The sequence below is a fragment of the Enterobacter cloacae complex sp. IR5459 genome, assembly GCF_049238005.1.
GTDB classification, from domain to species: Bacteria; Pseudomonadota; Gammaproteobacteria; order Enterobacterales; family Enterobacteriaceae; genus Enterobacter; species Enterobacter hormaechei_C.
Genome location: NZ_JBMKIG010000005.1, coordinates 114,580 through 344,434 on the forward strand (window position 1 = coordinate 114,580; position 229,855 = coordinate 344,434).

Annotated in this window: 207 protein-coding genes, 2 tRNA genes, 1 other RNA gene, 11 pseudogenes, 1 riboswitch and 1 other annotated feature (1 of these 223 cut by a window edge); of the genes and pseudogenes, 76 read left to right on the forward strand and 145 right to left on the reverse strand. The window is 54.5% G+C overall.

What is annotated here, in order from left to right; translation table 11 throughout:
- A protein-coding gene (gene sohB / locus ACOTX4_RS12285; RefSeq protein ID WP_421635388.1) for a protease SohB crosses the window boundary here: on the reverse strand, nucleotides 1-902 show its 5' portion. The gene continues 145 nt to the left of window position 1, outside the view; only the first 902 of its 1,047 coding nucleotides appear in the window; it begins with the start codon at nucleotides 900-902; its stop codon lies off the left edge, out of view.
- A gap of 252 nt (nucleotides 903-1,154) precedes the next feature.
- Between sohB and ACOTX4_RS12290 the strand changes: the two genes are divergently transcribed.
- Together ACOTX4_RS12290 and cobO are read left to right on the forward strand one after the other, a co-directional pair.
- The gene (locus tag ACOTX4_RS12290) at nucleotides 1,155-1,916 is read left to right on the forward strand and encodes a YciK family oxidoreductase (RefSeq protein WP_017384219.1); all 762 of its coding nucleotides are present in this window, start codon (nucleotides 1,155-1,157) and stop codon (nucleotides 1,914-1,916) included.
- A complete protein-coding gene (cobO, locus tag ACOTX4_RS12295; protein ID WP_003856796.1) occupies nucleotides 1,913-2,503 on the forward strand; it encodes a cob(I)yrinic acid a,c-diamide adenosyltransferase in 591 nt (196 codons plus the stop codon). The genes ACOTX4_RS12290 and cobO overlap by 4 nt, the downstream gene beginning before the upstream one ends.
- A 36-nt stretch (nucleotides 2,504-2,539) precedes the next feature.
- On the opposite strand, the gene rluB is transcribed toward cobO, so the two are convergent.
- The 3 genes from rluB to rnm all read right to left on the reverse strand — a co-directional run bounded on the left by rluB (nucleotide 2,540) and on the right by rnm (nucleotide 5,023).
- Nucleotides 2,540-3,415, reverse strand: coding sequence for a 23S rRNA pseudouridine(2605) synthase RluB (gene rluB / locus ACOTX4_RS12300; protein ID WP_032658649.1), 876 nt, complete (start codon nucleotides 3,413-3,415; stop codon nucleotides 2,540-2,542).
- A 97-nt stretch (nucleotides 3,416-3,512) separates the two neighbouring features.
- A complete protein-coding gene (locus ACOTX4_RS12305; RefSeq protein ID WP_003856793.1) occupies nucleotides 3,513-4,133 on the reverse strand; it encodes an L-threonylcarbamoyladenylate synthase in 621 nt (206 codons plus the stop codon).
- Nucleotides 4,130-5,023, reverse strand: coding sequence for an RNase RNM (rnm, locus tag ACOTX4_RS12310; protein ID WP_023314252.1), 894 nt, complete (start codon nucleotides 5,021-5,023; stop codon nucleotides 4,130-4,132). The genes ACOTX4_RS12305 and rnm overlap by 4 nt, the downstream gene beginning before the upstream one ends.
- A 127-nt stretch (nucleotides 5,024-5,150) precedes the next feature.
- Here rnm and trpL point away from each other — a divergent pair, with 127 nt between their 5' ends.
- The 8 genes from trpL (at nucleotide 5,151) to yedF (ending at nucleotide 13,438) form a co-directional block, all read left to right on the forward strand.
- Nucleotides 5,151-5,195 carry a trp operon leader peptide gene (gene trpL, locus ACOTX4_RS12315; protein ID WP_071524153.1) on the forward strand — a complete coding sequence of 15 codons (45 nt, stop codon included), beginning with the start codon at nucleotides 5,151-5,153 and terminating at the stop codon, nucleotides 5,193-5,195.
- Nucleotides 5,172-5,266, forward strand: a sequence feature (Trp leader region). Its footprint overlaps the gene before it by 24 nt.
- 23 nt (nucleotides 5,267-5,289) lie before the next feature.
- Nucleotides 5,290-6,852: an anthranilate synthase component 1 gene (locus tag ACOTX4_RS12320; protein WP_022651355.1), complete on the forward strand. Its 1,563-nt coding sequence runs from the start codon at nucleotides 5,290-5,292 to the stop codon at nucleotides 6,850-6,852.
- Nucleotides 6,852-8,447 (forward strand): bifunctional anthranilate synthase glutamate amidotransferase component TrpG/anthranilate phosphoribosyltransferase TrpD, encoded by a 1,596-nt coding sequence (trpD, locus tag ACOTX4_RS12325; protein WP_032609354.1) that lies wholly within the window; start codon nucleotides 6,852-6,854, stop codon nucleotides 8,445-8,447. The genes ACOTX4_RS12320 and trpD overlap by 1 nt, the downstream gene beginning before the upstream one ends.
- Before the next feature lie 3 nt (nucleotides 8,448-8,450).
- Nucleotides 8,451-9,809 carry a bifunctional indole-3-glycerol-phosphate synthase TrpC/phosphoribosylanthranilate isomerase TrpF gene (gene trpCF, locus ACOTX4_RS12330; RefSeq protein WP_003856781.1) on the forward strand — a complete coding sequence of 453 codons (1,359 nt, stop codon included), beginning with the start codon at nucleotides 8,451-8,453 and terminating at the stop codon, nucleotides 9,807-9,809.
- 10 nt (nucleotides 9,810-9,819) lie between these two features.
- Nucleotides 9,820-11,013 (forward strand): tryptophan synthase subunit beta, encoded by a 1,194-nt coding sequence (trpB, locus tag ACOTX4_RS12335; protein WP_003856780.1) that lies wholly within the window; start codon nucleotides 9,820-9,822, stop codon nucleotides 11,011-11,013.
- On the forward strand, nucleotides 11,013-11,822 hold the full coding sequence (gene trpA / locus ACOTX4_RS12340; RefSeq protein WP_032609356.1) for a tryptophan synthase subunit alpha: 810 nt from the start codon (nucleotides 11,013-11,015) through the stop codon (nucleotides 11,820-11,822). Before trpB ends, trpA begins: the two co-directional genes overlap by 1 nt.
- 174 nt (nucleotides 11,823-11,996) lie before the next feature.
- Nucleotides 11,997-13,208: a selenium metabolism membrane protein YedE/FdhT gene (gene yedE / locus ACOTX4_RS12345; RefSeq protein ID WP_045333128.1), complete on the forward strand. Its 1,212-nt coding sequence runs from the start codon at nucleotides 11,997-11,999 to the stop codon at nucleotides 13,206-13,208.
- Nucleotides 13,205-13,438, forward strand: a complete 234-nt coding sequence (yedF, locus tag ACOTX4_RS12350; protein WP_003856774.1) for a sulfurtransferase-like selenium metabolism protein YedF — start codon at nucleotides 13,205-13,207, stop codon at nucleotides 13,436-13,438. Before yedE ends, yedF begins: the two co-directional genes overlap by 4 nt.
- 286 nt (nucleotides 13,439-13,724) lie before the next feature.
- On the opposite strand, the gene ompW is transcribed toward yedF, so the two are convergent.
- Nucleotides 13,725-14,357, reverse strand: coding sequence for an outer membrane protein OmpW (gene ompW / locus ACOTX4_RS12355; protein WP_003856769.1), 633 nt, complete (start codon nucleotides 14,355-14,357; stop codon nucleotides 13,725-13,727).
- Between the two features lie 282 nt (nucleotides 14,358-14,639).
- Here ompW and ACOTX4_RS12360 point away from each other — a divergent pair, with 282 nt between their 5' ends.
- From ACOTX4_RS12360 to yciA, 5 genes are all read left to right on the forward strand, one after another.
- Entirely contained in the window at nucleotides 14,640-15,044 is a 405-nt protein-coding gene (locus ACOTX4_RS12360) for a YkgJ family cysteine cluster protein (RefSeq protein ID WP_003856766.1), read from the forward strand.
- Nucleotides 15,045-15,069: 25 nt separating this feature from the next.
- Nucleotides 15,070-15,813, forward strand: coding sequence for a YciC family protein (locus ACOTX4_RS12365; protein ID WP_045333129.1), 744 nt, complete (start codon nucleotides 15,070-15,072; stop codon nucleotides 15,811-15,813).
- A 13-nt stretch (nucleotides 15,814-15,826) separates the two neighbouring features.
- On the forward strand, nucleotides 15,827-16,366 hold the full coding sequence (locus tag ACOTX4_RS12370) for a septation protein A (RefSeq protein ID WP_003856762.1): 540 nt from the start codon (nucleotides 15,827-15,829) through the stop codon (nucleotides 16,364-16,366).
- A gap of 180 nt (nucleotides 16,367-16,546) precedes the next feature.
- Nucleotides 16,547-18,733 carry a TonB-dependent siderophore receptor gene (locus ACOTX4_RS12375; protein WP_045333130.1) on the forward strand — a complete coding sequence of 729 codons (2,187 nt, stop codon included), beginning with the start codon at nucleotides 16,547-16,549 and terminating at the stop codon, nucleotides 18,731-18,733.
- Nucleotides 18,734-18,831: 98 nt separating this feature from the next.
- Nucleotides 18,832-19,227 carry an acyl-CoA thioester hydrolase YciA gene (gene yciA, locus ACOTX4_RS12380; protein ID WP_023314256.1) on the forward strand — a complete coding sequence of 132 codons (396 nt, stop codon included), beginning with the start codon at nucleotides 18,832-18,834 and terminating at the stop codon, nucleotides 19,225-19,227.
- 38 nt (nucleotides 19,228-19,265) lie between these two features.
- On the opposite strand, the gene tonB is transcribed toward yciA, so the two are convergent.
- Nucleotides 19,266-19,994: a TonB system transport protein TonB gene (gene tonB / locus ACOTX4_RS12385; RefSeq protein WP_017384230.1), complete on the reverse strand. Its 729-nt coding sequence runs from the start codon at nucleotides 19,992-19,994 to the stop codon at nucleotides 19,266-19,268.
- Between the two features lie 222 nt (nucleotides 19,995-20,216).
- Here tonB and ACOTX4_RS12390 point away from each other — a divergent pair, with 222 nt between their 5' ends.
- Entirely contained in the window at nucleotides 20,217-20,513 is a 297-nt protein-coding gene (locus ACOTX4_RS12390; protein WP_023314258.1) for a YciI family protein, read from the forward strand.
- A 33-nt stretch (nucleotides 20,514-20,546) separates the two neighbouring features.
- On the opposite strand, the gene leuE is transcribed toward ACOTX4_RS12390, so the two are convergent.
- The 4 genes from leuE to ACOTX4_RS12410 form a co-directional block, all read right to left on the reverse strand.
- Complete coding sequence (gene leuE / locus ACOTX4_RS12395) at nucleotides 20,547-21,182, reverse strand: leucine efflux protein LeuE (RefSeq protein ID WP_022651359.1); 636 nt, start codon at nucleotides 21,180-21,182, stop codon at nucleotides 20,547-20,549.
- Between the two features lie 67 nt (nucleotides 21,183-21,249).
- Complete coding sequence (locus tag ACOTX4_RS12400) at nucleotides 21,250-21,660, reverse strand: Exc2 family lipoprotein (RefSeq protein WP_003856751.1); 411 nt, start codon at nucleotides 21,658-21,660, stop codon at nucleotides 21,250-21,252.
- A gap of 11 nt (nucleotides 21,661-21,671) precedes the next feature.
- A complete protein-coding gene (locus ACOTX4_RS12405) occupies nucleotides 21,672-21,800 on the reverse strand; it encodes a KPN_01571 family protein (RefSeq protein ID WP_208985927.1) in 129 nt (42 codons plus the stop codon).
- A 118-nt stretch (nucleotides 21,801-21,918) separates the two neighbouring features.
- A complete protein-coding gene (locus ACOTX4_RS12410) occupies nucleotides 21,919-22,092 on the reverse strand; it encodes a YciY family protein (RefSeq protein ID WP_017384232.1) in 174 nt (57 codons plus the stop codon).
- Nucleotides 22,093-22,235: 143 nt separating this feature from the next.
- Here ACOTX4_RS12410 and cls point away from each other — a divergent pair, with 143 nt between their 5' ends.
- Nucleotides 22,236-23,696 carry a cardiolipin synthase gene (cls, locus tag ACOTX4_RS12415; RefSeq protein WP_063937631.1) on the forward strand — a complete coding sequence of 487 codons (1,461 nt, stop codon included), beginning with the start codon at nucleotides 22,236-22,238 and terminating at the stop codon, nucleotides 23,694-23,696.
- 33 nt (nucleotides 23,697-23,729) lie between these two features.
- The gene (locus ACOTX4_RS12420; RefSeq protein ID WP_003856748.1) at nucleotides 23,730-24,059 is read left to right on the forward strand and encodes an HI1450 family dsDNA-mimic protein; all 330 of its coding nucleotides are present in this window, start codon (nucleotides 23,730-23,732) and stop codon (nucleotides 24,057-24,059) included.
- A gap of 31 nt (nucleotides 24,060-24,090) precedes the next feature.
- Here the strand turns inward: ACOTX4_RS12420 and ACOTX4_RS12425 are convergent.
- From ACOTX4_RS12425 to ACOTX4_RS12455, 7 genes and pseudogenes are all read right to left on the reverse strand, one after another.
- Nucleotides 24,091-24,958 (reverse strand): annotated as a pseudogene (locus tag ACOTX4_RS12425) (ion transporter).
- A 14-nt stretch (nucleotides 24,959-24,972) separates the two neighbouring features.
- The gene (gene oppF, locus ACOTX4_RS12430) at nucleotides 24,973-25,977 is read right to left on the reverse strand and encodes a murein tripeptide/oligopeptide ABC transporter ATP-binding protein OppF (RefSeq protein ID WP_003856743.1); all 1,005 of its coding nucleotides are present in this window, start codon (nucleotides 25,975-25,977) and stop codon (nucleotides 24,973-24,975) included.
- Nucleotides 25,974-26,987, reverse strand: a complete 1,014-nt coding sequence (locus ACOTX4_RS12435) for an ABC transporter ATP-binding protein (protein WP_003856742.1) — start codon at nucleotides 26,985-26,987, stop codon at nucleotides 25,974-25,976. Before ACOTX4_RS12435 ends, oppF begins: the two co-directional genes overlap by 4 nt.
- An 11-nt stretch (nucleotides 26,988-26,998) precedes the next feature.
- A complete protein-coding gene (gene oppC, locus ACOTX4_RS12440) occupies nucleotides 26,999-27,907 on the reverse strand; it encodes an oligopeptide ABC transporter permease OppC (protein WP_003856740.1) in 909 nt (302 codons plus the stop codon).
- Between the two features lie 12 nt (nucleotides 27,908-27,919).
- Nucleotides 27,920-28,840 carry an oligopeptide ABC transporter permease OppB gene (gene oppB / locus ACOTX4_RS12445; RefSeq protein ID WP_003856738.1) on the reverse strand — a complete coding sequence of 307 codons (921 nt, stop codon included), beginning with the start codon at nucleotides 28,838-28,840 and terminating at the stop codon, nucleotides 27,920-27,922.
- 82 nt (nucleotides 28,841-28,922) lie between these two features.
- The gene (gene oppA, locus ACOTX4_RS12450; protein ID WP_003856736.1) at nucleotides 28,923-30,554 is read right to left on the reverse strand and encodes an oligopeptide ABC transporter substrate-binding protein OppA; all 1,632 of its coding nucleotides are present in this window, start codon (nucleotides 30,552-30,554) and stop codon (nucleotides 28,923-28,925) included.
- 769 nt (nucleotides 30,555-31,323) lie between these two features.
- Complete coding sequence (locus ACOTX4_RS12455; RefSeq protein ID WP_017384236.1) at nucleotides 31,324-31,971, reverse strand: YchE family NAAT transporter; 648 nt, start codon at nucleotides 31,969-31,971, stop codon at nucleotides 31,324-31,326.
- A 480-nt stretch (nucleotides 31,972-32,451) separates the two neighbouring features.
- Between ACOTX4_RS12455 and adhE the strand changes: the two genes are divergently transcribed.
- Nucleotides 32,452-35,133, forward strand: a complete 2,682-nt coding sequence (adhE, locus tag ACOTX4_RS12460; RefSeq protein ID WP_022651362.1) for a bifunctional acetaldehyde-CoA/alcohol dehydrogenase — start codon at nucleotides 32,452-32,454, stop codon at nucleotides 35,131-35,133.
- A gap of 69 nt (nucleotides 35,134-35,202) precedes the next feature.
- Here the strand turns inward: adhE and tdk are convergent, their stop codons facing one another.
- On the reverse strand, nucleotides 35,203-35,817 hold the full coding sequence (gene tdk, locus ACOTX4_RS12465; protein WP_032634550.1) for a thymidine kinase: 615 nt from the start codon (nucleotides 35,815-35,817) through the stop codon (nucleotides 35,203-35,205).
- Between the two features lie 550 nt (nucleotides 35,818-36,367).
- Here tdk and hns point away from each other — a divergent pair.
- The gene (gene hns, locus ACOTX4_RS12470; RefSeq protein ID WP_003856724.1) at nucleotides 36,368-36,781 is read left to right on the forward strand and encodes a histone-like nucleoid-structuring protein H-NS; all 414 of its coding nucleotides are present in this window, start codon (nucleotides 36,368-36,370) and stop codon (nucleotides 36,779-36,781) included.
- Between the two features lie 202 nt (nucleotides 36,782-36,983).
- Here hns and galU read toward each other — a convergent pair whose 3' ends face one another.
- From galU to rssA, 3 genes are all read right to left on the reverse strand, one after another.
- Nucleotides 36,984-37,889 (reverse strand): UTP--glucose-1-phosphate uridylyltransferase GalU, encoded by a 906-nt coding sequence (gene galU / locus ACOTX4_RS12475; RefSeq protein WP_003856723.1) that lies wholly within the window; start codon nucleotides 37,887-37,889, stop codon nucleotides 36,984-36,986.
- A gap of 199 nt (nucleotides 37,890-38,088) precedes the next feature.
- Nucleotides 38,089-39,102, reverse strand: a complete 1,014-nt coding sequence (rssB, locus tag ACOTX4_RS12480; protein ID WP_003856721.1) for a two-component system response regulator RssB — start codon at nucleotides 39,100-39,102, stop codon at nucleotides 38,089-38,091.
- An 89-nt stretch (nucleotides 39,103-39,191) separates the two neighbouring features.
- Complete coding sequence (gene rssA, locus ACOTX4_RS12485; protein WP_045333132.1) at nucleotides 39,192-40,094, reverse strand: patatin-like phospholipase RssA; 903 nt, start codon at nucleotides 40,092-40,094, stop codon at nucleotides 39,192-39,194.
- Between the two features lie 113 nt (nucleotides 40,095-40,207).
- Between rssA and ACOTX4_RS12490 the strand changes: the two genes are divergently transcribed.
- From ACOTX4_RS12490 to ACOTX4_RS12510, 5 genes are all read left to right on the forward strand, one after another.
- Nucleotides 40,208-40,672, forward strand: a complete 465-nt coding sequence (locus tag ACOTX4_RS12490; protein ID WP_045333133.1) for a YchJ family protein — start codon at nucleotides 40,208-40,210, stop codon at nucleotides 40,670-40,672.
- Between the two features lie 41 nt (nucleotides 40,673-40,713).
- Nucleotides 40,714-41,556 carry a formyltetrahydrofolate deformylase gene (gene purU / locus ACOTX4_RS12495; protein WP_003856715.1) on the forward strand — a complete coding sequence of 281 codons (843 nt, stop codon included), beginning with the start codon at nucleotides 40,714-40,716 and terminating at the stop codon, nucleotides 41,554-41,556.
- Between the two features lie 157 nt (nucleotides 41,557-41,713).
- Nucleotides 41,714-41,798: transfer RNA gene (locus ACOTX4_RS12500), tRNA-Tyr, on the forward strand.
- Nucleotides 41,799-41,832: 34 nt separating this feature from the next.
- Nucleotides 41,833-41,917, forward strand: a tRNA-Tyr gene (locus ACOTX4_RS12505).
- Nucleotides 41,918-41,962: 45 nt separating this feature from the next.
- Nucleotides 41,963-42,093, forward strand: a non-coding RNA gene (locus tag ACOTX4_RS12510) — RtT sRNA.
- 201 nt (nucleotides 42,094-42,294) lie between these two features.
- Here the strand turns inward: ACOTX4_RS12510 and narI are convergent.
- The 5 genes from narI to ACOTX4_RS12535 form a co-directional block, all read right to left on the reverse strand.
- Nucleotides 42,295-42,972: a respiratory nitrate reductase subunit gamma gene (narI, locus tag ACOTX4_RS12515; protein ID WP_003856712.1), complete on the reverse strand. Its 678-nt coding sequence runs from the start codon at nucleotides 42,970-42,972 to the stop codon at nucleotides 42,295-42,297.
- Complete coding sequence (gene narJ, locus ACOTX4_RS12520; RefSeq protein ID WP_022651366.1) at nucleotides 42,972-43,682, reverse strand: nitrate reductase molybdenum cofactor assembly chaperone; 711 nt, start codon at nucleotides 43,680-43,682, stop codon at nucleotides 42,972-42,974. The genes narI and narJ overlap by 1 nt, the downstream gene beginning before the upstream one ends.
- A complete protein-coding gene (gene narH, locus ACOTX4_RS12525) occupies nucleotides 43,679-45,214 on the reverse strand; it encodes a nitrate reductase subunit beta (protein WP_017384243.1) in 1,536 nt (511 codons plus the stop codon). Before narH ends, narJ begins: the two co-directional genes overlap by 4 nt.
- Nucleotides 45,211-48,954 (reverse strand): nitrate reductase subunit alpha, encoded by a 3,744-nt coding sequence (locus ACOTX4_RS12530; protein ID WP_022651367.1) that lies wholly within the window; start codon nucleotides 48,952-48,954, stop codon nucleotides 45,211-45,213. Before ACOTX4_RS12530 ends, narH begins: the two co-directional genes overlap by 4 nt.
- A gap of 381 nt (nucleotides 48,955-49,335) precedes the next feature.
- Entirely contained in the window at nucleotides 49,336-50,733 is a 1,398-nt protein-coding gene (locus ACOTX4_RS12535; protein ID WP_003856705.1) for a NarK family nitrate/nitrite MFS transporter, read from the reverse strand.
- 309 nt (nucleotides 50,734-51,042) lie between these two features.
- On the opposite strand from ACOTX4_RS12535, the gene narX reads away from it, so the two are divergent.
- Nucleotides 51,043-52,839: a nitrate/nitrite two-component system sensor histidine kinase NarX gene (gene narX / locus ACOTX4_RS12540; RefSeq protein WP_003856703.1), complete on the forward strand. Its 1,797-nt coding sequence runs from the start codon at nucleotides 51,043-51,045 to the stop codon at nucleotides 52,837-52,839.
- On the forward strand, nucleotides 52,832-53,482 hold the full coding sequence (gene narL / locus ACOTX4_RS12545; RefSeq protein WP_003856701.1) for a two-component system response regulator NarL: 651 nt from the start codon (nucleotides 52,832-52,834) through the stop codon (nucleotides 53,480-53,482). The genes narX and narL overlap by 8 nt, the downstream gene beginning before the upstream one ends.
- 1 nt (nucleotide 53,483) lies before the next feature.
- On the opposite strand, the gene ACOTX4_RS12550 is transcribed toward narL, so the two are convergent.
- The 7 genes from ACOTX4_RS12550 to nasR all read right to left on the reverse strand — a co-directional run bounded on the left by ACOTX4_RS12550 (nucleotide 53,484) and on the right by nasR (nucleotide 65,876).
- A complete protein-coding gene (locus ACOTX4_RS12550) occupies nucleotides 53,484-54,902 on the reverse strand; it encodes a YchO/YchP family invasin (RefSeq protein WP_063937633.1) in 1,419 nt (472 codons plus the stop codon).
- A 174-nt stretch (nucleotides 54,903-55,076) separates the two neighbouring features.
- Nucleotides 55,077-57,554 (reverse strand): nitrate reductase, encoded by a 2,478-nt coding sequence (locus ACOTX4_RS12555; RefSeq protein WP_346399542.1) that lies wholly within the window; start codon nucleotides 57,552-57,554, stop codon nucleotides 55,077-55,079.
- Nucleotides 57,551-61,537, reverse strand: coding sequence for a nitrite reductase large subunit NirB (gene nirB, locus ACOTX4_RS12560; RefSeq protein ID WP_074167731.1), 3,987 nt, complete (start codon nucleotides 61,535-61,537; stop codon nucleotides 57,551-57,553). The genes ACOTX4_RS12555 and nirB overlap by 4 nt, the downstream gene beginning before the upstream one ends.
- A gap of 12 nt (nucleotides 61,538-61,549) precedes the next feature.
- Entirely contained in the window at nucleotides 61,550-62,338 is a 789-nt protein-coding gene (locus tag ACOTX4_RS12565; RefSeq protein WP_015570359.1) for an ABC transporter ATP-binding protein, read from the reverse strand.
- Nucleotides 62,339-62,347: 9 nt separating this feature from the next.
- Nucleotides 62,348-63,226, reverse strand: a complete 879-nt coding sequence (ntrB, locus tag ACOTX4_RS12570) for a nitrate ABC transporter permease (RefSeq protein ID WP_063937637.1) — start codon at nucleotides 63,224-63,226, stop codon at nucleotides 62,348-62,350.
- A gap of 2 nt (nucleotides 63,227-63,228) precedes the next feature.
- Entirely contained in the window at nucleotides 63,229-64,476 is a 1,248-nt protein-coding gene (locus tag ACOTX4_RS12575; protein ID WP_023296759.1) for a CmpA/NrtA family ABC transporter substrate-binding protein, read from the reverse strand.
- A 227-nt stretch (nucleotides 64,477-64,703) separates the two neighbouring features.
- A complete protein-coding gene (nasR, locus tag ACOTX4_RS12580) occupies nucleotides 64,704-65,876 on the reverse strand; it encodes a nitrate regulatory protein NasR (RefSeq protein ID WP_063937639.1) in 1,173 nt (390 codons plus the stop codon).
- Between the two features lie 73 nt (nucleotides 65,877-65,949).
- Between nasR and ACOTX4_RS12585 the strand changes: the two genes are divergently transcribed.
- The 3 genes from ACOTX4_RS12585 to ACOTX4_RS12595 all read left to right on the forward strand — a co-directional run bounded on the left by ACOTX4_RS12585 (nucleotide 65,950) and on the right by ACOTX4_RS12595 (nucleotide 68,628).
- Complete coding sequence (locus ACOTX4_RS12585; protein ID WP_015570354.1) at nucleotides 65,950-66,303, forward strand: DsrE/DsrF/TusD sulfur relay family protein; 354 nt, start codon at nucleotides 65,950-65,952, stop codon at nucleotides 66,301-66,303.
- Nucleotides 66,304-66,409: 106 nt separating this feature from the next.
- Complete coding sequence (locus ACOTX4_RS12590) at nucleotides 66,410-68,194, forward strand: methyl-accepting chemotaxis protein (RefSeq protein ID WP_032609438.1); 1,785 nt, start codon at nucleotides 66,410-66,412, stop codon at nucleotides 68,192-68,194.
- A gap of 194 nt (nucleotides 68,195-68,388) precedes the next feature.
- The gene (locus ACOTX4_RS12595) at nucleotides 68,389-68,628 is read left to right on the forward strand and encodes a hypothetical protein (RefSeq protein WP_003856678.1); all 240 of its coding nucleotides are present in this window, start codon (nucleotides 68,389-68,391) and stop codon (nucleotides 68,626-68,628) included.
- A 30-nt stretch (nucleotides 68,629-68,658) separates the two neighbouring features.
- On the opposite strand, the gene ACOTX4_RS12600 is transcribed toward ACOTX4_RS12595, so the two are convergent.
- A complete protein-coding gene (locus ACOTX4_RS12600; RefSeq protein ID WP_017384255.1) occupies nucleotides 68,659-69,354 on the reverse strand; it encodes a gamma-glutamylcyclotransferase in 696 nt (231 codons plus the stop codon).
- A gap of 176 nt (nucleotides 69,355-69,530) precedes the next feature.
- Nucleotides 69,531-69,761: a putative cation transport regulator ChaB gene (gene chaB / locus ACOTX4_RS12605; protein ID WP_032609439.1), complete on the reverse strand. Its 231-nt coding sequence runs from the start codon at nucleotides 69,759-69,761 to the stop codon at nucleotides 69,531-69,533.
- Nucleotides 69,762-70,029: 268 nt separating this feature from the next.
- On the opposite strand from chaB, the gene chaA reads away from it, so the two are divergent.
- Nucleotides 70,030-71,130 (forward strand): sodium-potassium/proton antiporter ChaA, encoded by a 1,101-nt coding sequence (gene chaA, locus ACOTX4_RS12610; protein ID WP_003856672.1) that lies wholly within the window; start codon nucleotides 70,030-70,032, stop codon nucleotides 71,128-71,130.
- Nucleotides 71,131-71,236: 106 nt separating this feature from the next.
- On the opposite strand, the gene kdsA is transcribed toward chaA, so the two are convergent.
- Genes kdsA through hemA form a run of 6 tightly spaced genes read right to left on the reverse strand, consistent with a single transcriptional unit; the run spans nucleotide 71,237 to nucleotide 76,540 of the window.
- Entirely contained in the window at nucleotides 71,237-72,091 is an 855-nt protein-coding gene (gene kdsA / locus ACOTX4_RS12615) for a 3-deoxy-8-phosphooctulonate synthase (RefSeq protein ID WP_003856671.1), read from the reverse strand.
- Between the two features lie 36 nt (nucleotides 72,092-72,127).
- Nucleotides 72,128-72,937 carry an invasion regulator SirB1 gene (gene sirB1 / locus ACOTX4_RS12620; protein WP_003856670.1) on the reverse strand — a complete coding sequence of 270 codons (810 nt, stop codon included), beginning with the start codon at nucleotides 72,935-72,937 and terminating at the stop codon, nucleotides 72,128-72,130.
- Between the two features lie 3 nt (nucleotides 72,938-72,940).
- Entirely contained in the window at nucleotides 72,941-73,333 is a 393-nt protein-coding gene (sirB2, locus tag ACOTX4_RS12625) for an invasion regulator SirB2 (protein ID WP_003856669.1), read from the reverse strand.
- Nucleotides 73,330-74,160: a peptide chain release factor N(5)-glutamine methyltransferase gene (prmC, locus tag ACOTX4_RS12630; protein WP_047653913.1), complete on the reverse strand. Its 831-nt coding sequence runs from the start codon at nucleotides 74,158-74,160 to the stop codon at nucleotides 73,330-73,332. The genes sirB2 and prmC overlap by 4 nt, the downstream gene beginning before the upstream one ends.
- Nucleotides 74,160-75,242, reverse strand: a complete 1,083-nt coding sequence (prfA, locus tag ACOTX4_RS12635) for a peptide chain release factor 1 (protein WP_003856667.1) — start codon at nucleotides 75,240-75,242, stop codon at nucleotides 74,160-74,162. The genes prmC and prfA overlap by 1 nt, the downstream gene beginning before the upstream one ends.
- 41 nt (nucleotides 75,243-75,283) lie before the next feature.
- Nucleotides 75,284-76,540: a glutamyl-tRNA reductase gene (hemA, locus tag ACOTX4_RS12640; RefSeq protein ID WP_063937641.1), complete on the reverse strand. Its 1,257-nt coding sequence runs from the start codon at nucleotides 76,538-76,540 to the stop codon at nucleotides 75,284-75,286.
- Nucleotides 76,541-76,741: 201 nt separating this feature from the next.
- Here hemA and lolB point away from each other — a divergent pair, with 201 nt between their 5' ends.
- From lolB to dauA, 4 genes are all read left to right on the forward strand, one after another.
- The gene (gene lolB / locus ACOTX4_RS12645) at nucleotides 76,742-77,353 is read left to right on the forward strand and encodes a lipoprotein insertase outer membrane protein LolB (protein ID WP_003856665.1); all 612 of its coding nucleotides are present in this window, start codon (nucleotides 76,742-76,744) and stop codon (nucleotides 77,351-77,353) included.
- A complete protein-coding gene (ispE, locus tag ACOTX4_RS12650) occupies nucleotides 77,350-78,219 on the forward strand; it encodes a 4-(cytidine 5'-diphospho)-2-C-methyl-D-erythritol kinase (RefSeq protein ID WP_045895424.1) in 870 nt (289 codons plus the stop codon). Before lolB ends, ispE begins: the two co-directional genes overlap by 4 nt.
- A 125-nt stretch (nucleotides 78,220-78,344) precedes the next feature.
- Entirely contained in the window at nucleotides 78,345-79,292 is a 948-nt protein-coding gene (gene prs / locus ACOTX4_RS12655) for a ribose-phosphate diphosphokinase (RefSeq protein WP_003856663.1), read from the forward strand.
- A 124-nt stretch (nucleotides 79,293-79,416) separates the two neighbouring features.
- Entirely contained in the window at nucleotides 79,417-81,096 is a 1,680-nt protein-coding gene (dauA, locus tag ACOTX4_RS12660; protein ID WP_045333140.1) for a C4-dicarboxylic acid transporter DauA, read from the forward strand.
- Here dauA and ACOTX4_RS12665 read toward each other — a convergent pair.
- Both ACOTX4_RS12665 and ychH read right to left on the reverse strand, forming a co-directional pair.
- A complete protein-coding gene (locus tag ACOTX4_RS12665; RefSeq protein WP_022651374.1) occupies nucleotides 81,082-82,140 on the reverse strand; it encodes a MerR family transcriptional regulator in 1,059 nt (352 codons plus the stop codon). The genes dauA and ACOTX4_RS12665 overlap by 15 nt on opposite strands.
- A 120-nt stretch (nucleotides 82,141-82,260) precedes the next feature.
- The gene (ychH, locus tag ACOTX4_RS12670) at nucleotides 82,261-82,536 is read right to left on the reverse strand and encodes a stress-induced protein YchH (protein WP_003856655.1); all 276 of its coding nucleotides are present in this window, start codon (nucleotides 82,534-82,536) and stop codon (nucleotides 82,261-82,263) included.
- A gap of 274 nt (nucleotides 82,537-82,810) precedes the next feature.
- On the opposite strand from ychH, the gene pth reads away from it, so the two are divergent.
- Together pth and ychF are read left to right on the forward strand one after the other, a co-directional pair.
- Nucleotides 82,811-83,395 (forward strand): aminoacyl-tRNA hydrolase, encoded by a 585-nt coding sequence (gene pth / locus ACOTX4_RS12675; protein WP_063937643.1) that lies wholly within the window; start codon nucleotides 82,811-82,813, stop codon nucleotides 83,393-83,395.
- A gap of 126 nt (nucleotides 83,396-83,521) precedes the next feature.
- Nucleotides 83,522-84,616 carry a redox-regulated ATPase YchF gene (ychF, locus tag ACOTX4_RS12680; protein ID WP_003856650.1) on the forward strand — a complete coding sequence of 365 codons (1,095 nt, stop codon included), beginning with the start codon at nucleotides 83,522-83,524 and terminating at the stop codon, nucleotides 84,614-84,616.
- 49 nt (nucleotides 84,617-84,665) lie between these two features.
- On the opposite strand, the pseudogene ACOTX4_RS12685 reads toward ychF, so the two are convergent.
- From ACOTX4_RS12685 to ACOTX4_RS12725, 9 genes and pseudogenes are all read right to left on the reverse strand, one after another.
- Nucleotides 84,666-84,956: pseudogene (locus tag ACOTX4_RS12685) on the reverse strand (YciI family protein).
- A 100-nt stretch (nucleotides 84,957-85,056) separates the two neighbouring features.
- A complete protein-coding gene (locus ACOTX4_RS12690; protein WP_003856647.1) occupies nucleotides 85,057-85,422 on the reverse strand; it encodes a hypothetical protein in 366 nt (121 codons plus the stop codon).
- Between the two features lie 16 nt (nucleotides 85,423-85,438).
- Nucleotides 85,439-85,819, reverse strand: a complete 381-nt coding sequence (locus ACOTX4_RS12695) for a hypothetical protein (RefSeq protein ID WP_022651375.1) — start codon at nucleotides 85,817-85,819, stop codon at nucleotides 85,439-85,441.
- Between the two features lie 79 nt (nucleotides 85,820-85,898).
- Nucleotides 85,899-86,306: a hypothetical protein gene (locus tag ACOTX4_RS12700; RefSeq protein ID WP_223307894.1), complete on the reverse strand. Its 408-nt coding sequence runs from the start codon at nucleotides 86,304-86,306 to the stop codon at nucleotides 85,899-85,901.
- A 96-nt stretch (nucleotides 86,307-86,402) separates the two neighbouring features.
- Nucleotides 86,403-86,885 carry a hypothetical protein gene (locus ACOTX4_RS12705; protein ID WP_023314281.1) on the reverse strand — a complete coding sequence of 161 codons (483 nt, stop codon included), beginning with the start codon at nucleotides 86,883-86,885 and terminating at the stop codon, nucleotides 86,403-86,405.
- Nucleotides 86,882-87,169, reverse strand: a complete 288-nt coding sequence (comJ, locus tag ACOTX4_RS12710) for a competence protein ComJ (protein WP_023314282.1) — start codon at nucleotides 87,167-87,169, stop codon at nucleotides 86,882-86,884. Before comJ (ACOTX4_RS12710) ends, ACOTX4_RS12705 begins: the two co-directional genes overlap by 4 nt.
- 444 nt (nucleotides 87,170-87,613) lie before the next feature.
- Nucleotides 87,614-87,820, reverse strand: coding sequence for a hypothetical protein (locus tag ACOTX4_RS12715; RefSeq protein WP_045333143.1), 207 nt, complete (start codon nucleotides 87,818-87,820; stop codon nucleotides 87,614-87,616).
- Nucleotides 87,821-87,825: 5 nt separating this feature from the next.
- On the reverse strand, nucleotides 87,826-88,185 hold the full coding sequence (locus ACOTX4_RS12720; RefSeq protein ID WP_072199564.1) for a hypothetical protein: 360 nt from the start codon (nucleotides 88,183-88,185) through the stop codon (nucleotides 87,826-87,828).
- An 81-nt stretch (nucleotides 88,186-88,266) separates the two neighbouring features.
- Nucleotides 88,267-89,009, reverse strand: a pseudogene (locus tag ACOTX4_RS12725) (RHS repeat domain-containing protein); the annotation flags it as partial.
- Between ACOTX4_RS12725 and ACOTX4_RS12730 the strand changes: the two are divergent.
- A pseudogene (locus ACOTX4_RS12730) lies at nucleotides 89,005-89,402 on the forward strand (DUF933 domain-containing protein); the annotation flags it as partial. The pseudogenes ACOTX4_RS12725 and ACOTX4_RS12730 overlap by 5 nt on opposite strands.
- A gap of 519 nt (nucleotides 89,403-89,921) precedes the next feature.
- Here ACOTX4_RS12730 and ACOTX4_RS12735 read toward each other — a convergent pair.
- The 3 genes and pseudogenes from ACOTX4_RS12735 to ACOTX4_RS12745 all read right to left on the reverse strand — a co-directional run.
- Nucleotides 89,922-90,308, reverse strand: a complete 387-nt coding sequence (locus ACOTX4_RS12735) for a hypothetical protein (RefSeq protein WP_235831794.1) — start codon at nucleotides 90,306-90,308, stop codon at nucleotides 89,922-89,924.
- A 762-nt stretch (nucleotides 90,309-91,070) separates the two neighbouring features.
- Nucleotides 91,071-91,859, reverse strand: a complete 789-nt coding sequence (locus ACOTX4_RS12740; RefSeq protein ID WP_063937645.1) for a hypothetical protein — start codon at nucleotides 91,857-91,859, stop codon at nucleotides 91,071-91,073.
- A gap of 153 nt (nucleotides 91,860-92,012) precedes the next feature.
- Nucleotides 92,013-92,171 (reverse strand): annotated as a pseudogene (locus ACOTX4_RS12745) (RHS repeat protein); the annotation flags it as partial.
- On the opposite strand from ACOTX4_RS12745, the pseudogene ACOTX4_RS12750 reads away from it, so the two are divergent.
- Nucleotides 92,158-92,565 (forward strand): annotated as a pseudogene (locus tag ACOTX4_RS12750) (DUF933 domain-containing protein); the annotation flags it as partial. The pseudogenes ACOTX4_RS12745 and ACOTX4_RS12750 sit on opposite strands and share 14 nt — an antisense overlap.
- Before the next feature lie 32 nt (nucleotides 92,566-92,597).
- Here the strand turns inward: ACOTX4_RS12750 and comJ (ACOTX4_RS12755) are convergent.
- The 4 genes and pseudogenes from comJ (ACOTX4_RS12755) to ACOTX4_RS12770 all read right to left on the reverse strand — a co-directional run.
- Entirely contained in the window at nucleotides 92,598-93,080 is a 483-nt protein-coding gene (gene comJ, locus ACOTX4_RS12755; RefSeq protein WP_023314287.1) for a competence protein ComJ, read from the reverse strand.
- A gap of 164 nt (nucleotides 93,081-93,244) precedes the next feature.
- Nucleotides 93,245-93,796, reverse strand: a complete 552-nt coding sequence (locus tag ACOTX4_RS12760; protein WP_022651387.1) for a hypothetical protein — start codon at nucleotides 93,794-93,796, stop codon at nucleotides 93,245-93,247.
- Between the two features lie 71 nt (nucleotides 93,797-93,867).
- A complete protein-coding gene (locus ACOTX4_RS12765) occupies nucleotides 93,868-94,344 on the reverse strand; it encodes a hypothetical protein (RefSeq protein WP_032628402.1) in 477 nt (158 codons plus the stop codon).
- Nucleotides 94,345-94,726: 382 nt separating this feature from the next.
- Nucleotides 94,727-95,569, reverse strand: a pseudogene (locus ACOTX4_RS12770) (RHS repeat domain-containing protein); the annotation flags it as partial.
- Here ACOTX4_RS12770 and ACOTX4_RS12775 point away from each other — a divergent pair.
- Nucleotides 95,489-95,704 carry a hypothetical protein gene (locus tag ACOTX4_RS12775; RefSeq protein ID WP_045332689.1) on the forward strand — a complete coding sequence of 72 codons (216 nt, stop codon included), beginning with the start codon at nucleotides 95,489-95,491 and terminating at the stop codon, nucleotides 95,702-95,704. The pseudogene ACOTX4_RS12770 and the gene ACOTX4_RS12775 overlap by 81 nt on opposite strands.
- Nucleotides 95,705-96,354: 650 nt before the next feature.
- Here the strand turns inward: ACOTX4_RS12775 and ACOTX4_RS12780 are convergent.
- The 40 genes and pseudogenes from ACOTX4_RS12780 to ACOTX4_RS12975 form a co-directional block, all read right to left on the reverse strand.
- On the reverse strand, nucleotides 96,355-96,873 hold the full coding sequence (locus ACOTX4_RS12780; protein WP_032658889.1) for a hypothetical protein: 519 nt from the start codon (nucleotides 96,871-96,873) through the stop codon (nucleotides 96,355-96,357).
- Between the two features lie 949 nt (nucleotides 96,874-97,822).
- Nucleotides 97,823-98,386 (reverse strand): hypothetical protein, encoded by a 564-nt coding sequence (locus ACOTX4_RS12785; RefSeq protein ID WP_017384278.1) that lies wholly within the window; start codon nucleotides 98,384-98,386, stop codon nucleotides 97,823-97,825.
- Nucleotides 98,387-98,394: 8 nt separating this feature from the next.
- Nucleotides 98,395-102,819, reverse strand: coding sequence for an RHS repeat-associated core domain-containing protein (locus ACOTX4_RS12790; protein ID WP_114138425.1), 4,425 nt, complete (start codon nucleotides 102,817-102,819; stop codon nucleotides 98,395-98,397).
- A 3-nt stretch (nucleotides 102,820-102,822) separates the two neighbouring features.
- Nucleotides 102,823-103,263 carry a DcrB-related protein gene (locus ACOTX4_RS12795; protein ID WP_032648541.1) on the reverse strand — a complete coding sequence of 147 codons (441 nt, stop codon included), beginning with the start codon at nucleotides 103,261-103,263 and terminating at the stop codon, nucleotides 102,823-102,825.
- Between the two features lie 208 nt (nucleotides 103,264-103,471).
- Nucleotides 103,472-103,978, reverse strand: coding sequence for a hypothetical protein (locus ACOTX4_RS12800; protein ID WP_223831766.1), 507 nt, complete (start codon nucleotides 103,976-103,978; stop codon nucleotides 103,472-103,474).
- A 1-nt stretch (nucleotide 103,979) separates the two neighbouring features.
- The gene (locus ACOTX4_RS12805; RefSeq protein ID WP_047054890.1) at nucleotides 103,980-106,562 is read right to left on the reverse strand and encodes a type VI secretion system Vgr family protein; all 2,583 of its coding nucleotides are present in this window, start codon (nucleotides 106,560-106,562) and stop codon (nucleotides 103,980-103,982) included.
- Nucleotides 106,563-106,721: 159 nt separating this feature from the next.
- Nucleotides 106,722-107,822, reverse strand: a pseudogene (gene tri1 / locus ACOTX4_RS12810) (ADP-ribosylarginine hydrolase Tri1).
- Between the two features lie 38 nt (nucleotides 107,823-107,860).
- Nucleotides 107,861-108,241: an immunity protein Tsi6 family protein gene (locus ACOTX4_RS12815; protein ID WP_022651396.1), complete on the reverse strand. Its 381-nt coding sequence runs from the start codon at nucleotides 108,239-108,241 to the stop codon at nucleotides 107,861-107,863.
- Between the two features lie 80 nt (nucleotides 108,242-108,321).
- On the reverse strand, nucleotides 108,322-109,392 hold the full coding sequence (gene tri1, locus ACOTX4_RS12820; protein WP_063937647.1) for an ADP-ribosylarginine hydrolase Tri1: 1,071 nt from the start codon (nucleotides 109,390-109,392) through the stop codon (nucleotides 108,322-108,324).
- Between the two features lie 209 nt (nucleotides 109,393-109,601).
- Nucleotides 109,602-109,685, reverse strand: a complete 84-nt coding sequence (locus tag ACOTX4_RS12825) for a hypothetical protein (protein ID WP_230246519.1) — start codon at nucleotides 109,683-109,685, stop codon at nucleotides 109,602-109,604.
- Between the two features lie 482 nt (nucleotides 109,686-110,167).
- Nucleotides 110,168-111,241 carry a hypothetical protein gene (locus ACOTX4_RS12830; RefSeq protein ID WP_023314297.1) on the reverse strand — a complete coding sequence of 358 codons (1,074 nt, stop codon included), beginning with the start codon at nucleotides 111,239-111,241 and terminating at the stop codon, nucleotides 110,168-110,170.
- Nucleotides 111,242-111,255: 14 nt separating this feature from the next.
- On the reverse strand, nucleotides 111,256-111,702 hold the full coding sequence (locus ACOTX4_RS12835; RefSeq protein WP_023314298.1) for a hypothetical protein: 447 nt from the start codon (nucleotides 111,700-111,702) through the stop codon (nucleotides 111,256-111,258).
- A 24-nt stretch (nucleotides 111,703-111,726) separates the two neighbouring features.
- On the reverse strand, nucleotides 111,727-112,797 hold the full coding sequence (locus ACOTX4_RS12840; RefSeq protein WP_045337768.1) for a PAAR domain-containing protein: 1,071 nt from the start codon (nucleotides 112,795-112,797) through the stop codon (nucleotides 111,727-111,729).
- A 21-nt stretch (nucleotides 112,798-112,818) separates the two neighbouring features.
- The gene (locus ACOTX4_RS12845; protein WP_063937649.1) at nucleotides 112,819-114,777 is read right to left on the reverse strand and encodes a type VI secretion system Vgr family protein; all 1,959 of its coding nucleotides are present in this window, start codon (nucleotides 114,775-114,777) and stop codon (nucleotides 112,819-112,821) included.
- Nucleotides 114,778-114,860: 83 nt separating this feature from the next.
- The gene (locus ACOTX4_RS12850; protein WP_235831795.1) at nucleotides 114,861-115,277 is read right to left on the reverse strand and encodes a hypothetical protein; all 417 of its coding nucleotides are present in this window, start codon (nucleotides 115,275-115,277) and stop codon (nucleotides 114,861-114,863) included.
- A gap of 52 nt (nucleotides 115,278-115,329) precedes the next feature.
- Complete coding sequence (locus tag ACOTX4_RS12855) at nucleotides 115,330-116,076, reverse strand: ankyrin repeat domain-containing protein (protein ID WP_045332151.1); 747 nt, start codon at nucleotides 116,074-116,076, stop codon at nucleotides 115,330-115,332.
- Between the two features lie 11 nt (nucleotides 116,077-116,087).
- Nucleotides 116,088-117,554, reverse strand: coding sequence for a phospholipase (locus ACOTX4_RS12860; RefSeq protein ID WP_421635389.1), 1,467 nt, complete (start codon nucleotides 117,552-117,554; stop codon nucleotides 116,088-116,090).
- Between the two features lie 25 nt (nucleotides 117,555-117,579).
- Nucleotides 117,580-119,040, reverse strand: coding sequence for a serine/threonine protein kinase (locus ACOTX4_RS12865; protein WP_063937655.1), 1,461 nt, complete (start codon nucleotides 119,038-119,040; stop codon nucleotides 117,580-117,582).
- A 24-nt stretch (nucleotides 119,041-119,064) separates the two neighbouring features.
- Nucleotides 119,065-121,680 carry a type VI secretion system ATPase TssH gene (tssH, locus tag ACOTX4_RS12870; protein WP_346399552.1) on the reverse strand — a complete coding sequence of 872 codons (2,616 nt, stop codon included), beginning with the start codon at nucleotides 121,678-121,680 and terminating at the stop codon, nucleotides 119,065-119,067.
- Between the two features lie 38 nt (nucleotides 121,681-121,718).
- Entirely contained in the window at nucleotides 121,719-122,762 is a 1,044-nt protein-coding gene (gene tssG, locus ACOTX4_RS12875) for a type VI secretion system baseplate subunit TssG (protein WP_022651406.1), read from the reverse strand.
- Nucleotides 122,759-124,630 (reverse strand): type VI secretion system baseplate subunit TssF, encoded by a 1,872-nt coding sequence (tssF, locus tag ACOTX4_RS12880; protein ID WP_251995398.1) that lies wholly within the window; start codon nucleotides 124,628-124,630, stop codon nucleotides 122,759-122,761. Before tssF ends, tssG begins: the two co-directional genes overlap by 4 nt.
- Before the next feature lie 2 nt (nucleotides 124,631-124,632).
- Nucleotides 124,633-125,196 (reverse strand): type VI secretion system baseplate subunit TssE, encoded by a 564-nt coding sequence (gene tssE, locus ACOTX4_RS12885; RefSeq protein ID WP_003859970.1) that lies wholly within the window; start codon nucleotides 125,194-125,196, stop codon nucleotides 124,633-124,635.
- Complete coding sequence (locus ACOTX4_RS12890; RefSeq protein WP_023324842.1) at nucleotides 125,189-126,001, reverse strand: type VI secretion system accessory protein TagJ; 813 nt, start codon at nucleotides 125,999-126,001, stop codon at nucleotides 125,189-125,191. The genes tssE and ACOTX4_RS12890 overlap by 8 nt, the downstream gene beginning before the upstream one ends.
- A 9-nt stretch (nucleotides 126,002-126,010) precedes the next feature.
- Nucleotides 126,011-126,997, reverse strand: a complete 987-nt coding sequence (locus tag ACOTX4_RS12895; protein ID WP_045332125.1) for a hypothetical protein — start codon at nucleotides 126,995-126,997, stop codon at nucleotides 126,011-126,013.
- A gap of 16 nt (nucleotides 126,998-127,013) precedes the next feature.
- A complete protein-coding gene (locus ACOTX4_RS12900) occupies nucleotides 127,014-127,811 on the reverse strand; it encodes a PP2C family protein-serine/threonine phosphatase (protein ID WP_003859969.1) in 798 nt (265 codons plus the stop codon).
- A complete protein-coding gene (gene tagH, locus ACOTX4_RS12905; RefSeq protein WP_045332126.1) occupies nucleotides 127,808-129,583 on the reverse strand; it encodes a type VI secretion system-associated FHA domain protein TagH in 1,776 nt (591 codons plus the stop codon). The genes ACOTX4_RS12900 and tagH overlap by 4 nt, the downstream gene beginning before the upstream one ends.
- Before the next feature lie 112 nt (nucleotides 129,584-129,695).
- On the reverse strand, nucleotides 129,696-130,094 hold the full coding sequence (locus ACOTX4_RS12910; RefSeq protein WP_045332127.1) for a hypothetical protein: 399 nt from the start codon (nucleotides 130,092-130,094) through the stop codon (nucleotides 129,696-129,698).
- A 1-nt stretch (nucleotide 130,095) separates the two neighbouring features.
- A complete protein-coding gene (locus ACOTX4_RS12915; RefSeq protein WP_006810951.1) occupies nucleotides 130,096-131,085 on the reverse strand; it encodes a hypothetical protein in 990 nt (329 codons plus the stop codon).
- 42 nt (nucleotides 131,086-131,127) lie between these two features.
- The gene (locus tag ACOTX4_RS12920; RefSeq protein ID WP_032658941.1) at nucleotides 131,128-131,481 is read right to left on the reverse strand and encodes a T6SS amidase immunity protein Tai4 family protein; all 354 of its coding nucleotides are present in this window, start codon (nucleotides 131,479-131,481) and stop codon (nucleotides 131,128-131,130) included.
- Nucleotides 131,478-131,960, reverse strand: a complete 483-nt coding sequence (locus ACOTX4_RS12925) for a type VI secretion system amidase effector protein Tae4 (RefSeq protein ID WP_006810953.1) — start codon at nucleotides 131,958-131,960, stop codon at nucleotides 131,478-131,480. The genes ACOTX4_RS12920 and ACOTX4_RS12925 overlap by 4 nt, the downstream gene beginning before the upstream one ends.
- A 58-nt stretch (nucleotides 131,961-132,018) precedes the next feature.
- Nucleotides 132,019-132,501, reverse strand: coding sequence for an Hcp family type VI secretion system effector (locus tag ACOTX4_RS12930; RefSeq protein ID WP_014884229.1), 483 nt, complete (start codon nucleotides 132,499-132,501; stop codon nucleotides 132,019-132,021).
- Between the two features lie 374 nt (nucleotides 132,502-132,875).
- Nucleotides 132,876-134,375, reverse strand: coding sequence for a type VI secretion system contractile sheath large subunit (tssC, locus tag ACOTX4_RS12935; protein ID WP_006810956.1), 1,500 nt, complete (start codon nucleotides 134,373-134,375; stop codon nucleotides 132,876-132,878).
- Nucleotides 134,376-134,378: 3 nt separating this feature from the next.
- Nucleotides 134,379-134,903: a type VI secretion system contractile sheath small subunit gene (tssB, locus tag ACOTX4_RS12940; protein ID WP_022648413.1), complete on the reverse strand. Its 525-nt coding sequence runs from the start codon at nucleotides 134,901-134,903 to the stop codon at nucleotides 134,379-134,381.
- A 75-nt stretch (nucleotides 134,904-134,978) separates the two neighbouring features.
- Nucleotides 134,979-135,995 (reverse strand): type VI secretion system protein TssA, encoded by a 1,017-nt coding sequence (gene tssA / locus ACOTX4_RS12945; protein ID WP_045332128.1) that lies wholly within the window; start codon nucleotides 135,993-135,995, stop codon nucleotides 134,979-134,981.
- Nucleotides 135,996-136,006: 11 nt separating this feature from the next.
- On the reverse strand, nucleotides 136,007-136,723 hold the full coding sequence (gene tagF / locus ACOTX4_RS12950; protein ID WP_006810959.1) for a type VI secretion system-associated protein TagF: 717 nt from the start codon (nucleotides 136,721-136,723) through the stop codon (nucleotides 136,007-136,009).
- 16 nt (nucleotides 136,724-136,739) lie between these two features.
- Complete coding sequence (gene tssM, locus ACOTX4_RS12955) at nucleotides 136,740-140,360, reverse strand: type VI secretion system membrane subunit TssM (RefSeq protein WP_045332129.1); 3,621 nt, start codon at nucleotides 140,358-140,360, stop codon at nucleotides 136,740-136,742.
- A gap of 2 nt (nucleotides 140,361-140,362) precedes the next feature.
- Entirely contained in the window at nucleotides 140,363-141,601 is a 1,239-nt protein-coding gene (locus ACOTX4_RS12960) for a DotU family type VI secretion system protein (protein WP_003859963.1), read from the reverse strand.
- A 17-nt stretch (nucleotides 141,602-141,618) separates the two neighbouring features.
- A complete protein-coding gene (gene tssK / locus ACOTX4_RS12965) occupies nucleotides 141,619-142,962 on the reverse strand; it encodes a type VI secretion system baseplate subunit TssK (protein ID WP_022651416.1) in 1,344 nt (447 codons plus the stop codon).
- 28 nt (nucleotides 142,963-142,990) lie between these two features.
- Entirely contained in the window at nucleotides 142,991-143,494 is a 504-nt protein-coding gene (gene tssJ, locus ACOTX4_RS12970) for a type VI secretion system lipoprotein TssJ (protein ID WP_015570327.1), read from the reverse strand.
- Between the two features lie 23 nt (nucleotides 143,495-143,517).
- A complete protein-coding gene (locus ACOTX4_RS12975; RefSeq protein WP_006810964.1) occupies nucleotides 143,518-144,012 on the reverse strand; it encodes a hypothetical protein in 495 nt (164 codons plus the stop codon).
- An 847-nt stretch (nucleotides 144,013-144,859) separates the two neighbouring features.
- Between ACOTX4_RS12975 and ACOTX4_RS12980 the strand changes: the two genes are divergently transcribed.
- The 3 genes from ACOTX4_RS12980 (at nucleotide 144,860) to ACOTX4_RS12990 (ending at nucleotide 148,824) form a co-directional block, all read left to right on the forward strand.
- Nucleotides 144,860-145,840 carry a GlxA family transcriptional regulator gene (locus ACOTX4_RS12980; RefSeq protein WP_045332131.1) on the forward strand — a complete coding sequence of 327 codons (981 nt, stop codon included), beginning with the start codon at nucleotides 144,860-144,862 and terminating at the stop codon, nucleotides 145,838-145,840.
- A gap of 78 nt (nucleotides 145,841-145,918) precedes the next feature.
- Nucleotides 145,919-146,929: a type I glyceraldehyde-3-phosphate dehydrogenase gene (gap, locus tag ACOTX4_RS12985; RefSeq protein ID WP_045332133.1), complete on the forward strand. Its 1,011-nt coding sequence runs from the start codon at nucleotides 145,919-145,921 to the stop codon at nucleotides 146,927-146,929.
- 212 nt (nucleotides 146,930-147,141) lie between these two features.
- The gene (locus tag ACOTX4_RS12990; protein WP_045332135.1) at nucleotides 147,142-148,824 is read left to right on the forward strand and encodes an alpha,alpha-trehalase; all 1,683 of its coding nucleotides are present in this window, start codon (nucleotides 147,142-147,144) and stop codon (nucleotides 148,822-148,824) included.
- Between the two features lie 85 nt (nucleotides 148,825-148,909).
- Here the strand turns inward: ACOTX4_RS12990 and ACOTX4_RS12995 are convergent, their stop codons facing one another.
- The gene (locus ACOTX4_RS12995) at nucleotides 148,910-151,012 is read right to left on the reverse strand and encodes a TonB-dependent siderophore receptor (protein ID WP_045332137.1); all 2,103 of its coding nucleotides are present in this window, start codon (nucleotides 151,010-151,012) and stop codon (nucleotides 148,910-148,912) included.
- Nucleotides 151,013-151,172: 160 nt separating this feature from the next.
- On the opposite strand from ACOTX4_RS12995, the gene ycgR reads away from it, so the two are divergent.
- Nucleotides 151,173-151,904 (forward strand): flagellar brake protein YcgR, encoded by a 732-nt coding sequence (ycgR, locus tag ACOTX4_RS13000; RefSeq protein ID WP_045332139.1) that lies wholly within the window; start codon nucleotides 151,173-151,175, stop codon nucleotides 151,902-151,904.
- Nucleotides 151,905-151,941: 37 nt separating this feature from the next.
- Here ycgR and emtA read toward each other — a convergent pair whose 3' ends face one another.
- Nucleotides 151,942-152,553, reverse strand: coding sequence for a membrane-bound lytic murein transglycosylase EmtA (gene emtA, locus ACOTX4_RS13005; protein WP_017384310.1), 612 nt, complete (start codon nucleotides 152,551-152,553; stop codon nucleotides 151,942-151,944).
- A 107-nt stretch (nucleotides 152,554-152,660) separates the two neighbouring features.
- On the opposite strand from emtA, the gene ldcA reads away from it, so the two are divergent.
- Together ldcA and ACOTX4_RS13015 are read left to right on the forward strand one after the other, a co-directional pair.
- A complete protein-coding gene (ldcA, locus tag ACOTX4_RS13010; protein WP_045332140.1) occupies nucleotides 152,661-153,575 on the forward strand; it encodes a muramoyltetrapeptide carboxypeptidase in 915 nt (304 codons plus the stop codon).
- Nucleotides 153,576-153,672: 97 nt separating this feature from the next.
- Nucleotides 153,673-155,340: pseudogene (locus tag ACOTX4_RS13015) on the forward strand (potassium/proton antiporter); the annotation flags it as partial.
- Here the strand turns inward: ACOTX4_RS13015 and ACOTX4_RS13020 are convergent.
- From ACOTX4_RS13020 to ACOTX4_RS13030, 3 genes and pseudogenes are all read right to left on the reverse strand, one after another.
- Nucleotides 155,293-155,397 (reverse strand): annotated as a pseudogene (locus ACOTX4_RS13020) (hypothetical protein); the annotation flags it as partial. The pseudogenes ACOTX4_RS13015 and ACOTX4_RS13020 overlap by 48 nt on opposite strands.
- Nucleotides 155,398-155,502: 105 nt before the next feature.
- The gene (dadX, locus tag ACOTX4_RS13025) at nucleotides 155,503-156,573 is read right to left on the reverse strand and encodes a catabolic alanine racemase DadX (RefSeq protein ID WP_003859954.1); all 1,071 of its coding nucleotides are present in this window, start codon (nucleotides 156,571-156,573) and stop codon (nucleotides 155,503-155,505) included.
- Between the two features lie 9 nt (nucleotides 156,574-156,582).
- Nucleotides 156,583-157,881: a D-amino acid dehydrogenase gene (locus ACOTX4_RS13030; protein WP_015570317.1), complete on the reverse strand. Its 1,299-nt coding sequence runs from the start codon at nucleotides 157,879-157,881 to the stop codon at nucleotides 156,583-156,585.
- A 321-nt stretch (nucleotides 157,882-158,202) separates the two neighbouring features.
- Between ACOTX4_RS13030 and ACOTX4_RS13035 the strand changes: the two genes are divergently transcribed.
- Nucleotides 158,203-159,735, forward strand: coding sequence for a SpoVR family protein (locus tag ACOTX4_RS13035; RefSeq protein WP_045332143.1), 1,533 nt, complete (start codon nucleotides 158,203-158,205; stop codon nucleotides 159,733-159,735).
- Between the two features lie 114 nt (nucleotides 159,736-159,849).
- Here ACOTX4_RS13035 and fadR read toward each other — a convergent pair whose 3' ends face one another.
- Nucleotides 159,850-160,569 (reverse strand): fatty acid metabolism transcriptional regulator FadR, encoded by a 720-nt coding sequence (gene fadR / locus ACOTX4_RS13040; RefSeq protein WP_003859951.1) that lies wholly within the window; start codon nucleotides 160,567-160,569, stop codon nucleotides 159,850-159,852.
- 201 nt (nucleotides 160,570-160,770) lie between these two features.
- On the opposite strand from fadR, the gene nhaB reads away from it, so the two are divergent.
- Nucleotides 160,771-162,309 (forward strand): Na(+)/H(+) antiporter NhaB, encoded by a 1,539-nt coding sequence (gene nhaB, locus ACOTX4_RS13045; protein WP_045332146.1) that lies wholly within the window; start codon nucleotides 160,771-160,773, stop codon nucleotides 162,307-162,309.
- Between the two features lie 46 nt (nucleotides 162,310-162,355).
- A complete protein-coding gene (gene dsbB, locus ACOTX4_RS13050; protein ID WP_017693268.1) occupies nucleotides 162,356-162,886 on the forward strand; it encodes a disulfide bond formation protein DsbB in 531 nt (176 codons plus the stop codon).
- A 99-nt stretch (nucleotides 162,887-162,985) separates the two neighbouring features.
- Here dsbB and ACOTX4_RS13055 read toward each other — a convergent pair whose 3' ends face one another.
- From ACOTX4_RS13055 to ACOTX4_RS13065, 3 genes are all read right to left on the reverse strand, one after another.
- The gene (locus ACOTX4_RS13055) at nucleotides 162,986-163,426 is read right to left on the reverse strand and encodes a YcgN family cysteine cluster protein (RefSeq protein ID WP_015570314.1); all 441 of its coding nucleotides are present in this window, start codon (nucleotides 163,424-163,426) and stop codon (nucleotides 162,986-162,988) included.
- 93 nt (nucleotides 163,427-163,519) lie between these two features.
- Nucleotides 163,520-164,179, reverse strand: coding sequence for a fumarylacetoacetate hydrolase family protein (locus ACOTX4_RS13060; protein ID WP_003859945.1), 660 nt, complete (start codon nucleotides 164,177-164,179; stop codon nucleotides 163,520-163,522).
- A 47-nt stretch (nucleotides 164,180-164,226) separates the two neighbouring features.
- Nucleotides 164,227-164,502 carry a YcgL domain-containing protein gene (locus ACOTX4_RS13065; RefSeq protein WP_006810982.1) on the reverse strand — a complete coding sequence of 92 codons (276 nt, stop codon included), beginning with the start codon at nucleotides 164,500-164,502 and terminating at the stop codon, nucleotides 164,227-164,229.
- A 123-nt stretch (nucleotides 164,503-164,625) separates the two neighbouring features.
- Between ACOTX4_RS13065 and minC the strand changes: the two genes are divergently transcribed.
- Genes minC through minE form a run of 3 tightly spaced genes read left to right on the forward strand, consistent with a single transcriptional unit; the run spans nucleotide 164,626 to nucleotide 166,438 of the window.
- On the forward strand, nucleotides 164,626-165,333 hold the full coding sequence (gene minC, locus ACOTX4_RS13070; RefSeq protein ID WP_022651428.1) for a septum site-determining protein MinC: 708 nt from the start codon (nucleotides 164,626-164,628) through the stop codon (nucleotides 165,331-165,333).
- A 22-nt stretch (nucleotides 165,334-165,355) separates the two neighbouring features.
- A complete protein-coding gene (gene minD / locus ACOTX4_RS13075) occupies nucleotides 165,356-166,168 on the forward strand; it encodes a septum site-determining protein MinD (RefSeq protein ID WP_003859938.1) in 813 nt (270 codons plus the stop codon).
- Between the two features lie 3 nt (nucleotides 166,169-166,171).
- Nucleotides 166,172-166,438 (forward strand): cell division topological specificity factor MinE, encoded by a 267-nt coding sequence (gene minE / locus ACOTX4_RS13080; RefSeq protein ID WP_003859937.1) that lies wholly within the window; start codon nucleotides 166,172-166,174, stop codon nucleotides 166,436-166,438.
- An 86-nt stretch (nucleotides 166,439-166,524) separates the two neighbouring features.
- On the opposite strand, the gene rnd is transcribed toward minE, so the two are convergent.
- The 5 genes from rnd to ACOTX4_RS13105 all read right to left on the reverse strand — a co-directional run bounded on the left by rnd (nucleotide 166,525) and on the right by ACOTX4_RS13105 (nucleotide 172,904).
- Nucleotides 166,525-167,640 (reverse strand): ribonuclease D, encoded by a 1,116-nt coding sequence (gene rnd / locus ACOTX4_RS13085; protein WP_122959317.1) that lies wholly within the window; start codon nucleotides 167,638-167,640, stop codon nucleotides 166,525-166,527.
- 83 nt (nucleotides 167,641-167,723) lie between these two features.
- Nucleotides 167,724-169,409: a long-chain-fatty-acid--CoA ligase FadD gene (gene fadD, locus ACOTX4_RS13090; RefSeq protein ID WP_003859933.1), complete on the reverse strand. Its 1,686-nt coding sequence runs from the start codon at nucleotides 169,407-169,409 to the stop codon at nucleotides 167,724-167,726.
- A gap of 203 nt (nucleotides 169,410-169,612) precedes the next feature.
- Entirely contained in the window at nucleotides 169,613-170,194 is a 582-nt protein-coding gene (locus tag ACOTX4_RS13095; protein ID WP_023314324.1) for a Slp family lipoprotein, read from the reverse strand.
- Nucleotides 170,195-170,231: 37 nt separating this feature from the next.
- Nucleotides 170,232-170,927: a tRNA (adenosine(37)-N6)-threonylcarbamoyltransferase complex dimerization subunit type 1 TsaB gene (tsaB, locus tag ACOTX4_RS13100; protein ID WP_045332149.1), complete on the reverse strand. Its 696-nt coding sequence runs from the start codon at nucleotides 170,925-170,927 to the stop codon at nucleotides 170,232-170,234.
- A gap of 66 nt (nucleotides 170,928-170,993) precedes the next feature.
- On the reverse strand, nucleotides 170,994-172,904 hold the full coding sequence (locus ACOTX4_RS13105; protein ID WP_003859928.1) for an ATP-dependent DNA helicase: 1,911 nt from the start codon (nucleotides 172,902-172,904) through the stop codon (nucleotides 170,994-170,996).
- A 133-nt stretch (nucleotides 172,905-173,037) separates the two neighbouring features.
- On the opposite strand from ACOTX4_RS13105, the gene ACOTX4_RS13110 reads away from it, so the two are divergent.
- Nucleotides 173,038-173,382 (forward strand): RidA family protein, encoded by a 345-nt coding sequence (locus ACOTX4_RS13110; RefSeq protein WP_003859927.1) that lies wholly within the window; start codon nucleotides 173,038-173,040, stop codon nucleotides 173,380-173,382.
- A gap of 5 nt (nucleotides 173,383-173,387) precedes the next feature.
- Here the strand turns inward: ACOTX4_RS13110 and ACOTX4_RS13115 are convergent, their stop codons facing one another.
- The gene (locus ACOTX4_RS13115; protein WP_003859925.1) at nucleotides 173,388-173,570 is read right to left on the reverse strand and encodes a YoaH family protein; all 183 of its coding nucleotides are present in this window, start codon (nucleotides 173,568-173,570) and stop codon (nucleotides 173,388-173,390) included.
- Between the two features lie 61 nt (nucleotides 173,571-173,631).
- Here ACOTX4_RS13115 and pabB point away from each other — a divergent pair, with 61 nt between their 5' ends.
- The 4 genes from pabB (at nucleotide 173,632) to ACOTX4_RS13135 (ending at nucleotide 178,818) form a co-directional block, all read left to right on the forward strand.
- On the forward strand, nucleotides 173,632-174,966 hold the full coding sequence (gene pabB, locus ACOTX4_RS13120) for an aminodeoxychorismate synthase component 1 (RefSeq protein WP_045329806.1): 1,335 nt from the start codon (nucleotides 173,632-173,634) through the stop codon (nucleotides 174,964-174,966).
- A complete protein-coding gene (locus ACOTX4_RS13125) occupies nucleotides 174,963-175,541 on the forward strand; it encodes a CoA pyrophosphatase (protein WP_003859921.1) in 579 nt (192 codons plus the stop codon). The genes pabB and ACOTX4_RS13125 overlap by 4 nt, the downstream gene beginning before the upstream one ends.
- Nucleotides 175,542-175,725: 184 nt before the next feature.
- Nucleotides 175,726-177,090, forward strand: coding sequence for an L-serine ammonia-lyase (gene sdaA / locus ACOTX4_RS13130; protein ID WP_003859920.1), 1,365 nt, complete (start codon nucleotides 175,726-175,728; stop codon nucleotides 177,088-177,090).
- Nucleotides 177,091-177,219: 129 nt separating this feature from the next.
- A complete protein-coding gene (locus ACOTX4_RS13135; protein WP_045329810.1) occupies nucleotides 177,220-178,818 on the forward strand; it encodes an EAL domain-containing protein in 1,599 nt (532 codons plus the stop codon).
- Nucleotides 178,819-178,824: 6 nt separating this feature from the next.
- Here ACOTX4_RS13135 and yoaE read toward each other — a convergent pair whose 3' ends face one another.
- Nucleotides 178,825-180,384, reverse strand: coding sequence for a CNNM family cation transport protein YoaE (yoaE, locus tag ACOTX4_RS13140; protein ID WP_045329812.1), 1,560 nt, complete (start codon nucleotides 180,382-180,384; stop codon nucleotides 178,825-178,827).
- Nucleotides 180,372-180,581, reverse strand: a complete 210-nt coding sequence (locus ACOTX4_RS13145; RefSeq protein ID WP_071785693.1) for a protein YoaL — start codon at nucleotides 180,579-180,581, stop codon at nucleotides 180,372-180,374. The genes yoaE and ACOTX4_RS13145 overlap by 13 nt, the downstream gene beginning before the upstream one ends.
- 266 nt (nucleotides 180,582-180,847) lie before the next feature.
- Between ACOTX4_RS13145 and manX the strand changes: the two genes are divergently transcribed.
- From manX to mntP, 5 genes are all read left to right on the forward strand, one after another.
- Complete coding sequence (manX, locus tag ACOTX4_RS13150) at nucleotides 180,848-181,810, forward strand: PTS mannose transporter subunit IIAB (RefSeq protein ID WP_045329814.1); 963 nt, start codon at nucleotides 180,848-180,850, stop codon at nucleotides 181,808-181,810.
- A gap of 47 nt (nucleotides 181,811-181,857) precedes the next feature.
- A complete protein-coding gene (manY, locus tag ACOTX4_RS13155) occupies nucleotides 181,858-182,658 on the forward strand; it encodes a PTS mannose transporter subunit IIC (protein ID WP_003859914.1) in 801 nt (266 codons plus the stop codon).
- Between the two features lie 12 nt (nucleotides 182,659-182,670).
- Complete coding sequence (locus ACOTX4_RS13160; RefSeq protein WP_006810994.1) at nucleotides 182,671-183,522, forward strand: PTS mannose transporter subunit IID; 852 nt, start codon at nucleotides 182,671-182,673, stop codon at nucleotides 183,520-183,522.
- 54 nt (nucleotides 183,523-183,576) lie between these two features.
- Nucleotides 183,577-184,035 carry a DUF986 family protein gene (locus ACOTX4_RS13165; RefSeq protein WP_003859912.1) on the forward strand — a complete coding sequence of 153 codons (459 nt, stop codon included), beginning with the start codon at nucleotides 183,577-183,579 and terminating at the stop codon, nucleotides 184,033-184,035.
- A gap of 198 nt (nucleotides 184,036-184,233) precedes the next feature.
- A riboswitch (yybP-ykoY riboswitch) is annotated at nucleotides 184,234-184,435 on the forward strand.
- A 1-nt stretch (nucleotide 184,436) separates the two neighbouring features.
- Entirely contained in the window at nucleotides 184,437-185,003 is a 567-nt protein-coding gene (gene mntP / locus ACOTX4_RS13170) for a manganese efflux pump MntP (RefSeq protein WP_003859911.1), read from the forward strand.
- Here the strand turns inward: mntP and rlmA are convergent.
- From rlmA to mgrB, 6 genes and pseudogenes are all read right to left on the reverse strand, one after another.
- Nucleotides 185,000-185,815, reverse strand: coding sequence for a 23S rRNA (guanine(745)-N(1))-methyltransferase (gene rlmA, locus ACOTX4_RS13175; RefSeq protein WP_045329821.1), 816 nt, complete (start codon nucleotides 185,813-185,815; stop codon nucleotides 185,000-185,002). The genes mntP and rlmA overlap by 4 nt on opposite strands.
- Nucleotides 185,816-185,854: 39 nt before the next feature.
- On the reverse strand, nucleotides 185,855-187,600 hold the full coding sequence (gene ftsI, locus ACOTX4_RS13180) for a peptidoglycan glycosyltransferase FtsI (protein ID WP_003859909.1): 1,746 nt from the start codon (nucleotides 187,598-187,600) through the stop codon (nucleotides 185,855-185,857).
- Between the two features lie 216 nt (nucleotides 187,601-187,816).
- Nucleotides 187,817-188,026, reverse strand: coding sequence for a transcription antiterminator/RNA stability regulator CspE (cspE, locus tag ACOTX4_RS13185; protein WP_001062678.1), 210 nt, complete (start codon nucleotides 188,024-188,026; stop codon nucleotides 187,817-187,819).
- Between the two features lie 12 nt (nucleotides 188,027-188,038).
- Nucleotides 188,039-188,183, reverse strand: a pseudogene (locus ACOTX4_RS13190) (DUF2627 domain-containing protein).
- Nucleotides 188,184-188,851: 668 nt separating this feature from the next.
- The gene (locus ACOTX4_RS13195) at nucleotides 188,852-189,139 is read right to left on the reverse strand and encodes a YebO family protein (protein WP_045329823.1); all 288 of its coding nucleotides are present in this window, start codon (nucleotides 189,137-189,139) and stop codon (nucleotides 188,852-188,854) included.
- A gap of 74 nt (nucleotides 189,140-189,213) precedes the next feature.
- Nucleotides 189,214-189,357: a PhoP/PhoQ regulator MgrB gene (gene mgrB, locus ACOTX4_RS13200; RefSeq protein WP_003859906.1), complete on the reverse strand. Its 144-nt coding sequence runs from the start codon at nucleotides 189,355-189,357 to the stop codon at nucleotides 189,214-189,216.
- Nucleotides 189,358-189,517: 160 nt separating this feature from the next.
- Here mgrB and ACOTX4_RS13205 point away from each other — a divergent pair, with 160 nt between their 5' ends.
- Nucleotides 189,518-189,757: a YobH family protein gene (locus ACOTX4_RS13205; protein WP_003859905.1), complete on the forward strand. Its 240-nt coding sequence runs from the start codon at nucleotides 189,518-189,520 to the stop codon at nucleotides 189,755-189,757.
- Between the two features lie 63 nt (nucleotides 189,758-189,820).
- On the opposite strand, the gene kdgR is transcribed toward ACOTX4_RS13205, so the two are convergent.
- The gene (gene kdgR / locus ACOTX4_RS13210) at nucleotides 189,821-190,612 is read right to left on the reverse strand and encodes a DNA-binding transcriptional regulator KdgR (protein WP_003859903.1); all 792 of its coding nucleotides are present in this window, start codon (nucleotides 190,610-190,612) and stop codon (nucleotides 189,821-189,823) included.
- A gap of 178 nt (nucleotides 190,613-190,790) precedes the next feature.
- Here kdgR and ACOTX4_RS13215 point away from each other — a divergent pair, with 178 nt between their 5' ends.
- Entirely contained in the window at nucleotides 190,791-192,164 is a 1,374-nt protein-coding gene (locus ACOTX4_RS13215) for an MFS transporter (RefSeq protein WP_023314330.1), read from the forward strand.
- Nucleotides 192,165-192,215: 51 nt separating this feature from the next.
- Here ACOTX4_RS13215 and htpX read toward each other — a convergent pair whose 3' ends face one another.
- The 4 genes from htpX to ACOTX4_RS13235 all read right to left on the reverse strand — a co-directional run bounded on the left by htpX (nucleotide 192,216) and on the right by ACOTX4_RS13235 (nucleotide 196,639).
- Nucleotides 192,216-193,097, reverse strand: a complete 882-nt coding sequence (htpX, locus tag ACOTX4_RS13220) for a protease HtpX (protein WP_003859899.1) — start codon at nucleotides 193,095-193,097, stop codon at nucleotides 192,216-192,218.
- Nucleotides 193,098-193,290: 193 nt separating this feature from the next.
- Nucleotides 193,291-195,339, reverse strand: coding sequence for a carboxy terminal-processing peptidase (prc, locus tag ACOTX4_RS13225; RefSeq protein ID WP_003859896.1), 2,049 nt, complete (start codon nucleotides 195,337-195,339; stop codon nucleotides 193,291-193,293).
- 19 nt (nucleotides 195,340-195,358) lie between these two features.
- Nucleotides 195,359-196,045 carry an RNA chaperone ProQ gene (gene proQ / locus ACOTX4_RS13230; protein ID WP_003859895.1) on the reverse strand — a complete coding sequence of 229 codons (687 nt, stop codon included), beginning with the start codon at nucleotides 196,043-196,045 and terminating at the stop codon, nucleotides 195,359-195,361.
- A gap of 96 nt (nucleotides 196,046-196,141) precedes the next feature.
- Nucleotides 196,142-196,639 (reverse strand): GAF domain-containing protein, encoded by a 498-nt coding sequence (locus ACOTX4_RS13235; RefSeq protein ID WP_006811006.1) that lies wholly within the window; start codon nucleotides 196,637-196,639, stop codon nucleotides 196,142-196,144.
- Nucleotides 196,640-196,771: 132 nt separating this feature from the next.
- Between ACOTX4_RS13235 and yebS the strand changes: the two genes are divergently transcribed.
- The 4 genes from yebS to ACOTX4_RS13255 all read left to right on the forward strand — a co-directional run bounded on the left by yebS (nucleotide 196,772) and on the right by ACOTX4_RS13255 (nucleotide 202,523).
- A complete protein-coding gene (yebS, locus tag ACOTX4_RS13240) occupies nucleotides 196,772-198,055 on the forward strand; it encodes a membrane integrity lipid transport subunit YebS (protein ID WP_003859890.1) in 1,284 nt (427 codons plus the stop codon).
- Complete coding sequence (locus tag ACOTX4_RS13245; RefSeq protein WP_003859888.1) at nucleotides 198,024-200,657, forward strand: PqiB family protein; 2,634 nt, start codon at nucleotides 198,024-198,026, stop codon at nucleotides 200,655-200,657. The genes yebS and ACOTX4_RS13245 overlap by 32 nt, the downstream gene beginning before the upstream one ends.
- Nucleotides 200,658-200,713: 56 nt before the next feature.
- The gene (gene rsmF / locus ACOTX4_RS13250) at nucleotides 200,714-202,177 is read left to right on the forward strand and encodes a 16S rRNA (cytosine(1407)-C(5))-methyltransferase RsmF (protein ID WP_045329828.1); all 1,464 of its coding nucleotides are present in this window, start codon (nucleotides 200,714-200,716) and stop codon (nucleotides 202,175-202,177) included.
- A 106-nt stretch (nucleotides 202,178-202,283) separates the two neighbouring features.
- Nucleotides 202,284-202,523, forward strand: coding sequence for a YebV family protein (locus ACOTX4_RS13255; RefSeq protein ID WP_003859885.1), 240 nt, complete (start codon nucleotides 202,284-202,286; stop codon nucleotides 202,521-202,523).
- A 34-nt stretch (nucleotides 202,524-202,557) separates the two neighbouring features.
- On the opposite strand, the gene pphA is transcribed toward ACOTX4_RS13255, so the two are convergent.
- Nucleotides 202,558-203,202, reverse strand: a complete 645-nt coding sequence (pphA, locus tag ACOTX4_RS13260; protein WP_421635390.1) for a protein-serine/threonine phosphatase — start codon at nucleotides 203,200-203,202, stop codon at nucleotides 202,558-202,560.
- Nucleotides 203,203-203,369: 167 nt separating this feature from the next.
- Here pphA and ACOTX4_RS13265 point away from each other — a divergent pair, with 167 nt between their 5' ends.
- Nucleotides 203,370-204,350, forward strand: a complete 981-nt coding sequence (locus ACOTX4_RS13265) for a VirK/YbjX family protein (protein ID WP_045329835.1) — start codon at nucleotides 203,370-203,372, stop codon at nucleotides 204,348-204,350.
- A gap of 45 nt (nucleotides 204,351-204,395) precedes the next feature.
- Nucleotides 204,396-204,593, forward strand: coding sequence for a hypothetical protein (locus ACOTX4_RS13270; RefSeq protein ID WP_032609507.1), 198 nt, complete (start codon nucleotides 204,396-204,398; stop codon nucleotides 204,591-204,593).
- A gap of 125 nt (nucleotides 204,594-204,718) precedes the next feature.
- Here ACOTX4_RS13270 and ACOTX4_RS13275 read toward each other — a convergent pair whose 3' ends face one another.
- The 3 genes from ACOTX4_RS13275 to yobA are packed head-to-tail and all read right to left on the reverse strand — an operon-like array spanning nucleotide 204,719 to nucleotide 206,316.
- Nucleotides 204,719-205,057, reverse strand: a complete 339-nt coding sequence (locus ACOTX4_RS13275) for a YebY family protein (protein WP_003859787.1) — start codon at nucleotides 205,055-205,057, stop codon at nucleotides 204,719-204,721.
- Nucleotides 205,058-205,073: 16 nt separating this feature from the next.
- Complete coding sequence (gene copD / locus ACOTX4_RS13280) at nucleotides 205,074-205,943, reverse strand: copper homeostasis membrane protein CopD (protein WP_045329843.1); 870 nt, start codon at nucleotides 205,941-205,943, stop codon at nucleotides 205,074-205,076.
- 1 nt (nucleotide 205,944) lies between these two features.
- Nucleotides 205,945-206,316 carry a CopC domain-containing protein YobA gene (yobA, locus tag ACOTX4_RS13285; protein ID WP_045329847.1) on the reverse strand — a complete coding sequence of 124 codons (372 nt, stop codon included), beginning with the start codon at nucleotides 206,314-206,316 and terminating at the stop codon, nucleotides 205,945-205,947.
- A gap of 137 nt (nucleotides 206,317-206,453) precedes the next feature.
- On the opposite strand from yobA, the gene ACOTX4_RS13290 reads away from it, so the two are divergent.
- The 3 genes from ACOTX4_RS13290 to exoX all read left to right on the forward strand — a co-directional run bounded on the left by ACOTX4_RS13290 (nucleotide 206,454) and on the right by exoX (nucleotide 208,133).
- Entirely contained in the window at nucleotides 206,454-206,684 is a 231-nt protein-coding gene (locus ACOTX4_RS13290) for a DNA polymerase III subunit theta (protein ID WP_003859784.1), read from the forward strand.
- 111 nt (nucleotides 206,685-206,795) lie between these two features.
- Nucleotides 206,796-207,446, forward strand: coding sequence for a carbon-nitrogen hydrolase family protein (locus ACOTX4_RS13295; RefSeq protein WP_003859783.1), 651 nt, complete (start codon nucleotides 206,796-206,798; stop codon nucleotides 207,444-207,446).
- A gap of 24 nt (nucleotides 207,447-207,470) precedes the next feature.
- Nucleotides 207,471-208,133, forward strand: a complete 663-nt coding sequence (gene exoX, locus ACOTX4_RS13300) for an exodeoxyribonuclease X (protein ID WP_015570288.1) — start codon at nucleotides 207,471-207,473, stop codon at nucleotides 208,131-208,133.
- Here the strand turns inward: exoX and ptrB are convergent.
- Together ptrB and ACOTX4_RS13310 are read right to left on the reverse strand one after the other, a co-directional pair.
- Nucleotides 208,115-210,190 (reverse strand): oligopeptidase B, encoded by a 2,076-nt coding sequence (ptrB, locus tag ACOTX4_RS13305; RefSeq protein WP_045343596.1) that lies wholly within the window; start codon nucleotides 210,188-210,190, stop codon nucleotides 208,115-208,117. The genes exoX and ptrB overlap by 19 nt on opposite strands.
- 75 nt (nucleotides 210,191-210,265) lie before the next feature.
- On the reverse strand, nucleotides 210,266-210,916 hold the full coding sequence (locus tag ACOTX4_RS13310; RefSeq protein ID WP_032609515.1) for a tellurite resistance TerB family protein: 651 nt from the start codon (nucleotides 210,914-210,916) through the stop codon (nucleotides 210,266-210,268).
- 172 nt (nucleotides 210,917-211,088) lie between these two features.
- Between ACOTX4_RS13310 and purT the strand changes: the two genes are divergently transcribed.
- Nucleotides 211,089-212,267 (forward strand): formate-dependent phosphoribosylglycinamide formyltransferase, encoded by a 1,179-nt coding sequence (gene purT / locus ACOTX4_RS13315; protein ID WP_023314341.1) that lies wholly within the window; start codon nucleotides 211,089-211,091, stop codon nucleotides 212,265-212,267.
- 61 nt (nucleotides 212,268-212,328) lie between these two features.
- On the opposite strand, the gene ACOTX4_RS13320 is transcribed toward purT, so the two are convergent.
- The 11 genes from ACOTX4_RS13320 to zwf form a co-directional block, all read right to left on the reverse strand.
- Nucleotides 212,329-213,723, reverse strand: coding sequence for a hypothetical protein (locus ACOTX4_RS13320; protein ID WP_045329856.1), 1,395 nt, complete (start codon nucleotides 213,721-213,723; stop codon nucleotides 212,329-212,331).
- Nucleotides 213,723-213,980 (reverse strand): PAAR domain-containing protein, encoded by a 258-nt coding sequence (locus ACOTX4_RS13325; protein ID WP_023324870.1) that lies wholly within the window; start codon nucleotides 213,978-213,980, stop codon nucleotides 213,723-213,725. The genes ACOTX4_RS13320 and ACOTX4_RS13325 overlap by 1 nt, the downstream gene beginning before the upstream one ends.
- A gap of 12 nt (nucleotides 213,981-213,992) precedes the next feature.
- Entirely contained in the window at nucleotides 213,993-214,700 is a 708-nt protein-coding gene (locus ACOTX4_RS13330; RefSeq protein WP_032659013.1) for a T6SS immunity protein Tli3 family protein, read from the reverse strand.
- Nucleotides 214,701-214,703: 3 nt separating this feature from the next.
- Nucleotides 214,704-215,411, reverse strand: coding sequence for a T6SS immunity protein Tli3 family protein (locus ACOTX4_RS13335; RefSeq protein WP_047653736.1), 708 nt, complete (start codon nucleotides 215,409-215,411; stop codon nucleotides 214,704-214,706).
- Between the two features lie 3 nt (nucleotides 215,412-215,414).
- Nucleotides 215,415-216,122, reverse strand: coding sequence for a T6SS immunity protein Tli3 family protein (locus tag ACOTX4_RS13340; RefSeq protein ID WP_039264792.1), 708 nt, complete (start codon nucleotides 216,120-216,122; stop codon nucleotides 215,415-215,417).
- A gap of 3 nt (nucleotides 216,123-216,125) precedes the next feature.
- On the reverse strand, nucleotides 216,126-216,833 hold the full coding sequence (locus ACOTX4_RS13345; protein WP_045329866.1) for a T6SS immunity protein Tli3 family protein: 708 nt from the start codon (nucleotides 216,831-216,833) through the stop codon (nucleotides 216,126-216,128).
- Between the two features lie 9 nt (nucleotides 216,834-216,842).
- Complete coding sequence (locus tag ACOTX4_RS13350; RefSeq protein ID WP_063937663.1) at nucleotides 216,843-218,957, reverse strand: T6SS effector phospholipase Tle3 domain-containing protein; 2,115 nt, start codon at nucleotides 218,955-218,957, stop codon at nucleotides 216,843-216,845.
- Nucleotides 218,954-221,467, reverse strand: a complete 2,514-nt coding sequence (locus ACOTX4_RS13355) for a DUF2345 domain-containing protein (protein WP_045618036.1) — start codon at nucleotides 221,465-221,467, stop codon at nucleotides 218,954-218,956. Before ACOTX4_RS13355 ends, ACOTX4_RS13350 begins: the two co-directional genes overlap by 4 nt.
- Before the next feature lie 333 nt (nucleotides 221,468-221,800).
- A complete protein-coding gene (kdgA, locus tag ACOTX4_RS13360; RefSeq protein WP_045350828.1) occupies nucleotides 221,801-222,442 on the reverse strand; it encodes a bifunctional 4-hydroxy-2-oxoglutarate aldolase/2-dehydro-3-deoxy-phosphogluconate aldolase in 642 nt (213 codons plus the stop codon).
- Between the two features lie 39 nt (nucleotides 222,443-222,481).
- On the reverse strand, nucleotides 222,482-224,293 hold the full coding sequence (edd, locus tag ACOTX4_RS13365) for a phosphogluconate dehydratase (protein WP_032659039.1): 1,812 nt from the start codon (nucleotides 224,291-224,293) through the stop codon (nucleotides 222,482-222,484).
- 233 nt (nucleotides 224,294-224,526) lie between these two features.
- Entirely contained in the window at nucleotides 224,527-226,002 is a 1,476-nt protein-coding gene (gene zwf / locus ACOTX4_RS13370) for a glucose-6-phosphate dehydrogenase (RefSeq protein ID WP_003859771.1), read from the reverse strand.
- Between the two features lie 356 nt (nucleotides 226,003-226,358).
- Between zwf and ACOTX4_RS13375 the strand changes: the two genes are divergently transcribed.
- A complete protein-coding gene (locus tag ACOTX4_RS13375; RefSeq protein ID WP_003859769.1) occupies nucleotides 226,359-227,228 on the forward strand; it encodes a MurR/RpiR family transcriptional regulator in 870 nt (289 codons plus the stop codon).
- A gap of 114 nt (nucleotides 227,229-227,342) precedes the next feature.
- Nucleotides 227,343-228,785 carry a pyruvate kinase gene (pyk, locus tag ACOTX4_RS13380; protein WP_003859767.1) on the forward strand — a complete coding sequence of 481 codons (1,443 nt, stop codon included), beginning with the start codon at nucleotides 227,343-227,345 and terminating at the stop codon, nucleotides 228,783-228,785.
- A gap of 43 nt (nucleotides 228,786-228,828) precedes the next feature.
- On the opposite strand, the gene lpxM is transcribed toward pyk, so the two are convergent.
- The gene (lpxM, locus tag ACOTX4_RS13385) at nucleotides 228,829-229,800 is read right to left on the reverse strand and encodes a lauroyl-Kdo(2)-lipid IV(A) myristoyltransferase (protein WP_022651444.1); all 972 of its coding nucleotides are present in this window, start codon (nucleotides 229,798-229,800) and stop codon (nucleotides 228,829-228,831) included.
- Nucleotides 229,801-229,855 lie beyond the last annotated feature (55 nt).

Consider the following 229,855-nt stretch of genomic DNA (forward strand, 5'->3'; position numbering starts at 1 on the left):
AGCAGGAGGTCGTCGCTGGTACCCACTTCATCCACCAGCTCTTTCTCCTGCGCCTGCGTGCCGTACCAGTGTTCGCCCGTAGCCACCTGCTCAATGTCCAGCGTTGGGCGCATGCGGTGCACGAAATCTTTGAACAGATGGTGGGTTTCGTTCAGATCTTCCCGGAACTTCTGCCGTCCCTCTTCGGTATTTTCGCCGAGCAGCGTCAGCGTACGTTTGTACTGGCCCGCCGTATGCAGTTCAATGTCGATCTCTTTGTTTTTCAGGAAACGATTGAAGTTAGGGATCTGCGCGACTACCCCAATCGAGCCGATAATGGAGAACGGTGCCGCGACGATTTTATCCGCCACGCACGCCATCATATAGCCGCCACTCGCCGCGACCTTATCTACCGCCACGGTGAGCGGGATCTGTTTATCCCGCAGACGTTGTAACTGCGAAGCCGCCAGTCCATACCCATGCACTACGCCACCCGGGCTTTCAAGGCGTACCACCACCTGATCCTGGGCTGTCGCCACGGCCAGCACCGCCGTCACTTCTTCACGCAGTGAGGAGACTTCATGCGCATCCATGCTACCTTTAAAATCGAGCACATAGACGCGCGGTTTTGCGTCAGCCTGTGGCGTGGCGAGTTTAGCTTTCGCCTTCGCAGCTTTGGCGTCCTGCTTATGTTTTTTCTTCTGGGCTTTTAGCCACAGCTTCTGTTGATGATCGTCAAGCAGCGCCAGAGACATCTCCTCCTGCATCTCTTTATACTGTTCGCTCAGGCGGGTAATGCGTAACTCACCACGCTGACGCTTACGCTGCGTCAGGTTGACTATCAGGACGGCAATCACCGCGACAGCTATAACCACCGTCGCGATTTTGGCCAAAAACAACCCATACTGAGAAAGTAATTCCACGCGTTCCACCTTGATTTAACCACGAATCTTTCACGCCAGTGTACAACAGCCCTGCGCAGGCGTCTCGCTCTGGACATTACCTCTGCGAGGCGGCTTCAGGAATCCCCCGTTTCTGGTTTAAATCTTTGCAAATTGTTAATTTCCCAGCGATCTGTCCTGTAGACTGATTGAATTCTGACGCTGTTTCGGGCATAAAGCCGAAAAGTCATAAATAAAGGTGCAAGTCACGCCCAATGCGCCTGAGGAGCCACCGTGCATTATCAGCCACAAAAAAACCTTCTACAGAACCGCATCATTCTGGTTACCGGTGCCAGCGACGGGATTGGTCGCGAAGCGGCGCTGACCTATTCTGAATACGGTGCGAGCCTTATTCTGCTGGGACGTAATGAAGAAAAGCTCAAGGCCGTCGCCCGTGAAATCGAAAACGCCGGCGGTACCCCCACGCCCTGGTATACGCTCGATCTGCTGACCTGTACGCCAGCGTCATGTCAGGCCCTTGCCCAGCGTATCAGCACGCATTATCCGCGTCTGGATGGCGTACTGCACAACGCGGGGTTACTGGGCGAAGTGCGCCCGATGGATGAACAGGATCCGGAGATTTGGCAGCAGGTGATGCAGGTTAACGTCAACGGGACGTTCTTCCTGACCCAGGCCTTGCTTCCTTTATTACTCAACTCCGATTCCGGCTCGCTGGTCTTTACCTCCTCCAGCGTGGGGCGTCAGGGGCGTGCGAACTGGGGGGCTTACGCCGTCTCAAAATTTGCCACCGAAGGAATGATGCAGGTGCTGGCCGAAGAGTACCAAAGCCGCCACCTGCGGGTTAACTGTATTAACCCGGGCGGTACACGCACCAAAATGCGTGCCAGCGCCTTCCCGACAGAAGATCCGCAAAAGCTTAAAACCCCGGCCGATATTATGCCTCTTTACCTGTGGCTGATGGGTGACGACAGCCGTCGTAAAACCGGAATGACATTCGATGCCCAGCCAGGCCGCAAACCGGGGATATCGCAATGAGTGAAGATCGGCATCAGCAGCGCCAGCAGCGTCTGAAAGAACAGGTTGATGCACGCGTGGCGGCCGCTCAGGACGAGCGTGGGATCCTCATTGTGTTTACCGGCAACGGTAAAGGCAAAACCACCGCCGCATTTGGTACCGCCACCCGCGCAGTCGGGCACGGGCAGAAAGTGGGCGTGATCCAGTTTATCAAGGGTGAATGGCCCAACGGCGAGCGTAATCTGCTCGAGCCGCATGGCGTTGAGTTTCAGGTGATGGCGACCGGTTTTACCTGGGATACCCAGAACCGGGAAACCGATACCGCAGCCTGCCTCGCCGTCTGGGAGCATGCTAAAAGGATGCTCTCTGACCCGTCGTTGAACATGGTGTTGCTGGATGAGATCACCTATATGGTCGCCTACGACTATCTGTCGCTGGAGGCCGTGCTGGCTGCCCTGAAAAACCGCCCAGCGCATCAGACGGTTATTGTCACGGGGCGCGGGTGTCATCGGGATATTCTGGAGCTGGCCGATACCGTCAGCGAGCTGCGTCCGGTTAAGCATGCGTTCGATGCGGGAATCAAAGCGCAAATTGGGATTGATTACTGAAGAAAAAAAGCCCGATGTATTCACCGGGCTTTTCAATTAACCGTTGTTATTACGGCTGCCAGAGCGGCGATTGCTGCTGACCTGGCTGTGACGCTTCACCGCACGGCGGATCTGATTCGCCTTCATGCGACGACGATCTTTCTCTACCGCCACTTTCGACGAGGTTTCTGGCGTCAGGCCAACCAGATCGCGCAGGTAGTTGGTCTGAGTCAGATCCAGTTCGGTATATCCCCCACGCGGCAGGCCTTTTGGCAGCAGGATGTCGCCGTAACGGACACGGATCAGGCGGCTAACCTGCACGCCTACCGCTTCCCAGAGACGACGCACCTCGCGGTTACGTCCCTCTGTCAGGGTAACGTTGTACCACTGGTTAATGCCTTCACCACCGGTAAACTTGATGGTTTTGAACGCCGCTGGGCCGTCCTCCAGTTGAACGCCACGCGACAGGTCGCGCAGTTTGTTTTCATCAACCTGGCCGAAAACACGAACGGCGTATTCACGTTCCACTTCACGACTCGGGTGCATCAGACGGTTTGCCAGTTCACCATCGGTGGTGAACAGCAGCAGGCCGCAGGTGTTCACGTCCAGACGTCCTACGGCGATCCAGCGGGCGCCACGCAGTTTTGGCAGACGGTCAAACACCGTCGGGCGGCCTTCCGGATCGTTGCGGGTACACAGTTCGCCTTCCGGCTTGTAGTAAGCCAGCACGCGGCAGATCTGTTCAGCAGACTCTTTCACGGAGATAAGATGGCCGTCAATGCGGATCTTCAGCCCCGGTACGATTTCAACGCGGTCACCGAGCGTGGCGATTTTACCGTCCACACTCACGCGGCCTGCTTCAATAATGGCTTCGATTTCACGGCGCGAACCGTGGCCGGCACGCGCCAGCACTTTCTGTAACTTCTCGCTCATTGAGCTTCCTCAGGTGTCGCCTTCACAGGCGTCGAATCAGGTCAAAAACAGGGCGGCGCCCTGCTTTGATGGCCGCGTAGTATATCTGCTTACACCCTTACAAGAAAGGCTTAACATCGCCCACGCCTTCACGAATGACTTCTGGCGCGTCTTCGGTGAGATCCACCACGGTGGTCGGCTGCTGGCCAAGATAGCCGCCATGGATAATCAGCTCCACCACCTTCTCCAGACGATCTTTGATCTCTTCCGGGTCGGACTCGGTAAACTCACTGCCCGGCAGCATCAGCGATGTGGAGAGCATCGGCTCGCCGAGGGTTTCCAGCAGCGCCTGGGCAATCGGGTTCGACGGCACGCGCATGCCGATGGTTTTACGTTTTTCCTGCAACAGACGACGCGGCACCTCTTTTGTCCCTTTCAGAATGAAGGTGTAGTTACCGGGCGTGTTGTTCTTAATCAGGCGAAAGGCCACGTTATCAACATAAGCGTAGGTCGACAGTTCAGAGAGATCGCGACACATCAGGGTAAAGTTGTGGCCGTCCGGCAGCTGGCGGATGCGACAGATGCGCTCCATCGCCCCTTTGTCCTCAATTTTACAGCCCAGCGCGTAGCCAGAATCGGTTGGGTAGACAATAACGCCGCCTTTGCGGACGATCTCCACGGCCTGATTAATCAGACGTGGCTGGGGGTTATCCGGATGGATATAGAAAAACTGACTCATACTTCCCTCTCTTCAATTTGCTGTGGCTGTTCCCAGAGCTGCCAGACAGGCTCAACGCCCGCGGGTAACCAGAGCTTGCGCCCCAGTTCAATCCACGCGCAGGGCTGATGGAAATCTGAACCCTGTGAGCCAAGCAGGCCAAACTGACGGGCGTAGGTCGCGAGCTGCGAACGTTCATTGGGTGCCTGCTGACACTGGGCAACTTCCATCGCCTCACCGCCGCATTCGGCAAAGTGTGCCAGCAGTCTTTTCAGCCATTTAGCAGAAAGATTATACCGCCCCGGATGGGCCAGCACGGCCTTACCGCCAGAATGATGAATCACATCAATAGCTTGTTTTATTGTACACCACTGTGGGGGAACGTATCCGGTTTTCCCGCGCGCCAGATACTTTTTAAAGACATTCGCCATGGTCGTCGCCTTACCAGCGTCCACCAGAAAACGGGCGAAATGGCCGCGCGTCACCGCCCCACCGTTCGCCAGCTTTCGCGCGCCTTCCAGCGCACCGGGAATATGCGCTTTTTCCAGACGTTCGCCAATCATCTCCGCGCGTTGATTGCGGCGTGTTTTTTGTTCTTGCAAAAAAGCACGCATGGCCGGATGTTCTGTATCGATGTTCAGGCCAACGATATGAATTTCGTGGTTTTCCCAGACCGTCGAGATCTCAACCCCGGCCACCAGATCCAGCGCCAGTCCGCTGCGGACAATCTCGGCGCGCGCGGCGGGAATGCCGTCAGTGGTATCGTGATCGGTTATTGCCAGCGTGCCGACACGCATTTCAACGGCGCGATGGACCAGGGCTTCGGGTGTCAGCAGGCCATCTGAAGCCTGCGTATGGCTGTGTAAATCATAAATTACGGCGTAGGTGGTATCGCTCAAAGCACTTCCCATAACAGGTTGGAGACATCCGAAGCCCCTATGATACCGACTAACCGTGAAATACTGAAATCAGGGGTTGACAACACGCCATCGAACTAGTTAACTAGTACGCAAGTTCACACGAGAAAGGTATCTGAAAATGACAGCACATTTCGCTCTGCACGGTTGGTGGCGTACTTCCTGATCTTCGGGCAGTGTCACGCGTCTGCGATAAGCAAACAGATACCCAGCCCGCTACCCAGCGGGCTTTTTTTTGAACAGAATATGAGAACAACAACATGCAAACAGCCAAACCCCACCTCGAACTGCTGACCTGCGAGGCGGCCTATCGCCATAACCCTACCGCGCTGTTTCATCAGGTGTGCGGTGCACGTCCTGCGACGCTGCTGCTGGAATCTGCTGATATCGACAGCAAGGACGATCTCAAAAGCCTGCTGCTGGTTGACAGCGCGCTGCGCATTACCGCAGCGGGTGATACTGTCACTATTAAGGCGTTATCTGAGAATGGCGCGTCGCTGCTGCCGCTGCTGGATGCGGCTCTGCCTTCAGGTATTGAAAATGAGCGTCATCCGGACCTGAGAATTCTGCATTTCCCACCGGTAAGCCAGCTGCTGGATGAGGATGCCCGCCTCTGCTCGCTCTCCGTTTTTGACGCCTTCCGTCTGCTGCAAAATTTGGTGGCCGTACCGGAAGATGAGCGCGAAGCAATGTTCTTTGGCGGGCTGTTTGCTTACGACCTGGTTGCTGGCTTTGAAGATTTACCCCAAACCGAGCAGGGTAACCGCTGCCCGGACTACTGCTTCTACCTGGCCGAAACCCTGCTGGTGATCGACCATCAGAAAAAATACACCCGCATCCAGGCCAGCCTGTTCACGCCGTCTGCGTCTGAGAAAAATCGCCTCGCGCAGCGCATCGCCCAACTGCAACAGCAGATGTCGGAAGCACCGCCCGCGCTCCCGGTGCAGCGTGTTGAAAAGATGACCTGCGAGGTGAGTCAGACCGACGATCAGTACGGCGCGGTGGTGCGTCAGATGCAAAAAGCGATTCGTGCCGGGGAGATATTCCAGGTGGTGCCGTCCCGTCGCTTCTCACTGCCCTGCCCGTCGCCGCTGGCGGCTTACGATGTGCTGAAAAAGAGCAACCCAAGCCCGTACATGTTCTTTATGCAGGACAATGATTTCACCCTGTTTGGCGCGTCGCCGGAAAGCTCCCTCAAGTACGACGCCACCAGCCGCCAGATTGAGATCTACCCGATAGCGGGAACCCGCCCACGCGGCCGTCGTGCCGATGGCTCCCTGGACCGCGATCTCGACAGCCGCATTGAACTGGAAATGCGTACCGACCATAAAGAGCTCTCCGAACACCTGATGCTGGTTGACCTGGCGCGTAACGATCTGGCACGCATTTGCACGCCTGGCAGCCGCTACGTGGCGGACCTGACCAAAGTCGACCGCTACTCCTTCGTCATGCATCTGGTCTCCCGCGTGGTGGGTGAGCTGCGCCACGACCTCGACGTCCTGCACGCCTACCGCGCCTGCATGAACATGGGCACGTTGAGCGGCGCGCCGAAAGTCCGCGCCATGCAGCTGATTGCCGAAGCTGAAGGCCGCCGTCGCGGCAGCTACGGTGGTGCCGTGGGCTATTTCACCGCTCACGGTGACCTCGATACCTGCATCGTGATCCGCTCCGCCTACGTTGAGGACGGCATTGCCACCGTCCAGGCCGGGGCCGGAATTGTGCTGGATTCTGTTCCGCAGTCGGAAGCCGACGAAACCCGCAGTAAAGCGCGCGCGGTACTGCGCGCCATTGCTACCGCACACCATGCACAGGAGATTTTCTGATGGCTGACATTCTGCTGCTCGATAATATCGACTCCTTTACCTACAACCTGGCAGATCAGCTGCGTGCGAATGGTCACAATGTCGTTATCTATCGCAACCACGTTCCGGCCCAGACGCTGATTGACCGTCTGGCGACCATGCAAAACCCGGTGCTGATGCTCTCCCCGGGCCCAGGCGCACCGAGCGAAGCAGGCTGTATGCCTGAGCTGTTGACCCGTATGCGCGGCAAGCTGCCGATTATCGGCATCTGCCTTGGCCATCAGGCGATTGTCGAAGCCTACGGCGGTTACGTGGGTCAGGCGGGGGAGATCCTGCATGGCAAAGCGTCAAGCATTGAACATGACGGTCAGGCGATGTTTGCCGGGCTGCCGAACCCGCTTCCGGTAGCGCGTTACCACTCGCTGGTTGGCAGCAACATTCCGGCCGGGCTGACCATTAACGCCTCGTTTGAAGGGATGGTGATGGCGGTGCGTCATGATGCGGATCGCGTCTGCGGGATGCAGTTCCACCCGGAATCTATCCTGACGTCCAACGGCGCGCGCCTGCTGGAGCAAACGCTCGACTGGGCGCTGCAAAAGCTGGAGCAGACCAACACCCTGCAACCGATTCTGGAAAAACTGTATCAGGCTCAGACCCTGAGCCAGCAGGAGAGCCACCAGCTGTTCTCCGCCGTCGTGCGCGGCGAGCTGAAGCCTGAGCAGCTGGCCGCTGCGCTGGTGAGCATGAAAGTGCGCGGCGAAAGCCCTCAGGAGATCGCCGGGGCGGCAACCGCGCTGCTGGAAAATGCCGCCCCGTTCCCGCGCCCGGACTATCCGTTTGCCGATATCGTTGGGACCGGTGGCGACGGCAGTAACAGTATCAATATTTCCACCGCCAGCGCCTTTGTGGCCGCGGCATGCGGTCTGAAAGTGGCGAAACACGGCAACCGCAGCGTGTCCAGCCGTTCCGGATCGTCCGACCTGCTGGCGGCTTTCGGTATCAACCTGGACATGAACGCCGAGCGTTCCCGTGAAGCGCTGGATGACCTGGGCGTCTGTTTCCTGTTTGCGCCGAAGTATCACACCGGTTTCCGCCACGCGATGCCGGTTCGCCAGCAGCTTAAAACCCGCACGCTGTTTAACGTGCTCGGTCCACTCATTAACCCGGCGCATCCGCCGCTGGCGCTGATTGGCGTTTACAGCCCGGAGCTGGTCCTGCCGATTGCGGAGACGCTGCGCGTCCTCGGTTACCAACGCGCCGCCGTGGTACACAGCGGCGGGATGGATGAAGTTTCCCTGCATGCGCCCACGCTGGTGGCGGAACTGAATCACGGCGAAGTGCTGAACTATCAGCTTGAGGCCGCTGACTTCGGGTTGACCCCGTACCATCAGGACGCCCTGGCGGGCGGCACGCCGGAAGAAAACCGTGACATTCTCACGCGCTTATTACAAGGTAAAGGTGAGGCCGCCCATGAGGCCGCCGTGGCGGCCAACGTAGCCATGCTGATGCGTTTACATGGCGAGGAAGATCTAAAAGCCAACGCCCAAAAAGTTCTGGACGTACTGCGCTCCGGTGCAGCTTACGATCGCGTTACCGCACTTGCGGCAAGAGGGTAAATAATGCAGACCGTTTTAGCGAAAATCGTCGCCGATAAGGCCATCTGGGTGGAAGCCCGCAAGCAACAGCAGCCGCTCGCCAGTTTTCAGAATGACGTCGTTCCGAGCAGCCGTCGTTTTTATGATGCGCTCCAGGGCGCGCGTACCGCGTTTATTCTGGAGTGTAAAAAAGCGTCTCCGTCCAAAGGCGTGATCCGTGACGATTTCGACCCGGCGCGTATTGCCGGTATCTACAAGCATCATGCGTCTGCCATTTCTGTGCTGACGGATGAGAAATATTTTCAGGGCAGCTTCGATTTTCTGCCCGTAGTCAGCGGCATCGCGCCGCAGCCGATTCTGTGCAAAGACTTTATTATCGACCCGTATCAGATCTGGCTGGCGCGCTTTTACCAGGCCGATGCCTGCCTGCTGATGCTCTCCGTGCTGGATGACGAGCAGTATCGCCAGCTCTCCGCCGTCGCGCACAGCCTGAATATGGGCGTGCTGACCGAAGTGAGCAACGAAGAGGAGCTGGAGCGCGCCATCGCGCTGGAAGCAAAAGTGGTCGGCATTAACAACCGCGACCTGCGCGACCTGTCGATTGACCTCAACCGTACGCGCCAGCTTGCGCCGCGTCTGGGCGCGGGCGTCACGGTGATCAGCGAATCCGGGATAAACAGCTACGCTCAGGTGCGCGAACTCAGCCACTTTGCCAACGGTTTCCTGATCGGCTCCGCGATGATGGAACACGACGATCTTAATGCGGCCGTGCGCCGCGTGCTGTTGGGTGAGAACAAAGTCTGCGGCCTGACCCGTGAACAGGATGCGCAGGCCGCATATGAAGCGGGCGCAATCTATGGTGGTCTGATCTTTGTTGAGTCCTCTCCTCGCGCCGTTAATGAGGAACAGGCGCGCAAGGTGATGGCGGCTGCGCCACTGAACTACGTGGGCGTGTTCCGCGATGCGGATATTAACGACGTTGCGGCTAAAGCGGACGCGTTATCCCTGAGCGCGGTTCAGCTGCATGGCGATGAAGATCAGGCGTACATCGATGCTCTGCGACATGCTCTGGCGCCTCAGGTTCAGATCTGGAAAGCGCAAAGCGTTGGCGCCACCCTGCCCGCGCGTAACCTGAAGCATGTTGATAAATACGTGCTCGACAACGGCCAGGGCGGCACGGGGCAGCGTTTCGACTGGTCACTGCTGCGTGGCGAAGTGCTGGACAATGTCCTGCTGGCGGGGGGATTAAGCCCCGATAACTGTGTGGAAGCGGCCAAAACCGGCTGCGCCGGCCTCGATTTCAATTCAGGCGTAGAGTCCCAACCGGGCATTAAAGACGCCAGCAAGCTGGCATCGGTATTTAAAACTCTGCGTGCATATTAAGGAAGAGAAGATGACGACATTACTTAACCCGTATTTTGGTGAGTTCGGTGGGATGTATGTCCCACAAATCCTGATGCCCGCGCTGCGCCAGCTGGAAGAAGCGTTCGTGAGCGCACAGAAAGATCCGGCGTTTCAGGCGGAGTTTACTGACCTGCTGAAAAACTATGCCGGTCGTCCGACGGCGCTGACAAAGTGCCGCAACCTGACCGAAGGCACTAAAACTACGCTGTATCTTAAGCGTGAAGATTTGCTGCACGGTGGCGCGCATAAAACTAACCAGGTGCTGGGCCAGGCGCTGCTCGCGAAGCGGATGGGTAAAACCGAAATCATCGCCGAAACCGGCGCGGGGCAGCACGGTGTGGCCTCAGCGCTCGCCAGCGCCCTGCTCGGCCTGAAATGCCGCATTTACATGGGGGCGAAGGACGTTGAGCGCCAGTCGCCGAACGTGTTCCGTATGCGTCTGATGGGGGCGGAAGTGATCCCGGTGCACAGCGGTTCTGCCACGCTGAAAGATGCCTGTAATGAAGCGCTGCGCGACTGGTCTGGCAGCTACGAAACCGCCCACTACATGCTCGGTACCGCCGCGGGCCCGCACCCGTTCCCGACCATCGTGCGTGAATTCCAGCGCATGATCGGCGAAGAGACTAAAGCGCAGATCCTCGAAAAAGAGGGTCGCCTGCCGGATGCGGTGATCGCCTGCGTTGGCGGCGGATCTAACGCCATCGGCATGTTTGCCGATTTTATCGACGAAACCAGCGTTGGGCTGATTGGCGTTGAGCCTGCCGGCCACGGCATTGAAACGGGCGAGCATGGTGCGCCGCTGAAGCATGGCCGCGTGGGGATCTACTTCGGCATGAAGGCCCCGATGATGCAGACTGATGAAGGGCAGATTGAGGAGTCTTACTCGATCTCTGCCGGGCTGGATTTCCCGTCCGTAGGGCCGCAGCACGCGTTCCTGAACAGCACCGGCCGCGCGGATTATGTCTCCATCACCGATGACGAAGCGCTGGAGGCCTTCAAAACGCTGTGCCGCAATGAAGGGATCATCCCGGCGCTGGAGTCTTCCCACGCGCTGGCGCACGCGCTGAAAATGATGAAGGAAAACCCGGAAAAAGAGCAGCTGCTGGTGGTAAACCTTTCCGGTCGCGGTGACAAAGATATCTTCACCGTTCACGATATTCTGAAAGCACGAGGGGAAATCTGATGGAACGCTACGACAACGCATTTGCACAACTGAAAGCGCGCCAGGAAGGCGCGTTCGTTCCCTTCGTGACGCTGGGCGACCCCGGCCCGGAGCAGTCGCTGAAGATTATCGACACCCTGATTGATGCCGGTGCCGACGCGCTGGAGCTCGGTATTCCGTTCTCCGATCCGCTGGCGGATGGCCCGACCATTCAGAACGCAACGCTACGCGCGTTTGCCGCGGGCGTGACGCCGAGCCAGTGCTTTGAAATGCTGGCGGCGATCCGTCAGAAGCACCCGACCATTCCGATCGGCCTGCTGATGTACGCCAACTTGGTGTTCAGCCGCGGTATTGATGCGTTTTACGCAGAGTGCGCCCGCGTGGGCGTTGACTCCGTGCTGGTGGCTGACGTGCCCGTTGAAGAGTCTGCGCCATTCCGTCAGGCGGCAATGCGCCACAACGTCGCGCCGATTTTCATCTGTCCACCGAATGCCGATGACGATCTGTTGCGCCAGATTGCCTCTTACGGACGAGGTTACACCTACCTGCTCTCCCGTGCGGGCGTCACCGGTGCGGAAAACAAAGCCGCGCTGCCGCTGCATCATCTGGTGGAGAAGCTTGCAGAATACCATGCTGCACCGCCGCTTCAGGGCTTTGGCATTTCCTCACCGGATCAGGTTACTGCGGCGATTGACGCGAAAGCCGCCGGGGCCATTTCGGGTTCGGCTATCGTGAAAATTATCGAGAAGAACGTGGATAAACCACAGCAGATGCTGGCTGAATTACACGCATTCGTCACATCCATGAAAGCGGCCACGCGCAAGGCGTAACCGTTAACACCGTCTGGCCCCGGCGTCAGGCGGTTTTCCCTCCTCTCTTCCTGAAAGAAGCAGGTCAAAATTGATCCTGTCGATATTTTCGGTGTGAATGACTTTCCAAACTTTCGCGTAAGCGTATGATCTGGGCTCTTTTTAGCGTTACCCTTCTGAGTTCAGAGGTTATTCATGTCATGGTATTCCTTCAAACAGACTTACCTGGTTAAGTTCTGGTCACCTGTTCCGGCCGTTATCGCGGCAGGCATTCTCTCTACCTATTATTTCGGTATTACCGGCACCTTCTGGGCTGTTACGGGCGAGTTTACCCGCTGGGGTGGGCAGCTATTACAGCTGGCAGGCGTCCATGCCGAAGAGTGGGGCTACTTCAAACTGATCCATCTTGAGGGCACACCGCTGACCCGCATCGACGGGATGATGATCATTGGCATGTTCGGCGGCTGTTTTGCGGCCGCGCTGTGGGCCAACAACGTTAAGTTGCGCTTGCCGAAAAGCCGCATCCGCATTATGCAGGCCGTGGTCGGCGGCATCATTGCCGGGTTTGGCGCTCGTCTGGCGATGGGCTGTAATCTGGCCGCGTTCTTTACCGGCATTCCGCAGTTCTCGCTGCATGCCTGGTTCTTTGCCGTCGCCACCGCCATCGGCTCCTACTTCGGTGCTAAATTCACCCTGCTGCCGCTGTTCCGCATTCCGGTGAAAATGACGAAAGTTAGCGCTGCCTCTCCGTTAACGCAAAAACCCGATCAGGCGCGTCGTCGTTTCCGCCTCGGTATGCTGGTCTTTTTTGCTATGGTTGCCTGGGCGATTTGCACGGCAATGAATCAGCCCAAACTCGGTCTGGCCATGCTGTTCGGCGTCGGCTTTGGTCTGCTGATTGAACGCGCGCAGATCTGCTTTACCTCCGCGTTTCGCGATATGTGGATCACCGGACGCACCATGATGGCGAAGGCGATCATTGCCGGCATGGCCGTGAGCGCAATTGGCATCTTCAGCTATGTTCAGCTCGGCGTGGAGCCAAAAATTATGTGGGCGGGCCCAAATGCCGTGATTGGCGGGCTGCTGTTTGGCTTTGGCATTGTGCTAGCGGGCGGGTGTGAAACCGGCTGGATGTATCGCGCTGTGGAAGGCCAGGTGCATTACTGGTGGGTGGGTCTGGGTAACGTGATTGGCTCTACCCTTCTGGCCTGCTACTGGGATGACGTCTCTCCGGTGCTGGCAACAAACTGGGACAAGGTTAACCTGCTGAAAACCTTTGGTCCACTCGGGGGGCTCCTGGTGACCTATGCCCTGCTGCTCATCGCCTTCTTACTGGTTGTTGCACAAGAGAAGCGCTTCTTCCGACGCGCCACCGCCAAAACTGAAACTCAGGAGAATGCCGCATGAAAGAGATCGTGCCTGATTATCGTCTCGATATGGTGGGTGAACCTTGCCCTTACCCGGCCGTCGCCACGCTTGAAGCGCTACCGCAGCTAAAGAAAGGTGAAATTCTGGAAGTGGTGAGCGATTGCCCCCAGTCGATCAATAACATTCCGCTTGATGCCAAAAATCACGGCTATACCGTGCTGGATATCCAGCAGGACGGACCAACCATTCGTTATTTAATTCAGAAGTGATTTCACGATCGAAAAAGGCCTCTCAGAGGCCTTTTCTAGTTTACTGGCTTTGGCCACCGTCGTCGTCTGAGCTTCGGCAGGCATGAATGAATGGTGAGACGTGTTCCGCAAACGGAACAGATAGCACCGTGAGGTAGGCTATGTGCTGGGCTGAACGTCGTGAACTGAAACTGTTTACCTGCACAAACCGGACACTCAAATTTGATGTTGGGGATATCCCCTCCAGACAGGTGTGTGGAACAACCACCATACAGCAATCACCGGCTGACAGGGGATATATCTTCTGTCAGAAACGATAGCCTGCTGAGAACATAAATACCCACGGATCCAGACGGGTATTGATACTTTGCTGCTGCCCGCCAGCTTTAAAGCGCACGTCCGTATCAATGTCCATATACCAGACAGAGGCGTTGATCAGCCAGTCACGATTAATCAGATAATCCAGACCAACCTGTCCCGCCATGCCCCACGAGTCTTTCAGGCTGAGATCGGAGAGCCCGGCCTCTTTACCGGTATCGTTAAATTTCTCATCAAAGAAGGTGGTGTAGTTAACGCCTGCACCAATATAAGGGCGCACCTTGCTGCTGGAATCTCCGAAGTACCACTGCGCCATCAGCGTTGGTGGCAAATGGTGCACCGTGGCAATGTCCCCGGTCGGTCCTAAACCGACGCGGTGACGGAATGGCGTGGCGGCTAAAAGCTCGACGCCAATGTTATCCGTTGCCATATACGTAAACGTCAGGCCTAACTGGGTGTTATTGCTGACGTTAAACCCGCCCATACCCAGCACATTGTCGGACCCTTCCGTTGGACGTACCGTTGCCGAACCGGCACGAATAAAGAATTCACCTGCTTCATGCGCGTAAGCGCCGCCAGAGAGACTGCTTAAGATAAGGGCTGCCACCGCTAATTTTTTCATATCCGCTCCATCGTTGTGGTTTTAATTGCGGAGGAGAATATACTCACAAATGAGTAATAAGTGATCTAACACAGATCACATTAAAACCAGTAAGTTAACATTCATTGATCTAGGTTAATTTTTGGTGACACCTCATAAAGCAATAAGTTGTTACCGCGTCAATTTTTGGCATTTCATGGTTACAAAATTTTCTGTTTTCCCTCTCTTGCGCTTCCTGTAGCGGCTGGATAATTTATCGCTCTCACAATGTGATTTGATGCGTTCTACTTTTGCAGGTGTGCCATGAGTGATCATAACCCGTGCATGACGTGCGGAGCCTGTTGTGCGTATTTTCGAGTCTCTTTCTATTGGGCTGAAGCCAGCGATGGCGGCGGCACCGTTCCGGTCGATCTCACTGAACCCTTAACCCCTTTTCTGCGCTGTATGCGCGGCACCAATCAAAAACAGAGCCGCTGTGTGGCACTGGAAGGTGAACCTGGGGTATCCACCCGCTGCTCCATTTACGCGGATCGCCCCAGCCCGTGTCGCACTTTCGCGATGTCGGGAGAGGATGGGCAGGTCAATGAGGCATGCAATCGCGCCCGCGCCCGCTATGGATTACCGCCGCTTTACAAAGATATGCTTTTCCATACAAGCCTTGATGCTGCCACCAGCGTGTTATCCGGTGTACAATTGCCGGCTAATTAACACCTGCAATACTCAAGGAGAGTGCATGTCTATCACGGCGAAGTCTGTCTACCGTGACACGGGAAATTTTTTCCGCAATCAGTTCATTACCTTTTTACTGATCGCGTTGTTGTGCGCCTTTATTACGGTGGTGCTGGGTCATGCGTTCTCACCCAGTGATGAACAGATTGCCACGCTGAGCCAGGGGGATCATCTTGCAGGCAGCGCAGGGTTGTTTGACCTTGTGCAGAATATGACGCCTGAGCAACAGCAAATCTTGCTGCGCGCATCTGCGGCATCTACCTTCTCGGGTCTGATTGGCAACGCCATTCTGGCGGGTGGCGTGTTGCTGATGATCCAACTGGTATCTGCCGGCCAACGCGTCAGCGCGTTACGTACAATCGGGGCCAGTGCTCCGGTGCTGCCAAAGCTGTTTATCCTCATCTTCCTGACCACGCTGCTGGTCCAGATGGGGATCATGTTGGTGGTCGTTCCGGGCGTGCTGCTGGCTATCGTGCTTTCATTCGCGCCAGTAATGGTTGTGCAGGACAAACTGGGCATTTTCACCGCCATGCGCAGCAGCATCAGGCTCGCATGGGCCAATATGCGACTGGTCGCCCCGGCCGTTATCAGCTGGCTGCTGGCCAAGACTCTGCTGTTGCTGTTTGCGCCGAATTTTGCGGTGTTAACGCCAAACGTCGGAGCGGTTGTCGCCAATACGCTGAGCAATCTGATTTCAGCCGTGCTGCTGGTCTATTTGTTCCGCCTGTACATGTTAATTCGTCAGTAACTGGGATCGCAGAATGAAGCAGTTTCTTGATTTTTTACCGCTGATCGTATTTTTCGCTTTTTATAAGCTGTACGACATTTATGCCGGCACGCTGGCGCTGATTGTGGCAACGGCTGTGGTGCTGATTTACAGCTGGGTTCGCTATCGCAAAGTTGAAAAGATGGCGCTCATCACCTTCCTGATGGTGGCGGTGTTTGGTGGTCTGACATTGTTCTTCCACAATGATGAATTTATCAAATGGAAGGTCACGGTGATTTACGGCCTGTTTGCGGGCGCACTCCTCATCAGCCAGTGGGTGATGAAGAAGCCACTGATCCAGCGCATGCTGGGGAAAGAACTGACCCTGCCGCAGGCTGTGTGGGGGCGTCTGAATATCGCCTGGGCGCTATTTTTTATTCTGTGTGGTCTGGCGAATATCTATATCGCATTCTGGCTCCCGCAGAATATCTGGGTCAACTTCAAGGTGTTTGGCCTGACGGCGCTGACTCTTATCTTCACCCTGCTCAGCGGCGTTTATATTTATCGCCACATGCCGCAGGATGACAAGCACTGATCCTTCTGGCCAGATCGCCACGCGGTCTGGCCTCTTTTCCCGCCTTCTCTTTTCTCTACATCCTTCCTGCGAAAATGTCTGAATCATGAAGATTTTATGGAGATTGCTGTCACTTTATTGTAATGAGAATGACTATCATTAATATTCGTCATCGCATTTTTAACAAATGGAAATGAGTTGATGAATAACATAATAAGATTTGCCCCGGCTACACTTACGCTCGCCATTTTTTCAACGCTATACCAGAGCGCACACGCAGCGGAAGAGACTCTCACCGATGGTGAAACAATGGTTGTTCAGGCCACCGCTGAAGAGGCGCTGAAGCAACAGCCGGGGGTTTCCATCATCACGGCAAAGGACATAGAAAAGGATCCACCGGTTAACGATCTTTCAGAAATTATTCGCAAAATGCCCGGGGTTAACCTCACCGGAAACAGCGCGACAGGCAGCCGCGGTAACAACCGCCAGATCGACATCCGCGGTATGGGGCCGGAGAACACGCTGATTCTGATTGACGGTGTGCCGGTGACGTCACGTAACTCGGTGCGCTACAGCTGGCGCGGGGAGCGCGACACCCGCGGGGATACTAACTGGGTTCCGCCAGAGATGGTTGAGCGCATTGAAGTGCTCCGGGGACCTGCTGCCGCCCGCTATGGTTCGGGGGCGGCCGGCGGCGTCGTCAACATCATTACCAAACGCCCGACCAACGACTGGCACGGCTCACTCTCCCTGTACACTAACCAGCCTGAAAATGATAAAGAGGGGGCGACAAAACGCGCTAATTTTGATCTGAGCGGCCCCCTTGCGGGCGATGCGTTAACGATGCGCCTGTACGGGAATATCAATAAAACTGACGCAGATGCTCAGGACATCAACACCGCGCAAAATGGCTCTTACGCCGCCGGACGTGAAGGCGTGCGCAACAAGGACATCAATGCCCTGCTCTCCTGGAAACTCACGCCACAGCAGATTATCGATTTCGACTACAGCTACAGCCGCCAGGGCAATATCTACGCGGGTGATACTCAATACAGCAACAGCAACGTCAGCCCTGACGGTCTGGTGTCGTCCCTGTATGGACACGAAACCAACCGAATGTACCGCCAGTCTTATGGCATTACGCACAACGGCATCTGGGACTGGGGTCAGTCAAAGTTCGGTGTCTATTATGAAAAGACCAACAACACCCGCCTGGAAGAAGGCTCTACGGGCAAAGTTGAGGGGATGATCAATAGCGATAAATACGATACCAGCCGGCTGGAGTCATACCGTTCAACGGGTGAGCTGAACATTCCTTTCTTCTGGCTGGTCGAACAGACGCTAACCGTGGGTGCAGAATGGAATCGTGATGAACTGAACGATCCGGCCTCAATGCAGGCGACAAATGTGTCGGGAGAAGTGATTAACGGCGTTCCCGGCACGGCTTCTGAGCGCAACAGCAAAAACAGCGCTGACCTCACCGGCATCTATCTTGAGGACAATATTGAAGCGCGTCAGGGCACCAACCTGATCCCAGGGATCCGCTTTGATTATCACAATCAGTTCGGCAGCAACTGGAGCCCTAGCCTGAACGTCTCTCAGGATTTGGGTGACATGTTCAAGGTTAAAGCGGGTATCGCTCGGGTATTTAAAGCGCCAAACCTGTATCAATCCAGCGAAGGCTATCTGCTTTCCACCCGCGGTAATGGCTGCCCGAACAACGTTTCCGAAGGAAGCTGTTATTTGTTAGGCAACCCGGATCTGGATCCTGAAATCAGCGTGAACAAAGAGATTGGCCTGGCCTTTGCGCTGGAAGGCTACGAGGCTGGCATAACCTGGTTCCGCAACGATTACAAAAACAAGATCGTTTCAGGAACGGATGTGCTGGGCCAGACAAGCAGCGGCGCAAATATCCTTCAGTGGCAGAACGGAGGAAAGGCCGTTGTTGAAGGGCTGGAAGGCAACCTCACCGTCCCTGTTATTCGCGACACGCTAACCTGGCGTACTAATGCGACGTATATGATTCAGTCTAAAAGTAAAGACACCGGTAATCCGTTGTCGATTATCCCCAAATATACCGTCAACACCATGCTGGACTGGGAGGTTAACAGCAAGCTTTCAGCCAACGTAAGCTGGACGATGTACGGCCGCCAGAAGCCCAGAGAAAACGCTGAAATCCGCAAAGAGGAAAATGCGATGTCCAACAGAGAGATCGGCGCGTATTCCATCGTGGGTATCGGCAGTAACTATCAGCTGACCAAAAACCTGCGCCTGAATGCCGGCATCAGCAACCTCTTTGACAAGCAGATTTACCGTGAAAATGACGGTGCATCGACCTATAACGAACCAGGCCGTGCGTATTACGCAGGCGTGACCCTGTCCTTCTGACCCTAAGGCGCCTGCTCTGCGGGCGCTAACCCTATTCTCTCCAGCCAGAAATCATAGTAGCATCCCGCCTGAAGTCTTCAGTTACGAGTTTAAAAACAATGACAACAAATGACGCCCCACAGGGCGAACTGGTTTTACGCACACTGGCAATGCCTGCGGATACGAATGCCAATGGCGATATTTTTGGCGGCTGGTTGATGTCGCAGATGGATATGGGCGGTGCAATCCTGGCAAAAGAGATTGCACACGGGCGCGTGGTAACCGTCCGGGTCGATGGCATGACCTTCCTGCGTCCTGTCGCGGTGGGGGACGTGGTGTGCTGTTATGCACGCTGCGTAAAACGCGGCACTACGTCTGTCTCCATCAACATTGAAGTCTGGGTGAAAAAAGTCTCTTCTGAACCGATTGGTCAGCGCTATAAGGCGACGGAGGCATTGTTCATCTATGTGGCGGTGGATAGCGACGGTAAGCCCCGCCAGCTTCCACGGAGCTGATCCTCAGGTAAAAAAAAGCCTCCTTGCGGAGGCTTCTTTTATTCCATTTGTGCCCCGCCGTTCAGGCGGAAGACAATGTTCACAATCAACCCATTGCCGGGTTTACCGGCTTCATAGCGCCACCTGCGCATGGCCGATTTAACTTCACGTTCAAACATATTCGCCGGCTGTGCGGACAGGATTTCCACGTTATCGACACGTCCATCGGCCGTAACGTCGAATTTCACCCGTACACGCCCTTCAATACGTAACGCCTGAGCACGTGCCGGGTACTGCGGCTGGTTACGGCTCAGCGCGCGCGGGCCCGCGGGCGCCGTTACCGTCGGTTTTGTCGCGGTCGTGGTGTTATTCATCAGCGGACGTGACGGGGCGGCATTTTCAACCGGCTGCGTGGCGCGTGGCTCAACCGGACGCACTTCGCGTTTCGGCCGCTCTTCCACCTTTTTGACCGGCTTGGGTTTTGGCTTCGGCTTAGGTTTCGGCTCCGGCTTATGGATCACCACCGGCGCTTCTTTCGGCGGTTCAGGAACCGGCTCTGGCTCTGGCTCCGGCTCGGGTTCAACAACGGGCTGTGGTGGCGGCGGCGCAACCTGCGGCGGCTCAAGATCCGCAGGCGATACCATGGTCACAGAAATTGGCTGCGCTGGCGCCGGCATTTCAATAACCTGATGAACCGAGGTATAGAGCAGACCCGCCACGACAGCACCGTGAATAACGACGGAAAGCAGCGTCGGCCATGGAAAGCGGCGAGGTAAATCAAGGGTCATCGAAGTCATAATCATCAACGTTAAAAAAACCGAACCTCGATTTTAAATGCAAATAGCAATCATATTCAATAAGACACTTTGTCCTGGCGCAATTTAAGCGTACATGAGGGCAAAAAAGGGGCATCCAGATCAGGGTTTTAACATTGTTATTATCTTTACATTGCAGTCATTTGTGCTTTCACATAACGTAATTGTCACTTTTACCGGTTAAGGAGCTTTGCCGTGCTTTACGTGATTTACGCTGAAGATGTACCTGATTCTCTGGAGAAACGTCTTTCCGTTCGCCCTGCTCATCTGGCGCGTTTACAGTTGCTACAGGATGAAGGTCGGTTGCTGACCGCAGGCCCGATGCCTGCCGTTGACAGCAACGATCCGGGCGCGGCGGGTTTTACCGGCTCCGCGGTGATTGCCGAGTTTGAATCTCTGGAAGCCGCGCAGGCCTGGGCAGAAGCAGACCCGTACGTCGCAGCCGGCGTGTACGAGAAAGTCACGGTTCGTCCGTATAAAAAAGTATTCTGAAACGAAAGGCTCCCTCGGGAGCCTTTTCTTCATTCAGTGCAGCGACGCCAGCCTCGCCGCAAACCCGACAAACAGCAGACCTATCAGCCCGTTCCCCAGCTTCGCCAGTTTCTTTTTGGTTTTGAGGTAACGCGTGACAAACGCGCCTGAGAAAATCAGGAAGCTCATGTACATGAAGCTGATCAGCTCAAGCGTTGTGGCGAGGATCAGGAACGACGTGCCGGTATTCTTCGCATTGACATCAATGAACTGTACGAAGAACGACACGTAAAAGAGAATCGCTTTCGGGTTCGTCAGGCTCAGCACCAGCGAACGCTTAAGGATTGCGCTTGCCGGTTCGGCGCTACTTTCGTGCGCATTTTTTTGACGCATCATAACGGACCAGAGCATTTTCCCGCCCAGCCACAGCAGATAAAACGCGCCCAGATAGCGGACAATATTAAATAATACCGGAGTGGTCTGGATCAACGCGGCGACGCCCGCCCAGGCCAGAAACATCAGCACAGCATCACCAATAAACACACCGGTGGCTGCCAGATAGCCTTTCTTAACGCCGTGGCCAATCCCTGTTTTCAGCACAAACAAGGTGTTCGGTCCTGGAACCAGCACGATAAAAAATGCGCCGACAACATAGGTCCAGAAATTCAGTACACCAAACTCCGCAAACACGTCTCACTCCTTTCGCTCAAAAACAGCGGGGATACCGGTAATTACGGTATCCCCTTAATCAGTTGCGCTATTGTACGCCGTTATAGCCATCAAGATAAGTCGCGGCCAGTTCGTTGCCAAATAATATGGCGTCTTTACTGTCCATGTCCGATGACCATTTATCCTTCGTGTTGCCTGCGAACAATTCCTGAGACGTCGCATTTTCTTTTAGCTGATCGCGAATGCTTTGTGCGTATTCACTGGCTTCAGCCTGAGTCCGCCCTTCCGCGCGGTCAGCTTTGCCCCGGGCATAAAGCTCGCGGAACTGCGCCACGTTCAGCTGATAATTTTTCTGCACGCTGGAGGTGTAATTGCCGCCAGTAAAGCTGGACTGATGCGACACGAAATAAAACGCGTGCCGTTCGGGTGAGGTTTTGCTGCTGGCACAACCGCTTAATATCGCAATCCCAAAGAGTGCTGCCATTACTTTTCCGTTCATCCTTTGTTCCTTTAATAAAGCCAATGTATTCCCCATGCGAAAACATAATCTGCCAATGAGGAAAATGACGAAAGTCCTAAATCTTCCCTGAGCGCATCCAGCGCCAAAAGTACAATAAAAATCCAGAGATAAGGATTCATCTTTTAATATCATGACGTTAAGGGGACTCAGTATATCGCGGAAAGCAGATGGGAAGAGACTGCAAAAATTGATAGCCTGGATATTTAATGGGCACCTTTACGGTGCCCTTCATGCTTTTCAGATGTCCTGGACCGCGAACAACAGCGCGTTACGGTGTCTGTTCAGGCCACATTTTCTGATGGCGTGGATACGCATATTGCGGCGGGATTGTGCTTCCAGCCAACGAGCCTTACGACGACTCACCTGTCGCAACATGCGCCAGCGCCCAACTTCAGTTCTACTGCGCTTCATGTCTACAACTCTTTCTCTAACAGAGATGCCATTATATGCCTAAGCAGGCGGCAAACCAGCGCTTTTATCTGGTGTTTTTATTTGCCAGATGAATCCTGATGCGTAAACTCATAACAATACGCTTTCAAAAGGATTTTTTATTTATGACAACCTTCTACACCGTGGTGAGTTGGCTGGTCATTTTAGGATACTGGCTGTTAATAGCCGGGGTGACGTTGCGCATTCTGATGAAACGCAGAGCGGTACCTTCCGCCATGGCCTGGCTTCTGATTATCTATATTCTGCCGCTGGTGGGCATCATCGCCTATCTCGCTTTCGGTGAACTTCATCTGGGTAAACGCCGCGCCGAACGCGCCCGCGCCATGTGGCCCTCCACGGCGAAATGGCTTGCCGACCTTAAAGCCTGCAAGCATATCTTCGCTGAAGAGAACAGCAGCGTGGCCGCATCTCTGTTCAAGCTGTGCGAACGCCGCCAGGGGATTGCTGGGGTAAAAGGTAATCAACTGCAACTGATGACCTCTTCCGATGATGTGATGCAGGCGCTGATCCGTGATATCCAGCTCGCACGGCATAATATCGAGATGGTGTTTTATATCTGGCAGCCGGGCGGCATGGCGGACCAGGTCGCCGAATCACTAATGGCCGCTGCACGTCGCGGTATCCACTGCCGCCTGATGCTGGACTCCGCCGGCAGCGTGGCCTTTTTCCGTAGCCCGTGGGCAGGCATGATGCGCAACGCCGGTATCGAGGTGGTCGAGGCGCTGAAAGTGAATCTTTTCCGCGTCTTTCTGCGCCGCATGGATCTCCGCCAGCACCGGAAAATGGTTCTGATCGATAACTTTATCGCCTACACCGGCAGCATGAACATGGTTGACCCCCGCTTCTTCAAGCAGGATTCCGGCGTGGGGCAATGGATCGATCTGATGGCGCGGATGGAGGGACCGATCGCGACCTCAATGGGTATCGTCTACTCCTGCGACTGGGAAATTGAAACCGGTAAACGCATTCTTCCCCCGCCCCCGGATGGCAATATCATGCCGTTTGAGGAAGCCAGCGGGCACACTATCCACACTATCGCATCCGGTCCTGGCTTCCCGGAAGATCTGATCCATCAGGCACTGCTGACCGCCGCCTACTCCGCGCGGGAATATCTGATCATGACCACGCCCTATTTCGTTCCCAGCGACGACCTTCTGCATGCCATCTGTACAGCGGCACAGCGCGGAGTGGATGTGAGCATTATTATGCCGCGCAAGAACGATTCGCTGCTGGTGGGATGGGCAAGCCGCGCGTTCTTTAGTGAGCTGCTGGCCGCAGGCGTTAAAATTTATCAGTTCGAAGGCGGGCTGTTACATACCAAGAGCGTGCTGGTGGACGGAGAGCTGAGCCTGGTGGGCACCGTTAACCTCGATATGCGCAGTCTATGGCTGAATTTTGAAATTACGCTGGTCATTGATGACGCCGGGTTCGGTGGCGATCTGGCAGCGGTTCAGGACGATTATATCTCCCGCTCACGCCTGCTGGACGCCAGACTGTGGGCGAAACGTCCGCTGTGGCAGCGAATTGCCGAACGACTGTTTTACTTCTTTAGCCCGTTGCTGTAAAACGTGCCCAACGATGTTTAACAGGTAGTCATCATGGAAATGGATCTGAACAATCGCCTGACCGAAGACGAAACGCTCGAACAGGCCTACGATATTTTTCTCGAGCTGGCGGTCGATAATCTCGACCCTGCTGACGTCATTCTTTTCAACCTGCAATTTGAAGAGCGTGGCGGTGCTGAGCTGTTCGATCCGGCTGAAGACTGGGCCGAACACGTCGATTTTGACCTCAACCCGGACTTCTTCGCAGAGGTGGTGATTGGCCTGGCAGATGAAGACGGCGGAGAAATTAACGACATCTTTGCCCGCGTCCTGCTGTGCCGCGAGAAAGACCACAAACTGTGCCATATTCTCTGGCGCGAATAATAAAAAAGGCTGCCCGCGCAGCCTTTTTTATTTAATCCGGTAAGGCATTTCCACAGCGGTGACAAAACCGCGCGCCGGGTTCATGATTCCCCTGCTGACAATTCGGACATTTGCGTTGCTGCTTGCTGTTCTGGAAGGCGCTGCTCATATGGGTGGTAATTAGCCCCGTTGGTATCGCTATTACTGAATAGCCGATCAGGATAAGAACCGATGCCACAATACGTCCGAGCGGCGTATGCGGGGTAATATCACCATAGCCCACGGTGGTCACCGTGACGATAGCCCAGTAAACAGACGCATTAAGCGTGGTAAACCCGTATTTTGGCCCTTCGATTAAATACATCAGGGAGCCAAAAACGATCATCACGATAGCAATAAACGAATAGAAGAGAATCAGCTGGTGGCGGGCGCTGACAATGGCGACCCAAAAAACCCGCAGCGACGGCATAAAGCGCAGCAGTTTGAGAATTCGTAACACGCGAATCGCCCGCATTGCGCGCCAGGCAAACACATAATTCAGGCTGATCTCAGGCCACAGCCACATGACATACAGCGGCAGGATGGTGGCTAAATCAATAAATCCCCAGAAGCTGAAAACGTATTTCGCCGGATTTGGCCAGCTAATGACCCTCAGCACATATTCCGCGGTAAACACCAGCGTGACAATCAATTCCAGCCAGACGAAAACGTGCCACTCCTCGTACGTCATATGGTACTGCGTTCCGGCGCCGGATTCGATAAAGATAATAATGACGCTAATCAGGGCAAATAAACCACACAGGCCTTCGAAACGGCGACCGGAAACCGTCTCAGGATCAAATAAAAGGTGATACAGCCGCTGACGGGCCGACGTGAAAAATCGCGACACATTAACCTCGAAAAATAAGGGCTGACATCATGTCAGCCCTTGCGATTATAACGGGTCTACTTTCAGGCAGGAAACCGCATGTCGGAAACTGCCCTCCAGGACCGGCCGTGTTTTTGCACATTCCGGCCCGGCTATTGGGCATCGCGTACGGAATACGCAGCCTGAAGGCGGGTTGATTGGCGAAGGCAGTTCACCTTCCAGAAGCTGAATGGTTTTATTTTTTTCCAGATCGGGATCCGGAACGGGAACCGCAGACATCAGCGCTTTGGTATAAGGGTGCAGCGGATTGTGGTACACCTCATCATACGTACCCAGCTCCACGGCGTGGCCCAGATACATGACCAGCACACGGTCCGAAATGTGTTTTACCACCGCCAGATCGTGGGCGATGAAGATCAGCGACAGCCCCATTTCCCGTTGCAGTTTCTGTAGCAGGTTAACCACCTGGGCCTGGATGGAGACGTCCAGCGCCGAAACCGGCTCATCACAGATAATCAGTTTTGGTTCAAGGATCAACGCGCGTGCGATACCGATACGTTGGCACTGACCGCCGGAAAACTCGTGTGGGTAGCGGTTAATGAGGTTAGGCAACAGACCCACCTTGAGCATCATCGCTTTCACCCGATCGCGAACTTCCTGGCGCGGCATCTTCGGATGATAGGTGCGCAGCGGCTCGGCAATGATTTCGCCAATGGTCATACGCGGGTTCAGGGACGCCAGCGGATCCTGGAAAATCATCTGGATGTCGCTGCGCACGTCGCGCCATTCATCCGGCTTCATCCCCAGCAGATCTTTGCCAAGCCAGGCCACTTTCCCGTCGGTGGCCTTCACCAGGCCGATGATCGCACGCGCAAATGTCGATTTGCCGCAGCCAGATTCACCCACCACGCCCAGGGTCTCCCCTTCGTACAGGCGTAGCGTGACGCCATCCACCGCTTTCAGGGTTTTGGCAGGCTGCCAGAACCACTGTTTACCGTCTTTGATATCGAAATGGACCTTCAGGTCAGCGATTTCGAGCAGCACATTTCTTTTTTCGTCGATTGCGTTCATACCAGCTCCTCCAGCGGCTTAAAGCAGGCGCGCAGACGGCCTGGGACAAACGCTTCCAGCGGCGGTGCGCTGTTACAGATTTCCATCGCATGCGGACAACGCGGCTGGAACGGACAGCCTTTTGGCAGACGCAGCAGGTTTGGCGGGTTACCCGGGATAGTCAGCAGCGACTCCCCTTCCGCATCAAGGCGCGGTACGGCATTCAGCAACCCGATAGAGTACGGATGGGCTGGCTGGTAGAATACATCGCGGGCATTACCGTATTCCATCGTGCGGCCTGCATACATGACTAACACTTTGTCGCAGATCCCGGCAACGACGCCTAAATCGTGGGTGATCATGATGATGGCGGTGTTGAACTCGCGCTTCAGCTCGTTCAGCAACGTCATGATCTGCGCCTGGACGGTCACGTCCAGAGCGGTGGTCGGTTCATCAGCGATCAGCAGTTTTGGCCGACAAAGCAATGCCATCGCGATCATGACGCGCTGGCGCATACCGCCGGAGAATTCGTGCGGATACATGCGCATGCGCTTACGTGCCTCAGGCATTTTCACCGCATCCAGCATTTTGACGGACTCTTCAAACGCTTCGGCTTTACCCAGCCCTTTGTGGAGCATCAGCACTTCCATCAGCTGTTCGCCCACACGCATATAGGGGTTCAGGGACGTCATCGGGTCCTGGAAAATCATTGAAATCTGCTCGGCGCGCAGCTTATTCAGCTCATGTTCCGGCAAATTCAGGATCTCTTTTCCGTTAAACGTCGCCGAACCACCGATCACGCCGTTTGATGCCAGCAGGCCCATCAGCGCGAATGCGGTCTGGGATTTACCGGAACCGGATTCGCCCACAATGCCCAGCGTTTCACCGGCACGCAGGTCGAAGTTGAGATCGTTAACGGCAGTAACATCACCGTCGGGGGTTTTAAACGTCACGCGGAGGTCTTTAACGTCCAGCAGTGCGCTGGTCCGCTGTTGCGCCTGTGGCGCGGTTGCCGTTTCAATAATAGTCATGACGGCGCTCCTTAACGGTCTTTCGGGTCGAGGGCATCACGCAGGCCATCGCCGATAAAGTTGAAACAGAACAGGGTGACGACCAGGAAGCCCGCCGGATACAGGAGTAACCACGGTGACACTTCCATGGAGTTTGCGCCATCACTTAACAGAGCGCCCCAGCTACTCAGCGGCTCTTGCGTACCTAATCCCAGGAAGCTCAGGAAAGATTCAAACAGGATCATACTTGGCACCAACAGGGAGGCGTATACCACCACCACGCCCAGCACGTTAGGAACGATATGACGCACCACAATATTGGCGGTAGAAACACCACCAACCTGTGCGGCTTCGATAAACTCCTTACGTTTGAGGCTCAGCGTCTGGCCGCGCACAATACGCGCCATATCCAGCCAGGACACCATCCCGATCGCCACGAAGATCAGCAGGATATTTTGACCAAAGAAGGTCACCAGCAGAATGACGAAGAACATGAACGGGAAGGAGTTCAGGATTTCTAGCAGACGCATCATCACGGAGTCCACTTTCCCGCCGAGGTATCCGGAAAGCGAACCGTAAAGCGTGCCGACGATCACCGCCACCAGCGCCGCCGCGATGCCAACCATCAGGGAGATACGGCCGCCAATCGCCACTCGCACCAGCAAATCACGCCCGGAAGAGTCGGTACCGAAATAGTGCCCGGATTCCATATCCGGCGCGCTGGACATCATGCCCCAGTCCGTATCGAAATAGGTGAACTGAGAGAGCATTGGCGCCAGGGTGACAAACAGCGCAATAAGCACCAGCACGACCAGGCTGGCAACGGCGGCACGGTTATGCATAAAACGACGGCGGGCGTCCTGCCAAAGGCTACGACCTTCAACCTCCAGCTTTTCACTGAAGTTTTCCAGCGCCTCGCTGTTTTTCTTACTCAACATCATGGCGTGCTCCAGTTAGTAACGGATTTTCGGGTCGATAACGGCATACAGCACATCGACAACGGCATTAAACAGAATGGTCAGCGCGCCCACGAGGATCGTCAGGCTCAGCACCAGCGAATAGTCACGGTTAAGCGCCCCGTTAACAAACAGCTGCCCGATGCCCGGCAGACCATAAATGGTTTCAATCACCATTGAACCGGTGATAATGCCGACGAAAGCAGGCCCCATATAGGAGAGTACCGGTAACAGTGCAGGCTTGAGGGCATGACGGAAAATAATCCGGCGCATCGGCAGCCCTTTCGCACGGGCGGTACGGATGAAGTTCGAATGCAGGACTTCAATCATTGAACCGCGGGTAATACGGGCGATACTGGCGATGTAGGCCAGAGATAATGCCACCATCGGCAATATCATGAACTTCAGCGCCCCGCCGTTCCAGCCGCCTCCGGGAAGCCATTTCAGGGTTATGGCGAATATCATGACCAGCAACGGCGCAACAACGAAGCTGGGGATAACCACCCCGGTCATTGCGACCCCCATTACGGCGTAATCCCATCGGGTATTTTGTTTAAGCGCAGCGATAACGCCCGCAGTGACACCGAGAACAACGGCCAGGATAAATGCAGCAGCTCCTAATTTAGCCGATACCGGGAAGCTGGACGCCACCAGGTCGTTAACGGAATAGTCTTTATATTTAAATGACGGACCAAAATCACCGTGTGCAAGTTGCTTCAGATAGTTGAAGTACTGCGTGGTGATAGGATCGTTTAAATGGTATTTCGCTTCGATGTTGGCCATAACTTCTGGCGGAAGCGTGCGTTCACCGGTAAAAGGACTGCCCGGCGCAAGACGCATCATGAAGAAGGAAATTGTAATTAGAATAAATAACGTTGGAATCGCTTCAAGACAGCGACGCAGGATAAATTTCAACATTGCCCGTACCTTCTGGCGTGTGCCTGATGAATGTTACAAAATAGACACAGTGGGGCAAGTTCGCTCGCCCCACGTATTGCCATTAATGCTTGATAATATAAAGATTCTTAACGGAAATATTATCCAACGGGTCTTTACCGGTATAACCCCCTACCCATGGTTTCACCAGGCGGGCGTTAACGTAGTAGTAAACCGGAACGATCGCAGAGTCTTTATCGAGCTGTTGTTCTGATTTGGCGTACAGATCGGCGCGCTGGGCGTCATCTGCCACCTTCAGGGTTTCGCCAATAAGCTTATCAAACGCCGGGCTCTTATAGTGTGCGGTGTTGTTCGAACTGTCGCTCAGCATGGTGTTCAGGAATGAGGTCGGTTCGTTATAGTCCGCACACCATCCTGCACGTGCCACGTCAAAGGTTCCCTGGTGGCGCGTATCGAGGAAGGTCTTCCATTCCTGGTTTTCCAGCTTCACGTTCACGCCGAGGTTTTTCTTCCAGATAGACGCGACGGCAATAGCCAGTTTTTTATGCAGATCGGAGGTGTTGTACAGCAGGCTAAAGGTCAGCGGCTTGTCGGCGGTATAGCCAGCTTCAGCCAGCAGTTTTTTCGCTTCTTCGTTACGTTTTTCCTGGGACCATTTGAACCATTCAGGTTCAACCAGCTTCATACCGTCGGTGTAAGGCGGGGTGTAGCTGTAAGCTGGCAGGTCGCCCTGATTCTTCACTTTATTCACGATAATGTCGCGATCCAGAGCCAGCTTCAGTGCGGTACGAACACGTACGTCGGTGAACGGTGCTTTCTGGTTGTTAATTTCGTAATAGTAGGTGCACAGATACGGATCGACGTGAACTTCTTTCGGGATCTCTTTTTTCAGCTTCTGGAACAGTTCAATCGGCATGTTGTTATAGGTCATGTCGATTTCACCACTGCGGTAGCGGTTTACGTCCGTCACTTCAGAAGAGATTGGCAGGTAGGTGACCTGATTGATAACAGTCTTCGCATTATCCCAATACTGCGGGTTGCGCTCCAGCACCATACGTTCGTTAACGACCCAGTCCTTCAGCTTATATGCACCGTTGGTCACGATATTCGCAGGCTGCGTCCATTTTTCACCAAATTTTTCTACCGCGGATTTTGGTACCGGGGAGACGGACGGGTGAACCAGCAGCTTATAGAAGTACGGAACAGGTTCGCTCAACGTCACTTCAAAGGTATTGGCATCGATGGCTTTTACGCCCAGGTCGGTTACTGGCTTTTTACCCGTGATGATGTCATCGATATTGGCAATATGGCCATACTGGAGGTAACTCGCATACGGGGAGGCGGTATTTGGATCCGCCAGACGCTGCCAGCTATAGACGAAATCTTCGGCGGTAACCGGCGTACCGTCGGACCATTTGGCATCTTTACGCAGATGGAAGGTCCAGACTTTAAAATCTTTGTTGTCCCATTTTTCCGCCACGCCCGGAGCCGGGTGGCCGTCTACGTCAGTCACCAGCAGACCTTCAAACAGATCGCGGTTAACGTTAGACTCTGGAACACCTTCAATTTTGTGCGGATCAAGAGACTGCACTTCCGCACCGTTATTACGTACCAGCGTTTGCTTCTCAGCCAGCTGAACACCAGCAGGAACGTCCGCAGCCATTGCAGCGTTGCCCGCGATTAGCGCAGTTAAAATCCCCGCCGCTACCAGACTTTTTTTTGTGATGATGGACATTGTGTTGATACTCCACTCATTATAATGACTGGCCTTCGCCAGTTGTGTAATCCCCTGTTGGGGCCTGTACAGCGCAGGAGTTTTTTTTGCTACTGTCAGGTTCTTTTTTACTTCTTGCTATCACCGACTTCATTATTACTGACCGCTCGTACGGCGGTCTTGCGTCGATTCTTTACACCTTTCCCCTGTCAGAGAGATGCATTGGATATCTTACGTGAGGGCTATATGAAAATAGTTCTCATCAACTTGTTTAATGCTGCAAAATATAAGGCCGGAAAGTACCAAATGGTGCCAACTCTCGCCAATACATTTTGCAAATTTGTTAAGCATTTCTCTTTTACGATGGCTGGCATAACTAAGGCGCTAACCCTGGCTTACGCCGAAATCAACAAAAAGAGATATAATTCATACAGATAAGAAATTTTGTTGCTCCAAACGCGACGACATGGCTTAGTTGAACGAATTTTCACGATAATTTAACAATTGATTATTATTTAGCACATTCGTCTGAGTCAGCATCGAAATTACTAATATCATTTCGGTTATCTGTCAGCAAGCCCCAGAGTATCATGTGAGTAAAATAACAGAGGGTTTGAGGGATTTATGCGCGGCAAGGGGAAATGAAAATAAACAACCTCTTGAAAAACAACAAAAGAGGGTTATTAGTAGAACTTATTATGACTGGCGCCTATTTCAACTTTATTTATATGATTTGCAGATAATCACGTAAAAAAAACGGAGCCGCTGGCTCCGCTCTTTCAAATGAAAGTCAGTGTACTAACCCGGGGAAAATACTTTTTATACCGGTAACGATAAATTCGATGCCCAACGCCATTAACAACAGACCCATGATACGGGTAATCACGTTGATGCCCGTTTGTCCCAGCAAGCGAACCAGCCATGGCGCCATACGAAATACGCCCCAGCAGCACAGCGCGAACAGCGCAATGGCGACGGAAAAGCCAATCAGGTGCATCAGGCTGTGGTAGCGCGTTCCCCAGACAATGGTGGAACTGATCGCCCCCGGGCCCGCCATCAGCGGCAGCGCCAGTGGCACAACCCCAATGCTCTCGCGGATTGCTGTCTCTGATTTTTCCTGCTTGTTCTGTTTATCCTCCCCCAGCTTGCCGCTGATCATCGACATGGCAATCGTCACCACCAGGATCCCGCCTGCTATACGGAACGAATCAATCGAGATGCCGAAGACCTGAAGAATGGCGTCCCCGAGATAAAGAGACGTAAGTAGGATGATCGCCACCGACAGGTTTGCCGTCAGGTTGGTTTTATTTCGTGCCGCAGCCGTCTGATAGCTGGTCATACTGATGAAGACAGGGATGATCCCTACCGGGTTAACCAGAGCAAACAAGCCGATAAAAAACTTGAAATATGTAGGGAAATCAAAGAGCGTTTGAATCACATTAAGCTCCGCAATTGAGCATGTCCGGGGAGAAACTGCGTGTCATGATAAATCCGCGCTGAAGATACGCTTTTTAGCCGCACACTTCACCAGAAATCTGTTCTTAAACGTTATCAATTCATGATGTTAAACATTTGTGTAATCAATGATATCGCCGCTTCCAATAGTTACTTAATTATTTAACAGTAGAATAATTAGCACAAAATAACCCTGCTGAAAGGTATCAGCTTAGGACAAAATTGATCTCGATCATAATTTTCGTACTCAGAAGTGAGTAATCTTGGTTACGCCGCCAGGGAGATCACCTATCAAAAAGGTATGATGCTAAGGTAAGGCTCTTTTAGTAAATTAGTGAGCTGGAGCAGTGAGTAATCCTTTGTTTTACTGTGTGTTACGCAAGTGGGATCGGCTCTGACTATACTGTCAGACGTATCGAGCGCTGGTTTACTAAAAGAGTTTAAACATTATCAGGAGAGCATTATGGCTGTTACCAATATCGCTGAACTGAACGCCCTCGTCGAGCGCGTAAAAAAAGCCCAGCGTGAATATGCCAATTTCACCCAAGAACAGGTTGATAAAATCTTCCGCGCGGCCGCTCTGGCTGCTGCTGATGCTCGAATCCCTCTCGCTAAAATGGCCGTTGCCGAATCCGGCATGGGTATCGTTGAAGATAAAGTGATCAAAAACCACTTTGCTTCAGAGTATATCTACAACGCCTATAAAGATGAGAAAACCTGCGGTGTGCTGTCAGAAGACGATACTTTCGGCACCATCACCATCGCAGAACCGATCGGCATCATTTGCGGTATCGTTCCAACCACTAACCCAACCTCTACCGCCATCTTCAAATCTCTCATCAGTCTGAAGACACGTAACGCAATCATTTTCTCTCCGCATCCACGTGCGAAGGACGCCACCAACAAAGCAGCAGATATCGTGCTTCAGGCAGCCATTGCTGCGGGTGCGCCAAAAGATCTCATCGGCTGGATCGACCAACCTTCTGTTGAACTGTCCAACGCTCTGATGCATCACCCGGACATTAACTTGATTCTGGCGACCGGTGGTCCTGGTATGGTTAAAGCAGCATACAGCTCCGGTAAACCAGCCATCGGCGTAGGCGCAGGTAATACTCCTGTTGTGATCGACGAAACGGCAGATATCAAGCGTGCAGTTGCTTCTGTGCTGATGTCTAAAACCTTCGATAACGGCGTTATCTGTGCATCTGAACAGTCTGTTGTCGTGGTTGATTCGGTATACGACGCCGTTCGTGAACGTTTCGCCAGCCACGGCGGCTACCTGTTGCAAGGTAAAGAACTGAAAGCCGTTCAGGACGTGATTCTGAAAAATGGTGCGCTGAACGCGGCTATCGTAGGTCAGCCAGCGTATAAAATTGCTGAACTCGCTGGCTTTAGCGTTCCTGCTACCACCAAGATTCTGATTGGTGAAGTGAAAGTCGTTGATGAAAGTGAGCCGTTTGCTCACGAGAAACTCTCCCCAACGCTGGCAATGTACCGTGCGAAAGATTTTGATGACGCGGTAGAAAAAGCAGAGAAACTGGTGGCAATGGGCGGTATCGGCCACACCTCTTGCCTGTACACCGATCAGGATAACCAGCCTGAGCGTGTTGCTTACTTCGGTCAGAAGATGAAGACGGCACGTATCCTGATCAACACCCCTGCTTCTCAGGGTGGTATCGGTGATCTGTACAACTTCAAACTCGCACCTTCCCTGACTCTGGGTTGTGGTTCCTGGGGTGGTAACTCCATCTCTGAAAACGTTGGTCCAAAACACCTGATCAACAAGAAAACCGTTGCTAAGCGAGCTGAAAACATGTTGTGGCACAAACTTCCGAAATCTATCTACTTCCGCCGCGGCTCTCTGCCAATCGCGCTGGATGAAGTGATTACTGATGGCCACAAACGTGCGCTCATCGTGACTGACCGTTTCCTGTTCAACAATGGCTATGCAGACCAGATCACCTCTGTTCTGAAAGCGGCTGGCGTCGAAACTGAAGTCTTCTTTGAAGTTGAAGCTGACCCAACCCTGAGCGTTGTACGTAAAGGCGCTGAACTGGCGAACTCCTTCAAACCTGATGTGATCATCGCACTGGGTGGCGGTTCCCCAATGGACGCTGCGAAAATTATGTGGGTGATGTACGAGCATCCGGAAACTCACTTCGAAGAACTGGCGCTGCGCTTTATGGATATCCGTAAACGTATCTACAAGTTCCCGAAAATGGGCGTGAAAGCGAAAATGATCGCCGTCACCACCACTTCCGGTACTGGTTCAGAAGTGACGCCATTTGCCGTTGTGACTGATGACGCAACCGGTCAGAAATACCCGCTGGCTGACTACGCACTGACGCCAGATATGGCTATCGTTGACGCCAACCTGGTCATGGAAATGCCGAAATCACTGTGTGCGTTCGGTGGTCTGGATGCGGTCACTCACGCTCTGGAAGCTTACGTGTCCGTACTGGCTTCTGAGTTCTCTGACGGTCAGGCGTTGCAGGCGCTGAAACTGCTGAAAGAAAACCTGCCAGCTTCTTACAACGAAGGTTCGAAAAACCCTGTTGCGCGTGAACGTGTACACAGTGCGGCCACCATCGCGGGCATTGCGTTTGCTAACGCCTTCCTGGGTGTCTGTCACTCCATGGCGCACAAGCTGGGTTCACAGTTCCACATTCCTCACGGTCTGGCGAACGCCCTGTTGATCAGCAACGTTATCCGCTATAACGCCAACGATAACCCAACCAAGCAAACTGCATTCAGCCAGTATGACCGTCCACAGGCGCGCCGTCGTTATGCTGAAATCGCAGATCACCTGGGTCTGAGCGCACCGGGCGACCGTACTGCCGCGAAGATCGAAAAACTGCTGGCATGGCTGGAAAGTCTTAAGGCGGAACTGGGTATTCCTAAATCTATCCGCGAAGCAGGCGTTCAGGAAGCTGACTTCCTCGCTCACGTAGATAAGCTGTCTGAAGATGCATTCGATGACCAGTGTACTGGTGCTAACCCGCGCTACCCACTGATTTCCGAACTGAAACAGATCCTGCTGGATACTTATTACGGTCGTAACTTCACTGAAAGCGATGTCGCAGCCGTAAAAGTTGAAATCCCCGCAGTTGTAAAGGCTGAAAAGAAAGCGAAGAAAAACGCTTAGTTGACAGTGTGATAAAAAACCCGCCAGCGGCGGGTTTTTTTATATCTGAGGATCGGTAAAACATTCATGTTATTTTCGATTGTCGCCCTGTAACGCCGTCAGCGAGCCTACAGCCAGCGCCTCTTTATAATGCTTGCGGCAGACCGAGACATAACGTTCATTGCCTCCTATCACCACCTGCTCGCCATCAGCATAGGGTTTACCCGACTGGTCCAGGCGAAGAACCATACTTGCCTTGCGGCCACAAAAGCAGATTGTTTTCAGCTCAACCAGCTTATCCGACCAGGCGAGCAGATACTGGCTGCCGGCAAATAACTCCCCACGAAAATCGGTACGTAATCCATAGCAAAGAACGGGAATATCCAGCTCATCAACGACCTCTGAAAGCGCATGGACCTGCTCACGGGTCAGGAACTGGCTTTCATCTACCAGCACGCAATGGACAGGCTTAGAGGCATGCTCGACACGAATGTCCTCCAGCAGGTCCGTTTCAGGGTTAAACAGCCTTGCAGGCGATGAAAGCCCTATTCTTGAGCTTACCTTCCCTGCCCCAAAGCGATCGTCGATTTCGGCGGTATAAACAACGGTACGCATCCCCCGCTCCTGATAATTGTATGAGGATTGCAGTAACGCCGTCGATTTCCCTGCATTCATTGCCGAATAGTAGAAATAAAGTTGTGCCATTGGCCGAAGAACCCTAATCAATGTGAAATATTCCCGATGGATCATTGTACCATATTTTGTACCGTCATCAGCGGCGAGCAGCACACTCCAGCCTGCCATGCACCCGTAAATCCTTCGCGAGTAGCGCAAAATAATGCGTTAAAACAGGCAGTAAAGGCATTAAACACTGACAATAAGGTGAGACCGCAACCAGAGATAACACTTCTTTTTATAGTGTCTTCTTCGTTCATTAAAATTCACTATTTATTAACTATTCCTGGCTTCGCTGCGTTTACACGGGGTAATACAAAAGGCTGATATTTATCAACCGCAACTATAATTCCTGAGGTAAAAGTCACAAAACAAACATGCAAATGACGCGCTTTTGCCGTTTGAAACGATATCTCGCAGCCCCAACAAACAATGAAATTTAAGTTAGCGTAATTAATAATAGCGTCGTTTATTTTGTATTTTTTGAATTCCTTACATTCCCACCTATTGCACAAGTGAAATTAAGGCTCTATTATTAGGACAACAAACCCACCCCCATTATAAGTTTGAGATTACTACAATGAGCGAAGCACTTAAAATTCTGAACAACATCCGTACTCTTCGTGCGCAGGCAAGAGAATGTACCCTTGAGACGCTTGAAGAAATGCTCGAAAAATTAGAAGTTGTAGTTAACGAACGTCGTGAAGAAGAAAGCGCAGCTGCGGCTGAAATCGAAGAACGTACACGTAAACTGCAACAGTATCGCGAAATGCTGATTGCCGATGGTATCGATCCAAACGAATTGCTGAACAGCATGGCTGCGGCTAAAACCGGTACCAAAGCAAAACGCGCGGCACGTCCTGCTAAATATAGCTACATCGATGAGAACGGCGAAGAGAAAACCTGGACCGGCCAGGGCCGTACTCCTGCTGTAATCAAGAAAGCAATGGACGAACAAGGTAAACAACTGGATGACTTCCTGATCAAGGATTAATCTGGAAAGATTCTGAAAAATCCCGCTTAATGCGGGATTTTTTATGCCTGTAATATTCGCCCGAACATCTCCTTACATTCTGTCATATTGTGAGGCTCCGTATTTAACGTCCTTGACAATCCCCCGCCAATTACAGAGTGACAGGCATAAAAAAACCGGTGGGCGACGCCACACCGGTCTTGTTCACAGGCTGGTGAGTTTATTACTTTATACCCACGCTACCTTTGAGCCAGGCTTTAAATTCTTCACCCAGGCTGTTATGGCGAATACCATATTCGACGAATGCCTGCATATAACCGAGCTTATTCCCGCAGTCATGGCTCTTACCTTTCATATGGTAGGCTTCCACGGTCTCTTTCTCGATCAGCATATCGATAGCATCCGTCAGCTGGATTTCATCGCCCGCACCCGGAGGCGTTTTCGCCAGCAGCGCCCAAATTTCAGCGCTCAGTACGTAACGACCAACGACAGCAAGGTTAGACGGCGCGACGTCCGCTTTAGGTTTTTCAACAACGCCAACCATCGGTACGCTTTCGCCAGGTTGCAGGTCAACACCTTTGCAGTCAACCACGCCGTAAGCGGTCACGTCGTCGACTGGCTCAACCATAATCTGGCTGCTGCCGGTTTCGTCGAAGCGTTTAATCATTTCCGCCAGGTTTTCCTGGGAAAGATCGGACTCGTACTCATCAAGGATCACATCAGGCAGAATAACCGCGACCGGCTCATCACCCACTACAGGATGTGCGCACAATACTGCATGCCCCAGGCCCTTCGCCAGGCCCTGACGAACCTGCATAATGGTAACGTGTGGAGGACAAATAGACTGCACTTCCTCCAGCAGCTGGCGCTTAACGCGTTTTTCCAGCATTGCTTCGAGTTCGAAACTGGTATCGAAATGGTTTTCGATAGAGTTTTTAGATGAATGCGTCACCAGCACAATTTCGGTGATACCTGCTGCAATACATTCATTCACGACATACTGGATTAATGGCTTATCAACCAGAGGCAGCATCTCTTTTGGGATTGCCTTCGTCGCTGGCAACATCCTGGTACCCAATCCCGCCACCGGGATAACGGCCTTTCTGACTTTCGAATTAAGGGCAGCCATTGAAATTCTCCTGAACTGTTCAAGTTTTGAACTTTTATGCATTGAATAACGCGTTGAGTATACAGTCTCAGCCACTAATACGGGTCTGAAAAGAACGCGTTGCCGATCAATTAAGACAAATACGCATGAAACTTGCAGCGATAGTAGCACTGCCAGCAAAAACACAGGTAAAGCAATCTGAAAAATAAAATCTGACTGCTTACTCCGTGGACAACATTAAGCGTAACCGCCCTCCGGCACCCCAAATTTGGCACTGCCAGGAGGTGCAGCGATGGCTAATTTGATTAAGGTAAGTATTTCCCAGCGTACCCAACGGCACGCCGTTACTCACCTGAATATGGTGTTCGCCAGTATTCAGTGTGGCATTTAATCCCGCAGACACCAAAATAAGGTTATTCAACCCGCTGTGATAATAGCCAACCAGAAGCGGGAACTGCCCCGGTAAATTGGCCTGGCGAAAAAGTTGGTTGACCTGTTTTAGTAAACTGCCTAGCTCAGGAAGTCGTTGCCCCTGATGGGATAATTGTTCCTGTAGCAATCCATTAAACAGCGCCCGGAGTAATAAGGCCGCCAGAACGCCGTTATCTCCCGCTCGGGTAACATCCAGGCAATAAAAAGCGAGGTCGGAATCCGAGAGCGGCGCAATATCCAGCACCAGTCCAGGCTGGTCAGCCGCTACCAGCTGGCGATAATTTACTCTGCAATGAGAGATATTTTGCTGCACCGGCGGCTGAAGTTCCTGAAGCAGCTTCGCGGCCGCGAGAGGATTACTGACTAAAGCATCCCAGTCCTGGAAAAGACGTTCTTCTTCTTCCACCCGGGAATTAAACATATTGGGATACAGGCAGGCCAACACCGTTTCACGCAGACGGTTCAAATCTTTAACCGGTTTGAGCAGAATATCCTGCACACCTAAACGCAACGCCTTAGCAATATCCGCCATATTTTCGGTGGCCGAGATCACCAGTATCGGTGTCTGATAACCTTCATTACGCAGGTTTTCTACCAGCATTAATCCGTCCATGCGCGGCATCTCAAGATCGCAGATCATCAGATCCGGCGCCATGCTGGCCATTTTTTCCAGTGCCTCGACGCCATCTTCGGCAAGGGACGTGGTTGCACCCAGTGAGGATAACCACGAATCCAGTAGCGATCGGAAAACGGGCTCGTCTTCTACTATCAAAATATGTTTTCCGGCCAATGGCTGTGTCATGGTTCCTCCCCTGGCTGACAGTTACTCAATAGTGGCATGCTATTGGTACTATCGCCTGTCAGATTTTGCTGAAGTAATCAAAAAAGTGCTCAACGTGCTGTACGCACAAAAGGCAACAGTTCATCTATTTTCTTTTCGACGGCTAACGAGCCCGCAGCTATGGCGGCCTCAGCCCGGTGGAAATCAAGGGTAGAGATTTGTGGACAATAGGGTTGAATAAGAATATCCGGAGGATCGCCAGCCATACGGTTTCGCTTCAGGCGATTCTCAAGAATTTGAATAGAGGTCGTCATGATTTCAATGGCGTTCGGTGCGGTCACCGCGCGACGGGCAGCCAGGCGCCCTATTCTGCCGCGTAATCGAGCATGCCAGGCAAGTTTCTCCTCTTCCGTGTCATCGCTCTGAAGATTAACCGGCATCAAATCCTGCTGCATAAGGTGAGCGTCGTGCTGTAAATCCACGGCAATGACGATATCCGCCCCCATGGCGCGCGTCAGAGAGACAGGGACAGGATTCACTACGCCACCGTCAACGAGCCAGTAGCCATTGTGAGGCACAGGCGCCATTAATCCAGGCATACTACAGGATGCACGAACGGCGAGATGAATATCCCCTTCGGTGAGCCATAACTCCCTGCCCGTACTGAGGTTGGTTGCAACGGCCCCGAAAGGCATTTGGCAGTGGCTGAAGTCAGCGAGGGGCATTATCTTGCGAAACTGATTGAAAACGCGTTCGCCGCGCAACAGGCCGCCACGCTGCCAGGAGAGATCCATCAGGCGCAGCACATCCCAGTAACTGAAGGAGCGCACCCAGCTTTCAAGCTCCGGGAGCTTACCGCAGGCGTACGCGGATCCGACCAGCGACCCGATAGAACATCCTGCGACAATATCAACGTCAATCCCCATCTGGTTTAAGGTATTGATAACGCCAATATGTGACCAACCCCGGGCTGCACCTGAGCCCAACGCCAGTCCAATTTTTACCTTTCTCATTAGCCCTGTTTTACTTCCCCTGGATTCCCGACATAGCGTCAACGCACCTGCTCAGTTAACATATTGCTACCTTAAGCGTTTAACGCCTTATTTTTTGTTCCAGGAAGAGAATCGTGTCTCAACTCTGCCCCTGTGGTAGCGCTCTGGAGTATAGCCTATGTTGCCAGCGATATCTTTCTGGCAAGCAGGTTGCACCAGACCCGTCACACCTTATGCGCTCGCGGTATACTGCTTTTGTGATCAAAAACGCAGACTACCTGATTAAAACCTGGCATCCGTCCTGCCATGCTGCCGATTTTCGCCAAGAGATTGAAGCCGGATTTGCCAACACCGTCTGGCAGGGCCTCACCGTCTTTGAAGCCGCTCCCGGCCGCGATGCCAACGAGGGCTATGTCAGTTTTGTCGCCCGCTTTAGCGAACAAAACAAACCCGGCGCCATCATTGAACGCTCACGGTTCTTAAAGGACAGCGGGCAATGGTATTATATTGACGGCACACGTCCGCAATTCGGTCGTAACGATCCCTGCCCCTGTGGTTCAGGAAAAAAATTTAAAAAGTGTTGCGGCAGTAATGCCTGACAACTCAGACTTCGCAAATACATAAACAGGATTTCCCGGCGATGCAATCATTACAACGTAAAGTTCTGCGCACTATCTGTCCCGATCAAAAAGGGCTGATCGCACGAATTACCAACATTTGCTACAAGCATGAACTGAATATCGTGCAGAACAACGAGTTCGTTGACCACCGTACCGGTCGCTTCTTTATGCGTACCGAACTGGAAGGCATTTTCAACGACACAACCCTGCTTGCCGATCTGGACAGCGCCCTGCCGGAAGGCTCGGTGCGCGAGCTGAACCCGGCGGGCCGTCGCCGTATTGTCATTCTGGTCACCAAAGAGGCGCACTGCCTGGGCGATCTGCTGATGAAAGCCAACTACGGTGGCCTGGACGTCGAAATTGCCGCCGTCATTGGCAACCACGAGACGCTGCGTACGCTGGTAGAACGTTTCGACATTCCGTTTGAGCTGGTCAGTCACGAAGGCCATACCCGTGAAGAGCACGACAACCTGATGGCTGCTGCGATTGAAGCGCATAACCCGGACTACGTGGTGCTGGCGAAATATATGCGCGTGCTGACGCCATCCTTCGTGGCGCGCTTCCCGAACAAGATTATCAACATCCACCACTCCTTCCTGCCAGCCTTTATTGGCGCGCGTCCGTATCACCAGGCATACGAGCGTGGGGTGAAGATCATTGGCGCAACCGCGCACTACGTGAATGATAATCTGGATGAAGGCCCAATCATCATGCAGGACGTGATTCACGTGGATCACACCTACACGGCAGAAGATATGATGCGTGCCGGCCGTGACGTTGAGAAGAACGTACTAAGCCGTGCGCTGTATCAGGTACTTGCCCAGCGCGTCTTTGTGTACGGCAACAGAACGATTATTCTTTAATCCCTCGGAAAATGAATTGATTAGCTTTACGCCTTTGCGGATAAAAAGCAGGCAAACAGTTTCATTTTCCTAAAGGAATGCTTTACAGGGGCGTCTCATTTGATATGATGCGCCCCGCTTCCAACAGGAAGCAGGCCAGTTAAAAGCATTACCCCGTGGTGGGGTTCCCGAGCGGCCAAAGGGAGCAGACTGTAAATCTGCCGTCATCGACTTCGAAGGTTCGAATCCTTCCCCCACCACCATCTCCAGCTTTACCTCAAAATATGAATTACCCCTGGTGGGGTTCCCGAGCGGCCAAAGGGAGCAGACTGTAAATCTGCCGTCATCGACTTCGAAGGTTCGAATCCTTCCCCCACCACCATCACTTCCAGATGCTACAGCACTCTCTCAAAGCACAATGCCCCATGGTTCTTCAGTGCGGGGAAGGATGAGAAGCTTCGACCAAGGTTCGATTCGAGCGTAGCGAGAAAGCGTTGCCGCAGGCAACGACCCGAAGGGCGAAGCGCGAAGCGCTGAGTAATCCTTCCCCCACCACCATCACTTCCAGATTCTTTAGCACTATCCAAAAGCACAATGCCCCATGGTTCTCCCATGCGGGGACGGATAAGAAGCTTCGACCAAGGTTCGATTCGAGCATAGTGGCCGGGTAAGGCGCAACCGCCACCCGGCATCCGCACGAAACCCTGGATCGGGGACAAAAAAAACCCCGCATATGCGGGGTTGTATTAATACAGCGAATCAGCGACGAGCACGCACAACCTGATATTTGCGCGTCAGGTACTCCACCGGCGCACTCCAGATGTGCACCAGGCGAGAGAACGGGAACAGCACAAACAGGGTCATACCCAACACCAGGTGAACGCGGAAGATGAACGCCACGCCGTCCAGATGCTCAGAGGCGCCCCCGCGGAAGGTCACGACAGACTGCGCCCATCCCACCAGCTTCATCATCTCGCTGCCGTCCATATGCTGCGCAGAGAATGGAATGGTCAGCAGACCAAGCGCACACTGCACCATCAGCAGGGAGAGGATCAGGATGTCCGCTCCGGTCGTGGTAGCCCGCACGCGTGGGCTGAACAGACGGCGTTTCAGCAGCAACAGACCACCCACCAGGGTCATCACGCCGCAGGCGCCACCGGCGAGCATCGCCATCTTCTGCTTCACGTCAATCGGCAGCCACGCTTCGTACATCCAGTGCGGGGTCAGCATCCCCAGGAAGTGACCGGCGAAAATCCCCAAAATCCCGATGTGGAACAGGTTTGACGCCAGGTTCATCCCTTTACGATCCAGCATCTGGCTGGAGGCAGCACGCCAGGTGTACTGGCCATAGTCATAACGCAGCCAGCTTCCCACCAGGAACACGGTGCCCGCGATATACGGGTAAATGTCAAAGAAGAACATATTCAGGAAGTGCATTAGTGCTGTCCTCCGTTAGAGATATTCAAATATTGCGGAGCCACCGCTCCGGCAAAACGACGCTGATGCGCGGAGATTTCAGATTCGCCACAGCTCTGGTCAGCAAAGAATTTCACCTGCTCTTCTTCCCAGACGGCATCCAGTGCTTGTGGGGTATCGTCCCGGGCTTCATCCGCGATTTTTTCCGCCACTTTTTGACTGTCAACCGAGGCGTTAGCCAGTTTCACCAGCAGATCAAACAGGACTGCATAGCTGCTCTCACGTTGCTGGAGACGCGCGCCGAGCAACGCCAGAATGGGAGCAATGTCCTGCAACCCGCCCAGCGCTTCCTCTTTCGGCAACTGCGCCAGATATTCCAGATACAGCGGCAGGTGATCCGGCAGCTCGCGGCTGTCGAGTTGCAAACCGTGCTGCTCGTACTGGGCCATCAGATCCACCATCGCCTGACCACGGTCGCGGGATTCACCGTGAACGTGTTCGAACAACAGCAGAGACGTGGCACGACCCCGGTCAAACAGCTGGCTGTAGTCCGCCTGCGCATCAAGAAGATCGCGCGCCAGCAGATCGCGGAGGAAAACGCCCAGCTTCTGGGCATCCTCTTTATCCAGGTTTTCAGATGACGCGAGTGCATCAAAGAGTTCCTGTTGATGCTGCACAAGCGCAGCATCAGGGTACTCGAGCAGACGCGAAACAATGACGAGTTCAATCATTGGTGCGGCTCCGTTTTGCTGGTCACATCCATCGCGTCGATGCGGCGGCTGTTGAACAGGTTGAATTTGCTGTCTGACCCGTGGCAACCGTCGCCAAAGGTAAAGCCACACCCACTTTTCTCCGGGAAGGCCTCGCGAGCCAGTTCACGGTGGCTGCTCGGCACCACGAAACGATCTTCGTAGTTAGCGATTGCCAGATAGCGGTACATCTCCTGCGCCTGCGCTTCGGTCAGACCAACCTCTTCCAGCGCGCGGGTATCGTTCACGCCGTCAACAGTTTCCGCACGTTTGAAGTGACGCATCGCCAGCATACGTTTCAGCGCCAGCAGTACCGGCTGGGTATCCCCGGCGGTGAGCAGGTTGGCCAGATACTGAACCGGGATGCGCAGGCTTTCCACGTCCGGCAGAATGCCGTTGCTGCCCAGTTCACCCGCATCCGCCGCAGACTGAATCGGAGACAGCGGCGGCACGTACCAGACCATCGGCAGCGTGCGGTATTCCGGGTGCAGCGGCAGGGCCAGCTTCCAGTCCATCGCCATTTTGTACACCGGAGACTGCTGTGCGGCGTCAATCACGCTCTGCGGAATACCGTCTTTAAGCGCCTGCTCAATAACCTTCGGATCGTTTGGATCGAGGAAGACATCCAGTTGACGCTGATACAGATCTTTCTCGTTCTCGGTGCTTGCGGCATTTTCAATCGCGTCCGCGTCGTACAGCAGCACGCCGAGGTAGCGGATACGACCTACGCAGCTCTCTGAGCAGACGGTCGGCATACCGGCTTCGATACGCGGGTAGCAGAAGATGCACTTCTCAGACTTACCGCTCTTCCAGTTGAAGTAGATTTTTTTGTACGGGCAGCCGGTGATGCACATACGCCAGCCGCGGCACTTGTCCTGGTCGATCAGCACAATGCCATCTTCTTCACGCTTGTAGATGGCGCCGCTTGGGCAGGTCGCCACGCACGCCGGGTTAAGGCAGTGTTCGCACAGGCGCGGCAGGTACATCATGAAGGTGTTTTCGAACTGGCCGTACATCGCCTTCTGCATGTTCTCGAAGTTCTGGTCTTTGGCGCGTTTTTCGAACTCGCCGCCCAGAATCTCTTCCCAGTTTGGACCGCTGGTAATTTTGTCCATGCGCTGGCCGGTGATCAGCGAGCGAGGACGGGCGATCGGCTGGTGTTTGCTTTCCGGCGCGTTGTGCAGGTTCTGATAGTCGTAATCAAACGGCTCGTAGTAATCATCGATGCCCGGCAGATGCGGGTTAGCGAAGATTTTACCCAGCAGCATGGCACGGTTACCCATGCGCGGTTGCAGTTTGCCGTTGATTTTACGGATCCAGCCCCCCTTCCATTTCTCCTGGTTTTCCCAGTCGGTCGGGAAGCCGGTGCCCGGCTTACTTTCCACGTTGTTGAACCAGGCGTACTCCATACCTTCACGGCTGGTCCAGACGTTTTTACAGGTGACTGAGCAGGTATGACAGCCGATGCATTTATCCAGATTCAGCACCATGCCGACTTGTGAACGAATTTTCATTTTACGCTCTCCTGTACCTGGTCATTACCTTCGCCATCTAACCAGTTAATATTCTTCATCTTACGTACCACCACGAACTCATCGCGGTTCGATCCTACGGTGCCGTAGTAGTTAAAGCCGTAGGCCAGCTGGGCATAACCACCGATCATGTGGGTCGGCTTCGGCGTAATACGGGTCACGGAGTTGTGAATACCGCCGCGCTGTTCGGTGATCTCAGACCCCGGCAGGTTAACGATACGTTCCTGCGCGTGGTACATCATGGTCATCCCGGCCGGTACGCGCTGGCTCACCACCGCACGTGCCGTCAGGGCACCGTTGCTGTTGAACACTTCAATCCAGTCGTTATCTTCGATACCCAGATCTTTGGCGTCCGCTTCGCTCATCCAGACGATTGGCCCCCCGCGCGACAGGGTCAGCATCAGCAGGTTGTCGCTATAGGTGGAGTGGATACCCCACTTCTGGTGCGGCGTCAGGAAGTTCAGCGCCTTCTCAGGGTTACCGTTTGATTTCGCACCCATCACCGCTTTCACGGAGCGGGTGTCGATTGGCGGACGGTACACAAGCAGGCTTTCACCGAAGTCACGCATCCACTGGTGGTCCTGATACAGAGACTGACGGCCAGAAAGCGTGCGCCATGGGATCAACTCGTGAACGTTGGTGTATCCGGCGTTATAGGACACATGTTCATCTTCGAGGCCAGACCAGGTCGGGCTGGAGATAATCTTTCGCGGCTGGGCCTGAATATCGCGGAAGCGGATTTTCTCTTCCTCTTTATTCTTCGCCAGGTGCGTATGGTCACGACCGGTAAACTCGCTCAGGGCCGCCCAGGCTTTCACCGCCACGTGGCCGTTGGTTTCCGGGGCCAGGGTCAGGATCATTTCCGCCGCATCAATCGCCGTGTTCAGCATCGGCTGGCCTTTCGCCGGGCCGTCCGCTTTGGTGTAATTGAGCTTGCGCAGCAGGTCCATTTCACTCTGGGTGTTCCAGGCGATCCCTTTCCCGCCGTTACCGATTTTTTCCATCAGCGGGCCGATAGAGGTAAAGCGCTCGTACGTTGCCGGGTAATCACGTTCAACCGGAATAATGTGCGGCGCGGTTACGCCTGGGATCAGGTCGCACTCGCCTTTTTTCCAGTCCTTCACGTCCAGCGGTTGCGCCAGTTCGGCAGCGGAGTCGTGCTGGATTGGCAGCGTCACCACGTCGGTCTCTTTGCCCAGGTGCCCTACACAGACTTCGGAGAATTTCTTCGCGATGTCTTTGTAGATTTCCCAGTCGCTTTTTGATTCCCATGCCGGGTCAACGGCCGCAGACAGCGGATGAATAAACGGATGCATATCCGACGTATTCATGTCGTCTTTTTCGTACCAGGTGGCGGTAGGCAGCACGATATCGGAGTACAGGCAGGTACTGGACAGACGGAAGTCCAGCGTTACCACCAGATCCAGCTTGCCGTCCAGACCGTTGTCTTTCCATTCAACTTCTTCTGGCTTCACGCCGCCCTGCTTGCCGAGATCTTTACCCTGAATACCGTTTTCGGTACCGAGCAGGTATTTCAGCATGTATTCATGGCCTTTACCGGACGAACCCAGCAGGTTAGAGCGCCAGATGAACAGGTTACGCGGATGGTTTTTACCGTTCTCCGGCTGTTCTGCCGCGAAGCGGATTGAGCCGTCTTTGAGGGATTTAACGGTGTAGTCAACCGGTGACATGCCCGCTTTCTTCGCCGCTTCCGCAATGCGCAGCGGGTTCGTGCCCAGCTGCGGCGCAGACGGCAGCCAGCCCATACGCTCAGCGCGCACGTTGAAGTCAATCAGGTGGCCGCTGTAGCGGGATTTATCCGCCATCGGCGACAGCAGTTCCTGGGCGGTAACCGTCTCGTAGCGCCACTGGCTGGAGTGGTTATAGAAGTAGGAGGTGCTGTTCATGTGGCGTGCCGGACGCTGCCAGTCAAGGGCAAACGCCAGCGGCTGCCAGCCGGTCTGCGGACGCAGTTTTTCCTGGCCCACGTAGTGCGCCCAGCCGCCGCCGCTCTGCCCGACGCAGCCGCAGAAGATCAGCATGTTGATCAGGCCGCGATAGTTCATATCGAGGTGATACCAGTGGTTCAGACCGGCACCGACGATGATCATGGAGCGACCGTGGGTTTTGTCGGCGTTTTCCGCAAATTCACGCGCGATACGGGTGATCTGCGCGCGTGGCACGCCGGTGATCTGCTCCGCCCAGGCCGGGGTATAAGCCTTCACGTCATCATAGCTGGTCGCGCAGTTTTCATCGTTCAGGCCGCGCTCCAGGCCGTAGTTCGCCATGGTCAGATCGTAGACGGTAGTGACCAGAGCAGTAGAACCGTCCGCCAGTTGCAGGCGCTTAACCGGCAGTTTGTGCATCAGAACGTTTTGCAGCTCAACCTTGTTGAAGTGCTCGGAACCTTCATTACCAAAGTACGGGAAGCCGACATCGGCGATCTCATCCTGGCTGCCCAGCATGCTGAGACGAAGTTCCGTCTCTTCACCCGTGGTGCCGTTACGCTGCTCCAGGTTCCATTTGCCTTTTTCGCCCCAGCGGAAGCCGATAGAGCCGTTTGGCGCCACCAGCTCGCCGTTGCTGTTGCAGGCGACCGTTTTCCACTCCGGGTTGTTTTCCTGACCCAGCGCGTCCACCAGATCTGCGGCACGCAGCATACGGCCTGCGGCGTAATAGCCGTCACGCTCTTCGAGCATCACCAGCATTGGCATGTCGGTGTAGCGACGCACGTAATCAGTGAAATACTGGCTTGGCTTGTCGAGGTGGAATTCGCGCAGCATGACGTGGCCCATCGCCAGCGCCATGGCGGCATCGGTACCCTGTTTCGGCGCCAGCCACAGGTCGCACAGCTTGGCAATTTCGGCGTAGTCTGGGGTCACGGCAACGGTTTTGGTCCCTTTGTAACGTACTTCAGTAAAGAAGTGCGCATCCGGGGTACGGGTCTGCGGAACGTTAGAGCCCCAGGCGATGATGTAGCTGGAGTTGTACCAGTCAGCGGACTCCGGCACGTCGGTCTGCTCGCCCCAGGTCTGTGGCGACGCTGGCGGCAGGTCGCAGTACCAGTCGTAGAAGCTCAGGCAGGTACCGCCGATGAGTGACAGGTAGCGCGCGCCGGAGGCGTAAGAGACCATCGACATCGCCGGAATTGGCGAGAAGCCTGCCACACGGTCAGGACCGTAAGTTTTCACGGTGTAGACGTTGGAAGCCGCAATCAGCTCGTTCACCTCTTTCCAGGAAGAGCGAACGAAACCACCGCGACCACGCGCCTGCTTGAAGCTTTTCGCTTTGTCGGCATCTTCAATGATGGAGGCCCAGGCATCAACCGGATCGCTGTGCTGCACTTTCGCTTCACGCCACATTTTCATCAGGCGTTTACGCATCAGCGGGTATTTCAGTCGGTTTGCGCTGTAGAGATACCAGGAGTAGCTGGCCCCACGCGGGCAGCCACGCGGCTCGTGGTTCGGCATATCCGGACGGGTACGCGGATAATCGGTCTGCTGCATTTCCCAGGTCACCAGACCGTTTTTAACGAAAATCTTCCAGCTACATGAGCCAGTGCAGTTTACGCCGTGGGTAGAACGGACAACTTTGTCATGCTGCCAGCGTTGACGGTAACCGTCTTCCCAGTCCCGGTTGGTATCCAGAACCTGGCCGTGCCCATCGGCAAAAGTTTCACCCTTCTGTTTGAAGTAGCGAAACCGGTCCAAAAATTTGCTCATCGGGTATCTCCTGTGTGGAGCCTGTGGCTCTCTAAATCGACATTGCTGATTTGCAGCGAAGGTAACGCTATGAAAGATGGTGAGAATTGATAACGATCAAGACGAAGGGGGACTCTGAGGGGGGGTATTAGATCAAATACCACCAAAGCGGTAGCCGTTAATATTTCTTAACCTTTTGATTTATATAGATATATTTTATTTATCGTACAATAAGCGAGGCAAAATTTAACATCTTAGGTATTAAGGGGTAGAAACACCTGTAAAGCGATGGCGATCACAGCGTTACCTGCGGGTGACCACGGGTAACGCCATTAGTATGTTGTAACTATTTAGCGATTAAAAAAAGCGCGGCACTCAGGCCGCGCAAACGGATAATCAAGCTTACTTGTTTTTCTTGGTATTACGGCCATATACCAGCCAGGTGATGACCACGCAGGCGATATAGAAGACGAGGAATACTTTCATCGCACCCGCCGGTGAGCCGGTCAGATCCAGTGAGATACCGAACGCTTTTGGAATAAAGAAGCCGCCAATCGCGCCTATCGCAGAGATAAACCCAAGCGCCGCAGCGGTATCGGTGGCGGCTTCACGCATTGCCTGCTCGTCGCTCCCACCCTGCGCTTTCACGCGGTCCATGGTCAGCTTGCGGAAGATGACAGAGATCATCTGGAAAGTAGACGCACTGCCCAGCCCGGCGGTCAGGAACAGCACCATGAAGACGCCGAAGAAGGCAAAGAAGTTACCCCCCTCACCACCCGCAGGCAGCGTCAGGAACAGCAGCGCACAGAAGATGGCCATTACAACAAAGTTCACCAGCGTAACGCGCGTCCCGCCCAGACGGTCGGAGATCATCCCGCCCAGCGAACGTGCCAGCGCGCCGATAAACGGACCGAAGAAGGCAAACTGAAGGATCTGCACGTCCGGGAACTGGGTTTTAGACAGCATGGCAAAGCCTGCGGAGAAACCGATGAACGAGCCGAAGGTCGCCAGATACAGCAGCGCCATCACCCACAGGTGGCCACGCTTCAGAACCGGCAGCTGCTCGCTCAATGACGCTTTGGACGCGGACAGATCGTTCATGAAGAACCACGCCGCCAGGGTAAAGACCACCAGGAACGGTACCCAAATCCAGGAGGCGTTTTGCAGGAACAGCACGGAACCGTCGGGCTGCGTCACACCGCCGCCGCCAAAGGCCGCAAAGATGGAGACAGAGATCGCCAGCGGGGCAATCAGCTGCATCACGCTCACGCCCATGTTACCCAGACCGCCGTTAATGCCCAGCGCGCCACCCTGCTTCGCTTTCGGGAAGAAGAAGCTGATGTTTGCCATACTGGACGCAAAGTTCGCCCCCGCAAAACCGCACAGCAGAGAGATAATCACGAACACGCTAAACGGTGTGGAGGTATCCTGCACCGCAAAACCGAGCCACACGCACGGTATGATCATGATCCCGGTACTGAAAGCCGTCCAGCGACGACCACCAAAGACCGGCACCATAAACGCATAAGGAACGCGCAGCAGTGCGCCTGAAAGCGACGGCAACGCGGTCAACATAAACAGCTGGTCGGTGGTAAAGGTAAAGCCCACTTTTGGCAGGTTAACCGCAACCGCACTGAACAACATCCAGACGCAAAACGCCAGTAACAGACATGGAACGGAAATCCACAGATTACGACTTGCTACACGGTGGCCGCGCTGTTGCCAGAACGCCGGATCCTCTGGACGCCAGTCTGTAATAACGGCACCAGTTTCCCTTTCGGGAGCGGAAGAGTGACTCATAGACACCTCTGATTCTCGAATGATGCTGCAAACATTAGGGCTTTAGAGCGGCGGTAAGTTGATATAAATCAAAGGAAAAGTGGGAGGTTTTGCGGCAAAAAAAAAGCCATCACTCTTAATGAGTAGATGCAAAACGTAAAAAAGGTGTGGTTTTTCACGGTGCTGAGGCATCCCTGCTTCGTCCACCCACTAACCGTTACCTCTCTGGCAATTTAGAGGTAATCCTTTATTGGTATGGGTATACTCCAGGGTATGCACCAGAATAGCGCCATTCCTGCAATCAGGTCACGTCAGGAGCCCGGCAACTCTATGTTAAAAAGATGTTTATCTCCGCTGACGCTGGTTAACCAGCTGGCGCTTATTGTTCTGCTGTCCACCGCTATCGGTGTGACCGGCATGGCTATTTCTGGCTGGCTGGTACAGGGTGTACAGGGTAACGCGCATGCCATCAACGAGGCAGGCTCGCTACGTATGCAGAGTTACCGGCTACTGGCGTCGGTGCCGCTGACGCAGGCTGACCAACCGCTTATCGACGAAATGGAGCGTACCGCATTCAGCCCTGAACTGGAAAGAGCCGCCATCCGTGACGGTCAGCAATCTCAGCTTAAGGCGCTTCAGGGCTACTGGCATACCCAGCTGGAGCCCGGCTTAAAGCGGGCGGAAGACCGGGAAACGGTCGCCCAGGATGTCGCCGGGTTTGTGTCACGCATCGATCATCTTGTCTCCTCATTCGATCGCACCACAGAGTTACGCATTGACCGTGTGGTGATGGTTCACCGCGCAATGGCGCTGTTTATGGGTTTGCTGCTGATTTTCACGGTTATCTGGCTGCGCGCGCGGTTGCTTAACCCCTGGAAACAGCTCCTGGCGATGGCCCGCGCCGTCACACAGCGCGATTTTACCCAGCGCACGCACATCAGCGGGCGCAACGAAATGGCGATGCTTGGCGAGGCGCTCAATACCATGTCGGCAGAGCTATCAGAGAGCTACGCGGTACTGGAACAACGCGTCCAGGAGAAAACCGCCGGGCTTGAGCAAAAAAACGAGATCCTCTCTTTCCTCTGGCAGGCGAACCGTCGCCTGCATATGCAGGTACCGCTTTGCGAACGTCTCTCGCCAGTACTGAACGGCCTGCAAAACCTGACTCTGCTCCGCGATCTTGAGCTTCGGGTTTACGACGTTGAAGATGAGGAAAACCATCAGGAATTTACCTGTCAGTCGGACATCTCCTGCGACGATAAAGGGTGTCATCTGTGCCCGCGCGGCTTGCCGCCGCTTACCACCAGCGGCACGACCCTCAAGTGGCGGCTGATGGACAGCCATACCCAGTACGGTATTTTGCTGGCCACCCTGCCCGCCGGACGTCACCTGAGCCACGACCAGCAGCAGCTGGTCGATACGCTTGTTGAGCAGCTCACGGCCACGCTGGCGCTCGACCGCCACCAGGAGAAACAGCAGCAGCTGATCGTGATGGAGGAGCGTGCCACCATCGCCCGCGAGCTGCACGACTCCATCGCCCAGTCCCTCTCCTGCATGAAGATGCAGGTGAGCTGCCTGCAAATGCAGGACGAAGGCATGCCCGAGAGCAGCAAACAGCTGCTCAGCCAGATCCGCAACGAGCTTAACACCTCGTGGGTTCAGCTTCGCGAGCTGCTGACCACCTTCCGTTTGCAGCTCACCGAGCCGGGGCTGCGCCCTGCGCTGGAGTCCAGCTGTCAGGAGTTTAGTGCCCGGCTGGGCTTCCCGGTGAAGCTGGATTACCAGCTGCCACCGCGTTTTGTCCCCTCTCACCAGGCGATCCATTTGCTGCAAATTGCCCGTGAAGCCCTGAGCAACGTGCTCAAGCATGCCGAGGCGACGGCCGTTACGGTCACCGTCAGCTGCCAGGATAATCAGGTGAAGCTCAGGGTTCAGGATAACGGCCGCGGCGTGCCGGAAAATGCCGAACGAACGAACCATTATGGTTTAATTATCATGCGAGACCGCGCGCAAAGCCTGCGCGGTGATTGCCAGGTTCGCCGGGGAGAGTCAGGTGGCACCGAAGTAGTGGTCACCTTTATACCCGAAAAGCCCCTCATAACTGCTCAAGGAGAAAACCATGACTAATCAGGAACCGGCATCTATCCTGTTGATTGACGATCATCCGATGCTGCGCACTGGCGTTAAACAGCTTGTCAGCATGGCGCCAGATATCACCGTCGTCGGGGAAGCCAGCAACGGCGAACAGGGTATTGAACTTGCCGAATCGCTCGATCCTGATTTGATCTTGCTCGATCTCAACATGCCGGGCATGAATGGCCTGGAAACCCTCGACAAGCTGCGGGAGAAATCCCTCTCTGGCCGGGTGGTGGTCTTCAGCGTCTCAAACCATGAAGAAGACGTGGTCACCGCCCTCAAGCGAGGGGCAGACGGCTATCTGCTGAAAGATATGGAGCCGGAAGATCTGCTCAAGGCGCTGCAACAGGCTGCCGCAGGCGAGATGGTGCTGAGTGAAGCGTTAACGCCGGTACTGGCTGCCAGCCTGCGTGCGAACCGCGCCACGTCTGACCGCGACGTCAGCCAGTTGACCCCGCGCGAGCGTGACATTCTGAAGCTGATTGCCCAGGGGCTGCCGAACAAAATGATCGCCCGCCGTCTGGACATCACCGAGAGCACGGTCAAAGTGCATGTCAAACACATGCTGAAAAAAATGAAGTTAAAATCCCGCGTCGAAGCCGCCGTCTGGGTGCATCAGGAGCGCATTTTTTAACTTACTCATCCGGCAGCAACTTCCACCGTGGATCGTCGGCAGGCATTGCGACGAGCGGTTGCACCACGGAAAGCGTGATCTCATTGGAGGAGACACGCTGCCCATCCTTATCTTCCACCACGGCCGTTAGCCGCCATGCGTTTTTCGCCCCTTCTGAATCATCCCATGCAGGCATGATCACACTCCAGCCATCGCTGCTGTTGCCGTTTGCCGGTGAGGTCAGGCTGAGCGCCTGGGTATCACCCAGCCAGTGGATCTGCCGGATACCGTGCTTGCTGCGAATTTGCAGCTTCAGCATCACGGTTTCGCCTGGCTTAAGATCCCACGGCGGCGTGGCCAGATATACCGAGAGGGTTTTGCGCTGACGGAATTCCATCACGGGCAGATTATCGCGCTCAGGTGAATCATAGCGGCTGCCCCGCAGCGAGCGCGTCGCCGCCACTTCCCCGGCGGAAAGCTGTTTCGCCAGCGGCACGCCAAAGCGATAGTTGAGCTTCAGCCCGAGGTTATTCTGGCTAACGCCGCTCTCCCCCTGCTTATGGGCAGCCGTCAGGGTGACCAGCGGAACGGGGGTATAGTTCAGCCCCAGGTTGACCGCAACCGGATTGTGATATCCCGTACCGCTGTTAAACAGATCGACGTTATCGCCAAAATACTGTTCAAAGCTGACGCTGGTGTTCAGGTGATGAAACCAGGGAAGCCAGGCTTTGGCCGTTACGTCGTACCCGCGCGCCATGCGCTGCTCGCGGATGTCGGAACGCGGCTGCCAGCCAGCGAACGGCTGGTAGTAATTGGCCGACAGGCGCAGGTTTTCACCCCACGCCTCTGCGCCCAGCCCGGCACGTTGCAGGTTGTCTTGCAGCAGGTTGTCGTAAAAGGTGTTGTAGCCCAGCAGCCAGTTTCCGGCAACCCAGCGCTGCCCGATCCCGACATTGCTCACCAGCCCATCTGTCTGCTGCGTCAGGCCAAGCTGGCTCCAGCTCAGATAACGGGTGTTGTCGTTCCAGGGGATAAACCAGCTACCGCTGCTGCCGTTAAAGTTGCCGTCGTCATCCACCAGTACATTGACGCTGGCGTTTCCCCAGGGTGAAAGCCAGGATTCAATCTGCTCGTTGACTTCCCCGCTGACGGCATCCCGCACTTTGCCAAACGCGAACTGTCGCGCCTGCTGCCCGGCCGTCAGGCCGTTATCGGTCATACTGGCTTCACCGAAGGCCTTTGCCATTTCAGCCAGATGCTTTTCGCCTTCGGTGGTCGGTTGCGCCATACCGAGATCCGGCAGGCTATCGCCGTTATTATCAAACGGATTCTGCGCCTGCTGCACGAAGGATTTCGGCGCACCGTGAACGGCTCCAGCCGTAAAAAGGGGGAGTAACAGCAAAAAACGGATGCGGGACGATACAGCCTTCAACGTCGTCAATCAGAACCTGTGTTTATGAACAAACACTTATTATGTTAACGCCATAAGCCCTGAAAACCAGTCTTAACAGAAATTTCAGGAATATCCTGAAAAGATTTGTCGGGTGGCGGCTTCGCCTTACCCGACCTACAAATTCGTACCGGTGCGAAGCCGCCAACCGACGCCCTTGCACTATTATCCCAACAGCGCTTTCAGCTCCGGCACGCAGGAGCCGCAGTTCGTGCCGCAGCGCAGCTTCACGCCCAGCGCTGCGGCAGAATCACAGCCTCCGGCTATCGCCTTACGTATCGTATTTTCACCCACGCTGAAGCAGCTACAGATAATTCGCCCGGGATCGGCATCTTCGCCCGGCCGTTGTCCGTGCAGCAGCGCATGGCGTTCAGCGAGTTGTACGGGTGCAGCAGCAAAGGCTTCTTCAATAAACGCATGCGCCAGCGCCGGCAGCGTATGGCCCTCCCAGTAGCCCAGCATCAGCTCGCCGTGATGCCAGGCGAGCACGCTGCTGCGTTCTCCCGTCTGTGCCACCTGTAACTGCCAGCCCCGACCGCTGGCGTACGCCCTGACCCACGACAGCAACGGCTGCTCCCCCGCCACCGTCAGACGTGAGGCTTTACGCCACCAGCAGACCGACGGCGGCAGCGCTGGCAGCTCGCGGGCATACAGTTCACCCTGCCAGGCCGGTAGCCAGGGCATGATCCTCACCGCGGTTTGTTTACTCTCCGGCTGGCCGGAACCGGCATCAATCCGCCCTTCCACCAGCGCATTGACCTTCCCCTGCCGTGCAAATTGCGCGTTCCAGTGCATCGGCGCAAACAGCTCGCCCGCACGCTGCGCGGTGGAGATACGTACTCTGGCAACCATCACTCCGCGCGGTGAGCTTACCCGCGCCAGCTGGCCGTCAGTCAGCCCAGCGCGCGCCGCATCGGTTGCGTTCATCTCAACAAAAGGCTCATCAATATGCTGCATCAGGCGCGGAACATACCCCGTGCGCGTCATGGTGTGCCACTGATCGCGGATCCGCCCGGTATTTAGTATCAAGGGGTACAATTCGTCGACGCCTGCCGCATGCGAGGAAGGATCAACCGGTACAAGATTTCTTTGCGGGAAATCACCGGCATGCCACTGATAAGGCGCCAGCGCGTCCCACGCCTCTCGCGACAGCGACGCCAGTTCGCGCAGGTTTAGCGCCCGTTCGCCGTTATTTTCAAACGCCGTCAGCGCCGCATGTTCACAAAATATCTCCTGAGGGTGTTTCCAGGCGAAGGCATCGCCATAACCGAGCTGGTCTGCCATCCGGGCGATGATCCACCAGTCCGGTCTGGCCTCGCCCGGCGCAGGCAGAAACGCGCGCTGGCGGGAGATACGGCGTTCAGAATTGCTCACCGTGCCGTTTTTCTCGCCCCAGCCCAGGGCGGGAAAACGGATATGGGCAAACCGGCTGGTGTCCGTCTCCTGCATCACCTCAGATACCATGACCAGCGGGCAGGCTGCCAGAGCCTGACACACCGCGTGGCTGTCGGGAAGCGACACGGCAGGGTTGGTGCCCATGATCCACACCGCCTTCACCTCGCCGCGCGCAATGGCGTCAAACAATTCCACCGCCATCAGGCCCGGGGTCTGCGCCAGCCGTTCCGTTCCCCAGAAACGCGCCACGCGCGAAAGATCGTCCGGCTCGAAGTTCATGTGCGCCGCCAGCTGATTCGCCAGCCCGCCCACTTCCCGCCCGCCCATGGCATTTGGCTGTCCGGTCAGCGAAAACGGGCCGCAGCCAGGACGGTTGAACTTCCCGCTGGCAAGATGCACGTTAATGATGGCGTTACACTTGTCGCTGCCGGTGGAGGACTGGTTGATCCCCATGGTGTAGAGCGTGATCGCGCGTGGCGCGGTGATAAACCAGTCGTAGAAGGTGCTAATCTCGTCTGAAGGCAGATCGCAAAACGCCGCCACGCGAGGGATCGGCCACTCGCCCCGCCCCTGAATCAGATTGAGCAACCCCACAAACAGCCCGGCGTCGCTGCCGGGTCTGAGCGCGAGGTGGAGATCGGCGATATCGCAGGTGGCGGTTTTACGCGGATCGATCACGACCACTTTCATCTGCGGATTGTTGTGCTTTGCCTGCACCAGCCGCTGATACAGCACCGGATGCGTCCAGGCCGCGTTTGAGCCAACGAGTACCACCAGATCGCTGTTTTCCACGTCCTCGTAGCTGCACGGCACCACGTCTTCACCGAAGGCGCGTTTGTAGCCCACCACCGCCGATGACATGCACAGCCGCGAGTTGGTATCAATGTTCGCCGCCCCGATAAAGCCTTTCATCAGCTTGTTGGCGGCATAGTAATCCTCGGTCAACAGCTGGCCGGAGGCATAAAACGCCACCGCCTGCGGCCCCCATTCGTTGATGATGTTCCGTAGCCGCTCGCCCGCTTCGCCCAGCGCCTGCGGCCATGCCACCTCCCGGCCATCGACCACCGGGCGCAGCAGGCGTCCCTGCAACCCCGTGGTTTCCCCGAGGGCAGATCCTTTTACACACAGACGACCGAAATTCGCCGGATGAGTTTCATCCCCCCGAATGCTCACCTTTTCACCGTCTGCGCTGGCGACCACGCCGCAGCCCACCCCGCAGTAAGGGCACGTTGTCCGGGTTTCGGTCATGAGGCCTCCGCACGCATCACCAGCTCTTCATTTCCAACCCATACCTTGCCGTTTTCAATTTTTACCGGCCAGGCGCGCACCACGGGTTCGCCATTCTCCACCTGACAGCCGTCGCGCAGACGAATACGTTGCTTGTAGAGCGGCGAGATCACCACCGGTTCCCCCGCCGCATCGCCGAGGATGCCGCGTGAAAGCACGTTCGCGCGGCTACCCGGCTCCCGATCGTCGAGGGCATAAACGTTTTTGCCAAAGCGGAACAGCGCAATCGGTTTGCGCCCAAGATGCGCACCGATGCCCGCCTGCTCCGGGATCTCATCGATATTACAAATTTCCTGCCAGCGCTTGTTCTCCTCCGCGGCGGGGACGTTCACCGCAGTGCGGAACAGCGCCAGGCGGTCAGGATCGTTAAGGGTGGTTTGCCATTCGCACTGGTAAGTTTCCACCACCCGAGCCATCTCCTGCTCCAGCTCGTGGGCGATCCCCAGGCTGTCGTTGAGGATCACCTCGCGCAGATAGTCGAGGCCGCCTTCCAGGTTATCCATCCAGGTACTGGTACGTTGCAGACGATCTGCCGTGCGAATGTAGAACATCAGGAAACGGTCAACGGTGCGGATCAGCGTTTCGTCGTCCAGATCGCTGGCGAAGAGGTCCGCGTGGCGCGGCTTCATCCCGCCGTTGCCGCACAGATAGAGGTTCCAGCCTTTGTCCGTGGCAATCACCCCCACGTCTTTGCTCTGCGCCTCTGCGCACTCACGGGTACAGCCGGAGACCGCCATTTTGATTTTGTGCGGCGCGCGCAGGCCCTTGTAGCGGTGCTCCAGCCTGACCGCGAGGCCGGTGGAATCCTGCACGCCGTAGCGGCACCAGGTCGACCCGACGCAGGATTTCACCGTGCGCAGAGATTTCCCGTAGGCATGTCCGGTCTCAAACCCGGCCTCCACCAGCGCCTGCCAGATTTCCGGCAACTGTTCGAGCGTGGCGCCAAACAGGTCAATACGCTGCCCGCCGGTAATTTTGCTGTAAAGGCTATAGCGTTTCGCGATCTGGCCGATGGCGATCAGCCCGTCGGCGGTCACTTCACCCGCAGGCATCCGCGGGACGATGGAGTAGGTTCCGTCCTTCTGAATATTGGCGAAATAGCGATCGTTGGTGTCCTGCAACGGCAGATGCGCCGGTTTCAGCAGATACTCGTTCCAGCAGGAAGCCAATACCGATCCCACCAGCGGCTTACAGATCTCGCACCCGTGCCCCTGACCGTAGCGGCTGATAAGCTGGTCAAAAGTGCGGATATGGTTGACGCGCACCAGGTGGTAAATCTCCTGACGCGAGTACGGGAAGTGTTCGCAGATATCTTTCTTCACCTCCACGCCCTGCTCCGCAAGCTGGAACTCCATCACCTGCTTCACCAGCGCGCTACAGCCTCCGCAGCCGGTCGCCGCTTTGGTGCACTGCTTAATGGCGCCGATATCCGTTGCGCCCGCGCTTACCGCCTGGCAGATATCCCCTTTGCTGACGTTATGACACGAACAGATCTGCGCGCTTTCCGGCAGCGCCGCCACGCCCAGCGCTTTCGGCGCGCTGCCTGACGATACGGGTAAGATCAGCGTTTCCGGTTCTTTTGGCAGGCCGATGCCGTTGAGCATCATCTGCACCAGCGTGGCGTATTCGCTGGCATCGCCCACCAGCACGCCACCCAGCAGGGTTTTGCTGTCGTGGCTGACCACAATTTTTTTGTAGATTTGCTGCGGCCCGTGCGTCCACTGGTAGCTCAGCGCACCCGGCGTGCGCCCGTGAGCATCGCCAAACGACGCCACATCCACGCCCAGCAACTTGAGTTTGGTACTCATATCCGCGCCGGTGAAGCGCTTCTCCTCACCCGCCAGCACAGCGGCGGCCACGCGCGCCATCTGGTAGCCCGGGGCCACCAGGCCAAAGATTTTTCCCTCCCACAGCGCGCATTCGCCGATGGCAAGCACGTCCGGATCGGAAGTCCGGCAGCCGTCGTCAATACAGATACCGCCGCGCTCGCCGATAACCAGCCCGCTGCTGCGCGCCAGCGCGTCCTGCGGACGAATACCGGCAGAGAAGACCACCATGTCCGTTTCCAGCTGTTCACCATCGGCAAAGCGCAGCACCAGCCCGTCGTCTGCGGTGGCAATCTCCGTCGTCGATTTACTGGTGTGCACCCCTACGCCCAGCGCCTCAATTTTCTTGCGCAGCATTGCCGCGCCGTCGCTGTCGAGCTGCACCGCCATCAGGTTCGGCGCAAACTCCACCACGTGAGTTTCCAGCCCGAGCTGCTTAAGTGCATTCGCCGCCTCCAGACCCAGCAGGCCGCCGCCAATTACCACGCCGCGGCGAGAGCCTGCCGCATGGGCCGCAATGTTGTCCAGATCGTCGAGGGTGCGGTAGACAAAACACCCCGGCAGATCGTTGCCCGGAACGGGTGGTATGAACGGGTACGAGCCGGTCGCCAGCACCAGCTTGTCCCAGTGAGTCTCATGGCCACTGGCGGTACGCACTACGTGTGCATCACGATCGATAGCAACGATCTGCTGCGAGAGGCGCAGCTCAATGCCGTTATCGGCAAAGAACTCCCCCGCCACCAGCGAGAGCGAGTCCGCGCTGCGTCCGCCAAAATATTCCGACAGATGCACGCGGTCATAGGCGGCATAGCGCTCTTCGCCAAAAACAATAATCTGATACTGCTGATGCAAATTGCGGTTAACGCAGTCTTCGAGGAAATGATGGCCGACCATACCGTGCCCAACCACCACCAGAGTAGGTTTTGTCATAGCGTTCTGTCCTGCAACCTGCGGTTGCGTTGTGAAACGATCGAACAGCCAGTCCGCGTGGGCGGGCGCAGCCGTTGCCAGTAAATCGGTAAAGGTTGCCGCGCTGCGGCAGTCACCCATCAGCAGCACGCCAGCCAGCACCCCCTGATGGATCAGTAAACGTCGATAGTGACGGGTCAGCGGGTCCCATGAACTCCAGACCACATCGTCCGCCTGCGCCGTCGCGCGCCCGAGGCTGAACAGATCCACGCCGGTCACCTTAAGGCGCACGCCGTTGTCGGTCAGGGTAAACGGCGCGGTGACCTCCCCGGCCAGCCGCGCGGCAAGAATATCCGCCTGCGCCAGACAGGGGGCCACCAGGCCAAACGTCTGGCCGTCAATTTCGCAGCACTCGCCGATGGCGTAGATACCCGGCACGGAGGTTTGCATCTCCTGAACCACCACGATGCCGCGCGCGCAGCGAATGCCGCTGGCATTTGCCAGCGCAACGTTGGGCTGCACGCCGGTTGCCAGCACCACGCGCGTGGCGGCAATGCGGCGTCCGTCGAGCAACGTCACGGCATCGTCAGCGATGGCGGTGATGCCCGAGGCGAGTTCACAGCTAACGCCCCGCGCCGCCAGCGCCTCTTCCAGCAACAGTCCCGCCTGCTGATCCAGCTGCTGTTCCATCAGCCACGGACCGCGATGCACGAGCGTGACGTTGTCACCCTTGCGCGCCAGCGCTGCCGCTGCCTCCACGCCGAGTACTCCGCCGCCCAGCACTACCGCCGGCCCGGAGATATTCTGGATGGCGCGGGTTTCTGCCAGGGTGCGAAAGGTGAACACATGCGGCGCATCGCCGCCGGGGATCGGCGGCACAACAGGGGTAGAACCGGTAGCAAACACCAGCGCATCCCAGCCCAGCGTGCGAGCAGAGGTATGCACTTCACGCGCGTTGACGTCTACTGCGAGCGCCGTTTCTCCTCGCAGCACCGTCACGCCTCGTGCCGTGTACCAGTCTTCATCGTGCATACAGATGTGCTCCGCCTGCTTTTCGCCACCCAGCACTGGCGAAAGCTGGATGCGGTTGTATGCCTGCTCCGGCTCGTCACCGATGACGGTGACAGCGAAACGACCGGGAACACGCCCGGTGAGCGACGCAATCAGCCGGGTTGCCGCCATACCATTACCGATAATGACCAGTCGCATCGTGCCCCCTCATTACGCCGCTTTCGGCTGTTTTTCGTAGAGGAAATGGAGGATCTGCTGGCGCATGTGGTGATAGCGGCTGTCGTCCGCCAGCTGCACCCGGTTGCGCGGGCGCGGCAGATCGACGCGCAGGATCTCACCCACGGTGGCCGCCGGGCCGTTGGTCATCATCAGTACGCGGTCAGAGAGCAGTACCGCCTCGTCCACGTCGTGGGTGATGAGCACGATGGTGGTATTCAGCGCCTGCTGGATCTGCATCACCGAGTCCTGAAGATGGGCGCGCGTCAGCGCATCCAGCGCGCCGAAGGGTTCATCCATCAGCAGGACTTTCGGCTTCATCGCCAGCGCGCGGGCAATCCCGACGCGCTGCTTCATACCGCCGGAGATCTCCCCGGGGCGCTTATGCAGCGCGTGGCCCATCTGCACCCGGTCGAGATTGTGCTCAATCCACGCTTTGCGCTCGGCCTTACTCATGGTGTGACGGAAGACCTGATCCACCGCCAGCGCCACGTTGTCGAAGCAGGTCAGCCACGGCAGCAGCGAATGATTCTGAAACACCACCGCGCGCTCTGGCCCCGGCCCGGCGATTTCGCGGTTGTCGCAAATCAGCCCGCCTTCCGTCGGCAGCGTGATCCCGGCGATCAGGTTTAACAGCGTCGACTTGCCGCAGCCGGAGTGACCAATCAGACTGACGGTTTCGCCCTCGTGGATATCAAAAGAGACGTTTTGCAGCGCCAGAAACTCGCCGCTGGCGGTGGAAAAACGCTGGCTCACGGCCTGGACCTGAATTAACGGTTTCATCTTCACTCCTTATTTTTCCTGCCAGCTAAAGCGACGGGCGATCAGCATCAGCCCCTGCTCCAGCAGCAACCCGACCACGCCAATGATGACGATGGCGATGAGAATGTTTTCGACGTTGAGGTTGTTCCACTCATTCCAGATCCAGAAGCCAATGCCTAAACCTCCGGTGAGCATCTCGGCGGCGACAATCACCAGCCAGGCAATGCCAATGGAAAGACGTACCCCGGTCAGCACCGCAGGCAGCACGGCCGGGAAAAGAATGCGGCGCATGATGGTCCACTCTGAGAGTTGCAGCACCCGGGCCACGTTGAGGTAGTCCTGCGGAATACAGCGCACCCCTTCGGCGGTGTTAATGACCATCGGCCAGATGGAGCAGATAAAAATAGTCCAGCTCGATGCAGGCTCCGCTTTCTGGAACAGCAGCAGGCCGATAGGCAGCCAGGCCAGCGGGCTGACCGGACGCAGTAGCGCGATCAGCGGGTTGAACATGCGGGAGAAAAAGGTGAAGCGGCCAATCAAAAAGCCCAGCGGAATGCCCGCCAGCGCCGCCAGACCGAAGCCGATGGCGACGCGCTGCAACGACGCCAGCACGTTCCAGCCAATGCCCATATCGTTTGGCCCGTCGCGATAAAACGGATCGGCAAACAGGCTTATGGCCGAATCGAGCGTGCTGAGCGGCGTCGGAAAGCCTTTACTGTTTATCGCCGCCAGCTGCCAGAGCACCACCAGCAGGCCGAGACCGAGCAGCGCCGGGATGACGCGCTGTAAAAAATCATTCATCCGACGCGTAAACGCGGGCGCACGACGGCGAACCTGTAACGGAGGCAGGACTATCACTTCCCCGCTCTCTGACGTCTCTTGTGGTTTTGTATTTTGCAGATGCTGCATACTCAGGCCCCTTTACGGTGAATGGCGAAGCGGTTGGCGTACCCTTCCGGATCGGTGCCGTTCCAGACGGTGCCGTCCATCAGGGTGCTGCTGCGATACGGTGATGACGGTGTGGACATGCCGCCCACGGCGGTCGCGGCATCCTGCCAGACCGCGGTCTGGTTAATGCGCTGTGCAATGCCCGCGTAATCCGGCGCGGCGTTGAGCAAGCCCCAGCGGCGGAACTGGGTTAAGAACCACATGCCGTCGGAGAGATACGGGTAGCTCACGGCACCCTCGTTGAAGAAACGGATCGGGTGCGCATCCTGCCAGCGCTGACCGACCCCGTTGTCGTACTCGCCGAGCATGCGTCCGGTGAGATACTGTTCCTTGCAGTTGAGCCAGGCGCGGCGCGAGAGGATCTGCGCGGTTTCGCGTTTGTTTTCCGCTGACGCCTCGATCCAGCGCGCGGCTTCCATCACGGCGCTCACCAGCGCCCGTGCGGTGTGCGGATTTTTCGCCACCCAGTCGCGTCGGGTGCCGAGGATCTTTTCCGGGTGATCGGCCCAGATGGACTGTGACGTGGCGGCGGTAAACCCGATGCGGTCGTTAATCGCCCGCGCGTTCCACGGCTCGCCAACGCAAAACCCGACCATGTTGCCAATGCGCATGTTCATCACCATCTGCGGCGGCGGCACCACCACGGTGCGCACGTCGTCAAACGGGTTAATCCCCGCGCTGGCCAGCCAGTAGTAGAGCCACATGGCGTGCGTTCCCGTCGGGAAGGTATGCGCGAAGGTGTAGGTTCCCGGCGCCTGCTGCGCAATCAGCTTTTTCAGCCCGTCGAGGTCACGAACGCCCTTCTCCGCCAGATCGCTGGAGAGCGTAATGGCCTGACCGTTCTGGTTGAGGGTCATCAGGTTCGCCATCTGCTGCGGCTTGCCCGCGATACCCAGCTCCAGACCGTACAGCAGGCCGTAAAGAATGTGCGCGGCGTCCAGTTCGCCCGCCACCAGCTTGTCGCGCACCGCCGCCCAGCTCGCCTCTTTGGTCGGCACAATAGTAATGCCGTGTTTTTTATCGAACCCCTTCAGGGCCGCGATAACCACGGGCGCGCAGTCGGTCAGAGGTATAAACCCGATACGCACGGTATCCTGCTCCGGCTTATCTGACCCCGCCGCCCATGCGGCCTGCATGACACCCGGCAACAGCATCGCACCACTCGCCAGCATGCTGGCCTGCAATAACCGCCGTCTCGACAAATCCGCCATAATTGCTCCTGAAAAAAGGCAAAAAAAAGCGCCCGACGGTGCTGAAGCACCGCTGGACGCCTTTATCCTGAAGACGCATGCACCGCCGTTGGCGCATCGTCGAAAATGGTTAATCTGTTAATGCAAAGGTAATGCCAGCTTTTTATCCCCGGCGTTACGGGGTTTCTGCAAGAAGAGCGCTGTATTACGCACCTCAATCAGGCATAAATTGCCCACTGACTGTGCAACTACTCCCCAGGGGGTATCTTCCACAGATTTTTCACCGTAAGCAGCGCACGGGCGATATCTACCATGCGTTGGTTTTTATCCATCGCCATTTTGCGCAGGGCGGTCCACGCCTGCTCCTCGCTCATGTTCTGGTGCGTCATCAGCACGCTTTTGGCTTTGTCGATGGTCTTACGCTCCTCCAGCGTGTCGCGCAGGGAAGCAAGCTGACGGGAGAGTTGCTCAATTTCACGCGCCTGCTGGCGCACCAGCGGCAGCAGCGGTTTATCCGGAAATCGCGCCAGGATATCGTCGTGTTCATCGTCTGCGTGCAGGTTTTCGCTATAGCGGCGCTCCTCAACTGCCGTCATCAGATCGGCAATTGCCACCTCCTCCAGCGTGCGCAGGTGCTCAAGGCGCGCGGTTTGCAGGGCAAACCATTTGAGGGCGGTATCACCGTTATCTGCCGGAGGCTGGCGGGTGCACGCTTCACGCCTGAGTTTTTCAGTCTCCAGACCCGGCAGGCAGTTGAGGGTAAATGACTCCTGCACGTCTGGAGTGCAATGGGAGATAAAAACCTCAAAGCAGGCCTGCTGGCCATCAATGCGATCCACCAGCCGCTGGCGGGTTTCATCGTCAAAGAATCCCTGGGTGAAACCAATAGCCCCCAGCGCCCGCTCTTGTCCCACAAGTTCTTTGCCCTGCATCAGGCTGTAAAGGGCCACAAATCGGCCCGCGATGTGCGGATCGTCAATGCTGTCGCTGAGTTGGGGTACGATACTGAGCAAATGACGCAGTATGCGGCTGTAATGTTCCATCGCCTGCGGCGCGGTGACGCATTGACCTGTAACGCCATCACGCAGCGCCGTTAGCGTCTCAAGGCCGTGCAGTGCGCTGGCAATACGTTCGCACAGGGCGCTGCCCGGCAGCGGTTCGTTAAACTGAAGGTGCAATGCGGCGAGGTTTTCATCCACCAGGGCCCTGCTGGCCTTGCATTCAGGCGCGTACAATTTGCCCTGCGAGCAGAGCCAGACATTTGACGCACCGCGCTCGCACTGTAGCATATGCACCAGTCGACTGATGCTGTTCACCAGTGCGCCCAGCTGCGCCAGTCTGCCGAGCTGTTCCTCGCGCAACATTCTCGCACGCTGGAACCATTCGGTTGCGCCAGGGGAACTGCCAGCCACTATCGTCATCGTTTCTCTCCCCGATACGTATTCTTCGGTACGAGAAGCAATATTCGTGCCTTTTCAAAGAACAGGAGTCAACATGCAGAAGATTGTGATCGTCGCCAACGGTGCGGCCTACGGCAGTGAATCCCTTTTTAACAGCCTGCGCCTGGCAATCGCGCTGCGCGATAAGGAGAGTGAGCTGGAGCTGCGCCTCTTTTTGATGTCCGACGCCGTCACGGCCGGGCTGAAGGGGCAAAAACCCGCAGAGGGCTACAACATTCAACAAATGCTGGAGATCCTGACCGCGCAAAACGTTCCGGTCAAACTGTGCAAAACCTGTACCGACGGGCGCGGCATTACCGGGCTGCCGCTGATTGATGGCGTGGAAATTGGTACGCTGGTGGAGCTGGCTGAATGGACGCTTTCCGCCGATAAAGTATTAACTTTTTAATAATAACCCGCTAAAAATATTATTTTCTTATGGACGCGGTTTCAGCATCAAGTTTACCTGCACCGTTGCCGATAGGCATGGAAACAACACAGCAGGTATTACACTTATGTTCAGATCCATTCGCGCCCGCATCATTGCCGCGACGACAGGCTGTCTGGTCGTCGCCCTTCTTCTTAATACCATTATTAACTTTCAGGTCACGCGCCAGGATAATCAGCAGTCGCAGCGCGATATTCTGACCAGCACCAGCGCCAGCCACAACATGGCGATTGCCGACTGGGTGAACAGCAAAATAACCGTCATCACTTCGGCGCAGTCGGTCGCGCTCAGCGACGATCCGGTTCCGGTGTTTAAACAGCTTGCACTGGCGGGTGGATTTACCAACGTCTACGTGGGTTATGCCAGCAAAACGGCTAAATTTTCTGACCCAACCGGGGTGCCCGCTGATTACGATCCCACCCTTCGCCCGTGGTATCAGCAGGTCGTCAGCGCTGATGGCCCGGTAGTGACTGCACCCTATGTGGATGCGGGCACCGGGAAACTGGTGGTGACGTTCGCGGTACCCGTTAAAGAGCAAGGCGCCCTGAAAGCGGTGGTGGCGGGCGATGTGGCAATGGACAGCGTGGTGGCTAACGTGCGCGGTATTCACCCGACTCCGGCCAGCAGTGGACTGCTTTTGGACAGCAACGGCACCGTAATTGCCGGCAGCGATCCTGCGCTGACGCTTAAGCCGTTTACTGAAACGATCAAAGGGACCGATTTTGCCACTCTGAAAAGCGGCAACCTGGTTGACGGAACGTCAAACGGACGCGAAAAAACGTTCCTGGCCACCGCCGTGCCGGGGACGCACTGGCTGCTGGTTGTGGCGCTTGATAACGGCGATGCCACCGCCGGGATGCGCTCATTGCTTAAAGCATCTGCACTGTCGCTGGCAATCCTCGCCCTGCTGAGCGGAGCCCTCATGCACCTCCTGATTGCCCGCCTGCTTAAGCGGCTGTTCGGTATCCGTGACGCGATGAACAACATTGCCAACGGTACTAACGATCTGTCGCAGCGTCTGCCGGATAAGGGGGGCGATGAAGTGGCGCAAATCGCGCAGGCGTTTAACGCCTTCAGCGATAAGCTTTCTGTGGTGATGGTCCAGCTGCGTGATGCGAGCGCCTCAGTGAAAAACGCCGCGCATGAGATTGCGGCGGGTAATCAGGATCTTTCCGGGCGTACCGAGCAGGCGGCATCAAGCCTTCGCGAAACCGCCAGCGCCGTGGAAGAGATCACGGCCTCCGTTACGCAGTCAAACGAGTCGGCAGCAGAAGCGAATGAACAGACGAGCAAGGCCTCTGCCGCCGCATCCCGCGGAGGTGACGTCGTCGCTCAGGCCATCAGCACCATGCAGTCCATCGAACTGGCTTCCGCGAAAATCGGCGATATCACCAGCGTCATTGACGGCATCGCCTTCCAGACCAATATTCTGGCGCTTAACGCCTCGGTGGAAGCGGCACGTGCCGGGGAGCAAGGCCGTGGGTTCGCGGTCGTTGCGGGGGAAGTACGTAACCTGGCCAGCCGCAGCGCTCAGGCGGCGAAAGAGATCAAATCCCTTATTGATTCCACCACCGAAAGCGTTGCAACCGGCTCCCGGTTTGTGCACCTTGCGGGCGACAGCATGGATGAGATCCGCGCCAGCGTCGGGAGCGTGTCAGGCATAATGCGTGAAATATCTATTGCCACCCGCGAGCAGATGAAAGGGATCCATGAAATTAACCACGCGGTGACTCATCTGGATCGCATGGTGCAGCAGAACGCCGAGCTTGTTGTACAGTCTGCTGCGGCGGCCAGCGCGCTGCAAAGCCAGGCGGGCGACCTTGCTGAGACCGCAGGCCATTTCCGCATATAATTTTTCCCGGACGCGCGTTAAACAGGGAAAAAGTGCGTCCGCTGAAAGGTTTCAGGGATTTTGTCATTTTTGTTTAATCGTTGCGCCATTTTTTGATCGAAATCAGCATCCCACTCCTGCCCCTTTGGTGTTATGCAATGAGTAAATTGTGAACAACATCACGCTCGGGATGGGCAAAAACGACGGGGTATAAAATGGCACGAGTTAAAACAAGTCTGAAACTGTTTGGCGGGGATACGGTAGTGGTGCGTTGCTCAGAGCGTTGCCGCATCCATCTGATAAGTTCGAAAGGACAGAAACAATCGCAGGCAGATATCCTTACCGTCCAGGACGATAAGGCCTGGCTGACGGTGCCTTACACCGGCACCTGGGATGTGCTGATCGACAGCCACAGCCAGTCGCTCGAACATTCCGTAAGTTACGTGGCAGCATAACCATAAACGCCCGGCCAGCCGGGCGTATTATCAGGCAAAACCTGGCCGCAGCGTATTGCTGAGCGGGTTCCCTTCCAGCAGCGCTTTCACCTTCACCACCAGCTCACTCAGACAGTCGTCCTGCATACCGAGACGCGTCAGCTCCTGATCGAGCGAGAAAAGGTACTGGGCGTTAGTACCCAGCGGTCCACTGGCGGCGGCAATCAGCGGGGCAATCACCTGGGTTCGGGTGTCGGCTTCATACAGCGGGTGGCGCGGATCCATAATGAACACCAGCGCGTTGACGGTGCGGCCGTCATCCAGTTCCAGCTTGCACCAGCTGGGCATATAGCAGCCGGTGATCATCTCGCGCTTCCACAGCAGCGTCAGCTCATCTTCCAGCGTGGTATCCGGCAGCCGGTATGCCACGCCCGTGGTGCGCCCGCCCTCTTTTAGTGCAAGCATGCGTCCTGGCTGACACGCGCTGCCGCGTCCGGCGGTCAGGCGCAAACAGAAGGCGCGGTGCCAGCCAGGCAGCGTTCCGGTTGCCGATTCAACAAATTCGAGCGCCGGGTTCCACATCAGCGAGCCGTAACCAAAGATCCAGACCGGGCCATCATCCGGGCGGCAGGCCAGCGTTGCCGCAAGCGACGCCGCACGTTGTTCAGCCGACCACAGAAGCGATTCCTCAATAGCACCAAATGCCGTCTTACAATCTGCCTTCATCAAGAAATCACGCGTTAACACATTCCACCTCCGCCACTGCATGCTTCCTTGCGACATCTGTAATTCGCCTTCCCGGCATTCTGTGCTGTTCATTTTAACAGCAGTTGAGCAACGATAAGCAATTCGCGGGCCAGATGCAATACAGCGGCAGGTCAACCGCCTGAAATGTCAAAAGGGAGGCAGCGTATTATTCGCGGCTATTTCTTTTTGTGCCATTTATCATCGTCCCCTTTCTCATAGTCATTTTTTACGGCGGCCCAGGCCACCTTATGGGCCGTCTCTTCGCGGCTGGCATCGTCCCGGCGATCTTCTTTATCTTTGTACTGATCCCAGGCGCTGTTAAAGGCTTCTTTGTAGATTTCCTGGGCGTGGGCAGGCAATACGTTTTGCACGTTATCTGGTAATTCGCTTTTCGATTTGTATGGCATCGTTAACCCCTCTTTTGGCTAAAAGATAAGTGTGGACGACGATACGCGAGGGTGCCAGCCAACAGAAAGAAATGAACAATATAAAAATGCAAGTCATTGTTATTAAATTAATATTTAACAGAGATAGGCAATTATAAGCCTCAGGCATAAAAATTATAATAAAGGGTAAAATTAAGTAAAAAATACAGGGTATTTAACAGATTTCTGTTAATTTAATACTTTTAAAATCTATCTATAATTACAAGCACCTGCATTGTTGGAGAAACACATGACAGCAACACACGAGGCGGTGAAAACCCGCCACAAGGAGACCTCTCTCATTTTCCCGGTTCTGGCACTGGCTGTGCTGCTCTTCTGGGGAAGCAGTCAGTCATTGCCAGTGGTTGTGGGGATCAATATTCTGGCTCTGGTGGGTATTTTAACCAGCGCATTTAGCGTGGTACGCCATGCGGATGTTTTAGCCCACCGTCTTGGAGAGCCGTATGGGTCATTAATTTTAAGCCTTTCGGTTGTGATTCTTGAGGTCAGTCTCATTTCCGCATTAATGGCCACCGGCGACGCCGCGCCAACGCTAATGCGCGATACGCTCTATTCCATCATTATGATTGTTACCGGCGGCCTGGTTGGTTTTTCACTTTTATTAGGTGGTCGCAAATTTGCCACCCAGTACATGAACCTTTTTGGCATTAAACAGTACCTGATCGCCCTGTTCCCGCTGGCGATTATTGTGCTGGTATTCCCGATGGCGCTGCCGGGTGCAAATTTCACCACCGGCCAGGCGCTGCTGGTGGCGCTGATTTCCGCGGCGATGTACGGCGTGTTCCTGCTGATCCAGACCAAAACGCACCAGAGCCTGTTTGTTTACGAGCATGAAGACGACGGTGACGACGATGACCCGCATCACGGTAAGCCGTCGGCTCACAGCAGCGCGTGGCACACGGTTTGGCTGATCGTGCATCTGATTGCCGTTATTGCGGTCACCAAGATGAATGCGAACCCGCTGGAGGCGCTGTTAACTGAACTGAACGCGCCGGTCGCCTTTACCGGTTTCCTGGTGGCCCTGTTGATCCTGTCGCCAGAAGGCCTGGGAGCGCTGAAAGCGGTGCTCAATAATCAGGTGCAGCGTGCGATGAATCTGTTCTTTGGCTCTGTTCTGGCGACCATCTCCCTTACCGTTCCGGTGGTGACGTTGATTGCCTTTATGACGGGAAATGAATTGCAGTTTGCGCTGGGTGCGCCAGAGATGATTGTGATGGTGGCATCCTTGCTGCTGTGCCAGATTTCCTTCTCCACCGGCCGCACCAATGTGCTGAACGGCGCGGCGCATATGGCGCTGTTTATTGCGTATCTGATGACAATATTTGCGTAATTTTTTTGCGGGGTGGCGCTGCGCTTACCCGGCCTACAAAACCCGTAGGCCCGCGCAAGCGTAGCGCCGCCGGGCAAAGAAAAACCCGCCGAAGCGGGTTTTTTTATTAGTTGCTGGTATCCAGCTCGTCGAAGCTCTTCACCAGATCGTCAATCGCTTTGATCTGTTTCAGGAACGGCTCCAGCTTATCCAGCGGCAGCGCGGATGGACCGTCGCATTTCGCGTTAGCCGGATCCGGGTGCGCTTCAATGAACAGACCCGCCAGGCCGGTTGCCATACCGGCGCGCGCCAGTTCGGTCACCTGCGCACGACGCCCGCCAGACGCGGCGCCAAACGGGTCGCGGCATTGCAGGGAGTGGGTCACGTCGAAAATCACCGGAGACTGGTTAGAGACGTTCTTCATCACGCTGAAGCCCAGCATATCCACAACCAGGTTGTCATAACCGAAGTTTGAACCACGGTCGCACAGGATAACCTGGTCGTTACCGCCTTCGATAAACTTGTCGACGATGTTACCCATCTGGCCTGGGCTCACGAACTGCGGTTTTTTCACGTTAATCACGGCACCGGTTTTCGCCATCGCTTCTACCAGGTCAGTCTGGCGAGCGAGGAACGCCGGAAGCTGAATCACGTCTACCACATCAGCCACCGGCTGTGCCTGAGACGCCTCGTGCACGTCGGTGATCACTTTCACGCCAAACGTCTGTTTCAGCTCCTGGAAAATCTTCATCCCCTCTTCCAGGCCCGGGCCACGGTATGAGTGAATGGAGGAGCGGTTGGCTTTGTCAAAAGAGGCTTTAAACACGTACGGGATGCCCAGTTTTTGGGTCACGGTCACGTAGTGTTCGCAGATGCGCATAGCGAGATCGCGGGATTCCAGCACGTTCATACCGCCAAACAGCACGAACGGCAGGTCGTTTGCCACGTTGATATCACCAATGCTAACCACTTTTTGTTTCATAGGATCGCCTTATTCAGGTGTGAATCGGAATTAAGATTAATGCAGTGTAATGTGTTTATGCGCGATCGCGTTGATCTGCGCGCGGATCATCTCGCTGATCGGGTCTTCCGGACATTGTTCGACGAAATAATTTAAATCATTCAGCGCCACGTGCTCGCAGTCGAGCTGCGCATAAATCAGGCCGCGGTCGCGGATTTCGTACGGATCTTCCGGATTGAACTGCAACAGCACTTCGCTTGCGCGCAGGGCCAGCTCCATCTGACGCTCTTCCATCAGCGCAGACTTCAGCGTATCCAGGAGCTTGCGGATCACTTCGGCGTTATCGGCTTCATCGAGATCTTCATTGAACAGCTCAGCTATCGGGCTGATGTTGCCTTTCAGCCAGACATCCAGCGTATGCTCATCCAGCGTGTCGCCGTTAAACGGATTGATTAACCACATCTCACCGTCCAGCCACTCCGCCCGCAAAATCATCTGCGTCGGGAAAATGACCGGCACCAGTGGAATCTCCAGCTCGTGCGCAACCCACAGTAAAATGGCGCCCAACGCGACGGCGCTGCCCTGACGATTTTTCAACACCTGGTCCAGCCACAGTGCGTCAGACAGGCGGTACACGCCTCGCGTGTCGCAGAAACCCCATTCGCCGTAGAAAAGCTCAATCAGCTTCTCTAATTGCCAGTCCTGCGGACGTGCCTGATTGATCTCTTCGCGCGCCAGGCTGACCAGATTCTCCAGTTCAGCGTAAACGTACTGTGACGTAAAATCGTCGCGGATCATCTCTGAAATCAGGATCATACCATCGCAGAGCGGCACTTTGTTAAATTCGAAATCGGCTAAGGACCTCATGACTTACCCCAGTAACGGTATTCTTGTGGTGGCGAGTTTAATGATGATGTACAGCACCACCAGACCCAGCAAAAAGGCGATAAACCCTGTCTGCTGGCTGCGCGGACGATGACGCCCAAGCGCGATAAAACCCAAAACGATGTAGATGATAACGCCAAACAGCTTTTCAGTCAGCCATGCGCCTTTATCAGTAAATGGCAGATAGCCGGTCTTCCACATTAACCCGGCTCCGGAAAGGAACAGCACCGTGTCGATACAGTGCGGGGCGATGCGTACCCAGCGGGCGTTAATCAGCGGATTGTTGTTGTAGCGCCACCAGTAGCGGGCAATAAAAAAGCCAATGGTCAGGGCAACGGAAACCAGGTGAACGGAGATCAGCAGCGTAAACAGGCTCATGACCGCTGCCCCAGCGTCAGACGTTCATTGCCGCCGTAATCCCGGCAGGTTTCCACGGCAGCGTATCCGGCATGCGTAAACAGCGCTCGCACCGCCTCTCCCTGCGTCCAGCCATGTTCCACCAGCAGCCAGCCACCGGGAAGCAAATGTTGCCGTGACGTTGTCACAATGTGATCGAGATCCGCAAGTCCCTGATTCGCAGCGACCAGCGCGGTCAAGGGTTCAAAACGCACGTCCCCCTGCGCGAGATGCGGATCGTCTTCGTCGATGTAGGGCGGATTGCTGACAACCATTTCAAACATGCGGCTTTCAAGCGCGGCAAACCAGCTGCTTTGCAGAACGGAAACATTGTTCAGCCCCAGCCGTTCAACGTTGCGCCGCGCGAGGGCGACCGCATCATGCATCACGTCTACCGCCGTCACGGTGCAGTCTGGCCGCTCGCTGGCAAGCGCCAGCGCAATCGCCCCGGTGCCGGTGCCGAGATCGAGGATCTGACACGGCTGCGCCGGTAACCGCGCCAGCGCCTGCTCCACCAGACACTCGGTGTCCGGGCGCGGGATCAGCGTGGCCGCTGAGACGTACAGTGGAAGGGACCAGAACTCGCGCTCGCCAACCAGATGCGCCACCGGCTCGCCGGTTTTACGGCGGGCAAGCAGCGTCTCCAGCTGCGATTGCTGTTCAGCGGTCAGCGCGGTTTCGCCGAAAGCCAGCAGATACGTGCGGGCTTTACCCGTCACATGCTCAAGCAGAATTTCGGCGTCACGCTTCGGGCTTTCACTTGCGGAAAGCTCACTGGCGGCATGGCGTAACCAGCGCTGAAAATCCATTAATCCTGCTCGGACAGTGCCGCCAGCTGGTCGGCCTGGTATTCCTGCACGATAGGCTCAATCAGCATATCGAGCTTGCCTTCCATTGCCTCATCCAGACGGTAGAGCGTCAGGTTGATGCGATGGTCGGTTACGCGCCCCTGCGGGAAGTTATAGGTGCGGTTACGATCGCTACGGTCGCCGCTGCCCAGCAGGTTACGGCGGGTAGAGGCTTCCGCCTGCTGGCGTTTCGCCATTTCCGCCGCGTGGATACGGGCGCCCAGCACGGATAACGCCTTAGCTTTGTTCTTGTGCTGGGAACGTTCATCCTGACACTCAACCACAATCCCGGTGGGCAGGTGAGTAATACGGATAGCGGAGTCGGTGGTGTTAACGTGCTGACCACCTGCCCCTGAAGAGCGGAAGGTGTCGATGCGCAGATCCGCCGGGTTGATATCCGGCAGTTCCGCTTCCGGCAGCTCCGGCATCACCGCCACCGTACAGGCCGAGGTATGAATGCGCCCCTGCGATTCCGTCGCAGGCACGCGCTGCACGCGGTGGCCGCCGGATTCAAATTTCAGTCGACCGTACACGCCGTCACCGCTGATTTTGGCGATAACCTCTTTGTAGCCGCCATGCTCGCCTTCGTTGGCGCTCATGATCTCCACGCGCCAGCGACGGGATTCGGCATAACGGCTGTACATACGGAACAGATCCCCGGCGAACAGCGCCGCTTCGTCGCCGCCGGTACCGGCGCGGACTTCCACAAAGGCGTTACGCTCATCGTCCGGATCTTTCGGCAGCAGAAGCACCTGAAGCTGCTGCTCCATCTCTTCTGAACGCGCTTTCGCATCCTGTAACTCTTCCTGCGCCATCTCGCGCATCTCAGGATCGTCGAGCATCATCTGCGCGGTTTCGATATCTTCCTGGACCTGTCGCCAGTCGGTAAAGCATTTTGAAACATCACTTAACTGCGCGTATTCACGCGACAGCGCGCGAAAACGTTCCTGGTCGGCAATGGTCCCGGCATCGCCGAGCAGCGCCTGGACTTCTTCATGGCGCTCGTGCAGAGCTTCCAGTTTAGCGACGATAGAAGGCTTCATAGGCGTAAATGCACCTTGTCTTAGAAAATGGGTATAGGGCGCTATTCCAGCCCGAGGCTGTTGCGCAGAATTGTCAGGCGTTCATCGTCCCCGTCACGGGCAGCCTGCTGAAGAGATTTGGTTGGGGCATGGATCAGGCGGTTGGTCAGTTTCCAGGCCAGATCCTGCATAATCGCCTGCGCGTCGCCGCCCTGTTCAAGGGCCGCTAACGCTTTGGCCGTCAGGTCATCACGCACCTGCTCCGCCTGACCGCGGTATTCGCGGATGGTCTCGCTGACGCTTTGCGCGCGCAGCCAGGCCATAAATTCGCTGGTTTCCTGTTCAACGATGGTTTCCGCCTGCACAGCCGCCGCCTTACGCTGGGCAAGGTTGTGCGAAATGATGCTTTGCAGGTCATCCACGCTGTACAGGTAGGCGTTCGCCAGTTTGCCCACTTCCGGTTCAACATCACGCGGAACGGCGATATCCACCAGCAGCATCGGCTGATTGCGGCGGGATTTCAGCGCACGCTCGACCATCCCTTTCCCGATAATCGGCAGCGGGCTGGCGGTAGAGCTGATAATAATGTCCGCCTCTTTCAGACGTTCATCGATGTCGCTCAACGCAATCACCTCAGCGCTCACTTCATCTGCCAGCACCTGTGCACGTTCGCGGGTGCGGTTGGCGATGATCATCTTCTTCACCTTGTGTTCGCGAAGATGGCGCGCCACCAGCTCGATGGTTTCGCCCGCCCCCACCAGCAGTACGGTGACGGTCGACAGCGATTCGAAGATTTGACGGGCAAGGGTACAGGCCGCGAAAGCAACCGAAACCGCACTGGCGCCAATGTCGGTTTCGGTTCGCACACGCTTCGCCACGGAGAATGACTTCTGGAACATTCGTTCAAGTTCGCTGGCTTTCAGATGCCCTTTCTGGGAATCCGCGAAGGCTTTTTTCACCTGGCCGAGGATCTGTGGCTCGCCCAGCACCAGCGAATCCAGACCGCTGGCCACGCGCATCAGATGGCTGACCGCATCGTTATCCTGATGCCAGTACAGGCTGTTGCGCAGCTCTTCTTCGTTGAGGTTGTGGTAGTCACATAGCCAGCGGATCAGCGCCTCGTGCAGGTTGTCCTGCTCCTCCACGCTTAAATAGAGCTCGGTACGGTTGCACGTCGACAGCACCACGCCACCCTGCACCATCGGCTGTGCAAGCAGGCTGTCCAGCGCCAGGTCGAGCGTATCCGGCGAAAACGTAACGCGTTCTCGCAGTGAAACCGGGGCCGTTTTGTGGTTAATACCGAGTGCTAATAGGGTCATGTTGAGCGGGAGTAGTACCAGCGTTAATAAGGTTAGCAGGACGCATCATACAGGATGCGCGAGATCAATAAAAGAGACTGCCCCCTTTCGGAGTAATAGCTTACGCCACGCTTTGAGATAATTTGAACGTAGACGGTGGCACCCTTCAACGCTAGCATTAACAGTTATAACTGCAACGTATCTCAAGGATTTGTCATCATTATGACCCGAATGATTCGCCTGCTGCCTCTGGCGGCCCTGGTTCTGACCGCCTGTTCCGTTCATCAGCCGAAAGGCCCGGGCAAAAGCCCTGACTCACCGCAGTGGCGCCAGCACCAGCAGGACGTGCTGAAATTAAGCCAGTATCAGACCCGCGGTGCATTTGCTTATCTCTCTGACGAGCAAAAAGTTTACGCTCGCTTCTTCTGGCAGCAAACGGGTCAGGACAACTATCGCCTGCTGCTGCTGAACCCGCTGGGCAGCACCGAACTGGAGCTGAACGCGAAGCCTGGCGAAGCGCAGATTACCGATAACAAAGGCCAGCACTACACGGCAACTGACGCCGAAGAGATGATTGGCAAGCTGACCGGGATGCCGATTCCGCTCAATAGTCTGCGCCAGTGGATCCTTGGCCTGCCGGGTGACGCAACCGACTACACGCTCGACGATCAATACCGTCTGAGCCAGGTAAATTACACTCAGGGCGGTAAAACCTGGAAAGTGGTGTACAGCGCGTATGACAGCAAGACTCAACCGTCGCTGCCGTCCAATATGGAGCTGACGCAGGGTAGCCAGCGTATCAAGCTGAAAATGGACAACTGGATCGTTAAATGATGACCCACTGGCCCTCTCCCGCAAAACTGAACCTGTTTCTCTATATTACCGGGCAGCGCGCTGACGGCTATCACACCCTGCAAACGCTGTTTCAGTTTGTCGATTACGGCGACACGATCTCCATCGAACCGCGTCAGGACGGGCAGATTCACCTGCTGACGCCGGTCGACGGCGTGGCGCATGAGGATAACCTGATCGTGCGCGCTGCTCGCCTTCTGATGAAAACGGCGTCGTCGTCGGGTCGTCTGCCAGCGGGAAGCGGTGCGGATATCCGTATCGACAAACGCCTGCCTATGGGCGGCGGTCTTGGTGGCGGTTCATCGAACGCCGCGACCGTACTGGTGGCGCTTAACCACCTCTGGGGCTGCGGTCTGACGACGGACGAACTGGCAGCGTTAGGATTGACGCTGGGCGCCGATGTACCGGTGTTTGTGCGCGGCCACGCGGCGTTCGCTGAAGGTGTCGGTGAAATCCTCACGCCGGTCGATCCGCCGGAAAAATGGTATCTGATCGTTCACCCTGGCGTGAGCATTCCTACCCCGGTCATCTTTAAAGATCCTGACCTGAAAAGAAATACCCCGGTACGGTCAATAAAAACGTTATTAAATTGTGAATTCAGCAACGATTGCGAGGATATCGCAAGAAAACGTTTTCGCGAGGTTGATGCGGTGCTTTCCTGGCTGTTAGAATACGCGCCGTCGCGCCTGACCGGTACAGGGGCCTGTGTCTTTGCTGAATTTGACACCGAAACCGCCGCCCGTCAGGTGCTTGAGCAAGCGCCGGTTTGGCTGCATGGTTTTGTAGCGCGCGGGATGAACATCTCCCCCCTACAGCAGGCCATTCTGGCGCAGACTGAGTTTCGGTGACAACGTCACCCTGTTCCAGACGTTGCATCGCGCTCTTTAATACACCGCCTGGATAGCGTTTGCTTAGGCCCCGCAGTTTGCGGCGAACGCTATCCACCACTGGACGCATGCCTGAGGTTCTTCTCGTGCCTGATATGAAGCTTTTTGCTGGTAACGCCACCCCGGAACTAGCACAACGTATTGCCAACCGCCTGTACACTTCCCTCGGCGACGCCGCTGTAGGTCGCTTTAGCGACGGCGAAGTCAGCGTACAAATTAATGAAAATGTACGCGGTGGTGATATTTTCATCATCCAGTCCACCTGTGCTCCAACGAATGACAACCTGATGGAATTGGTTGTTATGGTCGACGCGCTGCGTCGTGCTTCTGCTGGCCGTATCACTGCTGTTATTCCTTACTTTGGCTATGCACGTCAGGACCGTCGCGTCCGTTCCGCGCGTGTGCCAATCACCGCTAAAGTTGTCGCTGACTTCCTGTCCAGCGTCGGCGTTGACCGCGTACTGACGGTCGACCTGCACGCAGAGCAGATCCAGGGCTTCTTCGACGTGCCGGTTGATAACGTATTCGGCAGCCCAATCCTGCTGGAAGACATGCTGCAACTGAATCTGGACAACCCGATTGTGGTTTCTCCGGACATCGGCGGCGTGGTACGTGCGCGTGCTATCGCGAAGCTGCTGAACGATACCGACATGGCGATCATCGACAAACGCCGTCCGCGCGCTAACGTTTCTCAGGTGATGCACATCATCGGTGACGTGGCTGGCCGCGACTGCGTGTTGGTGGACGACATGATCGATACCGGCGGTACGCTGTGTAAAGCCGCTGAAGCGCTGAAAGAGCGTGGTGCGAAACGCGTATTCGCTTACGCCACTCACCCGATCTTCTCCGGCAATGCAGTAAACAACCTCCGTAACTCCGTCATTGACGAAGTTGTGGTGTGCGATACTATCCCACTGAGTGACGAGATCAAAGCGCTGCCAAACGTGCGTACGTTGACTCTGTCCGGGATGCTGGCCGAAGCGATTCGTCGTATCAGCAACGAAGAATCCATCTCTGCAATGTTCGAACACTGATCGAACACGGCCAAAAAACCCGCTACGGCGGGTTTTTTTGTTTATAGTATTTATTTGTATGACTTATGCCTCCTTCACCTGCCATTCATATGACAGATGATGCGCACACGGATGATAGATAATTGTGAAAAACGTAACCTCCTCACATGTTCTGCCCTTTCGCGCCCTCATCGACGCCTGCTGGAAAGAGAAATACACATCGTCACGCTTTGTTCGTGACCTGATAGCCGGGATCACCGTCGGGATTATTGCCATCCCGCTGGCGATGGCGCTGGCGATTGGTAGCGGCGTCGCGCCGCAGTACGGGCTGTACACCTCGGCCGTTGCGGGGATTGTGATTGCGCTGACGGGCGGGTCCCGCTTCAGCGTCTCCGGCCCGACGGCCGCCTTTGTGGTGATCCTCTACCCGGTTTCCCAACAGTTTGGTCTGGCAGGCCTGCTGGTTGCCACCCTGATGTCCGGCATCTTTTTAATTCTGTTTGGTCTGGCCCGCTTTGGTCGCCTGATTGAATATATTCCCCTTTCCGTAACGCTGGGGTTCACCTCGGGAATTGGGATCACCATCGGAACCATGCAGATTAAGGATTTCCTCGGCCTGCAAATGGCCCATGTTCCGGAGCACTATTTACAGAAAGTGGGCGCGCTGTTTATGGCGTTGCCGACGGCCAACCTGGGAGATGCGGCCATTGGCATCGTTACCCTCGGCACTCTCATCGTCTGGCCTCGCTTAGGTATTCGTCTCCCGGGGCATCTGCCCGCTCTGCTGCTGGGCTGCGCGGTAATGGGCGTCATCAACCTGCTCGGTGGACAGGTCGCCACCATTGGCTCCCAGTTCCACTATGTTCTGGCGGACGGCTCACAGGGCAGCGGCATTCCGCAGCTGCTGCCGCAGCTGGTTCTGCCGTGGGACATGCCGGGCTCCAGCTTCACCCTGAGCTGGGATTCCGTTCGCGCTCTGCTTCCTGCCGCGTTCTCCATGGCCATGCTGGGCGCAATCGAATCCCTGCTCTGCGCCGTCGTGCTCGACGGCATGACCGGCACTAAGCATAAAGCCAATAGCGAGCTGGTCGGCCAGGGCTTAGGTAACATCGTTGCACCGTTCTTCGGCGGTATTACGGCTACGGCTGCGATTGCCCGTTCCGCCGCGAACGTACGTGCGGGCGCGACATCACCGGTTTCGGCGGTCATTCACTCCCTGCTGGTGATCATGGCGCTTCTGATCCTTGCCCCGCTGCTTTCATGGCTTCCGCTCTCTGCCATGGCTGCGTTGCTGCTGATGGTGGCCTGGAACATGAGTGAGGCGCATAAGGTGGTTAACCTGCTGCGCCGCGCGCCGAAAGACGACATTATCGTGATGCTGATCTGCATGTCGCTGACCGTGCTGTTCGATATGGTTATCGCTATCAGCGTCGGCATAGTGCTGGCCTCGCTGCTGTTTATGCGCCGCATCGCGCAGATGACGCGTCTCTCCCCGGTTAACGTTGAGGTGCCTGACGATGTGCTGGTGCTGCGCGTGATTGGTCCGCTGTTCTTCGCCGCAGCGGAAGGTTTGTTCAGCGATCTGGAATCCCGCATCGCGGGCAAACGGATTGTGGTCCTGAAGTGGGATGCCGTCCCGGTGCTGGATGCCGGCGGTCTGGATGCCTTCCAGCGCTTTGTTGCCCGCCTGCCGGAAGGCTGCGAGCTGCGGATAAGTAACCTCGAATTCCAGCCCCTGCGCACCATGGCGCGCGCAGGCGTGCAGCCGATCCCTGGCCGATTGTCCTTCTACCCTAACCGTGAAGCTGCATTAGCGGATCTGTGAGTCATCTGATGCAGAGACGCGTCTTTGCATCATCACCCCGATCGCCTGCTGGAGCCATTCAAGCACGGCAGGCGTCATCCACGTGCCTTTCATCAGATGCGGCTCCTGCTGCATGGCGAGGCGAAATTTTTGCTGGGTCTGCGGGTTTGTTCCCGCATAGGACTGGAATAAAACCAGCCACTTTTCTGCCAGCTTTTGCGCATCGTCAGAAGCGGGACTGAGATTATCTCGCTGCGCCTGATGCAGCTTCGCCACCAGCGGCGGCCACTCCATCATCCGGTCAAAGTAGTGCGCCCGGGTAAAGGCCATCTCTTCGGCAGTGAGATATTTCTCCCAGATGCTGAGCTTTGATTCGGCAAACGCCCGCGTGATGTAATCAGTTATCTCCGGCGTAATGCCGGTTTGCTCCTGCATCTGCGGCTCCACGCTGTGCATCTCGTTCAGGCGGGTCAAAAATTCCGGTTTGCCTGCGGTATCCTGCTCCAGGCGTTCCATCCACCGTGAAGCCAAATCGGTCGCCCGCGCGTCCGTGACGCTGACGTTCTGTTCCAGCAAGTGTTTAACCTCCCTCACCAGCCCCGACCAGATATCCGCCAGCGCCTCTTTCTCTACCGCAAACGGCAGTTGCTGCAACTCTTCTTTGCTAAACCAGCGATCGTACATATTCATTAACTCCAGAGTCTGTAGCCAGGATTCCAGATCCGGCGTCGCATCGTCGGTCAGCCCGGTACGCAATTCCACCAGCCGGTTGCGCAGCGTATGGATGCTACGCAGTTGCTTGTCCAGCAGAGTGATTTGCCCGTCGAGTAATTCGGCTAATGACAGCGAACGCTGTTTCAGAAAATCCCTGATTTCGGCAAGCTCCAGCCCGGCTTTTGCCAGCGTCTGGATCATATGCAGACGCTGCACATCCGCCAGGTTATAAAGCCGGTAGCCTGCCGCGCTTCTGGCAGAAGGTAACAACAGCCCTGTTTGCTCGTAGTGATGCAAAGTCCGCACGGTGATCCCGGCACGTTTCGCCAGTTCTCCCACCTGTATCAACATAACGGCTCCTTTTGTTCTGCCAGTGTCGTTACTCTGAAGCCTTACGTTACGTGAGGGTCAATGCGTCATGCAAAAAAAAACGACTTCAGATGAAGTCGTTTCGGTGTTCTTTATGGGGCACTAGCTATGCTTGCGCTGGTCGCGGCGGCATCGTTTATCGTAATGACGCACCCACCAGTATTTATCGCAGACTTCCTCATGTCCGCTCACGCGCGCCCCGGCGAGCCACAGTACCGCACCGAGGAAGATACTCAGCACCGCGCCATGCGCAAAGTATTGTGGGAGGTCAAGCTGCGGTAATTGGTTTAAGATTGAATAACCGACACCGGCGACCATCACGAACAGTCCCAACCCCATTAGCACGTTACCGAGCATTGAAGCGTTTTTGCGTTTCATATGTCACCTCCGGAACTTTGGGTTGTCAGGGGAAAAGCCCCTTCTCCTTGTGTGTAAAGTATAGACAACGCCTCTTATATGAGTTGCGTGAATGATCACATTTACTGATAACTCCCGGACAAAAATTTACAAATAAGACATTGAACAGCTTGAAATTCTAATTGTTCAAAGAAGAAATTATTCGCATTTCGGTGTACAGCAGGCAGAACTTTGTCAAGCGGCGCGCCAGACAGTAAACTACGCGCCAGATCTGGAACCCATTAGGAAGTAAATCGTGACGATTAAACTGATTGTCGGCCTCGCCAATCCGGGCACAGAGTATGCCGCTACCCGCCATAACGCCGGTGCCTGGTATGTTGATCTGCTGGCGGAGCGTTTGCGCGCTCCCCTGCGTGAAGAACCCAAGTTTTACGGGTATACCTCACGCATCAATCTTGCGGGTACTGACGTGCGGTTGCTGGTGCCAACCACCTTTATGAACCTGAGCGGCAAAGCCGTGGCAGCTATGGCAACGTTTTATCGCATCAATCCGGATGAGATCCTGGTGGCCCACGACGAACTGGACCTGCCGCCAGGGGTGGCGAAGTTCAAACTGGGCGGCGGTCATGGCGGCCACAACGGTCTGAAAGACATCATCAGCAAACTGGGTAATAACCCTAATTTCCACCGTTTGCGCGTGGGAATCGGCCATCCGGGCGATAAAAACAAAGTTGTTGGTTTCGTACTGGGTAAACCCCCGGTTTCTGAGCAGAAGCTGATTGACGAAGCGGTAGACGAAGCGGCCCGCTGCACCGAGATTTGGCTTCAGGACGGCCTGACGAAAGCCACCAATCGACTGCACGCTTTCAAAGCGCAATAATCGGCGTTCTGGGGCTTTTTTACCGCGCGTCGCGCGGGTTACGTGTATAATAGGCGTAGTTATTTACTTTTCTTCAATCGGTTATCGTTAACGGATTGATTATCAAGATATTAAGGTGATTTAGAAATGGGATTCAAATGCGGTATCGTCGGTCTGCCAAACGTGGGCAAATCCACCCTGTTCAACGCGCTCACCAAAGCAGGTATTGAAGCGGCGAACTTCCCGTTCTGTACCATCGAGCCGAACACCGGCGTTGTGCCTATGCCCGATCCGCGTCTGGACCAGCTCGCGGAAATCGTGAAGCCGCAGCGCATTCTGCCCACCACCATGGAGTTCGTGGACATCGCGGGTCTGGTAAAAGGCGCATCCAAAGGTGAAGGCCTGGGCAACCAGTTCCTTACCAACATCCGTGAAACCGAAGCGATCGGCCACGTTGTGCGCTGCTTCGAGAACGACAACATTATCCACGTTAACAACAAAGTGGATCCGGCTGACGACATCGACGTCATCAACACCGAGCTGGCGCTCTCTGACCTCGACACCTGCGAGCGCGCAATTCACCGCGTGCAGAAGAAAGCCAAAGGCGGCGACAAAGACGCGAAAGCGGAACTGGCTGCGCTGGAAAAATGTCTGCCACAGCTGGAAAACGCTGGCATGCTGCGCGCGCTGAAAAACCTGACTGACGAAGACAAAGCGGCGATCAAATACCTGAGCTTCCTGACCCTGAAGCCAACCATGTACATCGCCAACGTTAACGAAGACGGTTTCGAGAACAACCCGTATCTGGACAAAGTGCGTGAAATCGCTGCGGCTGAAGGTTCTGTAGTGGTTGCGGTTTGCGCTGCCGTTGAATCTGATATTGCAGAGCTGGACGACGCCGATCGTGAAGAGTTCATGGCCGAGCTGGGTCTGGAAGAGCCGGGCCTGAACCGCGTGATCCGCGCGGGCTATGAGCTGCTGAACCTGCAAACCTACTTCACCGCTGGCGTAAAAGAAGTGCGTGCGTGGACCATCCCTGTGGGTGCGACCGCGCCTCAGGCGGCTGGTAAGATCCACACCGACTTCGAGAAAGGCTTCATTCGTGCGCAGACTATCGCGTTTGAAGACTTCATCACCTACAAGGGTGAGCAAGGCGCGAAAGAAGCAGGCAAGATGCGTGCGGAAGGGAAAGATTACATCGTTAAAGATGGCGACGTGATGAACTTCTTGTTTAACGTTTGATTTGAATGAAAAAAATCCACGCTTTGGCGTGGATTTTTTTATTGTGAGGTTAAAACACATTGTCTAAGAGATCAGTTTTCATGCTGGAATCTAAGGGAATGATTTCGGCAGACACAAGCCTAACGCCTGAAAAGAGCCCTCGCGCTAGCGCTCTTTAAGAGATGCAGGACTCTCAGATTTAGCGAGAATGACCCCACCAGTTCTTGGGATCCGTCTTCCGGAAGTCAGAAATATCCCCTCTGAATACCCTTTTTTAGTCACTCAACATGAGAAGGTATCGTTGGGTCAACCTCCTCAAGGGGTTTATATACGTCAATATGACAATGTAAACCGTAGTCATCTTTTTCCTCGTAGCCTTTTTTAAACTGCTTGATATAACTGCTGATACAGTTCCTTTTTTGCCACCGGTTATAGTTATCATTTTTTTGGCGCTTTTGAACTTAATACGCAGGGCCCGATTGAGACAACACGTTACGCTTCATATCCCAGGAATAAAACCAATCATGCCAGCCATTTTTTTTTGCTGGATAGCTACAGACAACGATCACTTCCTTTGACAGGTTGAATGTTAAGTAATAGAAAGTCGCACCTTCAGGAGGGGCAGACCAAAATAGTTTTTCGCCCTGCACATTGAAGATGGTCAAAACGGTTGGTAATGGCTTAGGCTCGCTTAACACAAAGACTAACTGGCGTGTTAAGTCGACCAATGCATAGCTTAAAAATGGCACACTAACCAGTATGTTACTTTCACCACATGCCCATTGAAGCAGGTCTTTTTCTTTAATACAAATGAGATTTTCAATCATTGGTAAACCTCAACGTTTAAAGTTTGATCTGCTTCAAATCACCTTCAAAAAGCCCCACAAGATATACCCGGTATCGGGCTGGCTGCACTTCTTTATACGTTAATATAGCGGAAAACTCTTTTAAACACTTTGAACATGTGTTTTTCGAAACATCTAATTGGCTTTCATCATAGCTATATTTCTTATGTTCACTATCAAGCTTCACACCTCTCATTTTCTTAACCAAAAAGCATTTTACCTCTTCTGTGAGCGTGTCAAACTCATATGAGTTTACGATAGAGTAGACTATTACCCCCTCGCATTCAGGGCATGTTATTTCCTTTCCATACTCTATGAAATCATTGTCAATGCCATCAAGGACTAATAACTTCTTTTTCAGTCGATTAGTAAGTTTCATTATTTAAATTTTAAGTTTATCAATAAAAAAGTAAGGCTATAAGAAATGGAGGATTTTATTAATCATTAACATCATTTAGTCAAACATTCCATTCTATATAAACACCACAATCGAAGCTTTTTTCATTAGATTGTACAACAATATTTCCCCATTCATGCCTCCATTGAAATCCATATGGGGGATTGTTAATTTTAAGATTAGGCTTTGATGTTATTTCATTCTCAACCCATACTGTCAAACGCTGCTGCTCATCCGATAAATTACTCAGACTAGCCCTTTTATCCCAATCCTCTAACGTTTTATAAAAACTTCCATCCTTACTAGTAAGGAATAATGATGGAGAAAAAGAAAATGCTGAAGGCCTCAGTTCCAAAATGAAAACTTGATCTTTCCATTTAACATTATCGATAGCGAAATAAAAAGGACCTACTGTAGTCAATGGCGAGAAAAAACTTGTAAAATGCGGAATTTTTAAAAGTATCAACATCTTTTAATTCGATGGGGTAGTTGTTAATTTCTACAAATCCAGTATGAACATCAAGTTTCATTTCTAACATATCTAAACCACCTTTTTTGGAAGTGACTACTTTATATTCCAAACTATATATACCCCATGATTAAATGACTTTGTCTCATATGAGACTGAAACCCGCCCCCACTCAAAGTTCCACCTAATGATGTCTGTTTCCGTGGTATCAGGCGTGTCCAGGTTCAGTGATTCTTTCAGCCAATCAGACAGGCTTTTCACTGATTCATTTAGCATGTGAACATTAGTTCGTGCATTCCAATCATTTAATGATTTATAGTATTGACTATTTTTATCAACAAGATGAAGCATAAAATGAAAACCATAGCACACCGGGCGTATAGTAACTTGAAATTCTTTATCGAAAAACATTACTGAGTCAACAAGGTAGTGATTCGACATATTTTTATTTACAGCTTTGCGTTTTACTAATTCGTGGTATAAATCACACTTACAAAAGCCTTCTTCAGTATCTATTTTTAAAGGAAGACCATCAAGGTTTAGCTCACCGGTAATCGGGTTGAATTTAAATTCAATCATGCGACCTGAAGCTTATTTTTATTTGTAATAAAAAATGGCACTACAATGCAGCGTTGAGCAGTTTCATCTAATATAAAAGAATTATCTATTTTGATATTGACGTTGGCTCCAAATGCGTCCTCTGGTAATGGGTCGAATATAACATAATCTTTGTGAAGAACAGCACCTTGAGAAACATTGCCTTTTCCCCAGTAATTCAGCTTTTCGTCATAGTCTCTGGATCGTAACAACATTTGACTATGTGAAATCAGTAGCTCAACTATTTGTATTTTTTTATCATTCATTACATTACCTCGATTTTTATTATCGTTCTACCGATAATGTGGGGTCAGTCCATTAAAAATAAAATGCTTGTGAAATTCTTTAAGGGGTTAATGATTAGCTGTAATATGAAAACTGATAGGGGAAGCACCCTTCCCCTGCTGCTCAAACTTTGAGCAGCAGGTTAGTAACAAGCGCAAACCCTGAAACCCCCATTATAGTTTAATTAGGATATTCGGCAACAACTAACCGCCTGATTTAGTCCTCTCCATTATACAAATCACCAGCATAATTAAATATTTTCAATTATTTTTTCTGTGAGATCAGCGTAACTAATAATTTCCTAAACGCCATTGCTAATATTTTGATTGCCGGTAAAGATAATTTTCATCTCTTTACCGAGCCATTCCCAACCAAAAAAATATAAAAAAACGAACGGAAAAATAAATCCCCCACGTAATTATCTGTCAACAAAAATAAAAGTAAATATCCCGTATTAAATCTCCATCAACTTCATCAACAGTTCTGGTTTTGATTTTATTAAAGTCAGCTAAAATACCTTTCACTGGCATAGTAGACTTTGATATATCATCATAAAATGCTTTTTGTTGACTTTCCGGAACATATTTTTTTATTAAAAAAACAAGATTCTTTCGTAACTCTTCATCTGTCATCGCTTTTACTCCGGAATTATAGTAACACGTTCAAAAATAACAGGGTAATTACGTTCGATTGGTAGCAACTGTAATGCCCCACCTTTACCATACTCAGGATATGCACTGGTGAAAAGCTCATATCCAGGCCCTCGACCACCATTGGCAAGAGGTACTTGCACCTGAGGCACTCCATTTTTATACAGTTGTAATGTATCAAACTCACCTAATAAACGTGCATCACTCCATGAATCAGGATTACCTTTCTCATAAAAAATTTGATAGGCGTCCCTGGCTTCATGTGCAGATTTATATTTCGTATACCCAAAATAACTTAACGGGGCTGATTTATTTTCTATTGTCTGTGGAGCATATTTGCTATCCATATAACGATATGCTGTAGAAGGCATAGTCGAACTAGGGCCATTTGGACCAACATAGAAATCAGGTTTTGTTTTACCGCTACACTCGCGGCTCAACCCCCACGGATCCACCCACCCCAGCGCGTTCGGCGCATACTGGTAAAGGTTTATCCCCCCCGCCAGCCCTATCGGGTCCTGCTGCGTAAACCGCCCGCAGTCCGGGTCGTAATACCGGAACAGATTGTATGCAGCCCTGTCTCACGATCCAGGTGTTGCCCCTGCATACGCAGGTTCTGGGAATATCCTGATACCTGCGTCTCGCTTTCCCGCAGCAGTTTGCCCCAGGCGCTGTTCACCCCTTCCCAGCGCACCTGCCCTTCGCTATCCGTCATCCGCTCCGGCGTGCCGTTGGGCTGGCAGTGGAACCAGAAGATTTCCGGGGCATCAACGCCGTCAATACGTGCCAGCGGATCGTAGCTGTCCTGATCGCTGTAGACGTAGGTCAGCGGCACATCCCCGTGCACTTCCTGCAACAGCCGGAACCCTTCCCATACAAACCGGGTGGTGACTGGGTTACCGGTTGGCTGTCCGCCCACCATCTGGCGACGCGTTTTGCTGATGCGTCGCCCGAGCGGGTCATAGCGTAAGCTGGCCTGCGTCTGCGGCCTGTTGCGATTCCGCGGCTGGCTGATGACCTCCGTCAGGCGATGCTCGCTGTCGTAGCGGTAGTGCCAGCGGGTCTGGCCGTTATCCTTCTCCACGGTGCGGCCGTGGATGTCATAGCGCCAGCGAATGCCGTTCAGCTGCGTCAGGCGGTTGTGCGTGACCTTCTCAGCAGACTCTTCAAGCGATAAAGGTTCTGTAGTGGTAGCGTTTTGGAACGCGGTTGAATCCGATATCGCTGAAATGAACGACGCCGATCGTGAAGATTTCATGGCCGAGCAGGGTCTGAACCGCGTGATCCGCGCGGGCCATGAGATGCTCAGCCAGCAAACCTACTTCACCGCGGGCGTAAAAGAAGTGCGTGGACCATCCCTGTGGGTGCGACTGCGCCTCAGGCGGCCGATAAAATCCACACCGATTTCGTGAAAGGCTTTATTCGTACACAGACTATCGTGTTTGAAGACTTTATCACCTACAAGGGAGAGCAAGGCGCGAAAGAAACAGGCAAGATGCGTGCGGAAGGCAAAGATTACATCATTAAAGATGGCGATGTGATGAACTTCTTGTTTAACCTTTGAGTTGTTTTTAATGGGAAAAATCCCCGCTTGGGCGTGGATTTTTTTTTACATGGTAAAGAGAATGATGTCGGCAGTCGCAAATTTTAACGTCTGAAAAGGGTGCTGGTGTAAACGCTCTGCTGGTCAGGCAAGTCTCTCACCTTTAGCAGGTATACCCCCTTTGCGTACGCCAGTTTCAGGCACTCTTGTCGCTGTAATTTTAATGTTAAATGTGAATTTAGTACGAAGGTCCTGATCTAGACAACGCGTTACGCTTCATATCCCAAGAATAAAACCAATTATGCCAGCCATTTTGTATTACTGTAAAATTACATACAACAACCACTTTCTTTGACTGGTTTAATGTTAAGTAATAGAAAATAGCACTTTCAGGAGATGCAGACCAAAATAGTTTTTCACCCTGAGCGTTGAAGATGGTCAAAACGATTGGTAACGGCTTTGTCTCGCTTAACACAAACACAAATTGGCGTGTTGAATCGACCATTGTATTGTCTAAAAATGGTTTGCCGAAAATATATTTTATCCTTTAGCGATCAAAACGCTTCTATGATCAGTTTCATTTTTTATCCAGAACATTTCATCTTGAGGTAACGATCCATTACTGCAAAAATCAACAAGTTCACCTTGCCAACCATCAGGAACATATTCTTGATAATGCATACTCTCAACATATTCCGAATATAATCTTTTATTATCAAAGTCTATAAATAAATCCGGCATAAGTTCATATATATCCCACCAAATTGTTTTTTGCGAAAGCCTTTTATAAAACTCCTCAGCAATGTCATCCTTATCGTATGAATAACCATCGTTAATTAAACCTTCAATGAATATCTGCGCGTTTTCTTCATTTACAACTGGTATGTCATATCTTTCCTTATGGGTATTCTGTAGGTTTATTTCCACCCCACTTTTTCACAAAATCCTCTACCCATTTTACTCTGTCTAAGACCCACATTTCCTTGAACGCAACGAACCAATAAAATCTTCCTTCATACTTAACTATCACAAGGAGTTCGTCATCTTTATTGATATTCATATAGTAACCTATCTTACATTCCCGGAGCCTGGAATCGCTACTTCTTCAAGCCATTCTGCCCATATTGATGGTAATTCACACGACCTACCTGGCGTTGTCGGATCCACGCGTAATGTTTGATTTTTTTATAGAGTAACGAACTTATCCCTTTTGCGCAGATAGAACTCTAGATATTTTTTAGGTCTATCCTGAAACGCACGCTCTTTGCTGTAGTTATAAGCATCGTTAAAATATTTATACGCTTCCTCGAATTGATTTAACTCATAACAGACCATGCCGAGATCGATTAAGGGTGCAGTGTCTATATCCGATCCACGTGTCCGTAATGTCGTTTTTCCCCATTTGTTTTCCTCAGCATAATCCGCAAGATCAAAACATGCGCTGTACATGCAGGCAGCGATCCAGTTGGCGAGTTCCCATTCGAGCTTTGGCTCAGGAAGCGCTTGCCAGGCTTTTTGGTTTTGCTCTAAAGCCTCGGCGTATTTTTGGTTGTCGTGAAACTCGTTCCCTTGATCAATAGTATATTGTTATAGATATTATAATACTTAAGATCATGTCCTTTTAAATAAAAAACTTTGCCTAAGAAACCGCCAAAAACACCATAATCTATGGTTAAATTTTATTTAAAATTATAAAGTTATTACATTGCAATCAATCATTTTATAGCAAATATTTTTTAGTATTAAGGACTCTATAACATTCCAATCACCACCACCGAGGCCAGCTCCTATCCTTGGCATTTGTATAGAAAGGCGATTAACTAAAGCAAAGTCAGATAATTTTTCAAGACAAACTTTCAGAGAGTCATAACATACGTATTGTTTTTTGTCGTTGATATTTTTCTTTATACCATCCTGCGCATACATATTCGCAATAAATATCTTCTCCTGAGCATCAACCATAACAAAATCAACCACCCCTAATTCTGGGAAGTTATTTTCTTTGAAGCAACTAAGATAGCTTTTTTTTGCCACAGGATATTTATTTGAAAGGGACAGAACAAAACCTTTACCCCACTTCCCTTTATTATTCACAATATGAGCAATAACTGTGGATTTTTTCAAAGGTTCCACAGCATCTCCAGACAAGTATTTTATTCGCTTTTTTTCTTGCAATGAACCCGTTGATGTTTGCCAGAAAACTTCAAATTCCTCATTTGAAATTTCTTCGGCGTCACTTAAGTTCAGGTCGCTTTTCTTACCATCATACAGCAGGAAGCCAACTTTTTCTTTTTTATCTAGCAAAGAGGAAGAAGCATAATAATTTCCATCTATAATATTTATTTGTCGCGTGGCTACTTCTCCTATGAACTCATTGAGAATAGTCCCTTCACCTGCAATAAAATCAACACTTCCTTTATAATATTTTTTCACCTCAACCACAACTCCTCCCACTTTTAACAATTCTTTTAGAGACAACGAGATCTTTTGTGTTTAAGATCAAAAATGTATTTTTCCGGGGTTCAATTACATCTAAGCCAGTTACATCTAATTTTACCTGTAACGCTTGATGATAACCCAAAGGATCACCTCTATATTGATTGACTGTTGGGAATGTCACAATGTATGAGGGTAACGGAAGCTGACCTGCGTCCGCGGCCTGTTACGGTCCCGCAGCTGGCTGATGACCTCCGTCAGGTGATGTTCACCGTCATAACGGTAGTGCCAGCGAATGACGTTCAGCTGCGTCAGACGGTTGTGCGTGACCTTCTCAGCAGAGTCTTCAAGCGGTAAAGGTTCTGTAGAGGTAGCGGTTTACGCCGCGGTTGAATCCGATATCGCTGAAATCATCGACGGCGACCATAAAGAGTTCATGGCCGAGCGGGGGCTGAACCGCGTGATCCGCGCGGGCTATGAGCTGCTCAGCCTGCAAACCTACTTCACCGCGGGCGTGAAAGAAGTGAACGCGTGAATCATCCCTGTCGGTGCGACTGCGCCTCACGCGGCCGGTAAGATCCACACCGACTTTGAGAAGGGCTTCATTCGTGCGCAGACTATCGCGTATTAAGACTTTATCACCTGCAAGGGTGAGCAAGGCGCGAAAGAAGCAGGCAAGATGCGTACGGAAGGGAAAGATTACTTCGTTAACGAGGTTCATGTGGTGAACTTCTTGTTTAACGTATGATTTTTTTTCATTCGATTTAGTTATTATTAACTTTAAAAAAAACCCTCTTTTAGAGGATTGTATTTTTTCCCTCCCCAAGGGTCGTCTAATAAAAACTTAGCAGGGATTGCTTCTTTTTCAGGCACAAGAGTAAAATTATAATAAATCTCGTCCCCTTCACAAACCTCATAAAAGAGCGAATAAATCTTGCCGGTTACGTTAATGCTTACATCAAATTTCTCTGTCGCAGATGCGATCTGGATCTTATTTTTATCCGTAATAAAAAATGGAACAACAATGCAGCGTTGTGCATTTTGATCTAATTTAAAAGCATTATCTATTTTGATATTGACGTTTGCTCCAAATGCGTCCTCTGGTAATGGATCGAATACAACATAATCCTTGTGTAAAACAGCGCCTTGAGAAACATTACCTTTTCCCCACTGACTCAGCTTTTCGTCATAGTCTCTGGATCGTAACAATATTTGACTATGTGAAATTAGCAGATCTACTGTTTGCATGATCTTATCACTCATTATATTCCCTAGACTTTTATTTTTGTTCCATATGATTGTTATGGAAAAACATTACCAATACTCGAACCTGCACCAAAATTACTGCTTTTAGATATCAGTTATAAGTTGTGCCGTGCCGTTGGATTGGCAATGGACCCAGAAGATATATGAAGCATCAACACTATCTACACGCGCCAGCAAATCGTAGTTGTCCTGACCACTTTCGTCGACGTAGGTGAACAGCACATCCCCGTGCGCTTCCCCCAGTAGGCAGTCATTCCCAGACACACCGGGTGGTGATGGCTTGCCGGTTGGCTGTCCGCCCAGCTTCTGGCGTCGCGTTTTACTGATGCGGCGACCGAGCGGATCGTAGCGGAAGCTGACCTGCGTCTGCGGTTTGTTGCGGTTCCTCGGGTTTGGCCGTTATCCTTCTCTACAGTGCAAGCATGGGTATTATAACGCCAGCGAATATCATTCAGCTGCGCCAGGCGGTTGTGCGTAATGTTCTCAACAGAACCTTCGAGCGGGTTAGCGGCTGCATCCCAGACCCCCTGCTCCTCTCCGGCCAGCGTGCCGTCCTGAACCAGGAGACGCCCGGCACTGTCTGTCGTACTGCCAGCGGTACCATTTGAGCGGGTTATCGTCCCGCTCTTCGCGCACCAAGTTATTGCGGTAGTAGTAATCCCAGCGGCGCTGCGACGGGCGCTGGGTATTTTACTTACGACAGTGGATGTCATGACGCCAGAGAATGCTTACCTAGGGTTTTATGTAAAGTAAATAATCCGAGGGATCAACCCTAACCCACACTTCAGCGTTTTATTTTTTGTGGGTTCCAATCAGAGTAATCAGCAACACGGATTTCATTAAGAACAAGATCTAGTGGAACATGTGCAATGCTATCTGCAATTTCATCATATGGCGCTGGCAACTCGAATGAAAAACCAAAGTCGTCATTTATAATAATACAGCCATTAAATATACGCTGTTTGTAAGTCAACCCTATTATTTCCCCCATCGTTTGGCCTGTTTGTAATATTTTATTATACCTCCCCTTATAGTTTACGTTACAACCAATAGAAATGATCGTTCCATCTTCAAGGGTAGCGATTGTCATTGTGTCATCTACAATATATGCAAGCCTTTTCTTATCATCAGGCAAGAAATAATCAAAGTAAGTTACCTTATAGCCAGCATATAACTCGCTTATGTACTTACTGATATTATCCCCCAAAAAAACGTTACCTAGTGCTCTTCCTGATAAAATATCAGCATTAAAATCAATCATTTTATACCCCCCCATTAAGTAAAACTCCGTCAACATAAACAGGTGAATCGGTTATTAAATCATAATTTTTAAACTCTCCATGACCAATTCTCCCATATACTACATCAGCACCATCAACTCCGCGATAAACTTTCCAGTAATCATTACCATGAATATTAGGTTGAGTTGGAGTCCCTCCGGGATGATAATCTAATTTGTACGTAGTACCTGATTTTGTTGTTTTGACATATTGAATATGTTGGATAGCTCCTGGTTTATTGGCTTGTGGATATGTTCTCGTCTAACCTTTGGATGTCAAAATATTATGAACATCAGCGGGTTTTTTCCCTGTTAATCTATCCACCCATCTTTGTGTTATACGATCTTTTTGAGAAAAACCACATTTTAACCCCCACGGATCCACCCACCCCAGCGCGTTCGGCGCATACTGGTAAAGGTTTATCCCCCCCGCCAGGCCTATCGGGTCCTGCTGCGTAAACTGCCCGCAGTCCGGGTCGTAATACCGGAACAGATTGTAGTGCAGCCCTATCTCACGATCCAGGTATTGCCCCTGCATGCGCAGGTTCTGGGGATATCCTGATATCTGCGTCTCGCTTTCCCGTAGCAGCTTGCCCCAGGCGCTGTTCACGCCTTCCCAGCGCACCTGTCCTTCGCTATCCGTCATCCGCTCCGGCGTGCCGTTGGGCTGGCAGTGGAACCAGAAGATCTCCGGGGCATCAACGCCGTCAATACGTGCCAGCGGATCGTAGCTGTCCTGATCGCTGTAGACGTAGGTCAGCGGCACATCCCCGTGCACCTCCTGCAACAGCCGGAACCCTTCCCAGACAAACCGGGTGGTGACCGGCTTGCCGGTTGGCTGGCCGCCCAGCATCTGGCGGCGCGTTTTGCTGATGCGTCGCCCGAGCGGGTCATAGCGGAAGCTGACCTGCGTCTGCGGCCTGTTGCGGTCCCGCGGCTGGCTGATGACCTCCGTCAGGCGGTGCTCGCCGTCGTAGCGGTAGTGCCAGCGGGTCTGGCCGTTATCCTTCTCCACGGTGCGGCCGTGGATGTCATAGCGCCAGCGAATGCCGTTGAGGTGCGTCAGACGGTTGTGCGTAACCTTCTCAGCAGATCCTTCGAGCGGGTTACCGGTAGTATCCCAGCGGTGCAACCAAGAGCACTGAAAATTACCGGTAACTATATCCCGGCGATGCAGGCGGCCAAGACGGTCATATTCGCTGCGGGTTCGTTAGTGTTAGTAGTTTGCGCCACTTTTGAATCCGATAATACCGAACTGGACGATGCCGACCGTGAAGAGTTTATGGAAGAGCTGGGTCAGGAAGGGCCAGGCGCGAAAGAAGGAGGCAAGATGCGTGCATAAGGAAAAGACTACATTGTTGAAGATGGCGATGTGATGAACTTCTTGTTTACGTTTAATTTTTATGAACGGGAAAAATCCACGCTTTCACGTACATTTTTTATTAGGGAGTCAAAAAAATATCTTAGAGATCTGACTTCTTGCTCACCTCCAAAGAAATGATTTGTGTAGTCGCAAGCTTTAACGTCTGAAAAGGCAACTCGATTAATCACTCAACAAGTAAGGCCAGACTCTAATACTTAGCGAGGCTGACACCACCGTTTCTTAGGAGAGGTCTGCCGGTCGACAATAATATATCTTCTAAATCCTTTTTTTTGCGAGCGGGAATCGTTAAAAGTTTTGAATCGCATTTTATCATAATAAGCAGGGCCTGATCGAGACAACGCGTTACGCTTCATGCCATTTAAATAAAACCAATCATGCCAGCCATTTTGGTTTTCCACATAGCTAAAGACAACAACCCCTTCTTCGTTCAGATGATTTTTAAGTAATAGAAAAATGTGCCTCGTGGCAGTGCAGGCAAAGAAGCTTTTGCCCTAAGCATCAAATAGGGTTACAACGGTTAATAATGGCTTTTTATCGGTTAACACAAAAATTAACTCGCGTGTTGTAAGACCATTGCATAATCTAAAATGGTATGCTGAAAATTTTTTTTACCCTTTAGCAATGATAACGTTTCTATGGTTTGTTCCATTCTTTATCCAGAACATTTCATCTTGAGGTAACGTTCCATTACCGCAGAAATCAACAAGCTCACCTTGCCAACCATCAGGAACATATTTTTGATAATGCATACTTTCAACATACTCCGAATATAGTCTTTTATTATCAAAATCTATAAGCAAATCCGGCATAAGATCATATATATCCCACCAAGTTGTTTTTTGCGAAAGCCTACTAAAAAACTCATCAGCTATGTCATCCTTATCGAATGAATAGCCATCTTTAATTAACCCATCAATAAAAATCTGCGCGTTTTCTTCATTTACTACGGGTATGTTATATCTTTCCTTATGGACATCCTGTAGATTTATTTCCACCCCACTTTTCACAAAATCCTCTATCCATTTAATTCTATCTAAAACCCACATTTCTTTGAACGCCACGAACCAATAATATATTCCTTCTTTCTTTACTATCACAAGGAGATCATCATCTTTATTAATATTCATATAGTAACCTATTTTACATTACCGGAGCCTGGAATCGCTACTTCTTCAAGCCATTCTGCCCATACTGATGGTAATACATACGATCTACCTGGCGTTGTTGGATCAACGTGCTTAGGAGCCAATCCCCCTTGATTTAACGGATTAAGCATGCGTCAGGGGGTTGTGCGTGTCCTTTCCAGCAAGTCGTTCGAGGTGGATTACCAGCAGACGATCGCAGTTGTCATAATTTCATTATTGCGTACAGCTGGTAAAAGACTTTTAAATGCTCAGAGTCTAATATCTAAAGACTTTACACTTAAAAGAATGAGCATGACGTAAAGAAAAAGGTAAGTTGCGTGCAGAAAGCATAAAATCAAATCGTTAAAAATGGCGATGGGATGAACTTCTTGTTTAAAGTTTGATTTGTTTTTTATGAAAAAAACGAACTTGCGCACCCTTAGGAAAATAGAACTCAAGGTATTTTTCAGCTCTGTCTTGAAACGTTCGTTCTTTGACGTAGTTATAAGAATCATTAAAATATTTGTACGCTTCATCAAATTGATTCAACTCATAAAAAACCATGCCGAGGTCGATTAACGGCGCTGTCTCTATATCCGATCCACGTGTACTAAGTATCCTCTCCCCCCATTTTTTCGCCTCATCGTTCTCCTTGAGAGCAAAGCAAGCACTGTACATGTACGCAGAGTTGCAGTTGGCAATTTTCCATTCGATCTGCGGCTCAGGAAGAGCCTGCCGGACATTTTGTTATTGCTCTAAAGCCTCGGCTTATTTTTTTATCATGAAATTCGTTTCCTTTTTCTACAAGAGATGTAAATATTATTCATGTGTTTATTCATTAGCAATAGCAAATAAACCTCCTCACCTATAAAAAGGGGAATAAGAAATAAATGCTTTTAGAAGCAAGGAGGTATCTAAGACAGTAAATCTTTATTATTAAAAAACTTAAAAACTAACCAAAAAAGAATTTCTTAAACCCTTCAACCTCAACATCTTTTAGTTTAGTTTTAAGCATCACATCGATATCTTCCAGAAAATCTTCTCTTAAATTAAATTCATCATCTGTAGCATCACCATCATAATTATTTTGTTCCATCTCAATAGCAGAACAAAAAGCATTCAAAAAGTCAGCTAAGGAACCAGAAATTATAAAGTTTCGTTTTTGAATGCTACCATAAACAGGAGATGTTAGATTTTGGGTGTCACAAAAAAGAACGTCACCATTTCTTTCAGCAAAGATTATATATTCATCGCGCCAAGCCGTATCATTTTGAACTCGCCAACCGGATAATATTTCGTTGAGATCTTGAGGTTCAATAATCTGTAAATAAAAAGTACCATCAAATGTTGGACTGTCATTTAAAATCAAATGACGATAAAAAAAATCAACCTCCCCATTTAAATTCACGGGAAAAGAAGTCTCATTTTCATCGTCTGTATAGTCTATCTCTCCCATATTCAATTCATTCATTTTAAATTTGTTCACAAGATCTTGGACTGCATTTTTTATGTTCATCTTTCCACCTATAATTGCTTACATCGTTGTCTAGATTTTAGTGTTCTTTCTCTATCGATTAAGCGCCCACGCGTCGAGTTCTTAGTATTCCCTCTATGTCCTTGATCACCATGGACATGCTCATTGAACTTGTCGGGATGGTTATGATTTTTCAAGAATACAATGTTCCTCGGATCACCTTGCCATTTGGAACCAAGTGTACCATTGCCTTCTACCGAATTGATATGATGCCCGGTATAACCTGCCCGGGACATCACAGAGGTTAGGCTCTTGTTGGGAGTCTTCAAAATTAAATCCCTCTCTTGCGCTGTCCAATTTCTTGTGCCAGCCCCACCATCCTGCAATAAGGCTTTTTCTTGCACCCATGCCCTAGAAATAGCAGAGCTTCTAGCTCCACCTTGAGCAGAAAGAGAATCATGTGGCCGGTAACGAATGAGATCGTCAGGAGTCAACCCCCACGGATCTGCCCACCCCAGCGCATTCGGCGCATACTGGTAAAGGTTTATCCCCCCCGCCAGCCCTATCGGGTCCTGCTGCGTAAACCTTCCGCAGTCCGGGTCGTAATACCGGAACAGATTGTAGTGCAGCCCTGTCTCGCGGTCCAGGTATTGCCCCTGCATGCGCAGGTTCTGGGAATATCCTGATACCTGCGTCTCGCTTTCCCGCAGCAGCTTGCCCCAGGCGCTGTTTACCCCTTCCCAGCGCACCTGTCCTTCGCTATCCGTCATCCGCTCCGGCGTGCCGTTGGGCTGGCAGTGGAACCAGAAAATCTCCGGAGCATCAACGCCGTCAATGCGCGCCAGCGGGTCGTAGCTGTTCTGATCGCTGTAGACGTAGGTCAGCGGCACGTCCCCGTGCACCTCCTGCAACAGCCGGAACCCTTCCCAGACAAACCGCGTGGTGACCGGCTTGCCGGTTGGCTGGCCGCCCAGCATCTGGCGGCGCGTTTTGCTGATGCGTCGCCCGAGCGGATCGTAGCGGAAGCTGACCTGCGTCTGCGGCCTGTTGCGGTCCCGCGGCTGGCTGATCACCTCCGTCAGGCGGTGCTCACCGTCGTAGCGGTAGTGCCAGCGGGTCTGTCCGTTATCTTTCTCCACGGTGCGTCCGTGGACGTCATAGCGCCAGCGAATGCCGTTCAGCTGCGTCAGCCGGTTGTGCGTAACCTTCTCAGCAGATCCTTCGAGCGGGTTACCGGCTGCATCCCAGCGCCACTGCTCCTGTCCGGGCAGCGTGCCGTCCTGAACCATCAGCCGGCCTGCGCTGTCGTACTGCCAGCGGTACCAGCTGAACGGGTTATCGTCCCGCTCTTCGCGCACCAGGTTATGACGGTAGTCGTAATCCCAGCGGCGGGACCAGCGGCGCGGCGACGGGCGCTGGGCATTGCCGGTAAAAACGTCCCGGCGGTGCAGTCGGCCGAGGCGGTCGTATTCGCTGCGGGTGGTCAGCAGCCCCTGCGTGCGGCTGGTCTCGCGGTGAAGCTCGTCGCGGGTAAAGTCGGAGACCGACAGCTTATCGAGGGCAATGCTGAGCAGATGCCCGCTGCCGTAGTAGAACTGTTTCAGCTCGCGGCCATCGGGCAGCGTGACGGAGGTGCGGTTGCCCAGCGCATCATATCCCCACGCCAGATCACCATGCTCGCCCGCTTCGCGCGTGACGCGCCCGAGCGCGTCATACTCAAACACAAGCTCCTGCTCTGCCTCGGTGGTCCACACGTCGGCTGAAAGCGCAGGATGAAGCCCAATCCGGCTCAGAAGGCCGGACGGCGTGTAATGGTAGCGGGTCTGCCCTTCCGGCGTGGTGCGGGCGACCAGCTGGCCGCTCGCGCTCCAGGCAAAGGCATGGGTGATGGCCTCCGGATGACCGGCGGCAAAGGTGCGCGCAATCGTGCGCCCGCAGGCGTCATAGCGATACTGCGAGGCCACGCCATCAAGCCCCACCTCTTCCAGCAGCAGCGAGTCTGGCCCCCAGCGGAACTGATACGCTTCGCCGTTCTCGTTTTCCAGGGCAATCAGACGCCCGCGGCTGTCCCAGCGGCGGCGCACCTCTTCACCCTGCGTATTACGGGTGGCGGTTAAGCGCCCTGCCTCGTCGTATCTGAACTCGCTCTCTTTCCCATCGGCGCCCGCATGCTTCACCGGCAGGCCACGTTCGTTCCATTTGAGCGACTCGGTCCAGCCTTCTGGTCGGTCGAGCTGCACCGGACGCCCTGCGGCGTCGTAGCGGTAGCGAGTCTCTTCACCGTCGGCGGCTGTCTCAGCCACCAGCCAGCCCAGCGGATGATAACGGTATTGTGTCACACGGCCCGAACAGTCCGTCGCACGCACCATCTGCCCGGCCTCGTTGTACTCCTGGTAGCGGCTGTTCCCGGCGGCATCGACTTCTTCCACAACCTGACCAAACTCGTCCCGACGCAGCAGCGTGGTCTGCCCCATCGGGTCCACCACGCGCTTCAGCCCGTGATGTTCGTCGTACCAGAACCGGGTGGCGCTGCCGTCAGCTTCGATAATGGCCGCGGGAAGCGCGCGGTGCTCCAGCCAGGTGGTGGTGCGGGTGTTGCCGTCGGCGTCGATCTCCTGCACCCGGTTGCCCATGTCGTCATAGACGAAGGTAACGGCATTACCCAGCGGATCGATGCGACGCGTTAGGAGTTCGTTGTCATCCCACTCGTAGCGCCAGTTCTCACCGCTCTCGTCAACGTAGCGAACAATGAGGTTTTGCGCGTTCCAGTAATGCTTTCGCGTCTGACCGTCGTAGTGTTCGACGGTCGTCAGCCCGGCGGCTAGATCATAGGTAAAGCGACAGCCGTCGCCGGTGCTGGTGCGGTTTTCCACCACGCGCCAGTGGTCGAATTTTTGCCAGCGGTATTCGCTCTCCAGCCCCCCCGGCAAGCGGTGCCAGGCCATCAGGCCGTGGTCGTTGTAACGGTATTCACGCGTCACCACGCCGGAGGCATCCGTCGCGCTCGCCAGCTGGCCGCGCGCATCGTACCCCCACTGCATCAGCGGCCAGGTTTTGTTGCCGTCGAGATGGCTGGCTGCGGTAACACGCTGCGGGAAACGTTCATCGTCATAGCGCAGGGTGACATCGATCGCTCGCGGCTCGTCGTGAAGACCGATCAGCCTGCCGTGCTCGTCCCATTCCGTCAGCAACGCGTTGCCGTATTCGTCGCTGAGGGAGGCCAGGCGCATGATGGCTGGGTTAGCGCGGGTCGGTTTATACAGACGCCACACCGCGCCGTCATCGTCGGCTATCGCCACGTCGCCGCTCTCATTGCGGCGGATAATGATGCCTTCGCTAATGCTGTAAAACGCGCGGTCGACCGGCGGCAGTTCAAAGCTCAGCTCGCGCCCGGTTTCATCGAACCAGGTGGCATTGTTTTCTTCCAGCGTCAGATAGCTGTCAAAGGTGGTAGCCCAGCCCAGACCGAAAAGCCCTTCGCGGGTGGTCAGGCTGTTGTAGCTGCGCTGCCAGCGCAGCGGAAAGCGCCCCGGCAGCGAGAAATCGAGTTCGTCGTCGTCATTCAGCACCTTCACGCCGGTAGCAGCGTGAACCGGGTGCGAGGAGCCGAACACGGCGTTGACGGCCATATCAGCCAGCATCCCGCCACCGGCAGCAGCCAGCGCGCAGGGCATGTTTTTCAGGATCTTGCCCGGACGCCCGCGCAGCAGGGAGAGCGCAATCATCCCCAACGCCAGACCCGGCGTTTTACCGCTTTTGATATCGCGGACCGTGAGGGTGTCGCCGCCGATGATCACGTTCGGGGAGACGTCGTCGGAAACGGTGCCTTCGCAGGTGGTGCGATCTTTCGCGCGTACCGCGGGTTGTCCGTTGATAAAGACGCTTTTAGAGCCTTCCGCCAGATACTGCGGCCCGGAGTGCTTTTCGCAAGCCACCTTGTCTTCTTCCAGCGGCGAGGTTCCCGCGGCAGCAGAGGCGACGCTCGGCTGCCACATCTCGCTGCCGAACTGTCCGGCAGCGGAGAGCAGCATACCCGCGTAGTCGGCAAAGCTGCCCGGCGACTGCGGCTCAGGGGACGGGGTATCGGCAGGCGTTAACGTCCCGGCTGCGCGTGCAGCGGGAAGTTTATTTGTCAGAACGTTGCTCGAACCGGTGGTGATTTTGCCCGCGGGCGACGGCGGGAAAAGCGCGTTACCCAGCCCTTCAGCGGCGTTGCTGATATCGTCGGTGATCCCGGCGACGTTCGCCAGAACCCCGCCGATAATGCCGCTCAACAGACAGCTGGATCCAATCGCCGCCACGCCCGCTGCTGCGGCCCCGGCTCCCAGCAGTGGGGCCGCGACGGTCGCTGCTGCGCCCACCGCCGCGCCAATCACCGCATAGGCGGCACCTTCCGCCACAATGCTGGTAATATCAGCAAAAATGCTGGAGTGAATAATCTCGTCGCCCTTACGGGCCGCGTTGTTATCGCTCATGCCTTACACATTCCGGTTGTCGTTTAGCGTCAGACTTTGCTTCAGTGCGCTCCAGCGCGCCTCGTCCTCTTCCGTAAAGGCTTTTAAGGCCGAGAGGGTAAAAATCATCAGTACCGGTTTGCCTGGCGTCTGCACGGCCAGCTGTTTTTGCCACAGGCGCTGGCCGTTACGGTCAAAGGTGGTCTCAACTTCCAGCCCGTTAATTTTTCCGTCAGGCCCGGCTTTTACGTGCTGAAATTCGCTCTGGGCGATCTCACCCATCTGAGGACGCAGCACGTCCCACTGGCGGTGAAACTCTTGTTCGTAGTCGCTGCCATCCGGGATAACGCCGCGGCTGACTACCACGGACAGCCCGCTTTCGTCATCGCGAATGATGTTCATGCTGTTGTCCTGCCAGGCGGCAGGAAAAAGGGTAAAGGAACCTTCCTGGAGGGTGTATTTCATAAGTGAACTCGGGATGATTTATTAGAAAAATAAAATTAAAAGCGCTAAAATTTATACCGCCAATATTAATTACTGCTTAGCGACTCAGAGAAATATGATCATTAGAACGTTAGCACTTTCTTTTTTTCCGCAAAAACTTTAGGGGCAGCGATATTATTGGCCGTTTGATAATTATCTTCTTTCACAGCCCGTAAAATTGCCTCGCAACTTATTGTTCGTAGCGTGACATAACTACCCTGCCCAGGCATTCCTGATTCAGAACTGGAAAGCTAAATGCCCATGCCAGCCCGCGTTCATCGGTAGGGGTGCGATATCCAACTGATTGTCCCGGCGTGTTTCCGCGAGGGATATTAGACAATTTTAGATCCGGAAAATGAGATTTGACTTGATCAAGAGTAATACATGGTTGATTAACTACGAAAGAAACCAAAGATACGCTGTTATCACCATTTCCCCATAAACGAACATCCACATTACTGATCCGTGTGCCATCAGTTAACGTAAAGGGAGCTGAAGTATAACGGTCTTCTTTCTCCTGTGTATTATTAATCAGCGGTTGGTTAAACAGTTTACTGACATCCTCAACTTGTTTACCCCACACTGATTTCATTTCTTTAATCATTTGCCACAACGAATCTTGATTCATTTTATTATGCCCTGCATAGGTAAATATTGAAAATAGTGGAAGAACAATGAGGAATGTAGCTTTAATCATCCTACTTTCCATAGAATCCTCCATAGTAATCATTATAATTTAGATTAGTCCCTGAGGCTATTTCGCCTTTACCATACACTTTTCCTATTGCTTTGGCTGCATCAATGCGAGATAACTCACCACTTACCATTTTATCATAGGCAGAATTATATGCTTTTAGGTTTTCGGCACTTCCCGCTATATCAATATCAATACCGCCGTTTGCAAGGATCTCGCGTTGTATTTTAATGTTATTCAGCGTTGCTCCACCTTCATCCATAAGCTGGCTGTTGATGAAGCTTTCCTTACTCGAAGAATCTACCGCAACAGGATAAGTTGCATGCCCTGCCTCATGTGCCAGAGTTTGCACCGTTGTGGCTGTATCTTCCATGTGTTCAGGGTCCATGACAATCAATTTGTTATTCGTATCAGCGTAACTCCCCCCTCCTGCTGCTCCCGGCTGAATAGCCCACCCTTTATCTTTTAGATCTTTTAATTGTGTCTGAAGCGTTGGTGACTTATTGATTTCCTTAACTACATCTTCACTGAAGGGCATCACATCAGAGTTGTAGGAATTATTTTGATAGACGTAACTCCCTTTTAATGGTGGCGCTGATGCAAATTTTGTTGTTGGTTTTGGTCTGGTTGCTGCTGGCGCTGAAGCTGCGGGAGCCGGATTCTTAGCACTTTTATTCGGAGAAAACTTCTCCTGCACCGCCGCATCAATATCCCCTTTATGCCCCGATCCCGGCGCCGTTGTGCCCGGCTTGGTGCCCGACGTATTCAGATGCAGCTTACCGCCTGTGGTGATATACCCATCCCCTTCCACAAAGAAGTTAAACTCTTTGCCGATCAGGTTAATTTTGCCGTTAGCGTTAAGCTCAATAGCACTCTCGCCCGAGACCAGCCGCAGCTTCGTCCCGGAAGCAATGACGTACTGCTCCACCGCTGCATCCAGCTTGCCTTTACCCGTCAGGATCTCGGTTCCGCCTTTCACGGCCTGGATCTGATTAGCCTCCACGCGATGCAGCTCATTTTTCTTCACGTAATGGCTGCGCGCGCCGCCAACGGTGTGCGTTTCATCATTTTTAACGCTGGTGTCCATGTTGCGCTCGGCCTGGATCCACACCTGCTCTGCGCCCGCCTTGTCCTCAAAGCGCAGGGCGTTGGCGTTGTCCACGGAACCGTCCTTGGTGCGGCTCATAAAGCCCATCTGCGTCGCGGCAGCAGGCAGCGCCCACGGCGGCATGCTGGCTTCGTTATACACGCGACCAGTGATAATCGGACGGTCCGGGTCGCCGTTGATAAAGTCCACCACCACCTCATCGCCGACGCGCGGGATCTGCACCCCGCCGTAGCCCTGGCCCGCCCAGGCGCTCGACACGCGCACCCAGCAGGAGCTGGTGTCATCGCCCTTCGCCAGGCGGTCCCAGTGGAACTTCACCTTCACGCGGCCATATTTGTCCGTCCAGATACTCTCCCCCTGCGGCCCCACCACTTTCGCCGTCTGCGGGCCGTAGGTCCGCGGCCACGCCGTGCTCTGCGCCGGACGGTAGGACACCGACGCCGGAATGACGCTGAAATCGGTGCGGTGAATGGTTTCCCCCTCGCCGCTCGCGTAGCGGTTCTCCTCGAAGTGGTAGCCCGCCGCCGTCACCAGATACTCGCCGTTGTCGCTGAAGAACGGCGCGTTGGTCAGGGTGAAGATGTGGCCCGGCGCAATGCCCGCCGCCGTGGCGGTGGCCTGAATCTGCTGATGCTCAACCTGCCAGCGCTCCTGACGGATGCGGGCGTAGAACTCCGCATGGCCTGTCTCCACAAAGCGACCCGGCCAGTCGTACACGTCGATGCTGCCCGGTTTCGGTGACGCCGGGTTCTGCTGCGCCTGGAACAGCCACGCATTCGGCTTGCGGAAGTCGTAGTCGTCGAGGCTGTAAATCCCCGGCGTGACGCTGTCCTCCAGCGCCCACTGGCTGATGCCCTCTTCATCCGTACTGCCGCCGGACGGCGTCTGATGGTAAGGAATAACCTCATAGCCGCTGAACGGCTGATGCTGCGTCGCGGCGTCGGTCAGCACCAGGGTGTGCTTGTCCGCCTCATGGCGGAAGTAGTACGCAATCCCCTCCAGCTCCATCAGGCGGCTGATGAAGTCCAGGCTCGACTCCTGATACTGCACGCAGTAGTCCCACACCCGGTAGCTGCCGGTGAGTTTGTCTTCGAGGTTAACCTGATGCTCACCCAGCAGGGTTTTGACAATCTGCGGTACCGTCTGGCCCTGGAAGATACGCAGGTTACGGTCGCGCTTCATCGGCCACAGGTCCGGCTCCACCGTCAGCTGGTACACCGCATAGCGGGTGCCCGTCAGCTCCACGGCGCTCACCGCCACGCGGGTAATCTTGCCGTTAACATAGCGGGAGGTCAGCAGATTCTGCGTCGGGATGGTCACCGTGACCGGCTGGCCGAGCAGCCTGCTGCGGTCGATGCGCGCGTCTGTGCCGAGCACGGTCAGCGTCAGCGCGAACGACTCGGACATCGCCTCGCGGCCGGAGAGTTTCCAGAAGAGCAGCCCCTCAACCGGGAGCTGGACGGTAATTCGGTTGAGCATAATCTTTATTCCACTATGGACGAATCTCAGTGCCAGAAGTTAACTCATCTCAGTATGCAAAGCGGAAACGCCGTTGATGTGATAATGAGTAGCTGTAAGATTGACTTCGCTTGCCACAAAATAAAACTACTTTTCCTGTAGTTTCATTGAGATAAACAGTTATAAGAAAGTGTCTTCGGGGGCTCTATCGAACAATTCACCAGCCATTTTGGCGATACGTTCATGTTGTACAAGATTGTTTTTCCACTCCTGCGGAATACCGGAATAACCATATAATGCTCCAGCTATTTGTCCCGCCGTCGCCGCAACGCTGTCAGCATCATCGGCAAGGTTGGCTGCCAGCAGAATGGCATCACGGAAATTATCCGTATTCCATACGGACCACATCGCGGCTTCAAGCGTATCGATAACATAACCACTTGAACGAATCTGATCGCGAGTTTTTTGCTTATATTCACCCGCGTTGATAATCATTACGCGTGGCTGAAGCGGCATAACGTGCGGAGAAAAAACAAAATCTTTATTGCTACCGTTAATCATATGCACAAGCAAATAACTTAAATACTGCGTGCTATTGATTGCTTCCGCGGCACCGTGTGTTGCGATACATTGTTTTTTAGCTTCATAAAACGCTTTGCTTAATGACTTTCTAAAAAAAATAGAGACAGGGGCTTGTCTGATAATGGAAGCATTACCCGCAGTTTCTGGAGCAGTATTGCCGCTCCATCCTGGGCCAATTGTTAAATATTGCTCTAAAGCAAATCGCGTTGTATTACCTATATCAAAACAGACGCCATTTGAACTGTTATAACCATGCTGATACCATTCCAGAAGCTTATTCCTGAAACATATAGTATCAGCATCGCCTTTCTCAAGAAGCGTTTCCGCAAGTCATAATGCCATGGATGTATCATCCGTCCATTCGCCTGCACGAAGTTGAAATGGCCCACCTCCTGTCATATCTTTGACGTATGCTCTGTCACGAGGCAAAAATTCGAGCGTCGTACCTACAGCATCTCCAACAGCAAGACCAATAAGCGTACCTACCGCACGATCCCGTGATTGCGCTAGTGAGATATTACATGGTGGTGGTAAATCCCATTGTTTTTGTACATCACTATTTGAGGATGACTCTAATGGCTTATTATCATACGTATACTGCATCCTTCGCTGGACTGAAGGTCTGCTAATGGGTAAGTATTTACGATATCTATCAACATATTTTAACAAGGCATTTAAATCAGCATGTAAGTCAATCACCTTTCACCCATAATAAAAAATATTATTCATATGAAATACTAAAATTCATCAGGGAATTTCTTCATGAGGTTTTGTTTCTTTTTATTATAGTTGGTATCGACCTCATGCGGCAGCCTAACCTTTAACCCTCGGCGGATTTGATCCACAATAAACCAGGCATCTGACAACCTTTCAAAAAACAACTCATCAGAATGATCAAACTCCTTCCCTGCATACATACCGAACGTCATATCCCATAATTTCGCTCTATCCTTTTCCTTGCCTTCGATTAAATCCCGCAGAAATAATAATTGTTGTACAATAGAGTCGTACATTTGCAAAAGCGGGGATTGGGGATCACGATTCTTGACGTCTGCATATCTTTTCTGTGCTAAAGTTAATGCTCTATCAACGTAACCAAACATTGTCATTTCATTCATTGCAGTAGATTCAGTTAACTAAAAATTCCATACCTGATCGCAAGTCATCATATGCCCTCGCTTACCCTTGGTAATTCTAACTATAAAAAATTATCCTCAGGTGCTCTATCGAATAGTTTACCCGCCATTGTGGCAATACGTTCGTGTTGTACGAGTTTATCTTTCCAGTCCTGCGGGATAGCGGAATAACCATACAACGCCCCCGCTATTTGTCCCGCCGTCGCCGCAACACTGTCAGCATCATCGGCAAGGTTAGCTGCCAGTAGAATGGCATCGCGGAAATTATCCGTATTCCATACGGACCACATCGCGGCCTCAAGCGTATCAATAACGTAACCACTTGAACGAATCTGGTCGCGAGTTTTTTGCTTATACTCACCCGCGTTTATGCTCATTACACGCGCGCACAGTGGGAAAACATGAGGCGAAAAAGCTTCTTCTTTTTGATAACCGTTGATTAAATAGTGCAATACCAATCCGAGAAATTGGCATGCGTTAATTGATTCTACCGCGCCATGCGTTGCTCGACTCTGAGCCTGTGATTCGAAGTAAAACGCACGCAGTGATTTTCGACGAAAGATAGACACCGGTGCTTGACGATTAACCCCAGCATTACCAGCAGTGTGTTTCTCTGTATTACCATACCAGGAAGGTCCGACACGCATATACTGTTCAAGCGCGAACCGCGTCGTATTGCCGATATCGAAGCACCGACCATTACTGCTATTCTCTCCGTCAAGATACCATTTCAGGAGATATTTTCTAAGCACATCGGTGTGCATTCTGTTTTCTGAAAGATAAGTCTCTGCCAGACATAATGCCATGGACGTATCATCTGTCCATTCACCAGGTTTTAATTGAAAAGGCCCGCCACCAATCATATCTGCTACATGTTCACTGTCTCTTTTCTTAAACTCAAGAGTGGTGCCGACGGCGTCCCCAACAGCCAATCCCACAAACGCCCCAAGCGCTTTATCACGTGAAACATCTTCAGTCGTGACTAAAGGTAATGTTACATCCCATGGGAGAGATGAATTCGACGCATCTATACTATTGCTTCTTAATCCATTACGGACATCAATTGGCATATAACATTGATAACGATCGGCATAATGATTGATTACTGAGTCTTTACTGTGAAGATCTTGCATCACACACCCTTTAAATAGAGCAACAGGGGGGGTCATATGACAGACCATTATTCATCTTTTCTCTTACCAAAAAATCTTTGATTAATTTGAAGAAGGGAGATTGTAATCAAACACTGCGCATCACTTGCGATATCTTTTTTGCCTTTTTAAGTATTCTACGCCTTGCTCATAAGGAAGAATAATCTTAAATCCTTGTCCCATTTGCGAAGCTATATACCTAGCATTGGACAATGCTGAGAAATTTCGTCATCAGTAGTATCAAACTCTTTGGACGCAAGCACTCCGAGATTCAATGTGTGTAATTTACTTTTATATTTTTCAACACCAATGAGAATAGATTTAATATAATCTTACTGATTCTTCTCCATAACATATAAAGAAATGTAGGATATTGCTCTAATCGACTATTAATTGCATCAATAGCATCATTGATATAATCCAGCGCGGTATAATTTTCTTTACTCATGATCCAACTTAAATATATCCTTTTCACTTGAAAGAATCTTTGAAAGCGTGCTCTGGCGTAACCACTGCCGCCGTGGTGGTGTGAATTTTCTGATGCCCGACTTACTTGCCTGCGCTCCTGACGGATATCGGCATAGCAATGCCTCCAGCGCCATCAGACGGCTGATGAAGTCCAGGCTCGACTCCTGGTAGTGACGGTTTATGGTGGAGATGATATTGACAGGGCAGGGAAACCGACAAAGTCACCGATCATCTAAAAAAAGAAAAGCTACGCGTACGCATGAATTTGTCCTGAATATCGAGTCAAAGATTAGACATTTTCTATATGGAATGTTGACAGGATGATTTCGAGGCAGCGTTTATTCGCCTCGAAGTGGTAATCATGATAGTTACGGTGTCTGCCAATCAGTTCTGCATAGCACCAGACTTTGCCCACGCTAAAAATATAGCACTGGTAAACAGCGCGCATTTCTTCCTCTGCGCTGAACATTTCCCCCCGGCATGTCCACAGTGTTTTTCCGAGGGATGGATTAAACTCATTTGGAATAGTAGCAAGTGCTTCAGTCTTAAGCGTAACGGCAGGTTCTCGATCGTGAAACCGTTTAATCGAAACGCTAAAAACATCCTGCGCGGTAAACAACATCTCCTGCGAAAAAAAGCAAAGATTAATGACACCGTAGTTAATGCCATCAAACGAGTGCTCGACCACCAGGCGCGTTTCTGTAAGGGGATTCACCTGCCAGGATTCCGGTACTTTAAATCCACTGCTGTTTTTAGCACTGAGGTTCACGGTCTTAAGCAGTTCAGCCAGAACCAAGTTACTACGATGCAGTAAATCCCAGTTCACTACAGTAAAGTAAATATCATTCGCCAGCGCAGGGTAGTCGCGAGCGGCACAGGCCGCTTTAATCAGGAAATAATTTCCGCCTCCTTCTTGCGGATTGTAATCTTTCTGTACGGTATAACGTGAAATGACCTCGTCGCCGGATGAGTGCGTTTTGAGAGTTAGCACATCTGCAAAAAGGCCACTACCGGAAGGATGCGCAATCAAGCGCTGATTCAACACTTTCTCGCCCATCAGTTCCAGTTTATTAAACAGCCAATCAGAGGGATTCATCTCCCACTGACAGCGTTCATAAGCGGCCCAAACTTCCATATAGGGTTGCGCATCATCGGTGGCATAGCGACCCAAGTTAGTCAAGCCGACCTCAGGAAGGTGCTGCGGGGTCAGTTCAGCTGGCTTAACACGATTTGGCAAAATCACCCAGTACTGAAGCATTTTTTTATCAGCAGAGGTATACAGGCATTTCCAGTAGTTCGCCTTAATCTCTTCATTGCTTGCGGTTGAGACGATGGGAAAAGCATAATTATTACCAGTGTTCATAAAACCTCTTCAACTCAGACAGTGCTGCCAAACCAGATACCATAGAACATTAAGATACAGCCTAACGAGGCTAGACACTTTACTACCAGGCGTAATTTTGCCCCATACTTACCAGATAGTGATAATAATTTTGTATAGTTTGCTGCAGTGTTATAGCGCTTGTGGAATCGCATAATAATATCGAAAATATTATTCAACATCACGACAAAAAACTTCGACAGAAGCACTGCCATAAAGGAAGCTGGTATTATTACTGATAATGACCGTGCAGTTTCTCTGGTAAGCAACGGGATGAACTTAGAAAAGCCAACCAAAACAATGACCAATACAAATGCACCAATCAGTACTGAAATGAATTTTATTCCAAAGCCACGCCATTCTTCTTTTGTATATAGATCTTTTCCATTCCAGATATAGATCAAAGTGATTAAAATAAAAATCGTTAAGCCAGCCCATTTCATTATTTCATTGTCCTCTCACATCCCTTAATCGCCTATCAAAACAGTAACACACCCGGTAATAATTGTCCCATCCCCGCTTTCTGTCGGAACAGAGGTGACGGCTGGCTCATCCTCTTCCCCATACAAATAGTCAAAGAAATCCAGTATAGGCTTAAATGCCACTTTCAGACTTGCATCACCCTTAAGCCCTACAAGCCCTGCAGCCCCACCAGTCACCCTGACGTTAACGGAATAATCTTTAGTGTCCCAGAAAGCGCTTCCACCTCCCGCGAGACCAGCAGACCCAAAGCTACCGTCGATTTTTGCTTCTCCGGAAACGATGCCCAGAATATCAAGGTTACCCGAAACTTCGCCTTTCACTCCTTTCGCTTCCGCACCGGCGTCAGCAGTCAAACCATACTTCCCATCATTGCCGGTATAAACTTCTAATACGGCTTTAGCTTCTGCTGTACCAATAGTTACATCCCCTGATACTCCACCATACAACGTTCCTTCTTTACCCGCAGCAACCGAACCACCGTATTGCTCACCTGTCGCAGCGGCATTCGCATTCAAGCCATAAATATCGTTGCCGCCACCATACAGAGACCCCGTCGCATTGGCGACGGCGAGTTTATTACGCATTTCTGCCCGTAGCAGATCCTTACTTTTCATATTCCCAATTGTAATATCCGCCAACGCAAAACCAGCTGAAGCGGTATCAAAATCACCGTTGAGGTTTTTATCTTCGAGGCTGGCGTACGCACCCAGAACACGAGCATCAAAATGTTCGCCGTGCATCATCCCATCTTCGCCGGCATTTTTCGCCAGCGTGCCCCCCCAATATTGAGGTGCTGCTGCTTTCGGTATGGCAGGTGCCGGTGAGCCGCTAACATCACACTTCGTCTTGTCTCCTTGACGTGCAAGTGGCATACCGTTAACGAAGACAGTACCGGAGCCCCCCACAATAATACCGCTGCCGTGCGTCGAGCAGGATAACGTATCACCCTTTCGAGCGGCGGGAAAACCACCGATGATGACGTCCGGGCTTCCCGACTGTATTGGCCCCGAATGTGCGCTGACATCTATGGTCGCTCTGGCGGCAGGCTGTCCCATGTTCAAAAATCCTTCTACATATTAGCTGTTAATTTTAACAACAGCGCCTTTAATATCTGTCAGGTTTGTACCATTGAGATGAAGAGTATCATTAGCTTTCATCTCGGCATTTATTCCGCCGCCTAACTTCGTCAACTCCGTCCCTTTGAAGGATGCCACAGTAATACTCTCAGCCTTGAGTGTCCCTTCGGAAACGATAATTTCAATTGTCGATGGCGTGATAAGAATGTAGTTATCATTCACCTTTAACTTAATCGAGGTTGTCGCTTCCAGCAGAGCATTTCCCTCTTTATCCATAGTCAATACGGTTTGGTTTTTACCTACATTGAATTTGTGCTGATTACCCGTGTTGCTGGTTGAATTCGCCCCCACGTTCACGTCCCGGTTACGCTTAACCGTTACGTGCTCATCCCGGCCGATAATTTTTTTACGGTCTACCCCTACGTCATGTGTCTCGCAGTTCTCGATCTCGGTGTCCATGTTTTTTTCAGCATGAATCCAGATCTGCTCTTGCCCAGCCTTATCCTCGAATCGTAGGGCATTGGCATTATCTTTGTGGCCATCCTTACTGCGGCTCATAAAACCCATCTGCGTCGCAGCAGCCGGCAGCGCCCACGGCGGCATGCTCGCGTCGTTGTACACGCGCCCGGTAATAATCGGACGGTCCGGGTCGCCGTTGATAAAGTCCACCACCACCTCATCGCCCACGCGCGGGATCTGCACCCCGCCGTAGCCCTGGCCTGCCCAGGCGCTCGACACACGCACCCAGCAGGAGCTGGTGTCATCGCCCTTCGCCAGACGGTCCCAGTGGAACTTCACCTTCACGCGACCGTATTTGTCCGTCCAGATACTCTCCCCCTGCGGCCCCACCACTTTCGCCGTCTGCGGGCCGTAGGTCCGCGGCCACGCCGTGGACTGTGCCGGACGGTAGGACACCGACGCCGGGATAACGGTGAAATCGGTGCGGTGAATGGTCTCCCCCTCACCGCTCGCGTAGCGGTTCTCCTCGAAATGGTAGCCCGCCGCCGTCACCAGATACTCGCCGTTATCGCTGAAGAACGGCGCGTTGGTGAGGGTAAAAATGTGGCCCGGCGCAATGCCCGCCGCCGTGGCCGTCGCCTGAATCTGCTGATGCTCCACCTGCCAGCGCTCCTGACGAATGCGGGCGTAGAACTCCGCATGCCCTGCCTCCACAAAGCGACCCGGCCAGTCGTACACGTCGATGCTGCCCGGTTTCGGTGACGCCGGGTTCTGCTGCGCCTGGAAAAGCCACGCGTTCGGCTTGCGGAAGTCATAGTCATCGAGGCTGTAAATCCCCGGCGTCACGCTGTCCTCCAGCGCCCACTGGCTGATACCCTCTTCGTCCGTACTGCCGCCGGACGGCGTCTGGTGGTAAGGAATGACCTCATAGCCGCTGAACGGCTGGTGCTGGGTGGCGGCGTCGGTCAGTACCAGGGTATGCTTGTCCGCCTCGTGGCTGAAGTAGTACGCAATCCCCTCCAGCTCCATCAGGCGGCTGATGAAGTCCAGGCTCGATTCCTGATACTGCACGCAGTAGTCCCACACCCGGTAGCTGCCGGTGAGTTTGTCCTCAACGTTGACCTGATGCTCACCCAGCAGGGTTTTGACAATCTGCGGCACCGTCTGGCCCTGGAAGATACGCAGGTTGCGGTCGCGCTTCATTGGCCACAGGTCCGGCTCCACCGTCAGCTGGTACACCGCGTAGCGGGTGCCCGTCAGCTCAACGGCGCTCACCGCCACGCGCGTCACCTTGCCGTTGATAAAGCGGGGAGTAAGCAGGCTCTGCGTGGGGATGGTCACCGTGACCGGCTGACCGAGCAGCCTGCTGCGGTCAATGCGCGCATCCGTGCCGAGCAGGGTCAGCGTCAGCGCGAACGACTCGGACATCGCCTCGCGGCCGGAGAGTTTCCAGAAAAGCAGCCCCTCAACCGGGAGCTGAACGGTAATTCGGTTGAGCATAATCTTTATTCCGTAATGGTTTATGCTGAGAATATTTTTAACGCAAGGCTTTTTAAACGTGAATGTTCTGGTTATTGGCCGTCTTACTCTTTAACCGGGGGCCTTTCCCCTACATATTTATAAATCCACAGGGAATAGATTTTCAGAAACTCTGACAAAATGAATAAAAATCCATTTAGCCAGACATTCATCACGCCCGTGAAACTTAACACCAGGGGAAAAAGGGAAACTGAGTAGCGAAACCCAACCAGACGCAGTATTTCCTGGTAGAGTGCCAGTCTGCTCGCGTATAAATTCCGGGCGAAGAAGCACCATGCTGAGGCAATAAAAGAGAGCAACAACAAAAAATCGAGAATAAAGAAAAGAATAACCAGAGCGCTATACCCACCAGCAGACAGCGCGTTCACAACCGTACTGAAGGCGTGTATATCGGAAATAAAAGGGATCTTGTCATGCCGCATGGACTGGGCACAATATAAGACAACGGCCAGGGCATCCATGCATCCCCAGAAAACGAAAACCTTATCTCTGGCGCTCATGACAGTTGAGCAATCACTTAACCGGCGCGGGTGGCCATTCGCCCCCCTTCTGGATGAGCTTCTCTTTTATTTCGTTTAATTTCTCGTATTGCTCACTGCCTCGCTCAAGTCCATTAAGCGCGTCCGCGAGCGCATTGCTCATCGACCAGCCATTTTTGGCCTTAATTGACGGATCCGCTCCTCGATCGAGCAGCAACAAGACATGATCGTAAGCCTGGTTATCCAGCGCATCAAACACCAGCGTTTTACCCAGTGAGTTGGTTGAGTTGACGTCAGCACCGCGATTGAGCATGGCTTCCAGCGTCTCTGTATTTTTCGCTTTAAGCGACTGGAAGACGATCGGTTCGTGGAAAACCTTATCTTTCACGTTGGGTGAGAGGCCACCGTCCAGCATCGCGTCGATCCAGTCCGCACTGTCTCCCTTTAGGGCAAATTCGGCAGGACTGCTTTTTCCCTGCGGTCGAGGCTGGAGCGGATCTGCGCCAGCCTTAACAAGCAACGTAATCACCTTTAAATGGGGCGATGTCTTTTTATCATTAATCGCGTTGCCGATGGCCCAAAAAAGCAGGGTCATATCCTGCTTTCCCGGTTTATTAAGATCGCTGTCTGGTGCAAGCGTCTTCACCGCGTCGACATCGCCTTCTTCAATCGCTTTCGCCAGTTCAAGCTGCTGACCGCTGAAGTAGTCCTGTGGATTAAGGTCCATATCCTGCTTACACCCCTGAATCATGAATAAAAAACATAACGCGACAAAAGCCATCAACCCTTTTTTCACAATCGACTCCCGATTATCGAAATATCCTCATCCTTCTGTTGCTCTATGCAATCAATCGCCTGATTAATCCCGTGGCGGTCCAGCGCACTTCCGGTTCCACCGGGAAGGTCATGGGGTATTCCGGCAGCATTAGGGCTCAGCGCAGAGATTTCCTCTTTGAGGATCCACGAAGGGACATGCCCTTTCATCGTTTTCAGATCTTCCCAGGGGTTAACTTCCTGAATCTTCGTCAGCAGTTCACCTTCAACCCGATACGCCTGGATATTATCCGTACTGCCTAATATCTTACCGCCGTATTTTTCTACGGTTCCGGCATTGAGGCCGGCGGCGTTAAACGTCCACCCCGCTTTCCCGCTGCCCATAGAGGTTGCAGAGGCGAGACCACCGCCAAGGGAATGACCGGCAATATCAATATTCTGGCTTGACCTTGCCAGCTCCTTACCGATACTCACGGCCTTTTTATAATAATCTGAAGCCATACTCATGCCCTGTGAGAAGTTATTCGACCAGTCAGCCCCGTTTACCACCGGCGCCAGTTCCCCTTTGGTCAGTAGAGAGGAGACATTCTCAGACAGAGAGGCGAAGCCAGGCTCGCGCGATCCCCTGAATACCAGCGTGGGGTTCATATCTGCACCAAACACTTCCGGCTTCGGTTGATAGACGCGCGCCAGAAAATTGGGGGACGTATCATCGTCAAAGAGCATGGATTTGTTCAGCCCGAACTTTCCTAACAGCGCATCGTCATTACTGATATCCGTCCATCCCTCCGGCACGCCCGGTGTGGTTTCCAGCGGGTTCACGGTCTTATAAATATTTTCCGCAAGCTTCGCTTTTTCCACCGCGATATTATTCGCCGCCAGACGTTTCGCGGCGATCTGGGCATCCGGATAAAGGCTATTGCTCCCCTTCGCGATCAGATCTTTACGCGCCTGCCAGCGTTCTGCTTTGGTCATTTTCTGAAGCTGCCCGGCATAGGTTTTACCGTCCTTGCCCGGAGTAGGTTCATCCGGCACCTGTGCCGTTTTAGATTTCACCACCTGTTTTGGCAGTACCGTTGGCGCAGGGCGAGATCCGTACGTTCTCACCATAGTTTCGTAGCGGTCAACAATTGTACTCACCGGATACCAGCCCAGGCCGACCAGCGAGGCAGCCTGGAGTTGCCCTTTGGCGTTGATATAAAAAATTTCCGTTACTGATGACCAGTCACGAAAACTTTCGTCAATGGCAACCACTCTGCCCATCTCTAAATCCTGCGCGATCAGCGTACGGGTATCGCGCCCGGACTGATAAGGATTCGCACCGGTGATCGTGCGCAGCAGATCGTAGCGCGTGAAGAGTGAGCGCAGCGAATGGTCGGGAACCGACATAATCCACTGTCCGGCAACGGACGGGCGGATTATTTTCGCAAACAGCGCTGGCGAGACGTTCTCGTGGAACAGATAGACAAACTTGATGTTATACATTCGCTCCGTCCTGTTACCCGCAGGCTTACGGATTCACCAGCCAGGTGCCTGGCTTCGCAATATCCAGCGTCTGGGTACGCGTTCTTCCATTGCCTTCCAGTTCAATGCGGGTCTCGCCCGCAGGCAATTTCAGCGATGCGTAACCGTTATTCCCCGGACGCAGCGCTTTAGACTCGCCGTTCACCTTCAGCGTCTCGCCATCAAGCATGCGGATGTAGACCAGCGCGACCGGGCTGGCGTCGACAGGCGGCGCACTCTGCTGCGCCGTAGCAGGTGGCGCACTCTGCTGCGCCGTAGCAGGTGGCGCTACCGGCTCGCTCACGTCTGCCGTTGCCGGTCTGGTTTCCGATTGGGATGAGGTCTCAGCCGGAGGGCTCACGGCAGGGGTTTGCGCCGTCTGCTCTGGCGTTTCCTGACTGCCGCCGCCGAACAGCATCGCACCGGCAACCACCCCAACCAGCACACCCGCGGCCACCAGCCCCGGAAGCTTGTAACGTCGCCAGTCCAGCGCGGAAGCAGATGCCTCCTCTTCCACCGGCACCAGCATCGTGCCGGTCTTCTTCGCGGTCAGCACCTCGTCGATACCGGCGACGGGCATCTCGATCAGCGCCGCGAACTCCTCAATGGATTGCGGACGGTCTTCCATATGCAGCGCCAGCGCCTTGTCGATGGCCTGTAGCAGCGGGATGGAATAGCCCTGCGGCATCAGCTCCACCAGCGGTTTGCAGGTGTCCTGAATCGAGCGCACCACGCTGACCGGTGGCGGAGAGCCCACGATGAGGGTGCGCAATACGGCGCCGAGCGCGTAGATATCCGTCCACGGCCCCTGCTCGCTTTCATTGTCGTCGGTATACTGCTCGATAGGCGCGAAGCCCGGACGCAGCATGGTTTCCGTCTCATCCGAGAGATTACCGATGGTGCGGCGCGCCGATCCGAAATCGAGCAGCACCGGCAGGCCGTTATCCTGAATCTGAATGTTATCCAGCGAGATGTCGCGGTGTAGATAACCCTCGTCGTGGATCGTTTTGATGGCGCCGAAGAGCATTGGCAGCATGCGGCGGATCCAGGCCTCGTTAATCAGCTCCGGTTTCTCTTCGCGCAGACGCGACAGCGTGGTACCGCTGTAAAACAGCGTCCCCATATAGGCCGTGTCGTTTTGCACCCAGAAACGCAGTACGTGCAGCAGGTTCGGGTGGTTAAAGCGCGCCAGCAGGCGGGCTTCCTGGATGAAGCTGTTCAGACCGGCAGAAAACGCTTTGCCGAAGCGCTCGCTGCGCAGCACCAGCGTCATATCCTCGCCGCGCACGGCGAGGGAGGAAGGCATAAATTCTTTGATAGCGATAGTGCGTTCGAGCTGGTGATCCCAGGCGCGATAGACGATGCCGAATCCGCCGCCGCCAATCACCTCTTTTATCTCAAACTCATTGAAACGGTACCCGACCGGGAGCGCGTTTGGGACAGTCCGATTGTTATCATTATCCGTCATCTTTTACAGTTCTCTTGATGATTATTACGCGGCAAACTGACAGTGGAACTCGCCCTGCTCGCAGGTGACATGCAGACGTCGGTACTGCTGGTCGCTGCGGCTGGCGGTAAGTAAAATCTGGCTCATCTGAGGCAGCAACGTATTGGTCAGAATCGCATCCACCATACGCCCGCCCGACTCAACCTCGGTACAGCGCTGAACAATCTGTTCGACCACGCTGTCGTCAAATTCAGAAATAATGTTGTGATTCTCTTCCAGACGACGCTGAATGCGCCTGAGCTGAAGACGCACAATCTGCCCCAGCATCTCGTCGCTGAGCGGGTAGTACGGCACCACCAGCAGACGGCCCAGCAGCGCCGGTGGGAACACCTCCAGCAGCGGCTGGCGCAGGGCGCCGCTTAACGCGTCAGGCTCCGGCATCAGTTCCGGGTCGGCGCACATGGCTGCGATCAGGTCGGTGCCGACGTTAGAGGTCAGAATAATAATGGTGTTACGGAAATCAATGTGACGCCCTTCGCCGTCCTCCATCCAGCCCTTGTCGAAGACCTGGAAGAAGATCTCGTGCACGTCCGGGTGCGCTTTTTCAATTTCATCCAGCAGCACCACGCTGTAGGGACGGCGGCGCACGGCCTCGGTTAAGACGCCGCCTTCACCATAGCCCACATAGCCCGGAGGCGCACCTTTTAACGTCGAAACGGTGTGCGCTTCCTGGAACTCGCTCATGTTGATGGTAATGACGTTCTGCTCGCCGCCGTAAAGCGACTCTGCCAGCGCCAGCGCGGTTTCGGTTTTACCCACGCCGGATGGCCCGCAGAGCATGAATACGCCGACCGGTTTGTTCGGATCGTCAAGCTTCGCCCGCGAGGTTTTTACCCGACGGGCAATCAGTTCCAGACCGTGACGCTGACCAATAACCCGCTGGTTCAGCGTGTCGGCCAGGTTCAGCACCGCGTCAATCTCGTTTTTCACCATCCGGCCCAGCGGGATCCCGGTCCAGTCTGAGACCACCGCAGCCACCACGTTCTCATCCACCGCGGCAAACAGCAGCGGTTCGTCACCCTGTAAGGTCTTCAGCGCCTGCTGCTGTTCTGCCAGCTGGCCGCGCAGTTCAGCCGTATCCTCATCTCCCGCCGCAAACAGCGCGGCACGCAGACGGATAATCTCCTGCACCCGCGTGCGCTCTTCTTCCCAGCGACGGGCCAGAGCTTCGCGTTGGGTTTCGAATGCGTCACGTTCGGCGGTTAAGGTCGCCACACGCGCCGGATCGCCCGCCCCCACGCGCGCTTCGCGTTCAGCAATCTCCAGCTCCACGTCCAGGGCCGCCAGGTGACGCAGACAGTCTTCCAGCTGAGCAGGCGGCGCGCTCTGGCTCACCGCGACGCGGGCGCAGGCGGTGTCGAGCAGCGCGACGGCTTTGTCCGGCAGCTGACGCGCCGGGATGTAGCGGTGGGACAGCTTCACCGCCGCGCTGACCGCTTCGTCGAGCAGCAACACCTGGTGGTGCGTCTCCAGCGGCGACACGGTGCTGCGCAGCATCAGAATGGCTTTCGCTTCGTCCGGCTCGTGAACCTGCACCGTCTGGAAACGACGGGTCAGCGCAGGATCTTTCTCAATGTATTTTTTGTATTCCGCCCAGGTGGTCGCGCCGATGGTGCGCAGTTGCCCGCGCGCCAGGGCTGGCTTGAGCAGGTTAGCGGCATCGCCGGTGCCCTGCTGTCCGCCTGCGCCAATCAGGGTGTGGATCTCATCGATAAACAGAATAATTGGCGTGGCGCTGGACTGCACCTCGTTAATCAGCGCCTGGAGGCGCGCCTCAAATTCCCCTTTCATGCCCGCTCCGGCCTGAAGCATGCCGATATCCAGCAGCCACAGCTGAACGTTTTGCAGCGGCTCCGGCACGTCGCCGTCGGCGATACGCAGCGCCAGCCCTTCCACCACTGCGGTTTTCCCGACGCCGGCTTCCCCGGTCAGCAAGGGGTTGTTCTGGCGACGACGCATCAGGATATCGACCATCTGGCGGATCTCTTCATCGCGCCCCACCACCGGGTCAATCTTGCCTTCCCGGGCGCGCGCCGTCAGATCCTGACCATACTGCGCCAGCGTGCCCTGCGCAGCCGGTACTGCCCCGGCAGGCGCGTCCGCAGCGGCGGCGGCCTGCTGGCTCTCTTTGCTGCTGGCGCAAATGGCGTCGAACTGCTCGACCAGCACCTCAACGTTAAGACGTGTGAACTGCGCCGAAATACTTTTCAGCACGTTAGCCAGATTCCACGTTTTCAGTATGCCGATCAGCAAATGGCCGCCGCGGATGCGGCTGACGCCAAACTTCAGCGAGCCGTAGACCCAGGCGCGCTCGACGGCGCTGTCGATATGCTCGGAAAGATCAGACACGGAACTCGCGCCACGCGGCAGGGCATCCAGCGCCGCCACGATATCGCGCGTCAGCTGCTGTTCATCAAGGGCGAAGTGACGGATGACCTGTTGCAGATCGCCATCCTGCTGCTGCATCAGCTGATGCAGCCAGTGCACCAGCTCAACGTACGGGTTGCCGCGCAGCTTACAGAAGGCAGTCGCGCTTTCCAGAGAGGTAAATAACAGCGTATCCAGTTTGCCGAAAAGCACGGCACGGCTAATTTCTGACATGTTAGTTTCCATTAACAATGATTCGGTATACGGAAGGATTATCGCTCTGCGCGATACACCAGATCGCCACGCGGAACAGGCTGAGGCTGAAGGCCGAGCCAGGTGTTGTACCCTAATCGCCCGGCGCTACCGAGCGTGGCGCCCTGCACCGCATCGGCGCGCAGGATCACCCGTGTTTCCCATTCAAATTCCACCCCGGCGTACTGTCGCACCCAGTCGCGCAGCTCGGTGACCCATCCTTCGCCCGGCAGAAAACGGTTGTAGTCGTCTGCGCTCAACGGGCCAATCTCGAGCCGGAATTTATGCTGCACGTCGCGTACCGCAATGCCGAGAAAAGCGGACTCTCCCATGCGCGGCAGGCGACGCCCCTCACCCAGCTGTGCCTGCTCCCGCGTTGAGAGCGGCATCCACTGCGGGACGTTGGCCACCAGCCTGACCGGCACGTTGAAATAGTTGCGCAGGATTTTCTCCAGCCCTTCCGGATCCCGCCCGTGGCGGGTCAGGTGCCCGGCGTGAGTAAAGCGGGCATGCGCGCTCAGGCTGCCTTTCGACATCTGGGCAGGCTGCCCCATGCCAATCAGCGATGCCAGATACCCTTCGAAGCGCCTGTTGTCGTCGCGATCCAGTGAAACGGCAGGCTGCGCGTCCGCCCAGGCGCGGTAGAACAGCAGCGTCAGGCGGTGGTGAAAGAGGTCGGCAAACGCGCTGAGGCTGTGATCCTGATGATGATGAATACGCTCGCGGGCATACTCAGTCATGTGCACCGGCAGTGGGCCGTTAGGACCAAACAGGCCGAAGCTCAGAATGGAAACCTCATGCAGTCCGTTCTCTTCCCGCTGCCGGACCTCAGCAACCGTTGACGGCGCAAAGCCCATTGAAGGCTGCTGACCAATACGCAGCGGCTCAAATTTCGGCAGCGGCGCGCGCCCCAGCGGGTAACGTTCACCGCCCTGGGCATCAATGCGTCTTAACAGCTGGAACAGATCGTAGCGCCACGGCGTCTCGCGCACTCCGCGCCAGAACGCATCGGGCAGCGGCGTCAGGCGATGCACGCGCAGCGTTGCAGGGGCAACTTCACTCATACCAGCGCCCTTTTACCCATACGAGGCGCCCAGTAGCCGATTTCGCCGCGCTGCTGGCTCTTGAGCGTGAACTCCGTAAAGCTGTTGATGGAGACCAGGCGGGCAAAAAGGCGTTCCAGCACGCTGCCGAAAAGCCACGGGCTGGCGCCGGAAAAGGCACGTTCGTCCACCGTCAGGGTGATGCCGATCCCGCGGGCGAACACCACCGGGCCGGGTTCCGGCACGCGGCGGTGCACCGGCTCCAGCACGCAGTGACGAACGCCATCCACCTGACGGGCAACCGGCGTCTCGGCGAGGTTGGCGTACAGCCCTAACAGCTGACGCAGCGCGGCAGCGCCCTCTTCGTTTTCGCTGTCCATCAGGCTAAGGTAGTTCATTTGCAGCTGGCTGATGAGCCGCCAGGTGCTGAACCCTTCGGCCAGTGCCGGACGCGGCGGCGTCGGGCCTTTACGCAGGGTTAACGCCTTCACCGGCATGGAGTCGGCCATAATAAACTGCCCAAGCTCCTGCTGGAGCATCAGCGGCAGGTCACGGCTGGTGCACAGCACCTCGGCGGAGATATAGTGCAGGTTTTCCTGCCACGGCGCGTGCTGCGCATCCACCAGCGAGACGAAGACCTCCGAGCCGATATAGCCCGTGCGGGTGCCATAGCGCAGCGCGTGTTCGGAGAGAACGCGCTGCTCACGGCGCAGGGAAAAATAGGCGCCGTAGTTGCCCGCGTCCCCGCTCCAGGTACTCCAGAACGGACGAAACGTCTGGTCGTCCCGCTGACCATCCGCGCTGGCATAGATTTTTTTCACGGCATAAATTTCATAATCCAGCGGGCGGATGTTATCCACCACCAGGTGGTATTCATGCTGGCTTTCGCTCAGCTTCTGCCGGGCCGCCACTTTCGGGAACAGGTTGATCACCGGCGTGCAGTGCAGCGCCAGGTGGCTGGCATCCACCACGCGCTCCAGCTGATCGTCGCTCTTGTCGAGCAGAATGAAGATATCAAACGCTTTTTCGTCTTCGCAGCGCTGGATCAACTTGCCCAGCCCGCTCAGGCTGATGAAACGAAAACGCGCCGGGAACGCGAAGTACTCCTGCAACAGGCGATAGCCGTCAAAGTTACGCAGATCGTCCGGGAGCAGGGCCTGGTCCGCATCAAAGCCTTCCTGACGCAGGGCGTCAGACGACAGCAGCTGGCGCTGGGGCTGCTTGCTGACCGTCTGGCAGACGATGCCCGCGTGGTGCTCCATCACCAGCTCCAGCAGCTTCAGCGCCTCGATATCCGGGCCGCTTAAGAAGAACTCCAGGCGGTCAAAATCCAGGTGCCCGAGATGCTGCGGGCCATCGCAGGCAATGCGGACCCGTAAGGCGCTGCTGATCCCCCGCTGACTCAGGCCGAGCTGGGCCAGCGGCAGATCGGCGGGAACGCCGCCCAGCTCGATCCGCTCAATTTTTAACGGCAGCAGGTTGACCTCATGCGCCGTGGTATAGCTGCACGTAACGCCGGTTTTTTTCAGCGCCAGGCTGTCCATCATGGTGCCGCGCGGCACAATAAAGCCTTTGCTCAGGTCGCCCCGGCTGCTGTCGGGCTGAATTTCAGCGATCGCCATCGACGGCGTAGGCGCCAGATAATTTGGCGCAATCATCTCCAGCATACGCTGTGAAAAGCGCGGGAATTCGGCGTCCATTTTCATCTGCACGCGGGAGGTCAGGAAGGCGAAACCTTCCATCAGGCGCTCAATGTACGGGTCCGCCACTTCGATGCCGCGCATGCCGAGCCGCCCCGCCACTTTCGGGTAGCGTTCGGCGAACTCCGCGCCCATCTCGCGCAGATAGGCCAGTTCACGGTTGTAATATTCGAGCAGTTTGCTTTCCATCATTACCCCGCATCTTTCAGTTCAAAATGGCCGTTTTCCAGATCGACGTCGGTGCGAAAGAGAAACTCCAGCGGATACGGCACGCACCACAGGCGGCCTTTGATTTCGATAGACAGAACGTTGTGCAGATCTAACGAGGAGGTATCGGACACGCAGCGAACCTGAAGCCCCTGGGGCAGGATCCGCGGTTCAAAGTTAATAATCGCTTCGGTGAGCTTGCGCTGAATGTCGTGCCATTCGATATCAGACATTCTTTTCCCCGCCAGCGGCGCGACGCCGAAGTTAACGACGGAACGGCTCACCTGCGTCAGCCCGCTCAGATCGCTGGAGGCATCGTGGTTGATGGTATTAAACAACCACTGTAAATCCCGCAGGACGTTACGACGCAGCGCGGCGTGGGTAATCAGATTGCTGTTGGCGGACTCGCGTTTTTTTTCCGGATCGTTATCCGTCAGGCGATCCAGCAGTGAGGGCTGCATTTTGTCGCGCGCCCCCACTTTCTCCTGCCTGCTGCGGGCCTGCCAGCCGCTGCGCAGCAGATCGCCTTCGCCAGCGGTATTACTCATCCGCACCATCCGAGGTAAATGTCACCAGGCTCAGGGTAAGCAGCGGGCTTTCGCTTTGCTCGCTCAGCCAGGCTTTCTGCCCCATGCCTTCATACAGGACACCGTCGTCGTCGAGCGGGAGCCACTCGGTGGTGCGCCCCAGTCTAACGCTATCGGAAGCGCCGTCAGCAAACGGATAACGCGCCGGGATCTGACACACCTGCTCGGTGCCGTCCGTGAGGCGGACCAGCGCATGACGCCACACCAGATCGGTCACGCTGGCCGGAGCCTGAAAACGGATCGCATCGATGGCGCAGAACGGCACCCAGAAATAGCGGCCATTGACCAGGGTTTCACACACCGGCCCCAGACGGGCATCGCCGTCCATCAGCCATTCAAAGGTGTGGCTCTCTTCATTCTCCAGCGTGACCTGCCCGCGGCTTGCCGGGGCCTGTTCGAGTGCCTCCAGGCGCAGCGTTTGCGCTTGCCCGGCGCGTTCGGTCAGCGCCTGGGCTAACCTCGACAGCCACGGCCACTGCGCCTCGGGCATTGCCGGTCGCGCCTCTCCCGCGAATACGCGCGCCCGCTGCTGTTCACCCTGAATGGCCTGCTCCAGCAGCGTTACGGTTGGTTTTGCCTGCGGCATCAGCGCCAGCCAGCTCTTCAGCTGGGTCAGGGCGCGCGCCCAGTTGCCGCTGAGGATCAGAAACTGCACAAACGCGGCGCGCAGATCGGCATCCGCCGGACGAGCTTTGATTTCGGCTTCCAGGCGAAGCAGCGCGTCGCTAATCGACTCACCCGCCAGACGTTGATAAAGCGTATTCATAGCCCCTCCTTAATTCGTCGCGCGCCAGGTGCCCACTGCCGGATCGCGCAGCTGCGGACGCAGCGTGTCAATCAGAACAACGTTCAGCTCCGCGCCCGGTGCAACCCATGCGCTCCAGATCTTCTTCATCTCTGCGATACGCGCCTGGAGTCTGGCGTCGTCGCTGGCGATCTCACGGGTGATTTCCACCGCCACCGTGCCGTTGCTCTTCCAGCCGTTCAGAGTGCTGTCGTACGGCAGGATCATCCAGCTCTGGTCGCTGTTCGGGGTGCTGAAGACCATGCGCTCTTTGTTAACGGAGGTGATCAGCGCCTTTTCAGGATCGACCGCGTTGTTCAGTCCCATCACCGGGAAGCCGTGAATGTAGGTGACCGGAATCGCTTTCTGCGTCCCGTTACGATTTTGCGTCACCACGGTGTGGCCGCTGAGCCAGCTACCGTTGCCGCAGCGGGTGGTGTCGGAATCCGGAATAAACAGCGCCGGCGCGGAGGAACCGCCCTCCCAGAAGGTGCGCAGGTGGCAACCGTCCTGAAGGGTGAACTCCTGCCATGGCGTACGATCTGCCGCCACGGTGTGCGTCTCCGGATTCTGGTCAGGCGGCAGCAGCGCGCCTGAGGTGGTGGTCGTTGCCGCCGCCGTTTCCTGCTGTTTCACCACCAGCGCCCAGTCCTGCGCTTTAGCCGCTGTGCCCCGGGCAAGCGTCGTGCCTTCCGGATCGTTAAGCGTCCAGTTCAGGGTATTCAGCTTGCTGCACTGGTGCTCCAGCAGCGAGCCAAGGCGCGGCACGAAGTTTTCCAGCACCGAAACCTCTTTCTTGCCGTTCGCCACGATACGCAGCGCCACGTCCGCCTTACACCAGCTTTGCGGCGTATTGTCTTTAATGTTGTCGATCCAGATATCCAGCTTCTGCGCAGGAGACTGCACGATGCGGAAGTTTTCAGCCTGTGCGGTGGTCGCCACCGTCAGAAGAGCCAAACCCGATAGCCAAAGTTTCATATCAATCCTTGTGTGTCTAATCAGTTCCGCAGGGAAGAAATTGTGCTGCGTCAGAGAGCGTATGCAGCAAAGTGGTGTCCTGAGGGTTGCCCATCCACACCGCCACGGCGGTATAGTTATCCTGAGCATTGCCCTCCTGTTCGGCATTCTTTTGAATGATTTGGTTCATTAAGGTCAGCCACTCCTGTGGCGTATTGACCATGTGCAGCGACTGCTTCATCTGCTCTTCGCTGACGCCGTGCCAGAAACCGTCGGTGCAGAGCAGGAAGGCATCACCGTCCTCGACCTGCACGACATCGCTGTAGCTCGCTTCCGGTCCGCCATTCTCAATACCCAGCGCCAGATACAGCAGGTTGCTGTTGAGATCGTCGGTCTGATGCCCGGCATCTTTCATCTGCTGGACGAGGCTGTGATCGGTGGTGACATGCCACAGCCAGCCGCGGCGAAACAGGTACAGGCGGCTGTCTCCGGCGTGCGCCCAGTAAGCCAGACGGTAATCCCTGTCGATAAACAGGCTGACTAGCGTGGTGCCCATCCGGCGATAGTCCTGCACGGCCTGTTGTTCGCTGAGGATGGTGCGGTTCGCCGTTTGGACGTAGTCACGAATATGCTGCGCATTAAGGTGCTTGTCGCCGTCAAAGCGGGAAATAATGCTGTTGCGGGCCAGCTCAGCGGCCACCTCGCCGCCCGGCAGGCCCGCGATGCCGTCACAGACGACAAAGCAGGCTGAACGTTCCCCGATGGTTTCTCCCGTCTGATCCTGGTTGCTGGCGCGCGTCCCCTGGCGGGAGAGAGAAGCCGTTGCGATATTCATTTTTCTTCCGATCCGCTTTGTGAGTCTTTGTACTGATTGACCTCCATGTCATAGGCATGGAGGAAGGCTTCGCCAAACAGGGTATGGAAGTCGTCCTCGATCTCGCCCGCCGTCTCGCCATAGCTGCGAACGAAATAATCCCACAGCGCGGCTTTACGGCTGCCCGGCAGCGCCAGGCGTGACGTCATCCCGTTCTGCTTCGCCTGCTCTTCCAGCTGTTCCGGATTAAAGGATTGCAGCATGGCGGCGATAATGGCGCGGATACCGGAGATCATCCCCAGCTGGTGCGCCTGGAGATCGATTAGCGCATCACGCACCGATTTGGTCGGCGGCATAAAGCCCGGCATCGGCGTGCCGAACATCTGGATCAGCACCGTTTTCCCGGTCGGCAACAGTTTGAACGGGTTGTTCGCATCGTCGAGCACCATGGTCATATCGGCTTTCACCCCACGCTTGAGGATGGAGCGCGAGGAGAGCAGCGCCACGGTCCCCTGCGAGAACATGCCCAGGATCTGCCCCAGCTGACGCATATTTTCCCGGTCAAACTGCGGTACCGGCTGCATTTCGCTCAGGCCCATGCCCTCCAGCAGCGCCTCCAGCAGTTCGCCCTGAAGCACCTCGCCCCGCTCGCCGGTCTGCGCGGAGGCAGCAGGCGAAGCAGCGTTTTTAACCGGGTCGATACGCAGGCGGCCTTTAGGCGCCTGCGCGTTGCTGCGCGCCACGGCCTGCGGCGTTGGCATGGTGAAGCCAGCGTAATCGGGACGCGCGGGCTCTTCTTCCGCGCGCGGCGCATCCTGTGGTTCAGTCGGTTCCGGATCGAACAGCGGTGAGCTGGCCAGCGCATCCTCTTCCTGTGCGGCTTGCGGTTCAGGCTTTGGCTCCGGCTTATCGGCCACGATTTCATCCGGATGGGTTAACGGCGCGCCACCCATCAGGCCGAGGGGGTCATCGTGACGCGCGGCAGGTGCGCTCGCCGACCCGCCAAACAGGGCTAACGGATCAAGTTCGTCCGACGCCTCTTCCTTTGGCTGGGCAGGTTTGCTTTCGTCCGGCTGTACCAGCGTTGAAGGGGTGACATCGTCCAAGATGCTCTCTTTTTTAAACAACGCTTCATCGCTGAACAGCGTGTCCGGGTCAACGTTTTTACGTTCAAGCGACGGTTCGGCGTCGTTAAACATTGCCAGCGGATCTTCGGCATTCCGCTCCGGGGCCGCAGGCTGAGAGAACGGATCGTGGGATGCCGCGGGCTGTGGTTTTGCCCGGTTGCTGGAGATGCTGTCGGAGATGGAAAACTCCTGCATCAGGCTGTCCCAGATTTCCGACGGCACGGCCGTAGGTTCAGCTTTTCCGCGAGGCGCGGCGCTGGCCGGTTTCGGTTGTGGCGCCGGAGCAGGTGTCGCCGCTGGGCGCGCCTGCTGCATGCTGGCCGCCATGCGGCTTACGGGCTGGGTGTCATGAATGAGTTCGCTGACTTCAATGCGATAATCATCAATACCGAGAATATCCCCGTCCTGAAGCTCAACCTGACGCCCACGCTCCAGCGGGATATCATTCAGTACCACGCGGGTAACGCTGCCGCGGTTCGTGACGCGGCATTCGCCACTGGCGTCGACGTGAACGATGGCCTGCAAACGCGAGATAGTGCGGTCATTGTCCGGCAGCACCAGATTGTTATCCGTACCGCGCCCAATGGTGCCGCCCGGGGCATAAAAATCACAGCTGCTTTGCGGCGGCTGATGACCGGGTTTCGTAGAAATAATCGTGAATCGCATGGCGTATTCCTGCTGGTATGATTAGCGCTCAAACGCTGCCGCTCTCGGGGGTGAAAACGGCGGGGTTTGGGGGTTAATTCAGAAAGGCATCGTTAAAATTTTCAACATAAAATTAGACACTATTAATGCTCGAAAGAATTAACAGCAGTAAAAATATAACAGTGGCAATAAATATTTTTCTTCTATACGACTTAACCCATGACAAATCAAAATCAGAAAAAATTTTATTGCACGACTGTGGCTCAAGCCAACGACACTCAGTTAATCTCACACGCTTACCCTGTAAGACCCGTGATAAAATTGTGGTGAGGAAACCAAATCCCCAGAACCCAAGATTTTGCCAGGTTTGATAATCTTCTTTTTTGAGCAACTGTTGATTTGTTAATATCGCATATATTTGATTAACCTGTCGATAATTTTTCCGATAGTCTATATAAAATGAAATAACTATGCCTATAAAAGCAATAAAGAGACAGATAATAACAGCAGAGTAAATATTATTAAAAATCACTTTATTCTCCGCTAAAAATTAAATTGTTTAGCTGTTCTCCTGCAAACCCACCGATTTGTGTTCCGCCCGCTGCCCCGACTGCACCAACCACTAAACCACAGATGAGTGTACCTGTCCCCGCTGTGGGCACACCTAATGCAAGACAAACAGGAGCCGCAAGGGAGGAGCCTAATGCAGCACCAGCGACACCGCCTCCAAATTTGCTATATTCTGTCACTGCAACTCTGCTGCACTCATGTTCTCTTCCAGTAGTGCAGGCATGATAAACTTCGTTAGACGTATTCATAAAAGAAAAACCTAAAGCAACCCATCCACCTGCTTTCAGGTAAGAGGATATTCTGGCTGCTCTGTCAATATATGTTGAGTAGCCAGGGATTGCACCAATACCAACTGTACTCCATTCATGGACTATTGATTTCGTGGACAGTCCTAATGCTCTCTTAAGATCCGCATAATCTTTAAACTTAAGCTGTTTTTTAGTTATTTTATTTAACAAGGGTTTCAATTGCGCGAAAAGCGCATTGCGCTCAGCATAAAATTGTTGGCCAAAAAGCGCACCTTGTGTCCTGTACTGATTTTGATAGGTGGCTTCAATTTTAATTAAAATATTTTCAATTTGCTTAAAATATGACTCACCTGTACCGCTCACGCCCCCGACGATTGTATCGCCCCAGCCTGTTATGGCTTTTATATTATCATAATTATTTTTCAAAAACTCAGCGGTGGCTCCATCCAAAGTCGCAAGCGCGTTGGTCACCTTCTTTTTTGCAATGGCTAAGCTATTGATCTGTTGAGTTTGATTATCGCCAAGCGGGTCAGCAACAATTAATATTTGTCCGGGTTTGAGCCACGCAGTGTCTTTATTCAATTGCATAAAATACTCGGATTTTTCATTGCGCGCAGTGCCAAATAGCTGTCTTGCCTGAAAATCCAGAGTGCCGGGTTGCTGAACGACACAGTAACCTGGAGCAACGTTTGACGGACTTGCCATGTAAACTCCTTGTATTTTTAATGTGTAGCTTTTGCAGAAAGTTTATTTTTGGACATTGAGTTGGCGAATCGCATCGCTATGGGATATTAAGCTGCACTTTAATACCTCATAGTTTGCCGGTGCCGTACCACCTAGCTTTTGTTTCAGTAAGGAGTTAATAACCTCGTCGGCTTTTTCGAAATTCTCGGCAGGCAGGTTACTGACTTCCAGCCATGCTGCGGCGCTTGCCTTTGCATCATTTTTCAGCGTCGCACTGTCCGCAATCTTGCCGATACAGCGATTCTGCACCCAGTTTTCAAAAATCTGTTGTTGAGAAAAGGTGTTAACGTCCGGGAGAGTATGGGCGATGGTATATGAGGTATTTAACGCGAGTACGAAAGCGAGTAAACGTCTCATTTCAGGCTCCAGAGCGTAGCGCTGCCAGGAATAAACGAACCATTACCGGGAGAACCCAAGAAATGGCAATCATCGGAGCAAATATTCCCATTCCAGAGCGTGACATGTCCAGTGGCATCGCTCCAGCCGTGACCGCTAAAGATAATAATACCTTGTTTACCTGCAAATTGGCTTGGTGTTGGAGACGTCACCGTCATATCTGCATTACCCAGTACAGTTGGCAGAAAAGCAATCATATCCTTTACGCGATACATGTAACGTTTTTTATCACTCCCCGTAACCGTCGCATATCTGCTGTTGGAGGGAATTGGAACGCCACAATAATTTAAAACGTAGCTCATACGAATGGGGCATGCATTTTGGAAAATTCCGGCTTCAATATTGTGCTGGACTTTTCCACCCAATAATTTGCCCACCGTTTCGACATTGACATTAACTTCTCTAAATCTGTTCCAGGCGGCACCAAAAGCAGGACGCATAAATATTTTCCCTTTTAGAAAGTACAGGATAAAGTGAGCCCTTTCGGGCCCACTCCTGTTACGCTTCTTTGTTTTCTTTGATGTTCCAGCCAGCGCTGCTTTCAGCACCTTTACCACCGGCAGTGGTCTGCTCCCAGTACTGCTGTTTCACTTTCGCAGCCTGGAATGCATAGGTCACGCCAACGGTATCGCCGTTGTCTGCACCCGTGTACTGAACGGAAGTCACGAGAACGTCTTCCAGGGTGATGCGGGTGTATTCAACCTGCTGACCACCCGCTTTGCAGACGGACAGTTCAACTTTGGTCAGGTGTTTACCGCTTGCGCAGTGTTTCAGGATTGCTGTAGTGGATTTGTCGATCAGAGCGTTAACGTGCAGGTCGTTAAAGTTAACTTTACCGGCACCCCCGCCACCGCCAACGCTCATATTACCTGGCTGGGACGCGCCCCAGGAGAAGGAGGTAATATCAGTCCAGCCGGTGTGGTTAGAATCTTTAGATTCGCCCGTAACACCCTCGACCTTCAGAAACATATCAATAGCCATAATATCTACTCTTCGTGGATGAACAATATTGCTTTCGAAAAAGCCCTTATATGGCAAACAGGAAAGCATGGGGCTGAATAAAACCGTCCATATTTTACCTCTGCCTCATATCAAACGACCCGTGTCATTTGACAGTCTTACATTCCCCCGAAATAACGGAATGAATGTGAAGTCTTTATTACTGTGCTTTATTGTGGAACCAGTTAAGGACAGCATTAGCAATTTAGCCGTCTTTCTTGCCGGGTGGCGCTGTGCTTACCCGGCCTACATTGAGCAACGATATCAATTGATTGCACGTTTGATTGTAGGCCCGTGCAAGCGTAGCGCCGCCGGGCGAAACTCACAAAACGCACGTAGTCAGCAGTCTGACGCTCTTACGCGTCCTTCGTCTTCAGCGACGGCAGTTTAGATACCAGACGCAGGGAAACGGTCAGACCTTCCAGCTGGTAGTGCGGACGCAGGAAGAACTTCGCGGCGTAGTAGCCCGGGTTGTCTTCGATTTCTTGCACCTGCACTTCCGCCGCCGCCAGCGGTTTACGGGACTTGGTTTCCTGGGAGGAGTTCGCCGGGTCACCGTCGACGTAGTTCATCACCCAGTCGTTCAGCCAGCGTTCCATCTCTTCGCGCTCGCGGAAGGAGCCGATTTTGTCGCGCACGATGCACTTCAGGTAGTGAGCAAAACGACAGCAGGCGAACAGGTAAGGCAGACGGGAGGCCAGGCGCGCGTTAGCGGTGGCATCCGGGTCGTGGTACTCGGCCGGTTTTTGCAGGGACTGCGCGCCGATGAAGGCGGCGAAGTCGGAGTTTTTGCGGTGAACCAGCGGCATAAAGCCGTTTTTCGCCAGTTCCGCTTCACGGCGATCGCTGATGGCGATCTCGGTCGGGCACTTCATGTCCACGCCGCCGTCATCGCTCGGGAAGGTGTGGCACGGCAGGTTTTCCACCGCCCCGCCGGATTCGACGCCGCGAATCGAGGTGCACCAGCCGTACTCTTTAAAGGAGCGGTTGATGTTGGCCGCCATCGCATAGGCCGCGTTCGCCCAGGAGTAGCTGTTGTGGTTCGCGCCGTCGGTCTGCTCTTCAAAATCAAAGCTGTCGACCGGGTTGGTGCGAATGCCGTACGGCAGGCGCGACAGGAAGCGCGGCATCACCAGGCCCAGATAGCGGGCATCTTCCGATTCACGCAGTGAACGCCAGGCGGCGTATTCGGTGTTCTGGAAGATTTTGGTCAGATCGCGCGGGTTAGCCAGTTCCTGCCAGGACTCCATCTGCATCACGCCCGGTGCGGTACCGGTGATGAACGGACAGTGGGCCGCGGAGCCAATGCGCGCCATCTCGCCCAGCAGCTCAACGTCCTGCGGGCTGTGGTCGAAGTAGTAGTCGCCCACAATGCAGCCAAACGGCTCGCCACCGAATTGGCCGTACTCCTGCTCGTAGATTTTTTTGAAGATCGGGCTCTGGTCCCAGCCCACGCCCTTGTAGCGCTTCAGGGTGCGGCCCAGCTCCTGCTTGGAGATGCTCATAAAGCGGATCTTCAGCATCTCGTCGGTTTCGGTATTGTTCACCAGGTAGCTCAGGCCGCGCCAGGCGCTTTCCAGCTTCTGGAACTCCTCGTGGTGAATGATCTGGTTCACCTGCTGCGAAAGCTGCTCGTCAATACCGGCAATCAGGTTCTGAATGGTGCGGTAGGTATCGTTTGAGAAGGTCACGGTGTTTTCCAGCGCCTGCTGCGCCAGGGTTTTAACCGCGCTTTCTACGGCAGAGCGCGCCTGATCGGTTTTCGGGCGGAACTCTTTATTCAGCAGCGCGCTGAACTCGTCCTGGCTGAACGCCTGGCCCGCCTGCTGATCGTGTTGTTGAGTCTGGTTGCTCATCGATTATTCCTCGCTACCTTTCGCACTTTCGTCATTTTTTGGCATCTGGCTCAGGGATTTGAGCAGCGTCGGATCCTGAAGGATTTTTGCAATCAGCTCTTCCGCGCCGTTTTTGCCGTCCATGTAGGTCAGCAGGTTAGAGAGCTGGGTGCGGGCTTCCAGCAGCTTGTTCAGCGGCTCTACTTTACGGGCCACCGCGTCCGGCAGGAAGTCGTCCATGCTGTCAAAGGTCAGATCGACGTTGAGCTTACCTTCGCCGGTCAGGGTGTTATCTACCTGGAACGCCACGCGCGGCTTCAGCGCCTTCATGCGTTCGTCGAAGTTGTCGATGTCGATTTCCAGGAATTTACGCTCGTCGACGGCTGGCAGGTTTTCCACCGGCTTGCCAACCAGATCGGCCATAACGCCCATCACAAACGGCAGCTGAATTTTGCGTTCTGCACCGTAGATCTCTACGTCGTATTCGATCTGCACGCGGGGAGCACGGTTGCGTGCGATGAATTTCTGTCCACTGTTACTCATTGCCATGATGTTCTCCATCAAAGATGCGCGGTGAAGGTGAAACGGCAGACTCCATGCCTGTCGTCATAATGCCAGGACGCGTCATTCGCGGCGTCCAAAGATGTTTTCCAGTTGGTTAACGCCGTCTGGCGCCAGGTCGCGAATAATGTCCATAAAGTTGAGTTCAGACAGCCGCTGCACCCGTTCAATCATCAGCGGTGCGGGGTGGCTGGGTTCGTACTGCGCAAAGTACTGTTTCGCTTTTTCCAGCATTAGCTGCGCGTCGGCGCGGCTGGTCACCTGCAGGCTGCGCCAGTCGGTGACCGGCTGAACGGGCTGCGCTGCCGCAGGCTGCGGCTCAGCGTGCTGTTCAGCCTGCGCGTCACGGTTCGGCAGCAGCTTACTGATGTCGGTCACCTGACACGCGCTGGCGACCAGCCCGACGGTTTTCAGCAGCTGTTCCATCTCAGGTACGCCGCTTTCACCGAGATGCCCGGTAAGCAGCTCGCGGATGGACAGCAGGCGTTCGTTGATCACGATTACCGCTTCGGTGCCGGGCTGATCGCCCCGGGCCAGCTCATCGATCAGTCGTGGACGCCCGCCCGGATAATCCGGACACTCGGTTTTACTGCCGTCAAGCAGCGCCTGGGCGTCACGGAGCGAGATCTCATCGCCGTTTGAGCGGAGCAGTGAGGCGTTACGCACCGCGACCGTCAGGTCAGATTTATCACTCAGCCCGGCGAGGGCGTTGATGCGGTAGAACGGATCGGTTTCGCCATACTCTTCCAGCAGCGGGTAAAGTTGCTCCCAGTAACGGGACAGGGCTTCCTGCACCAGCAGTAGCCCGTCGGCGTAACCTGCCAGCCCGCGACGACGTGTCCAGGCATGGGTTAACGCCAGCATGACGCGAAGATCTTTGGTGCGTCCCAGTAGGCTGGTGGCGAGTTTTTCCACCGTGTTCCAGTCGGCAGGCTCTGCCGGAATGATGGTGTCGCCAAACTGCTGCTCGGCTTTGCCCTGACTGGCCTGCCCCATGGCCTGGAAATCAGCGTCGTACTCCAGGTTTTCACCGCAGGGGTTGTCGGGGCTTATCGGCGCGAGAAATTCATCGATATTCATAAGATCCCTGCTTATTCAAACATAGGCGGGTAAAGACCGTGGCGGCCCGGACGGGCGCCGCCTGCCGGATCGAACAGCAGCGTAAAGAGCTGCCCGGTGAAGTTTCCGCTGTGGACGTGGGTGTACAGCGGATAGCCGTCGCAGCGGTTTGTCCACCAGTAGCTGGTCTGGCGCAGCGGATCAAAACACTCCGCCGCCTGCGGCCAGCCCAGCGTGCTCTGACCCTCGTCGTCATAGCCAATCACGTCGAGAATGTCGGAGCGCTTTTGCGGCTCAACCGGCTGGGGCGCCGGGATGGTCATCAGCATTTCATCCAGCTGGGAGGCAGAATAGCTGTTACGCACCGCGTGCAGCCCCAGACGACCAAGCTGCTGGTACCAGCTCTCAGCCTGCCCGAGCAGGCGGGATGACCACTCGGCGGGAGTGAAACTCAGTTGCAGGCATACCGGATAGTGGCGGCCTACGCTGTCACGGCCCGGCAGCAGGCAGCCCATCTGAATCATCTGGCTACCGAGCATCGGCGGGACGACAAAGTTCCACACCGGGGCTTTAGAAAACGGGCGCTCGCCGCTGCGCTGCTCTTCCTGTTGCCAGGCCAGCAGGCCGACCTGGAACCAGTGCGACCACTGGCGTTGCAGGGTATCCGGAAAGCGACGCTGCAAAAAATCTCCGGCGCTGGGTAATTTGCCATACCAGCTATATCGGTTCATCGCAGGGGTATTCGTCATACGGCTGTCCTTGCGGTTATGGGCATGAGAAACGGGGAAGCTGGAACGGATTGCGGATGCTGTTCGGGGCAAACTCCAGCGTGACCTGATGTCCGTCGACGTTGAACGTGGCCTGACGGCTCAGGCTACCCGCGCCAGGGCTGGTGCGCGCCTTGTCGAAAAAGCGGTTGAGCGCCCAGGAACCGTTGGTCACCAGCGTTGCGGTGCTGCCATTGGCCAGACCGAGCTGCATACGCACCTGGTTCGTCCCGCCCGGCCCCGGCCAGGTCATGATCTGCACCGCCTGCGGACCGTGGCTGTAGCGCAGCAGTTGGCCGTCCACGTCCAGCGTCAGGTTCAGAATGGTGTTGTCCATCCGCACGGTGCGCACCGTCACCTTAAAGGATGGCGTGGTCGCGCCGTTGGCGAAAAAGGCATCGCGGACAGACTGCGCCTGCTGGAACGGACGCAGCAGCCCTTCACTGCCCGGCAGCGTTTTACCGTCAATGCCCGGCATAAAGCGCCAGTTCGCCTGGGTGGTGTCCACCTTGTTGGTCAGGTTGTCGCGAAAGAAGGTGTCCATCAGCCCGGTGCCCGGCGCGAACATGCGGGCAAGATCGTCCGGCGTCACCTCGGTGCTGGCGCTGCGCACCAGCGGGTAACGCCCGGCAATCGCCTGACGGCAGAACCCGCCCACTTCCACGTTGATGCGCTTACGCACGTTCTCCAGATCGCGACGCTGGGTATCGCTGCTGGCGCCCACGGCCATATTACTGAACATGGTTTGCAGCCCGCCCGGCAGACGGCCCGCGCTGGCTTGCAGGCGGCTGATGGCATCGCCGCCCGGCGCGGGCATACCGCTGTTTGCTGCATCCTGAACGGCTGTCAGGTAGCGATAAAGCTCGTCAACCTGCTTGAGAAAATCATCAAAGACGATGGTCTTACCGCCCTTCTCCAGCGGCTGCGCCAGCTCAATCATCGGCGCATAGTGGTCGGTCACCAGTTGCTCAGGCGCCTGCGTCACAACCGCGCCCTGCGTCGGGGCATTGTCACCGTTGCTGAACAGCGCTTCCAGCGTACGGGTGGCGCGGTTGCTTTGGTCTTCCGCTTTCTGCGCATCTTCCGGGGCAGGCGCAGTGCGCGACAGGGTCAGCACCTTGCTCAGGTTAAGTACCAGACGGCGCAGCGGCGAGTTGGTGCCTGAAAGCAGGCGCGCGGTGTTGATGCGCTGGGAAAGATCGGCGCTGTTGTTGAGCTGTATGTCCGCGAGAAAGCGATCCCAGTTGACGATAAAGTCGCGCATGTAGAGCTGGCGCACGGCGTTATCGATCTGCTGTTTATCTTCCTGGGCGGTGGCTGCTCCCAGCACCCAGGCATCATCTTCGTGCAGGGCGGTGGTCACGCTGTCGATCTGGTCGTTAAAACTCTTCCAGTAGCCGTCCGGCGTATAGAGCCCCGGCACGCCCTCACTCACCGGCTTGCCGCTCTTACGGGAAAACACCAGCTCGCTCTGCGGGCCGCCGAGATCTGAAAGCGAAACCGGCTTCAGGTTCTCATCATGCTCCAGCAGACGTTTCAGGCGGCCATATACGCGGGTGGAGAGCGGCTGCTGGTTGATGAGCGCCCTTTCACGGGCCACCAGATCCTCATCCTGCGCATACGGTGAAGCCTGAATTTTTGGCTCCAGCAGCTGGGTCAGGTGCCATTCCAGCTCCTGAAGCTGCGCCTGCGTCACGTTCTGCGGCAGGTTGCGTTGCAGGTTGAGCATCACCCACGAGTGCAGGAATTTGCCGTCATAGTGCTTCGGCTGGTAGAGCATCTGATAGGCTTTCAGCGCCTCATAGCTGTATTCCACGTCGCTGCCGTTGTCGTTGCGCAGCCAGGTGGTAATGTGCATCGCCACGGCAGGCAGCAGCATCTGATCCAGCGCCTTCTGATACAGAGACTGCGAGGCATCGCTGACGTCATCCCCGCGATAAAGCCCCATGCGGCGGGAAACCGGCGGGTCGTTAACGTCGAAGGCATCGCTTTTCGGCAGATCCACCAGGCTGTTAAGCAGCGGCAGAAGCGCAAACAGATCGCGCTGGGGCTGGTTTTGCAGCGCCTTGCTCTGCTGCTCCAGCATCGGCACTTTTGCGTCCACTTCTTCCAGATAGGCTTTATTTTTAGCGTAGCTGGTCAGCCACAGGCCACCCAGGATCACCAGCAGAGCCAGCAGCGCCGCGTAGCCGGACCACATCACGGCGCGGTTGCGAAGCTCCCACCAGCGGTTTTCCCCGGCGATACCCGCTTCCTGGAAAATCACGTTTTGCAGCAGGTTCTTAATGAAGAAGCTTTGACCCTTCGCGCCCGGTATCGGCGCCTCTTTGCTCACCGAATCCCAGCGCGTGCTTTCCTCCCCTTCAGGTAAGGAGAGCGCGCGGTTCAGCTCGCCCATCACCCGGTCAAACGGCATCCCTTCCTGGGTGCCGCTGGCGAAGTAGATGCCGCGCGGCGAAAATTCGGTTTCGAAGTTTGAGCGGGCAAAGACCGTGCTCAGGTAGTCTGCCAGCAGCGGACGCAGCGCGGCGAACTCCTGCGGGAAGAGATAGGCTTCCGCACGGGTTTTGGCGTCATGCTCTTTGAGCATGGTTTCCGGAAGGCCCGCATCCAGACGCTGTTGCAGCAGGGAAAATTCCTGCTGGAAGTTGCCCATAAGATCGTAATCGGCGTGTTTGGTCTGCTCCCACGGCAGCGTAAAGCCCCAGATCTGGTCGCGCTGGGCTTTGTCGTAATCCGCAAACCAGGCGCGGAAGCCTTTAAGCAGGTCCGCTTTGGTCACCATCACATAAACCGGGAAGCGAATACCCAGCTGTTCATGCAGCTCGGAGAGACGCTGGCGCAGGTTGACCGCCTGCTGTCGGGAGGCCTCAGCGGACTGCGAAAGCAGGTCGGAAATACTGATAGTAATAATCACGCCGTTGATGGGCTGGCGACGGCGGTATTTACGCAGCAGGTTGATAAATTCCAGCCACTCCCCGGCGTCCTGAACCTGCTCACTCTCCTGAGTGGTATAGCGCCCCGCGGTATCCAGCAGAACCGCCTCGTTGGTAAACCACCAGTCACAGTTGCGCGTGCCGCCAATGCCGCGCAGCGCGGTTTTACCGAAGCGATCCGCCAGCGGGAATTGCAGCCCGGAGTTGGCCAGCGCGGTGGTTTTACCGGAACCTGGCGCGCCAATAATGACGTACCACGGCAGCTGATAGAGGTATTGCGTGCTGAAGCGCTGCGTCCACTGTGCGCCATGTCCCGCTTTGCTGAAGTGGGCTTTTTTCAGCATCTGGGCGGCTTCATCGAAACGCCCGGCAAGGATCTGCTCCTCGCTGTTCAGACGTTTCTGCGGATCGGCCGCCTCCGGGCTGGTGGTATTTTCGTTGAGCTTGTCCATCAGCTTACGGTTCAGCCAGGCGTTATACAGCCGTGGCAGAATATGGCTCTGGGCCCAAATCAGGTAGACCACCGCAATGCTGATGACGCGGTTCTGCTCTGATTCAAGCGGGCGGGTATCTACGATGGACAACAGCGGGCCAATCATCCAGATGACCGCCGCGAGCGCCGTTACGCCCAGGAAGCTCCACAGAATGCGATTGGTCAGTATAGAAAGTAGAGTAGTCAGCATCCTTAGTTTCCTTGCGGCAATCCGTTCAGCTCGGCCTGGGTATTGTCAGGCGATACCAGCAGCGTAATTTCCACGCGGCGGTTACGGGCGCGATTTTCAGGCGTGGTGTTAGGCGCTACCGGGTTGATCTCACCCCGCCCTTCGGCTTTGACGCGCTCAGGCTGCGAGAGGCTACCCTGGAGCTGTTTTTGCACCGAACGGGCGCGCTCAAGCGAGAGTTCATAGTTGGAGGCGAAGCGTGCGCTGCGGATCGGCACGTTGTCGCTGTACCCCACCACCAGAATTTTGCCGCTGACGTTATTCATCGCCTGGGCGATGCGGTCGATGACCGGCTCATAGCGATCGCGCACCACCGTTGAGGCCGAGGCAAAGAGTCCGTCCCCTTTCAGGATCACCACGCTGCGATCCGCCTCATCCTTAACGGCCACCAGACCGGCATCAATTTCCGGTTTCAGGAAGCCGCGCAGGTTCAGCACTGCCGGCAGCTGACGCGCAGGCTGCTGGATCGTGGTTTCCGGCAGTTGGGACTGGTAAATTTTCGCCAGTACCGGGCTGGTGTTATCACCCAGACGCCAGTTCAGCACGATATAAAACAGGCAGGCGATAAAGCCGACCAGCGCCACGCACGCCCAGAGTGGGATCATCGGCCGCCAGAGCTTGCGCAGAACGGGGCGATCTTCCGGGTGCGGCGAGAGCGGCGGCGGGTAGCTGCCGCGCACGCCACGGATCATCTGCCACAGGCGCTGTTTGATGGTTTCAAGCTGGGTCCGGCCATTGTCCAGCACGCGGTAGCGGCCTTCAAAGCCGAGCAGCAGACAGTAGTTGATCATCTCCAGCAGCAGAATGTGTTCGCGCGGATTCTGCGACAGACGCGCCAGCAGCTGGAAAAACTTCTCGCCGCCCCAGGTTTCGTTATGAAACGTCACCAGCAGACCATTGCTTGACCAGACGCCGCTGCTTCCCCAGGGAGTCAGCGCGGCGGCTTCGTCCAGCGCCGTGCAGAGGCAGTAGCGCGCGCCGACAATCACTTCATACGGTAAGCCCGCCTGCTGGCATCGCACCTCGAAACGGCGAATTTCGTCAATCAGGCGCTGGCGCAGCCCGACCTGATCGTCGTGGGAAACCGAATGACGGATTTGCGGAATCGCATTGAGCAGCGGATTGGCGGCCGCCACCAGCTGATTGTTCCCACTGGCTCCGGTAAACACGGCATCACTGCCGGTATCCTGTCGTTCCTGCATATTAAGCGCTCGCTTTATTATTCTGTCGGGCTACGGATGGCCCAGAACTCCATATCGAGACCCGGGAATTCCCCTGCGAGATGCAGCGCGAATGCCCCGGACTTGTCCATCTCGTGCCACAGTTCGCTGCCCCTCTCGAGTTCGAAATAGCTGTAGCCTGCATGCCACGGGATCTGCGGCGGCGCGACGGGCATTGCCCGAAGCATGATGCCCGGCAGCTGAAGCTGAACCAGATCGCGGATTTTCGAGACTGGCGCAACCTTCATCTGGGCAGGAAAATGGGTTTGCAGGTGTTCGCCGGGGACATTGGCTTTTACCGCCAGCACGAAGCCAAATTCGCGGACCATGCTGGTCTCCGGCACGGTGGCGATGTTCAGACCGTGGGAGCGTTCGTGCAGCGGCAGCTGGATGGCATGATCTTCCATCACCAGCGACAGTCCCTGACGCAGCATCAGCATCAGTTTGCTGAAGCAAACGGCGAGATCGTCATGGTCGTATACCGGCAGTATGCTCTCTGCGGTACGCTGCGGCGTCCAGGTGGCGAGCTCCGTGGCAAACGGCAGCCAGCTGCGCCAGAGCGCTTCCGGATGAAGCAGCGGCAGCGTTTTTAAATGTGAGACATCGCCAAGGTGGCGGTTGATCAGCGAGAGAAGCGTGAACTCAACCATCTCAGACGTATTGAAACGCCCCGGCTGACGCAGGCGGCCGCCGATCTGCTGGCTACGCTGCACCAGCAAGCCGTGCAGGTCATTGATCATGCCGTACAGCTGCGGGCTGTTATTGGCGTTCAGCATTGGCGGGATGTAGCTGTTATCCAGCCGCACGTGGTTGTCGTTACGCTTTTCAGCGACGTACGCCACGCCGATGGCGGTCCATTCTGCCGTCAGATCTTTCTCCAGCATCAGGGTCAGACGCAGGCGGCCAAACTGAACCGTCGCCTCCCCGACCGACATCGCGTTGTCGTCTTCCACCTCTTGTTCAAAGGTAATAAAACGCGCCAGAGAAGACTGCTCCTCGCTGAAAATCACCTCTTCACGGCCACCGCGACGAACCGGCAGCGCAAGCACCACCTTTTCATTGGTGAGATTATCGGGGATTTTTAGCGGAGCCGGACCGTTGCGGTCGCTGCGCACCTGGAAAAAGGTGCCGTCAGGCAGCAAACCGCTACAGTAGCTGAGGGCAATACAGCCCTGGCGAAGCATCGCTTCATCCAGCTCAAGGTCGAGAAAGCCCCAGAGATACGAACGCTGCAAGGCCCCCCACTCACGAACGTGGTTGAGGAGGTAACTTTCTGTCCGCTGAAAATGGTGGGGACGCAGGAACATGCCCTCGGTCCAGACGACCTTTTCTGCTTTCGTCATGATGATCTCTTTCCTGTTATGAAGGGCGTTACTGGCTGATGACCCGGATACCATTTACGTCAAGGAAGACGCTGGCTTGGAGTTCATCTGCGGACCATTTCCAGAACTGGTAAATCGCGTTTTCGCCGGGAACAGGCAAAGGAAGTGAGACGCGCCATTTTTTGCCGTCCAGCGCCTGGTATTCCGCCATCACGCCGATATAACGCGCTTCCGGTGAGCTTTGCCCGCTCAGGGTTTTCGAAAGCTGGCCCGGCATCAGGAAGAACACATCGCTGTTCAGCAGATTCGCGCCAAGCGTGGCTGACGCGTTGTTCTGTAAGGAGTAGAAGTCACTGGACATGAAATCCGCATCGGATTTCAGCAGCAACACTCTGACCTTAAGCGGCGCAGAATCATTGATTTGAGGATGAGCCTGAAACTGAAGATTGTAGCGGGAGGGGTCGCTGTGTGAAGACGACGTACAACCACCGATCAGCGCGAAAATCAACGCAAAAAAAGGGAACCACATCCGATGAAAATTTTTATTATTCATAAAAATATGCTCGTGAAACCCGTTTAGTTCAGGATCCAGGTACCGTTCGCGCTGTCTTTGCAGGCTTTGCTGTTGCCATCGACATCAACACAGGTGGTTTTCTTACGCGCTTTCGGGCGCAGTGCCTGTTTACGCACGGTGGCTTCGTACTGGTCAGCCTTGATCACGGCACGCATCGGCACATAACCAATCAGCTGTTCACTCCCTTCATCGGCCAGCGCCATCCAGAAATGTTCAACCTGCCCCAGCACGACGTAAGTTTTGCCGGTCTCAAGCGTACGGATCACTTTTCCACCGTAGTCAGGACGGCTCATCAGGGATGCCGGGTACATGGCACGATACGGTTCATTCACTTGAGTGAACTCCGCCGGAGGGGTAACAGCGTGACGGTGCGTCAGCGTGATGCCATTCACCTGGCTGGTCACAATCGTATCATCGGTGATCGCTGGTTTTTGCGGCGCCTTACAGCCCGCCACCGCCATAACAAACAGAAGTGATAACAATACACGCAGTTTCATATGCTTTTCCGTAGCGATATTTAGAGGATGAAGAGAGGGGATAAAATTTGACTTAGGTGCTATTGTTAAAATAGTCGGGATATTTTCAGCAGGTAACTATTTTATGGCATAGCTACCGCACGAACCCAACAGAAATGGGCCCAGCATGCTCCTGACATATTTTGACAAACGGTAGACAAGTTTACATGAGCTTGTCATCAATTCAATATTCCTTGCCTGCTTAATGGCGTTTAATGATACGCCCAATGCATTATAGGATTAATCTCATAAAAAATGCGCACTTAGCTGAAATCGTCTTTTTCTTAGACGAATTTCTAGCGTAACTGTATGAAAATTAATGGCTAAAAAGGCAAAAGAGAACCACTATCATTAACGTAACCCCTTATTATTGCCACTACCATAATTAGTAGAATTTCATTTTTTCTGTGCGCTGTGGGATATATCTGGGATATTTTCATTGTTGCATCTGGAAGATAACTTTTATTGGGTGCGAGCGTCCTGCATTAACAAATGACGGTGAAGAAAATGGCAGGGATTTAATTTCGCGATCCGAAATAACCTAGCCGAAATTATCCTCCGAGGTTATTTTTTGAGCCTTAATAATTAAGCATGGCTACATCTTTTTGTTCTCTTATTGTTCAGAACACTTCATTGCAGCCCATAAACTGGGGGTTTCAGCGGCAGTAACAGTAAACCTAACGCAAAAAGTTTTACCGTTACTACATATTTCTTTTACTTCTTTCCAACATCTGCCGTTCCAGGCTTTCACCCGGCACGCCTCATTTGTCTCTGCGACGGTGTTTGTCTGCCGCTTGACTTATTTTGTGATAAAGGTACTTTTCAGGACATGAAGAAGATCCTGATTATCGTACCTGACGGTGGCATGTTGTTTGAGGCTGCCGGTATCGCCGACATTCTGATGCAGGCCAACCGGCTGCACCCGGACGGCCTGGCGCAGCCCCGCTACTGCATCATTATCGCCACCACCCAGCCTCACCTGGTGATCCACGGCCAGTCCGGCTTAAACCTGCTGGCGGACTATCGCCTGCCGGAGCTGGATCCGCGCGAGCCGCTGGATACGATCATCATTACCGGTCGTGGCATGAATGAACAGGAGAGCACCGCGGTGGTGGACTGGCTGCACCTGGCCGCGCCGCATGCGCGCCGCGTCGCCTCTGTCTGCGGCGGGGCCCTGCTGCTGGCACAGGCCGGACTGCTCGATGGGCGCCGGGCGACGACCCACTGGCGGCTGCTGGAAACCCTGAAAACCCGCTATCCTGCGGTCAACGTTGAGGGCGGCCCGCTCTATATTCAGGATGGCCCCGTCTGGACGTCCGGCGGCGTCAGTTCCGGGTTTGATCTGACGCTGGCGCTGGTGGAGGATGATTACGGCTTCACCCTCGCCCGCAACGTGGCGCAGGATATGGTGATGTACCTGCGTCGGCCTGGCGGCCAGCTACAGTTCAGCCGCTATAAACTGGAGCAGTCCGGCGCGACCGGACCGGTTAGCGAACTGCAAAGCTGGATCCTGCAAAACCTCACCGCAGATTTGTGCGTCGAAAGGCTGGCCGAACGGGTCGCCATGAGTCCGCGCAATTTCACCCGCGTGTTCACGCGTGACGTCGGTGTACCTCCGGCCCGTTATGTCACCGAAGCGCGCCTGACCGCCGCACGACAGCTTCTGGAGCAGACCTCGTATCCGCTTGAGGTCATTGCCGAAAAAAGCGGGTTTGGGACCAGCATCAACCTGCGCCGCGTTTTTGAAAAGCAGCTTCATCTCACGCCGGGCGAATATCGCCAGCGCTTCCACTGCCGCAGAATGGCGTAATCTGATCCTTTTTTGTCATTTACGCCAACCGACCTGACACCTAAAGTCACTCCAGACAACACAGATAAGGAGTGCATCATGGTTAAGGTCGGTATTAACGGTTTCGGCCGTATCGGACGTAATGTTCTTCGCGCGGCGCTGGGCAACCCGGATCTCCAGATTGTGGCCATTAACGATCTGACGGACAGTAGAACCCTCGCCCATCTTCTGAAATATGACTCTCTGCTCGGCACGCTGCCGGTGCCCGTTGAAGCGGCGGACGGCGCGCTACAGGTTGACGGGCAACGCATCACCGTGTTCAGTGAACGCGACCCGGGAAACATTGCGTGGAAAGACGCGGGCGTTGAGGTGGTAATCGAAGCGACCGGCTTCTTCACCGAACGTGAAAAAGCAGCGGTGCATATCACGAGCGGCGGCGCAAAACGCGTCATTATTTCCGCCCCGGCTAAAAATGATGATCTGACGGTGGTAATGGGCGTGAACCACACGCTGTACGATCCGGCCCAGCATTTTGTGGTCAGCAACGGGAGTTGCACCACTAATGGTCTGGCGCCAGCGGCGCAGGTGCTGCACCAGCAGTTTGGCATTGAACACGGGCTGATGAACACCACGCATGCCTACACCAACAGCCAGGCGCTGCATGACCAGCCGGAAAAAGATCTGCGCGGCGCGCGCGCGGCAGCATTATCGATTGTGCCTTATTCCAGCGGCGCGGCAAAAGCGCTCGGGAAAGTGATCCCCGAACTTGACGGTAAACTCACCGGATATTCCCTGCGCGTACCGGTTCCGGTGGTGTCGATTGTCGATCTGACGGTGACGCTGAGCCGCAACGTGACCGCCGAAGAGGTGAATGACGCGTTCCGTCAGGCCGCCGTCAGCGGGCCGCTGAAAGGCATCCTGGGCTACAGCGATGAACCGCTGGTCTCCCGTGATTATCAGGGCGACCCGCGCTCATCCATCATCGACGGGCTTTCAACGCTGGTGATCGGCGGGAATATGGTGAAGATCCTGTCGTGGTATGACAACGAATGGGGCTTCTCGAACCGTCTGGTGGATCTGGCGGTGCTTATGGATAAAAAAGGGTTGTAGGGCTTAAGCCGGGTGGCTTGAAGCTTACCCGGCCTTTCTGTGATGTGGTTAAAAATTAAGTAATCCACCCCGGTGTTGTGAAAGCGCACCCGAATTATCTGGTTATGTGAAAAATGGGATATTCAACACGCGAAGTTAACGATATTCGTCTAAGGTTTTCAGGTAATTGACAACAGCGGTCACGCTGCTCAGTGAAGACAGGAGACGAACCGATGATAAGACCTCGTGCACGACGCCCCGCTTTTTTACCCCTTGCGTTGGCAGGCGCACTACTCGGTGTTACCGCATTTGGTTATGCTGAAGACCAGCCAACGAGCCAGCAAAGCTCACCTGATATTCTTCTTGGCCCCCTCTTTAATGACGTACAGAGCGCCAAACTGTTCCCGGATCAGAAAACCTTCGCGGATGCCGTTCCCAAAAGCGACCCGCTAATGATCCTGGCGGATTACCGGATGCAGCATACCCAGTCCGGTTTTGACCTGCGCCACTTCGTGGAGATGAACTTTATCCTGCCGAAGGAGGGTGAGAAATATGTTCCCCCTGAGGGCCAGAGCCTGCGCGAACACATAGACGATCTGTGGCCTGTTCTGACCCGCACCACCGACAAAGCGAACAAATGGGACTCCCTCCTGCCTCTGCCAAAACCCTATGTCGTGCCGGGAGGACGCTTCCGCGAAGTCTATTACTGGGACAGCTATTTCACCATGCTGGGGCTGGCCGAGAGCGGCCACTGGGATAAGATCGGCGACATGGTGGACAACTTCGCTTACGAGCTTGATACCTGGGGCCATATCCCTAACGGTAACCGCACCTACTACCTGAGCCGCTCTCAGCCGCCGTTCTTCTCGCTGATGGTGGAATTGCTGGCCACGCATGACAGCGACGCGTTAAAGAAATACCGTCCGCAGATGGAAAAAGAGTATGCCTACTGGATGGAGGGGGCTGATGGGCTCCAGCCTGGTCAGGCGAACAAACGCGTGGTGAAGCTGGATGACGGCGCGATCCTCAACCGCTACTGGGACGATCGGGACACGCCGCGCCCTGAGTCGTGGCTGGATGACGTCACCACCGCCAAAAATAACCCTAACCGTCCGGCCACCGAGATCTATCGCGATCTGCGCTCTGCCGCGGCCTCGGGCTGGGATTTCAGCTCCCGCTGGATGGACGATCCTCAGAAGCTGGATACCATCCGCACCACCAGCATCGTGCCGGTGGATCTGAATGCGCTGATGTTTAAGATGGAAAAACTGCTGGCCCGTGCCAGCCAGGAAGACGGGGATACCGCCAGCGCAAGTAAATATGACGCGCTGGCCTCCGCGCGTCAGAAAGCCATAGAGAGCCACCTGTGGAACGATAAAGAGGGCTGGTATGCGGATTACGATCTGAAAACCAGGAAGGTGCGTAATCAGCTGACTGCCGCGGCCCTCTTCCCGCTGTATGTGAAGGCCGCATCACAGGATCGCGCCGATAAAGTGGCCGCAGCCGCATCGTCGCGCCTGCTGAAACCGGGCGGTATTTCTACCACCACCATCAACAGCGGGCAGCAGTGGGATGCGCCGAACGGCTGGGCGCCGTTGCAGTGGGTAGCGGTGGAAGGGTTGCAGAACTATGGTCAGCAGAAAGTGGCGATGGACGTGACCTGGCGTTTCCTGAAAAACGTTCAGCATACCTACGATCGCGAGAAGAAACTGGTTGAGAAGTACGATGTCTCTTCGACCGGTACCGGCGGTGGCGGCGGTGAGTATCCGTTGCAGGACGGTTTCGGCTGGAGTAACGGCGTGACGCTCAGGATGCTGGACATGGTCTGCCCGAAAGAGAAGCCATGCGACACCGTACCGGAGAATCAGCCTGCGGCAAACGATGATGTTGCACCTGCGAAACAGGCGGCGCAGTAGCGCCCCTCACCCTGACCCTCTCCCCAAAGGGGCGAGGGTCAGGGTCCGTGCAATAAAGTGACCCGCTAGCGCCACCGGGCTTTTTTCAGAAGCTGTAACTCGCCCCGACCTGGAAGGTGCGGTCGCGGCCTATCCAGCAGTTGGTCGCGTCATAGCAGGTGAGCGTCTCTTTGTTGGTGACGTTCTGCGCGCTCGCTTTCAGCGTCAGCCCCTCCAGCGATGGCGCCAATTCGCCCATGCGGTAAGATGCCGCCAGATCGTACTGCGTCGTACCGCCCAGCTTGCCTGCGTCGTTGGCTGGCGAGATCTCCATCGGCCCGGTGTAGCGTGCGCCTCCCCCCAGCGTTACCCCTCTCAGCGGCGTGCTGTCGAAGGTGTAATCGCCCCACAGATTAAAGGCGTTCTCAGGGACCTGCGTCGGTCGTTTGCCCTGGTACTTGTCATCTTCGGTATTGATGGCGTGGGTGTAGGCATAGTTGGCAATCAGCGTCAGGTTATCCGTTGGACGACTCATAGCGGAAAGCTCCGCGCCTTTCGATTCCACTTCCCCGGTCTGGCGATAGTTGAGGAAGCCCGGATCGCTGGTCACCACATTTTTCTGACGAATGTTAAACACCGAGGCGGTGAAGGTGGTTGCGTATTCCGCCAGCAGGTATTTCACCCCACCCTCCACCTGCTTGCTGGTGGTGGGCTTAACGTCTTTCGCGGTCAGCGTGCCCTGCGGCGATACTGGGGCAAACCCTTCTGAATAGCTGATAAACGGCGAGAGTCCATTGTCGAAGGCATAAAGCGCGCCCAGTCGTTTGGTGAGGCGATCCTGCGATACCCAGGCTTTGACACCGTTTTGCAGATAGTTAGTGGTGACGGAACGGTAGTCGTCATAGCGCAGGCTGGCCAGCATGTTCAGCCCGCCAAACGCAATCTGATCCTGGAGGTAATAGCCATTCTGCTGATAGCTGAGTCGGTTTTTCTGCGCGGTTTCAAGCCCCAGCGCATCGTTATCGATCTGCGAGTGATCCGGATGACGCATATCGATACCCGGTGTGGATGAGGCGTAACGATAATGGAAGTGAGAGTTCAGCTTCTGGTAGTCAAAGCCCGCCAGCAGATGATGTTTCCAGTCCCCCAGCGCGACGGTTCGGGTGACCTGGTTATCAATATTGAAGCTCTGCAAATCTTCATCGGTGGTATAGGCGAAGCGGTTAAGCTGGTAGACCTCGCTGCCCGTCCCGGTGGAATAGGCGCTGCGCTGGTGGGTGTCCACGTCAAAGTAGCGCGCTTTCTGGTTAAAGCCCCAGCCACTGTCAAACTCATGCTCAAAGCTGTATCCCAGCATCCACTGGCGCTGCTTAAAGCCGCTCCACTCATCCCCGGCATAGTCACGACGATCGGCGTATTTAGACCGCAGATAGCTTAGCGGCATCGGATCAGACGGCGTCAGGCTCGGCGTATTTTGCGCCAGCGCGTCAATGGTCAGGCGCGTTTTGTCATCAGGCTGCCAGGTCACGGAGGGGGCCACCAGATAGTTTTCATAGCGCGTGGTGTGCGCCTGTTCGTCACTTTCCGTCGCTTTGCCCAGCAGGCGATAGTTCCAGTCGCTGTTCGCGATCTGCCCCGTGGAGTCCAGGTATCCCTCTTTCAGATTGCGGTTTCCGGTATTAAAGCCCAGTTCCGTTTTCGCCTCTTTCTGCGGCTTTTTACTCTGAATATTGACCAGCCCGCCCGGTGAGCCGCCGCCATACAGCACGGATGACGGCCCCTTCAGGATATCGACGCTCTCAATCAGCAGCGGATCGATTCGCGCTTTGGTGTTCCCGGTGACGTTATAGGGAAGTTGCAGGCCGTTGTAGAACTCCTGATCGACGTTGAACCCGCGGATTTTGTACTCGCTCATGTAAGAAGTGCTCCCGCGCACCTCCGTGGAAACGCCCGGCGCATAGCGCAGGATCTCGTTTACCGAACTGGCGTGCCGCTGCTCAATCTCTTTAGCGGCAATGGTGTTGATCACCTGCGGCGTTTTACTTTCCGCGACGGCTGATTTCGTGGCGCTGTTGGTCCAGGCAGGGAGCGCGCTGCCCTGCTCTGTGCCTGTCACCACGATGGTGGATTCTTCTGCGAAAGCCTGTGTTTGCAATGCCAGCGTGACGGCGCCTGCCAACGCGCATAACACAAAACGTGAAGTGCTCATAGTGTCGTCTTGTTATTAGATGGTATTGGGAACGGCAATTATTATCATTTCCATTAGCAAATCAATATCAGCGGAGAAAAACAGATCGTTTGTATTAAGTTTCATGCCCGCGTGCCGATAACCCAGAGACAGTCTGTCATCTATCGAGGAGCCATCTGGCGTGAGTAGCTACAGTGAGCAGTTCCTGAAACAAAATCCGCTGGCTGTATTAGGGGTGTTACGCGACCTGAAAAAAGGCGAGGTGCCGCTGCGCATCAACTGGTCAACCAGCCAGTTTATCAGCAAGATCCTGGACGTGACGGCAGAGCACCTGATCGTCGATCTGGGTAGCCAGAGCGATGAAAACCGTGCCGCGCTACAGGCAGAGAATCTCTCGGTGATGGCCGAAACGCAGGGGGCGAAAGTCGAGTTTGTGCTGCCTCGTCTGACCTCGATCGCGTACCAGGGTTTGCCTGCGTTTATCGCTCCCCTGCCCGCTAACCTCTGGTTCGTGCAACGCCGGGAATTTTTTCGCATCAGCGCTCCGCTTCACCCGGCCTATTTCTGTAAGGCAAAAATGCCGGACAAAAAAGAGATCCGCTTTCGTCTCTTCGACCTGTCACTGGGCGGGATGGGCGCGTTAATGGATACGCCGAAGCCGGAAGGGCTGGTGGAAGGTATGCGTTTTAGTCAGATTGAGCTGGATATGGGCGGATGGGGACGCTTCTGGTTTGACGCCCAGCTGATTGCCATCAGCGAGCGCAAGGTGGTGGACGGCAAAAACGAAACCATTACCACGCCGCGACTGAGCTTTCGCTTTCTGAATGTCGGGCCAGGCGCCGAACGCGAACTACAGCGCATCATCTTCTCACTGGAGCGTGAAGCGCGGGAACGCGCGAATAAAGTGCGCTGAAAGGCGTCGGGCAGCGTGCTGCCGCCCGACAAAGGCGTTACATGGCGTCCATCGCTTTCTGGACTTTCCAGATATAACGTGGAGCCTGTGCTGACGGATGATTCTTCACAACGTGCTCGAAGAATTCATCTTTATCCATATCGTTAATCTCTTCTATCGCCTCTTTGCGATCGGATGAGAAGGTTCGGAGCAGCGCGCCGGCTCCGTTAACGTACGACACCACCAGTGCATATTGCATCACTTCCGGATCGTCAATCCCCTTCAGAATGCCATGCTCGAGAATGCTCAGGTAAGCGGTTCCCATAGAGATATTACGCTCCGGGTTTTTCAGCTCGCTGGTGGATGGCTGTCCCTTCCAGCCCATGTAGCGATAGACCTCTCTTCCCGCCGTCGAGGCTTTTAACTGCATCAGCCCCACCGCATTCGATTTACTCACCAGCGTCGGGTTGCCGCCGGACTCCACGGCAATGATCGCCGTGATCAGACGCGGGCTCACGCCCCAGGCCTTCCCGGCTTGTTCGCTGATCGGCATCCACTGCATGGCCCGCTTTACCGGCACTTCAGGGTTCCAGGGGGGATTTTGATAATCATGTTTTGAACTACAGCCAGCGAGCAGCACAATCAAAAAAGCAAACCATCTCAATTTCACGTCATCTATCCTTATAGCCGGTCATCGCGGTACGTCGCCCCTTGAAGCAGGCGGCGTATAAGCGGCATGATATAGACAATTAGATTCTCATTCAGCAAGGAATTGCCATGCCTCAGTTTCATCTCATCGCACCGTCAGGCTACTGCATCAATCAGGAGGCGGCACAGCGGGGCGTTCAACGCCTGCTGGAAATGGGCCATCAGGTAGAAAATCAGACAATTATCCCCCGCCGCATGCAGCGTTTTGCCGGTACGGAGGCGCAGAGACTGAGCGATATCAACAGCCTGGCGACGCTGGAAGGTGAAAACACCATTGTGCTGGCCGTGCGCGGCGGCTATGGCGCAAGCCGGCTGCTGGAGAGCATCGACTGGGCCGGGCTGGCCGCGCGCCAGCAGCAGGATCCGCTGTTAATCTGCGGACACAGCGATTTCACGGCGATCCAGCTCGGCCTGCTGGCGTTGCATAACGTCATTACCTTTAGCGGCCCGATGCTGGCCGGTAACTTTGGCGCGCCGGAGCTGGATGCGTTTACGCAGGACCATTTCTGGCGCGCCCTGCAAAACCCGACGTTCACCATCGAGTGGCAAGGCAATGGACCGCACTGGGAATGTGAAGGACAGCTGTGGGGCGGCAACCTCGCGATGCTGGTGTCGCTAATTGGTACGCCGTGGCTGCCGCAGATCACGGATGGCATACTGGTGCTGGAAGATATCAATGAACACCCGTTCCGTGTCGAACGCATGCTGTTGCAGCTGTATCACGCCGGGATCCTGGATCGGCAGTCGGCCATTGTGCTGGGCAGTTTTAGCGGTTCAGCCCCCAACGATTACGATGCGGGCTATTCCCTGGAAACGATGATTGATTTCATTCGTTCCCGCCTGGATATCCCGGTGATCGCCGGCCTGGATTTCGGCCATGAGCAGCAAACCGTTACGCTGCCGCTGGGTGTCCGGGCGCACCTTGTACACGATAATTCAGGCAGTCGGTTAACAATCAGCGGTCATCCGGTCTTAAAGGCATAAAAAAGCCGTTATTCCCCCTCAATAAAACGCTGTTACCGTTGTTAATATGTTAGGGTTTTAATAACAGCGTTCACATTGAGGTGGGAGTAAGACGACATTGGGTGCCACAGCGATAATCAGTCTTTTCATTCTGGGTTCCATCCTGGTAACCTTCAGCATTTTATTAAGTTCATTTTCATCGCGCCTTGGCATACCTATTCTTGTCATTTTCCTGGCTATCGGCATGCTGGCGGGAGTCGACGGAATCGGCGGTATCCCCTTCGATAATTACCCTTTCGCCTATATGGTGAGTAACCTCGCGCTGGCGGTCATCCTGCTGGACGGCGGTATGCGCACCCAGGCAAGTTCGTTCCGCGTGGCCTTAGGCCCGGCGCTGTCTCTGGCGACCGTCGGGGTGCTGATCACATCTGGCCTGACCGGTATGATGGCGGCCTGGCTGTTTAACCTCGATATTATGGAAGGCCTGCTGATTGGCGCGATTGTCGGCTCGACCGATGCGGCAGCGGTTTTCTCGCTGCTCGGCGGCAAGGGGCTGAACGAACGCGTTGGCTCCACGCTGGAGATTGAATCCGGCAGTAACGATCCGATGGCGGTGTTCCTGACCATCACTCTGATTGAGATGATCCAGCAGCACGAAACCGGCCTGAGCTGGATGTTCGCCTGGCACATCCTCCAGCAGTTTGGCCTGGGGATTATCATTGGTCTCGGCGGCGGTTACCTGTTACAGCAGACGATCAACCGTATTACGCTGCCTTCCGGCCTTTACCCGCTGCTGGCCCTGAGCGGCGGGATCCTGATCTTTGCCGTCACCACCGCGCTGGACGGCAGCGGTATTCTGGCGGTTTACCTTTGCGGTTTCCTGTTGGGCAACCGACCGATTCGCAACCGTCACGCCATTTTGCAGAACTTCGACGGTCTGGCCTGGCTGGCGCAGATTGCCATGTTCCTGGTGCTGGGCCTGCTGGTGACGCCGTCGGACCTGCTGCCTATCGCCGTACCGGCGCTGCTTTTGTCGGCCTGGATGATCTTCTTCGCCCGTCCGCTGTCGGTGTTTGCCGGGCTGCTACCGTTCCGCGGGTTTAACCTGCGTGAGCGGATATTTATCAGTTGGGTGGGTCTGCGCGGCGCGGTGCCGATTATTCTGGCAGTGTTCCCGATGATGGCCGGGCTGGACAACGCCCGCCTGTTCTTTAACGTCGCCTTCTTCGTGGTGCTGGTGTCGCTGCTGTTCCAGGGGACGTCGCTGGGCTGGGCGGCGAAAAAAGCCAAAGTGGTGGTACCGCCCATTGGCTGGCCGGTCTCCCGCGTGGGGCTAGATATTCACCCTGAGAATCCCTGGGAACAGTTTGTCTACCAGCTAAGCGCCGATAAGTGGTGCGTGGGCGCGTCCCTGCGCGATCTGCATATGCCCGCTGAAACGCGCATTGCCGCCCTGTTCCGGGATAACGCCCTGCTTCACCCGACCGGCAGCACGCGGCTGCGTGAGAACGATATTCTCTGCGTGATTGGCCGCGAGCGCGACCTGCCTGCCCTCGGCAAGCTGTTCAGCCAGTCGCCCCCGGTGGCGCTGGATCAGCGTTTCTTCGGCGATTTTATCCTCGAAGCCAGCGCCCGCTTTGCGGATGTGGCGCTGATTTATGGCCTGGAAGGTGGACTGGAGAATCGCGATAACCAGCAAACACTGGGTGAAATTATTCAGAAATTATTAGGGGCTGCGCCGGTCGTCGGTGACCAGGTGGAGTTTGCCGGGATGATCTGGACGGTAGCCGAGAAAGAAGATAATGCGGTGCGCAAAGTCGGCGTAAGGCCGATGGAGGAAGAGGCGGAGTAGCTGCTTTTTTGCCGGGTGGCGATAACGCTTACCCGACCTGCTTTCGGGCTTTTGTAGGCCGGGTAAGGCGAAGCCGCCACCCGGCACATACACAAGTTACACCGTCACAACAGGCACTCTGGGTGCCAGCGCGCACATCAGCTCATACCCAACGGTGCCCGCCGCAGCGGCCACATCATCAATTTTAACTTCGTTGCCCCACAGCTCAACCGGTGACCCGATCCCCGCCTGGGGACACGGCGTTAAATCAATGGCCAGCATGTCCATTGAGACGGTGCCTACCGTGCCGGTGCGCACGCCATCGACCCACACCGGCGTGCCGCTCGGGGCGATGCGCGGATAACCATCTGCATAGCCCCCCGCCACGATACCGATACGCTGTTCGCCCGCTGCCCGATAACGGCTGCCATAGCCCACCGTATCGCCCGCTTTTAACGTCTGCACGCCGATAATCTCGCTTCGTAACGTCATCACCGGCTTCAGGCCGCTGTTGGCGATATCCTGCCACTGACCTGAGGGTGACGCGCCGTACAGAACGATCCCCGGACGCACCCAGTTGTAGTGCGCTTCAGGATGCCAGAGCGTTGCCGCTGAGTTCGACAGCGAACGTGGACAGTCCAGCCCTTCTGCCGCCTGCTCAATGCGGACCATGGCATCGGCAATTCCGTCCGGCTTTTCCGCATCGGCGAAATGCGCCATCAGCGTCATCTCACCGACATTTTTCAGCGCACGAAGCTGCTGCCAGACCGTGTGCACCCGTTCAGGCTGAAAGCCCAGACGGTTCATCCCGCTGTTCACTTTGAGATAGATATCCAGCGGGGCATGCAGCTTCGCGTCCTGAATCGCCTTGATCTGCCAGTTACTATGAACGCTGGTCGTCAGGCGGTACTTATCCAGCAGAGGCAGATCCTGCGCATGGAAGAATCCTTCCAGCAGCAGGATCGGTCCTTTCCAGCCGCGCTCGCGCAGCAGGATGGCCTCTTCCAGATTCAGCAGGGCAAAACCATCGGTGGCGCCGAGCGCACTCCAGATACGGTCGATACCATGACCGTAGGCGTTGGCTTTCACCACCGACCAGACACGAGAACCCGGCGCAGCACGGCGAACAATTTGCAGGTTATCCTTCAGCGCCTGCAAATCCAGCTGGGCCAGAATAGGACGGGACATTGCGACTCCTTAATTATGCGCGCCGTGCAGGTGTTGTGGACGCGATGGGGTAAACCCTGATTGATAGCGTGCGGCGCTCAAATCGTCAAACGGAATTGCCGGCGTCCGCCCGGAGATCAGGTCGCTCAGCAGCTGGCCCGAACCGCAGGCCATGGTCCAGCCAAGCGTACCGTGGCCGGTGTTGGTCCACAGATTTTTGTATGGCGTACGGCCCACAATCGGCGTGCCGTCCGGGGTCATTGGGCGCAGGCCGGTCCAGAACGTCGCCTGCTCAATGAAGCCGCCGCGCGGGAAGAGATCGCCCACGACCATCTCCAGCGTTTCACGACGCGGTTTAAGCAGCTCAGTATTAAAGCCCACGATTTCCGCCATGCCGCCGACGCGGATCCGGTTATCGAAGCGGGTGATGGCGATTTTGTAGGTTTCATCAAGAATGGTCGAGACCGGCGCACCGCTGTCCTCTTTCACAGGAATGGTCAGGGAGTAGCCTTTCAGCGGATAGACCGGGATATCCAGGATCCCTTTCAGCATCGCGGTTGAGTAGGAGCCAAACGCCATCACGTAGGCATCGGCTTTGATTACCTCTTCCCCACACTTCACGCCGTAAATCTTCTCCCCTTCCGACAGCAGTTTGTCGACAGAAGTATTGAAGCGGAATTTCACCCCGGCCTGCTCACACATGCGCGCCAGACGCTGGGTGAAAAGCTGGCAGTCGCCGGTTTCATCGTTCGGTAAACGCAGACCGCCCGTCAGCTTGTGCGCGACCTCGGCAAGCGCTGGCTCCACCTGCGCCAGCTGGCTGGCTTCCAGCAGCTGATACGGTACGCCCGCATCTTCAAGCACGGCGATATCGCGGGTCGCGTTTTCGTACTGTTGCGCGGTACGGAACAGCTGAAGCGTGCCGCCCTGGCGTCCTTCATATTCAATGCCCGTTGAGGCACGCAGCGCCTTCAGGCAGTCGCGGCTGTATTCCGCCAGACGCACCATGCGCCCTTTGTTTTCCATATAGTGGCGGGTGTCGCAGTTGCGCAGCATCTGCCACATCCACTTAAGCTGGAACTGCGTGCCGTCGAGGCTGATCGCCAGCGGCGCATGTCGCTGAAACATCCATTTGATCGCCTTCAGCGGAACGCCCGGGGCCGCCCACGGCGCAGCGTAGCCCGGGGAGATTTGCCCCGCATTCGCCGCACTGGTTTCCAGCGCCGGACCGGATTCGCGATCGATAACGGTAACCTCATGTCCCGCCTGACTTAAATACCAGGCGCTGGTTACGCCAACGACACCACTTCCCAGTATGACAACACGCATAGCCACTCCATTATGAGCAAAAGAACAATCATCTAATTACAGATTGATAACCTAGTTGAAAATATTATTCAACATATGACTTTTTTATGGTGACTCAACTCACATATCCCGCTGTATCAGGGGATAGCGCTTATTTGGGATCTCCTGCTGCGCGTTATTTTTAACCAGTAGAAAATTCTGTGAGCACCGCTTTTTTTGCCGTATCGAAAACGTGAAATCGCAAAGAAAAAATTTCTGCGCCCCGCGTATTTGAATGGGGTGATCTATGCTTGAAAGGAGGCTCTCCAGTCAGAGAGAGCGACCAACAACGAGGGCGCGCTAATGGCTACACTAGATTCCATGTCCAGGGACAGCACCCGTCTGAGCGATGGACCCGACTGGACCTTCGAGTTGCTGGATGTCTACCTGGCGGAGATCGACCGGGTGGCCAAACTCTATCGTCTGGATACCTACCCCCATCAGATTGAAGTCATCACCTCGGAACAGATGATGGACGCTTACTCCAGCGTCGGGATGCCGATTAACTATCCGCACTGGTCGTTTGGTAAAAAATTCATTGAGACAGAGCGGCTGTATAAGCACGGGCAGCAGGGATTGGCGTATGAAATCGTCATTAACTCTAACCCATGTATTGCCTATCTGATGGAGGAGAACACCATTACCATGCAGGCGCTGGTGATGGCGCACGCCTGCTATGGACATAACTCGTTCTTCAAAAATAACTATCTGTTCCGCAGCTGGACGGACGCCAGCTCAATCGTTGATTACCTCATCTTCGCCCGTAACTACATTACCGACTGCGAAGAGCGCTACGGCGTGGACGAGGTTGAGAAACTGCTGGACTCCTGCCACGCGCTGATGAACTACGGCGTTGACCGCTATAAGCGTCCGCAGAAGATCTCCTTGCAGGAGGAGAAAGCCCGGCAGAAAAGCCGCGAGGAGTATCTGCAAAGCCAGGTGAATATGCTGTGGCGCACCCTGCCAAAACGTGAAGAGGAGAAAACCGTCGCCGAGGCGCGTCGCTACCCTTCCGAGCCGCAGGAAAACCTGCTCTACTTTATGGAGAAAAACGCCCCGCTGCTGGAGCCGTGGCAGCGTGAGATCCTGCGCATCGTGCGCAAGGTGAGCCAGTATTTCTATCCGCAGAAGCAGACCCAGGTCATGAACGAAGGCTGGGCGACCTTCTGGCACTACACCATTCTGAACCACCTGTATGACGAGGGAAAAGTCTCTGAACGGTTTATGATGGAGTTCCTGCACAGCCACACCAACGTGGTGTTCCAGCCGGCATATAACAGCTCGTGGTACAGCGGTATTAACCCGTACGCGCTCGGCTTTGCCATGTTCCAGGATATCAAGCGTATTTGTCAGTCGCCCACCGAAGAGGACAAATACTGGTTCCCGGATATTGCCGGTTCCGACTGGCTGGAAACGCTGCACTTCGCGATGCGTGATTTTAAGGATGAGAGCTTTATCAGCCAGTTCATGTCGCCGAAGATCATGCGTGATTTCCGCTTCTTCACCGTACTGGATGATGACCGCAACAACTTCCTGGAGATCTCCGCGATCCACAACGAAGAGGGCTATCGCGAGATCCGCTCGCGCCTGTCGTCCCAGTACAACCTGAGTAATCTTGAGCCGAACATTCAGGTCTGGAACGTGGATCTGCGCGGCGATCGCTCTCTGACGTTGCGCTATATTCCGCACAACCGCGCGCCGCTGGATAAGGGGCGTAAGGAAGTGCTGAAGCATGTGCATCGCCTGTGGGGATTTGACGTCTTGCTGGAACAGCAGAACGAAGATGGCAGCGTGGAGCTGCTGGAGCGGTGTCCGGCGCGGTTGAATACGCTGTAGTGGGATTTTTTGCCCGGTGGCGCTACGCTTACCGGGCCTACGGGACCTGTAGGCCGGCTCAGGCGAAGCCGCCACCCGGCGAAAAAAAACCTCTCAATCGAGAGGTTTTTTCTTTTACCGGCCCTGAATCGCTAAATCACCCGGCAGCGTTTTCTGCATCCGGTGCCAGATTTCACCGGAGTCGTGGCCGTAACGACGCACGGTTTCATAGACCTGATCGTGCAGCCCTTCGGTGCAGAGTTTGCTCAGTTTATGATAGAAGCCAAGCGCCAGACTGCGGGCTTCAGGGTTAGCAAAGTAGTGACGACCAATGCGCGTATATAACCCTTTCATTCCATTCAGGATCAGACCGTAAACCGGATTGCCGGAAGCAAACGCCAGACCACGGAACACGTTGTAATCCAGGGTCGCAAAGGCATCCGCGTGGTCTTCCACCTCATTGGCGGTAGCAAGTACCTTCAGCGCATCTTCAGGGTGCTGGCGAAACGCGGTGCGGATGAAAATGGTGGCGATGTTGGTGCGCACGGAAAGCAGATTATCAATCAGCTGCGGTACGCTTTCGTGATCGAGACGCGCCAGCGTTTCCAGAATGTTCAGCCCGGACGTTTCCCAGAAGTTATTCACTTTAGTGGGTTTGCCATGCTGTATCGTCAACCAGCCATCGCGCGCCAGACGCTGGAGCACTTCTCGCAGCGTGGTACGGGTGACGCCAATCAGTTCAGAGAGTTCGCGTTCAGCAGGTAGAATTGATCCCGCAGGGAAACGATTATTCCAGATGCTTTCAATGATGTACTCTTCCGCGAAACCCGCCGGGCTCTGCGCCTTAATGACCATAGTGAGATTTCCATTACACAGCTTTAGCAAATTACACTCATCATACCAGAGGCGTGCAGAGGCAGATAGCGCAGCAGAGACAGAAAAGAGGGATCGCCGTTTCATTTTTATGAAATTTACAAATGGCTTAATCCCCCGCTCTGCCGCCATTTTTGCGTATACTGATGTCTTGTCTTATTTGACGGGGAAAGGACGTCTGTCGTGGAAATTTCATTTGGGCGCGCGCTGTGGCGCAACTTTTTAGGTCAGTCACCTGGCTGGTACAAACTCACTTTACTGGTATTCCTGGTCGTTAATCCCGTTATCTTTTTGCTGGATCCCTTCGTTGCCGGGTGGATGTTGGTCGCCGAGTTTATCTTTACCCTGGCGATGGCGCTGAAGTGCTATCCGCTGTTGCCCGGCGGGCTGCTGGCGCTGGAAGCCGTGGTCATTGGAATGACCAGCGCGGAGCATGTTAAAAACGAGATAGCGTCGAATCTTGAAGTCCTGCTGCTGCTGATCTTCATGGTGGCGGGGATCTACTTTATGAAGCAGCTTCTGCTGTTTATCTTCACCCGTTTGCTGCTGAGCATTCCGTCGAAAACGCTGCTCTCGCTGGCTTTTTGCCTCGCCGCAGCCTTCCTCTCTGCATTCCTGGATGCGCTGACGGTCGTGGCGGTAGTGATCAGCGTCGCCGTCGGCTTTTACGGGATTTACCACCGGGTGGCCTCGTCTCGTCCTGGCGATAACTTGCAGGACGACAGCCACGTTGAGGCGCACAACCGCGATGTGCTGGAACAGTTCCGCGCATTTCTGCGCAGCCTGATGATGCATGCAGGCGTGGGGACGGCGCTGGGCGGCGTGATGACCATGGTCGGGGAGCCGCAAAACCTGATTATCGCCAAAGCAGCTGAGTGGCATTTTGGCGAATTTTTCCTGCGCATGGCGCCGGTCAGCGTACCCGTGCTGGTCTGCGGGTTAGCCACCTGTGTGCTGGTCGAAAAATTCAACCTCTTTGGGTATGGCGCGACGTTGCCCGATCAGGTCCGCCAGGAGCTGCATAAGTTTGACGAGCAGAGCCGCAAACAACGCACGCGCCAGGAGACGCTGCGCCTGATTGCACAGGGTTTCATCGGCGTGTGGCTTATCGCTGCGCTGGCCTTCCACCTTGCCGAGGTGGGGCTGATTGGCCTGTCGGTAATTATCCTTGCAACCAGCCTGGGCGGCGTTACGGACGAACATGCTATTGGAAAAGCCTTTACCGAAGCGCTGCCGTTTACCGCCCTGCTGGCGGTGTTTTTTGCCGTCGTGGCGGTGATTATTGACCAACATCTGTTCGCGCCGATCATCGCGTTTGTGCTTCAGGCTACGCCAGATTCGCAGCTAACGCTGTTCTATTTGTTTAACGGTCTGTTGTCCTCTATATCCGATAACGTCTTTGTCGGGACGGTATACATCAATGAGGCCAAAGCCGCAATGGAGCAAGGGATTGTCAGCAGTGAACAGTTCGAGCTGCTGGCGGTGGCGATCAACACCGGAACCAACCTCCCCTCCGTGGCAACCCCGAACGGTCAGGCGGCATTCCTCTTCCTTCTGACCTCGGCACTGGCACCACTCATACGACTTTCTTATGGAAGAATGGTCTGGATGGCGCTGCCGTATACGCTGGTGCTTACCCTGGTTGGTTTACTGTGCATCAAAATTACTCTCGTTCCCTGTACGCAATGGTTATTGCAAGCAGGTATACTTGCGGCGCATTAAAATTCGTTTACACTGCGCTGTCTAAGCATGTTCCAGGGAAATGATTATGTTGCGATTTTTGAACCAGTGCTCACGCGGTCGCGGAGCGTGGTTGTTGATGGCCCTGACCGCCTTTGCGCTGGAAATGGTCGCGCTGTGGTTTCAGCATGTGATGGGGCTGAAACCTTGCGTACTGTGTATTTATGAGCGTTGTGCGCTGTTCGGCATTATGGGCGCGGGTCTGGTAGGTGCGATTGCACCCAAATCACCGTTACGCTATGCGGCAATTGCCATCTGGCTGTACAGCGCCGGGAAAGGCATTGCGCTTGCCTGGGAGCACACCCAAATGCAGCTTCACCCGTCGCCGTTTATGACCTGCGATTTTGCCGCCCGCTTCCCGAGCTGGCTGCCGCTGGATAAATGGCTGCCGCAGGTGTTTGTGGCCTCCGGTGACTGCTCTGTACGCCAGTGGGAATTCCTGACGCTGGAGATGCCGCAGTGGCTGGTGGGCATTTTTGTCGCCTACTTTGTGGTGGCGCTGCTGGTGCTGATTGCCCAGCCGTTCAAACCAAAGAAACGCGATCTTTTTGGAAGGTAAAAGCAGAACGGCAACGTCAGTTTTGCAGGTCGGGTAAGCGCAGCGCCACTCGACACAATTGTGAACAATAAAAAACCCGCCTCGGCGGGTTTTTTATTATCACCGATTAGGGTGATTCATAATGTGGTCTTCCCAGTCCCGCACCTCGGACTCTTTCACCGCAATGTGGCGCACGGAAATACGTTCGCCGTGCATCGCCGCTTTCGACCCCGTCAACAGCGGATGCCATGTGGGCAGATCTTTCCCTTCCGCCAGCAGGCGATACGCGCAGGTATGCGGCAGCCACTCAAAGGTCGGTAGATTTTCACGGGTTAACTTGATGCAGTCCGGCTCATATTCGAAACGGCGCTCATAGTTGCGGCACTGGCAGGTTTTGATGTTTAACTGCTTGCAGGCTACGTTGGTGAAATAGATCTCGTCCGAATCTTCATCCATCAGCTTATGCAGGCAGCACTGCCCGCAGCCGTCACACAACGATTCCCACTCCGCGTCGGTCATGTCGTCGAGAGTTTTGCTTTGCCAGAAAGGAATGTCGTTCATCGGGATGTCCACACGTCAAAATAGAGCGCACCTTATAACGAGTCTGGCACGTTGATGCAAGTTTTGCCGCCCTTTTCAGGCGGCAAGGTGCTTTTACAGCACGCGGGTTTTCAGCGACAGGCCGTTAAAACTGACATCCAGTTCGTCGCCGCTAAGCAGCGGCCCCACACCTTCCGGAGTGCCGGTGAGGATCACGTCGCCAGGTTTCAGGGTGAAGAAGCGGCTCATGTAGGCAATCAGCGGAACGATCTTATGGATCATGTCAGCGGTCGTTCCCTGCTGGCGGATCTCGCCGTTGACCTTCAGGCTGAGCGGCGTGTTCTGCGGATCGTCGGTAAATTCACTCACCGGAATGAAACCGGAAATCGGGCATGAATTATCAAAACCCTTCGCTTTTTCCCACGGCTGCCCCGCTTTCTTCATTTTGCCCTGAACATCACGCAGCGTCAGGTCAAGCGCGACACCGTAACCCGCAATCGCTTTCTCTACATGCTCTTCGGTCGCCTGGCGCAGCGTCGCGCCGATCAGCACCGCCAGCTCCACTTCATGATGCACCGAGCCCAGTCCCTGCGGCAGAACCAGCGGCTGGCGAATATCGCACAGTGCGGTTTCTGGCTTAATAAACAGAACCGGCTCTTCCGGCACGGCGCTGCCCATCTCCTGAATATGTTTTGCATAGTTGCTGCCCACGCAGACCACTTTGCTGACGGGATAATCCAGTAATGCACCTTGCCAGTTATGATGTTGATACATGGTCGACCCCTAATCGGTTGATGAGTTGTTCCCGGAAGGACCCGGGCTTATTTCTTTCCGCTCACCTCAAGATGCTGTTTTAATAAATTCTCCGGTGGCGGCGGAAGCTGTAAATAATAGCCCTGCTCGGTTAACGCCTTTTTGACTTTCTCCAGATCGGCGTTCACCAGCTTCTTACGGCCGTCCAGCGGCAGCAGCATCGCCAGCTGCGGTCGGCCAAAGCTTTTCATTAATTCTTCAGGCACGCGGGAAAAATCGTCTTTCTTTTCGACATAAAGGTAGGTCTGGTCGCGGCTGGTACTTCTGTAGATCACACAAAACATGTTTTTACTCTGAATTAACGGGTGGTTGCTTGCCTCAATATACTCCTGACTATAACATGCCTGATACTCTTCGGAATATCGCGGCGATGTGTTGCGGTTAATAGCAAATTGAGTAAGGCCAGGATGTCAAATACGCCCATCGAGCTTAAAGGCAGTAGCTTCACCTTATCAGTGGTTCATTTGCATGATGCAAAACCCGAGGTTATTCGTCAGGCGTTAGAAGACAAAATCGCGCAGGCTCCCGCTTTTCTTAAGCATGCTCCTGTCGTCGTCAATGTAAGCGACCTTGAGGGGCCGATTAACTGGAAGCGGCTCCAGCAGGCCGTCGCCTCCACGGGGTTGCGCATCGTGGGCATTAGCGGCTGCAAAGACGCAGAGTTAAAAGCCGAAATTGAACGCGCGGGTTTGCCCTTGTTAAACGAGGGCAAAGAAAAAGCCCCACGTGCAACGCCTGCAACCGTTCCCGCTCCCCCGCCTCCGGCGCAAAATGTAGCCCCAGTCACAAAAACGCGATTGATTGATCTGCCGGTTCGTTCCGGTCAGCGCATTTATGCGCCAAACTGTGATCTGATTGTTACAAGCCACGTCAGTGCGGGCGCTGAACTGATTGCAGATGGCAATATTCACGTTTACGGTATGATGCGTGGACGTGCGCTTGCGGGCGCCAGCGGCGATCGAGAAGCACAAATTTTTTGTACTCACCTGACGGCAGAACTGGTGTCTATCGCAGGTGAATATTGGCTGAGCGATAAAATCCCAGCCGAATTTTATGGCAAAGCGGCCCGTCTGCAACTGGCAGATAACGCTTTGACCGTTCAACCGTTAAATTGATCCCTTTTAACAAGGAATTTCTATGGCACGCATTATTGTTGTGACTTCGGGTAAAGGAGGCGTTGGCAAGACCACCTCCAGCGCGGCCATCGCTACTGGTTTGGCCCAGAAGGGAAAGAAAACCGTCGTAATCGACTTCGATATCGGTCTGCGTAACCTGGACCTGATCATGGGTTGCGAGCGTCGCGTGGTGTATGACTTCGTGAACGTCATTCAGGGCGATGCCACCCTTAACCAGGCGCTGATTAAAGATAAGCGTACCGAGAACCTCTACATTCTTCCGGCGTCCCAGACCCGTGATAAAGACGCCCTGACCCGCGAAGGCGTGGAAAAGGTGCTCGACGATCTGAAAAAGATGGAGTTCGACTTTGTGGTATGCGACTCCCCGGCCGGTATCGAAACCGGCGCGCTGATGGCGCTCTACTTCGCGGATGAAGCCATCATCACCACCAACCCGGAGGTCTCGTCAGTACGTGATTCCGACCGTATTCTCGGCATTCTGGCCTCGAAATCCCGTCGCGCGGAAAATGGCCAGGAGCCAATCAAAGAGCACCTGCTGCTGACCCGCTACAACCCGGGCCGGGTGAACAAAGGTGACATGCTGAGCATGGAAGACGTGCTGGAGATCCTGCGCATCAAACTGGTTGGCGTGATCCCGGAAGATCAGTCCGTGTTGCGCGCCTCTAACCAGGGCGAGCCCGTGATCCTGGATACACAGGCAGACGCGGGTAAAGCGTATGCGGATACCGTTGACCGTCTGCTGGGAGAAGAACGTCCTTTCCGCTTCATTGAAGAAGAGAAGAAAGGTTTCCTCAAACGCCTGTTCGGAGGATAAGTTATGGCATTACTGGACTTTTTTCTCTCGCGGAAAAAAAGCACCGCCAACATCGCAAAAGAACGTCTGCAAATCATTGTGGCGGAACGTCGTCGTAGCGACGCCGAACCGCACTACCTGCCGCAGCTGCGCAAAGACATTCTGGAAGTGATCTGCAAATACGTGCAGATTGACCCGGAAATGGTCACCGTTCAGCTGGAGCAAAAAGACGGGGATATTTCGATTCTGGAGCTGAACGTCACGCTTCCGGAAGCGGAAGAGTCGCGTTAATCCGGTTGTGGTTTTGTAGGCCGGGCAAGCAACGCGCCACCCGGCAATTTCCCCGGTGGCGCTGCGCTTACCGGGGCTACAATTCTTTAGCGCGGATACCCTTCCAGCAGGGTATTCAGGCGTTCGGCCATCAGTTCCCCCCGCCATCCGGCGACCAGCTCCGGTAAACCATTTTGCGGTTTCAACTTCCAGTGCCAGTTCAGCAGCTGGTTAATCTGACGACGTGAAGCCAGCAGTTCGGCACTCAGTTTGCTTTCCCCCGCCACCGTCTGCACCAGCGCTTTGATATCTTTGAATGCCTTGCGGTAGCCCGGCATATCCATCAGGTTAAGCAGTGGTTCTGGCAGTGCGTCCTCCGGCAGCTGCTGAGCTTTCTCTACCAGCGCGAGCAGCGTTTTACCGTGGAAACGGATCTCACTCCCGGAAAGGCCAATGCTGTCCAGTTCGCCAAGGCTACCCGGCATATAGCGCGCCACCGCCCACAGGTGTTCTTCACGCACCACGAAGTTAACCGCCAGATCGCGCTCACGTGCTTTACGCAGACGCCAGTCAGCCAGCAGTTGCAGACAGGCCAGCTGGCGGGTGCGCAGCTGCCAGGCGTTGGTGATGTCACGCCAGGCCTCTTTCGGATCAACCACTTCCTGACGACGCTGCTGCGTCATGCGGCACTCGTCCAGTGCGGCAGACAGCCAGCCGGACGCCTCAGCTTCTTTCATAAGCTGGCCGGCAATTGGAAGAAGGTAAAAGACGTCTGCCGCGGCGTATTCAAGCTGACGCGCCGTTAGGGGACGCGCGAGCCAGTCGGTACGCGATTCGCTCTTATCCAGCGTCAGACCGGTGTACTCTTCCACCATCGCGGCGAAGCCCCAGGAGAGCGGACGACCGCTGAACGCCGCGAGGATCTGGGTATCAATCAGCGGCTGCGGCATGATGCCAAAAGTGTTGAGAAAGACTTCCAGATCTTCACTGCCCGCGTGCAGATATTTGGTCACGGCGGTATCCAGCAACAGCTCGCGCATTGGCGCCCAGTCGGTAATGCCGAGGGGGTCAATCAATGACACGTGTTTGCCGTCATACATCTGAATCAGACCCAGCTGCGGATAGTACGTTCGGGTGCGGACAAATTCCGTATCCAGGGCGATAGCGGGAAATTCACGCGTCACCTCGCACAGCGAAGCCAGCTCGTCGTTGGTAGTGATCATCTGGTAATTCAAATCGGACTCTCTTTTGTTTGCGCCCATAAAAAACGCCGGCTTAACCGGCGTCTGGGCGATTAACGTGAAGCTCAGGCCTTATTGTCCACTTTGGCACGGGCTTCGTCACGTAATTCTCGTCGTAATATCTTCCCGACGTTGGATTTCGGCAGCTCATCCCGGAATTCCACCAGCTTCGGCACTTTATAGCCCGTCAGCTGACGGCGACAGAACGTTATCAGCGCATCCTCGGTCAGAGAAGGATCTTTCTTGACCACAAATATCTTCACCGCTTCACCGCTGCTGCCGGAAGGAACGCCCACCGCCGCCACTTCCAGCACGCCGCTGTGCTGCATCACCACGTCTTCGATTTCGTTCGGATAGACGTTGAACCCTGACACCAGGATCATGTCTTTCTTGCGATCGACGATGCGCAGGAAGCCTTCGTCATCCATCACCGCGATGTCGCCCGTGTGCAGCCAGCCGTCTTTGATGATCTCATCCGTGGCATCCGGACGTTGCCAGTAGCCCAGCATCACCTGCGGCCCTCTGACGCATAGCTCCCCTGGCTCACCATGAGGCACTTCGTTATCCTCATCATCCACCAGTTTTGCTTCCGTCGACGGGACCGGCAGACCGATACTGCCGCTGTGGTAGTCGATGTCATGCGGGTTAACGCTGACCAGCGGGGCGCACTCCGTCAGGCCATAGCCCTCCAGCAGATACTGCCCGGTGAGTTTCACCCAGCGCTCGGCAACCGCCTGCTGAACCGGCATCCCGCCGCCCGCGGAGAGGTGCAGCGTGGAGAAATCGAGCTGCTGGAACTCTTTATTGTTAAGCAGCGCGTTAAACAGGGTGTTCACGCCGGTCATGGCGGTGAACGGGTATTTCGCCAGCTCTTTGACCAGCCCCGGGATATCGCGCGGGTTGGTGATCAATACGTTTTGACCGCCAAGCTCGATAAACAGCAGGCAGTTCATGGTCAGCGCAAAAATGTGATACAGCGGAAGCGCGGTGATCACCAGCTCCTTGCCCGGGTGCAGCAGCGGCCCGTAGGTGGCGTTAACCTGCTCAAGGTTCGCCAGCATGTTACGGTGGGTCAGCATCGCCCCTTTCGCCACGCCGGTGGTGCCGCCCGTGTATTGCAGGAAGGCCAGATCCTCGGACACGATCTCCGGCTTTACGTATTGCATCCGGTAGCCCGCATGCAGGGCGCGGCGGAAGGAGATGGCATCCGGCAGGTGGTATTTCGGCACCAGCCGCTTAACGTATTTAACGACAAAGTTGACCAGCGTACCTTTCGCGGTAGAGAGCTGGTCACCCATGCGCGTCAGGATGACGTGCTTAACCTGAGTTTTTTCAACGACTTTTTCCAGCGTGTGGGCAAAGTTGGAGACAATCACAATCGCCGCCGCGCCGCTGTCATTCAACTGATGTTCCAGCTCGCGCGGGGTATAGAGCGGGTTAACGTTAACCACGATCATCCCTGCCCTGAGGATGCCGAACAGCGCCACCGGGTATTGCAGAAGGTTTGGCATCATCAGCGCGACGCGATCCCCTTTCTGCAAGCCCAACCCTTCCTGTAAATAGGCCGCAAACGCCCGGCTGCGTTCTTCCAGCTTACGGAAGGTCATCACTTCGCCCATATTCACAAACGCGGGCTGGTCAGCGTAGCGCCGTACCGAGTGTTCAAATAATTCAATCAGGGATTGATAACGGTCAGGATTGATCTCCGCAGGGACATCCGCGGGATAACGGTTAAGCCAAACCTTTTTCAATGCATCACCTCTGAAATGAGTGTTCGTCGTCATCACAGCCCCGATAATAAACAGTTTGTTAACATTATATTAACTCAGCGTACCAGTTTATTAATTGTTCAGATTGCAGGTTGCGAAGCGCGTCACTCTTTTTTTTCGTTTTATCCGTAAAAAAACAGAGACAGCGGCTGAGCCGCTGTCTCTTTCCTAGCAATAACAGTAACTTACTCAGTTACTATTGTTTGAACCTGTGCAGGGCCTGGATTGTACCACCCCCAGCCACCGTAGCCGTAACGATACGGATGCGGTCCCCACATCCACGGATCGATTGGCTGTGGCGGCATCACCACCTGCTGGGCGATACGCCAGCGTTTGTAGCCGTTCACCTGCATGGTCATAAATTTGTATGGCGTATGGCCGATTTTCCCCGCCACCGAACCAGTAATCGGCCCGACGACGGTCACCAGCTGCCCGCGGAAATCTACCGGATCGAGGAAGCCGCTGACGTCAGCGTAGATCCGCCCGCGCGAGGCTTCACCCAGAACAGGCCGCGCGCCGTCGTCCAGCGGGACAGTGGCAATCTCCAGCCGGGTTTTCCCCTGCTGGTTTAGCACTTCAACCACCTTGCCGCCAAACCGCGCTTCCTGCCCGACATACAACTCCGGGGCATTCATCACGCGTACCAGATCCTGCTGTGGCGTCGGGCTGGTGCCCTTGATCGCATCAGGAACGGTGACGCACCCGCTCAGTGCTATGGCAACCGCGCCTGCCATAAGAAAGCGTACAACTTTAGTCTGAACCGCCATGATGCGACTCCTTTTTCTCAGTTCCTGTTACTGAGATTCACTCGCGGCCAGGAAGTTTCTTCCACGCGACGGTGTTTCGTAAATAAACCGGTTCAGCATGTTCAACCGCCACGGTTTTTCCTGCGGCAAGTAGCTGACAGGCAATCGGCAGCATATCTTCTGCGGCGGGCAGGAGCATGTTACCGTCCACCAGCGTAAGGCCGGTGTCCTTCGCCATCTCAGGCCATGCCGCCCAGCCGGTTCCGACCGTCGCCCACTCACCGGAGAGCTGTTTCAGGCGCCCGGTGACGGCTTCAGGTTTAAGCACCGCTTCCGTCTCTTCGCCGTGCCAGACGCCGTTTTCGTCACGGGTGTACTCCGCCCAGTAGACTTCCCCCATGCGGGCATCAATCGCAGCCAGCACGCGGGTGGCGCCGGTCATGCGCCATGCTCCCTGGGCCATGGTCGCAAGCGTGGAGACGCCGATCATCGGCAGGTCAGCGCCCAGCGCCAGCCCCTGCGCAATGCCAATCCCGATACGTACGCCCGTAAAGCTGCCCGGACCACGGCCGTAGGCCAGCGCGTCGAGGTCAGTCAGGGCGGTATTGCCCTCGGTTAAAATGGTTTTTACCAGGGGCAGAATACGTTGGGTGTGTTCCCGTGGGCACTCTTCGAAATGAGCAAAAATCGTACCGTCGTTCCACAGGGCAACGGAACAGGCCTCTGTCGCGGTATCAATAGCCAGAATTCGCATCAGTCGTCGCGCTCTCGCAATGGTCAGTCACAAAATGGCGCGCATCTTAACACACTCCGGGAAGAATTACTCCGCCGTCGGGTTCGCCAGGAAGCGGACCGCGCGTTTAATATCCCGCGTGCGCGGCGCGGGCGGCAGGCTGGCGAGGAAGGTCGCGCCGTAGGGACGCATCACCAGGCGGTTGTCGCAGATCACCAGCACCCCGCGATCGGTGACGTCGCGGATCAGTCGCCCTACCCCCTGTTTAAGCGTGATGACCGCGTCCGGCAGCTGGACGTCGTCGAACGGATCGCCCCCGCGCAGACGGCAGTCCTCCATGCGCGCTTTCAGAAGCGGATCGTCCGGCGATGTGAACGGCAGCTTATCGATAATCACCAGCGAGAGCGTGTCGCCGCGCACGTCTACCCCTTCCCAGAAACTACTGGTCGCCACCAGCAGGGCATTACCGGCGCTGACAAACTGCTGGAGCAGCTGGCCTTTACTGGTTTCCCCCTGCAACAGCACCGGTAGCGTCATGGTGGCGCGGAACTGCTCGGCCAGATCGCGCATCATAGCGTGTGAGGTGCAGAGCATAAAGCAGCGCCCGTTGTTGGCCTCGATCATCGGCTTCAGCATGGCCGCCAGATGTCGCGCCGCGCCCGGCTGGTTAGGCAGCGGCAGATTGCGCGGCACGCACAGCAGCGCCTGTCTCTCATAGTCGAACGGGCTCGGCAGAAGCAGGGATTCCGCCTGCTCAATGCCGAGGCGCTCGGTAAAGTGGTGCAGATCGTCATTGACCGACAGCGTGGCCGAGGTAAAGACCCAGGTGCCGGGCTTTTGCGCCATCACCTCTTTGAATTTGTCGGCAACGGTCAGCGGCGTGAGCGCCAGGGTGAAGTGGCGCGAGGTACATTCGTACCAGTAGCTGTAGCCCGGCTGATTGATCTCTTTCAGCCGCTTCAGCCGCCCACGGTAGAGCGTGGCGCGCTCGAAGGCGGCGTCCAGCAGCGCTGAACGTCCGAGGGACAGCTTCGCCACGTCGTAACAGAGTTCAAGGGCATCATCGAGCAGCAGCAGCGCGCGCTGGATATTTTTGTCTGCGAGCAGTTCGCGCAGGTTGCCGCGATAGCCCGGCTCGCCTAGCTGTAAGCGGAAGTCCTGTGCGCATTGCGCCAGGCGGTCCGCGCACTTCTGCAACTGCTGGGTATCTTTGAGTTCGGTGCGATAGGCAATGGTAATATCTTTCGCCAGATCCTGAAGCTGACGGCTGGAGAGCGACTGACCAAAATACTGGCTGGCGATGTCCGGTAGCTGATGGGCTTCATCGAAGATCATCACCTCCGCCTCCGGGATCAGCTCGCCGAAACCACTGTCCTTGACCACCATATCCGCAAGAAACAGGTGATGGTTCACCACCACCACGTCGGCGTCCATCGCGGTTTTACGCGCTTTCACCACAAAACAGTCTTTATACAGCGGGCAGTCGCTGCCGAGGCAGTTGTCATTGGTGCTGGTCACCAGCGGCCAGGCGGGGGAGTCTTCCGGCACGCTCGCGCAGGTGCTGATGTCCCCCTCCTCCGTCTGGTTGGCCCAGGCGCGCAGGACGATCACATCGCTCAGGGTTTGTACCGGCAGGTCGCCGCCCGCCAGCGCCTGCTGTTCAAGACGCTCCAGACACAGGTAGTTAGAACGCCCTTTCAGCAAGGCCAGACGCCCTTTGTATTTCAGCGCTTTCGCCACCGTGGGTAAATCGCGGCTGTAGAGCTGATCCTGGAGCGCTTTTGATCCCGTAGAGATGATCACCTTCTTTTTCGCCCGCAGCGCAGGAGCGAGGTAAGCATACGTTTTCCCCGTACCGGTACCGGCCTCCACGACCAGCGGCTGCGCCTTGTCGATAGCGTGCGCAACGGCATGCGCCATCTGACGTTGGGGTTCGCGCGGTTTAAAGCCGGGAATAGCCTGTGCTAACTGACCCTCTGGGGAAAAATCGTCTGCCACGGTGTTCTCTCACTGTATTTTTGCACAGGGATTATGTCAGCCCCTTCTCTCCGGTGCCACCCCAAATAGTGACGACGGCGGAACATTATGGCAGTCTTGCCGCCTGACGACGAAAGATAACGAGGATACGTTTATGACAATTACGCGCATTGATGCCGAAGCCCGCTGGTCTGATGTGGTGATCCACAACCAGACGCTGTACTACACCGGCGTCCCTGCCAATCTGGACGCCGACGCCTTCGAGCAGACCGCCAACACCCTGGCGCAGATCGACGCCGTACTGGAAAAACAGGGCAGCGACAAATCCCGCATTCTGGATGCGACGATTTTTCTGGCGAATAAAGACGATTTCGCGGCGATGAATAAAGCATGGGATGCGTGGGTGGTGGCGGGTCACGCGCCTGTACGCTGCACCGTACAGGCCACGCTGATGAAACCGGAATATAAGGTTGAGATCAAGATTATCGCGGCAGTGTAAGCCGGTTATTCTTCATCTTCATCCTCAAAGCGCGCCACGATCCGCTCGCCGGTATGGGTGGCGCGAAGTTCTTCCGCGACCTGTGAAATTGCCTGTCCGCTGCTCATCCCCTGGGACATCAGCTCCTGAATACGTTCAACGGCTTTCTGCTGTTGGTCATGGCTGAGAGAAGGTAAACCTGCAAACATCGTTAACTCCTGCTAAATTATTCGCGCTAATTATTTCACGCTGCCCGGTAGTATGCCATACATGAACATGCGCTTCCCCACTGTTATGACCTTGCCCTGGCGTGCTGACGCCGCGGAGTTCTGGTTTGCCCGTCTGAGCCACCTTCCTTTTGCCATGCTGCTGCACTCCGGCCATGCGGATCACCCCTACAGCCGCTTTGATATTCTGGTGGCCGACCCGGTTAAAACGCTGACGACCGATGCGCTGTCGCCAACGGACGATCCGCTGATGCGGCTTCAGAACGAGATCGATGCTCTGGGCTTAACTGCCACACCTGATCCGGATCTGCCTTTCCAGGGGGGCGCGCTGGGCCTGTTTGGTTACGATCTGGGTCGCCGTTTCGAAACGCTGCCTGAGCATGCGCAGGCGGATATTTCCCTGCCGGATATGGCGGTGGGGCTGTATGACTGGGCGCTGATCGTGGATCACCGTAAGCAGACGGTTTCTCTGCTGAGCCACCGGGACGTACAGGCGCGTCTGGCCTGGCTTGAGGCGCAACGGCCCGCCGCCCCGGAACACTTTATGCTGACCTCCGGCTGGCGCTCGAACATGAGCGCGGAGGAATACGCGGAAAAATTCTCCCGTGTGCAGGCGTATCTTCACAGTGGCGACTGTTATCAGGTCAACCTTGCCCAGCGTTTCCAGGCGGCGTACAAGGGAGACGAATGGCAGGCGTTTACCCGCCTCAATGCCAGCAATAAGGCCCCGTTCAGTGCATTTTTACGCCTTGAACACGGCGCCATCCTCAGCCTTTCGCCTGAGCGTTTTATTCACCTGGCTGACGGTATGATTCAGACCCGCCCGATAAAGGGCACCCTGCCGCGCCTTGCCAACGCCGAGGCCGACCGCCAGCAGGCGGAGACGCTGGCAGCCTCTCCCAAAGATCGCGCTGAAAACCTGATGATTGTCGATCTGATGCGCAATGATATTGGTCGCGTCGCCGAGCCGGGCAGCGTGCGCGTGCCGGAGCTGTTCGTCGTGGAGCCATTCCCGGCGGTGCATCATCTGGTCAGCACCATCACCGCACGCCTGCCGGCCTCGCGAACCGCCTGCGATCTGCTCCGCGCCGCGTTTCCGGGCGGCTCCATCACCGGCGCGCCGAAGGTCCGGGCGATGGAGATCATCGACGAACTGGAACCACATCGCCGCAACGCCTGGTGCGGCAGCATCGGCTATGTGAGTCTGTGCGGCACCATGGATACCAGCATCACTATTCGCACCCTGACGGCGTGCGACGGTAACCTGTACTGTTCCGCAGGCGGTGGCATTGTGGCCGATAGCCAGGTCGAGGCGGAATATCAGGAAACCTTTGATAAAGTGAATCGTATCCTGAAACAACTGGAGAACTCACGGTGAAGAAAGACAACCTGACGCTGGATGATTTTCTGTCACGCTTTCAGCTTCTGCGGCCCCAGGTTAGCCGCGCCACGCTGAATCAACGTCAGGCGGCGGTGCTGATCCCGGTCGTGCGCCGTGAGCAGCCGGGTCTGTTGCTTACCCAGCGCTCACCGCATATGCGAAAACACGCCGGTCAGGTTGCGTTTCCGGGCGGCGCGGTGGACAGCACCGATGCATCCCTGATTGCCGCCGCACTGCGTGAAGCGCATGAGGAAGTGGCGATCCCCCCGGAGACAGTCGAGGTGATCGGCGTGCTGCCGCCAGTGGACAGCGTAACCGGTTTTCAGGTCACGCCGGTCGTTGGCATTATTCCGCCCGATCTTCAGTATCACGCCAGCGTCGATGAAGTTTCAGCGGTGTTCGAAATGCCGCTGGAAGAGGCCCTTCGTCTGGGCCGCTATCACCCACTGGATATTCACCGCCGCGGACACGATCATCGGGTCTGGCTGTCGTGGTATCAGCATTATTTTGTCTGGGGCATGACGGCAGGCATCATTCGTGAGCTGGCCCTGCAAATCGGCCTGAAGCCTTGACTATACTTTACATTCCACCCTTTTCTGGCAGGTTTGCGCTCGGCGTCGCGCTATTAGCAAAACCATCGTTAACCATTAGTTTAATTCATGTGAATAGTTAAGCCGAGGTTGGTGTTCCCTCTTACACTATGCGCAGTTATAACATCGTTACTGGAACCCCAGTAACCCTGTCAGGAGTGTGAAAGTGATTAGTATATTCGACATGTTCAAAGTGGGGATTGGTCCTTCCTCTTCCCACACTGTAGGGCCGATGAAGGCCGGTAAACAGTTCGTCGATGATCTGGTCGAAAAAGGATTACTGGAAAGCGTTACCCGTGTCGCCGTAGACGTTTACGGTTCACTGTCATTAACGGGTAAAGGCCACCACACCGATATCGCCATTATTATGGGTCTGGCAGGCAATATGCCGGACACTGTTGATATTGATGCCATTCCGGCATTTATCCGCGACGTGGAAACGCGCGGACGCTTACTGCTGGCTAACGGTCAGCACGAAGTGGACTTCCCGCAGGATGACGGGATGCGTTTTCGTAGCGACAACCTGCCGCTGCATGAAAACGGCATGACCATCCACGCCTGGAGCGGCGAAAAAGAGATCTACAGTAAAACCTACTACTCCATCGGCGGCGGCTTTATCGTTGACGAAGAACACTTTGGTAAAGAGAGCGCGGGCGACGTCAATGTGCCCTATCCGTTTAAATCGGCCACCGAGATGCTGGGCTACTGCAAAGAGACCGGTCTGTCCCTGTCCGGCATGGTGATGCAGAACGAACTGGCGCTGCACAGCAAGAAAGAGATCGAAGACTATTTTGCTAACGTGTGGCAAACCATGCGCGCCTGTATTGACCGCGGGATGAACACCGAGGGTGTTCTGCCTGGGCCTCTGCGCGTACCGCGTCGTGCCTCTGCGCTGCGCCGCATGCTGGTCACCACCGACAAGTTCTCCAATGACCCAATGAACGTGGTCGACTGGGTGAACATGTTTGCCCTCGCGGTTAACGAAGAGAACGCAGCGGGTGGTCGCGTGGTGACGGCGCCGACCAACGGCGCGTGCGGTATCGTTCCGGCGGTGCTGGCCTATTACGATCACTTTATTGAGCCCGTGACACCGGATATCTATATCCGTTATTTCCTCGCGGCAGGCGCTATCGGCGCGCTGTACAAAATGAATGCGTCCATCTCTGGTGCCGAAGTAGGCTGTCAGGGTGAAGTGGGCGTGGCCTGCTCTATGGCGGCAGCGGGTCTGGCGGAACTGTTGGGCGCCAGCCCTGAGCAGGTGTGCGTGGCGGCGGAAATCGGTATGGAGCACAACCTCGGTCTGACCTGTGACCCGGTTGCCGGTCAGGTGCAGGTGCCGTGCATTGAGCGTAACGCCATCGCCTCCGTCAAAGCGATCAACGCCTCGCGTATGGCGATGCGCCGTACCAGCGAGCCACGCGTGTCGCTGGATAAGGTTATTGAAACCATGTACGAAACCGGCAAGGACATGAACGCGAAGTACCGTGAGACCTCGCGCGGCGGTCTGGCCATTAAGGTGCAGTGCGACTAAGCCTTCCTTTCGCCCATCTGCAACGGATGGGCGAATTTTCCCCTCTCGTCTCGTCGCTTCACGTATTCCCCACTACACTGTCACTGTTGCGTCTGGCTTTTCTGGCCGGTGCTTAACAGGCGACCGTTCATGCAAACTGCACAAACGATCATTAAAGACTATCGCCGAAAACGCGTTATCGTCTGTGTCACGGTTGCGCTCGTTACGCTCGTCCTGACGCTGGGCATTCGCTTTATTTCACAGCGCAACATAAATCAGGATCGGATCCACGACTTTACCCACCACACCGTGCGTGCGCTTGATAAGGTGCTTCTCTCGTTAGAGGTCCAGCGTGAAACGCTACTTTCACTGGTTGGCATACCCTGTTCCGAAGCAAATCTAATCCTGCGAAAACAGGCGGCGATCCTCCAGACCGTACGCTCCATCGCCCTCATTCAAGACGGAATACTGTATTGCTCAAGCGTCTTTGGCAGCCGTAATGTGCCCGTCAGTGAGTTTGTGCCGGAGCTTCCAGTCAGTGAATCCAGGCTGCTGCTGTCGACTGACCGGTGGCTGGTAAAAGGCAGCCCGGTACTGATTCAGTGGTCTCCCGTTGCGGGCGACGGCAACGACGGGGTGATGGAGGTGGTGAATATCGATCTCATCACTAAAATGATTCTCGAGCCGCAGCGGCCGCAGATCACCGACGTTGTCCTGAGAGTAGGAGATAACTTCCTCCGCGACGGGCAACAGGTGACGACTACGCCGACCTTCGATGAAAACGCCTCCCTGCTGGAACAGTCGTCACAACATTACCCTTTCAGCGTCACGGTGAGCGGCCCCGGGCCTGGCGAAATGGCGTTAAAAAATCTGCCCACCCAGCTGCCGCTGGCGTTGATGCTCAGCTTACTGATGGGCTATATCGCCTGGCTCGCCACGGCGCGGCGAATCAGTTTCACCTGGGAAATCAACATGGGAATTGCGGCCCGGGAGTTTGAACTCTTCTGCCAGCCGCTGGTGAATGCCCGCACCCGGGAATGCGCCGGCGTCGAGATCCTCCTGCGCTGGAACAACCCGCGTCAGGGATGGATTTCGCCCGATGTCTTTATCCCTCTGGCCGAAGAACATAACCTGATTGTTCCGCTTACCCGCTACGTCATCAGCGAAACGGTGCGGCAGATAGGCTATTTCCCTGCCTCGCGCGATTTCCATATCGGCATTAACGTGGCCGCCAGCCATTTTCGCCGCGCTGCGCTTATCCAGGATCTCAACCGCATCTGGTTTAACGCCAGCCCTGTTCAACAGTTGATCGTGGAGTTAACCGAACGCGATGCGTTGCTGGATGTGGATTACCGCATCGTGCGGGAGCTGCACCGCAAAGGGGTGAAACTTGCGATTGATGATTTTGGTACCGGCAACAGCTCACTTTCATGGCTAGAAAAACTGCATCCGGATGTGCTGAAAATTGATAAATCCTTCACCACCGCGATCGGCACCGACGCCGTGAACTCAACGGTAACAGATATTATTATTGCGCTTGGCCAGCGGCTGAATATTGAACTGGTTGCGGAAGGGGTGGAAACCGAGGAGCAGTCACGCTACCTGCGCCGTCACAGCGTACATATTTTGCAGGGGTACTTGTATGCGCGGCCAATGCCGCTGCGCGAGTTTCCGAAATGGCTGGCGGAAAGTCACTCTCCGCCAGCCCGTCACAACGGACACATCGTGCCCTTACTGCCGTTACGCTAGATAACGTTACTCTTCTTCATCGTGCGCAGAGTGCTCTTTAACAATACGCACCATATCAACGCGATAGTCGTTGGCTTCGACGATGGTAATTTGCAGCGGCGGCAGCTCCAGCACATCACCGATACGCGGGATCTGCCCGTTAACGGAGATCACCAGCCCCGCCACGGTGGCAATATCTTCATCATCATTGACCACGTTTTCGACGCCCAGCGTGTGCGAGAGCGCGTGCAGGTCGGTGGTGCCTTTCACCAGCCAGCCGTCACCGTCGGCAACGATTTCAGGGGTTTCATCCGCATCAGGGAATTCACCGGCAATGGCTTCCAGCACATCCAGCGGCGTCACCAGGCCCTGTACCACACCAAATTCGTTGGTGACGATAACAAAGCTCCCGCGAGCACGGCGCAATACGCCCAGCAGGTTGATCGGATCCAGCGTTTCAGGCACCACGATAGCGGGCGACGCGGCCGCTACGGCCTCGACGTTAACGCCCTCTTCCAGCGCCACCAGTATCTCTTTCGCGCGTACCACACCGATGATCTCATCCAGCTCACCCCGGCAGACCGGGAACAGGCTGTGCGGCGAGGAGAGCAGCTGCTGACGAATTTCGTCGACGCTCAGGTTGGCGTCCACCCAGCTGATTTCGCCGCGCGGCGTCATAATACCGCGCAGGGAGCGGGAAGCCAGCGAAAGCACGCCGTTGATCATGTAGCGTTCTTCTTCCACAAACGCGCCTTCCGGCACCGGAACCGGGTTACGGTTCTCGTTATCAGCCTGCACGTTGACCTGACGACGTCCGCCCATCAGTCGCAGAATCGCATCTGCGGTACGGGCTCGCAGCGGCTGATTCGACTGCTGCTTAATAAAGTTACGGCGCGCAATCTGGTTAAACAGCTCGATCAGAATCGAGAAGCCAATCGCGGCGTACAGGTAGCCTTTCGGAATATGGAAGCCAAACCCTTCTGCCACCAGGCTCAGACCAATCATCAGCAGGAAGCTCAGACACAGCACAACGACCGTCGGATGCTGGTTGACGAAACGCGTCAGCGGTTTCGACGCCAGCAGCATTACCGCCATCGCAATCACCACCGCCGCCATCATCACCGGCAGATGGTTCACCATGCCGACTGCCGTAATCACCGCATCCAGAGAGAAGACCGCATCAAGCACCACAATCTGGAGAACAACCACCCAGAAGCTGGCATAACCCTTACCGTGGCCATCATCGTGCTGCCGGTTCTCCAGCCGTTCATGCAGCTCTGTTGTGGCTTTGAACAGCAGGAACAGTCCCCCTACCAGCATAATTAAATCGCGGCCGGAGAAGGTGAAATCCATGACGGTGAACAGGGGCTTCGTTAGGGTGACCATCCACGAGATAACAGACAGTAAGCCCAGACGCATGATCAGCGCCAGCGAGAGGCCGATCAGACGGGCTTTATCACGCTGTTTCGGCGGCAGTTTATCTGCGAGGATGGCGATAAACACCAGGTTATCAATACCGAGAACGATCTCCAGCACGACCAGCGTAAGCAAGCCTACCCAGATTGACGGGTCCATTAAGAATTCCATGACACGCTCCTGCTAAAGGAATGACAAAACGGTGCCCCGCTAATGTCGGGCATTTCAAAGGGAATGAGAGTCGATGCGTGGCGAAGATCGCCGGTGATTAAGGCGCGGAATGGCCTGGAAGATGACTGACGTCGGTGACGGTCCATATAGTGGGCTGTAGCCCTATACTCCTGAATAATTAAACGGACGCTAAACATATCAGAGACAATTGGTTTTTAGCAAAGATTTACGTTCCTTTGCAAACTTCTGTAACACACGCGGATTATCTTAGAGAAAAATCTGTAAGGCGTAGCTAAATTACGGATCTTCATCACATAAATTATTTTTTCACTATCTAAAATAATTCGCGGAAGTCTTAGTTTTTTTGAACTCTAACCCTTATCTGAATCGATTCGGTTCGCCAATACGATTCTCAGTACGCCTGCCTGGCAGACGTATAAATGATAATAAAAGGAGGTAGCAAGTGACCATTGCTATTGTCATAGGCACACATGGTTGGGCTGCGGAGCAGTTACTCAAAACGGCAGAAATGCTGTTGGGCGAGCAGGAAAACGTCGGCTGGATCGATTTCGTTCCCGGTGAAAATGCCGAGACGCTGATTGAAAAATACACTGCTCAGCTTGAGAAGCTGGATACCAGCAAAGGCGTGCTGTTTCTCGTGGATACATGGGGCGGCAGCCCGTTCAACGCTGCCAGCCGCATTGTCGTCGATAAAGAGCATTATGAAGTCGTCGCCGGGGTGAATATCCCGATGTTGGTGGAAACCTTCATGGCGCGTGACGACTACCCAGGCTTTGACGAGCTGGTGGCGCTGGCGGTGGAAACCGGTCGCGAAGGCGTGAAGGCGCTGAAAGCGCAGCCGGTTGAAAAACCTGCCCCTGCCCCTGCTGCACCAAAAGCCGCTGCACCGGCGAAGCCAATGGGTCCGAACGATTACATGGTTATCGGCCTTGCGCGTATTGATGACCGTCTGATCCACGGCCAGGTGGCGACGCGCTGGACCAAAGAGACCAACGTACAACGCATCATCGTGGTCAGTGACGAAGTGGCCGCCGACACTGTCCGTAAAACCCTTCTTACCCAGGTTGCACCGCCGGGCGTCACCGCGCACGTCGTGGATGTCGCCAAAATGATCCGCGTTTACAACAACCCGAAATACGCGGGCGAACGCGTGATGCTTCTGTTCACCAACCCGACAGACGTTGAACGCATTGTTGAAGGCGGCGTGAAAATCACCTCCGTTAACATTGGCGGTATGGCTTTCCGTCAGGGCAAAACGCAGGTCAACAACGCGATTTCAGTGGATGCGAAAGATATCGAGGCCTTCAACAAGCTGAATGCACGCGGTATCGAGCTGGAAGCCCGTAAGGTTTCCACGGATCAGAAACTGAAAATGATGGATTTGATCGGCAAAGTGGGGAAATAAGCCCGGGCCGGTTTTTCATATAGAGCTTATGTAATAGGAGAAGTGCAATGGAGATTACTACTCTTCAGATTGTGCTGGTGTTCATCGTCGCGTGTATTGCGGGTATGGAGTCCGTACTTGATGAATTTCAGTTCCACCGCCCTCTGGTGGCCTGTACGTTGATTGGCGCCGTTCTCGGTGACATGAAAACCGGTATCATCATCGGCGGTACCCTGGAAATGATCGCCCTCGGCTGGATGAACATCGGTGCGGCAGTTGCGCCAGATGCCGCGCTGGCGTCCATTATTTCGACCGTTCTGGTTATCGCCGGTCATCAGAGTATTGGTGCCGGTATCGCGCTGGCCATCCCGCTGGCCGCAGCGGGTCAGGTGCTGACCATTATTGTCCGTACTATTACCGTGGCCTTCCAGCACGCGGCGGATAAGGCGGCCGAAAACGGCAACCTCACCGCGCTCTCCTGGATCCACGTTTCTTCCCTGTTCCTGCAAGCGATGCGTATCGCGATCCCTGCAGTTATCGTGGCGATTTCTGTCGGTACCAGCGAAGTTCAGGGCATGCTGAATGCGATCCCTGAAGTGGTCACCAGCGGTCTGAATATCGCCGGGGGTATGATCGTGGTGGTCGGTTATGCGATGGTCATCAACATGATGCGCGCGGGCTACCTGATGCCATTCTTCTACCTCGGCTTCGTTACCGCTGCGTTCACCAACTTCAACCTGGTTGCGCTGGGTGTGATTGGTGCGGTGATGGCGATTCTTTATATCCAGCTCAGCCCGAAATACAACCGTGTCGCGGGTGCCCCTGCGCAGGCTGCTGGTAACAACGATCTCGATAACGAACTGGACTAACAGGTGAGCGAAATGGTTGATATGACAAAAACTACCACTGAGAAAAAACTCACTCCGGGTGATATTCGTGGCGTGTTCATCCGTTCTAACCTGTTTCAGGGTTCATGGAACTTCGAACGTATGCAGGCGCTCGGCTTCTGCTTCTCCATGGTGCCGGCCATCAAACGCCTGTATCCGGAAAACAACGAAGCACGCCGTCAGGCAATTAAGCGTCATCTGGAATTCTTCAACACCCATCCTTATGTTGCGGCGCCGGTTCTGGGCGTGACGCTGGCGATGGAAGAGCAGCGTGCGAACGGGGCTGAAATCGACGATGGTGCCATCAACGGTATCAAAGTTGGTCTGATGGGGCCGCTGGCAGGCGTGGGCGACCCGATTTTCTGGGGTACCGTGCGTCCGGTCTTTGCGGCGCTGGGCGCCGGGATCGCCATGAGCGGCAGCCTGCTCGGTCCTCTGCTGTTCTTCATCCTGTTCAACGCGGTGCGTCTGCTGACCCGTTACTACGGCGTGGCGTACGGCTATCGTAAAGGTGTGGATATCGTTAAGGATATGGGCGGCGGCTTCCTGCAAAAACTGACTGAGGGGGCGTCAATTCTCGGCCTGTTTGTAATGGGGGCGCTGGTTAACAAGTGGACGCACGTAAACATCCCGCTGGTGGTATCAACGATCACCGGTCAGGATGGTCAGACGCGCGTTACCACCGTGCAGACCATTCTGGACCAGCTGATGCCGGGCCTGGTACCGCTGCTGTTAACCTTCGCCTGTATGTGGCTGCTGCGTAAGAAAGTGAACCCGCTTTGGATCATCGTTGGCTTCTTCGTCATCGGTATCGCGGGCTACGCTGTCGGCCTGCTGGGTCTGTAATAAAATGCGTTACTGATCGGGGGCTTGCCCCCGGTCTTTTTATCTGGAGGATGAATGACTGTCACGGACACCGTACTGGTTTTATTTATTGTTGCCCTTCTGGCTTACGCGATCTATGACGAGTTTATTATGCCTCGCCGCCACGGCGAGACGCTGCTGACCCTTCCCCTCTTACGCCGTGGACGCATTGATGCGTTTATCTTCGCCGGTCTGGTAGTCATCCTCATTTACAATAATGTGACCAGCCACGGCGCAATATTAACCACATGGTTATTATGTGCGCTGGCATTAATGGCGATTTACCTGTTCTGGATCCGCTCGCCAAAACTCATTTTTAAAAAACACGGATTCTTCTTCGCCAATGTCTGGATAGAATATAACCGTATTAAAGAGATGAATTTATCCGAAGACGGGGTTCTGGTGATGCAATTAGAACAACGCCGCCTGCTCATCCGGGTCAGAAATATTGATGACCTGGAAAAGATATACAAATTACTTGTTAAAACTCAATGATTTATAATTATAGCATCTGCTATATATTGCATTATTCTTGAACCAGCAATATAGCCGGTGCTATATCTCCTCTGTTAATTGACTTATATTTATTAACGATATTTTCACGCATAAATCTAAATGAAAATCGTTATCAACATAGTGGCTATATAAAGCCATCTTCGTTGTTGTTTTATATTCTCAAAATATGTTAAGGTTGCGCCCGTCGTTGGGGAGTAGCCGATTTCCTGCCTGCGGGAAATGTACGTGTCAACATACTCGTTGAAAAACGTGGCGCGTACGGATCGTTTTTAAGCACAATTACTGTGCCAGAAGCGATCAGGCGAGACCATAGATACATCAACTGCTGTTTACTGGGGGCAGTGATGTGTCATATGGATATCCCCGGTCTGGACGCTCTTATGAATATCTCCGCTACGATCCTTCTGGCTTTTGGCATGTCCATGGACGCATTTGCCGCCTCTATCGGCAAAGGTGCCACTCTCCATAAACCTAAATTTTCCGAAGCCCTGCGTACCGGTCTCATCTTTGGCGCTATCGAAACGCTGACGCCGCTTATCGGCTGGGGACTGGGGATGCTCGCCAGCCAGTTTGTGCTGGAGTGGAATCACTGGATTGCTTTCGTGCTGCTGGTGTTCCTCGGCGGACGTATGGTGATTGAAGGTTTTCGTGGCAACGGCGATGAAGATGATGCGCCGCTGCAACGCCACGGCTTCTGGCTTCTGGTGACAACCGCCATCGCAACCAGCCTGGATGCAATGGCCGTGGGTGTCGGTCTGGCGTTTTTGCAGGTCAATATTATCGCCACCGCGCTGGCGATTGGCTGCGCCACGCTGATCATGTCAACGCTGGGGATGATGGTGGGTCGGTTCATTGGCCCGCTGTTAGGCAAACGCGCCGAAATTCTGGGCGGTATCGTGTTGATCGGGATTGGTGCCCAAATCCTTTGGGCACACTTCGCGGGTTAACCTTCGCGCTGCCAGCAATGGATGCTGAAATCCGTCTGGCAGCGAAATTCTGTCTGCGCTGCCAGCGTTTCCCACACCTCTGGTTTTGCCCGCCACGCAAACGGCGTCATTTGCAGTAACGCCACCGCTTCACTTCCCTGCAACATCATTTCATACGCTACCGACTGCGCCTGCTTTAACGCAAAGCCTGCCAGCTGTTCAGAGTGAGGCGCATGCAGGTGAACTTCATCATAGATCAGCCCTTTTAGCTCCAGCAGATGACGCGGCCCTGGCGTGACGGTGATAACCCAGCCACCGGGCTTAACGACGCGCGCCAGCTCCTCAGCCTTGCACGGCGCATAGATACGCACCACGGCGTCCATACTCGCTTCCTCAAACGGCAGGCGGTGGCTGGAGGCCACGCAGAACGTTACCGCTGAGTAGCGTTTGGCTGCCGCACGGATAGCCACTTTAGATACGTCCAGCCCGTACGTTTCGGCGCCCTTCTCAGCCGCCACGTCAGCAAACGTGGCGGTGTAGTAACCTTCGCCGCAGCCGATATCCAGCATGGCGGATGCGCCTTCTGTCAGATATTCACGGAGTAAGGCGACAACGGCATCCCTGAGCGGTTGATAATGCCCGGCATCGAGAAACGCCCGGCGCGCCTGCATCATCTCCGCGCTGTCACCCGGGTCCCGGGAGCGCTTGTGCTGTACCGGCAGAAGATTTACATAGCCCTCTTTCGCCCGGTCAAACTGATGTCCCTGTGGACAGATAAACGTTTTCTCCGCGCGCGTCAGCGGCGCGTGGCAAAGGGGACAACTGAAAGACATGACAGCTCCAGGGCGTAAACCAAAAGGCGAAGTGTACCGCTATTCGCCAGGGTTATAAACGGCTGGGTGATGCATCACGATCAGATGGTCAGAATCTGCCGGCAGCCCGTCAGGCTTTACGTTTTCCAGACGCAGAACGTTCCCCATGATTTCGCTGAAAACGGGCGCGGAAACGGCCCCGCCGTAATAGGCACCGTTTTGCGGATCGTTAATCACCACCACCAGCGCAAAACGGGGATCGCTGGCAGGCGCAACGCCTGCGGTATAGGCGACGTATTTATCCACATACTTACCGTGTTCATCGATTTTTTTGGCCGTCCCGGTTTTTATCGCCACGCGATAGTTACGCACCGCCGCTTTGATTCCACCACCGCCGGGTAACGCGACGCTCTCCATCATGTGCTCCACCTCGTGAACAATTTCCTCGGGCATCACCCGCTTGCCAATCACCGGCGGATCGATTCGGGTGATGGACAGAGGCCGTTCAATGCCATAGCTGCCGATGGTGGCATACACATGCGCCAGCTGGAGGGGGGTTACCATCAGGCCATATCCAAAGGCAAAGGTCGCCCGGTCTAACTGGCTCCAGAATTTCCGCTGCGGCAGTAAACCTGCGCTTTCTCCCGTTAAGCCAAGCCCGGTACTCTCGCCAAAGCCAAAGTGTTTATAGGTATCCAGTAACCGTTGCACAGGCATCGCCAGCGAAAGACGGGACACGCCCGTGTCACTGGATTTTTGCAGGATGCCGGTCATCGTCAGCTCGGGATAGTAGCCCACATCGCGGATACGATGGCCATCAATGGTGTAGGGATGCGTGTCTATGACGCTGTCAGGCTGTACCAGCCCCTGCTGTAGCGCCGTCATCAGCACCAGAGGCTTAACGGTAGAGCCAGGCTCAAAGGTGTCGCTGATCGCGCGATTGCGAAAATCATCCAGCGTTGCCCCTTCCCGGTTGTTGGGGTTGAAGTCGGGGAAGCTCGCCATCGCCAGAATTTCGCCCGTCTGGATATTAATTAGCACCGACGCGCCTGACTCAGCTTTGTTCCACGCCACGGCATTATCCAGCGCGTCTTCGGTGATAGTTTGCAGGCGTTCATCGATACTAAGCTGGATATTATGTGCAGGTACGGGAGCCACCTCCGTGAGGTTCTCCACCACATGTCCGTAGCGATCTTTCCTGACCAGCCGCACGCCTGCCTTCCCGGTAAGCTGCGTGTTGAAGCTTTTCTCGACACCCTCAATGCCCTGACCATCAATATTGGTGAAGCCAATCAGGTTCGCCGCCACGTGCCCGGCAGGATAAAAGCGGCGGGACTCATCGCGAAGGTTGATACCCGGAAGACGCAGCTTATCGATCCACTTTGCCTGGGAGGGATCAACCTGACGGGCAAGGTAAATAAATCGCCCGTGCGGGTTACTGTTGATTCGCGATGCGAGCGTGCTCAGAGAAAGGTGTAAGGCATTTGCCAGGGCCTGCCAGCGCGAATCATAACCGATCCCCCCTTTTTCCAGCACTGTTTTGGGATCGGCCCAGACGGCCTGGACAGGTACGCTCACCGCAAGGGGTCGTCCTTCACGGTCCACAATCATCCCCCGCGGGGCGTCTATCGCCACTTCGCGCAGGGAGCGCATATCCTCCTGCTTAACCAGATTATCCGGTTTGATAATTTGCAGCCACGCCACGCGGCCCAGCAGAAACGCAAGACTACAAAAGATAGCGAGACACAGAAGTGCAAAACGTGCCGGAGTAAAGTTTCCGGTGGTCGTTATTGTCTTTTTTTTCACCTTAACCCCAGGGCTGTTGATCAACGCCCTGATTTAACGGGAAAAGCGGATAAGAAGGCGGGAAAACAATGCTAATAATCTCGAGGGTTTGCAACAAGATAATAACAGCGGAGGATTACGTAATATTTTGAAAAATAAGCGAATAAAAAAGCCCCGCATCGGCGAGGCTTATGTCTGAGATCGAAGCGCTGAGCGCTTCAGTCAGCAGTGATTCGATCAGATAGCAGTTACGTTAACCGCAGCTGGGCCTTTCTGGCCATCCTGAATTTCGAACTCAACGTTCTGGCCTTCAGCCAGAGTTTTGAAGCCGTTACCCTGGATTGCAGAGAAGTGTACGAACACATCTTTGCTGCCGTCAGCAGGAGTAATGAAACCAAAACCTTTAGACTCGTTGAACCACTTAACTTGACCTTTAATCTTTGCCATTTGCAAAATTCCTTAGAGTGTTTTCTTAGCCCGCAGGCTTTGACTTAGATAAAACTGAGACATTACTGCTTGAGGCACTAATATAAGGTTCGGCAGAGAAGCGGTATTCAACGACAACGTGTTTACTCAGGACTTCTTTACTGAAAATGCCACACATAAACAGAACTGTACCTCGTTTGACCCAAAACGTGTTATCACACACAACGTTTAATATGGCAAGCCATTTTTAAACATGTCTCGATCCGCCGCACAAATTCAGGTGTTACTCCATAACAATCTGCACGGTTATGCGAATTGTCAAATGAAGCGCTACCTGACCTCACTGCCCGCAGGGTGCGTTGACGCGCCCTGTAATCAAAGACTTTTTAAACATAGCTCAATCATTTCAAAGCGTCCATCCCAATCCCTGATTTTCTTTAAAAGAATGACTGAGTTAGAACATTTTGTGAAAAGTTATGCTGAAAACATTGCAACGCACCGACATGTGTCAGGGAATATACGATGTTAATTACATTTTGCTAATTGTATTAAAATCCACCATTTAATTAGCGTTATTCTGCACCAAAATAATGAAATTTTTATGACTCTGCCTCAAAACAAGGCAAGCAAAACGTTTCGATAAAAATAAAACACTTCGGGAAAGATAAAACACACAATTTATTCAACGAAACGGTAATTATCGAATAAGGATAAATATTCACCAGTTTTCAGTATGCTGAAACAATAGTTAACTGCTGCTTAATTATATGTTGGGATGTTGTGGATCACATTTGATAAGGGAGGGGATTTACGCCGTACGTCAGGCCACCTCCCTTTCCGGGCAAACTATCGTTCGGCTACCAGGCGAATGAAGTCTTCCTCGTCCTGTTGTTGAGCAACAGCGTCCTTAGGTACCGCTTTCTCCTCCGGCTCGTTGGCTTCGCACAGACGACGCAGCAACGCATTCTGCCGTTTCTGCTGATCGAGCAATGCTTCCAGCAGTTCAATCTGCTCGTTTATGCGGGAGCTGGCGCGGTTAACGAAGAACCACAGTACCAGCCCAACGACCAGCACCACCAAAGACATTACCAGGGATGCAATGCTCAGCAGCCCCGAATTCAGTAACTCACCCATTTCACCACCTCAGTAAAAACAGTCATTTTACCACTGCCGCCACGTAAGGACATCACTCAGCGTAAAAATGGCCTCTACCAGGGGATAAACTTATTGATTGAACAAATGCCGCTAAAGAATTGTACATCCTGATCGCACATCACATTGATAGTCTGCGTCCACAGCACCACACAAGCTATCAACACTATAATCAGAATTACCCAGCGTATTTTTTTCACTCCACACTCCGTCTTATGACCTGATGCAGCCAGGTTATCACGGTTATCTTAAACAGGGGCTAACTGTACCTTCAACAGACGCTTTTCGGAATCGTGCACTTGTTTCACTGCGTAAACCCGTTACGCTTACTCCATGACAACAAAGAAAAAAGAGGCAACGATGCGTTTACTTATTCGTACAGTAATTGTACTGGCCATTGTGTGGATCGGCCTGTTATTAAGTGGGTACGGCGTATTAATGGGAAGCAAAGAAAATGCCGCGGGTCTGGGTATCCAGTGTAAATATCTTACCGCCCGGGGGGTAAGCACGGCGCAGTACATCCATTCCGACAGCGGGATCATCGGGTTAACCAACTGTCCTGTGCTGCGTAAATCATCTGATGTGATTGATAACGGTTAATCAGCGTTGAATTTCGCTTACAAGAACGCCGCACTGTTGCGGCGTTTTTATTGAAAGCGTCGATCAGAACGGATAATCGTTATAGCCCATCTGCTCTGAAATTTTGCGCGCTGCGGTATGCAGGATCGCCACATATTCATGAAGACGCTCTTCAGAGAAACGCAGCGTTGGGAACGAAATGCTCAGGCCCGCAATGACAACGCCGAAGCGGTCAAATACCGGCACACCGATGCAACGCAGCCCCTCTTCCTGCTCTTCGTTATCTTCCCCGTAACCCTGCTCACGCACATTATCCAGCACGCTCAGCAGTTCATCCGTACTGGTAATGGTGCGGTCGGTGCTGCGTTTGTACTCCACCCCGTCAAGGATCTGCTTCACCTCTTCGCGATCGCGCCAGGCCAGCAGTACTTTACCAATTGCGGTGCTGTAGAGCGGGTTACGACGACCGATGCGTGAATACATGCGCAGGTTGTACATGGAGTCAATTTTGTGGATGTAAACAATGCTGTCTTCATCCAGCGCACCGAGGTGAATTGTCTCTTTCGTCAATCGTGAAAGTTCACGCATCTGAATGTCAGCGCTGCGGATCAGATCCACGTTTTGCAAAGCGCGGGCGCCCAGTTCAAACAGTTTCAGCGTCAGAGAATATTTTTCTGATTCTCCTTCCTGCGCGACATAACCCAATGATTTCATCGTCTGCAAAAAGCGATAAACGGTGCTTTTCGACATCATCACACGCTGCGACAACTCTGTAATACCAATTTCACGCTCTTCTCCGAGCGCCTGCAAGATGCCAAACACCTTCAGCACGGAAGAAACAGAATCTGGCTGCTTATCCAAATCTGCGATTGCCATTTATCACCTCATGGAGAGTGTTTTATAAAAATCAGAACCGGTTTTTATTATAAATTCGTGTGATGCGTGCTGCAATCTATCTGGGTTTACTTCGTTACAAATCTGCGACATAAAACCGAAATAACGATGCTAAAATAGTTACTCTGAAAATAATTTCACGCTGAGTCATTCTTTTCCCATGCAAAAAAACGTTTCTGATGGCCTGCCCTTACCGCAGCGGTACGGGGCAATTGCCACTATTGTCATCGGTATTTCGATGGCTGTCCTTGACGGTGCGATTGCCAACGTTGCTCTTCCTACCATTGCAAAAGACCTTAATGCTTCTCCCGCAAGCTCTATCTGGATTGTGAACGCGTACCAGATAGCAATTGTGATTTCCCTCCTGTCACTCTCTTTCCTGGGCGATATGTTTGGCTATCGCCGGGTTTACCAGTGCGGGCTGGTGGTCTTTACCCTCACCTCGCTCTTCTGTGCCCTTTCCGATTCACTGCACACCCTCACCCTGGCGCGTATCGCGCAGGGCTTTGGCGGCGCGGCGCTAATGAGCGTGAACACGGCCCTCATACGGCTTATCTATCCTCACCGCCACCTGGGGCGCGGCATGGGCATTAATTCCTTTATTGTGGCCGTGTCGTCCGCTGCCGGGCCGACGATTGCCGCCGCCATTCTGTCCGTTGCCTCGTGGCAGTGGCTGTTTGCCATTAATGTGCCGCTGGGTATTGTGGCGATCTTCTTCGCCCTGCGCTATCTTCCGGAAAATGGTCCGAAAAACACCATGCCGCGTTTTGACCTGCCCAGCGCCGTGATGAACGCGCTGACCTTTGGCCTGCTGATTACCGCGCTGAGCGGATTTGCGCAGGGGCAGTCTCTGTCGCTCATTGCCGCAGAAATCGTTGCCATGCTTATCATCGGATTTTTCTTCGTACGACGTCAGCTGGCGCTGCCCGTGCCGTTACTGCCGGTGGATTTGCTGCGTATTCCGCTGTTTTCGCTATCCATTTGTACCTCCATTTGCTCGTTCTGCGCCCAGATGCTGGCGCTGGTTGCGCTGCCGTTCTTTTTGCAGAGCGTGATTGGCCGTTCGGAAGTGGAAACAGGCTTGCTGCTCACGCCCTGGCCTCTGGCAACCATGGTGATGGCCCCGCTGGCCGGTTACCTTATTGAGCGCGTTCATGCCGGGCTTCTGGGGGCGATTGGGCTGGTTGTCATGGCGGTGGGACTGTTTGCACTGGCGCTCCTGCCCGCCTCGCCAGGGGATCTGGATATTATCTGGCGCATGATCCTGTGCGGGGCCGGTTTTGGTCTGTTCCAGTCCCCTAATAACCACACGATTATCACCTCTGCCCCACGTCATCGCAGCGGTGGCGCCAGCGGGATGCTGGGCACGGCAAGACTGTTAGGGCAAAGCACCGGGGCCGCACTGGTAGCCTTGATGTTTAACCTGGCCGGGCAGAATGCGACACACGTTGCGCTGATTACCGCAGGGACACTGGCGACCCTCGCGGCTGTCATTAGCGGTCTTCGTGTCACCCAGCCAAAGGCGCAGGCATAAAAAAACCGGGCGGAGAAGGACTCCTGCCCGGTTGTTTTCAACCCGATTACGTTACTTCAGATATTCGCCGCTACGCAGCGCTTCAATACGTTTATCCAGCGGCGGGTGAGACATAAACAGCTCGCTCAGCGACTTTGACTTGCCGTTGATGCAGAAGGCCATCATGCTGTTTGCTTCCTGCGGCTCGTAGCTGGTTTTAAGACGTTGCAGCGCAGCAATCATCTTTTCACGACCCACCAGTTTCGCGGAACCGGCATCCGCATGGAACTCACGATGACGGGAGAACCACATGGTAATAATGCTTGCCAGGATACCGAACACCAGCTCCAGCACCATTGAAACAGCAAAATAGATCAGCGGGTTGCCGTTGCTCTCTTCACCCTCATCACGGTTGCCACCCATAAACCCGGCAGCAATCTGCGCCAGAATACGGGAAATAAAGATAACGAAGGTGTTCACCACGCCCTGGATCAGGGTCATGGTGACCATATCGCCGTTGGCGATGTGGCTGATCTCGTGAGCAATAACCGCTTCCGCTTCGTCACGGCTCATGTTTTGCAGCAGACCGGTGCTGACGGCCACCAGGGACGCGTCACGACGCGCACCGGTAGCAAACGCGTTGATATCCGGCGCGTGGTAGATGGCTACCTGTGGCATGGCAATGCCTGCCTGCTTTGACTGCTGAGCAACCGTGCTCATCAGCCACTGCTCCATATCGTTACGCGGTTGCTCAATAACTTCACCGCCCACGGATTTCAGTGCCATCCACTTCGACATTAGCAGTGAAATGAAAGAGCCACCGAAACCAAACAGCAGCGCCATAATCAACAGACCCTGAACGCTGCTCGACTGAATTCCCGTCAGGCTTAGCACCAGCCCGAATACCACCATCACCGCCAGGTTGGTGAGCAGGAAGAGCGCGATTCGCATCATAATATTCTTTTAACCTCAGTTTAACAAAACGCACTATGCGATTACCCACATCGTATGGGTATTACGGCTATTTTCAAGCATCCAGACGGCGTAAGTCACCAGAAAGACACAACTTTACACAATTGGAAATCTGCCTGACGGAAGGATGAGGAACAAAAAGAAACAGGCACAATTTCTTGTGCCTGTTGGGGGATTATTTTGTCGGAGCAGGTTGCACAGCAGGTTTCTCTTTTTCCAGCTTCGCGAGATCAAGCGCGATATGCACCGTCTCGTCCAGATACGGATCGGGCTCCTGGTAATCCTTAGGCAGATCGTCCAGTTTTTTGAGCAGAGGCTTGCCTTCACGTTTGAAGCGATCGTTGATACGCGCCAGACGTGTCGCGTCATCTTCATTGTTCTCTTTCTCACGCTGAGCGTAGTTCAGAGACACAATGTTCCGTTTTGCTTTCAGGGCGTTGAAACGCGCGATGTCCTTCATGATGTACTGGAATTCCGGATCCTTCCCGATGCGATCGTTGTGATTTTTCAGCAGTTCCGGTCCGAACTGTTTCATATCACCCGATTTCACGAATGTCGCGGCATCAATGCTATCCCACGGCAGCGCGTTATCTTCAAACTTCTCGCCCGTTTCCGTCTCTTCGGTACCTGTCGGCATCATAATATCCGGCGTCACGCCTTTGCGCTGCGTGCTGCCGCCGTTGACGCGGTAGAACTTCTGAATGGTGTACTGTACTGAGCCCAGCGCCGGCCATTCAGGGCGCAGCATCTGGTCGTAAATACGGTTCAGAGAGCGGTACTGCTGAACGGTGCCCTTGCCAAACGTCGGTTCGCCGACGATTAACGCCCGGCCGTAATCCTGCATGGCAGCAGCGAAGATTTCCGATGCAGAGGCGCTGAAGCGATCGACAAGCACCACCAGCGGCCCCTTATAGTAGACCACACCATCGGTATCCGCATCTTCACGCACTTTACCGTTGTTATCGCGCACCTGTACCACCGGGCCAGACGGGATAAACAGCCCGGAAAGCGAGACGGCCTCGGTCAATGCCCCGCCGCCGTTGCTGCGCAGGTCAATGATCACGCTGCTGACATTCTGCTTTTCAAGCTTCTGAAGCTGCACTTTCACATCATCGGTCAGGCCGACGTAGAAACCAGGGATATCCAGAACGCCAACCTTCTCTTTACCCACGGTTTTCACCGACATTTTCACCGCGCGATCTTCCAGACGGATACGCTCACGGGTCAGAGTAACGATACGGGTTTTGGTCCCCTTACCGGCTGGCAGGATCTCTAGGCGAACTTTGCTGCCCTTCGGCCCTTTGATCAGCGCAACTACGTCATCAAGACGCCAGCCAATCACGTCCACCATGCTCTTTCCGGTTTGGCCCACACCGACAATACGGTCGCCTACGCTGATCGCTTTGCTTTTCGATGCAGGGCCACCGGCCACCATGGAGTTGATTACGGTGTAGTCATCGTCCATCTGAAGCACAGCACCGATACCTTCCAGAGACAGGCTCATTTCGGTATTGAACTGTTCGGTGTTACGTGGAGAGAGATAATTAGTGTGCGGATCAATTTCGTGCGCAAACGCGGTCATCGCCAGCGAGAAAACATCTTCACTGTTGGTCTGCGCCAGACGGCGAATAGCGAACTTGTAGCGACGGTTTAACGTCTCACGGATCTCTTTCTCGTCTTTGCCTGTGAGCTTGAGGCTCAGTTCGTCATATTTGACTTTTCCATCCCACAGCGCATTCAGTTCAGCCTCGTCTTTCGGCCATGGCGCTTTGCTGCGGTCCAGATTAAAGGTGTCGTTGCCGGTGAAGTCCATAGGACGTTCCAGCACTTTCAGCGCGTATTGATAACGCTCAAAACGGCGCTTTTGCGATAAGTTGTACAGATCGTAGAACAGATCGAGTTTTCCGGAGCGCAGCTCATCACCCACTTCGGATTTGCGTTTAGCGAACTGTTCGACATCGCTGGCCAGCAGTACGTTATGGCTGTAATCCAGCAAGTTCAGATAACGGTCAAAGATTTTGGCCGAAAAGGCCTGATCGAGATCGAACTGACGATAGTGCGAACGAGTAAAGCGCGACGTCACGCGCTCACTCACCGTCGCGTGCTGAGTCTCTTCCTTGAGAACCGGAATTTGATCAACACGCGTAATATCGTCCACAGCGAAAGCGTGGCCTGTTATAGCAAACAGGCCAGCCAGCGCGGTGAGCTTAAAAAAAGTGTTCATGCCAGGCTCGGCCTCCGTTTCAGAACAACAAGTGTTCTGCGCGTACAATCATTGACATACCAGAAGTCAGCTGTACACGAACGCCATCTTTGGTGATTTCCAGTACGGTGGCGTCCATCGCGTTGTTACCCGCTTTCACCTTCAGAGACTGACCTACGCTCAGCGCATTGATGTCAGAAACCGGGGTGTGGCGCGGCTCTTCGCGCGGCGCACGTGGGGCTTTAGCTGCTGGTTTGTCAGCACGCGGTTTGCGATCGTTATTTTCAGTACGACGCGGTGCCGGGCGCGGTTTACGCTCGCGACGAGGGGCGTCTTCCTGACCGTTTGCCGCTGCGGCTTCGCGTTTTTTCGCCTGCTGTTCCGCACGCTGTGCCTGCACGCGAGCTTTGGCTTCTTCAAGCTGCTTACGCGCATGTTCTACGTGCTGCTCGTCCAGCTCACCGCACGGGTTGCCGTCAAGGTCGACACGGGTCGCACCCGGCTTGATACCGTACAGGTAACGCCAGCTCGAGGTATAAAGGCGCAAGGCAGAACGAAGCTGCGTTTTGCTGAGGTTCATCTCCCCCTCAACGCGCGCGACCAAATCCTGAAAGATACCGACTTTCAGAGGACGCGCTTCACCTTCAGCGCTGAAGCACTGCGGGAAACGCTCGGCCAGAAATGCGATAACTTCTTTACTGCTATTCAACTTAGGTTGATTTTCCATGAAATTTCCTGATTACAACGGACGTTGCCAACAAGCGCAGGCATGAACAGGCGACATTATAATGACGCTATCAGTAAATGCTACGTTATCCGTTGATTATCCTGCGACGCTCGCAAAGAATTTATGATAATCGGTCTCTGCCAGAACATTTTCCAGGTTTGCGGCCAGCGCGCGCAGCCCCTGCTCATCCTCGGCAGTAAAGCGACTGAAGACCGTGCTGTCGATATCCAGAACGCCAATAATCTGATTTTTAACCACCAGCGGCAGTACGATTTCAGAATTGCTGCTGGCATCGCAGGCGATGTGGCCGTCAAACGCATGAACATCTTCGACACGCTGAACCTGACGGGTCGCCACTGCGGTACCGCACACGCCGCGACCTACCGGGATACGCACGCAGGCGAGTTTCCCCTGGAAAGGCCCCAGTACCAGCGTGTCGCCTTCCAGCAGATAAAAGCCCGCCCAGTTCACGTCAGAAAGGCGTTCGAACAGTAACGCACTGGTATTTGCCAGAGTGGCTAAGAAACTGGTTTCCCCTGCCATTAATGCCTTAAAATCGCGATTCAGATCCGCGTAGAATTCTGTTTTGTTCATTATTCAATCACTTAGTTATCTTACATAGTTACCGCATAGCCTATTAAAATAAGCATTAAATGCGCTCATGCTCAAGATGAATCCGTTCATGAGTTATTATAACTTTCAACAATACTAATCTGTGTGCGACTGATGGCCCTAAAAACACCCCAAATTACGCCGACACGAAAGATCGTTGTCCGTACGGTAAGCCAGGCTCTGCCCCGTGCACATTATCAGCGTTGTCCCCAGTGCGATACGCTTTTTATGTTGCCGAAGATGAAATCGCACCAAAGTGCTTTTTGTCCATGCTGCGATGCCAAAATTCGCGATGGCCGGGACTGGTCATTGACGCGTCTGGCGGCAATGGCGGTCACCATGCTACTGCTGATGCCCTTCGCCTGGACCGAGCCGCTGTTAAAGCTCTACCTGCTTGGCGTGCGTATTGACGCTAACGTGTTGCAGGGGATCTGGCAGATGACGCGCCAGGGCGATCCGCTTACGGCCGCCATGGTGCTGTTCTGCGTCGTCGGCGCGCCGTTGGTGCTGGTCGCGGCAATTGCCTACCTGTGGTTTGGCAACATACTGGGGATGAACCTGCGCCCCGTCCTGCTCATGCTGGAAAAGCTCAAGGAGTGGGTGATGCTGGACATCTATCTGGTGGGCGTCGGCGTGGCGTCTATCAAGGTGCAGGATTATGCATTTTTACAACCTGGCATTGGCCTTTTTGCGTTTATTTCACTGGTCCTGCTGAGTATTCTGACCCTGATTCATCTCAATGTTGAACAGCTTTGGGAGCGATTTTACCCGCAGCGTCCCGCGACCCGGCCTGATGACAACCTGCGCGTCTGCCTGGGGTGCCATTACACCGGTTTTCCGGATAAACGCGGGAGATGTCCGCGCTGCCACATTCCGTTAAGATTGCGACGCAACAACAGCCTGCAAAAATGCTGGGCGGCGCTTATCGCCTCCCTGGTATTTTTGTTCCCGGCCAACATGCTGCCGATCTCCGTAATTTATGTGAACGGCGCCCGTCAGGAAGATACTATCCTTTCAGGGATTATCTCTCTGGCGCACAGTAACGTGGGGGTCGCCGCCATTGTTTTCATCGCCAGTATTCTGGTGCCCTTTACCAAAGTGGTGGTGATGTTTACGCTGCTTATCAGCATTCACTTTAAATGCGAACAAGGACTACGCACCCGCATCCTGCTTCTGCGATTCGTGACCTGGATTGGTCGCTGGTCGATGTTGGATCTGTTCGTGATTTCGCTGATGATGTCGCTCATCAATCGCGATCAGTTACTTGCTTTTACCATGGGACCCGCAGCTTTTTATTTCGGCTCTGCGGTGATATTGACTATTCTTGCAGTGGAATGGCTGGACAGCCGCTTACTTTGGGACGCACATGAGTCAGGAAACGCCCGCTTCGCCGACTGAAGCGAGAATTAAAACAAAACGCCGCATTTCGCCATTCTGGTTGCTACCTGTCATCGCGCTGATGATCGCAGGCTGGCTTATCTGGACGAGCTATGAAGATCGCGGAAGTACCATCACGATTGATTTCCAGTCTGCGGACGGCATTGTCGCCGGACGTACCCCCGTTCGCTTCCAGGGGGTGGAAGTGGGTACCGTGCAGGATATTTCCCTCGGCAAAGGGCTGAACAAAATTCAGGTCCGGGCGAGCATTAAGTCTGATATGCAGGATGCCCTGCGCGCCGAAACGCAGTTCTGGCTGGTCACGCCTAAAGCCTCCCTGGCCGGCGTTTCCGGGCTGGATGCGCTTGTGGGCGGTAACTATATCGGCATGATGCCCGGCAAAGGCGAGCCACAGGATCACTTTGTTGCGCTGGACACCCAGCCGAAATATCGGCTGAATAACGGCGATTTGATGATCCACCTCCGCGCGCCGGATTTGGGTTCGCTGAACAGTGGTTCTCTGGTCTATTTCCGCAAAATTCCGGTTGGTCGCGTTTACGACTACGCCATTAACCCGAACAAAGATGGCGTGACCATTGATGTACTCATCGAGCGCCGTTTTACCAACCTGGTGAAAAAAGGCAGTCGCTTCTGGAACGTCTCCGGCGTCGATGCCGACCTGAGCTTAAGCGGTGCGAAAGTGAAGCTTGAGAGCCTGGCGGCGCTGGTGAATGGCGCTATCGCCTTCGACTCACCTGCTGACTCCAGCCCTGCCGCCGCAGAAGATACCTTTGGCCTGTACGCCGACCTGGCGCACAGCCAGCGCGGCGTCATCGTCAAGCTGACCCTGCCGGATGCCAAAGGCCTGAAAGCCGGTTCGACCCCGTTGATGTACCAGGGTTTAGAGGTCGGGCAACTGACAAAATTAACCCTCAATGCGGGCGGCTCCGTTACCGGCGAAATGACGGTGGATCCGAGCGTGGTGGATCTCCTGCGGGAAAAAACGCGCATTGAACTGCGTAATCCGAAGCTCTCCCTCAGCGACGCCAGCATCAGTTCCCTGCTGACGGGAAGCACCTTTGAGCTGATCCCCGGTGAAGGCGCGCCGAATAAAAACTTTGTTATCGCCCCGGCGGATAAAGCCCTGCTGCAAAAACCGGGCGTGTTGACGGTTACGCTGAATGCGCCGGAAAGCTACGGTATCGAAGCCGGGCAACCGCTGATCCTGCACGGTGTGCAGGTGGGCCAGGTCCTCGAACGTAAGCTGACAGAAAAAGGGGTCTCCTTCTCCGCCGCCATCGATCCGCAGTACAGCAATCTGGTTCACGGCGACAGTAAATTTGTGGTTAACAGCCGGGTCGACGTGAAGGTGGGTCTGGACGGCGTTGAGTTCCTCGGCGCCAGCGCCAGCGAGTGGGTTAACGGCGGGATCCGCATTCTGCCGGGCAGCAAAGGTGCGCTGCGCGAGAGTTATCCGCTGTTCGCCAATCTGGACAAAGCCATTGAAAACAGCCTTGGCGACCTGCCGACCACCACGCTGACCTTAAGCGCTGAAACGCTGCCGGACGTCCAGGCAGGCTCCGTCGTGCTTTATCGTAAGTTTGAAGTCGGGGAAGTGATCACCGTTCGTCCTCGTGCGGACGCGTTTGATATCGAACTGCATATCAAGCCGGAGTACCGCAAGCTGCTCACGCCAAACAGCGTGTTCTGGGCTGAAGGCGGCGCGAAAGTGCAGCTCAACGGCAGCGGGCTGACCGTACAGGCGTCTCCCCTCTCCCGTGCCCTGCGCGGTGCGATCAGCTTCGATAACCTGAGCGGCGCGGGCGGCAACATGCGTAAAGGTGACAAGCGGATCCTCTTCCCGTCCGAAACCGCGGCGCGTGCGGTCGGGGGGCAGATTACCCTGCACACCTTTGATGCCGGTAAACTGGCTGAAGGCATGCCCATCCGCTATCTCGGCATTGATATCGGGCAGGTCCAGAAGCTGACGCTGATCACCGCGCGCAACGAAGTTCAGGCGACCGCCGTGCTTTATCCGGAATATGTGCAGACGTTCGCCCGGGCAGGCTCGCGCTTCTCGGTGGTTACGCCGCAAATTTCTGCCGCAGGGGTTGAGCATCTCGACACCATACTTCAACCGTACATAAACGTTGAACCGGGTCGCGGCAACGCGCGTCGTGAATTTGAGTTGCAGGAGGCAACCATCACCGACTCCCGTTATCTGGACGGTCTGAGCATTGTGGTTGAAGTGCCGGAAGCCGGTTCGCTGGGCATCGGTACGCCGGTCCTGTTCCGCGGCATTGAAGTGGGGACAGTAACAAGCCTGACGCTGGGTAATCTGTCCGATCGCGTGATGGTCGGCCTGCGCATCAGCCAGCGTTATCAGCATCTGGTTCGCAACAACTCGGTGTTCTGGCTCGCTTCAGGCTACTCGCTGGACTTCGGCCTGACCGGTGGCGTGGTCAAAACGGGGACCTTTAACCAGTTCATTCGCGGCGGCATTGCCTTCGCGACGCCGCCTGGCACGCCTCTGGCGCCTAAGGCGCAGGCAGGTAAACACTTCCTGCTGCTGGAAAGTGAACCGAAAGAGTGGCGCGAATGGGGAACGGCGCTGCCGCGTTAATCTCGCAGGCTCCGGTGTCAACGCGCCGGAGCCTTTATGTTACACTGCGCACCTGAATGTTTCCCTGTGGTGTGCCCGTGGCTCAAAACTCCGTATTTCTTCCCGAACAATTCCTCGCACAGATGCGCGAGGCGCTTCCAGCTCATCTCTCTTTCGACGATTTCGTCGCCGCATGCCAGCGCCCTTTGCGCCGGAGTATTCGCGTCAATACGCTGAAAATCAGCGTCGGGGCGTTTCTGGATCTCGTCTCCCCCTACGGCTGGCAATTAACGCCAGTGCCGTGGTGTGAAGAGGGTTTCTGGATCGAACGGGATGACGAGGAGAGCCTGCCGCTCGGCAGCACCGCCGAGCACCTGAGCGGGCTGTTTTATATTCAGGAAGCCAGCTCCATGCTGCCGGTTGCTGCGCTGTTTGCCGACGGGAGCCAGCCTGAGCGGGTTATGGATGTCGCGGCGGCGCCGGGCTCTAAAACCACGCAGATTGCCGCCCGGATGAACAACCGCGGCGCGATCCTCGCCAACGAATTTTCCGCCAGCCGCGTTAAAGTCCTGCATGCCAATATCAGCCGCTGCGGGATCCACAACGTCGCGTTAACGCACTTCGATGGTCGCGTGTTTGGCGCTGCCCTGCCGGAAGCCTTTGATGCCATCCTGCTCGACGCGCCCTGCTCCGGCGAAGGCGTGGTGCGTAAAGATCCTGATGCGTTAAAAAACTGGTCCGTTGAAAGCAACCTGGAGATCGCCGCCACGCAGCGCGAACTGATCGACAGCGCGTTTCATGCCCTGCGCCCAGGCGGGACGCTGGTTTACTCTACCTGCACGCTGAATCGCGATGAAAACGAGGACGTCTGCCTGTGGCTCAAGCAACGCTATGTGGATGCCGTCGAGTTTCTGCCGCTGGACACCCTCTTCGACTCGGCCAGCCATGCGGCCACGCCTGAAGGCTTCCTGCATGTCTTCCCGCAGATTTACGATTGCGAAGGCTTCTTTGTTGCCCGTCTGCGTAAAACCCGCGCCGTCGATCCCTTGCCTGCCCCTAAGTTTAAGGTCGGCAACTTCCCGTTCGCGCCGGTCAAAGGCCGTGAGGCGGCACAGGCGCAAGCGGCTGCGAGCAAAGTCGGCCTGCACTGGGATGAGAGCCTGCGCCTCTGGATGCGTGACAAAGAGCTGTGGCTGTTCCCGGTCAACATCGAACCGCTGATTGGTAAGGTGCGTTTCTCCCGCCTCGGTATTCGCCTGGCGGAGATCCACAACAAAGGCTATCGCTGGCAGCACGAAGCGGTCATTGCGCTGGCCGGCAGTGAGAACACCTTTGCCCTGACGCATCAGGAAGCGGAAGAGTGGTATCGCGGTCGTGACGTTTACCCGGAAGACGGCCCGTCACAGGATGAAGTCATCGTGACGTATCAGGGCTATCCGCTGGGGCTGGCGAAAAAAGTCGGCTCGCGGCTGAAAAACAGCTATCCGCGCGAACTGGTACGCGATGGCCGCCTGTTTACCGGTAACAACCGCAGCGCCTGAAAAAAAGCGCATTTTTTTACTGGCGATTTCGCTCTCCTTGTCTAGGATCAAAAATGGGTGACTGCACTGGTCATACCAGATTTTGGGCAACAAACCGGAGAGCATTATGACGAAAACCAGCGTACGCATTGGCGCTTTCGAAATCGACGACGCTGAATTGCGCGGCGAATCACAAGGCGAACGAACGTTAAGTATTCCCTGCAAATCCGATCCGGATTTGTGCATGCAGCTGGACGCCTGGGATGCAGATACCAGCGTCCCGGCAATCCTTGATGGGGAACATTCCGTTCTGTACCGTGAGCATTACGACAGTAAAACCGATGCCTGGGTCTTGCGTCTTGCCTGATCCAAAGAGAACCCGCCCGAAGGCGGGTTATTTATTACTGAAGCTGCGCCAGCGTCAGAAAGCCCCCGAATACTGCCCCCGTATCAATGTAGTGCAGATTGTTAAAATCGTAGCGTTTGTCCACAGGCGTATGTCCAAACCAGAAGTGATCCGCGCCGCTAATGCCCTGCCCTTTGCCCACCATAAAGCCCATTAACCGGTCGCGATCCCACAGCACGCGCTGGGCATCCACCGGCTTATGCCAGCCATATTCGGCGGAGGGATAATCCGCATGAGCAATCACGTTGAGACCGTTTTTGCAGGATATTTCAATAATGTGGGGTAAGTCCCGACACGCGTCGAGTAAACCCTTCGCCTGTTTTTGTTGAGCGTCCTTAAGACCGGTAAACCAGTTACCGCCATTTATCGACCAGAGACTAAAATCATTATTTTTAAGCGCATCTAACGCCATTTGCTCGTGATTACCGCGTACCGCATAAAACCAGTTTTCCTGCATCAGCTGTAAACATTTTACGCTGTCAGGCCCGCGGTCGATAATATCCCCCACCGAGATCAGCAGATCCGTATCAGGATTAAAATGTCGTCGTTTCAGCTCATCCATAAGCCACTGATAGCAACCATGAATATCGCTGACAACCCAGACATGACGCCAGAGTTCTCCCTCTATTTTCTGATACATAACGCCTCCTGTAAGAAGTATAGCTGCCACAGAAAATGTCATGAACTGGCGTCGGATTTCGCGAATCCAAACAAACCATAAACCAGCCGGAAATAAAGATCGCTGCGCTATTAATCCCTTATTCCCTGGCCTTTAAAATAGAGCGGAATAAAAAGAGGGATTTTCACGTGTCAAACATACACCTGCAAAACGATGTTTTTTATCCGCATCGCACAAATATTATTTCTGAACTGGTGAGAGGAAAACGCGTTCCCGGCCCAATCTGGCACAAACGTGATTACCGGTTAAAGTTCCTTCTGCGCTCGCTTTTATTCTGGTCCTCCACCCATCGCATGCTGGAGGCCCTGTCCGGGCGCGATGATTTCGACAGGCTGCTCACCTCTCAAATTACCTTGCCGAGTAAAACTCACCGCCAGTATCTGATGCGCGGCCTGAACTCAAACGACCGGGCCGATGCTATCGTCAGCCACTATCAGTGGATTGATAGTCTGAAAAACATCGCCCTCGCCCACGCGCTGACCAGCCCGCAAGAGGTGCCGGTTGTCCGGTTCGAGGCAAAAAACGGCGAAATCTATACAGTCCACGCCTCGTCCGCAGGTAAGGCCGAACGCGAAGGCGAAAGCACGCTTTGGCTGCACGACAATGACAATACGCTGCTTGCCAGCCTGACGTTCTGTGTCGCACGCAGTAACGGCCGTACGGTGCTGGTGATCGGCGGCCTTCAGGGTCCACGTCGTCATGTTTCACGGGAGGTGATTAAACAGGCTACCCGTGCCTGCCATGGCCTTTTCCCGAAACGCGTGCTGATGGAGGTGATCTTCCAGCTTGCCTCACGCTCGAACATCAGCACGATTTTTGCCGTCAGCGATGAAGGCCATGTTTTCCGCGCGCTGCGCTACCGTCTGAGCAAAGGCCGTCATTTTCACGCCAGCTACGACGAGTTCTGGGAAGGCCTGAACGGAAAGAAACTCTCCCCCTTCTGCTGGCAGTTGCCGCTCCAGATGGAGCGTAAAGCACTGGAGGAGATTGCCAGCAAAAAACGCGCCGAATACCGTCGCCGCTTTGCGTTACTTGATGATATTGCGGCTTCCGTACAGGCGCGCATTGATCCCGCAGTCGTCTCAGGCAAAATACAAACAAAAATTTAACAAAACAGCCAAAAAGGACTGGACTTACGCCTGCCGGGTTGTGGTATGTTTGAGGCAGGCGCACAGGAAGTGAACCTTCTGCTGAGACGAAAACCGGATTTTATCGTTTATTTTCATGCGGATAAAAAGAGACCGAATACGATTCCTGTATTCGGTCCAGGGAAATGGCTCTTGGGAGAGAGCCGTGCGCTAAAAGTTGGCATTAATGCAGGCTCAATCGCCTTGCCCTTTAAGAATAGATGACGACGTCAGGTTTTCCAGTCCACAGTAAAAGTGGTCTGAAAAAAAGCGTCAGAACATCACTAAATGTGAAAAACCGCAGAGCTTTTACAAGCACCTGCGGTTTTTTTTTACTGGAAACCTGACGGCTAGCAGAGCTTTTCAGCGCGCTCAATAAACGGTGCCAGACTTTTCTTCTGCCCGGGGTTTGCCGGGTCATCCACCTGGATCACGCTGACAGGCTGTCCGTTACTTTTCCCGCTGGCCACCTGCTGCTCCGCTACGTCATTTAACGGATACTGCACGAGCGTACTGGGATTGATGACATACAGCGCGTTACCGGGACGGCAGGTGAGCATGACCTCTTCACGATTAAATGCCCAGTTGTCCTTGCCCACTTCAAACCGGCTGACGGTGATGACCTGCGGCGCGGCCAGCGCACTGCTGGCACAGGTGAGAAGTAAAAGAGAAAGCAGTGTCTTTTTCATATGTTATTTAACCTTGTCAGAAGGGTTCCCAGGTCGCGAACAGGCTGACGGCCGCCAGTACCAGCGCGCCCAGCACCACCTCTGCCTGTGTCATCCTGATAAAAATCTGTTGTTCCCGCCCGGCCTCCGGGCGAAAGCGTGGCACAAGAAAATACCGATTCGCCAGCGCAATTGCCACCATCATCATGACCAGCGCACATTTGAACAACAACAGCTGGACATAAGGCGCATGCCACGGCACGTTTATGCCAACAATAAAGAGCGTATTGATTATCCCGGTCAGCAGCACGCCTGCCACGGCGTAATGCCCCACGCGGGAGAAGCGCATCATGGTAAAGATAGCGGCTGGCTGCCAGCGGCCTTTCGCCAGACGCATACAAAACAGCAGCGGCAGTAAACCACCCACCCAGGTCGCGGCGCAGAGCAGATGAAGCGCATGGTTGAGACGATGCAATGCTCCCGGTGCGCCACCGTTCATCGCGGCATGTCCCACGCCCGCCAACAGCACCAGCTGCCCCATCACGAGCAGTAACAGCCGTGAGCCTTTTTGCGGGGTAAGCCATGCAGCGCCCGCCGTCACAGCGGCCAGCACCATTTGCCACAACCAGACGCCGCCAAATTGCGTTCCCAGCACGCTGCGCCAGACCGCCGGACGAATGACATCGCCCCAGCCGTTGCCCATCAACCCACTTTGCAGGCCAAACATCAGCAGAGCCGCCATCAGGCTGATTAAGGCCGCGAGTTTCTGCTGCCGCTGGAAACGCCGGGTCATGAGGCGCTGCAACGAAGACGGTGCAAACCAGACGCTGTAAAGCGCGTTGCCGAAAAGCAGCATCAGCGCAGCAAAATGGATAAAGCGTAACGCGACGTAGCTCAGGGCCAGCATACTATTTCACACTAAAGTGATAGCTGCCCTTGGTTTTGTGGCCGTCCACGGAGACCACGTGCCAGTCCACCGTGTAGGTGCCGGTCGGCAACGGTTTCTCAAGAGGAACAATCAGCTTTGCGTTATCCTTCTCGTCACGCTTCACCGCGCCGGTCTGGATCTTGTGCTGCTGCGCGTCCGTCACCACCACGCCGCTGAAGGCAGGCTCAATGCCTTCCGAGAAGTTCAGGGTAATGACCTCTGGTGCCACCGCAACGGTATTTTCCTGCGGGGATTGCTGCTTAAGATGCGCATGGGCCAGAGCTGAGGTCGCGGTTGCTGAAGAGAGCAGAAATGCCAGCGCGCACGCGACGCGGGAAGGGGTAAAGTGCATCACAATCATTCCTTTTCGTTATGCCTGAATGCTAAAGAATAACTCTGTATAATTAACGAGTCGAGGAACATCCTTTGCTCCCTTGTCATCGTTGAACAATCGCGGTAACGTTGCCGCCGCAGAAAAAGGAGAAGGAAATGAACGTTAACCTGGCCGCCCTTCCTCAGGACGAGATGGACAAAGTGAATGTCGATCTCGCCGCCGCGGGTGTCGCATTCAAAGAGCGTTACAACATGCCCGTCGTAGCTGAAGTGGTAGAGCGTGAACAACCCGCACATCTGCGCGACTGGTTTCGCGAACGTCTCATTGCGCATCGCCTCGCCTCCGTCAATCTCTCGCGCCTGCCGTACGAACCTAAAGTTAAATAAGCTTAACGTCTCGTTACACTTCCTTACGCGTTATGTGGCAGGATAAGAAAACCCTGATAAATTTAGGTGTAATCTTAAAATCCCAGCGACTTAGTGTATAAGGAAGTCACGATGTCACGATGGAATATTGCCGCGGCTCAGTATGCCCCGCGGCACAACTGTGTTGATGAGCACGTAAAACATCACCTGCACTTTATTGCCGAAGCTGCCTGGCATGGGTGCGATTTGATCGTCTTTCCGGAGCTTTCGCTTACCGGTCCAGGCGGAACATCCTTACCCCCACCTCCTGACGATTTGCAGCTTGCCCCCCTCCTTCACGCCGCCCAGTCACGTTTCATCACGGTGATTGCCGGTATTACGCTCCAGCAACACGGCCAGCGCCAGAAAGGACTCGCGCTTTTCACCCCTAACCTGTCGACCATCCGGCGTTATCCGCAGGGCAACGGTGCGGGTGTTATTCCTGGCGATAAAAGGTTAACCATCGTGGATAACCAGGCTGACGCCCCGGAACTGGACCCGGAGGCAACGCTGTTCACCAGCAGCCTGGCCGTGGGCGAGCACCGCTGGCGGCAATCGATCGGTTCGTTACAACGCTTCGCGCACAAGTACGCCATCGCGGTATTAATGGCGAACGCGCGCGGCGGTAGCGCGTTATGGGATGAAAAAGGTCAGCTGATTGTACGTGCCGATAAGGGAGAACTGCTGCTAACCGGTTCTTTAGGCCAACAGGGTTGGCAAGGCGATATCATTCCATTAGGCTAGGCATTTTAGGATCAGGAGCGATCAATGCTGCGCGTTATCGATACCGAAACCTGTGATTTGCAGGGTGGAATTGTGGAAGTCGCTTCTGTCGACGTGATTGACGGAAAGATAGTCAACCCAATGAGCCATCTGGTGCGCCCGGATCGTCCCATCAGTGCGCAGGCGATGGCTATACATCGCATTACGGAATCGATGGTGGCGGATAAGCCGTGGATTGAAGAGATCATCCCTCTTTACCACGGTAGCCAGTGGTATGTCGCCCATAACGCCAGCTTTGACCGCCGCGTGCTGCCGGAGATGCCCGGCGAATGGATTTGCACCATGAAGCTGGCGCGCCGTCTGTGGCCAGGGATCAAATACAGCAATATGGCGCTGTATAAGTCGCGCAAACTCAGCGTGCGAACGCCGGAAGGGCTGCATCATCACCGTGCCCTCTATGACTGCTACATCACCGCAGCGCTCCTGATTGATATCATGAATACTTCCGGCTGGACGCCAGACGATATGGCGACCATTACCGGGCGCCCCGCGCTACTGACTACCTTTACGTTCGGTAAATATCGCGGGAAGCCAGTATCGGAAGTGGCGGACAAAGATCCGGGCTATCTGCGCTGGCTGTACAACAACCTCGACAGAATGAGCCCGGAACTGCGCCTGACGCTGAAGCATTATTTAGGCGAAGCCTGAGTCCCCGCCCGGCCTGGCAGCGTATCCTGCGCCAGGCCAATCAAAAAGGCGTACTCCAGCGCCACCCCTTCATAGGATTTAAATCGCCCTGATTTCCCTCCGTGCCCTGAGTCCATATCGGTACACAGCAGCAGCAGATTATCGTCAGTTTTCAGCTCACGCAGCTTCGCCACCCATTTCGCGGGCTCCCAGTACTGCACCTGGGAATCGTGCAGGCCGGTGGTCACCAGCATATGCGGATAGGCTTTCGCCTCAACGTTATCGTACGGGCTATACTCTTTCATGTAGCGATAATAGGTTTCATCCTGCGGGTTCCCCCACTCCTCAAACTCCCCGGTGGTCAATGGAATGGACTCATCAAGCATGGTCGTCACCACGTCCACAAACGGCACCTGGGCGATAACGCCTTTAAACAGTTCAGGCCGCTGGTTGATCACGGCACCCATTAGCATGCCCCCGGCGCTGCCCCCCATGCCAAAGCAGAGCTGCGGATCGCCATAACCCTGCGCGATCAGCGCATCGCAGACATCAAGGTAGTCGTTAAAGGTATTTTTCTTTTTGAGAAATTTTCCGTCTTCATACCAGTGCTGACCCAGTTCGCCGCCACCGCGAATATGGGCAATCGCATAAACAAAACCGCGGTCGAGCAGGCTCAGCCTGCTGCTGCTGAAATCGGCGTCCATGCTTGATCCATAGGAGCCATAGCCATAGACGAGGATGGGGTTTTTACCTTTGTTGAAGTGCGCCTTGTGATAGACGAGCGATACAGGGACTTCAACGCCGTCGCGTGCGGTCACCCACAGGTGCTCACTGCGATAATTTTCCGACTCAAAACCCCGGACCTCAGCCTGTTTAATCACCTGACGCTGCCCGGTGTCCATATCCAGTTCAAACAACGTATCCGGGGTGGTCATCGACGAATAGCCGTACCGCAGGCGGGACGATTCCGGTTCAGGGTTAAAGCCGATCCACGTTACGTAAGCCGGGTCATCGAACGCAATGCCCACCACTTCGCGGGTTTTGCGGTTGATTTGGCGGATACTGGTCAGTCCGCGCTGACGCTCTTCCACCACCAGCCAGTCGGTAAACAGGGTGAACCCCTCCAGCATCACCTGATCGCGCGCGGGAATTAACACTTCCCATTTGCGTTCATCGCGCACTTTGGTTTTATAAAGGCCAAAGTTTTTGCCCTCGCGGTTCGAACGCAGGTAAAAGCTGTGCTGGAAGTGATCCAGGCTGTACTCATGATCTTTACGGCGCGGCAGGAAGCACAGCGGCTGCGCATCCGGCAGCTCTGCATCCAGCAGCAGCACTTCTGAAGTGGTGGCGCTGGAGAGGAAAATGATCACGTAGTGGCGAGACGACGTTTTGTGCAGGCTGACATAGAACGTCTCGTCTTTTTCCTCGTAGACTAATTCATCGTCGGCGGAATCGGTCCCCACCGTATGACGCCAGACCTGATAAGGCAGCAGCGTTGAGGCATGCTTTTTAACGTAGTAGACCGTTTCTGAATCGTTACCCCAGACGAAATCGGGGGAGACATTATCCAGCATTTCGGGATACCAGTTTCCCGTTTCAAGATTGCGGAAACGCAAACCGTACTGGCGGCGGGAGAGGTAATCCTCAGCCAGCGCCATAATGGCGTTATCGGGGGAAATGGACATGCCGCCCAGCGTATAAAACTCACTGTGGGCAGCACGTTTGTTGGCATCCAGCAAGATCTCCCATTCGTCCCACTCGGCGCTCAGCACAGACTGGCGCTGGTAGATGGGATATTCGTTTCCCGGCTCATAAATATGGCGATAGCGATAACCGTTTTTGCACCACGGGGCAGAGACATCACGCTGGGGGATACGCTGCACCATTTCGTTCAGGAGCTGATCCTGAAGCGCCTGCTGGCTGGCCATGACCTGGCGGCCATAGTCGTTTTCCTCGTGCAGATAGTCGAGCACCTCTGGCCGGGAACGAGAATCGTCCCGCAGCCAGTAGTAGTTATCGATACGCGTATCGCCATGCGTGGTGATCGCATAAGGAGTACGTCGGGCTTTTGGAGGCATGGCATTCTTACTTTTTCGTTTTACATCCTATAAGGTTGGCAAAACACGCGTATGATGCAAGCGAAACATGGCCTTCTAGCCCGCGAGAGTCTGCTTCTGCTGCTGAATATCCTGCTCAATTCCCTCGCGAACGTCCTGGGGGATCTTCAGCGCATCGCCCAGGGCGTTCAGGTAGCTGCGCTCCATAAAGTGATCGATATCGATGGCGGCACAGCTCAGAAAATAGAGTTCCAGCGCCTCTTCTTCGTTTTTCACGCCTTGCGCCAGACGCTGCGGATCGAGCGGCTGTTCAATGGCCTGCGCCACCAGCGCCCTGCCCTGCTCCTCAACGCCCGCTTCCCGCATCTGCTGTTCAATTGCGGCACGTTCACTGGCATCAATATGCCCGTCGCTCTTGGCTGCAAAGACCAGGGCGAGGATCAGGCGCTCGGTGCGTAAATCTAACGGCGATACCTGCTTCCCGTACTGCGGTTCATCCTGATGCGCGCTGCGCACCTTGTCTTTGTATTTGTTCCATAAGACGGAGCCTGCAATAGCCCCTCCACCCGCCAGCAGCGCGCCGGTACCGTATTTGGTAAGCAGTTTCCGCGATGATTTATTGGCAACCAGCAAACCGGCCAGCCCGCCAAGCGCACCCGGCACCAGCAGCTTGCTTAGACCCTGCTCGCCCGACGACGAGCCTTTTTGTCCCAACAGGGATTGCAGTTGATTCATCCAGCCTGACATATTTTTCCTCACGTAACAGTGCGTAATCTTCACAGCCTAAGCGAGCAGGTGTCAGGAAATGTCTGTCAGTGCTAAAGAAGCGCAAATTTCCCCCTTGTCCGGTTATCCCCATACAAGACAGACGCAAACGTTTTCGTTTATACTGCCCGCATCTTTATTCAGGGGGATTTTTATGACTCGTTTAGGAACCGCGCTGCGCCCTGCCGCGACGCGCGTCATGCTGTTGGGATCGGGTGAACTGGGTAAAGAAGTGGCCATTGAATGCCAGCGTTTGGGCGTGGAGGTGATTGCAGTGGACCGTTACGCGAACGCCCCTGCCATGCACGTTGCGCATCGCTCGTACGTCATCGATATGCTTGACGGCAATGCCCTGCGGGCGTTAATTGCCGAGGAAAAACCGGATTTCGTGGTGCCTGAAATTGAGGCCATTGCCACTGAGATGCTGGTTGCCCTTGAGCAGGAAGGCCAGCGCGTAGTGCCTTGCGCCACTGCGGCAAAACTGACCATGAACCGGGAAGGCATTCGTCGCCTGGCGGCAGAAGAATTACAGCTCCCGACCTCCAGCTACCGTTTTGCCGGGGATAAAGCTGCGTTTCTCCAGGCCGTCGAAGAGATTGGCTACCCGTGCATCATTAAGCCGGTAATGAGCTCCTCCGGCAAAGGGCAGAGCTTTATCCGCGACAGCAGCACGCTGGACCAGGCCTGGGACTATGCCCAGCAGGGCGGTCGTGCCGGTGCCGGGCGCGTCATCGTGGAAGGCGTGGTGAAGTTTGATTTCGAAATTACCCTGCTTACCGTCAGTGCCGTGGACGGCGTTTATTTCTGCGACCCGATTGGTCATCGTCAGGAAGACGGCGATTATCGAGAATCCTGGCAGCCGCAGCAGATGAGCGCGCTGGCGCTGGCACGCGCGCAGGAGATCGCCCGCAAGACGGTGCTGGCGCTGGGCGGCTACGGCCTGTTCGGCGTGGAATTGTTTGTTTGCGGCGACGAGGTGATCTTCAGCGAAGTCTCCCCTCGCCCGCACGATACCGGGATGGTTACGCTGATTTCACAGGATCTCTCCGAGTTCGCGCTGCACGTGCGCGCTTTCCTCGGCCTGCCGGTTGGCGGCATCCGTCAATACGGCCCGGCAGCCTCCGCGGTGATCCTGCCGCAGCTGACCAGCCAGAATGTCACCTTTGATAACGTCGAAGGTGCGGTTGGTGCAGGCTTACAGGTCAGACTGTTCGGCAAACCGGAGATCGACGGAAGCCGTCGTCTGGGCGTGGCATTAGCAACCGGGGAAAACGTGGACGAAGCCGTCGCGAGAGCGAAAATAGCGGCCACTGCGGTAAAAGTGACAGGGTAAATAACTAAAGGCTGGTCAACTAAGCGACCAGCCACATTACATAATTAACATTGTTCCGTTTCTATCGCTTCCATTCGTATTCCATATCCTCGTAGGCTTCATTCGTTTTCGAGATGAAAACAAAAATACCGAGGCCAATAAAAATAACGAAGGGAATGATGATGCTCGCAATCAGTTCCCAGATTGCTGGCGGATCGTTTTGCGCCAGGAAACTGATACGATAGGCAATGAGGGATAACACGCAGAATAAAGCCGCCATCCCCGCAGGATAAAGGGGATTACTCCAGTTACACCAGGTAAGTTTTTTTGGGATAGCTGTCTTCATGGAGGAAAGCGAAGTAATACAAAATTTGTTTTTGTCTGAATAAGCTGCCAGTTGCTCCCCCTGGGCATATTTGACCGCATCCGCCGCAAATGCCAGAGCCAGCCACCGATACCCGGCACTCTTTGCGCCCAGAGAGGCATCGATATCCAGCCGTTCCACCGTGAGCGCTTTTTTATCCAGTGCCTGCATTAATGGATATTTTTCAATACGGGACAGCCCGGTATACCAGAGATTTTTCGGCGTAAGTACCGAACCCGTCTCAAGGAAGACCGCCATTTTGTCCTCTACATCGGTCACGTCAGACATAGGCTGATATAAATATACCGGTTTTTCGCCCTCCTCCCGGACATAATGACTGGTCAGCAGGAATGCACATGCATTTTCCATGCTCTTTGATTCGCCGCTTTCTTCATGTAAATCAACGATAACAATCAACCGGTTTTCAACTCTGTAATCAGATAAGTTCATCCATTGGCTAACGATCGCGTAGTCAGGACATTCTGTGCTGTACTCAATTTTACACGTGCTTGCCGTTTCAATACCCAACCGCTCCAGAGTGCGCCTCAGTTCATCAATGCAGGATCCTCTCCCTCCGTGAACCCAGACAACGGTTTCAAAAATACGGTAGTTATAGTCCTTCAATTTTTCTGCCATCGGGTCCAGTAAGCGGTAAAACATCTGTTCATTCCTGGTCTGGTCGAAGCGATCTTCCAGCTGAATATTAACCGGCGTTTTCGGTGCCAGCGGAAATTCGCCTTCCAGTTTCAACATATTCAGCGCGGGTTCCTCCAGGGGGGTGATTGCAGACCATGCTGCGATAGCGATATTTTTTCGCGCATACGCCTTTAAATTAATCTCCTGCTCTTTTGCTATGAATTTTCGGGTTTCAGCATAATGAATGTTGGCGTCATGAAATATGAAACTTGTAAAAACTAGCAACGATACAACACAGATGGGCAGAATAACTGAAGGCACAAAAAAGAGAGCCGTAACGTGTTCCTGTTCAGGCCAGGTGAGAGCCCGGATCGCGAGGCCCATTGCGACGGCTATCACATAGAGGAAAACAATCATGACGACTGGCACAGTGGAATCCGGGTCTGGCTGTTGTTTGTATAACCACCACGCGCGCATTACGAAGCTCCCGCCACAGGTAAGGTACTTTTGATTTCACATCCACACGCCGCGCGACAGCCATCTACCACAACCCCACGGCCATGCATGGTCCAGGTTGGGTGACATTCAGTGATTGCGAACGTCCCTTTATGGAGCGGACACTGCGCAAGATCATCTTTTAAGGCCACGGGCTGCCCCATAAAGTCTGCCCCAGAGGCCTTAGTGACTTTTCCTCCGCTTATCAGCGGATCGTTTAACCTAATGACGCCTTTCATCGCTTTATCTCCCTATTTTCCCGCATCCATGTTGCATTGCATGTGCTCCCAGCCGGTATAGCCTTTCACGTCGGGTACGCTGTCGGGTAAATCTTGCCAGTTAGCCTTAAGTTGCTGCGTGCTGCCCTCGAGCCCCTGCTTAGTCATGTAGACCATTCCCCACGCCCAGCCAGGGGAACGGGGGTCCAGCTTCCCGCTGACTTTATTTCCCATTCCGTCATCCACGGTATAGGCAATCCCCGGCCCGCCGGGCAGAATGCGCGGGTCTTCAAATGGCTTTGATGACATATACAGCCGGTGTTTGGTCTGTAAAAAACCCTGGTCGTTGACGACGGTGAAAGAAATAATATCCTCATAGGATGGTTGGTTAGTACCATCGGGCTCATTAGGCCCTACCGAAAAAAACTGGGGAGACCATGTTTTACCATAATCTTTAGAAATCATTGTTCCTGGGTCATCCCAGGTGGGTATGGCAATATATCGTTCAGAAGGATGAACAAATTTTTTGGTGAAAATCCGATAAAATTGACTGACGGGCCTGGTATGAATACCCCGAAAAGTATCCGTATACCAGAGTTCACCTTCGCAGCCCCAGCCTTTCAATTCGAGAAAACGGTGATCATCGAACCGGTAAACAACCTGTGTGGGCGGTTCTTTAGCCTGGCATCCGGTCGCCAGCACAACGGACGTCGCTGCGAGAACGGTACATAATCCTTTCATCAGTTATCGCCCCGCATCCATATCACAGCGCATATGATCCCAGCCGGTGTACCCCTTCACTTCGGGTACGCTGTCGGGTAAATCTTGCCAGTTAGCTTTAAATTGCTGCGTGCTGTGCTTAAGCCCCTGCTTAGTCATATAGACCATTCCCCAGGCCCAGCCAGGGAAACGGGGGTCCAGCGTATCGCTTACTTTATTTCCCATTCCGTCATCCACGGTATAGGCAATCCCCGGCCCGCCGGGCAGAATGCGCGGGTCTTCAAACGGTTTTGACGACATATACAGCCGGTGTTTGGTCTGTAAAAAACCCTGATCGTTGACGACGGTGAAAGAAATAATATCCTCATAGGATGGTTGGTTAGTACCATCGGGCTCGTTAGGCCCTACCGAAAAAAACTGGGGAGACCATGTTTTACCATAATCTTTTGAAATTATTGTTCCTGGGTCATCCCAGGTGGGTATGGCAATATATCGTTCAGAAGGATGAACAAATTTTTTGGTGAAGATCCTGTAAAATTGGCTAACAGGTTGGGTATGAATACCCCGCCGAGTATCCGTATACCAGAGTTCACCTTCGCAATCCCACCCTTTCAGTTCGAGATAACGATGATCATCGAACCGGTAAACAACCTGTGTCGGTGGTTCTTTCGCCTGGCACCCGGTTGCCAGCACAACGGACGTAGCTGCGAGAACGGTACATAATCCTTTCATCAGTTATCGCCCCGCATCCATATCACAGCGCATATGATCCCAGCCGGTGTAGCCTTTCACGTCGGGTACGCTGTCGGGTAAATCCTGCCAGTTTGCCTTAAGTTGCTGCGTGCTGCCCTCGAGCCCCTGCTTAGTCATGTAGACCATTCCCCACGCCCAGCCAGGGGAACGGGGTTCCAGCTTCCCGCTGACTTTATTTCCCATTCCGTCATCCACGGTATAGGCAATCCCCGGCCCACCGGGCAGAATGCGCGGGTCTTCAAATGGCTTCGACGACATATACAGCCGATGTTTGGTCAGTAAAAAACCCTGATCGTTGACGACGGTGAAAGAAAGAATATCCTCATAAGGCGCGTAGTCATCGCCATTGGGTTCATTATGATTTGGTGAAAACGCTACGGAGTGCCACGTTTTCCCATAGTCCTTAGATACTATGAATCCACTCGCGCCCCATCCCGTCAGTGCAATATATCGCTCTGATGGATGAATAAATTTACGGGTAAAGAGTCGATAAAACTGACTTACGGGTTCGGTGTGAATGCCTCGCTTAGTATCCGTGTACCAGAGTTCGCCTTCACAATCCCAGCCTTTCAGTTCGAGATAACGATGATCATCAAATCGGTACACCACCTGCGTTGGTGGTTCTTTCGCCTGGCATCCGGTCGCCAGCACAACGGACGTAGCTGCGAGAACGGTACATAATCCTTTCATCAGTTATCGCCCCGCATCCATATCACAGCGCATATGATCCCAGCCGGTATAGCCCTTCACCTCGGGTACGCTGTCGGGTAAATCTTGCCAGTTAGCCTTAAGTTGCTGCGTGCTGCCCTCGAGTCCCTGCTTAGTCATGTAGACCATTCCCCACGCCCAGCCAGGGGAACGGGGGTCCAGCTTCCCGCTTACTTTATTTCCCATTCCGTCATCCACGGTATAGGCAATCCCCGGCCCGCCGGGCAGAATGCGCGGGTCTTCAAACGGTTTTGACGACATATACAGCCGGTGTTTGGTCAGCATAAATCCCTGGTCCTTAACAACAGTAAAGGAAATAATGTCATCGTAGGGCGGTGAAGAATCTCCATTTGGTTCGTTAGAACCCGCTGAATAAAACTGAGGGGACCAGGTTTTACCATAATCTTTTGAAATTATTGTTCCTGGAGAGCCCCAGGTAGGGATAGCTATATAACGCTCCGATGGATGTATGAATTTTTTGGTGAAGATCTTGTAAAATTGGCTAACAGGTTGGGTATGTATACCCAGCTCAGTATCCGTGTACCAGAGTTCGCCTTCGCAGCCCCAGCCTTTCAGTTCGAGATAACGATGATCATCGAACCGGTACACCACCTGCGTTGGCGGTTCTTTCGCCTGGCATCCGATCGCCAGTAAAACAGCAGTGGCCATCAGACCCATAAATGATATTTTCATGCTCTATCCTTAAGCCAGTTGACTGTCACTTATGGGCTTTGGCATGTCCCATTGCAGATTTGCGACGTCCTGATTCCCTGCGACAAGATCACTGGACGGCTTGACAGTCGTTGCATTATTGAACTTATTTACCACCCCATACTCACCTTTCGGCAGCACGTCATATGGCTTATTCATGAAAAATTTGGTTGTAGGTTCATCTAGCTTACCCGTCCGGTAATATGCCCTTGCATAGGGATTTTCATTCTGAGGATCGCGCCAGTCCGCACGATGTAACAACCCTTCCCAAAATTTCCCCGCCTGATAATCGAATGATTTGCACTGCCCAATAGCCAAATCAAACGCCATAGCGTGCGATGGCGCAAATTCGCTCATCACAATAGAGGAGTGCTGGCTGTAGCCTACCGGGTCAATTTTCTGCCATTCCGCTTGCAGTTCTTCCGGTGTTTTCTTCCAGGTAAGGGTAACTAACTGAAAATCACGCGAACCTGACACCTCACCATAAATAACCTCATGCTTGCGTTCAAAACTCTCTTCTTTAAGCTCTGAAGCAGATAAAACGTGACCAGGCTGCCAGCCAATATTTTGATAGCGGTTCACAGCAAAGGTTGTCGTTACCGTGCGCTTAATGGCGCTGGCTTTGGCGGAATAGGAAATGTAGGCGTCCGGGCTGGCCGGATCGACATAATAGGTATACGGTTTATCACTGGTTTTAGGATCGTTATCCGGGTGATTATCCTCCCCCTGGAGTTTGAAAATAAAAGGTTCCGGTAACTCCTCACCGTTTATTACCACATCGCGAGCGCTGTAACTGGCGTTCGTGAGAAAGGCATATTTTGCATCCCCCTCATTTCGCGGCGGTAACTCAAAGGGGTTAGCGTCAGGGATGTTTCCTACTTCACCATGCTGGTAAAACACACGCTGAAACAGATTCGGTATATCACTGGCAATATTCTGAGGAATGCCCCGCCAGCCAAACCCCTGCACATTCTCCAGCGACACGACGCCATCGTTCGGGCAAAAGTAGTTATACACTTTACCGTCGTTGCTTCGGCAATATCTGTCATCCGTTCGCAGCGGATTATCGGAAGGTTTACGCAGGGTACAGGAGGCCTCCAGAGCCTGTAATTCGCTCTCTGCCATTTTCCCACCCCCTTTCCATTGCGTATGCATCAGGCGACAGAAATTTTTAAATGTCTGCTGTCTGGCATCGTCGGTCTGTTGATAACCCGGCTGAATATTTTCAGCCACGCGCGACTCAAGAGAATACGGTGAGTGATTAAGAATCACACAGTTTACCGGAGCATACCCGGCCTGTTTCACCAGCATATTTGCCAGCATAGTAATAATCGTGCCCTGACTGTGAGCGACGATATTGATAACATCGTTTTGAGTTACTAACGGCTGACGAATCTGAATAATCAAATCCGCCAGCCGTTGAGCGGCAAAAAACTGGTAAATGCGGTGCGGGTTTTCATAAATGGGATGGGTAAAATCGCCATCATTGAAGTGCAGCGAGGCAAATCCCGCAGCGGCAACGCCGAAGCCACCGGCGCCGGGTCCCAGCATATCCGGGATCGTCGTCGTTGCGTTGGCAAAGGTCCCGCCCCCCTTGGCAAAACTCGTATCAAGTGCATTTTTAAAGTTATCGTTCTGGTACTGAAACGGCCCTTTTCCGTCATTACCCAGCGACTTTTTATTCGTCTCGTTATCTTCCTGGTATGCATCATAGGGAAGATGCGCTTTGTCACTCAGCTTCCCGACCTCCTCCCGGTAGCGCTTCTGGTCCGCCCGGTAATCAGCATGCGTAACCGGTTTATATCCCCAGTAAAACGGGATGATGGGGGAACGCCCTGGAGTGATAATTCTGTAGTCTTTCCATTCGTGGGCGTAAAAATCCTGCCGGTTAAGTCGCTTACCCAGCCCGGCAAGTATACCTTTCTCCTGGTTCTGGTAGGCTTCACCCACGTCGTTCACGCCATGGACGAGGATCACAATGCCGGGCATCGGGCGCGGTATCCCGACGTTGCGCGTCTGGGCGACTTCGCCCAGGGTTTTGTGTACCGGAATATCGCCTTCTGATACCACCCGTGGAGCGTAGGGTTTTGTCTTCGCCTCCGTCATTCCATTATCTCCATTTTATAGCTGTCGAGGTCGTCAGCATCGAGCAGGGGTGAACGACCGCAGCTGTCCGTCACGCCTTCCACCCTCTGTCCGGATGCACTGGTCAGCCTGAATTTTTTGTTTGCCAGAATTTGCTCCGGATCATCGCCGGCGTGCAGTTTGTAGCGAAGTTTAAAGGCGCCTTTCTCAAAGGATGGCGTCGGTACCGACACACTTTCCGGACCGTCGTATTTCAGGCTCGGCGCTTTGAGCTCAATGCCCGTCGGCGAGAAAATGGTGACCAGTCCGGTCGGGCTGATACGGATCCCGCCGCCCCCGCAGACAAACTGCATTCCCTTTCTGGCACTGCCGTTCATTTTCCCGGCGGTGCTCGTCAGCGTGAAATCCTGCTGCGACAGCATGTGCATTTCGCCCCGCTGCGCCTGCGTCGTAATATCCCCCGCACCGGCAATCATCTGGATGCCGAGTTTGCGGGCAAACAGCGACAGTTTTTCCCCTACGGCCAGCGAGAATTTTTTCACCACATTCACGCTGGCATTCCCGCCCGCTGTGGCAATCAGGTCTTTCCCGGCGGAAAGTTGCAGGCTGTCCGGCGTAACCAGCGCAATTCCACTTTTTCCATATGCCAAAATACCGGGCTCCGCGAGATGACTCAGCGTCTGGCTGAGCGCATTTTGCCGATCGGTTTCCACATTACTCGCGCCTGCCGTAAGCGCACTTTGCTGTAGGGTCATCGCCAGCGACAACGCCTTTTCAAGTTGTGCAATAGCCGCTGTCATATCCAGTTGCTTCCCCCCCGCGCGGGGCTGGGCTTCCGTGGTGATCATCACGCCTTTCGCAGCACGCAGCGCCATCCAGTCGTCGGTGCGAGCCTCCACACCTTCCCCGCGCTTTTTGCCTTCAGCATCAACCAGGTGACCCACACTCACTTGCCCTTTGCCGTACTCCGTAGCGATTTTGATGTGCTCCTGCCCGCGACGATCTTCAAGACGGATCTTGTTCAACGCGGCTGTGCGGATCACGTTTCGGGTATCGTTACGGTTTGTGACTAAATCCGGGTGGCTGCCGTCGTGCATGACATGCGCGATATAAGGTCTGTCCGGGTCGCCGCCTTCGAAACCAACGGCAACTTCAGTCCCCTCCAGTAGCGGAAAGTGAATACCAAAGGTGTCACCGGCGTACGGCCTGCCGAGGCGTACCAGGGCGCTTTCGAATCCGACCCGTTTTTCATCAAGGTCAAAATCGAACTTAACCCTGTAGCGCCCAACCGCATCAAGTCCGGCATAGGTTTTATCTCCCCCGATAGCCTTCACTCTGGCGGGCACCGTTCCGGCTATCACCGGCCGGGATAAGTATTCAGGACGGAAGCTATAGCCCTGGATATAGGGGATCCCAGAAAGTACGGCGCGATAGTGTTCAGCACGGCTGCCGCGGATAGTCATCGCAGTTATCACAAACCCGGACTTAAACCCGTCAGGTACAGGCCCTGAGGGATAAAACATAATGCCTGGCTGAAGCTCGGGATCGCTGGTTGTCGCCCCCAGAAGACTCTGTCCGTTCAACAGGCGTTCATAACGCAGACGAGCGTAAAATGCGGCGGTTTCCGCCTCTTCACCGTGAAAATCCCCCGCAGTCAGATAGTGATCGGCATAGTGATAGTGTTGGCCTGTCGTTACACCTTCGGGAATATCGCTCGTTTTAACGGTCTTATCCGTCTGCGGCGATTGCGGGTCACGGTAGTTATAGGTGCGAACCAACACATTTTTGGGGATCAGGCCGTGCTGCTCCTCCAGATCGGTAATGTATTCGCTATAACTGGTCATGCCTGAATGTCGGACATAAGGCATCTGTTTGTCGCTGAAGTTGTAACGACGCGCAGAATCCCCAAAAATAACGACGGTTTCCGTTTTCACTTTGTTGTGATTCTCAAATCGGAACCAGATCCCTATCTCTGCCAGCAGCCGACGGATGAACCGCAAATCGGTTTCTTTCCACTGAACGATCATTTCCCGTCGTGGATAACTGTGGCTCAGTTGGTCAAAATCAATGTTGTAGCCGTCAAAGTGACCACTGTCCTTCATCAGCTTTGTAACGAGCTCCGGGACTGTCATGTTCATGTAAACCGCAGAACGGTAATTTTGATCCAGCAGCGCCAGCTCATGCTCCAGCACGCATTCATACAGTGCTTCGTCACCTGAAGACATCAGCCGCGAAAATTGGGTGATCGTGCCATTAATCTGGCGAACCGGCAGCCAGGAGGTTTGCCCATGCCATGAGGCTTCCAGATTGGGTGCACGCAGAATAAACTCAGCCCTTTGATTAAGAACAGCATTAATGGCAATGTTTAGATCCGGACTGGTAAAGCGAATGGTATAGCGATAAGGCTCGCTTAATATCTCTTTTCCTGTAAAAGAATGAACATCTGAAATAACATTTTTGCTACGCGGGAAATACAATAAATATCTGTTTAACGTGTCCTGCCTTTGAGCTACCTCAGATTCCCCTGACATTATTAGCTATCCTTTTAACAAACATTCCGTTCATTAAAAACAATACACCCATCGCTCCCCCATTAAAATACCCAACTTCAGGTTGAATTAATTCACGGGAAGTGAATCTATTCACAGAATAAATAAAAAAGGACCAGACAATTTTATCACACATAAATTCAGAATGATTCATTCATCAAATATATAAGTGAAGGATTATTTAATAATGAAAAATAATACGCCTGGGGTTAGGGATATCAGAAATGTTGTGTAGAGAAGAAGAACTTATACATGCTGGTCACATAAAGTGACCAGCATCAGGCCAGAGGGCCTGCTTTATGCATTGGGCATTTGTTACTGTTTCGCGCCTTCTACCGCTTCGCGAGCCAGTTTAGTGATGCGATCCCAGTCGCCTGCTTCCAGCGCATCCGCCGGAACCAGCCAGGAGCCACCGATGCACAGCACGCTTTTCAGCGCCAGGTAGTCACGGTAGTTTGCCGGAGAGATACCGCCCGTTGGGCAGAAACGCACCTGGGAGAATGGGCCCGCAATCGCCTGCAACGCTTTGGTGCCGCCGTTCGCTTCAGCCGGGAAGAATTTGAATTCTTTCAGGCCGTAGTCCATGCCCAGCATCAGTTCAGAAACGGTGCTGATACCCGGGATCAGCGGAATAGAACCTTCGGTTGCGGCTTTCAGCAGGGGCTCGGTCAGCCCCGGGCTGATGGCAAACTGTGCGCCCGCTTCGGTCACTTCCGCCAGCTGCTGCGCATTCAGAACCGTACCTGCACCGATGATCGCTTCCGGCACTTCTTTGGCGATAGCGTGAATCGCATCCATCGCACAGGCCGTACGCAGGGTCACTTCCAGAACACGAACGCCACCCGCAACCAGCGCCTTCGCCATTGGGACAGCGTGCTCCAGTTTGTTTACCACAATAACCGGCACGACAGGGCCAGTAGTCAGGATTGCTTCTGCACTTGTTTTCCAGTTTTTCATCAGAGTTTTCTCTCGCCAGATCGTTAAAATCAAGTCGTCTTAAAACGTAATACAGGTTGCGCCCTGCTCCGCACCGGAGAGTTTCTCACGCAACGCACCAAACATTTCGCGTCCGGTACCCACGCGGGATGCGCTCAGGTCAGGAATATGTGGCTGACGCGCCGCCAGCTCTGCTTCGTCCACCAGCAGGGTTAACTCGCCTGTCTGACCGTTAACGCGGATCATGTCACCATCACGCACTTTCGCCAGCAGGCCGCCGTCGTAGGCTTCCGGGGTGACATGAATCGCTGAAGGCACTTTACCGGATGCCCCCGAGAGGCGTCCATCGGTCACCAGTGCAATTTTGAAACGGCGGTCCAATAATACACCAAGCGGCGGCATAAGTTTATGTAATTCTGGCATCCCGTTCGCTTTTGGTCCCTGATGACGCACCACGACCACACAGTCTTTATCAAGCAGACCCGCGTCAAAAGCAGGTAAAACGTCGTGCTGGCTTTCAAACACCACCGCCGGGGCTTCAATCACCTGATTCTCTTCCGGCACGGCAGAGGTTTTCATCACGGCACGTCCAAGGTTACCGCTCAGCACTTTGGTGCCGCCGTGAGGAGAGAATGGCTGTTCGAAGGTTGCGATAACCTGAGGATCGAGCGAGTCGCTCGCCCCTTCGCGCCAGTCCAGCTCACCGTTGTTCAGCCAGGGTTCAAGGGTATAGCGATGCAGGCCAAAGCCCGCCACCGTGTTGACATCCTCATGCAGCAGGCCGCCTTTCAGCAGCTCGCGCATCAGCACCGGCACGCCGCCCGCGGCCTGGAAGTGGTTGATGTCCGCCGGACCGTTCGGGTACAGACGCGCCATCAGCGGTACCACGGAGGAGATATCGGAGAAGTCATCCCAGTTAATCAGAATGCCCGCCGCGCGCGCCATCGCGACAAGGTGCATGGTATGGTTGGTTGAACCGCCGGTCGCCAGCAGGGCGACAATCCCGTTTACGATAACTTTTTCATCCACCATTTTGCCCATTGGCATCCACTCGTTGCCGTTACCGGTCAGGCGCGTCACCTGACGGGCTGCGGCTTCGGTCAGCGCTTTACGCAGTGGCGCATCCGGCTGGATGAACGACGAGCCCGGTAGCTGCATCCCCATAAACTCCACCACCATCTGGTTGGTGTTGGCCGTACCGTAGAATGTACAGGTGCCCGGCGCGTGATAAGACGCGGCTTCCGCTTCCAGCAGTGCCTGACGGTCCGCTTTTCCTTCGGCATACAGCTGGCGGATACGGACTTTTTCCTTGTTTGGCAGACCGCTTGCCATCGGGCCTGACGGCACAAAAATCGCTGGCAGATGGCCAAACGACAGCGCGGCCATCACCAGCCCCGGGACGATTTTGTCGCACACGCCCAGATAGAGCGCGCCATCAAACATATTATGAGACAGGCCCACTGCCGCCGACATGGCGATCACTTCGCGGCTCAGCAGGGACAGTTCCATACCGTCCTGGCCCTGGGTTACGCCATCACACATGGCCGGCACGCCGCCTGCAACCTGGCCCACCGCGTTCACGCTGTGCAGCGCATTGCGGATGATAGACGGGTAGACCTCATACGGCTGGTGGGCTGAAAGCATGTCGTTATAGGAGGTAATGATGGCGATATTGTTACGCAACATGCTTTTCAGCGCGTCTTTATCACCAGGCTGGCAGGCCGCAAAGCCGTGGGCCAGATTCCCGCAGGCCAGCTGTGAGCGATGGACCGTTTCACTCTTCGCCTGTTCGATGCGGGCAAGGTAGGCAGCACGGGTCTCTTGCGAGCGTTCAACAATGCGTTGTGTTACGCGTAACAATGTCGGATTCATAAAAGCTCCTCTAATTTATCTGTCCAGGCTCGGGAGTTTACACAGTTTCTGACGGTTGTTAACAACGCTGAAACGCCTGATATCCGGAGCACAGGGGCAAAATGTCTGAAGGGAGTGTAATAAAAAAAGCTCCGCGGGTGAATCCACGCGGAGCTTAAAAGATAAAAATTATGCCACTTGCTGTGTTAGATCATGTTACCGGTAAAATAACACCTTTGGGCTAGAGAAGGTGGTTATTCAAACTCGTTCCAGGAGCGGCCATCACGGGTGATCATCGCAACGGAGGCGACAGGTCCCCATGTTCCCGCCTGATACGGTTTTGGCGCGTCCTGATCGGCTGCCCACGCTTCGGTGATGGAGTCGACCCACTTCCACGCCTCTTCCACTTCATCGCGGCGGACGAACAGCGCCTGGATACCACGCATGGTTTCCAGCAGCAGACGCTCGTAAGCGTCGGCCAGATGCGTCTGGTTGAAGGTTTCAGAGTAGCTCAGGTCGAGCTTGGTGGTTTGCAGGTTGTGTTTGTGATCAAGACCCGGCACTTTGTTCAGGATCTGAATATCCACACCCTCGTCCGGTTGCAGACGGATGGTCAGTTTATTCTGCGGCAGTTCCTGCCAGGATTCTTTGAACAGGTTCAGTTCCGGATTTTTGAAGTAGACCACCACTTCGGAGCATTTTGCTGGCAGACGTTTCCCGGTACGCAGGTAGAACGGCACACCGGCCCAGCGCCAGTCGTCGATATCCACGCGGATCGCCACAAACGTCTCGGTGTTGCTGGACTTGTTCGCGCCCTCTTCTTCCAGATAGCCAGGAACTTTTTTCCCCTGGGCAAAACCTGCGGTGTACTGGCCGCGCACGGTTTTCTCACGCACGTTGGAGCGGTCAATACGGCGCAGTGATTTCAGCACTTTCACTTTGGCGTCACGAATGCTGTCGGCCGTCAGATCTGACGGTGGAGACATGGCAATCATGCACAGAATTTGCAGCAGGTGGTTCTGGATCATGTCACGCATCTGGCCGGCCTGGTCGAAGTAGCCCCAACGGCCTTCGATGCCCACCTCTTCCGCCACGGTAATTTCCACGTGGTCGATAGTGCGGTTGTCCCAGTTGTTCACAAACAGGGAGTTGGCAAAACGCAGCGCCAGCAGGTTCAGTACCGTCTCTTTGCCCAGATAGTGGTCAATACGGTAAACCTGACACTCCTCAAAGAACTCGCCTACCTGGTCGTTGATTTCACGCGAGGTCGCCAGCGACGTACCCAGCGGTTTCTCCATCACTACGCGCGCCGGTTTGGCGTTCAGCTTCGCCTCGCCCAGACCTTTGCAGATGGCGCCGAAGGTGCTTGGCGGCATGGCGAAATAGTTAATAGTGACACGATTTTCCTGGTCAAGCATTTCACCCAGACGGGTAAAGGCGCCTACATCGTTGACGTCCAGGTTGCAGAAATCGAGACGCCCGCTCAGCTTATCCCAAAGGCTTTCATCGATTTTCTCTTTCATGAACGTTTCGAGCGCCTCACGCACGACTTTGGTATAAGCCTCCTTATCCCAGTCTGCGCGCCCTACCCCAAGGATCCGGGTGTCGGGATGGATCTGGCCCGCTTTTTCGAGCTGATACAGGGAAGGCAGCAATTTTCGGCGTGCAAGATCGCCTTTCGCGCCGAAAATGACCAGGTCACATGCCTGGGCTGTTTGCGTTACCGCCATGTCATTCTCCTCAGTTAGATCGCCTGGTACTCTGCCAGGTATCGTTGTAATTTTATTACAATGCACTGTACTGCTTTTACGCGTTTCCTGAAACCATTAGCGCTTAACGTCACGTGCGATACGGTGATTTTTCGTCGCCTGGGCCATTACGCCCGTCTGATGACGCAACAAACGTCGATTCTTTGCGCAACGGGGTCAGAGCAAAACCCGACGTCGATCAAGTAATGAAAAAAAACAACAACATTTCTTGTCGACGATTACCCTTTCGGGAGTCCTGGGGGTAATATCGGCTAAATCGAATCAAGGTTTCATCTCTTTATGAAATCGTTTATGCCCTCATGAGCGTCTTGTTAACAATGAACATGCTGGAAAAAATCCAGTTTCAACTGGAACACCTTAGCAAATCCGAGCGCAAAGTGGCTGAAGTTATTCTCGCCGCGCCCGCTCAGGCGATTCATTCAAGCATCGCCGCTCTGGCACAGGAATCGGGCGTCAGCGAACCGACGGTCAATCGATTCTGTCGTAGTCTGGACACGCGCGGCTTTCCTGATTTTAAACTGCATCTGGCCCAAAGTCTGGCAAACGGCACCCCGTATGTTAATCGCAATGTCGATGAAGACGACAGCGTTGATGCATACACCGCAAAAATATTTGAATCGGCAATGGCCACGCTCGACCACGTTCGCCAGTCTCTGGACATGAGTTCAGTAAATCGCGCGGTCGATCTTCTCACGCAGGCCAAACGGATTGCCTTCTTTGGCCTTGGCTCGTCCGCCGCCGTGGCGCATGACGCCATGAATAAGTTCTTTCGCTTTAACGTGCCGGTGATTTACTCCGATGACATTGTGCTGCAACGCATGAGCTGTATGAATTGTAGCGAAGATGATGTCGTGGTACTCATCTCTCATACGGGCCGCACCAAGAGCCAGGTGGAGCTGGCGCAGCTCGCGCGTGACAACGATGCGATGGTCATCGCCCTGACGACGGCAGGTACGCCGCTCGCCCGGGAAGCGACGCTCGCCATTACCCTGGACGTACCGGAGGATACCGACATGTACATGCCGATGGTCTCCCGCCTGGCGCAGTTGACGGTCATCGACGTGCTGGCGACCGGTTTTACCTTACGCCGGGGCGCAAAATTCCGGGATAACTTGAAGCGGGTCAAGGAAGCCCTGAAAGAATCGCGTTTTGATAAAGAATTGCTTATAAAGAGCGATGTTCCCTAATAACGACGAAGTACGATTTACGGCATTCGGTCCCCTCGCTACTGCCTTGCGATAGATGAAGGCCGATTCTATGTTCACGCAACACCAAAGTTGTTTCAGTCAACGGAGTATTACATGTCCAGAAGGCTTCGCAGAACCAAGATCGTCACCACCTTAGGCCCGGCCACCGACCGCGATAATAACCTCGAAAAGATTATCGCCGCGGGTGCTAACGTGGTGCGTATGAACTTCTCTCACGGTACGCCAGAAGACCATAAATTACGTGCCGACAAAGTGCGTGAAATCGCAGCTAAACTGGGCCGCCATGTTGCTATCCTCGGTGACCTGCAAGGTCCAAAAATCCGCGTATCGACCTTCAAAGAAGGTAAAGTCTTCCTCAACATCGGCGATAAATTTCTGCTGGATGCCAACCTGAGCAAAGGCGAAGGCGATAAGGAAAAAGTGGGTATCGACTACAAAGGTCTGCCTGCTGACGTTGTGCCTGGCGACATCCTGCTGCTGGACGACGGACGCGTACAGCTGAAAGTGCTGGAAGTTCAGGGTATGAAGGTATTCACCGAAGTGACCGTCGGCGGCCCGCTCTCCAACAACAAAGGCATCAACAAACTCGGCGGTGGCCTGTCTGCCGAAGCGCTGACCGATAAAGACAAAGCGGATATCGTGACCGCAGCGCAGATCGGCGTGGATTATCTGGCCGTCTCCTTCCCGCGCTGCGGTGAAGATCTGAACTATGCTCGCCGCCTGGCGCGCGATGCAGGCTGCGATGCGAAAATCGTTGCAAAAGTGGAACGCGCTGAAGCGGTCTGCGATCAGGACGCGATGGACGACGTGATCCTGGCGTCTGACGTGGTGATGGTTGCCCGTGGTGACCTGGGCGTGGAAATTGGCGACCCTGAACTGGTCGGTATCCAGAAAGCGCTGATCCGTCGCGCGCGTCAGCTGAACCGCGCGGTGATCACCGCCACCCAGATGATGGAATCCATGATCACCAACCCAATGCCGACCCGTGCAGAAGTCATGGACGTGGCGAACGCCGTGCTGGATGGTACTGACGCGGTGATGCTGTCAGCGGAAACCGCGGCGGGCCAGTATCCGGCGGAAACCGTGGCCGCCATGGCGCGCGTCTGCCTGGGTGCAGAGAAGATCCCAAGCATTAACGTCTCCAAGCACCGCCTGGATATCCAGTTCGACAATGTGGAAGAAGCGATTGCGATGTCCGCGATGTACGCAGCCAACCACCTGAAAGGGGTCACGGCGATCATCACCATGACCGAATCTGGCCGTACCGCGCTAATGACGTCCCGTATCAGCTCCGGTCTGCCGATCTTCGCCATGTCCCGTCACGAGCGTACGCTGAACCTGACGGCGCTTTATCGCGGCGTGACGCCAGTATACTTCGACAGCACCAACGACGGCGTGGCCGCCGCGCACGATGCCGTGAACCTGCTGCGCGACAAAGGTTATCTGGTATCCGGTGATATCGTTATCGTGACGCAGGGTGACGTGATGAGCACCATCGGCTCAACCAATACCACCCGCGTACTGACCGTAGAGTAAGCTCTGATCCCCTCTCCCCTAAGGGGAGAGGGGTGAAGGTTTCCTATTTCTTCGGGAAAAGTTCTTTACGCTTGTACGGCTCTGTTTCGCCAGGTTTACGCGTTTTGAGCAGCTTCAGGATCCACGTATATTGCTCCTTATGCGGCCCCACCAGCACTTCCACCTCTTCATTCATGCGGCGTGCGATGGTGTGATCGTCTGCGGTCAGCAGATCGTCCATCGGCGGACGTACCTCAATGCTCAGGCGATGCGTTTTACCGTCATAAGCCGGGAACAGTGGGATCACGCGGGCGCGGCAGACTTTCATCAGGCGACCAATCGCTGGTAGCGTGGCTTTATAGGTTGCGAAGAAATCGACAAACTCGCTGTGCTCAGGACCATGGTCCTGATCGGGCAGATAGTAGCCCCAGTAACCCTGACGTACCGACTGAATGAAAGGCTTAATGCCATCGTTTCTGGCGTGCAAGCGTCCGCCAAAGCGACGGCGCACGGTATTCCAGACGAAATCGTAGATTTTGTTTCCCTGATTATGGAACATCGCCGCCATTTTCTGGCCCTGCGACGCCATTAACATCGCCGGAATGTCGACCCCCCAGCCGTGCGGCACCAGGAAAATCACCTTTTCATCATTGCGACGCATCTCGTCGATGATCTCCAGCCCTTTCCAGTCAACGCGTTCGACGATCTTCTCCGGCCCTTTCAGCGCCAGTTCCGCCATCATCGCCATCGCCTGCGGCGCAGTGGTATACATGTCATCAATGATTGCTTCGCGTTCGGCGTCGCTTTTATCCGGGAAACAGTACAACAGGTTTATTTGCGCGCGTCGGCGCGCGCTTTTACCCAAGCGCCCTGCCAGGCGCCCCACTTTACCGAGCACCGGATCGCGAAGGGAAGCAGGTAGCAACGCCATGCCAGCAAACGCGTATACGCCAATCCAGGCGCCCCAGTTACGCGGGTGGCGAAAAGATTTTTCAAACTCAGGAATGTACTCAATATTGTTTTTTTTGGTTTCCATGCGGGTTCCAGGGTCTGGTGACGCAAAAATATATGCGGATAGTGTAGCGAGGCTG

Excerpts from the sequence above, each read along its gene's own strand:
- cobO (WP_003856796.1), top strand. The coding sequence starts at position 1,913 with ATGAGTGAAGATCGGCATCAGCAGCGCCAGCAGCGTCTGAAAGAACAG.
- rluB (WP_032658649.1), bottom strand. The coding sequence starts at position 3,415 with ATGAGCGAGAAGTTACAGAAAGTGCTGGCGCGTGCCGGCCACGGTTCG.
- ACOTX4_RS12305 (WP_003856793.1), bottom strand. The coding sequence starts at position 4,133 with ATGAGTCAGTTTTTCTATATCCATCCGGATAACCCCCAGCCACGTCTG.
- rnm (WP_023314252.1), bottom strand. The coding sequence starts at position 5,023 with ATGGGAAGTGCTTTGAGCGATACCACCTACGCCGTAATTTATGATTTA.
- ACOTX4_RS12320 (WP_022651355.1), top strand. The coding sequence starts at position 5,290 with ATGCAAACAGCCAAACCCCACCTCGAACTGCTGACCTGCGAGGCGGCC.
- trpD (WP_032609354.1), top strand. The coding sequence starts at position 6,852 with ATGGCTGACATTCTGCTGCTCGATAATATCGACTCCTTTACCTACAAC.
- trpCF (WP_003856781.1), top strand. The coding sequence starts at position 8,451 with ATGCAGACCGTTTTAGCGAAAATCGTCGCCGATAAGGCCATCTGGGTG.
- trpB (WP_003856780.1), top strand. The coding sequence starts at position 9,820 with ATGACGACATTACTTAACCCGTATTTTGGTGAGTTCGGTGGGATGTAT.
- trpA (WP_032609356.1), top strand. The coding sequence starts at position 11,013 with ATGGAACGCTACGACAACGCATTTGCACAACTGAAAGCGCGCCAGGAA.
- yedE (WP_045333128.1), top strand. The coding sequence starts at position 11,997 with ATGTCATGGTATTCCTTCAAACAGACTTACCTGGTTAAGTTCTGGTCA.
- yedF (WP_003856774.1), top strand. The coding sequence starts at position 13,205 with ATGAAAGAGATCGTGCCTGATTATCGTCTCGATATGGTGGGTGAACCT.
- ompW (WP_003856769.1), bottom strand. The coding sequence starts at position 14,357 with ATGAAAAAATTAGCGGTGGCAGCCCTTATCTTAAGCAGTCTCTCTGGC.
- ACOTX4_RS12360 (WP_003856766.1), top strand. The coding sequence starts at position 14,640 with ATGAGTGATCATAACCCGTGCATGACGTGCGGAGCCTGTTGTGCGTAT.
- ACOTX4_RS12365 (WP_045333129.1), top strand. The coding sequence starts at position 15,070 with ATGTCTATCACGGCGAAGTCTGTCTACCGTGACACGGGAAATTTTTTC.
- ACOTX4_RS12370 (WP_003856762.1), top strand. The coding sequence starts at position 15,827 with ATGAAGCAGTTTCTTGATTTTTTACCGCTGATCGTATTTTTCGCTTTT.
- ACOTX4_RS12375 (WP_045333130.1), top strand. The coding sequence starts at position 16,547 with ATGAATAACATAATAAGATTTGCCCCGGCTACACTTACGCTCGCCATT.
- yciA (WP_023314256.1), top strand. The coding sequence starts at position 18,832 with ATGACAACAAATGACGCCCCACAGGGCGAACTGGTTTTACGCACACTG.
- tonB (WP_017384230.1), bottom strand. The coding sequence starts at position 19,994 with ATGACCCTTGATTTACCTCGCCGCTTTCCATGGCCGACGCTGCTTTCC.
- ACOTX4_RS12400 (WP_003856751.1), bottom strand. The coding sequence starts at position 21,660 with ATGAACGGAAAAGTAATGGCAGCACTCTTTGGGATTGCGATATTAAGC.
- ACOTX4_RS12405 (WP_208985927.1), bottom strand. The coding sequence starts at position 21,800 with ATGAATCCTTATCTCTGGATTTTTATTGTACTTTTGGCGCTGGATGCG.
- ACOTX4_RS12410 (WP_017384232.1), bottom strand. The coding sequence starts at position 22,092 with ATGAAGCGCAGTAGAACTGAAGTTGGGCGCTGGCGCATGTTGCGACAG.
- cls (WP_063937631.1), top strand. The coding sequence starts at position 22,236 with ATGACAACCTTCTACACCGTGGTGAGTTGGCTGGTCATTTTAGGATAC.
- ACOTX4_RS12420 (WP_003856748.1), top strand. The coding sequence starts at position 23,730 with ATGGAAATGGATCTGAACAATCGCCTGACCGAAGACGAAACGCTCGAA.
- oppF (WP_003856743.1), bottom strand. The coding sequence starts at position 25,977 with ATGAACGCAATCGACGAAAAAAGAAATGTGCTGCTCGAAATCGCTGAC.
- ACOTX4_RS12435 (WP_003856742.1), bottom strand. The coding sequence starts at position 26,987 with ATGACTATTATTGAAACGGCAACCGCGCCACAGGCGCAACAGCGGACC.
- oppC (WP_003856740.1), bottom strand. The coding sequence starts at position 27,907 with ATGATGTTGAGTAAGAAAAACAGCGAGGCGCTGGAAAACTTCAGTGAA.
- oppB (WP_003856738.1), bottom strand. The coding sequence starts at position 28,840 with ATGTTGAAATTTATCCTGCGTCGCTGTCTTGAAGCGATTCCAACGTTA.
- oppA (WP_003856736.1), bottom strand. The coding sequence starts at position 30,554 with ATGTCCATCATCACAAAAAAAAGTCTGGTAGCGGCGGGGATTTTAACT.
- adhE (WP_022651362.1), top strand. The coding sequence starts at position 32,452 with ATGGCTGTTACCAATATCGCTGAACTGAACGCCCTCGTCGAGCGCGTA.
- tdk (WP_032634550.1), bottom strand. The coding sequence starts at position 35,817 with ATGGCACAACTTTATTTCTACTATTCGGCAATGAATGCAGGGAAATCG.
- hns (WP_003856724.1), top strand. The coding sequence starts at position 36,368 with ATGAGCGAAGCACTTAAAATTCTGAACAACATCCGTACTCTTCGTGCG.
- galU (WP_003856723.1), bottom strand. The coding sequence starts at position 37,889 with ATGGCTGCCCTTAATTCGAAAGTCAGAAAGGCCGTTATCCCGGTGGCG.
- rssB (WP_003856721.1), bottom strand. The coding sequence starts at position 39,102 with ATGACACAGCCATTGGCCGGAAAACATATTTTGATAGTAGAAGACGAG.
- rssA (WP_045333132.1), bottom strand. The coding sequence starts at position 40,094 with ATGAGAAAGGTAAAAATTGGACTGGCGTTGGGCTCAGGTGCAGCCCGG.
- purU (WP_003856715.1), top strand. The coding sequence starts at position 40,714 with ATGCAATCATTACAACGTAAAGTTCTGCGCACTATCTGTCCCGATCAA.
- narI (WP_003856712.1), bottom strand. The coding sequence starts at position 42,972 with ATGCACTTCCTGAATATGTTCTTCTTTGACATTTACCCGTATATCGCG.
- narJ (WP_022651366.1), bottom strand. The coding sequence starts at position 43,682 with ATGATTGAACTCGTCATTGTTTCGCGTCTGCTCGAGTACCCTGATGCT.
- narH (WP_017384243.1), bottom strand. The coding sequence starts at position 45,214 with ATGAAAATTCGTTCACAAGTCGGCATGGTGCTGAATCTGGATAAATGC.
- ACOTX4_RS12530 (WP_022651367.1), bottom strand. The coding sequence starts at position 48,954 with ATGAGCAAATTTTTGGACCGGTTTCGCTACTTCAAACAGAAGGGTGAA.
- ACOTX4_RS12535 (WP_003856705.1), bottom strand. The coding sequence starts at position 50,733 with ATGAGTCACTCTTCCGCTCCCGAAAGGGAAACTGGTGCCGTTATTACA.
- narX (WP_003856703.1), top strand. The coding sequence starts at position 51,043 with ATGTTAAAAAGATGTTTATCTCCGCTGACGCTGGTTAACCAGCTGGCG.
- narL (WP_003856701.1), top strand. The coding sequence starts at position 52,832 with ATGACTAATCAGGAACCGGCATCTATCCTGTTGATTGACGATCATCCG.
- ACOTX4_RS12555 (WP_346399542.1), bottom strand. The coding sequence starts at position 57,554 with ATGACCGAAACCCGGACAACGTGCCCTTACTGCGGGGTGGGCTGCGGC.
- nirB (WP_074167731.1), bottom strand. The coding sequence starts at position 61,537 with ATGCGACTGGTCATTATCGGTAATGGTATGGCGGCAACCCGGCTGATT.
- ACOTX4_RS12565 (WP_015570359.1), bottom strand. The coding sequence starts at position 62,338 with ATGAAACCGTTAATTCAGGTCCAGGCCGTGAGCCAGCGTTTTTCCACC.
- ntrB (WP_063937637.1), bottom strand. The coding sequence starts at position 63,226 with ATGCAGCATCTGCAAAATACAAAACCACAAGAGACGTCAGAGAGCGGG.
- ACOTX4_RS12575 (WP_023296759.1), bottom strand. The coding sequence starts at position 64,476 with ATGGCGGATTTGTCGAGACGGCGGTTATTGCAGGCCAGCATGCTGGCG.
- nasR (WP_063937639.1), bottom strand. The coding sequence starts at position 65,876 with ATGACGATAGTGGCTGGCAGTTCCCCTGGCGCAACCGAATGGTTCCAG.
- ACOTX4_RS12585 (WP_015570354.1), top strand. The coding sequence starts at position 65,950 with ATGCAGAAGATTGTGATCGTCGCCAACGGTGCGGCCTACGGCAGTGAA.
- ACOTX4_RS12590 (WP_032609438.1), top strand. The coding sequence starts at position 66,410 with ATGTTCAGATCCATTCGCGCCCGCATCATTGCCGCGACGACAGGCTGT.
- ACOTX4_RS12595 (WP_003856678.1), top strand. The coding sequence starts at position 68,389 with ATGGCACGAGTTAAAACAAGTCTGAAACTGTTTGGCGGGGATACGGTA.
- chaB (WP_032609439.1), bottom strand. The coding sequence starts at position 69,761 with ATGCCATACAAATCGAAAAGCGAATTACCAGATAACGTGCAAAACGTA.
- chaA (WP_003856672.1), top strand. The coding sequence starts at position 70,030 with ATGACAGCAACACACGAGGCGGTGAAAACCCGCCACAAGGAGACCTCT.
- kdsA (WP_003856671.1), bottom strand. The coding sequence starts at position 72,091 with ATGAAACAAAAAGTGGTTAGCATTGGTGATATCAACGTGGCAAACGAC.
- sirB1 (WP_003856670.1), bottom strand. The coding sequence starts at position 72,937 with ATGAGGTCCTTAGCCGATTTCGAATTTAACAAAGTGCCGCTCTGCGAT.
- sirB2 (WP_003856669.1), bottom strand. The coding sequence starts at position 73,333 with ATGAGCCTGTTTACGCTGCTGATCTCCGTTCACCTGGTTTCCGTTGCC.
- prmC (WP_047653913.1), bottom strand. The coding sequence starts at position 74,160 with ATGGATTTTCAGCGCTGGTTACGCCATGCCGCCAGTGAGCTTTCCGCA.
- prfA (WP_003856667.1), bottom strand. The coding sequence starts at position 75,242 with ATGAAGCCTTCTATCGTCGCTAAACTGGAAGCTCTGCACGAGCGCCAT.
- hemA (WP_063937641.1), bottom strand. The coding sequence starts at position 76,540 with ATGACCCTATTAGCACTCGGTATTAACCACAAAACGGCCCCGGTTTCA.
- lolB (WP_003856665.1), top strand. The coding sequence starts at position 76,742 with ATGACCCGAATGATTCGCCTGCTGCCTCTGGCGGCCCTGGTTCTGACC.
- ispE (WP_045895424.1), top strand. The coding sequence starts at position 77,350 with ATGATGACCCACTGGCCCTCTCCCGCAAAACTGAACCTGTTTCTCTAT.
- ACOTX4_RS12665 (WP_022651374.1), bottom strand. The coding sequence starts at position 82,140 with ATGTTGATACAGGTGGGAGAACTGGCGAAACGTGCCGGGATCACCGTG.
- ychH (WP_003856655.1), bottom strand. The coding sequence starts at position 82,536 with ATGAAACGCAAAAACGCTTCAATGCTCGGTAACGTGCTAATGGGGTTG.
- ychF (WP_003856650.1), top strand. The coding sequence starts at position 83,522 with ATGGGATTCAAATGCGGTATCGTCGGTCTGCCAAACGTGGGCAAATCC.
- ACOTX4_RS12690 (WP_003856647.1), bottom strand. The coding sequence starts at position 85,422 with ATGATTGAAAATCTCATTTGTATTAAAGAAAAAGACCTGCTTCAATGG.
- ACOTX4_RS12695 (WP_022651375.1), bottom strand. The coding sequence starts at position 85,819 with ATGAAACTTACTAATCGACTGAAAAAGAAGTTATTAGTCCTTGATGGC.
- ACOTX4_RS12700 (WP_223307894.1), bottom strand. The coding sequence starts at position 86,306 with ATGTTGATACTTTTAAAAATTCCGCATTTTACAAGTTTTTTCTCGCCA.
- ACOTX4_RS12705 (WP_023314281.1), bottom strand. The coding sequence starts at position 86,885 with ATGATTGAATTTAAATTCAACCCGATTACCGGTGAGCTAAACCTTGAT.
- comJ (WP_023314282.1), bottom strand. The coding sequence starts at position 87,169 with ATGAATGATAAAAAAATACAAATAGTTGAGCTACTGATTTCACATAGT.
- ACOTX4_RS12715 (WP_045333143.1), bottom strand. The coding sequence starts at position 87,820 with ATGACAGATGAAGAGTTACGAAAGAATCTTGTTTTTTTAATAAAAAAA.
- ACOTX4_RS12720 (WP_072199564.1), bottom strand. The coding sequence starts at position 88,185 with ATGGATAGCAAATATGCTCCACAGACAATAGAAAATAAATCAGCCCCG.
- comJ (WP_023314287.1), bottom strand. The coding sequence starts at position 93,080 with ATGAGTGATAAGATCATGCAAACAGTAGATCTGCTAATTTCACATAGT.
- ACOTX4_RS12760 (WP_022651387.1), bottom strand. The coding sequence starts at position 93,796 with ATGACATCCACTGTCGTAAGTAAAATACCCAGCGCCCGTCGCAGCGCC.
- ACOTX4_RS12765 (WP_032628402.1), bottom strand. The coding sequence starts at position 94,344 with ATGATTGATTTTAATGCTGATATTTTATCAGGAAGAGCACTAGGTAAC.
- ACOTX4_RS12780 (WP_032658889.1), bottom strand. The coding sequence starts at position 96,873 with ATGAATATTAATAAAGATGATGATCTCCTTGTGATAGTAAAGAAAGAA.
- ACOTX4_RS12785 (WP_017384278.1), bottom strand. The coding sequence starts at position 98,386 with ATGAACATAAAAAATGCAGTCCAAGATCTTGTGAACAAATTTAAAATG.
- ACOTX4_RS12790 (WP_114138425.1), bottom strand. The coding sequence starts at position 102,819 with ATGAGCGATAACAACGCGGCCCGTAAGGGCGACGAGATTATTCACTCC.
- ACOTX4_RS12795 (WP_032648541.1), bottom strand. The coding sequence starts at position 103,263 with ATGAAATACACCCTCCAGGAAGGTTCCTTTACCCTTTTTCCTGCCGCC.
- ACOTX4_RS12800 (WP_223831766.1), bottom strand. The coding sequence starts at position 103,978 with ATGATTAAAGCTACATTCCTCATTGTTCTTCCACTATTTTCAATATTT.
- ACOTX4_RS12805 (WP_047054890.1), bottom strand. The coding sequence starts at position 106,562 with ATGCTCAACCGAATTACCGTCCAGCTCCCGGTTGAGGGGCTGCTCTTC.
- ACOTX4_RS12815 (WP_022651396.1), bottom strand. The coding sequence starts at position 108,241 with ATGAATGAAATGACAATGTTTGGTTACGTTGATAGAGCATTAACTTTA.
- tri1 (WP_063937647.1), bottom strand. The coding sequence starts at position 109,392 with ATGCAAGATCTTCACAGTAAAGACTCAGTAATCAATCATTATGCCGAT.
- ACOTX4_RS12830 (WP_023314297.1), bottom strand. The coding sequence starts at position 111,241 with ATGAACACTGGTAATAATTATGCTTTTCCCATCGTCTCAACCGCAAGC.
- ACOTX4_RS12835 (WP_023314298.1), bottom strand. The coding sequence starts at position 111,702 with ATGAAATGGGCTGGCTTAACGATTTTTATTTTAATCACTTTGATCTAT.
- ACOTX4_RS12840 (WP_045337768.1), bottom strand. The coding sequence starts at position 112,797 with ATGGGACAGCCTGCCGCCAGAGCGACCATAGATGTCAGCGCACATTCG.
- ACOTX4_RS12845 (WP_063937649.1), bottom strand. The coding sequence starts at position 114,777 with ATGCTCAACCGAATTACCGTTCAGCTCCCGGTTGAGGGGCTGCTTTTC.
- ACOTX4_RS12850 (WP_235831795.1), bottom strand. The coding sequence starts at position 115,277 with ATGGATGCCCTGGCCGTTGTCTTATATTGTGCCCAGTCCATGCGGCAT.
- ACOTX4_RS12855 (WP_045332151.1), bottom strand. The coding sequence starts at position 116,076 with ATGGCTTTTGTCGCGTTATGTTTTTTATTCATGATTCAGGGGTGTAAG.
- ACOTX4_RS12860 (WP_421635389.1), bottom strand. The coding sequence starts at position 117,554 with ATGTATAACATCAAGTTTGTCTATCTGTTCCACGAGAACGTCTCGCCA.
- ACOTX4_RS12865 (WP_063937655.1), bottom strand. The coding sequence starts at position 119,040 with ATGACGGATAATGATAACAATCGGACTGTCCCAAACGCGCTCCCGGTC.
- tssH (WP_346399552.1), bottom strand. The coding sequence starts at position 121,680 with ATGTCAGAAATTAGCCGTGCCGTGCTTTTCGGCAAACTGGATACGCTG.
- tssG (WP_022651406.1), bottom strand. The coding sequence starts at position 122,762 with ATGAGTGAAGTTGCCCCTGCAACGCTGCGCGTGCATCGCCTGACGCCG.
- tssF (WP_251995398.1), bottom strand. The coding sequence starts at position 124,630 with ATGGAAAGCAAACTGCTCGAATATTACAACCGTGAACTGGCCTATCTG.
- tssE (WP_003859970.1), bottom strand. The coding sequence starts at position 125,196 with ATGAGTAATACCGCTGGCGAAGGCGATCTGCTGCGCAGCGGCTGGCAG.
- ACOTX4_RS12890 (WP_023324842.1), bottom strand. The coding sequence starts at position 126,001 with ATGAATACGCTTTATCAACGTCTGGCGGGTGAGTCGATTAGCGACGCG.
- ACOTX4_RS12895 (WP_045332125.1), bottom strand. The coding sequence starts at position 126,997 with ATGAAACTTTGGCTATCGGGTTTGGCTCTTCTGACGGTGGCGACCACC.
- ACOTX4_RS12900 (WP_003859969.1), bottom strand. The coding sequence starts at position 127,811 with ATGAATATCGCAACGGCTTCTCTCTCCCGCCAGGGGACGCGCGCCAGC.
- tagH (WP_045332126.1), bottom strand. The coding sequence starts at position 129,583 with ATGCGATTCACGATTATTTCTACGAAACCCGGTCATCAGCCGCCGCAA.
- ACOTX4_RS12915 (WP_006810951.1), bottom strand. The coding sequence starts at position 131,085 with ATGGCAAGTCCGTCAAACGTTGCTCCAGGTTACTGTGTCGTTCAGCAA.
- ACOTX4_RS12920 (WP_032658941.1), bottom strand. The coding sequence starts at position 131,481 with ATGAGACGTTTACTCGCTTTCGTACTCGCGTTAAATACCTCATATACC.
- ACOTX4_RS12925 (WP_006810953.1), bottom strand. The coding sequence starts at position 131,960 with ATGCGTCCTGCTTTTGGTGCCGCCTGGAACAGATTTAGAGAAGTTAAT.
- ACOTX4_RS12930 (WP_014884229.1), bottom strand. The coding sequence starts at position 132,501 with ATGGCTATTGATATGTTTCTGAAGGTCGAGGGTGTTACGGGCGAATCT.
- tssC (WP_006810956.1), bottom strand. The coding sequence starts at position 134,375 with ATGAGCAACCAGACTCAACAACACGATCAGCAGGCGGGCCAGGCGTTC.
- tssB (WP_022648413.1), bottom strand. The coding sequence starts at position 134,903 with ATGGCAATGAGTAACAGTGGACAGAAATTCATCGCACGCAACCGTGCT.
- tssA (WP_045332128.1), bottom strand. The coding sequence starts at position 135,995 with ATGAATATCGATGAATTTCTCGCGCCGATAAGCCCCGACAACCCCTGC.
- tagF (WP_006810959.1), bottom strand. The coding sequence starts at position 136,723 with ATGACGAATACCCCTGCGATGAACCGATATAGCTGGTATGGCAAATTA.
- tssM (WP_045332129.1), bottom strand. The coding sequence starts at position 140,360 with ATGCTGACTACTCTACTTTCTATACTGACCAATCGCATTCTGTGGAGC.
- ACOTX4_RS12960 (WP_003859963.1), bottom strand. The coding sequence starts at position 141,601 with ATGCAGGAACGACAGGATACCGGCAGTGATGCCGTGTTTACCGGAGCC.
- tssK (WP_022651416.1), bottom strand. The coding sequence starts at position 142,962 with ATGACGAAAGCAGAAAAGGTCGTCTGGACCGAGGGCATGTTCCTGCGT.
- tssJ (WP_015570327.1), bottom strand. The coding sequence starts at position 143,494 with ATGAATAATAAAAATTTTCATCGGATGTGGTTCCCTTTTTTTGCGTTG.
- ACOTX4_RS12975 (WP_006810964.1), bottom strand. The coding sequence starts at position 144,012 with ATGAAACTGCGTGTATTGTTATCACTTCTGTTTGTTATGGCGGTGGCG.
- ACOTX4_RS12980 (WP_045332131.1), top strand. The coding sequence starts at position 144,860 with ATGAAGAAGATCCTGATTATCGTACCTGACGGTGGCATGTTGTTTGAG.
- gap (WP_045332133.1), top strand. The coding sequence starts at position 145,919 with ATGGTTAAGGTCGGTATTAACGGTTTCGGCCGTATCGGACGTAATGTT.
- ACOTX4_RS12990 (WP_045332135.1), top strand. The coding sequence starts at position 147,142 with ATGATAAGACCTCGTGCACGACGCCCCGCTTTTTTACCCCTTGCGTTG.
- ACOTX4_RS12995 (WP_045332137.1), bottom strand. The coding sequence starts at position 151,012 with ATGAGCACTTCACGTTTTGTGTTATGCGCGTTGGCAGGCGCCGTCACG.
- ldcA (WP_045332140.1), top strand. The coding sequence starts at position 152,661 with ATGCCTCAGTTTCATCTCATCGCACCGTCAGGCTACTGCATCAATCAG.
- dadX (WP_003859954.1), bottom strand. The coding sequence starts at position 156,573 with ATGTCCCGTCCTATTCTGGCCCAGCTGGATTTGCAGGCGCTGAAGGAT.
- ACOTX4_RS13030 (WP_015570317.1), bottom strand. The coding sequence starts at position 157,881 with ATGCGTGTTGTCATACTGGGAAGTGGTGTCGTTGGCGTAACCAGCGCC.
- ACOTX4_RS13035 (WP_045332143.1), top strand. The coding sequence starts at position 158,203 with ATGGCTACACTAGATTCCATGTCCAGGGACAGCACCCGTCTGAGCGAT.
- fadR (WP_003859951.1), bottom strand. The coding sequence starts at position 160,569 with ATGGTCATTAAGGCGCAGAGCCCGGCGGGTTTCGCGGAAGAGTACATC.
- dsbB (WP_017693268.1), top strand. The coding sequence starts at position 162,356 with ATGTTGCGATTTTTGAACCAGTGCTCACGCGGTCGCGGAGCGTGGTTG.
- ACOTX4_RS13055 (WP_015570314.1), bottom strand. The coding sequence starts at position 163,426 with ATGAACGACATTCCTTTCTGGCAAAGCAAAACTCTCGACGACATGACC.
- ACOTX4_RS13060 (WP_003859945.1), bottom strand. The coding sequence starts at position 164,179 with ATGTATCAACATCATAACTGGCAAGGTGCATTACTGGATTATCCCGTC.
- ACOTX4_RS13065 (WP_006810982.1), bottom strand. The coding sequence starts at position 164,502 with ATGTTTTGTGTGATCTACAGAAGTACCAGCCGCGACCAGACCTACCTT.
- minC (WP_022651428.1), top strand. The coding sequence starts at position 164,626 with ATGTCAAATACGCCCATCGAGCTTAAAGGCAGTAGCTTCACCTTATCA.
- minD (WP_003859938.1), top strand. The coding sequence starts at position 165,356 with ATGGCACGCATTATTGTTGTGACTTCGGGTAAAGGAGGCGTTGGCAAG.
- minE (WP_003859937.1), top strand. The coding sequence starts at position 166,172 with ATGGCATTACTGGACTTTTTTCTCTCGCGGAAAAAAAGCACCGCCAAC.
- rnd (WP_122959317.1), bottom strand. The coding sequence starts at position 167,640 with ATGATCACTACCAACGACGAGCTGGCTTCGCTGTGCGAGGTGACGCGT.
- ACOTX4_RS13095 (WP_023314324.1), bottom strand. The coding sequence starts at position 170,194 with ATGGCGGTTCAGACTAAAGTTGTACGCTTTCTTATGGCAGGCGCGGTT.
- tsaB (WP_045332149.1), bottom strand. The coding sequence starts at position 170,927 with ATGCGAATTCTGGCTATTGATACCGCGACAGAGGCCTGTTCCGTTGCC.
- ACOTX4_RS13110 (WP_003859927.1), top strand. The coding sequence starts at position 173,038 with ATGACAATTACGCGCATTGATGCCGAAGCCCGCTGGTCTGATGTGGTG.
- ACOTX4_RS13115 (WP_003859925.1), bottom strand. The coding sequence starts at position 173,570 with ATGTTTGCAGGTTTACCTTCTCTCAGCCATGACCAACAGCAGAAAGCC.
- pabB (WP_045329806.1), top strand. The coding sequence starts at position 173,632 with ATGAACATGCGCTTCCCCACTGTTATGACCTTGCCCTGGCGTGCTGAC.
- ACOTX4_RS13135 (WP_045329810.1), top strand. The coding sequence starts at position 177,220 with ATGCAAACTGCACAAACGATCATTAAAGACTATCGCCGAAAACGCGTT.
- yoaE (WP_045329812.1), bottom strand. The coding sequence starts at position 180,384 with ATGGAATTCTTAATGGACCCGTCAATCTGGGTAGGCTTGCTTACGCTG.
- ACOTX4_RS13145 (WP_071785693.1), bottom strand. The coding sequence starts at position 180,581 with ATGTTTAGCGTCCGTTTAATTATTCAGGAGTATAGGGCTACAGCCCAC.
- manY (WP_003859914.1), top strand. The coding sequence starts at position 181,858 with ATGGAGATTACTACTCTTCAGATTGTGCTGGTGTTCATCGTCGCGTGT.
- ACOTX4_RS13160 (WP_006810994.1), top strand. The coding sequence starts at position 182,671 with ATGGTTGATATGACAAAAACTACCACTGAGAAAAAACTCACTCCGGGT.
- ACOTX4_RS13165 (WP_003859912.1), top strand. The coding sequence starts at position 183,577 with ATGACTGTCACGGACACCGTACTGGTTTTATTTATTGTTGCCCTTCTG.
- mntP (WP_003859911.1), top strand. The coding sequence starts at position 184,437 with ATGAATATCTCCGCTACGATCCTTCTGGCTTTTGGCATGTCCATGGAC.
- rlmA (WP_045329821.1), bottom strand. The coding sequence starts at position 185,815 with ATGTCTTTCAGTTGTCCCCTTTGCCACGCGCCGCTGACGCGCGCGGAG.
- cspE (WP_001062678.1), bottom strand. The coding sequence starts at position 188,026 with ATGGCAAAGATTAAAGGTCAAGTTAAGTGGTTCAACGAGTCTAAAGGT.
- ACOTX4_RS13195 (WP_045329823.1), bottom strand. The coding sequence starts at position 189,139 with ATGGGTGAGTTACTGAATTCGGGGCTGCTGAGCATTGCATCCCTGGTA.
- ACOTX4_RS13205 (WP_003859905.1), top strand. The coding sequence starts at position 189,518 with ATGCGTTTACTTATTCGTACAGTAATTGTACTGGCCATTGTGTGGATC.
- kdgR (WP_003859903.1), bottom strand. The coding sequence starts at position 190,612 with ATGGCAATCGCAGATTTGGATAAGCAGCCAGATTCTGTTTCTTCCGTG.
- ACOTX4_RS13215 (WP_023314330.1), top strand. The coding sequence starts at position 190,791 with ATGCAAAAAAACGTTTCTGATGGCCTGCCCTTACCGCAGCGGTACGGG.
- htpX (WP_003859899.1), bottom strand. The coding sequence starts at position 193,097 with ATGATGCGAATCGCGCTCTTCCTGCTCACCAACCTGGCGGTGATGGTG.
- prc (WP_003859896.1), bottom strand. The coding sequence starts at position 195,339 with ATGAACACTTTTTTTAAGCTCACCGCGCTGGCTGGCCTGTTTGCTATA.
- proQ (WP_003859895.1), bottom strand. The coding sequence starts at position 196,045 with ATGGAAAATCAACCTAAGTTGAATAGCAGTAAAGAAGTTATCGCATTT.
- ACOTX4_RS13235 (WP_006811006.1), bottom strand. The coding sequence starts at position 196,639 with ATGAACAAAACAGAATTCTACGCGGATCTGAATCGCGATTTTAAGGCA.
- yebS (WP_003859890.1), top strand. The coding sequence starts at position 196,772 with ATGGCCCTAAAAACACCCCAAATTACGCCGACACGAAAGATCGTTGTC.
- ACOTX4_RS13245 (WP_003859888.1), top strand. The coding sequence starts at position 198,024 with ATGAGTCAGGAAACGCCCGCTTCGCCGACTGAAGCGAGAATTAAAACA.
- rsmF (WP_045329828.1), top strand. The coding sequence starts at position 200,714 with ATGTTTCCCTGTGGTGTGCCCGTGGCTCAAAACTCCGTATTTCTTCCC.
- ACOTX4_RS13255 (WP_003859885.1), top strand. The coding sequence starts at position 202,284 with ATGACGAAAACCAGCGTACGCATTGGCGCTTTCGAAATCGACGACGCT.
- pphA (WP_421635390.1), bottom strand. The coding sequence starts at position 203,202 with ATGTATCAGAAAATAGAGGGAGAACTCTGGCGTCATGTCTGGGTTGTC.
- ACOTX4_RS13270 (WP_032609507.1), top strand. The coding sequence starts at position 204,396 with ATGTTTGAGGCAGGCGCACAGGAAGTGAACCTTCTGCTGAGACGAAAA.
- ACOTX4_RS13275 (WP_003859787.1), bottom strand. The coding sequence starts at position 205,057 with ATGAAAAAGACACTGCTTTCTCTTTTACTTCTCACCTGTGCCAGCAGT.
- copD (WP_045329843.1), bottom strand. The coding sequence starts at position 205,943 with ATGCTGGCCCTGAGCTACGTCGCGTTACGCTTTATCCATTTTGCTGCG.
- yobA (WP_045329847.1), bottom strand. The coding sequence starts at position 206,316 with ATGCACTTTACCCCTTCCCGCGTCGCGTGCGCGCTGGCATTTCTGCTC.
- ACOTX4_RS13290 (WP_003859784.1), top strand. The coding sequence starts at position 206,454 with ATGAACGTTAACCTGGCCGCCCTTCCTCAGGACGAGATGGACAAAGTG.
- ACOTX4_RS13295 (WP_003859783.1), top strand. The coding sequence starts at position 206,796 with ATGTCACGATGGAATATTGCCGCGGCTCAGTATGCCCCGCGGCACAAC.
- exoX (WP_015570288.1), top strand. The coding sequence starts at position 207,471 with ATGCTGCGCGTTATCGATACCGAAACCTGTGATTTGCAGGGTGGAATT.
- ptrB (WP_045343596.1), bottom strand. The coding sequence starts at position 210,190 with ATGCCTCCAAAAGCCCGACGTACTCCTTATGCGATCACCACGCATGGC.
- ACOTX4_RS13310 (WP_032609515.1), bottom strand. The coding sequence starts at position 210,916 with ATGTCAGGCTGGATGAATCAACTGCAATCCCTGTTGGGACAAAAAGGC.
- purT (WP_023314341.1), top strand. The coding sequence starts at position 211,089 with ATGACTCGTTTAGGAACCGCGCTGCGCCCTGCCGCGACGCGCGTCATG.
- ACOTX4_RS13320 (WP_045329856.1), bottom strand. The coding sequence starts at position 213,723 with ATGCGCGCGTGGTGGTTATACAAACAACAGCCAGACCCGGATTCCACT.
- ACOTX4_RS13325 (WP_023324870.1), bottom strand. The coding sequence starts at position 213,980 with ATGAAAGGCGTCATTAGGTTAAACGATCCGCTGATAAGCGGAGGAAAA.
- ACOTX4_RS13330 (WP_032659013.1), bottom strand. The coding sequence starts at position 214,700 with ATGAAAGGATTATGTACCGTTCTCGCAGCGACGTCCGTTGTGCTGGCG.
- ACOTX4_RS13335 (WP_047653736.1), bottom strand. The coding sequence starts at position 215,411 with ATGAAAGGATTATGTACCGTTCTCGCAGCTACGTCCGTTGTGCTGGCA.
- ACOTX4_RS13340 (WP_039264792.1), bottom strand. The coding sequence starts at position 216,122 with ATGAAAGGATTATGTACCGTTCTCGCAGCTACGTCCGTTGTGCTGGCG.
- ACOTX4_RS13345 (WP_045329866.1), bottom strand. The coding sequence starts at position 216,833 with ATGAAAATATCATTTATGGGTCTGATGGCCACTGCTGTTTTACTGGCG.
- ACOTX4_RS13350 (WP_063937663.1), bottom strand. The coding sequence starts at position 218,957 with ATGACGGAGGCGAAGACAAAACCCTACGCTCCACGGGTGGTATCAGAA.
- ACOTX4_RS13355 (WP_045618036.1), bottom strand. The coding sequence starts at position 221,467 with ATGTCAGGGGAATCTGAGGTAGCTCAAAGGCAGGACACGTTAAACAGA.
- kdgA (WP_045350828.1), bottom strand. The coding sequence starts at position 222,442 with ATGAAAAACTGGAAAACAAGTGCAGAAGCAATCCTGACTACTGGCCCT.
- edd (WP_032659039.1), bottom strand. The coding sequence starts at position 224,293 with ATGAATCCGACATTGTTACGCGTAACACAACGCATTGTTGAACGCTCG.
- zwf (WP_003859771.1), bottom strand. The coding sequence starts at position 226,002 with ATGGCGGTAACGCAAACAGCCCAGGCATGTGACCTGGTCATTTTCGGC.
- ACOTX4_RS13375 (WP_003859769.1), top strand. The coding sequence starts at position 226,359 with ATGAACATGCTGGAAAAAATCCAGTTTCAACTGGAACACCTTAGCAAA.
- pyk (WP_003859767.1), top strand. The coding sequence starts at position 227,343 with ATGTCCAGAAGGCTTCGCAGAACCAAGATCGTCACCACCTTAGGCCCG.
- lpxM (WP_022651444.1), bottom strand. The coding sequence starts at position 229,800 with ATGGAAACCAAAAAAAACAATATTGAGTACATTCCTGAGTTTGAAAAA.